Source organism: Arthrobacter sp. 135MFCol5.1 (assembly GCF_000374865.1).
Classification (GTDB): Bacteria; Actinomycetota; Actinomycetes; order Actinomycetales; family Micrococcaceae; genus Arthrobacter.
This window is the reverse complement of sequence record NZ_KB895457.1, coordinates 1-223,539: the sequence shown is the minus strand read 5'-3', so window position 1 is coordinate 223,539 and position 223,539 is coordinate 1. Positions and strand designations below refer to the sequence as shown.

The 223,539-nt window shown below is 66.3% G+C and carries 200 protein-coding genes, 2 tRNA genes, 1 rRNA gene, 1 pseudogene and 3 riboswitches; of the genes and pseudogenes, 74 read left to right on the top strand and 130 right to left on the bottom strand.

Annotated elements, in window-relative coordinates:
- Window positions 1-580: 580 nt before the first annotated feature.
- Window positions 581-1,669, bottom strand: a complete 1,089-nt coding sequence (locus C563_RS21160) for a TerC family protein (RefSeq protein WP_018762299.1) — start codon at window positions 1,667-1,669, stop codon at window positions 581-583.
- Between the two features lie 348 nt (window positions 1,670-2,017).
- Here C563_RS21160 and C563_RS0111970 point away from each other — a divergent pair, with 348 nt between their 5' ends.
- Complete coding sequence (locus C563_RS0111970) at window positions 2,018-2,890, top strand: universal stress protein (RefSeq protein WP_231369882.1); 873 nt, start codon at window positions 2,018-2,020, stop codon at window positions 2,888-2,890.
- A gap of 159 nt (window positions 2,891-3,049) precedes the next feature.
- On the opposite strand, the gene C563_RS0111965 is transcribed toward C563_RS0111970, so the two are convergent.
- On the bottom strand, window positions 3,050-3,784 hold the full coding sequence (locus tag C563_RS0111965) for an excalibur calcium-binding domain-containing protein (RefSeq protein ID WP_018762297.1): 735 nt from the start codon (window positions 3,782-3,784) through the stop codon (window positions 3,050-3,052).
- Between the two features lie 66 nt (window positions 3,785-3,850).
- Complete coding sequence (locus C563_RS0111960; RefSeq protein WP_018762296.1) at window positions 3,851-5,113, bottom strand: GmrSD restriction endonuclease domain-containing protein; 1,263 nt, start codon at window positions 5,111-5,113, stop codon at window positions 3,851-3,853.
- Between the two features lie 376 nt (window positions 5,114-5,489).
- Between C563_RS0111960 and C563_RS0111955 the strand changes: the two genes are divergently transcribed.
- Window positions 5,490-5,885, top strand: coding sequence for a VOC family protein (locus C563_RS0111955; protein ID WP_018762295.1), 396 nt, complete (start codon window positions 5,490-5,492; stop codon window positions 5,883-5,885).
- Here the strand turns inward: C563_RS0111955 and C563_RS0111950 are convergent.
- The 5 genes from C563_RS0111950 to C563_RS0111930 are packed head-to-tail and all read right to left on the bottom strand — an operon-like array spanning window position 5,882 to window position 10,345.
- Complete coding sequence (locus C563_RS0111950; protein WP_018762294.1) at window positions 5,882-6,385, bottom strand: GNAT family N-acetyltransferase; 504 nt, start codon at window positions 6,383-6,385, stop codon at window positions 5,882-5,884. The two genes, C563_RS0111955 and C563_RS0111950, sit on opposite strands and share 4 nt — an antisense overlap.
- 29 nt (window positions 6,386-6,414) lie before the next feature.
- On the bottom strand, window positions 6,415-7,440 hold the full coding sequence (locus C563_RS0111945) for a LacI family DNA-binding transcriptional regulator (RefSeq protein ID WP_026264725.1): 1,026 nt from the start codon (window positions 7,438-7,440) through the stop codon (window positions 6,415-6,417).
- A gap of 36 nt (window positions 7,441-7,476) precedes the next feature.
- On the bottom strand, window positions 7,477-8,208 hold the full coding sequence (locus tag C563_RS0111940) for a cupin domain-containing protein (protein WP_018762292.1): 732 nt from the start codon (window positions 8,206-8,208) through the stop codon (window positions 7,477-7,479).
- 2 nt (window positions 8,209-8,210) lie between these two features.
- Complete coding sequence (locus C563_RS0111935) at window positions 8,211-9,176, bottom strand: PmoA family protein (protein WP_018762291.1); 966 nt, start codon at window positions 9,174-9,176, stop codon at window positions 8,211-8,213.
- Between the two features lie 35 nt (window positions 9,177-9,211).
- A complete protein-coding gene (locus C563_RS0111930) occupies window positions 9,212-10,345 on the bottom strand; it encodes a Gfo/Idh/MocA family protein (protein WP_018762290.1) in 1,134 nt (377 codons plus the stop codon).
- 311 nt (window positions 10,346-10,656) lie between these two features.
- On the opposite strand from C563_RS0111930, the gene C563_RS0111925 reads away from it, so the two are divergent.
- On the top strand, window positions 10,657-13,035 hold the full coding sequence (locus C563_RS0111925) for a glycoside hydrolase family 3 N-terminal domain-containing protein (protein ID WP_018762289.1): 2,379 nt from the start codon (window positions 10,657-10,659) through the stop codon (window positions 13,033-13,035).
- A gap of 18 nt (window positions 13,036-13,053) precedes the next feature.
- Here the strand turns inward: C563_RS0111925 and C563_RS21155 are convergent.
- Window positions 13,054-13,749: pseudogene (locus C563_RS21155) on the bottom strand (helix-turn-helix transcriptional regulator).
- Window positions 13,750-13,822: 73 nt separating this feature from the next.
- Here C563_RS21155 and C563_RS0111915 point away from each other — a divergent pair.
- Entirely contained in the window at window positions 13,823-14,560 is a 738-nt protein-coding gene (locus C563_RS0111915; protein ID WP_018762286.1) for an alpha/beta fold hydrolase, read from the top strand.
- A 5-nt stretch (window positions 14,561-14,565) separates the two neighbouring features.
- On the opposite strand, the gene C563_RS0111910 is transcribed toward C563_RS0111915, so the two are convergent.
- The 7 genes from C563_RS0111910 to C563_RS0111880 all read right to left on the bottom strand — a co-directional run bounded on the left by C563_RS0111910 (window position 14,566) and on the right by C563_RS0111880 (window position 22,494).
- Window positions 14,566-15,243, bottom strand: coding sequence for a DUF624 domain-containing protein (locus tag C563_RS0111910; RefSeq protein ID WP_043424104.1), 678 nt, complete (start codon window positions 15,241-15,243; stop codon window positions 14,566-14,568).
- A gap of 48 nt (window positions 15,244-15,291) precedes the next feature.
- Window positions 15,292-16,926 carry an extracellular solute-binding protein gene (locus C563_RS0111905; protein ID WP_018762284.1) on the bottom strand — a complete coding sequence of 545 codons (1,635 nt, stop codon included), beginning with the start codon at window positions 16,924-16,926 and terminating at the stop codon, window positions 15,292-15,294.
- Between the two features lie 6 nt (window positions 16,927-16,932).
- Window positions 16,933-17,802, bottom strand: a complete 870-nt coding sequence (locus C563_RS0111900; RefSeq protein ID WP_026264722.1) for a carbohydrate ABC transporter permease — start codon at window positions 17,800-17,802, stop codon at window positions 16,933-16,935.
- A gap of 83 nt (window positions 17,803-17,885) precedes the next feature.
- The gene (locus C563_RS0111895; protein ID WP_018762282.1) at window positions 17,886-18,866 is read right to left on the bottom strand and encodes an ABC transporter permease; all 981 of its coding nucleotides are present in this window, start codon (window positions 18,864-18,866) and stop codon (window positions 17,886-17,888) included.
- Window positions 18,867-18,874: 8 nt separating this feature from the next.
- A complete protein-coding gene (locus C563_RS21150) occupies window positions 18,875-20,953 on the bottom strand; it encodes a beta-galactosidase (RefSeq protein WP_018762281.1) in 2,079 nt (692 codons plus the stop codon).
- Window positions 20,954-21,342: 389 nt separating this feature from the next.
- Window positions 21,343-21,924, bottom strand: a complete 582-nt coding sequence (locus C563_RS0111885) for an SOUL family heme-binding protein (RefSeq protein ID WP_018762280.1) — start codon at window positions 21,922-21,924, stop codon at window positions 21,343-21,345.
- A gap of 54 nt (window positions 21,925-21,978) precedes the next feature.
- Window positions 21,979-22,494, bottom strand: a complete 516-nt coding sequence (locus C563_RS0111880) for a DUF3592 domain-containing protein (RefSeq protein ID WP_155845149.1) — start codon at window positions 22,492-22,494, stop codon at window positions 21,979-21,981.
- Window positions 22,495-22,619: 125 nt separating this feature from the next.
- Between C563_RS0111880 and C563_RS0111875 the strand changes: the two genes are divergently transcribed.
- Together C563_RS0111875 and C563_RS0111870 are read left to right on the top strand one after the other, a co-directional pair.
- Window positions 22,620-23,081: a MarR family winged helix-turn-helix transcriptional regulator gene (locus tag C563_RS0111875; RefSeq protein ID WP_018762278.1), complete on the top strand. Its 462-nt coding sequence runs from the start codon at window positions 22,620-22,622 to the stop codon at window positions 23,079-23,081.
- Entirely contained in the window at window positions 23,078-24,331 is a 1,254-nt protein-coding gene (locus C563_RS0111870) for an MFS transporter (protein ID WP_018762277.1), read from the top strand. Before C563_RS0111875 ends, C563_RS0111870 begins: the two co-directional genes overlap by 4 nt.
- Window positions 24,332-24,388: 57 nt before the next feature.
- Here the strand turns inward: C563_RS0111870 and C563_RS0111865 are convergent, their stop codons facing one another.
- From C563_RS0111865 to C563_RS0111825, 9 genes are all read right to left on the bottom strand, one after another.
- Window positions 24,389-24,739: a cupin domain-containing protein gene (locus C563_RS0111865; RefSeq protein ID WP_018762276.1), complete on the bottom strand. Its 351-nt coding sequence runs from the start codon at window positions 24,737-24,739 to the stop codon at window positions 24,389-24,391.
- Between the two features lie 136 nt (window positions 24,740-24,875).
- Window positions 24,876-25,262, bottom strand: coding sequence for a VOC family protein (locus C563_RS0111860; RefSeq protein WP_018762275.1), 387 nt, complete (start codon window positions 25,260-25,262; stop codon window positions 24,876-24,878).
- Window positions 25,263-25,507: 245 nt separating this feature from the next.
- Window positions 25,508-25,831 carry a hypothetical protein gene (locus tag C563_RS0111855; protein WP_018762274.1) on the bottom strand — a complete coding sequence of 108 codons (324 nt, stop codon included), beginning with the start codon at window positions 25,829-25,831 and terminating at the stop codon, window positions 25,508-25,510.
- A gap of 63 nt (window positions 25,832-25,894) precedes the next feature.
- Entirely contained in the window at window positions 25,895-26,488 is a 594-nt protein-coding gene (locus tag C563_RS21875) for a hypothetical protein (protein ID WP_133247109.1), read from the bottom strand.
- A 62-nt stretch (window positions 26,489-26,550) separates the two neighbouring features.
- Window positions 26,551-26,895, bottom strand: a complete 345-nt coding sequence (locus C563_RS0111845) for an iron chaperone (RefSeq protein WP_018762272.1) — start codon at window positions 26,893-26,895, stop codon at window positions 26,551-26,553.
- A gap of 7 nt (window positions 26,896-26,902) precedes the next feature.
- Window positions 26,903-27,370: an SRPBCC family protein gene (locus C563_RS0111840; protein WP_018762271.1), complete on the bottom strand. Its 468-nt coding sequence runs from the start codon at window positions 27,368-27,370 to the stop codon at window positions 26,903-26,905.
- Window positions 27,371-27,401: 31 nt separating this feature from the next.
- Complete coding sequence (locus tag C563_RS0111835; protein ID WP_018762270.1) at window positions 27,402-28,319, bottom strand: 2-hydroxyacid dehydrogenase; 918 nt, start codon at window positions 28,317-28,319, stop codon at window positions 27,402-27,404.
- Entirely contained in the window at window positions 28,316-29,098 is a 783-nt protein-coding gene (locus C563_RS0111830; RefSeq protein ID WP_018762269.1) for a DeoR/GlpR family DNA-binding transcription regulator, read from the bottom strand. Before C563_RS0111830 ends, C563_RS0111835 begins: the two co-directional genes overlap by 4 nt.
- A gap of 70 nt (window positions 29,099-29,168) precedes the next feature.
- Window positions 29,169-30,311 carry a Gfo/Idh/MocA family protein gene (locus C563_RS0111825; RefSeq protein ID WP_018762268.1) on the bottom strand — a complete coding sequence of 381 codons (1,143 nt, stop codon included), beginning with the start codon at window positions 30,309-30,311 and terminating at the stop codon, window positions 29,169-29,171.
- A 136-nt stretch (window positions 30,312-30,447) separates the two neighbouring features.
- Between C563_RS0111825 and C563_RS0111820 the strand changes: the two genes are divergently transcribed.
- The 9 genes from C563_RS0111820 to C563_RS0111780 all read left to right on the top strand — a co-directional run bounded on the left by C563_RS0111820 (window position 30,448) and on the right by C563_RS0111780 (window position 40,309).
- Window positions 30,448-31,353, top strand: coding sequence for a carbohydrate kinase family protein (locus tag C563_RS0111820; RefSeq protein WP_026264718.1), 906 nt, complete (start codon window positions 30,448-30,450; stop codon window positions 31,351-31,353).
- Between the two features lie 31 nt (window positions 31,354-31,384).
- Window positions 31,385-32,269: an aldolase gene (locus tag C563_RS0111815; RefSeq protein WP_018762266.1), complete on the top strand. Its 885-nt coding sequence runs from the start codon at window positions 31,385-31,387 to the stop codon at window positions 32,267-32,269.
- Window positions 32,270-32,363: 94 nt separating this feature from the next.
- Window positions 32,364-33,653 (top strand): ABC transporter substrate-binding protein, encoded by a 1,290-nt coding sequence (locus tag C563_RS0111810; RefSeq protein WP_018762265.1) that lies wholly within the window; start codon window positions 32,364-32,366, stop codon window positions 33,651-33,653.
- Window positions 33,650-34,606 (top strand): carbohydrate ABC transporter permease, encoded by a 957-nt coding sequence (locus tag C563_RS0111805; RefSeq protein WP_018762264.1) that lies wholly within the window; start codon window positions 33,650-33,652, stop codon window positions 34,604-34,606. Before C563_RS0111810 ends, C563_RS0111805 begins: the two co-directional genes overlap by 4 nt.
- 4 nt (window positions 34,607-34,610) lie before the next feature.
- The gene (locus tag C563_RS0111800; RefSeq protein WP_018762263.1) at window positions 34,611-35,426 is read left to right on the top strand and encodes a carbohydrate ABC transporter permease; all 816 of its coding nucleotides are present in this window, start codon (window positions 34,611-34,613) and stop codon (window positions 35,424-35,426) included.
- 59 nt (window positions 35,427-35,485) lie between these two features.
- Entirely contained in the window at window positions 35,486-36,925 is a 1,440-nt protein-coding gene (locus C563_RS0111795) for an NAD-dependent succinate-semialdehyde dehydrogenase (RefSeq protein ID WP_018762262.1), read from the top strand.
- Window positions 36,926-37,669: a sulfite exporter TauE/SafE family protein gene (locus C563_RS0111790; RefSeq protein ID WP_018762261.1), complete on the top strand. Its 744-nt coding sequence runs from the start codon at window positions 36,926-36,928 to the stop codon at window positions 37,667-37,669.
- A gap of 50 nt (window positions 37,670-37,719) precedes the next feature.
- Window positions 37,720-38,967, top strand: coding sequence for an AGE family epimerase/isomerase (locus C563_RS0111785; protein WP_018762260.1), 1,248 nt, complete (start codon window positions 37,720-37,722; stop codon window positions 38,965-38,967).
- A 100-nt stretch (window positions 38,968-39,067) separates the two neighbouring features.
- A complete protein-coding gene (locus tag C563_RS0111780) occupies window positions 39,068-40,309 on the top strand; it encodes an MFS transporter (RefSeq protein WP_018762259.1) in 1,242 nt (413 codons plus the stop codon).
- A 72-nt stretch (window positions 40,310-40,381) separates the two neighbouring features.
- Here the strand turns inward: C563_RS0111780 and C563_RS0111775 are convergent, their stop codons facing one another.
- Together C563_RS0111775 and C563_RS0111770 are read right to left on the bottom strand one after the other, a co-directional pair.
- Window positions 40,382-40,717, bottom strand: coding sequence for a cupin domain-containing protein (locus tag C563_RS0111775; protein ID WP_018762258.1), 336 nt, complete (start codon window positions 40,715-40,717; stop codon window positions 40,382-40,384).
- Window positions 40,718-40,727: 10 nt separating this feature from the next.
- Window positions 40,728-41,771 (bottom strand): helix-turn-helix transcriptional regulator, encoded by a 1,044-nt coding sequence (locus C563_RS0111770; RefSeq protein WP_018762257.1) that lies wholly within the window; start codon window positions 41,769-41,771, stop codon window positions 40,728-40,730.
- A gap of 87 nt (window positions 41,772-41,858) precedes the next feature.
- Here C563_RS0111770 and C563_RS0111765 point away from each other — a divergent pair, with 87 nt between their 5' ends.
- From C563_RS0111765 to C563_RS0111755, 3 genes are all read left to right on the top strand, one after another.
- Window positions 41,859-42,266: a DUF1304 family protein gene (locus C563_RS0111765; protein WP_026264716.1), complete on the top strand. Its 408-nt coding sequence runs from the start codon at window positions 41,859-41,861 to the stop codon at window positions 42,264-42,266.
- A gap of 125 nt (window positions 42,267-42,391) precedes the next feature.
- Entirely contained in the window at window positions 42,392-43,147 is a 756-nt protein-coding gene (locus C563_RS0111760; RefSeq protein ID WP_018762255.1) for an ArsR/SmtB family transcription factor, read from the top strand.
- A gap of 73 nt (window positions 43,148-43,220) precedes the next feature.
- Entirely contained in the window at window positions 43,221-44,525 is a 1,305-nt protein-coding gene (locus C563_RS0111755; RefSeq protein WP_018762254.1) for a hemolysin family protein, read from the top strand.
- Between the two features lie 5 nt (window positions 44,526-44,530).
- On the opposite strand, the gene C563_RS0111750 is transcribed toward C563_RS0111755, so the two are convergent.
- The 4 genes from C563_RS0111750 to fdhA all read right to left on the bottom strand — a co-directional run bounded on the left by C563_RS0111750 (window position 44,531) and on the right by fdhA (window position 48,741).
- Complete coding sequence (locus tag C563_RS0111750) at window positions 44,531-45,892, bottom strand: MFS transporter (protein ID WP_026264715.1); 1,362 nt, start codon at window positions 45,890-45,892, stop codon at window positions 44,531-44,533.
- Between the two features lie 68 nt (window positions 45,893-45,960).
- The gene (locus C563_RS0111745) at window positions 45,961-46,896 is read right to left on the bottom strand and encodes a serine hydrolase (RefSeq protein WP_018762252.1); all 936 of its coding nucleotides are present in this window, start codon (window positions 46,894-46,896) and stop codon (window positions 45,961-45,963) included.
- Window positions 46,897-47,064: 168 nt separating this feature from the next.
- Window positions 47,065-47,418 carry a GNAT family N-acetyltransferase gene (locus C563_RS0111740; RefSeq protein ID WP_018762251.1) on the bottom strand — a complete coding sequence of 118 codons (354 nt, stop codon included), beginning with the start codon at window positions 47,416-47,418 and terminating at the stop codon, window positions 47,065-47,067.
- Window positions 47,419-47,529: 111 nt separating this feature from the next.
- Entirely contained in the window at window positions 47,530-48,741 is a 1,212-nt protein-coding gene (fdhA, locus tag C563_RS0111735; protein WP_018762250.1) for a formaldehyde dehydrogenase, glutathione-independent, read from the bottom strand.
- Between the two features lie 322 nt (window positions 48,742-49,063).
- Between fdhA and C563_RS0111730 the strand changes: the two genes are divergently transcribed.
- Together C563_RS0111730 and C563_RS0111725 are read left to right on the top strand one after the other, a co-directional pair.
- Window positions 49,064-50,038: an aldo/keto reductase gene (locus C563_RS0111730; protein ID WP_026264713.1), complete on the top strand. Its 975-nt coding sequence runs from the start codon at window positions 49,064-49,066 to the stop codon at window positions 50,036-50,038.
- A gap of 28 nt (window positions 50,039-50,066) precedes the next feature.
- Window positions 50,067-50,396, top strand: a complete 330-nt coding sequence (locus C563_RS0111725; RefSeq protein ID WP_018762248.1) for a DUF6457 domain-containing protein — start codon at window positions 50,067-50,069, stop codon at window positions 50,394-50,396.
- Window positions 50,397-50,535: 139 nt separating this feature from the next.
- Here the strand turns inward: C563_RS0111725 and C563_RS0111720 are convergent, their stop codons facing one another.
- A complete protein-coding gene (locus tag C563_RS0111720) occupies window positions 50,536-52,863 on the bottom strand; it encodes an FdhF/YdeP family oxidoreductase (protein ID WP_018762247.1) in 2,328 nt (775 codons plus the stop codon).
- Window positions 52,864-53,033: 170 nt separating this feature from the next.
- On the opposite strand from C563_RS0111720, the gene C563_RS0111715 reads away from it, so the two are divergent.
- Window positions 53,034-54,716 (top strand): RecQ family ATP-dependent DNA helicase, encoded by a 1,683-nt coding sequence (locus tag C563_RS0111715; RefSeq protein ID WP_018762246.1) that lies wholly within the window; start codon window positions 53,034-53,036, stop codon window positions 54,714-54,716.
- 36 nt (window positions 54,717-54,752) lie between these two features.
- Window positions 54,753-55,955: a TerC family protein gene (locus C563_RS0111710; protein WP_018762245.1), complete on the top strand. Its 1,203-nt coding sequence runs from the start codon at window positions 54,753-54,755 to the stop codon at window positions 55,953-55,955.
- Between the two features lie 25 nt (window positions 55,956-55,980).
- Here C563_RS0111710 and eda read toward each other — a convergent pair whose 3' ends face one another.
- Window positions 55,981-56,607 (bottom strand): bifunctional 4-hydroxy-2-oxoglutarate aldolase/2-dehydro-3-deoxy-phosphogluconate aldolase, encoded by a 627-nt coding sequence (eda, locus tag C563_RS0111705; protein WP_018762244.1) that lies wholly within the window; start codon window positions 56,605-56,607, stop codon window positions 55,981-55,983.
- Complete coding sequence (locus C563_RS0111700) at window positions 56,600-57,619, bottom strand: PfkB family carbohydrate kinase (RefSeq protein WP_018762243.1); 1,020 nt, start codon at window positions 57,617-57,619, stop codon at window positions 56,600-56,602. The genes eda and C563_RS0111700 overlap by 8 nt, the downstream gene beginning before the upstream one ends.
- Window positions 57,620-57,857: 238 nt before the next feature.
- Here C563_RS0111700 and C563_RS0111695 point away from each other — a divergent pair, with 238 nt between their 5' ends.
- Window positions 57,858-61,532 carry a TM0106 family RecB-like putative nuclease gene (locus tag C563_RS0111695; RefSeq protein ID WP_018762242.1) on the top strand — a complete coding sequence of 1,225 codons (3,675 nt, stop codon included), beginning with the start codon at window positions 57,858-57,860 and terminating at the stop codon, window positions 61,530-61,532.
- A 39-nt stretch (window positions 61,533-61,571) separates the two neighbouring features.
- Here the strand turns inward: C563_RS0111695 and C563_RS0111690 are convergent, their stop codons facing one another.
- The 3 genes from C563_RS0111690 to C563_RS0111680 form a co-directional block, all read right to left on the bottom strand.
- Window positions 61,572-61,886 (bottom strand): acylphosphatase, encoded by a 315-nt coding sequence (locus C563_RS0111690; protein ID WP_018762241.1) that lies wholly within the window; start codon window positions 61,884-61,886, stop codon window positions 61,572-61,574.
- A 95-nt stretch (window positions 61,887-61,981) separates the two neighbouring features.
- Window positions 61,982-62,914, bottom strand: coding sequence for a pullulanase X25 domain-containing protein (locus tag C563_RS0111685; RefSeq protein ID WP_018762240.1), 933 nt, complete (start codon window positions 62,912-62,914; stop codon window positions 61,982-61,984).
- Between the two features lie 262 nt (window positions 62,915-63,176).
- Complete coding sequence (locus tag C563_RS0111680) at window positions 63,177-64,238, bottom strand: adenosine deaminase (protein WP_018762239.1); 1,062 nt, start codon at window positions 64,236-64,238, stop codon at window positions 63,177-63,179.
- Between the two features lie 48 nt (window positions 64,239-64,286).
- On the opposite strand from C563_RS0111680, the gene C563_RS0111675 reads away from it, so the two are divergent.
- Together C563_RS0111675 and C563_RS0111670 are read left to right on the top strand one after the other, a co-directional pair.
- On the top strand, window positions 64,287-66,905 hold the full coding sequence (locus C563_RS0111675) for an excinuclease ABC subunit UvrA (protein ID WP_018762238.1): 2,619 nt from the start codon (window positions 64,287-64,289) through the stop codon (window positions 66,903-66,905).
- Window positions 66,906-67,073: 168 nt separating this feature from the next.
- Window positions 67,074-67,697 (top strand): LysM peptidoglycan-binding domain-containing protein, encoded by a 624-nt coding sequence (locus C563_RS0111670; RefSeq protein ID WP_018762237.1) that lies wholly within the window; start codon window positions 67,074-67,076, stop codon window positions 67,695-67,697.
- Window positions 67,698-67,861: 164 nt separating this feature from the next.
- Here C563_RS0111670 and C563_RS0111665 read toward each other — a convergent pair whose 3' ends face one another.
- On the bottom strand, window positions 67,862-68,449 hold the full coding sequence (locus C563_RS0111665) for a hypothetical protein (protein ID WP_018762236.1): 588 nt from the start codon (window positions 68,447-68,449) through the stop codon (window positions 67,862-67,864).
- A 181-nt stretch (window positions 68,450-68,630) separates the two neighbouring features.
- Here C563_RS0111665 and C563_RS0111660 point away from each other — a divergent pair, with 181 nt between their 5' ends.
- The 5 genes from C563_RS0111660 (at window position 68,631) to C563_RS0111640 (ending at window position 72,607) form a co-directional block, all read left to right on the top strand.
- Window positions 68,631-69,545: an MSMEG_6728 family protein gene (locus tag C563_RS0111660; RefSeq protein ID WP_018762235.1), complete on the top strand. Its 915-nt coding sequence runs from the start codon at window positions 68,631-68,633 to the stop codon at window positions 69,543-69,545.
- A gap of 2 nt (window positions 69,546-69,547) precedes the next feature.
- On the top strand, window positions 69,548-70,405 hold the full coding sequence (locus C563_RS0111655) for an SDR family oxidoreductase (protein WP_026264712.1): 858 nt from the start codon (window positions 69,548-69,550) through the stop codon (window positions 70,403-70,405).
- A 66-nt stretch (window positions 70,406-70,471) separates the two neighbouring features.
- Window positions 70,472-70,867 carry a DUF1622 domain-containing protein gene (locus C563_RS0111650; protein WP_018762233.1) on the top strand — a complete coding sequence of 132 codons (396 nt, stop codon included), beginning with the start codon at window positions 70,472-70,474 and terminating at the stop codon, window positions 70,865-70,867.
- 116 nt (window positions 70,868-70,983) lie between these two features.
- Complete coding sequence (locus C563_RS0111645) at window positions 70,984-71,763, top strand: isocitrate lyase/PEP mutase family protein (protein ID WP_018762232.1); 780 nt, start codon at window positions 70,984-70,986, stop codon at window positions 71,761-71,763.
- Window positions 71,764-71,863: 100 nt separating this feature from the next.
- Window positions 71,864-72,607: a DUF2071 domain-containing protein gene (locus C563_RS0111640; protein WP_018762231.1), complete on the top strand. Its 744-nt coding sequence runs from the start codon at window positions 71,864-71,866 to the stop codon at window positions 72,605-72,607.
- 28 nt (window positions 72,608-72,635) lie between these two features.
- Here C563_RS0111640 and C563_RS0111635 read toward each other — a convergent pair whose 3' ends face one another.
- Window positions 72,636-75,086 (bottom strand): Tex family protein, encoded by a 2,451-nt coding sequence (locus C563_RS0111635; protein WP_018762230.1) that lies wholly within the window; start codon window positions 75,084-75,086, stop codon window positions 72,636-72,638.
- A 128-nt stretch (window positions 75,087-75,214) separates the two neighbouring features.
- Between C563_RS0111635 and C563_RS0111630 the strand changes: the two genes are divergently transcribed.
- The gene (locus tag C563_RS0111630; protein ID WP_018762229.1) at window positions 75,215-75,532 is read left to right on the top strand and encodes a hypothetical protein; all 318 of its coding nucleotides are present in this window, start codon (window positions 75,215-75,217) and stop codon (window positions 75,530-75,532) included.
- A 231-nt stretch (window positions 75,533-75,763) separates the two neighbouring features.
- On the opposite strand, the gene C563_RS0111625 is transcribed toward C563_RS0111630, so the two are convergent.
- From C563_RS0111625 to C563_RS0111610, 4 genes are all read right to left on the bottom strand, one after another.
- The gene (locus tag C563_RS0111625) at window positions 75,764-76,834 is read right to left on the bottom strand and encodes an alkene reductase (protein ID WP_018762228.1); all 1,071 of its coding nucleotides are present in this window, start codon (window positions 76,832-76,834) and stop codon (window positions 75,764-75,766) included.
- A 122-nt stretch (window positions 76,835-76,956) separates the two neighbouring features.
- A complete protein-coding gene (locus tag C563_RS22775) occupies window positions 76,957-77,424 on the bottom strand; it encodes a PKD domain-containing protein (protein WP_018762227.1) in 468 nt (155 codons plus the stop codon).
- A gap of 470 nt (window positions 77,425-77,894) precedes the next feature.
- The gene (locus C563_RS22575; RefSeq protein ID WP_196803330.1) at window positions 77,895-78,572 is read right to left on the bottom strand and encodes a DUF6318 family protein; all 678 of its coding nucleotides are present in this window, start codon (window positions 78,570-78,572) and stop codon (window positions 77,895-77,897) included.
- A gap of 198 nt (window positions 78,573-78,770) precedes the next feature.
- On the bottom strand, window positions 78,771-80,498 hold the full coding sequence (locus C563_RS0111610; RefSeq protein ID WP_018762225.1) for a purine-cytosine permease family protein: 1,728 nt from the start codon (window positions 80,496-80,498) through the stop codon (window positions 78,771-78,773).
- Window positions 80,499-80,715: 217 nt separating this feature from the next.
- Between C563_RS0111610 and bioB the strand changes: the two genes are divergently transcribed.
- The 4 genes from bioB to C563_RS0111590 are packed head-to-tail and all read left to right on the top strand — an operon-like array spanning window position 80,716 to window position 82,991.
- Window positions 80,716-81,735, top strand: coding sequence for a biotin synthase BioB (gene bioB / locus C563_RS0111605; RefSeq protein ID WP_018762224.1), 1,020 nt, complete (start codon window positions 80,716-80,718; stop codon window positions 81,733-81,735).
- On the top strand, window positions 81,732-82,028 hold the full coding sequence (bsaP, locus tag C563_RS21140) for a biotin synthase auxiliary protein BsaP (protein ID WP_018762223.1): 297 nt from the start codon (window positions 81,732-81,734) through the stop codon (window positions 82,026-82,028). The genes bioB and bsaP overlap by 4 nt, the downstream gene beginning before the upstream one ends.
- A 51-nt stretch (window positions 82,029-82,079) precedes the next feature.
- Window positions 82,080-82,514 (top strand): pyridoxamine 5'-phosphate oxidase family protein, encoded by a 435-nt coding sequence (locus C563_RS0111595; protein WP_026264709.1) that lies wholly within the window; start codon window positions 82,080-82,082, stop codon window positions 82,512-82,514.
- An 18-nt stretch (window positions 82,515-82,532) separates the two neighbouring features.
- The gene (locus C563_RS0111590; protein ID WP_018762221.1) at window positions 82,533-82,991 is read left to right on the top strand and encodes a very short patch repair endonuclease; all 459 of its coding nucleotides are present in this window, start codon (window positions 82,533-82,535) and stop codon (window positions 82,989-82,991) included.
- Between the two features lie 126 nt (window positions 82,992-83,117).
- Here C563_RS0111590 and C563_RS0111585 read toward each other — a convergent pair whose 3' ends face one another.
- Window positions 83,118-84,335, bottom strand: a complete 1,218-nt coding sequence (locus C563_RS0111585; protein WP_018762220.1) for a glycosyl hydrolase — start codon at window positions 84,333-84,335, stop codon at window positions 83,118-83,120.
- Window positions 84,336-84,582: 247 nt separating this feature from the next.
- On the opposite strand from C563_RS0111585, the gene C563_RS0111580 reads away from it, so the two are divergent.
- Window positions 84,583-84,993 carry an Hpt domain-containing protein gene (locus C563_RS0111580; protein WP_018762219.1) on the top strand — a complete coding sequence of 137 codons (411 nt, stop codon included), beginning with the start codon at window positions 84,583-84,585 and terminating at the stop codon, window positions 84,991-84,993.
- Here the strand turns inward: C563_RS0111580 and C563_RS0111575 are convergent.
- Entirely contained in the window at window positions 84,966-85,730 is a 765-nt protein-coding gene (locus C563_RS0111575) for a response regulator transcription factor (protein WP_026264707.1), read from the bottom strand. The two genes, C563_RS0111580 and C563_RS0111575, sit on opposite strands and share 28 nt — an antisense overlap.
- Before the next feature lie 94 nt (window positions 85,731-85,824).
- Here C563_RS0111575 and C563_RS0111570 point away from each other — a divergent pair, with 94 nt between their 5' ends.
- Window positions 85,825-87,480 carry a sensor histidine kinase gene (locus tag C563_RS0111570; protein ID WP_026264705.1) on the top strand — a complete coding sequence of 552 codons (1,656 nt, stop codon included), beginning with the start codon at window positions 85,825-85,827 and terminating at the stop codon, window positions 87,478-87,480.
- 11 nt (window positions 87,481-87,491) lie between these two features.
- Here C563_RS0111570 and C563_RS0111565 read toward each other — a convergent pair whose 3' ends face one another.
- The 11 genes from C563_RS0111565 to C563_RS0111515 form a co-directional block, all read right to left on the bottom strand.
- Window positions 87,492-88,739 (bottom strand): restriction endonuclease, encoded by a 1,248-nt coding sequence (locus C563_RS0111565; protein WP_018762216.1) that lies wholly within the window; start codon window positions 88,737-88,739, stop codon window positions 87,492-87,494.
- Complete coding sequence (locus tag C563_RS0111560) at window positions 88,726-90,957, bottom strand: McrB family protein (RefSeq protein WP_018762215.1); 2,232 nt, start codon at window positions 90,955-90,957, stop codon at window positions 88,726-88,728. The genes C563_RS0111565 and C563_RS0111560 overlap by 14 nt, the downstream gene beginning before the upstream one ends.
- 83 nt (window positions 90,958-91,040) lie before the next feature.
- The gene (locus tag C563_RS0111555; RefSeq protein WP_018762214.1) at window positions 91,041-91,298 is read right to left on the bottom strand and encodes a PLDc N-terminal domain-containing protein; all 258 of its coding nucleotides are present in this window, start codon (window positions 91,296-91,298) and stop codon (window positions 91,041-91,043) included.
- Window positions 91,299-91,364: 66 nt separating this feature from the next.
- Window positions 91,365-91,781 (bottom strand): acyl-CoA thioesterase, encoded by a 417-nt coding sequence (locus tag C563_RS0111550; protein ID WP_018762213.1) that lies wholly within the window; start codon window positions 91,779-91,781, stop codon window positions 91,365-91,367.
- 38 nt (window positions 91,782-91,819) lie between these two features.
- Window positions 91,820-93,901, bottom strand: a complete 2,082-nt coding sequence (locus C563_RS0111545; RefSeq protein ID WP_018762212.1) for an ABC transporter ATP-binding protein — start codon at window positions 93,899-93,901, stop codon at window positions 91,820-91,822.
- Window positions 93,898-95,631, bottom strand: coding sequence for an ABC transporter ATP-binding protein (locus tag C563_RS0111540; RefSeq protein ID WP_018762211.1), 1,734 nt, complete (start codon window positions 95,629-95,631; stop codon window positions 93,898-93,900). The genes C563_RS0111545 and C563_RS0111540 overlap by 4 nt, the downstream gene beginning before the upstream one ends.
- Window positions 95,632-95,820: 189 nt before the next feature.
- Window positions 95,821-98,028 carry an MDR family MFS transporter gene (locus tag C563_RS21135; RefSeq protein WP_018762210.1) on the bottom strand — a complete coding sequence of 736 codons (2,208 nt, stop codon included), beginning with the start codon at window positions 98,026-98,028 and terminating at the stop codon, window positions 95,821-95,823.
- Complete coding sequence (locus C563_RS0111530) at window positions 98,028-98,510, bottom strand: MarR family winged helix-turn-helix transcriptional regulator (protein WP_018762209.1); 483 nt, start codon at window positions 98,508-98,510, stop codon at window positions 98,028-98,030. The genes C563_RS21135 and C563_RS0111530 overlap by 1 nt, the downstream gene beginning before the upstream one ends.
- A gap of 156 nt (window positions 98,511-98,666) precedes the next feature.
- Window positions 98,667-100,370: a thiamine pyrophosphate-binding protein gene (locus tag C563_RS0111525; protein WP_018762208.1), complete on the bottom strand. Its 1,704-nt coding sequence runs from the start codon at window positions 100,368-100,370 to the stop codon at window positions 98,667-98,669.
- Window positions 100,371-100,374: 4 nt separating this feature from the next.
- Window positions 100,375-101,439 (bottom strand): agmatinase, encoded by a 1,065-nt coding sequence (gene speB / locus C563_RS0111520; RefSeq protein ID WP_018762207.1) that lies wholly within the window; start codon window positions 101,437-101,439, stop codon window positions 100,375-100,377.
- Between the two features lie 113 nt (window positions 101,440-101,552).
- A complete protein-coding gene (locus C563_RS0111515; protein WP_018762206.1) occupies window positions 101,553-102,128 on the bottom strand; it encodes a helix-turn-helix domain-containing protein in 576 nt (191 codons plus the stop codon).
- 275 nt (window positions 102,129-102,403) lie between these two features.
- Between C563_RS0111515 and C563_RS0111510 the strand changes: the two genes are divergently transcribed.
- Entirely contained in the window at window positions 102,404-103,924 is a 1,521-nt protein-coding gene (locus C563_RS0111510) for a sodium:solute symporter (protein WP_018762205.1), read from the top strand.
- Between the two features lie 77 nt (window positions 103,925-104,001).
- Here the strand turns inward: C563_RS0111510 and C563_RS0111505 are convergent, their stop codons facing one another.
- The gene (locus C563_RS0111505) at window positions 104,002-104,229 is read right to left on the bottom strand and encodes a hypothetical protein (RefSeq protein ID WP_018762204.1); all 228 of its coding nucleotides are present in this window, start codon (window positions 104,227-104,229) and stop codon (window positions 104,002-104,004) included.
- A gap of 265 nt (window positions 104,230-104,494) precedes the next feature.
- Between C563_RS0111505 and C563_RS0111500 the strand changes: the two genes are divergently transcribed.
- Window positions 104,495-105,637 carry a VIT1/CCC1 transporter family protein gene (locus C563_RS0111500; RefSeq protein ID WP_018762203.1) on the top strand — a complete coding sequence of 381 codons (1,143 nt, stop codon included), beginning with the start codon at window positions 104,495-104,497 and terminating at the stop codon, window positions 105,635-105,637.
- Between the two features lie 41 nt (window positions 105,638-105,678).
- Here C563_RS0111500 and C563_RS0111495 read toward each other — a convergent pair whose 3' ends face one another.
- Entirely contained in the window at window positions 105,679-106,815 is a 1,137-nt protein-coding gene (locus tag C563_RS0111495; RefSeq protein WP_018762202.1) for an LOG family protein, read from the bottom strand.
- A gap of 257 nt (window positions 106,816-107,072) precedes the next feature.
- On the opposite strand from C563_RS0111495, the gene C563_RS0111490 reads away from it, so the two are divergent.
- The gene (locus C563_RS0111490) at window positions 107,073-107,813 is read left to right on the top strand and encodes a GntR family transcriptional regulator (RefSeq protein ID WP_018762201.1); all 741 of its coding nucleotides are present in this window, start codon (window positions 107,073-107,075) and stop codon (window positions 107,811-107,813) included.
- A 17-nt stretch (window positions 107,814-107,830) separates the two neighbouring features.
- Window positions 107,831-108,724, top strand: a complete 894-nt coding sequence (gene iolB / locus C563_RS0111485; RefSeq protein WP_018762200.1) for a 5-deoxy-glucuronate isomerase — start codon at window positions 107,831-107,833, stop codon at window positions 108,722-108,724.
- 36 nt (window positions 108,725-108,760) lie between these two features.
- Here the strand turns inward: iolB and C563_RS0111480 are convergent, their stop codons facing one another.
- Complete coding sequence (locus C563_RS0111480; protein WP_018762199.1) at window positions 108,761-109,963, bottom strand: MFS transporter; 1,203 nt, start codon at window positions 109,961-109,963, stop codon at window positions 108,761-108,763.
- Window positions 109,964-110,135: 172 nt separating this feature from the next.
- Between C563_RS0111480 and C563_RS0111475 the strand changes: the two genes are divergently transcribed.
- Complete coding sequence (locus C563_RS0111475) at window positions 110,136-110,585, top strand: MarR family winged helix-turn-helix transcriptional regulator (RefSeq protein ID WP_018762198.1); 450 nt, start codon at window positions 110,136-110,138, stop codon at window positions 110,583-110,585.
- A 63-nt stretch (window positions 110,586-110,648) separates the two neighbouring features.
- Here the strand turns inward: C563_RS0111475 and C563_RS0111470 are convergent, their stop codons facing one another.
- The 8 genes from C563_RS0111470 to C563_RS0111435 all read right to left on the bottom strand — a co-directional run bounded on the left by C563_RS0111470 (window position 110,649) and on the right by C563_RS0111435 (window position 120,303).
- Window positions 110,649-112,106: a sugar porter family MFS transporter gene (locus tag C563_RS0111470; protein ID WP_018762197.1), complete on the bottom strand. Its 1,458-nt coding sequence runs from the start codon at window positions 112,104-112,106 to the stop codon at window positions 110,649-110,651.
- A gap of 76 nt (window positions 112,107-112,182) precedes the next feature.
- Complete coding sequence (locus tag C563_RS0111465) at window positions 112,183-113,196, bottom strand: Gfo/Idh/MocA family protein (RefSeq protein WP_018762196.1); 1,014 nt, start codon at window positions 113,194-113,196, stop codon at window positions 112,183-112,185.
- Between the two features lie 57 nt (window positions 113,197-113,253).
- Entirely contained in the window at window positions 113,254-114,165 is a 912-nt protein-coding gene (locus C563_RS0111460) for a sugar phosphate isomerase/epimerase family protein (protein WP_018762195.1), read from the bottom strand.
- Between the two features lie 71 nt (window positions 114,166-114,236).
- Window positions 114,237-115,751 (bottom strand): CoA-acylating methylmalonate-semialdehyde dehydrogenase, encoded by a 1,515-nt coding sequence (locus C563_RS0111455; RefSeq protein ID WP_018762194.1) that lies wholly within the window; start codon window positions 115,749-115,751, stop codon window positions 114,237-114,239.
- A gap of 30 nt (window positions 115,752-115,781) precedes the next feature.
- Complete coding sequence (iolD, locus tag C563_RS0111450) at window positions 115,782-117,731, bottom strand: 3D-(3,5/4)-trihydroxycyclohexane-1,2-dione acylhydrolase (decyclizing) (RefSeq protein ID WP_018762193.1); 1,950 nt, start codon at window positions 117,729-117,731, stop codon at window positions 115,782-115,784.
- 29 nt (window positions 117,732-117,760) lie between these two features.
- Window positions 117,761-118,681 carry a Cgl0159 family (beta/alpha)8-fold protein gene (locus tag C563_RS0111445; protein WP_196803332.1) on the bottom strand — a complete coding sequence of 307 codons (921 nt, stop codon included), beginning with the start codon at window positions 118,679-118,681 and terminating at the stop codon, window positions 117,761-117,763.
- A gap of 11 nt (window positions 118,682-118,692) precedes the next feature.
- Window positions 118,693-119,712 (bottom strand): 5-dehydro-2-deoxygluconokinase, encoded by a 1,020-nt coding sequence (gene iolC, locus C563_RS0111440; protein ID WP_018762191.1) that lies wholly within the window; start codon window positions 119,710-119,712, stop codon window positions 118,693-118,695.
- A gap of 186 nt (window positions 119,713-119,898) precedes the next feature.
- On the bottom strand, window positions 119,899-120,303 hold the full coding sequence (locus tag C563_RS0111435; protein ID WP_018762190.1) for a tautomerase family protein: 405 nt from the start codon (window positions 120,301-120,303) through the stop codon (window positions 119,899-119,901).
- A gap of 142 nt (window positions 120,304-120,445) precedes the next feature.
- Between C563_RS0111435 and C563_RS0111430 the strand changes: the two genes are divergently transcribed.
- Window positions 120,446-120,826: a winged helix-turn-helix domain-containing protein gene (locus tag C563_RS0111430; RefSeq protein ID WP_018762189.1), complete on the top strand. Its 381-nt coding sequence runs from the start codon at window positions 120,446-120,448 to the stop codon at window positions 120,824-120,826.
- Window positions 120,823-121,311 (top strand): SRPBCC family protein, encoded by a 489-nt coding sequence (locus tag C563_RS0111425; RefSeq protein ID WP_018762188.1) that lies wholly within the window; start codon window positions 120,823-120,825, stop codon window positions 121,309-121,311. Before C563_RS0111430 ends, C563_RS0111425 begins: the two co-directional genes overlap by 4 nt.
- Here C563_RS0111425 and C563_RS0111420 read toward each other — a convergent pair.
- From C563_RS0111420 to C563_RS0111340, 17 genes are all read right to left on the bottom strand, one after another.
- Entirely contained in the window at window positions 121,263-122,078 is an 816-nt protein-coding gene (locus C563_RS0111420; protein WP_018762187.1) for a triose-phosphate isomerase family protein, read from the bottom strand. The genes C563_RS0111425 and C563_RS0111420 overlap by 49 nt on opposite strands.
- Before the next feature lie 33 nt (window positions 122,079-122,111).
- Window positions 122,112-123,458 (bottom strand): MFS transporter, encoded by a 1,347-nt coding sequence (locus C563_RS0111415; protein WP_018762186.1) that lies wholly within the window; start codon window positions 123,456-123,458, stop codon window positions 122,112-122,114.
- Window positions 123,459-123,539: 81 nt separating this feature from the next.
- The gene (locus C563_RS0111410) at window positions 123,540-124,307 is read right to left on the bottom strand and encodes an SDR family NAD(P)-dependent oxidoreductase (RefSeq protein WP_018762185.1); all 768 of its coding nucleotides are present in this window, start codon (window positions 124,305-124,307) and stop codon (window positions 123,540-123,542) included.
- Between the two features lie 28 nt (window positions 124,308-124,335).
- Window positions 124,336-125,289 (bottom strand): 3-hydroxyacyl-CoA dehydrogenase family protein, encoded by a 954-nt coding sequence (locus tag C563_RS0111405; protein WP_018762184.1) that lies wholly within the window; start codon window positions 125,287-125,289, stop codon window positions 124,336-124,338.
- Window positions 125,286-125,780: a ribose-5-phosphate isomerase gene (locus C563_RS0111400; protein ID WP_018762183.1), complete on the bottom strand. Its 495-nt coding sequence runs from the start codon at window positions 125,778-125,780 to the stop codon at window positions 125,286-125,288. The genes C563_RS0111405 and C563_RS0111400 overlap by 4 nt, the downstream gene beginning before the upstream one ends.
- A 12-nt stretch (window positions 125,781-125,792) precedes the next feature.
- On the bottom strand, window positions 125,793-127,514 hold the full coding sequence (locus tag C563_RS0111395) for a dihydroxyacetone kinase family protein (protein ID WP_018762182.1): 1,722 nt from the start codon (window positions 127,512-127,514) through the stop codon (window positions 125,793-125,795).
- Window positions 127,515-127,556: 42 nt separating this feature from the next.
- Entirely contained in the window at window positions 127,557-128,555 is a 999-nt protein-coding gene (locus tag C563_RS0111390; RefSeq protein WP_018762181.1) for a sugar phosphate isomerase/epimerase family protein, read from the bottom strand.
- A 141-nt stretch (window positions 128,556-128,696) separates the two neighbouring features.
- A complete protein-coding gene (locus C563_RS0111385; RefSeq protein ID WP_018762180.1) occupies window positions 128,697-129,386 on the bottom strand; it encodes a GntR family transcriptional regulator in 690 nt (229 codons plus the stop codon).
- Window positions 129,387-129,504: 118 nt separating this feature from the next.
- Window positions 129,505-130,281, bottom strand: coding sequence for an SDR family NAD(P)-dependent oxidoreductase (locus C563_RS0111380; protein ID WP_018762179.1), 777 nt, complete (start codon window positions 130,279-130,281; stop codon window positions 129,505-129,507).
- Between the two features lie 9 nt (window positions 130,282-130,290).
- Window positions 130,291-131,640, bottom strand: coding sequence for an MFS transporter (locus C563_RS0111375; RefSeq protein WP_018762178.1), 1,350 nt, complete (start codon window positions 131,638-131,640; stop codon window positions 130,291-130,293).
- A gap of 223 nt (window positions 131,641-131,863) precedes the next feature.
- Window positions 131,864-132,595: a FadR/GntR family transcriptional regulator gene (locus C563_RS0111370; protein ID WP_018762177.1), complete on the bottom strand. Its 732-nt coding sequence runs from the start codon at window positions 132,593-132,595 to the stop codon at window positions 131,864-131,866.
- Window positions 132,596-132,766: 171 nt separating this feature from the next.
- A complete protein-coding gene (gene sucD / locus C563_RS0111365) occupies window positions 132,767-133,669 on the bottom strand; it encodes a succinate--CoA ligase subunit alpha (protein ID WP_018762176.1) in 903 nt (300 codons plus the stop codon).
- Between the two features lie 10 nt (window positions 133,670-133,679).
- Entirely contained in the window at window positions 133,680-134,849 is a 1,170-nt protein-coding gene (gene sucC / locus C563_RS0111360; RefSeq protein ID WP_018762175.1) for an ADP-forming succinate--CoA ligase subunit beta, read from the bottom strand.
- A 224-nt stretch (window positions 134,850-135,073) separates the two neighbouring features.
- Window positions 135,074-135,781, bottom strand: coding sequence for a hypothetical protein (locus tag C563_RS0111355; RefSeq protein WP_231369879.1), 708 nt, complete (start codon window positions 135,779-135,781; stop codon window positions 135,074-135,076).
- 30 nt (window positions 135,782-135,811) lie between these two features.
- Window positions 135,812-136,360 (bottom strand): NAD(P)H-dependent oxidoreductase, encoded by a 549-nt coding sequence (locus C563_RS0111350; protein WP_018762173.1) that lies wholly within the window; start codon window positions 136,358-136,360, stop codon window positions 135,812-135,814.
- Between the two features lie 51 nt (window positions 136,361-136,411).
- Window positions 136,412-137,413 (bottom strand): alcohol dehydrogenase catalytic domain-containing protein, encoded by a 1,002-nt coding sequence (locus tag C563_RS0111345; RefSeq protein WP_018762172.1) that lies wholly within the window; start codon window positions 137,411-137,413, stop codon window positions 136,412-136,414.
- Between the two features lie 13 nt (window positions 137,414-137,426).
- Window positions 137,427-138,104, bottom strand: coding sequence for an NADPH-dependent F420 reductase (locus C563_RS0111340; protein WP_018762171.1), 678 nt, complete (start codon window positions 138,102-138,104; stop codon window positions 137,427-137,429).
- Window positions 138,105-138,225: 121 nt separating this feature from the next.
- On the opposite strand from C563_RS0111340, the gene C563_RS0111335 reads away from it, so the two are divergent.
- Window positions 138,226-138,807: a TetR/AcrR family transcriptional regulator gene (locus C563_RS0111335; RefSeq protein ID WP_043424075.1), complete on the top strand. Its 582-nt coding sequence runs from the start codon at window positions 138,226-138,228 to the stop codon at window positions 138,805-138,807.
- A gap of 57 nt (window positions 138,808-138,864) precedes the next feature.
- On the opposite strand, the gene pcrA is transcribed toward C563_RS0111335, so the two are convergent.
- Window positions 138,865-141,357 carry a DNA helicase PcrA gene (gene pcrA, locus C563_RS0111330; protein ID WP_043424073.1) on the bottom strand — a complete coding sequence of 831 codons (2,493 nt, stop codon included), beginning with the start codon at window positions 141,355-141,357 and terminating at the stop codon, window positions 138,865-138,867.
- A gap of 77 nt (window positions 141,358-141,434) precedes the next feature.
- A complete protein-coding gene (locus C563_RS0111325) occupies window positions 141,435-142,265 on the bottom strand; it encodes an inositol monophosphatase family protein (protein ID WP_026264699.1) in 831 nt (276 codons plus the stop codon).
- A 32-nt stretch (window positions 142,266-142,297) separates the two neighbouring features.
- Here C563_RS0111325 and C563_RS0111320 point away from each other — a divergent pair, with 32 nt between their 5' ends.
- Entirely contained in the window at window positions 142,298-142,924 is a 627-nt protein-coding gene (locus tag C563_RS0111320) for a hypothetical protein (protein WP_018762167.1), read from the top strand.
- Here the strand turns inward: C563_RS0111320 and C563_RS0111315 are convergent.
- Window positions 142,921-143,688, bottom strand: a complete 768-nt coding sequence (locus C563_RS0111315; protein WP_018762166.1) for a DUF998 domain-containing protein — start codon at window positions 143,686-143,688, stop codon at window positions 142,921-142,923. The genes C563_RS0111320 and C563_RS0111315 overlap by 4 nt on opposite strands.
- A gap of 82 nt (window positions 143,689-143,770) precedes the next feature.
- Here C563_RS0111315 and C563_RS0111310 point away from each other — a divergent pair.
- From C563_RS0111310 to C563_RS0111300, 3 genes are all read left to right on the top strand, one after another.
- A tRNA-Arg gene (locus tag C563_RS0111310) sits at window positions 143,771-143,843 on the top strand.
- Window position 143,844: 1 nt separating this feature from the next.
- The gene (locus C563_RS0111305; protein ID WP_018762165.1) at window positions 143,845-144,330 is read left to right on the top strand and encodes a DUF6314 family protein; all 486 of its coding nucleotides are present in this window, start codon (window positions 143,845-143,847) and stop codon (window positions 144,328-144,330) included.
- The gene (locus tag C563_RS0111300) at window positions 144,327-144,749 is read left to right on the top strand and encodes an NUDIX hydrolase (protein ID WP_018762164.1); all 423 of its coding nucleotides are present in this window, start codon (window positions 144,327-144,329) and stop codon (window positions 144,747-144,749) included. Before C563_RS0111305 ends, C563_RS0111300 begins: the two co-directional genes overlap by 4 nt.
- On the opposite strand, the gene C563_RS0111295 is transcribed toward C563_RS0111300, so the two are convergent.
- Both C563_RS0111295 and C563_RS0111290 read right to left on the bottom strand, forming a co-directional pair.
- On the bottom strand, window positions 144,746-146,659 hold the full coding sequence (locus C563_RS0111295) for an ABC transporter ATP-binding protein (protein ID WP_018762163.1): 1,914 nt from the start codon (window positions 146,657-146,659) through the stop codon (window positions 144,746-144,748). The genes C563_RS0111300 and C563_RS0111295 overlap by 4 nt on opposite strands.
- 2 nt (window positions 146,660-146,661) lie before the next feature.
- Window positions 146,662-148,323, bottom strand: coding sequence for an ABC-F family ATP-binding cassette domain-containing protein (locus C563_RS0111290; RefSeq protein ID WP_018762162.1), 1,662 nt, complete (start codon window positions 148,321-148,323; stop codon window positions 146,662-146,664).
- A 253-nt stretch (window positions 148,324-148,576) separates the two neighbouring features.
- Here C563_RS0111290 and C563_RS0111285 point away from each other — a divergent pair, with 253 nt between their 5' ends.
- Complete coding sequence (locus tag C563_RS0111285) at window positions 148,577-149,308, top strand: hypothetical protein (protein WP_018762161.1); 732 nt, start codon at window positions 148,577-148,579, stop codon at window positions 149,306-149,308.
- A complete protein-coding gene (locus tag C563_RS0111280) occupies window positions 149,305-150,039 on the top strand; it encodes a hypothetical protein (protein ID WP_018762160.1) in 735 nt (244 codons plus the stop codon). The genes C563_RS0111285 and C563_RS0111280 overlap by 4 nt, the downstream gene beginning before the upstream one ends.
- Window positions 150,040-150,249: 210 nt before the next feature.
- Here C563_RS0111280 and C563_RS0111275 read toward each other — a convergent pair whose 3' ends face one another.
- From C563_RS0111275 to C563_RS0111235, 9 genes are all read right to left on the bottom strand, one after another.
- Window positions 150,250-153,282: an alpha-mannosidase gene (locus tag C563_RS0111275; RefSeq protein ID WP_018762159.1), complete on the bottom strand. Its 3,033-nt coding sequence runs from the start codon at window positions 153,280-153,282 to the stop codon at window positions 150,250-150,252.
- Window positions 153,283-153,380: 98 nt separating this feature from the next.
- Window positions 153,381-154,265, bottom strand: coding sequence for a formate dehydrogenase accessory sulfurtransferase FdhD (gene fdhD, locus C563_RS0111270; RefSeq protein ID WP_026264696.1), 885 nt, complete (start codon window positions 154,263-154,265; stop codon window positions 153,381-153,383).
- A gap of 50 nt (window positions 154,266-154,315) precedes the next feature.
- Window positions 154,316-155,767 (bottom strand): molybdopterin molybdotransferase MoeA, encoded by a 1,452-nt coding sequence (locus C563_RS0111265; RefSeq protein ID WP_018762157.1) that lies wholly within the window; start codon window positions 155,765-155,767, stop codon window positions 154,316-154,318.
- Complete coding sequence (locus tag C563_RS0111260; protein ID WP_231369878.1) at window positions 155,764-156,768, bottom strand: NTP transferase domain-containing protein; 1,005 nt, start codon at window positions 156,766-156,768, stop codon at window positions 155,764-155,766. The genes C563_RS0111265 and C563_RS0111260 overlap by 4 nt, the downstream gene beginning before the upstream one ends.
- 42 nt (window positions 156,769-156,810) lie before the next feature.
- Entirely contained in the window at window positions 156,811-157,311 is a 501-nt protein-coding gene (locus C563_RS0111255; protein WP_018762155.1) for an HNH endonuclease, read from the bottom strand.
- 268 nt (window positions 157,312-157,579) lie between these two features.
- Entirely contained in the window at window positions 157,580-158,347 is a 768-nt protein-coding gene (locus C563_RS0111250; protein ID WP_018762154.1) for an NlpC/P60 family protein, read from the bottom strand.
- Between the two features lie 162 nt (window positions 158,348-158,509).
- Window positions 158,510-159,187, bottom strand: a complete 678-nt coding sequence (locus C563_RS0111245) for a C40 family peptidase (RefSeq protein ID WP_018762153.1) — start codon at window positions 159,185-159,187, stop codon at window positions 158,510-158,512.
- Between the two features lie 70 nt (window positions 159,188-159,257).
- A riboswitch (cyclic di-AMP (ydaO/yuaA leader) is annotated at window positions 159,258-159,439 on the bottom strand.
- Between the two features lie 128 nt (window positions 159,440-159,567).
- Window positions 159,568-160,389 carry a M23 family metallopeptidase gene (locus tag C563_RS0111240; protein WP_081624151.1) on the bottom strand — a complete coding sequence of 274 codons (822 nt, stop codon included), beginning with the start codon at window positions 160,387-160,389 and terminating at the stop codon, window positions 159,568-159,570.
- 12 nt (window positions 160,390-160,401) lie between these two features.
- Window positions 160,402-160,632, bottom strand: a riboswitch (cyclic di-AMP (ydaO/yuaA leader).
- A 118-nt stretch (window positions 160,633-160,750) separates the two neighbouring features.
- Window positions 160,751-161,452: a metal-dependent transcriptional regulator gene (locus C563_RS0111235; RefSeq protein WP_018762151.1), complete on the bottom strand. Its 702-nt coding sequence runs from the start codon at window positions 161,450-161,452 to the stop codon at window positions 160,751-160,753.
- A gap of 272 nt (window positions 161,453-161,724) precedes the next feature.
- Here C563_RS0111235 and serC point away from each other — a divergent pair, with 272 nt between their 5' ends.
- Entirely contained in the window at window positions 161,725-162,855 is a 1,131-nt protein-coding gene (serC, locus tag C563_RS0111230) for a phosphoserine transaminase (protein ID WP_018762150.1), read from the top strand.
- Between the two features lie 75 nt (window positions 162,856-162,930).
- On the opposite strand, the gene C563_RS21130 is transcribed toward serC, so the two are convergent.
- Complete coding sequence (locus C563_RS21130; protein WP_018762149.1) at window positions 162,931-163,434, bottom strand: DUF3027 domain-containing protein; 504 nt, start codon at window positions 163,432-163,434, stop codon at window positions 162,931-162,933.
- A 6-nt stretch (window positions 163,435-163,440) separates the two neighbouring features.
- Complete coding sequence (locus C563_RS0111220) at window positions 163,441-163,824, bottom strand: cold-shock protein (protein WP_018762148.1); 384 nt, start codon at window positions 163,822-163,824, stop codon at window positions 163,441-163,443.
- A gap of 222 nt (window positions 163,825-164,046) precedes the next feature.
- Here C563_RS0111220 and C563_RS0111215 point away from each other — a divergent pair, with 222 nt between their 5' ends.
- Genes C563_RS0111215 through C563_RS0111205 form a run of 3 tightly spaced genes read left to right on the top strand, consistent with a single transcriptional unit; the run spans window position 164,047 to window position 168,428 of the window.
- Window positions 164,047-164,280 (top strand): hypothetical protein, encoded by a 234-nt coding sequence (locus C563_RS0111215; protein ID WP_026264694.1) that lies wholly within the window; start codon window positions 164,047-164,049, stop codon window positions 164,278-164,280.
- Between the two features lie 10 nt (window positions 164,281-164,290).
- Window positions 164,291-166,768 carry a helicase-associated domain-containing protein gene (locus C563_RS0111210; protein ID WP_018762146.1) on the top strand — a complete coding sequence of 826 codons (2,478 nt, stop codon included), beginning with the start codon at window positions 164,291-164,293 and terminating at the stop codon, window positions 166,766-166,768.
- Window positions 166,769-166,781: 13 nt separating this feature from the next.
- Window positions 166,782-168,428: a DNA repair helicase XPB gene (locus C563_RS0111205; protein WP_018762145.1), complete on the top strand. Its 1,647-nt coding sequence runs from the start codon at window positions 166,782-166,784 to the stop codon at window positions 168,426-168,428.
- 21 nt (window positions 168,429-168,449) lie between these two features.
- Here C563_RS0111205 and C563_RS0111200 read toward each other — a convergent pair whose 3' ends face one another.
- Window positions 168,450-169,319 (bottom strand): FHA domain-containing protein, encoded by an 870-nt coding sequence (locus tag C563_RS0111200; RefSeq protein WP_018762144.1) that lies wholly within the window; start codon window positions 169,317-169,319, stop codon window positions 168,450-168,452.
- 5 nt (window positions 169,320-169,324) lie between these two features.
- On the bottom strand, window positions 169,325-169,582 hold the full coding sequence (locus C563_RS0111195) for a hypothetical protein (RefSeq protein ID WP_026264693.1): 258 nt from the start codon (window positions 169,580-169,582) through the stop codon (window positions 169,325-169,327).
- Between the two features lie 165 nt (window positions 169,583-169,747).
- On the opposite strand from C563_RS0111195, the gene C563_RS0111190 reads away from it, so the two are divergent.
- The 4 genes from C563_RS0111190 to C563_RS0111175 all read left to right on the top strand — a co-directional run bounded on the left by C563_RS0111190 (window position 169,748) and on the right by C563_RS0111175 (window position 172,939).
- On the top strand, window positions 169,748-170,248 hold the full coding sequence (locus C563_RS0111190) for a DUF427 domain-containing protein (protein ID WP_018762142.1): 501 nt from the start codon (window positions 169,748-169,750) through the stop codon (window positions 170,246-170,248).
- A gap of 73 nt (window positions 170,249-170,321) precedes the next feature.
- Complete coding sequence (locus C563_RS0111185; RefSeq protein WP_018762141.1) at window positions 170,322-171,032, top strand: response regulator transcription factor; 711 nt, start codon at window positions 170,322-170,324, stop codon at window positions 171,030-171,032.
- A gap of 2 nt (window positions 171,033-171,034) precedes the next feature.
- A complete protein-coding gene (locus C563_RS0111180; RefSeq protein ID WP_026264691.1) occupies window positions 171,035-172,549 on the top strand; it encodes a sensor histidine kinase in 1,515 nt (504 codons plus the stop codon).
- 102 nt (window positions 172,550-172,651) lie between these two features.
- The gene (locus C563_RS0111175) at window positions 172,652-172,939 is read left to right on the top strand and encodes a WXG100 family type VII secretion target (RefSeq protein WP_018762139.1); all 288 of its coding nucleotides are present in this window, start codon (window positions 172,652-172,654) and stop codon (window positions 172,937-172,939) included.
- A gap of 4 nt (window positions 172,940-172,943) precedes the next feature.
- Here the strand turns inward: C563_RS0111175 and C563_RS0111170 are convergent, their stop codons facing one another.
- Window positions 172,944-174,059: a ribonuclease HI family protein gene (locus C563_RS0111170; RefSeq protein ID WP_018762138.1), complete on the bottom strand. Its 1,116-nt coding sequence runs from the start codon at window positions 174,057-174,059 to the stop codon at window positions 172,944-172,946.
- Between the two features lie 273 nt (window positions 174,060-174,332).
- On the opposite strand from C563_RS0111170, the gene C563_RS0111165 reads away from it, so the two are divergent.
- The gene (locus tag C563_RS0111165; RefSeq protein ID WP_018762137.1) at window positions 174,333-175,643 is read left to right on the top strand and encodes an ABC transporter substrate-binding protein; all 1,311 of its coding nucleotides are present in this window, start codon (window positions 174,333-174,335) and stop codon (window positions 175,641-175,643) included.
- 80 nt (window positions 175,644-175,723) lie between these two features.
- On the opposite strand, the gene groL is transcribed toward C563_RS0111165, so the two are convergent.
- The 5 genes from groL to C563_RS0111140 form a co-directional block, all read right to left on the bottom strand.
- The gene (groL, locus tag C563_RS0111160; protein WP_018762136.1) at window positions 175,724-177,358 is read right to left on the bottom strand and encodes a chaperonin GroEL; all 1,635 of its coding nucleotides are present in this window, start codon (window positions 177,356-177,358) and stop codon (window positions 175,724-175,726) included.
- A gap of 289 nt (window positions 177,359-177,647) precedes the next feature.
- The gene (locus C563_RS0111155; RefSeq protein WP_018762135.1) at window positions 177,648-178,910 is read right to left on the bottom strand and encodes an ABC transporter substrate-binding protein; all 1,263 of its coding nucleotides are present in this window, start codon (window positions 178,908-178,910) and stop codon (window positions 177,648-177,650) included.
- The gene (locus tag C563_RS0111150; RefSeq protein ID WP_026264688.1) at window positions 178,907-179,113 is read right to left on the bottom strand and encodes a cold-shock protein; all 207 of its coding nucleotides are present in this window, start codon (window positions 179,111-179,113) and stop codon (window positions 178,907-178,909) included. The genes C563_RS0111155 and C563_RS0111150 overlap by 4 nt, the downstream gene beginning before the upstream one ends.
- Window positions 179,114-179,275: 162 nt before the next feature.
- The gene (locus C563_RS0111145) at window positions 179,276-179,908 is read right to left on the bottom strand and encodes a LytR C-terminal domain-containing protein (RefSeq protein ID WP_018762133.1); all 633 of its coding nucleotides are present in this window, start codon (window positions 179,906-179,908) and stop codon (window positions 179,276-179,278) included.
- Between the two features lie 51 nt (window positions 179,909-179,959).
- Window positions 179,960-180,289 (bottom strand): DUF3263 domain-containing protein, encoded by a 330-nt coding sequence (locus tag C563_RS0111140; RefSeq protein ID WP_018762132.1) that lies wholly within the window; start codon window positions 180,287-180,289, stop codon window positions 179,960-179,962.
- Window positions 180,290-180,418: 129 nt separating this feature from the next.
- Between C563_RS0111140 and C563_RS0111135 the strand changes: the two genes are divergently transcribed.
- Both C563_RS0111135 and C563_RS0111130 read left to right on the top strand, forming a co-directional pair.
- Window positions 180,419-181,195 (top strand): uracil-DNA glycosylase, encoded by a 777-nt coding sequence (locus C563_RS0111135; RefSeq protein ID WP_018762131.1) that lies wholly within the window; start codon window positions 180,419-180,421, stop codon window positions 181,193-181,195.
- 9 nt (window positions 181,196-181,204) lie between these two features.
- Window positions 181,205-182,044 carry a siderophore-interacting protein gene (locus C563_RS0111130; RefSeq protein ID WP_018762130.1) on the top strand — a complete coding sequence of 280 codons (840 nt, stop codon included), beginning with the start codon at window positions 181,205-181,207 and terminating at the stop codon, window positions 182,042-182,044.
- On the opposite strand, the gene C563_RS0111125 is transcribed toward C563_RS0111130, so the two are convergent.
- From C563_RS0111125 to C563_RS0111110, 3 genes are all read right to left on the bottom strand, one after another.
- Window positions 182,041-183,528, bottom strand: coding sequence for a threonine/serine ThrE exporter family protein (locus C563_RS0111125; protein ID WP_018762129.1), 1,488 nt, complete (start codon window positions 183,526-183,528; stop codon window positions 182,041-182,043). The two genes, C563_RS0111130 and C563_RS0111125, sit on opposite strands and share 4 nt — an antisense overlap.
- A 34-nt stretch (window positions 183,529-183,562) precedes the next feature.
- Window positions 183,563-184,879 (bottom strand): peptidoglycan bridge formation glycyltransferase FemA/FemB family protein, encoded by a 1,317-nt coding sequence (locus C563_RS0111120; protein ID WP_018762128.1) that lies wholly within the window; start codon window positions 184,877-184,879, stop codon window positions 183,563-183,565.
- A gap of 128 nt (window positions 184,880-185,007) precedes the next feature.
- Complete coding sequence (locus C563_RS0111110; RefSeq protein ID WP_018762127.1) at window positions 185,008-186,141, bottom strand: lipid II:glycine glycyltransferase FemX; 1,134 nt, start codon at window positions 186,139-186,141, stop codon at window positions 185,008-185,010.
- A 121-nt stretch (window positions 186,142-186,262) separates the two neighbouring features.
- Between C563_RS0111110 and C563_RS0111105 the strand changes: the two genes are divergently transcribed.
- A complete protein-coding gene (locus C563_RS0111105) occupies window positions 186,263-186,805 on the top strand; it encodes a TspO/MBR family protein (protein WP_018762126.1) in 543 nt (180 codons plus the stop codon).
- Window positions 186,806-186,842: 37 nt separating this feature from the next.
- On the opposite strand, the gene C563_RS0111100 is transcribed toward C563_RS0111105, so the two are convergent.
- From C563_RS0111100 to C563_RS0111085, 4 genes are all read right to left on the bottom strand, one after another.
- Window positions 186,843-188,282: an L-serine ammonia-lyase gene (locus C563_RS0111100; RefSeq protein ID WP_026264686.1), complete on the bottom strand. Its 1,440-nt coding sequence runs from the start codon at window positions 188,280-188,282 to the stop codon at window positions 186,843-186,845.
- 71 nt (window positions 188,283-188,353) lie between these two features.
- Window positions 188,354-189,502, bottom strand: coding sequence for a glycine cleavage system aminomethyltransferase GcvT (gcvT, locus tag C563_RS0111095; RefSeq protein WP_018762124.1), 1,149 nt, complete (start codon window positions 189,500-189,502; stop codon window positions 188,354-188,356).
- 71 nt (window positions 189,503-189,573) lie between these two features.
- Window positions 189,574-192,453 carry an aminomethyl-transferring glycine dehydrogenase gene (gcvP, locus tag C563_RS0111090; protein ID WP_018762123.1) on the bottom strand — a complete coding sequence of 960 codons (2,880 nt, stop codon included), beginning with the start codon at window positions 192,451-192,453 and terminating at the stop codon, window positions 189,574-189,576.
- 189 nt (window positions 192,454-192,642) lie between these two features.
- A riboswitch (glycine riboswitch) is annotated at window positions 192,643-192,739 on the bottom strand.
- Window positions 192,740-192,848: 109 nt separating this feature from the next.
- Entirely contained in the window at window positions 192,849-193,385 is a 537-nt protein-coding gene (locus C563_RS0111085) for a TetR/AcrR family transcriptional regulator (protein ID WP_026264685.1), read from the bottom strand.
- Between the two features lie 83 nt (window positions 193,386-193,468).
- On the opposite strand from C563_RS0111085, the gene C563_RS0111080 reads away from it, so the two are divergent.
- A complete protein-coding gene (locus tag C563_RS0111080; protein ID WP_026264684.1) occupies window positions 193,469-195,028 on the top strand; it encodes an MFS transporter in 1,560 nt (519 codons plus the stop codon).
- Between the two features lie 75 nt (window positions 195,029-195,103).
- On the opposite strand, the gene C563_RS0111075 is transcribed toward C563_RS0111080, so the two are convergent.
- Window positions 195,104-195,583 carry a Dps family protein gene (locus C563_RS0111075; RefSeq protein ID WP_018762120.1) on the bottom strand — a complete coding sequence of 160 codons (480 nt, stop codon included), beginning with the start codon at window positions 195,581-195,583 and terminating at the stop codon, window positions 195,104-195,106.
- 221 nt (window positions 195,584-195,804) lie between these two features.
- On the opposite strand from C563_RS0111075, the gene C563_RS0111070 reads away from it, so the two are divergent.
- On the top strand, window positions 195,805-197,361 hold the full coding sequence (locus C563_RS0111070) for an APC family permease (RefSeq protein WP_018762119.1): 1,557 nt from the start codon (window positions 195,805-195,807) through the stop codon (window positions 197,359-197,361).
- Window positions 197,362-197,515: 154 nt separating this feature from the next.
- Here the strand turns inward: C563_RS0111070 and C563_RS0111065 are convergent, their stop codons facing one another.
- The 6 genes from C563_RS0111065 to araB all read right to left on the bottom strand — a co-directional run bounded on the left by C563_RS0111065 (window position 197,516) and on the right by araB (window position 203,243).
- The gene (locus C563_RS0111065) at window positions 197,516-197,818 is read right to left on the bottom strand and encodes a DUF4193 domain-containing protein (RefSeq protein ID WP_018762118.1); all 303 of its coding nucleotides are present in this window, start codon (window positions 197,816-197,818) and stop codon (window positions 197,516-197,518) included.
- 104 nt (window positions 197,819-197,922) lie between these two features.
- Window positions 197,923-198,114 carry a hypothetical protein gene (locus C563_RS0111060; protein WP_018762117.1) on the bottom strand — a complete coding sequence of 64 codons (192 nt, stop codon included), beginning with the start codon at window positions 198,112-198,114 and terminating at the stop codon, window positions 197,923-197,925.
- Window positions 198,115-198,195: 81 nt separating this feature from the next.
- Entirely contained in the window at window positions 198,196-199,218 is a 1,023-nt protein-coding gene (locus C563_RS0111055; protein ID WP_231369877.1) for a LacI family DNA-binding transcriptional regulator, read from the bottom strand.
- Between the two features lie 4 nt (window positions 199,219-199,222).
- Window positions 199,223-200,743 carry an L-arabinose isomerase gene (gene araA, locus C563_RS0111050; RefSeq protein ID WP_018762115.1) on the bottom strand — a complete coding sequence of 507 codons (1,521 nt, stop codon included), beginning with the start codon at window positions 200,741-200,743 and terminating at the stop codon, window positions 199,223-199,225.
- 26 nt (window positions 200,744-200,769) lie between these two features.
- The gene (locus C563_RS0111045; protein ID WP_018762114.1) at window positions 200,770-201,498 is read right to left on the bottom strand and encodes an L-ribulose-5-phosphate 4-epimerase; all 729 of its coding nucleotides are present in this window, start codon (window positions 201,496-201,498) and stop codon (window positions 200,770-200,772) included.
- Window positions 201,495-203,243, bottom strand: a complete 1,749-nt coding sequence (gene araB, locus C563_RS0111040; protein ID WP_018762113.1) for a ribulokinase — start codon at window positions 203,241-203,243, stop codon at window positions 201,495-201,497. Before araB ends, C563_RS0111045 begins: the two co-directional genes overlap by 4 nt.
- 269 nt (window positions 203,244-203,512) lie before the next feature.
- Between araB and chvE the strand changes: the two genes are divergently transcribed.
- The 3 genes from chvE (at window position 203,513) to mmsB (ending at window position 207,554) form a co-directional block, all read left to right on the top strand.
- Window positions 203,513-204,640, top strand: coding sequence for a multiple monosaccharide ABC transporter substrate-binding protein (chvE, locus tag C563_RS0111035; protein WP_018762112.1), 1,128 nt, complete (start codon window positions 203,513-203,515; stop codon window positions 204,638-204,640).
- A gap of 99 nt (window positions 204,641-204,739) precedes the next feature.
- Window positions 204,740-206,269, top strand: coding sequence for a multiple monosaccharide ABC transporter ATP-binding protein (gene mmsA / locus C563_RS0111030; RefSeq protein WP_018762111.1), 1,530 nt, complete (start codon window positions 204,740-204,742; stop codon window positions 206,267-206,269).
- 4 nt (window positions 206,270-206,273) lie between these two features.
- On the top strand, window positions 206,274-207,554 hold the full coding sequence (gene mmsB / locus C563_RS0111025) for a multiple monosaccharide ABC transporter permease (protein WP_018762110.1): 1,281 nt from the start codon (window positions 206,274-206,276) through the stop codon (window positions 207,552-207,554).
- A gap of 114 nt (window positions 207,555-207,668) precedes the next feature.
- On the opposite strand, the gene C563_RS0111020 is transcribed toward mmsB, so the two are convergent.
- The 5 genes from C563_RS0111020 to C563_RS0111000 all read right to left on the bottom strand — a co-directional run bounded on the left by C563_RS0111020 (window position 207,669) and on the right by C563_RS0111000 (window position 212,876).
- The gene (locus C563_RS0111020) at window positions 207,669-208,922 is read right to left on the bottom strand and encodes an MFS transporter (protein WP_018762109.1); all 1,254 of its coding nucleotides are present in this window, start codon (window positions 208,920-208,922) and stop codon (window positions 207,669-207,671) included.
- 42 nt (window positions 208,923-208,964) lie between these two features.
- On the bottom strand, window positions 208,965-211,136 hold the full coding sequence (locus tag C563_RS0111015) for an elongation factor G-like protein EF-G2 (protein ID WP_018762108.1): 2,172 nt from the start codon (window positions 211,134-211,136) through the stop codon (window positions 208,965-208,967).
- Window positions 211,137-211,220: 84 nt separating this feature from the next.
- A complete protein-coding gene (locus C563_RS0111010) occupies window positions 211,221-211,646 on the bottom strand; it encodes a ChaB family protein (protein WP_018762107.1) in 426 nt (141 codons plus the stop codon).
- A gap of 118 nt (window positions 211,647-211,764) precedes the next feature.
- Window positions 211,765-211,838 (bottom strand) — tRNA-Thr (locus C563_RS0111005).
- A gap of 150 nt (window positions 211,839-211,988) precedes the next feature.
- Complete coding sequence (locus C563_RS0111000) at window positions 211,989-212,876, bottom strand: DsbA family protein (RefSeq protein WP_018762106.1); 888 nt, start codon at window positions 212,874-212,876, stop codon at window positions 211,989-211,991.
- Between the two features lie 178 nt (window positions 212,877-213,054).
- Here C563_RS0111000 and C563_RS0110995 point away from each other — a divergent pair, with 178 nt between their 5' ends.
- The 4 genes from C563_RS0110995 (at window position 213,055) to C563_RS0110980 (ending at window position 218,290) form a co-directional block, all read left to right on the top strand.
- Window positions 213,055-214,557 (top strand): alpha,alpha-trehalose-phosphate synthase (UDP-forming), encoded by a 1,503-nt coding sequence (locus tag C563_RS0110995; RefSeq protein WP_018762105.1) that lies wholly within the window; start codon window positions 213,055-213,057, stop codon window positions 214,555-214,557.
- On the top strand, window positions 214,547-215,383 hold the full coding sequence (gene otsB, locus C563_RS0110990; protein WP_018762104.1) for a trehalose-phosphatase: 837 nt from the start codon (window positions 214,547-214,549) through the stop codon (window positions 215,381-215,383). The genes C563_RS0110995 and otsB overlap by 11 nt, the downstream gene beginning before the upstream one ends.
- Before the next feature lie 219 nt (window positions 215,384-215,602).
- Window positions 215,603-216,685: an ABC transporter ATP-binding protein gene (locus tag C563_RS0110985; RefSeq protein ID WP_018762103.1), complete on the top strand. Its 1,083-nt coding sequence runs from the start codon at window positions 215,603-215,605 to the stop codon at window positions 216,683-216,685.
- Between the two features lie 186 nt (window positions 216,686-216,871).
- Window positions 216,872-218,290 (top strand): DUF4032 domain-containing protein, encoded by a 1,419-nt coding sequence (locus C563_RS0110980; protein WP_018762102.1) that lies wholly within the window; start codon window positions 216,872-216,874, stop codon window positions 218,288-218,290.
- A gap of 2 nt (window positions 218,291-218,292) precedes the next feature.
- Here the strand turns inward: C563_RS0110980 and C563_RS0110975 are convergent, their stop codons facing one another.
- On the bottom strand, window positions 218,293-219,690 hold the full coding sequence (locus C563_RS0110975) for an FAD-binding oxidoreductase (RefSeq protein WP_442852939.1): 1,398 nt from the start codon (window positions 219,688-219,690) through the stop codon (window positions 218,293-218,295).
- Window positions 219,691-219,841: 151 nt separating this feature from the next.
- On the opposite strand from C563_RS0110975, the gene C563_RS0110970 reads away from it, so the two are divergent.
- Together C563_RS0110970 and C563_RS0110965 are read left to right on the top strand one after the other, a co-directional pair.
- Window positions 219,842-221,584, top strand: a complete 1,743-nt coding sequence (locus C563_RS0110970) for a glycoside hydrolase family 13 protein (RefSeq protein ID WP_018762100.1) — start codon at window positions 219,842-219,844, stop codon at window positions 221,582-221,584.
- Window positions 221,585-221,586: 2 nt separating this feature from the next.
- Complete coding sequence (locus C563_RS0110965) at window positions 221,587-222,627, top strand: LacI family DNA-binding transcriptional regulator (RefSeq protein WP_018762099.1); 1,041 nt, start codon at window positions 221,587-221,589, stop codon at window positions 222,625-222,627.
- Here the strand turns inward: C563_RS0110965 and C563_RS0110960 are convergent.
- Both C563_RS0110960 and rrf read right to left on the bottom strand, forming a co-directional pair.
- Entirely contained in the window at window positions 222,624-223,127 is a 504-nt protein-coding gene (locus C563_RS0110960; protein WP_018762098.1) for a hypothetical protein, read from the bottom strand. The two genes, C563_RS0110965 and C563_RS0110960, sit on opposite strands and share 4 nt — an antisense overlap.
- Window positions 223,128-223,355: 228 nt before the next feature.
- Window positions 223,356-223,472 (bottom strand): 5S ribosomal RNA (gene rrf / locus C563_RS0110955).
- Between the last annotated feature and the right edge of the window lie 67 nt (window positions 223,473-223,539).

Sequence of the window (223,539 nt, the reverse complement as noted above, 5' to 3'; positions counted from 1 at the left end):
CGTTCATCCTGAGCCAGGATCAAACTCTCCGTTGAAGTAAAACAGACACAACCAAGCAGGTGGAAATAACACCACACCCGGCTGCACAAAATTTGAAACCAGCTGTAAAAACCAGACCACACCACGGGGTGGCGGATCCAGTCAATTCAACCAATCCATAAAACAATTGGTATCAACAAACTTGGCACACTATTGAGTTCTCAAACAACAGACACACCCGGCACCACCACAACCAAAAACCAGTCGCAGATCGCTCCGGAGCAACTTTCCAAACTTACCCGATCCCCCACCCCAACACAAATCCATCACTCAGGACCCACACCAGGAAGAAGACCACCCCAACCCACCAGGCTCGCCACAAAGCAAACCATTTTCCAGGCCGTTCAGAAGGGGGTTTTCGCCGCTATCTTTCCGCATCAGCGGCGGCGACTCAGAAAACAATACACGCCCACCAACCCCACCGCAAATCCGGCTTGTCCGGCGGCCGATGGCCCCAAAACCCTTGCAGCTGCGCGGATCTCGGGGGCCACCGGCACTTGAGGTCCGTCTTAGCGGCCGGATCTCCGTCTTATGCGTTGGGTCACAGTGATGACTTGGGTACGCCAGCCGCGTGGCGTGGGTCTTCGTCGGGCTGCCCATCCTCCTCCCGGTCATCCGCGGATGCCGCGGCCGGTCCGCCGTCCACAGAATGGCGGCCGCTCCCGCCGTTGTCGCCACGGGTCTTCAGGAGGCTGGCCACCGTGGCAACGGCGATGGTGGCAGCGATGAACAGCAGCGAGAACCAGATGGGGATCTCGGGGACCCACGGGAGCGGCTGGCCGCCGTTGATGAAGGCCAATTCGTTCACGTGCAGTGCGTGGAAGACAAGCTTCACGCCGATGAAGGCGAGGATGACGGCGAGGCCCTGGGCCAGGTAGACGAGGCGTTCCAGCAGTCCCCCGATCAGGAAGAACAGCTGGCGCAGGCCCATGAGGGCGAAGGCGTTGGCGGTGAAAACGATGTACGCCTCGTTGGTAAGCCCATAGATGGCCGGAATGGAGTCAACGGCAAAGATCAGGTCCACAAAGCCAATCGCAATGATGGTCAGCATCATGGGGGTATAGAAGCGTTTGCCGCCTTGCTTCACTGTGAGCTTGTCGCCGTGGTATTCGTCGGCAATCGGCAGGACGCGGCGCACCAGTTGCATGAACTTGCCGTCAGCAGGGTTGGAATCGTGGCTGCCGAAAGCCTGCTTGTAGGCGAGGAAGAGCAGCAACGCACCGAAGATGTAGAAAATCCAGGAGAAGTTCTCGATCAGGCCGGCGCCGATGGCGATGAAACCGCCCCGAAGAATCAGCGCGATGACGATGCCGATCATCAGCACTTTCTGCTGGTACTTCTTCGGGACAGCGAACCCGCTCATCACGATCAGGAAGACGAACAAGTTATCGATCGAGAGTGCCTTCTCGGTGAGGTACCCGGCGAAATACTCGCCGCCGTAGGACCAGCCGGACACCAGGCCGATGCCAACTCCGAACAGGAGGGCCAGCCCAATGTAGAAGGCCGACCAACGCGCTGATTCACCGATGGAAGGCTCATGGGGTTTGCGCACGTGCGCGAAAAACTCGTAAACGAAGAAGAGGACCGTCACAGCAAGGGTGATGATCCAGATCAGTGGTGTTACCTGCATTTGGGTACTCCAAGGGTTCGGCGTTGACTATTACGCCAAGGTCTCCTCCGCCCGGACTGATCCGGAGCTGACGGCCCGGGATGCTTCGCTGCATCCGTATTGACGGGCCAACCACAGACGGGAGTACTCCCCTTGATTCGTCAATTCTAACGTACGCCGGCGGTACGCATCAAAAGCTTTTCCCCGCACCTCGCCGCCGGCAGTTGGGGGTCGGGTGCAGGGCTGTCAGCGCAAACAATGCTGTCCGTCGAGGGACATTGGCCCCTGGCCCGCCACAGGCTCGGCAATAGAAAATAGACCCGGGCATTCCACGACGCCGTGGTTGCCGGGACCGGAGGATGGGGCATTGTGGAATCCAAAACCATTGTCGTGGGCTATGACGGTTCGGAGCCGGCTGCACTGGCTGTCCGGTGGGCTGCGAGGGAGGCGTCCCGGCGCAAGGTTCCCCTCCATCTGGTGCATTGCACCTTGTGGCCACTGCTGACGAAGAACCTGGGGCCAGTCCCCGGCATCAAGGACAGCGGGCTCCAGCACGCGGCGGAAAAAACACTGCAGGAGGGCGCCGCCCACGCGCGCCAGTCCGCCCCGGATGTGGAAGTCCGGACCAGTCTGTTGTCCGGGAGCCCCAACGTCAATCTGCCCAGGCTCTCCGCTGGCCAGGACATGCTGGTCCTCGGGAGTCGCGGACTCGGCGGATTCATGGGCCTGCTCATCGGCTCCGTCAGCCTTGAGATGGCAGCCACCGCATCGTGTCCCGTGGCTGTGATCAAGCCCGGCGAAGACCCTGACGGCCCCGTGGTGGTCGCCGTTGAGGACCCGGAGTCCTCCGCGGCACTTGAGGATGCTTGCACCGCGGCCGCCTCGTCGGGAGCCCGGCTGGTCATCATCCACGTCCGGACGGTTCCGGCCGGCTACCGGCTTGTCCGGGACCCTGTTGACCCCGGTGCCGCGGCCGAGGCTCTGCTGGACTCGGCTGTTGCCAAGGCGCAGGAGTTGGCGCCCGGGCTTATGGTCGAACAGCAGCTCCTGACCGACACCTCTGTACCCCGCGCCATCCTGCACGCAGCCCAGGGCGCACGCCTCACCGTCGTCGGGACGAAAGGCCAAGGACTGATCAAGGGAAGCATCGGTTCGACGGCCCATGCCGTCCTCCACCATGCCAAGGGTCCAGTGCTCGTTTCCCGGCGCCCGCCCGCCGCCAAGGCAGCGTACGGGTCCTAATCCGGATGGACGTGGGTGCCCGGTCGCGCAACCTAAACGCAGGGACTCAAAGGCATCCGAGGCTTGGGGTATCCGGCGTGGCCGGTGTTCCGACTCTGACCGAATACAGGAATGCCGTGGAAACCTTCGCGAGAAGGAAGGCTTCCACGGCTCGCGGTTCTAACGCTCGCAGGCAACTCCGTCACCGTCGCGGTCCAGAGCCGACCGGTAACCTGGCTGCCCCCTGTACAGCGGGGCCGCCCCGGCCGCGTTAGCGGCTGTGCAGTTTGCGAAGTATGCCGCCGGCGCCGGCGCAGCAGGAACGGCCGCGGGAGCAGGCGCCTGCGCCGCCTGCTGAGCCGCGGCGGCGGCAGCTTGGTCTGCTGCCGCTTTGGCAGCAGCAGCTTGATCAGCCGCAGCCTTGTCCGATGCCGCTTTGTCCGCCGCGACTTTGTCGGCAGCGGCCTTCGCGGCGGCGGCCTTCGCGGCCGCGTCTGCAGCTGCCTTGTCAGCTGCAGCCTTCTCGGCCGCAGCCTTTTCAGCGGCGATCTTTTCCAGGGACTTAACGCCAAGGTGCACCGTGGAGCCCTTTGCTGCCTGGGCTCCGTTGGAAGGGTCCTGGGTCAGCACCTGCCAGTTCTTCTTCACGATGATCGATTTGCCGTCAACAGAGTCAACCGCGTCAACCTTGAAGCCAAGCTTCTCCAGTTGGTCCGTCGCCGTGTCCAGGGTCAGCCCTACAACTCCCGGGACGGTGACGGAGGCTTCCACCGTGGCAGTCGCCGATGCCGCGGAGGCCGGCTCCACCGCAGCCTGCTTGCCGCCGCCGCAGCCGGTCAACATAAGTCCGGTCAACACAGCCAAGGCCAGCGTCTTCTTCAACCTGCCGGCGGCAGGCCCGATGTTTTCTTTCATGATTCCCCCTAGGAATGCGTGATGGTGATGGTGGAAAGAGAGCCCGGCGAATCCCGGGCAAGAGCCCTACTCGCAGGCGACGCCGTCGGAGTCGCGGTCCAGCGCCGGCCGGTATCCGGCCTGGCCCGCGTAGATCGGCGCCGCTCCTGCGGCCCTCGCCGCAGTGCAGTTGGCGTAGTACACAGCCGCCGCGGGGGCGGGCGCAGCAGGAGCAGGAGCAGGAGCAAGACCGGGGGCAGCCGGAGCCGGCGCCGGCGCAACCGGAGCCGGCACGGGAGCTGCAGGAGCAGGCGCAACGGCGGAAGGTGCCGGCTCGGCAGCGACGGGCGGCGGCGCCTGCTGGTTGGTCGGTGCCAGCTGCCCGGTGCAGTCGCCCAGGATTCGTGCCATCGCGTCGTGCTCCGCCTGGGTCACCCACAACCCGTACGTGGCCTTCACGGAAATTTGCCGGGCAACGTACTCGCACCGGTACCCCTTGTTGGGCGGCAGCCAGGTGGCGGCGTCACCGTCGCCCTTTTGCTGGTTGGCAGGCCCGTCAGTCGCCTGCAGGTTCAGCGGGTCATTCGCGAATGCCGTCCGCTGCCCGGCGGTCAACTGCTGGGCCCCCTTCTGCCAGGCGTCGCTCAACGCCACCACGTGGTCGATCTGCACAGCGGTGCTCGTCGCGGAACCGCGTACGAAACCGATGGTGGTGCCGGTGTACGGATCGGCGAGGGTGCCGGACTGCACCTTGCAGGGCACATTGTTCGTGAACGTGATGCCGGTGAGGTCCCGCTGGAGGATGTCATTGCGCGTATCGCAACCGTTCCGGTCCACGTCCGCCCATGCCTGCCCGAATTGCGCCCGGTCATAGCCCGTCTTCGGCGCGCGGCCCTTGATGGCAAGCGTTGCAAGCAGGTCGATCGCCTTGGTTTCGTAGGCGGGCTGCGGGTTGGGCGCTGCCGCGGAGACGCCCGCCGCTACGGCGTTGGGGGTGTCCGGGTCCAGCGGCTCGCCGGTGTCCCCAGTCGTGGGCGTAGGAGTGGGCATGGACGACGGCGCCGCCACGGCCGGCGCAGTGACGCTCGCTGTCGCTGCCCTCGCCGTAGCCCTGCTTTCCGCGGAGGCGGCCTCAAGGTCCGCGCCTGCGACACGGGGCAGCGCTACGGCACCACCGATGAGAAGGGCGAAGGACGCGGCTATGGCGACGGCGCCGGCCTTGCGTTTCGCCGGCAGCCAGGCCCATGAGCGCCTTCCAGTGAGCACGACGTAAAGACCAGTCAGCGCACCGGAGATGCCGAGGAAAATCAGGGTGCCTCCAACACCGCCGCTGAGTGCGCCCAACAGCATGAAGATGGCGGTAATTACTCCGATGGCAAACGTCGAAGTGCGTGGATTCCGCGGCGGCTTCGGCGCCGGCGCGGATTGAGCAGCCCCCAAGAGGGTCTCGTAGTCGGACATTCTTCCCCAATGATGAGGACGCCGAGCAAGTCGGCACCCCTTTTCTGCCGGGCCTTCTGCTAAGCCCTGCAAAGCTCGATGCCGCTGAGCCTACGGCCCCATGACGTGCGGATTTGCCGCCGCCGGGAATACTCGGCCAACATTCAGCCAGTCTTGAGGGAACCTTGAGGAAGCGGCCTTCCCACGCGTCACAATGCCGGAGGGCGAATGGACCTGCGCCGGACGACCGTTCCCCGCTGGCACGGGCAAAGGTAGAGTTGCCCGCATGCAGATGCGCCTCGAAGTGGTCCAGGTCCCGGTTTCCGACGTCGAGAAATCAAAAGCCTTTTACACCGAACAGCTGGGCTTTGTGCTGGACCATGACGTGGAGCACATCCCCGGCATGCGCGTTGTCCAGCTGACGCCGCCAGGTTCTGCCGCCTCGGTAGTGATCGGAACCGGCATGACCGCCATGGCTCCGGGCAGCCTGGAAGGTCTTCAACTGGTGGTTCCGGACCTCCCGGCCGTCCGCGATGAACTAGTGCAGCGCGGGGCCGAGATCAGCGAAATCCAGGACCTGGGCGGCGTCCTGTTCGCCTACTTCAGCGACCCAGACGGCAACCGCTGGGTCATGCAGGGACAAACCCCGCCCGCCGTCCGCGACGCCCACAATGCCGGCTAGCCCGCGGGCCGGTCCCGGACCATCCGCAGTTCCGGCACGCTTTCCCACTCCGGCGGCAGGTTGCCGCGGCCGCCGTCGAACCTAAAGCCTTGGCGGCGGTAGAAGGACTGCGCCTTGACGTTCTCCTCAAGAACCCACAAATAGGCGGGCGAACCGCCCAGGGCGGCCTCCAGCAGGGCCTTCCCCAGCCCGCTCCCCTGTGCGCGCTTCAGTACGAAAATCGAGTACAGCTCCAGCGCGAACGGGCTGTCTTCCTGGCGCGGCGGTCCGGCGTCGGCAAGGCCTACAATCTCGCCGTTGGCGTCCTCGGCGACGATCCGCGGGTGGGGAGCCTCAAGATACGGCCGACGCCGGGCCACGCGTTCCGGGATTGAGCGCCGCCGCTCAGCAAAGAATCCGGGCGAAAGCAGGTGTCCGTAGCTTTCTTCGTGCGCGGCTGTATGCATCAACACGATGGCCTCGGCATCCTCCGGAGTGGCCCGTCGAAGTACATAATCCATCGCTCCAGCCTAATAAGGGCGGCACCGGATTAATGTGCTGGCGGGGCCGCCGTGGATCCGCGGACCACCAGTTCGGTGCCCAGCTCGATCCGTTGCGGCAGTTCCTCGTCGCCGTCCAGGTGCCGCAGCAGGGCACGCATGGCGGTTTCCGCCATCTGCACCACCGGCTGCCGGATGGTGGTGAGGCCCGGCTCAACCCATTCGGCGGCGGGGATGTCGTCGAATCCAATGATGGACAGGTCTTCCGGGATGCGCAGCCCGGCAGAGCGCGCCGCACGGTAGGCGCCCAGTGCCTGGTCGTCGTTGCCGGTGAAGATCGCCGTCGGCCTGTCCGGCAGTTCCAGGAGCTTGCGCGTGGCCGCCTCGCCGGCCTCGATGGAAAAGTTGCCCGGCACCATCAGGGCCGGGTCCAGCGCAATGCCGGCCCGGCGCAGCGCGGAGATGTAGCCGTCCTCGCGGGCGCTGCTGCATTGCAGGTCCTCGCGTCCGCCAATCATGGCGATCCGTTTATGCCCCAGCTTGAGCAGGTGTTCCGTGGCCGAGTAGCCGCCCTCCCAGTTGGCCGCGCCCACCGTCATCAGGTCCGGTCCGGGCTGGCCCACGGGGTCGATCAGGACCACCGGGATCCCCAGCGATTTCACCCGCTGGATCTGTTTGGCGTCCAGCTGGTACACGGCCATCAGCAGGCCGTCGGATTTACGCTCCGCGAGGTTTGCCAGCCAGGGCCGGATTCGGGACCCGTCCAGGCTCAGGCTGCTCACCACGGTTCCGTATCCGGCGTCCTGCGCCACCCGCTCCACGCCCTCGATGATCTCCAAGGCCCATTCCGAGCCCAGGCCGGGAAACACGAGGTCCACCAGGCCGGCCTTCTGCCGGCGCTTGGCCGGGCGGCGCGCGTAATCGCGGCGGGCGATGATTTCCTCCACCCGCGCCCGGGTCTCCGCGGCGACGTGCGCATGCCCGTTCAGCACCTTGGACACGGTGGGAACGGATACGCCGGCCTCGCGGGCAATCTCGCTGATTGTCGCGCGCCCGGTGTCCTGTTTGCTCACCACGGAAACCACCCTTTCACCCGGGTCACGCGCCCGGGGCTAGTTATCGGAAAGTTCCCACGCCTGAATCCGGCCGCACATGCCGTAAATCCTGCGGTTTTCCCGTTTTCCCATCGTAGTTCGCGCGTTCGCCAGATAGATACTTTCCGCCGTGTCCAGAGAAACCAGTTGCCGCCGGGTGACCTCGGCCTGCCGGGCTGCGCCGGCTGCCAGAAGCCCGGCCCAGGCTCCGGCCCTGGCGGACGCCAGCCGGGCGGCCGCGGCGTGGAATCCCGCCAACGCCGCCGGCCCGGATTCGAGGACAGCGTCCTTGAGCGCCAAGTAGCCTTCCAGCGCCAGGTCACGACGACGGCGCGCGGCTTCCTCGGCTGCGGCCAGTCCCGTGTCGGCATCAGTCTGCTCCAGGACCGCGGCGCGGCGGTACGCTGCCGGGTCGGTGAGGTGTTCCGGCGGGAAGGTCATCACGGCGTCCCCGTGTTCGGGCAGCCCTGCGTTTTGCATGACCACCAGGATCTTCAGGTCCCCCGAATCGTTGATGGCGCGGTGGACTGTACCGGGGGTGAACCAGAGAACCACGCCGGGCTCCAGCGCAGTGGTGGTGAACCCTCGTGAATCAAGGGTCTCCAGCCGGCCCGCTCCCGCCAGTGCCACATACGCCTCGGTGGAGGCGGTGTGCACGTGCGGCGATCCGCCGGCGGCGCCATCCGCCCCCGGCCAGTCGTAAATGCTGATCTCGGACAGGCCGGTAGCACCCGGGAACGTTGAGCCCATACTCAGGCCCAATTGCCAAGGGCGGTTTGCGCGGCCGCCGCCAGCGCCGCGGCCCGGCCCTGGTCCACGCCGCCGTCGGCGATCACCACCGCATAGCGGTACGTCAGCGGCTCACCTGCCCGGAGCGGGACCTCGGCGCTGAAGAAGGGTGCTGAACCCAGGCAGGCGAACATGGAGGACCGCGCGAACCACTGGTTCGGTGCGCCGGGGTTCGAACCGTCTTCCACGAAGGCAACGGTGGAGGACCGGCAACTGACGTCGTGCTTGCCGGTAAAGGCGATCCACGGCGATCGGGTGCCCATGAATTCGTCGGTACCGGCGCCTTCCTGGTTGCGGAATTCGCCGCCGGTAAAGGACCGTGGGCCGCGCCAGAAGAGACCGCCGTAGCCTGCGTTGTGGCGGCCTTCCGTGGTGGGGCTGCCGATCCGGATCTCTGCCCCGGAGATGTTGTCCATCCGGGTTTCGAAGAGGATGGCGTAGGCACCTCCGGTTTCGTCGCCGGCACCGCCGTCCGCCAGCAACTGGACGTTGAACCGGCGGTCCTCCGCAATGACCGGGCCACCGTCCTGCGAGGTCCAGGTGAGGGATTCCGATGCGGTGATCCCTGCGCCGGAGTGCTCGATCCCGGTGAAGGCGGTGTGGGCCATGGCGCCGTTGTTGTCCAGGTTGGCGTACTCGGTGGCGCGTGTGTAGGTGGCGCCGCCCCAGAAGTTGTGGCTGCCCACGTTCGGGAGCGCCCAGGAGAGCCCCTTGTGCCAGACGTGGTCCCAGGGCCGGGAAATGGTCACGTCGTCTCCGCCCAGGGTGGTCAGCGGATGGAAGAACGGGCGGGGGCTCTCGTATTGGGGGTCGGTGGGCCGGTAGGTATAGGTGGCGATGGGCTTGCCGTCGGCGGTAAACGTGAGGGCTGCTCCGTCGTCGGTGACATCCAGCCGGACTGTGTGGACGGCTGCAGGGGCGGTGGTCATGGCGGGAGGCTCCTTGGGGTGTGGGGTGTGGGGTGTCAGGCGCGGGCGGCGTCGAAAGCTGTTTCGTTGAGGGCCGTGGCATCCAGGGCGGCGGTGCCCAGCCCGTCTCCGTCCATCCCGCCGTAGAAGGGGTGGCCGGGGACGATCTCGCCGCGGCGGACGGCCCTGCCGGTAAAGGCGGAGGCGTAGATCGCGGCAGCGAGCTCAAGGGTCTGCCGGGCGGAGTCTGCGCCGGCGGGCAGCGGAAGCCCGGCGTCGAGCGCTTGGTACATGGCCAGGAACTGGGCGGAGTGTCCGCTGCCGCGTTCCAGCGGCCGGCTGCGCCACTCGGTGCGGACCCGGTCTTCGTGGCCTGGTGCGCCGGTAACGGTCCAGTTGTCCGTGGCGTAGCCGTAAAGGTGGCTCAGTTCCACGGTGGCGAACTCGCAGTCGATCCGGATGTCCGAGGTCTCCCGGGGCGAGAGCAACGAGTTGACGATGGTGGCCACGGCGCCGTTGCGGAACCGGACCAGCGCGGCGGACAGGTCTTCGGTGGACGTGGCACGTGCCTGCCGGCCTGCTATCGCGGTGACTTCCTCCCACGGTCCCAGCAGGTGCAGGAGGAGATCGAATTGGTGGATGCCGTGGCCCATGGTGGGGCCGCCACCCTCGGCGTTCCACGTGCCGCGCCAGGGCAGGTCCCAGTAGCTGTCCGGCCGGTACCAGAGGGTATCGCAGCGGGCCACCAGCGGGCGGCCGAACCCGGCGCCCCCGATCAGTTCCCGGGCGGCCGCGGCGGCATCCCCAAACCGGTGCTGGAACACGCAGGAGAACTGGGCGCCGCCTTTGGCCTGGGCTTTCTCCAGCCGGTCGAAGTCCGCCAGGCTCAGTGCCGGGGGCTTCTCCGAGAGCACATGCACCCCGGCTTCAAGGCATTCGATGGCTTGGTCGATGTGCAGCATGGGCGGGGTGCACAGGTGCACGATGTCCGGCTGGGCCCCCGCGAGCAGTTCGGCCACCGTGAGGTATGTGCCGGGAATGCCGTGCTTCTCCGCAAAGGAGTCCAGCCGGCCCTGGTCCACGTCGCAGGCTGCGACGAGCTCGGCGCGCCCGCCTGTCCGTGCCAGGTTGTCCGCGTGGACCGCGGCGATCCCGCCGGTGCCCACAATGGCCACTTTGTAGGTGCGCATGTTCTCTCCGTCGTTGCAGTGAAGTCGTTGCAGTGAAGTCGTTGCCCAGAAGCGTGCCCCGAAGCGGTTGCCGTGATGATGCCGGACCACCCGGCATTGCACCGGCCGGGTGACCCTGCATCGCCGATGCTCCTCAAGAAACTTTCTATGCTCTCTTCGAAGTTTCGGATGCTCGCTGCAGCTACGTGTCCAAGGCTTTGTTTTCAACCGTAGGAAGATTTTGATTCCAGAGTCAAGGGGTTTCGATCTAGAAACTAAACATAAGTTTCTGATACTTTCTTAGAAACATCGTCCGATCCTAGGAGACGTCCGTGACCAGCGGTGCCGCCGAAAAGCAAGCCCTCCCCTCACCCGCGGCGGGCGTCGAGCCGCCTTCCGCCGCCGGACACCTGTCCCTCGAGGAGCTGGTGCGGCAGATGACCCTTGAGGAAAAACTGGCCCAGCTGGTGGGCGTGTGGGTAAATGCTTCCACTGAAGGCGACTCTGTTGCCCCGTTGCAGAACGAAATGGCAGGCGACGCCCGTTCCTGGGACGACGTGATTTCTGCGGGCCTCGGCCAGATCACCCGGATGTACGGCACGGTTCCGCTGGAACCACTTGAGGGGGCGCGCCGGCTGGCCGCTGCGCAGGAGCAGATCATGGCCGCCTCACGGTTCCGGATCCCCGCGCAGGTGCACGAGGAATGCCTGGCCGGGCTGGCCGCCTGGAAAGCGACCGCCTTCCCTGTACCGCTGGCCTGGGGCGCCACCTTCAACCCGGCGCTGGTGCGCCGGATGGCCGGCTTGATCGGCGGCCAGATGCGGCAACTGGGCGTCCACCAGGGCCTCGCGCCGGTACTGGATGTGGTGCGGGACCTCCGCTGGGGCAGGGTGGAAGAAACCATTGGCGAGGACCCCTACCTCGTGGGCACCGTGGCAAGCTCCTACGTCAAAGGGCTGGAAGCCGAAGGGATCATTGCCACCCTCAAGCACTTCGTGGGCTACTCCGCCTCACGCGCCGGACGGAACCACGCGCCCGTCTCCATGGGCCCCCGGGAACTCGCGGACGTCATGCTGCCGCCGTTCGAACTGGCCATCAAGGACGGCGGCGCCCGTTCCGTGATGCACGCCTACACGGACACCGACGGTATTCCCGCCGCGGCAAACCGTGCCCTGCTGACCTCCCTGCTCCGGGACGAGTGGGGCTTCGCCGGGACCGTGGTGGCGGACTACTTCGGCATCGCCTTCCTCAACGCCACGCATGGCATCGCCGCCGATTCCGGAGAGGCTGCAGCCCTGGCGTTGGCAGCGGGCGTGGACGTGGAACTGCCAACGGTGAACTGCTACGGCCTGCCCCTGCTTGAGCGCGTGCGCTCCGGGGAGGTCCCCGAATCCCTGGTGGACACCGCACTCCTGCGGGTGCTCCGGCAAAAGCAGGAAGCCGGGCTGCTCTCGCCGGACTTCGACCCAGCTCCCCCGGCCCTGGCTGCCGGCGCCATCGACCTTGACCCTGCGGCCCACCGGGCGCTGGCCCGGGAGATCGCCACGCAGTCCCTGGTGCTGCTGACCAACAGGGCGCACGACGACGGGCCAAGCCTGCCGCTGCCGGCGGCGGCTTTGGCGTCGGTGGGCGTCGTGGGGCCGCTGGCGCAGGACCCGTTCGCCATGCTGGGCTGCTATTCCTTTGACGCCCACGTCGGCGCATCGCATCCCGAGGTGCCCATGGGCATCCGGGTTCCGACTGTGGCCGGTGCAGCCGCCGAGCGGTTTGGCCGGATCCGGACCGCCGCCACCGGAACGTGCGAGGCCATCAGCGACACGCAGGTCCTGGAAGCCTGCCGGATTGCCTCAGCGGTAGACACCTGCGTGATCGTAGTGGGTGACAATGCGGGCCTCTTTGGCCGGGGCACCTCCGGCGAAGGCAACGACGCTGCCGACCTGCGGCTCCCCGGTGACCAGCACCGCATGCTGGACCAGGTCCTCACGGCTGCCGAGGCCGCCGGCACCCGCACCGTCGTGGTGGTCCTCAGCGGCCGGCCTTACGCGCTGGGCGACTTCGCGGCCAGGGCCGGAGCGATCGTGCAGGGGTTCTTCCCGGGCGAGGAGGGCGCCGAGGCGCTGTGGGACGTCCTGACCGGAGCCGTGACTCCGTCCGGCAAGCTGCCGGTTTCCGTGCCGCGGACCTCCGGCGGACAACCGGGCACCTACCTGCACAGCCGCCTGGCCGGGCCGTCCGGCGTCAGCGCACTGGACCCCTCACCGCTGTTCGGTTTCGGGCACGGCCTGTCCTACACGACCTTCGACTTTTCCTGCCACACGGCCAGCGGGCCCACGATGACGACGGCGGGCTCCGTCACCGTGGGATGCTCGGTGGCCAATACCGGCCCGGTTGACGGGGCGGAAGTGGTGCAGCTGTACCTCGAGGACCCGGTGGGCGAAGTGGTGCGGCCTGTCCGTGAACTGATTGGCTACGTCCGGGTTGACCTTGCGGCCGGCGCCGCGGCCCGGGTGGAGTTCACGGTGCACGCGGACCGGACCTCCTTTACCGGGGTGGAGCTGAAGCGGGTGGTGACCCCGGGCCTGGTGAAGCTCCATGTATCGACCTCCAGCAGCCGGGACCTCCACACCCACGAACTCATCCTGCACGGCGACCGCCGCGAGGTGGGCTTTGACCGGGAGATGCTGACACCGGTAACGGTAACCCCGCTTTAGCCGTGCCGACCGGACATGTCATCCCCGGCCATGCACCGGCCTGGCGTTAGCCGGGGGTTCCCCCACCTCATGGATGCCATGGCCGCTGCAGGCCGTCTTGGTGACGACGGCCCGCTCGATGCGCGAGACGGTGAACCACCGCATTGCGTCGCGCAGCCGGCACCACCCAACCAGGTACCACTGGCCGTTGGTGGCGGCGAACAGCACCGGCTCGACGTCGCGGGTGGTGGCGGTCCCGTCCCCCGCCGTGTAGCGGAGGCGGATCACGCGCTACTCGGCCATCGCCTCCTCCAGTGCGGATTTGATGGCGCGGGACGAGGCGGGAAGCGCGTTGACCCAGACGCGGTGGGCCAGCTCGTCCGCTTGTGCCCGGGTTTTGGGATCGAGGACATCCATGATCTTTCGGACACCTGCTGCTGCCAGATCGGCGTAGGGGGCATCAGGCGCGGCGGACACCGCTGCCATGAGCGCCACGGCCTGGGCCGGTGACAGGCTGACGGGTGGCAGGGACGCACCTCCAGCCAAACCGTAGCCACCGCCCGGACCCGGCCGGGACCATACTGGCGCCCCGCTGTTCTCCAACGCATCGAGGTCCCGCTTGATGGTGCGAACGGATACCTCAAACGCTGCAGCCAGCCGTTCGGCGGAAAGCCCCCGCCTGCCGCTGCGGCGCAACATCTCGGAGAGGGCATGGAGCCGTTCGACCCGCTTCACCGTTCAGCCCCTGGCAAATTCATGACATAAATAGTGACACACCCTTGTCCGGTACGCCTGCGAGGGTATTGGCATGACAACTACTTCAAGCCGTCCCATCGTTCTCATCGCCGGCCACTGGCTGGGCGCCTGGGCGTGGGACGAAGTGCTGGAACACCTGGCAACCGACCACTCCCGCGCAGTCGCGATGACGCTGCCCGGCCTCGACGTGGACGATCCCGGCCGTGCGGCAAAAACCCTCGACGACCAGGCCGCAGCGGTCCTGGACGTCATCAGCCGGCTCGGGGCCTCTGCGGACCAGCCCGCCATCCTCGTCGCCCACAGCGGGGCAAACGCCCCCGTCAGCCTCGTCCTTGACCGACACCCCGAACTTGTCCATCGAGTGGTGTGGGTCGACTCCGGCCCTGTGGCACCTGGAAGCGCCTTCGGCGCGGGCATCCCGGAAGAGTTGGCGGAGCTTCCGCTGCCGCCCTTCGATGTCCTCGGACAGCAGGCGAGCCTCGAGGGCCTGAGCCCGGACGTCCTCGAGCGTTTTCGGGCCCGGGCCGTCCCTGAACCCGGGCCTGTGCTTCGTCAGGCCGTCGAGCTCAGGAACGATGCCCGCCACAAGGTCCGGACCACCCTGGTGTGCTGTTCGATCCCGAGCGCGCAGGTGCTGGAGCTCGCCCGCGCCGGGCATGCCATGTTTGCAGAAGTCGCGCGCGTCGAACACCTCGACGTCATCGACCTCCCAACGGGGCACTGGCCCATGTGGAGCCGTCCCCGCGACCTCGCCAAAGCCATTGGGTCAGCCGCGTCCCGCACAAACTGACGAGGTCAGGCGAGAGTGAATTCCTCCTCAACCAGCGCCAGCAGCGGGCGGGAGTTCAGGCACACCAGGAACACCACGGTCCCGGCGAGCAGCGGCAGCAGGTAGGTGGTGGTCATCAGCAGGAGGGTGGCGGTGACGAACAGGATGCCGGCGTTGCCCAAGGAGACCCGCTTCCGGGCGCTGAAGCTGTACAGGGAGAGCCGGTACACGTCCCGGGTCCGGAACGAGAACCGGGACAACAGCAGCAGCGCGTTCAAGCCCGCTGTGGCCACGAGCAGCGCGAGGACCAGCAACGCCGGCCGGAGCGCCGGTGCTGCGGGTCCGAGCGACGGCAGTCCGGCGAGGTTCACCGCGATGACGGCCAGGACCAGCAGGTACGGCAGCCACACCTGCAGGGCCTGGCCGGCATTCATCCGGTAGCCGCGGATGAAGTCCTGGTACACCTGTCCCTCATGCCCCGTGAGCATCCGGTTGAACGCATAGATGCACGCCACCAGCGCCGGACCGGCCGGAATGAGCGCCGGCAGGACCAGCCAGGCCCCTGCGAACGGGGCCGCCACCAGTGCCGCCGGCAGCAGTACGTTGGCCAGCACCAGCAGGGCCGAGCCCGTCATCACGCCCGCCACGGTGCCGGCCGCCCTGAAGAGGGGGCCGGCACCGTACTCCGCTTTCTTCTGAACCACCAACTGCCTTTCGGTTGCCGCGGCAGGCAGGCTGCCGCCGTCGTCCGCCTACTTCTTGTCCGCGTAGGCCTTGTACGCCTTGTTGGCCAAATCTACATACTTGCCCATGCCCTTGCTGTCCAGCTCCTTGACGTAGGCGTCGAACTCGGAGAGGGGCCGCTGGCCGGTAATGAACTTCAGGGTGTTCTGCTTGACGTGGTCCTTGAGCGGCGTGAGCACCAGCGTGGCCTGTTCGCGGTCCGTGTCGCTGAACGGCACGGGCGGCGCCACTGGCTTGGGCGTCTTGCTCTTCATGGCCTTTTGGAACGCCAGCTCCTCGTCGTTGAAGGTGGACTGCAGCAAGTCCGTGGTGCCGCCATAGGAGAAATTGCCACCGGAGAAGCCGTAGTCCACGCGCAGGTCCTTGGTGCCTGCCGGGTTCAGGCCCTGGAAGTTGATGTCCTTGGCCAGGACGCGCTTGCTGCCTTCCTTGGTGTAGGTGGTGCCCTGGACGCCCCACTTGGAGAATTCCTGGCCGGCGTCGCTGTAGAACAGCCAGTCGATGTACTGCATCAGCGCCACGAAGCTGTCTTTGTCCTTCACCGATGAGTTCAGCATGATGCCGTTCTCCAGCCGCGAACCACCGATCAGGTCACCGGCCGGGCCGCCGGGGACGGTGATCTTGCGGACCGCGAAGTTGCCCTTGCCCAGTGACTGCTCCATGGACGTGCGGTAGGTGATGATGTTCTGCGAGTTGGCGCTGATCACGAACGACTTGCCGGACGTGAACTTCTGGATGGCGGAATCGTCGGTCTGGGTGAAGCTTTCCGGGTCCATCAGGCCCTCGGACACCAGCGAGTTGAAGTAGGTAACCAGGTCCTTGAACTGGCTGCTGGCCGAGCCGAAGGCGAATTGCTTCTTGCCGTCGTCGAACGTCAAGCCGTCCACCAGGCCCCAGCCTGCCACGGTTCCGAACGCGGTGCCGGCAATGTTCAGCACGCTGTTGCCATTGAACCGGTCGGAGAAGGGCACGACGTCGGGATGGGACTTCTTGAGCTTGCGGAGCACCTCGCGGAACTCGTCCCAGCTCTTGGGCTCGGCAATGCCTTCCTTCTCCAGCACGTCGGTGCGGAACGCCAGCGTGTAGTCCGGCCAGAGCTCCTCGTGCAGGCCAGGCAGGACGTAGTACTTCCCGTCCTCCTGGGTGAGTCCTGCGATTTCAGGTTCCAGCTTCCATTTCTTGATTTTGTCCTGGTAGTGGGGCATGAGGTCCACGTAGTCGCTGACCGGGAGGACCGCACCGGAGGACACATACGCGCTCTCCTGGCCGGGGTAGGTCTTGGCGATGATCTCGGGGGCACTCCCGGAGCTGATCAGGAGGCTGCGCTTCTGCTCGTAGTCGCTGCTGGGGACGATGGTGGGCTGCAGCGTGACGTTGTTGTCGCTGGCCATCTTGGTGAACAGCAGCCAGTCCTTCTTGTACGGGTAAGTGGGCTGGTCGCTGAAGAGGAACGTGAAGCTCAGCGGCGTCGTCGCCTTGAACGTGTCCCCCACCCCGAAGCTGTCCATCGCACCGTTGCGGGCCTTTGAGGTGTCCACCTTGCTGCCGGAATCTGAGTCGCACCCGGCCATCACCAGGCCGAAGGCTGCGAGCGCGGACAGGCCGAGGAAGTCTCGTCTGCGGATCATGGGTTTTCCTTTCATAACGGGTTATTCCTTGACGGAGCCGAGCATGACGCCCGAAAAGAAGTACTTCTGGACGAACGGGTAGACGCACAGGATGGGGATGATGGTGAGCACGATGGTCACCGACTGGATGTTGGCGGCGATCTGGCCCACGTTCTCTGCCGTGCCGCCGGCCGAACCCGCGGTGGTGACGCCGGCAATCATGTTGCGGAGGTAGATGGTCACCGGGAACAGATCCGGGTTGTCCAGGTAGAGGAACGCCTGGAACCAGGAGTTCCAGTTGGCCACGGCGTAGAACAGGACCATGGTGGCCACGATGGCCTTGCTCAGCGGCAGCACCACCTTGAACAGGACCCCGTACTGGGTGAGCCCGTCGATGGCGGCCGCCTCCTCCAGTTCCCGCGGCATGTTCTCGAAGAACGACTTCATGATCAGCAGGTTGAAGACGCTGATGGCGTTGGGCAGCACCACCGCCCACAGGGTGTCCCGCATGCCCAGCGAGGTGATGAGCACGTAGTTGGGGATCAGGCCGCCGTTGAAGAACATGGTGAACACGGCGATGCCGATGAACACGCTGCGTCCCTTGAGGTCCTTCTTAGCGATGGCGTACGCGAAACTGGTGGTCAGGACCATCGAGATTGCGGTGGCCACCACCGTGTACAGGACGGTGTTGCCGTAATTCCGCCAAAACACCGAATCCGCCAGGATCAGCTGGTAGGTCTGGGTGTTGAACCCCAGCGGGAAAAGGTTGACCTGCCCGGCGTTGATGAACCCTTCGCTGGAGAAGCTCTGCGCCAGGATGTTCAGGAACGGGTACATGGTCAGGAAGACCACCACCAGCAGGAACACCAGGTTGGCCACGCGGAACACCCGCATGCTGCGGGAGACCTTCATGTCCTTGACCAGCACACCGGTGTCCGCCGTGGGCTTTTGCACTGCGGTTTCCTTCACGGTTGTCTCTTTCACGGTGGCCCCTTTCACCACAGGCTCGTTCCGGCGAGCCGTTTGGAGATGGCGTTCGCGGAGAGGATCAGCGTGAGGCCGATGACGGATTCGAACATGCCGATCGCGGCCGCGTAGCTGAAGTTGGACGATTCCAGGCCCACCCGGTACAGGTAGGTGGAGATGACGTCCGAGGTCTGGTAGTTGAGCGGGTTGTAAATCAGCAGGATCTTCTCGAAGCCCACGGCCATGAACGTGCCGATGTTCAGGATCAGCAGCGTGATGATGGTGGGCCGGATGGCCGGGAGGGTCACATGCCAGGTCTGTTGCCACCGGTTGGCGCCGTCGATCCGGGCGGCCTCATACAGCGACTCGTCGACCCTGGTGAGGGCGGCCAGGTACAGGATGGCGCCCCAGCCCATGGTCTGCCACACCTCGGAGCTGATGTACATGGGCCGGAACCAGGCGGCGTCCTGGGTGAAGTTCACCGTGCTTCCGAAGACCGTGCTGGCGATCTGGTTCACCGTACCGGTCATGGAGAAGTTCTGCAGGATCATGCCGGCGATGATCACCACTGACATGAAGTGCGGCAGGTACGCCACCGTCTGGACGAATTTCTTGAACTTCTGCGAGCGCAGCTCGTTCAGCATCAGCGCGAAGATGATGGGCATTGGGAAGCAGAACAGGAGTGTCAGCACGCCCAGGATGATGGTGTTCTGGAAGGCCTGCCAGAAACTGGGATCGTTGATGAACAGGGTGACGTACTTCAGTCCCACCCATTTCTCGCCGAAGATGCTGCCGCCGGGCTGGAATTGCCGGAACGCGATGACGTTGCCGGCCATGGGCAGGTAGCGGAAGATGGCGAAGTAGGCCAGCGGCAGCAGCACCAGCGTGTAGAGCCGCCAGTCGCGCTTGATGGCGAGCTTCCAGCCGCCGGGCTTGTTCCGTGGTTTGTCCTTGCGGCCGGGCGGCTGTGTGGTGACCGCTCCGGGAGGTACTTCCAATTGCGTGGCCATGTTGCCTCCTACCGGCCGGCTTCTGCGTATGTGCGGGCGTGTTCGCCAGCTGCCTCTTCCAGGACCAGGACCCCGTTGGCGGCCAGTTCCACTGCACCCGTGATTCGGGTGCCGGTGAGCACGTCCGTGCCGCCCGCCCCAACATCCACCCGGGCCGGTGCGTCGTTGTGGTTGAGGACCAGCAGGTAGCTGCGTCCGTTGCCGGCACGACGGCGGACCTGCACTCCCAGCGGCGCGTCCAGTTCGGGGCGGATCCCCGCAGCGGTCCGTTCGGCGTCGAGCAGTTCCTCCAGGTAGGTGCCATCCACCCTCGCCGAGAGGTAGACGGCGGTGCCGCAGCCGAAACTGTTGCGGGTGACGGCCGGCGACCCGGCCAGCCTGCCCGAGGCGTAGCGGGCCAGCACCTCCGCCGAGGTGGCGTGCAGGTGTTCGGTCCAGTAATCCGCTGAGGCCGTGCCGCCGTCGGCCGTTGAAAGCTTGACGGCCTCGCCCTCCCCGGCCAGCGGGTGCATCTCCTCGCTCCACGCGCCCAGGACGTTGCGGAGGGCGCCAGGGTAGCCGCCGAGCCGGATCGTGTTGTCCTGGTCCACAATGCCGGAGAGGTAGCTGGCCACCAGCCGGCCGCCGCCGGCGACGTAGTCCTCGTAGCGCTGTGCGGCGTCGTCGGTAAGCAGGTAGGTGGCGGGAAGGACCACCAAGCTGTACTGGTGAAGGTCGCTGGTGGTGTCCACGAAGTCCACGGTGATGTTGGCGTCAAAGAAGGGCCGGTAAAGGCGGAGGACTTCCTGCGCGTAGCTCAGGTCCGAGCGGGGCGAGTTGCCCAGTTCCAGGGCCCACCAGCAGTCCCAGTCAAAGACCAGCGCCACCTTGGCGGTGGAGCGGGTGCCGGTGATTCCGGAGAGGTTCTTGAGCTCCCGGCCCAGTTCGCAGACCTCCCGGAACACCCGCGTGTTGGGGCCGGCATGGTTGACCATGCCGGAGTGGAAGCGTTCGGTGCCTCCCCTGGCCTGGCGCCACTGGAAGAAGAGGATGGAATCGGCTCCCTGGGCAATCGCCTGGTAGGAGCCTAAACGCATCTTGCCGGGCAGTTTGGAGACGTTGACGGACCATTGGCTGACGGCTGCGGTGGCTTGTTCCATGACCAGCCAGGGCTGGCCCTTCCGCAGTGAGCGCATGAGGTCGAAGTTGAGGGCGGCGGCAACGTGCGCGTCGGATTCGCGAGGGTCCGGATAGATGTCCAGTGCGGCGGCATCTTCCTCGGCGGCCCAGGCCCAGTAGTCGTTGTTCTTGTAGAAGCGCATGAAGTTGGTGACAACGGGCAGTTCCGGCGTGTGGCGGCGCAGGATGTCCCGTTCGGCCTTGTAGTGCGCCAGCATGCTGTCCGAGGTGAACCGGTGGTAATCGAGCCGGCGGGACGGGTTGGACCAGGTGCGGGGCTGGGCAGGTGCATTGACCTGGGCCCAGTCGGAGTAGACCTGGCCCCACACGTCGGTGCTCCAGGCCCGGTTCAGTTCCTCCAGGCTGCCGTACTTGTCCTGGAGCCATTCCCGGAAGGCGCGGTCGGCGTGCGGGCCGTAGGAGACGGGGCCGTACTCGTTGTTGACGTGCCACATGCACAGGGCGGGGTGGGCGGCGTACCGCTCCCCCATCTTTTCCGCCATCGCCAGGGACTTTGCCCGGTAGGCGGGGTGGGAGACGTCGAAGTGCTGGCGGGAGCCGAAGCCGAAGGTGCTGCCATCAGCCAGGACCGGAAGGATGTCCGGGTGCCGGGCGATCAGCCAGGCCGGCGGGACAGCGTCCGGAGTGGCCAGGTCCACGCCGATGCCGTTGGCGTGCAGCAGGTCCATGATCTCGTCCAGCCAGCTGAAGTCGTAGATGCCGTCCGCCGTTTCGAGCCTGCTCCAGGAGAAAACGGCCAGGGTAACCAGGTTGACCCCTGCTTCCTTCATGAGGCGGACGTCCTCGTCCCACACCTCGCGCGGCCACTGCTCGGGGTTGTAATCCCCTCCGTAGGCGATGCCGCCAAGCCGGTCATGCAGGCGCTTAAGCCGGTGTTCGGGTGTATGGGTGCGTTGCTCGCTGGTCATCATTGTCCTTTGGTTGGCATGTTGGCCGCGGGCTCCCCACCAGTGCGACCTGCATCACACAGAGAAACTATCGTAAACTTTCAGCAATAACAACAAGTACGTGAAAGTAGGAGCGCATTCCTTTCTCCGCATTGCCGCGGATGCGAACGCTAACATGGATGCATACAGGAGGCCCCCGTCCGGAAAACGTCGGTCCAGGCGCAGGCCAGGTTCCGTATTTTCCAGGGTTGGAAGAAACTATCGGAGCTGCTTGTACGACCGGCGTGGCAGGTTTCGCAGCGCCAATGCCAGTATCAACAGCCAGCCTGGGACCGCACGATCCAGGCCGGCCACCCCCGGTGGGCGCGGACGCCCTCCTCCGCCAGCGGCAGGCAGTGGTCCGGCGCCCGCTATCCTGGCTCTTTGATGTCCTGCAGCACTTCATTGCGTCGCAGGAACCAGGGCTTGAAGGGCGGGTCGAAGCGCGCGTATCGCGGAGCGCCGACCGGCGTCAGCCCGGCAACTTTCAGTGCCGCTTGGAGCCCCGCGGTATGCCGCTCGAAGGAAGAAGCGGAGCCGCCGCCCGTGAAGCTGAGGGCAGCGGAAAGGGAGGCCGGAACGGCGCGCACCGTCACCCTGGGGTCGGCGGGAGCCGGGGCCGTGTCGGCCGTGACGCCGGCCGGGAGCACGAATCCCACCACGAACTCCGCCGGCCCACGGGCTCCCGGCAACGGCCCCTGCTGCAGCACGGGAGCCGTCATGGCCAGCTTTTGCGGGGAACCAGGCTCCTGGATGACGGGCGCAGTCATGGCCAGCTTGCGGCGGGCGGAGTTGTTGCCGCTGATGTAATTGAACAGGTAACGGAACGCCGCGTTTCCGGCCCGGTCGAAGTCCGCCCTGACCTTGACCTCAGCCACGACGTAAGCCGGATACCAACGGAGCTCGAAATGTGGATACCGGCGGATCAGTTCATAGGGCTGCTGTTCAGTCATGGTGCGTCAGAGCCTACGCCCGTGGCGCCTGGGCGGCCAGACCTGCGCCCCGGCTCACCCCACGCGCCGTGTGGCGCGCCTCCGAAGGAAGCCGCGCAGGGCCCCCACTCCCATCAGGACGACGGCCAGGGTTCCAATTCCACCGAAGAGCGCTGTCAGGACCACGCCGGCACCACGGAACCACTCTCCGCCACTTTCATAGCCCGGAACGATCGCCCGGCCAGGATCATCTTCGGCATAGATCACAGGAACATCGGTTCCCACCACAGGGTGCTGGTCGTGGTCCACGGCCGCGAACGTCCGGTGGGCCGATCCGTCCGGCGTCGTGAAGTCAACCCGGATCCTGCGCTGGGATGCCTTGGTGACATCGTCAAAGTGGACGATCGTTCCGGTTGCCCGCGCTCCAGTGCGCGCGAGTTCTTCGTCCGCGTTGATCATGAAGCTGCCCGCACCGATCATGATGGGCCCCAGGCAAAGGACCAGGACGGTGACCGCCAGGTTCAGCCTTATCTTCCACGGCCGCGCGGGCTTGCGGTTCTTGTCGGTTCTGCGCCCAGTCACGGCTCCCATTCTGCCCGAGCCTGTCAGCAAAACCACACACTGGACCGTTGCCATGGGCAACCATGAGCGGCATAATAGTTAGCAGAACTAATTAGCAGTGCTAAATAACCGCAGCAGGAGGCGCACCCGCTTACATGTCACCCGCCCACACCAAGCCCCAGGCCACAGCAGACCCCACCGCCCCGGACACCCTCGCCATCGACCTGCGCACCGCCGTGATGCGCACGTCCCGCCGGCTCCGCGTCGAAGCAACCGGCGACATCATCACCCCTGGCCAGTACACCGTCCTGGCCCTGCTCAACGGCAGCGGTCCCAGCACGCTGCGCGCACTGGCAGAGAGCGAACACGTCCAGGCCCCGTCCATGACCAGGATCGTCAACGCCCTCGCCGACCAAGGATTCGTCACCAGGTCCGCCCATCCCGACGACGGCCGCCAGGTTCGCGTGGACATCACCGACGCCGGCAGGACGGTCCTCGAGGAAGCACGCCGGCAGCGGACCGCCTGGCTGGCCCGGCGCGTGGCAGGGCTCAGCGAGGACGACCGGCTCACACTGAGCCGCGCGGCCCGCATCATGCAGGAAATGAGCGCCAAATGAGTGCCATGTTCCGGGCCCTCGAAAACCCCAACTACCGCATCTGGGCCGGCGGCGCGATCGTGTCCAACATCGGCACCTGGATGCAGCGGGTGGCACAGGACTGGCTGGTCCTGACCGTCCTTACGGACCACTCCGGTGCCGCGGTGGGCCTCACCACCGGCCTGCAGTTCCTGCCCATGCTGCTGTTCGGCCCGTACGGCGGAGTGCTGGCGGACCGGTACCGCAAGCGCATCATCCTGATGTGGACGCAGCTGGCCATGGGCTTCACCGGCTTGGCCATCGGCCTGCTCGTGGTCACCGGCACCGCCCAGTTGTGGCACGCCTACGTGGCTGCGTTCTGCCTGGGAGTTGCCAGCGCCGTGGATGCCCCCGCCCGCCAGGCCTTCGTGTCCGAACTGGTTGGCCAGGACAACATCTCCAATGCAGTGGCCTTGAACTCGGCGTCCTTCAATACCGCCCGGCTTACCGGCCCCGCAATCGCCGGCGTCCTCATCGCGTGGGTGGGCACCGGCCCGGTGTTCCTGCTCAACGCTGCCAGCTTCGCCGCCGTCCTGGTCTCGCTGTTCCGGATCCGCATCACCCAGCCGGCCCCCGTGGCAGGCCAACGCAACAAGCACCAGGTGGTGGAGGGCGTCCGGTATGTGCGCCGCCGTCCGGATCTGATGTTGATCATGGTCCTGGTGGGTATCCTGGGCGCGTTCGGCATGAACTTCCCGGTCATCAACTCGCTGATGGCCACCACCGAGTTCAGCATGGGGCCCAGTGAATTCGGGCTCCTCGGCTCGATCATGGCGGTAGGTACGCTCGCCGGCGCCCTCCTGGCCGCGCGCCGGTCCGGCCCCCGGCTGCGCTTCCTCCTGGGCGGCGCGCTAGGGCTGGGCTTCTTCACGATCCTCGGCAGCCTGGCGCCATCGTTCTGGACCTACGCAGCCATCCTGGTTCCGGTGGGCCTGGCGTCCATCACTTTCCTGAACAGCTGCAACACCAGCATCCAGCTCTCCGTGGAAGCCCAGTTCCGTGGCCGCGTCCTGGCGCTGTACCTGGCAGTGCTGCAAGGCGGCACCGCGCTGGGTTCGCCCCTGGTGGGGTGGATAGGCAGCCAGTACGGTGCACGCTGGTCGGTCGCCTCCGGCGGCATCGTGGTGCTCCTGGCCGGAATCGCGGCGGTGGTGGCGGTGAGCAGGCGGAACCGGATTACTTTCCGCGGCGCGCTCCGGATGGCGCTGGGCAGGCGGGAACCGGCCGTCTGAGCGTCGGTTGGGCGGGTACGGCCGATCCCGGCACCTGCGGCAAAGCCCGGACAAGCTTTACGGCCTGGGCGCGCCGACGATATCCACCGAGATTTCGACCGCCGGCACCACTCCCCGGTTCTCCAGCCAGTGCAGGGTGTTCCGGTCCTCCGGCCAGCCCACGCCCGGCCCGTACTCCGTGGCAACCCCGTCCCGGTGGTCGGTGATGATCCCCGAGAGGACATAGACAGTGCCAGGCCGGCCCGCATGGTCATGGAGGGGGCCGAACACTCCACCGGGCTCGATGGTCACCATCCGCATCCGCAACTGGCGCCCTTCCATCCCGTCGATCTCGCCGGCAAGGTCGACCGCAGCCAGCAACTCCACCGAGACGCCAGTGGTCTTCGGTGCCACCTCCTCGACGCTCATCGCGCCCCTTCCCACAACCTCAATCTGCGGCGGCGCCGGCCCTGCCCCTGCCGGGGCACCCGGGTGCAGGTGCTTCCGGCGGCGGGTGCCGGCGTCGTCCTTAATGTGCCGGGCCTGCGACAGCGGGCCGCGGCGTTCAACGGGGCAGCGATGAAATGTTCAGGATGTTGCCCTCACTGTCCAGGAACCAGGCGGCGTCGCCCATTCCCTCCATCGAGGCGATGCCGTTCTCTGTCTTCAGTCCGGGCATGTCGTACTCCTCGAAAACGACGCCCCGGCCGCGCAGCTCCTCGACGTCGCGCCGTACGTCATCGGTTCCCCACCCTATCTGCGTGTTCTTGGCCGAGCCTGCGTTGTCCGTTTGGTAAATCAGGAACGCGGTACCCTTCCCGCACCGGTACACGAGCCCGCCGTCACTCATGGTCCGCTCGGGCTCCAAACCCAGCTTGTCCCGGTAGAACTCCCGTGCCCGGTCAATGTCCTTTGCCGGCAATACAGCCATGACTTCCAGATCTTTGAGCATGACAACAACTCTCCTTGCCACTTTTCCTGATGGCGATGCTCTCCCCCGAATCGGTCCGGCCGTCCCCCGCCGGGCCTCGTGGCCGTCCTTCCCGCCGAATGCCGGGGCGGCCACCTGGAGCTCCCTGATCCGCGGCGGCAGAAGCCATCGGTACGGGGTTCCCGAAGTCTACGAGGCCATTATGGAACTGTTCGTCCCCGCATGGAATAGGGGTTTTTATTGCGGGTGGGGCAGCGGCAGTGCAGCTATTTCCGGGCCGCCGAGATGGCCCTGCGGGCCGCCCTGCCTGCCACGGCCACCAGGGGAACCAGGCATGCCAGGACGGCGATGGTGTTGGGGCGGAACGCCGCCCTGCCATTGACCGTCCGGTACACCCCCAAGGGCAAGACGAACCCGCCGCCGCCTCCACCTGACGCACCTTTCTCCGATTCCATGCCGCCACCGAAGCCGAAGGAGACCAGCGCCACGGGCACGATCTCCTCCCCGCCGAGAGTGACCGTCGTGCCGTAGGCGCGGGCCACGCCCATGTTCTTGAAGGTGTCCACCAGGGATGCGAAGGTGTCAGGCATGGGTTCAGGATAGGCGCCGCCGTGGACGGGCCGGCAGGTCCTTTGGTCCTGCCACAGCGTTCCTCACCGCTTCGCAGGCGTTCCTGCCCGCCGAAGCTTGGAGAAGGCTCCGAGGCTGTAGGCAAGCAGGACCAGCGCCATGGCCACTCCGGCGGTCGCCGCCGCCGACGCCGCGCCCGGTTCCGTCCCGCTCAGCAGCCCAATACCGCCAATCGCTGCGAGCAGTCCGCCCAGAAGGTAGAACATGGGCTCCTTGAAGGCCCACGCGAACGGCACGAAATGGAGGCCGACCACCAGTGCGATCAGCGCCGGACGCAGCACCAGCGCACCTCGGGCGTCAAGCAATGAACTACCGGCCGCTATCAGCGCGAATTCAGCCACCACGCACAGGACATAGACCGCAATGTGTCTGCCGCGGGGTGGCACGAAGGGTCCCAGGAAACGTGGCCTGGCGAAGAGGAACCACAGGCTGGCGCCCACCGCCCCGAGGACCAGGACGCGCGCGGCGCCGGACAATAGGTCCGCAAACCCTGACGTGTAGGAGAACACGAAGAGGCATGCACCCCCAAGGCCAAGCAGGGCTCCCGTACGGCGGGGGTCAGCAAACCGCGGAGGTCCATCAGCCGGCAAAGAGGTTGTCCGCTTAAGTAAAGTCACTGGATAATTTTCGCAGAGACCCTCCCGTTGCGGAACCAACCGACGTCCTCAACTGCAGGGTTTCACTTCCGGATTTCCGCCAGCCGCAGCCTGACGATGTCCGCTACGACGTCGTCCGGCACCGGCCTGGCTGCGCTGAAGCGGATGGTTCCCTTGGACAGCGAGTAGCCCTCCAGGCGTCCGGCCACCGCCTCCACCACGGCCGAGGAGAATGGAAAGATCGAAAGGTGCTTGGCCGCGGCCACGGCAGCCACCAGCGGCTTGCCGTCGACCTTGAGGGCCGGCATCCCGTAGCTCATGCCCTCGGTGGCGTCCGGGGCCACGGACCGGGCAATCTCCACCACATGCCGGAGGCAGCCGCGGCCCGGTTCATCCGTCGCGGCCAGGGCATCATCCACGACGCCCATGGAGCGATCAGCTCTTCCGGGCGGCGACCGTGGCTGCGAGCGCCGCGAGGCCGCGCTCAAAGTCGCCGCCCACCAGCTTGTCCATGTTCATGAACAGGGCAAAGACCTTACCGAGCCCTTTGTTCTCCCCGGTCATCAGCCACGTCACCTCGGTGCCGCCAGGAGCCGGGCTGAACGTGAACGTCGTGGGGTTCAGGGCCTTGAACGGCTTGGTGAATTGCAGCCGGATCCCTATGCGGCTCGGAGGCACCGACTCCACGATCTCCATGGTTCCGCTGCCGGCCTTGCGGTTCCCGTTCCACTCATAGCCTGCGCCGGCCCCTGATTCGCTGCCGAAGTAGCGGCGGCTCATGCCCGGATCGACCGCCTCCCAGGGGGACCAGGCGGTCCATTCGTGGAAGTTGTTCACCAGCGGAAAGATCTCCTCGGCGGAGGCAGGGATGACCGCGCTGCGGCGGACTTCGAAAGTAGACATGGGCCAAGCATAGGGCCGCAGGCCGCCGGCGTTAAGGGAGGACCACGTTGACGGGTTCGCGGCCCTCGAGCAGCAGTCCGATCTGCTTCCTGACCAGGCGAACCATGCGGGGGAACATGGCCGAGCTGGCGCCGCCCACGTGCGGAGTGATGAGCACTCCGGGGGTGGTCCACAGCGGGTGGCCGGCGGGCAGCGGTTCCGGATCCGTGACGTCCAGGGCGGCGCGGAGCCTGCCGGTTGCAGTCTCGGCCAGCAGCGCGTCGGTGTTGGCCACAGGGCCGCGGGCCACGTTCACCAGCAGGGCGCCGTCCGGCATGGCGGCGAGGAACTTGGCGTCCACAAGGTGCTCTGTTTGCCCGTTGAGGGGAACACTGACCACTACGATCTCGTGCAGCGGCAGCTGTTCGTAGAGCGAGTCGATCCCGTGGATGGTTCCGCCACCGTCCTCGCGTGAACGGCTGGCCATCCGGGTGACCTCGGCTTCGAACGGGAGGAGCCGGGCCTCGATGGCCTTGCCGACTCCCCCGTAACCCACCAGCAGGACGCGCCGGTCCGCCAGGCTGGGGCGCTGGCTGTTGTCCCATGTGCCGTTGTCCTGGTTCCGGACAAAGTCCGGGATGCCTCGCTGGGACGCGATCATCATGCCCACGGCGAGCTCCGCCGTCGAGGTCTCATGGACTCCGGCCGCGTTGGCAAAGGTGACACCGCCGGGCAGGATGCCCGCTACGCCGTCGTACCCGATGGACTGGCTCTGCACCAGGCCTACGTCCACGCCTTCCAGCGCGGCGAGCGCGGACGGCTTGCCCATGTAGGGCGGCACCAGGAGGTCCAGCCGGCCCTCGGGGGCCGGGCCCGCGAGGTCCCAGAGCACAAACTCGACGCCGTCCACCGGGGCGAGTGCGTCCAGCAGGTCTTGGGCGGGCAGGCAGACGCGCAGCCGGGCGCTCATGCGGCGACCATCAGCTTGACGTTGGCGGCGCCCAGGGCATCCTCGATTTCCTCCGGCGGCGGGGCATCCGTCACCAGGATGTCCACCGCATCAAATGCTGCCAGCCGCGCCAGCGCGTACCTGAGCATCTTCTGGTGGGTTGCCACCACCACTACCTGTTCCGCCGAATTCATAAGGGCGATCTTAGTGGCGCGCTCCACGTCGCGTTCGATGTAGAAGGCCTCATCGTGGATGCCGGTCACCCCGATGAACGCCGTTTTGGCGCGCAAACCTGCAGCCGCGCTCACGGTCATGGGACCGTTGAACGCCTGGCTGTCCAGCAACAGTTCCCCGCCGAGGCAGATGGTGCGCGCCTCGGTCAGCTGCAGGCAGCGCTGGATGGCCGGGGCCGAGTGCGTGATGATGGTCCCCCTGAAGGACGTGGGCAGTTCCTGGGCGATCTGGTACGTGGTGGTACCGGCGTCAAGGATGATGGCGTCCCGTTCGCTGATCATCGACACACAGGCCCGTGCGACCCGGAGCTTGGCGTCTGCGTCCTCCCGGACCCGGGCGGCGAAGTCGGCGTTCTGGCCGTGCCCGTCCACGGCACTGACCCCGCCGTGGACCACCCGGGCCAGGCCCCGCTTGGCCAGCACCCGGGTGTCCCGCCGCACGGTCATGTCGGAGACTGCGAACGTCCCCGCGAGGTCGTTCGTGGAAATGAAGCCTTTCCGTCCCAACTCATCGAGGATGGTGCGCTGGCGCGGCGTCAGCGGCGCCTCTCCATGTGCTGTGCTCATAAGCTGCTTATCCCTCCCCAATGCGCCGGGCAGAGCCTGGCGGCGTGTTGGACTTCCAACACAAATCTTCTTATGAACGTACCCCGGAAGCCGCATTCGCGAGCTCCACGGGGCGTCCTTCCGTAATAGAACGTTCCGCTGCCAGGCCCATCCGCACGGACTGCAGGCCGTCGGCAACAGTCACCTCTACGGGGCCTTCGCCCAGGATTGCCTTCCGGTATCCAAGGTGCTCGTAGTACGTGGAGCCGTGGTGGGCGCCGGCGGCGAGGACCGCCTCATCCACCGGCACGTCATGCTTCAGGGGGCCCAGCGGGGACCGGGGGCTGAATTCCACGGTCGCCTCGGCTTCGTCGCCGGGGATCCAGTGGTTGGCCGCCACCGGGATGAGGGTTTCGATCTTGGCGGCGTCGCCCACGATGGAGATCCGCTCCTGGAACTTTGACCCTTCGGCGAACATGGACAGCTCCAGCATGGCCCGCCGGCCTCCCTTGAAATCGACGATGACGTAGGCGTTGTCCACCATGTCCGGGACCTTGCCGTCGTACACCTCGTCCATATGGTTGACGTCGTGGCCGCCGCTGGCGTAAATCCGGACGGGCTCGTCCTGGAGGATCAGGCGCATCAGGTCGAAGAAGTGGCAGCACTTCTCCACCAGGGTGCCGCCCGTCCGCTCGGCGAAGCGGTTCCAGGAATCCACCTTGTGCAGGAACGGGAAGCGGTGTTCCACGATGGAAAGCATGTAGATGTTCCCAAGCTTTCCGGTGTGTGCCGCCTGGATAACCTCCTGGACCGGCGGCATGTACCGGTACTCCATGGCAACCCACACCGGTGCCGGGTAGCCCGCGGCGAGGACTTCGAGCTCGTCCGCCTGTTCTGCGCTGGTGCATACGGGCTTTTCGACCAGGACCGGGAGGTTGGTGCCGCTGGCGAAGATGTCCTTCAGGATGCCCAAGTGGGTGTCGTTGGGGCTGGCAATCACCAGCGCGTCAACCATTCCCGAGGCCAGCAGTTCCTGGTGGGAGGTGAAGAGTTGCACGTCGTAGCCGATTTCCTTGGCAGTCTCGTCGAGGGATGACGGCGTGGGGTCTGACACTGCGGTGATCCGGCTCCCGGGGATCAAGGCGAGATTCCTGACATGTTCGCGGGCCATGTGGCCCGCCCCGATGAGTCCGTACCGGATGGTCCGGACAGATTCCGCAGTAGGCAATGACATGAGCTGCTCCGTTTCTCTACGTTGAGTGGGGGCTGCGGCGTTGCATCCCAAACACAACTATACAGAAAGTGTTGTTTTTCCAACATAGCGTGTGTATATTTCTTCAATACCAGCCGGAACTACAACGAGGTGGAACGTGCCCCAACCGTCAACTGGACCCCTGCTCTTCGTAGGCTGCGCCACTCTTGACTCCATTGCCTTGGTGCAGGATTACCCCGCTGCGGACAGCCGGACCGTGGCCACGGATTTCGCGACGGCGGGCGGCGGCCCTGCAGCCACGGCAGCCGTCGCAGCAGCACGGGCGGGGGCGGATACCGCCTTCGCCGGCGTCCTCGGCACCGACGAAGAAGGCGACCGCATCATTTCCGGGCTGCAAGCCGAAGGCGTGGACACCTCCGCCGTGATCCGCGATCGCGGCGTCAAGACCGGCGCCAGCGTGATCATCGTCAGCAAGGCAACCGAGAGCCGGGCCATCGTCACCAGGCCCGTGCCGCCGGTCAGGTTCCCTGCGGGCAGCCGCTTCTTCGACCTGCTGGCATCCGCCGCCTGGGTCCATGCCGACCACTTGGGATGGAATGCCGTCGCAGGTGCCCGCTCCGGATCGCTGAACATCAGCGTGGACGCCGGCAATCCCATCCCATCCTTCAGCCCCCGCGGCATCGCACTCTACGTACCTACCGTGGAAAGGCTCCAGGCAGAGTACGGCGCCGGGCACTCCCCCGGAGCCCTCCTGCGCAAAGCGCTCGACGACGGCGCCGCGGCCGTCGTGGCCACCGCCGGCTCAGACGGCGCCTGGGTCCTGGAACGCGGCGGCGGTCCCGTCCACGTACCGGCCACGCCGGCGGACATCGTTTCCACCCTCGGCGCCGGCGATGTCTACCACGGCGCGCTCCTCGCAGCCGTTGCCGCAGGCCTGCCGTTGGTGGACGCCGCCGCATTCGCCGGCCGCACCGCCGCAGCATCCTGTGTCGGGCTGGACGGCCGCTCTGCCATCCCCCGCCAGGCCATCACCACCGAATTCGCCTCCAACCACCATTCCTGACCCAACCCGCCCAGCTGAAAGTAGCCAGCCCATGAACCATGCAGACCTCTCCCCGCTCCAACGGCCCTCAGGCGCCTTTGCGATGCTCGCCGTTGACCAGCGCGAAGCCATGCGCAACATGTTCGCAGAGCACACCGACCAGCCCGTCACGGACCAGGACCTCCGGGACTTCAAGCTCGAGGCGGCCCGGATCCTGACCCCTTATGCCTCCGGCGTCCTCATCGACCGCCAGTTCGCCCTGGACCACGCAATCGAGGAAGGCGTGGTGGACCCCGGCTGCGGGCTGATCGCCTCCGCCGATCACTTTGAACCCGCCCACGGCGAACTGGTGGGCGAAGTGACCATCGACCGCCTGGTGGATCCGCACAAATACGCCGCCCTCGGCGTCAAGGCCCTGAAGCTGCTGGTGCTCTACCGCCCGGACGAACCCGCCGAGGGCCGCGTGGCCATGGTCCGCGAGTTCGTGGACAGCTGCCGGTCCGCGGGGCTGATAAGCATCATCGAACCCGTCTCCCGCAAGCCCCTGGCCGGCGGCGACTTTGACTGGAACGCGGGCATCCTGGCCGCCGCCAAGGAACTGGGCAGCCTGGGTGCCGACTTGTACAAGGCCGAGGTCCCGTTCCACGGCCAGGCTTCGGAAGCTGACGTCCGCGACGCCTGCGCCGAGCTCACCAAAGCCATCGACGGCCCGTGGGTGGTCCTCTCCTCCGGTGTTCCCGAAGACGTCTTCCCGGACGCCGTCCGGTGGGCCTGCCTCGAAGGTGCCAGCGGCTTCCTCTCCGGACGCGCAGTCTGGGCTTCCTGCATCGGCGCTCCCGACGTCGTCGAATCCCTCTCCACCGACGCCGTCCGCAGGCTGCAGCGCCTTTGCGCCGTGGTGGACGACGTCGTGTCCGCCCAGAGGACCAACGCCTAGGCAGTTCTCCCGCACCACAAGCACCGTCACGGGGCCCGGCCCCTCTCAGCAGCAAGCAAACAAGGCACAGCAAACACTCAACGAGGAGATTATTGTGAGTCAGATTTCACGCCGGCAGGCAGTCGCCCTTCTCGGGGCCCTGGGCTTCGGCGCCGCTGCGGCAGCGTGCGCCGGGCCCGGCGGTTCCACCAAGCCGGGAGGGGCAACCGGTCCGTCGGCACCCGCCACCGGAGCCGTCACCGGCAAGGTGTCCTTCGCCCACTGGCGCGGCGAGGACAAGGCCGTATTCGACGAACTCATCAAGCGCTTCGTGGCACAACACGACGGCGTGGAAATTGCCCAGGACATCTCGACCTCCAACGACTACAACGCCCAGGCACTGCAGAAGCTTCGCGGCGGCTCCATCGGCGACGCGTTCGCCACCTTCCGCGGCTCCCAGTTTAAGAACTTCACCGAGGCCGGGGTGTACACCGACCTCAAGGGCAGCAAAGCCGTAGGCAACTACCAAAAGGGACTCCTGTCCGCCGGGCAGAGCGGCGACAACCAGCTCGGCCTGCCCTACCAGGTGGTCTTCCCCATGCCCATGGCCAACCTGGACCTCTTCGACAAGGCCGGTGCAGAAACCTCGCCCAAGAACTGGGACGCCTTCCTGGGCATGTGCGAAAAACTCGCCGCCTCCGGGGTCATTCCCATTTCCTGGCCGGGCGGCGACGTCGGAAACGGCGGCCAGCTGTTCAACTGCATGATCGCCAACAACGCCCCCGTGGACGACATGTGCGCCCAGATCGAGCAGGGCAAGCTCAAGTGCACGGACGACTGGTTCCTCAAGATGCTGGGCCAGTACAAGGACCTGAAGCCCTTCGTGCAGCCCAACGCCACCGGCACCGCCGTTGAACCGGCCCAGAACCTGTTCTCCCAGGGCAAGGCCGCCATGCTCGCCACCGGCTCCTACCACCTCGCCGCGGTCCGCGGACTCGGTGCCAAGTTCCCGATCGACCTGGTGTTCCCCAACACCACCTCCGACGGCAACGGCAAATACGAGGGCGCCTACAACGCCACCTTCATCCTGGGCGTCAACTCCGCCAGCAAGAACCAGGCGGCCGCGGCGGCATGGATCGATTTCCTCTCCGAGCCCGAGAACGCCGGCTACTACGCCAACCAGACTGCCCAGCACGTCTCCGTGGACAAGGTGGAGTACACCAACCCGGACCTGAAGCGCCTCAGTCCCTGGCTGCAGAAGAAGACGGCACTCGCCGCCCGCTTCCAGTTCAATAACCTCGATGTCCGCAACGCGGTGGAGGCCAGCGCCACGGCCGTCATTTCCGGCACCAGCCCGGAGCAGGCAGCCGCTGCCGCCCAGAAGATTGTTGACGAACGGCTATGAGCATCCATCCGGGAACGGCTGCCCGGCGGAAGGCCCCGGACAGCCACACCCCCGACAACCCTGCCAAGGTGCGCCGCCGCTCTCCCACACGGGTGAATCCGGCCCTGTACCTTTTCCCGCTGCCCGCAGTCGCCGTCGTCGCCTTCTTCCTGGTGATGCCGACGCTGCAGGCGTTCCAGTACGCCATCACGGACTGGAACGGATTCTCCGCGGCGTTCAATTATGTGGGCGTGGACAACTTCGTCCGGGCGTTCACCAAGGACTCGCTGTTTACGAACGCGCTGACGAACAACCTGAAGTTCGTGCTGCTGGTGGTGATCGCCCAGACAGCGTTCTCGCTGGTCCTGGCCCTGCTGCTGACCAAGAACTCGCGGGGCAGCATCCTGCTGCGGGCACTGTTCTTCTTCCCCACCATCCTGTCCTCCGTCTCGGTGGCCTTCATCTGGAAGTTCATCTACGACCCCAACTTCGGCCTGGCCAACTCCGTCCTCCGAACCGTCGGGGTGGACGGTGGAGCCTACCTCGGCAACGACGCCCAGGCTTTGTACTGGGTGGCCGTCACCCAGGTCTGGTTCCATTCGGGCCAGATGATGGTGGTCTACATCGCCGGGCTGCAGGCCATCCCCAAGGAACTCTACGAAGCGGCGGAGATGGACGGCGCCAGCAAATGGCAGCAGTTCAAATCCATCACCTGGCCGTTCGTGGCCCCGGCCACCTCCATCGTGGTGGCTTACACCACCGTGCAGTCCTTCAAGGCCTTCGACCTGATTCTTGGCATCGCCGGCAACCCGCCCAAGGCAGCCCTGGATATCCTTTCCACCCGCATATACAGCACCTTTGCCAACTCGGAGTTCGGCTACGCCGCCGCCCAGTCGATTATCTTCATGGCGATGATCGCCCTGGTCACCTGGCTGCAGCGCCGGTTGCTCCGGCTCACCCCGAAGGGGGACTAGCAGCATGCTCGCAACACTAAGCCGCCGCGCCATCCTGGCCATCTACGCGGTCATCATCATCATTCCGCTGACAGTGGTGGCGTTCGGCAGTTTCAAGTCCACCCAGGAACTGTTCGCCGGCCCGTTCAGCCTTCCGCATTCACTCGCCCCGGATAACTTCGTCGAGGTGGTGGGCGGCCAGAACCTGGGTTCGTCCTTCATGAACAGCGTGATCGTTACCGGCGTTTCGGTGCCGTTGACCTTGTTCGTGGCCAGCCTGGCCGGCTACGCAGTGTCCCGGTTGAAGGGGTTCATGTCCTGGGCCATCTTCGGATTCCTGGTCCTGGGCATGGCCATCCCGGCACAGGCCAACATGGTGCCGCTCTACGTCCTCTTTGGCAGGCTGGGCTTGCTGGACAACCTGGCCGGCCTGATCCTGGCCAACGTCGTGTCCACGTTGCCCATTGCCGTCTTCATCCTGGGCGGGTTTATGCGGACCTTGCCCAAGGAACTCTATGAAGCTTCCTCAATCGACGGCAGCGGGCCGTGGAAGACCTACGCATCCATCGCCCTGCCGCTCTCCGCACCGTCGATCGCCGCGGCCGCCATCTTCCTGTTCGTCATCCACTGGAACGAGCTCCTCTACCCGCTGTTGTTCATCCAGTCCCCCGGCAACCGGACCCTGCCACTGGCATTGCTCAGCTTCCAAGGTGAGTTCCAGACCAATTACCCGCTGCTGTTCGCCGGCGTGATCCTGGCTTCCCTGCCGGTGGTGGTGGCCTACGTCTTCCTGCAGCGCTACTTCGTTGCCGGCATCACGGCAGGGGCAAGCAAGGGATGAGTACAACGACGACGCGCGGCTCCGGCGGTGCCCTCACGGCCCAACGAAAGGCTCCTTCCATGAACCTCACATCAGCCCGGCACCTTGTCAACGGCACCTGGCACACTGCCGGAACCGCAAGGGACGTGACTGATCCGGGCAACGGCAGCACCGTGGGCGAGGTCGCCTGGGGCTCGGCCGGGGACGCCACCAAGGCCGCCGACGCCGCCGCCGAGGCCTTCGGCAGCTGGTCCCGCACCACCGCCCGCCACCGGGCAGACCTGCTCCGCAACGCGGCGGGGCTGTTGGCGGAACGCCGCGACGAAATCGCGCACACGCTGGCACTCGAGGCAGGCAAGAGGCTTCCCGAAGCGCAGGGCGAGGTGGACTTCTCGGTGGAGTACTTCCGCTGGTTCGCCGAGGAGGTCCGCCGCGCCACCGGCACCATCAGCCCACCTGAACTCCGGGGGCGCCGCCACCTCAGCAACCGCAAGCCCGTCGGTGTGGCCCTCAGCCTCACCCCGTGGAACTTCCCCGTCTCCATCCAGGCCCGCAAGCTCGCCGCGATGCTCGCCGCCGGGTGCACCGTGGTGGGCAGGGTGTCCGAGAAGGCCCCGTTGGCTGCGACCGGCCTGTTCGAAGTCCTGAATGACGCCGGTTTTCCCGCCGGCGTGGTGAATCTGGTCCATGGCCCTTCCCGCGAAATCACCGCGGCGCTGATGGCCCACCCGGCGGTCCGTGCCGTAAGTTTCACCGGTTCCACGGGCGTGGGCCGGCAGGTCATGGCGTCGGCCTCCGAGCGCGTGGTCCGGCCCCTGCTGGAACTCGGCGGCAACGCACCGTTCATCGTCTTCGAGGACGCGGACCTTGACGCGGCCGTTGACGGCGCCGTCCTGGGCAGGCTCCGCAACACCGGCCAGTCCTGCGTGGCCGCCAACAGGTTCCTGGTCCAGGACAGCGTCGCCGACGAGTTCGCAAGGAAGCTGGGCGCCCGCTTTGACGCGATGACCATCGGTCATGGCGTTCCCGACGGCGGCGCGCAGGTCCCGGACCTGGGCCCGGTCATCGATGCCGACAGGGTGTCCGCCGTACAGGCGCTGGTGGACGACGCCCTGGGCCGGGGCGCCCGCCGCGTCACCCAGCGCACGGCGGTCCCTGGCGGGGGTGCGTTCATGGCGCCCACCCTGCTTGCCGATGTTCCGGACGACGCACTGTTGGTGACCGAAGAGGTGTTCGGCCCGGCCGCCGGCGTCGTCACCTTCTCCTCGGAGGAGGACGCCATCCGGAAGGCGAACGCCACCGAGATGGGCCTGGCCGCTTACGTGTGGAGCGGCAGCCCGAAGCGCGGCTGGGAGATCCCGGAGCAGCTTGAGGCCGGCATCGTCGGCGTGAACGACCCCCTGCCGTCCGTTGCCTTCGCCCCGATGGGCGGCGCCAAACAGTCAGGGCTGGGACGGGAAGGATCGAGCTTGGGCCTCGAAGAGTTCGAAGAGGTCCAGTACGTGGCCTGGAGACCGTAAATGCTGACCACCGGGCTGGTCCTCGGGGCCGTCGTCATGGGTGCCGGGATGCAGCGGATCACCGGGATGGGCTTCGCGCTGGTGGCGGCCCCGTTCCTGGTCCTGCTCCTGGGCCCGGTGGAAGGCGTGGTGCTGGTGAATGTGTGCGGTGCGGTGACGGCAGGAGCCATTATCTTCCGGGTGCTGCGCGACATCGACTGGAAGCGCTACGTGTTTCTTGCTGCCTCTGCCCTGCTCGGCATCATTCCGGCGGCCTTCCTGATCCGCCTGATTCCAGCGCCGGTGCTGGAGATCTCCATCGGGGTGCTCCTCGCGGCCGGGCTGACTGTTCTGCTGGCACTGAAGTCCGCCACGCTGCCGTCGCGCCGGCGCTACCTGCTGGCCGCCGGCGGCCTCAGCGGATTCATGAACACTGCCGCCGGGGTGGGCGGGCCCGCCGTCAGCATGTACTCGATCGCCACCAATTGGCAGCATAAGTCGTTCGCTGCCACCATGCAGCCGTACTTCTTCACGATCGGTACGTTCTCACTCATCTCCAAGGCCATCACTGCCCCCGCGACCTTCCCCGTGATGCCATTGGGCATGTGGGGTGCCGTTGCCGTCTCCTGCCTGGCCGGGCTGGTGCTCGGCGACGTCGCCTCGAAATTTGTTCCGGCCCGGGCAGCACAGAAACTCCTGGTGGTCCTGGCCTATCTGGGAGCGGCTGCCACGATTGTCCGCGGCGTTCTTGAAGCCGCCGGCTGACGCAATATTTTCTACCTACCACGCAACTGAGAGAACTGAGAGGACATGACATGACGTGGCTGAACAGCGCCGCCCACGCACGATGGCTTGAGGCGGAAACCGACCGGTTGGTCCGTTTCGCCGAGGCCTCCAAGGTCGCCACCGGATTCGGCTGGCTCGACAACTACGGCAAGGTATTCGCCGACAAGCCAACCCACCTGTGGATCACCGCGCGGATGACGCACAGTTTCGCCGTCGCCGCCCTGATGGGACGGCCGGGAGCGGCCACGCTCGTGGACCACGGAATTGCCGCCCTCAACGGCGTCCTCCACGACGACGAGTTTGGCGGTTGGTACGCGGAGGTGGACCAGGACGGTCCGGTGGACGACACCAAGTCCGGCTACCAGCACTCCTTCGTGCTCCTGGCCGCGGCAAGCGCCGTCGCGGCCGGTCGACCCGGAGCGCGGGAGCTGCTGGATGAAGCGCTGCAGGTCGCCGACACGAAGTTCTGGGACCACGAGGCCAACATGTGCTTCGACTCGTGGAACCGGGACTTCACGGAAACCGAGGCATACCGCGGCGGCAACGCCAGCATGCACTCGGTGGAGGCCTACCTCATCGTGGCTGATGTGACCGGGGAGAACAGGTGGCTCGAACGGGCCCTGCACATCGCCGAGGTGCTCATCCACCGGTTTGCGCGCAACAACAATTACCGGGTGTTCGAGCACTTCGACCCGGACTGGAACCCCATGCCCGAGTACAACACCGATGACCGCGCCAGCCAGTTCCGCGCCTACGGTGGAACCCCTGGCCACTGGGTGGAGTGGGCGCGGCTGCTCCTCCACCTCCGTGCCGGGCTTGAGGCCCGCGGCCTGGACGTCCCGGAGTGGCTCCTCGAGGATGCACGGGGCTTGTTCGATGCCGCCATCCGGGACGCCTGGCAACCGGACGGCCATCCGGGCTTTGTCTACACAGTCGACTGGGAAGGCAAGCCCGTTGTCACCACCCGCATCCGGTGGGTACCAGCGGAAGCGATCGGCGGTGCGGCCGCCCTGTACATTGCCACGGGCGAGCAACAGTACGCGGACTGGTATGAGCGGATCTGGGACCACGCCCGCGACTGGTTCATCGACTACGAGCACGGTTCCTGGAAGCAGGAACTCGACGAGAACGGCAATGTCACCTCGACGGTGTGGTCCGGCAAGGCGGATATCTACCACCTGTGGCACTGCCTCGTAGTCCCGCGCCTCCCGCTGGCGCCCGGACTGGCTCCAGCGGTCGCGGCCGGCTTGCTGGACGCACGCCTGAACACGCCGTAACCGGCGCGGAGCAGGGGGTTCGATCCTGTAAATTTAAGGGAGGAATTTGTCCGGCCAGCGAGCCGCTTTCCAACCCCACCCCTTGAATGGACGCACCCCCATGCCTTCCGCGATTTCCGCGCCGTCCCCTGCCCGTTTTCCCTATGCCGCCATGGCGGTGCTGGCCACCATAGCCTTCACTGCCATCACCACGGAGCTGCTGCCGTCAGGGCTCCTTCCGCAGATCAGCTCCGGCCTCGGCGTGTCCGAGCCCGTGGCCGGCTACCTCGCCGCCGCGTACGCCGCCGTCATTGTTGTCACCGTGGTTCCGGCGGCGCGGCTCCTGGGGAAAATTCCACGGCATGCGCTGCTCGTCGCGTTGGTCCTGACGTTCGCGCTGAGCAACGCCATGGTGGGGATGGCGCCGGACTTCACCTCGGCGATGATCGCCAGGTTGGTGGGTGGACTGGCGCACGGACTGCTCTGGACCACCATGGCGCCGTTCGTGGCCCGGGTGGTCCCGGCGGACAAGGTGGGCAAGGCCTTGGCCATCGTGTTCAGCGGCAACAGCCTGGGGTTGGCCATCGGGGCTCCGGTGGGCACCGCCCTAGGCGGGTTCCTGGGATGGCGGGCAGCGTTCCTGGTGCTGGCCGGCTTTGGGCTGGTCCTCACCGTCCTCGCGTTCTGGCTGCTCCCCCGGGTCCGCCGCATTACCGACGCGGCCCGGCCCTCGCTTCGGAAGGCTATTGGCCAGCCCGGAGTAAAGTCCGTGGCCGTCGCCTGGCCGCTGCTCGTGTTGGCCCACTTCGCTCTCTTTACCTACATCGCACCCTTCATCCGCGAGGCGCACCTGCCGGACTACGCCACCAGCCTCTCCCTGACCGTGCTGGGCGGCTCTGGCCTGCTGGGCATCTGGATTGCCGGGCTGACCGTGGATTCGCGCCCGCGCCGGTCCCTGATCGTGACGACGGCGGCCATCGCCGCGTCGATGTTTTTACTCCCCCTGGCGGTAGGAAACCTCCCCGTCACCCTGGTGCTGATGACGGTCTGGGGGGCCGGCCTCGGGGCAATCGGCATCTACAACCAGTCGGCGATCCTCCGGGCCGGCGGTGAATACAGCGAGGCCGCCAACGGGCTGACCGTGCTGACCATCCAGCTGGGCATCACCGTTGGTGCCCTGTACGGTTCGGCCGCCCTGGTGGTGGGCGGCGCGCTGCTGGTCCCCGCCGCGGCGGCGATCCCGGTGGTTGCCGCGTTGCTGATCACCTTTGCCGGGAAGAGGTACGCCTATCCGCCGGGCCCGCGGGAGCGGATCTGGCTGGAGCCACGGCCGGTGAAGGAAAGCGTCACCGACCGTTCCTGACAAACCTGCTTCGAGTGCTCCGTACCAGTCGTTTTCAGCGCCCGGAACGACAACGGCGGAGCAGTCGATGGGTCAGTCGCGGTGCTTGGCCACGGTGAACAGGAAGGTGGAGTCCTCTTCGGCCGTCAGGCTGTGCAGGCCGGGCGGGACGATCAGCAGGTCCCCCGCCTTGCCCTGCCAGGAGTCTCCACCCGCGGTCAGCCGGATGCAGCCGCGGATCACGAACACCGTGGCGTCGCCGGGGTTCTTGTGTTCGCTCAACCGGGTTCCGGCCGCCATCGCCATCACGGATTGCCGGAGGATTTTCTCGTGGCCGCCGTAAACGGTATCGGCGGCACGACCGTTGGGGGATGCGAGCGCTGCCTCGAGCTGCTGGCGCGCCAAGGCGTCGACCGATATCTTCTGCATGCGCCCAAGGCTACCCAGTTGCCGTCAGCCTGGCGACCAGTTCCCCGCGGCTGCCCACCCCCACTTTGTCGAAGATGGATTTGAGGTGGTCGTGGACGGTGTGCGGCGAGATAAACAGATGCCGGGAGATATCAGCGTCCGGGCTGCCTGCGATGAGTTCCAGGCAGACTTCCTGTTCCCTCGGGGTGAAGCCGTAGGCAGCCAGGAGGAGGGTCAGCAACTGGCCGGTGGTGGCCGGCTCCACCGTGACCACCATCTGTCCGGGATCGTCCCCGGTGAGGAGCCGGCTCGCCTGAAGGACCACCCAACCGGCGTCGAGGTCCCGCATCCGGGTCCGCGCCGTCCCGGTGCGTGACGCCTTTGCCTGTTCCACCACGGCGTACAGCACCATGCTGAACCGGCCCGGAGCCGCGTCTTCGAGTGCCTGGAGCCACGTGGTGGCGGCCGGAGTGGCGGCCCGCAACTCACCACGATCGCCGGCGAGGACGATGATCGGGCCCCCATGCTGGTCCCAGACCGCGTGGTGGGCGCGGGTGGCGATGCGGGTTGCGGCGGCGAGCGCGCCAGTAACCGCTGCCAGGAATTCCACCTCCCGGTCGCTGAAGTCGACCGCCCCATTACGGAACAGGCTGCCCACTCCCCAGCACGACTGGTCCACGCGGAACGCGCCGCGCAGTTCATGCACCAGTCCCAGCGGGCGCAAGAGGTCATTGATCCGGATGCTGCCGGCCACCGCGGGGCCAGGCGCATCCGAAATCCGAGCCACCGGGCGCGGACGTCCCATCAACTGGGCAAAGGTATTCGGCTCGTTCCCTTGATACTCGGATTGGGCGAACCGGACGGCGTACTCGTCGGTGACGGGCCAGGGCCGCCAGTTGGTGACCGAATTCATCACCATCGTGTCGGGGTCGACGCCGGCCCAGCAGGCTTGGTCGAACGGCACCGACTGCCGCACCAGTGCCAGGGCGGCGGCATAGAGGGCGGACAAGTCCAGTCCGTCTGTGGCCAGCGCGGCGATCTCCCGCCGGGCGCGCTCAGCGCGTTCCTCCCACATAGGTTCAGTATCCGGCTCCCCGGGTTCCCGTGGAATCCCCCAATCCGGGGATGGTGCTCTACAGTGCCGCGGCCCTACCCTTCCGGCATGAACATCATGTCCCAGGTCTTTGCGGTGATGGCCGTGGCCATCTACGTGGGCGTCTTCCCGGTGGAGAGTTTCCTGCTCTTGCGCAGCAGGTGGGCGCAGAAGTTCCTCAGCACGCCGCCGGAGAACGTGCCCGCGGTGATGATGTGGGCCATCCCCACCGGGTACAAGAACCTGGTGGTCGCGCTGGGCCTGGCGGCCGGGCTGGTGGCGGTCAACATCGGCGAAACCGTGGTGGGGTACACGTTGGTTGTGTATTGCTGCCTGAACATGGTCCTCACCGCCCCCACCATGCTGCTGGCCGACCTGCAGGGCCACTACCCGAAGCGGTGGGAGAGCGTCCCGGGGACCCTTGCCGCCACCCTTCCCGCCCTGCTCACCTTGCTCTTCCTCCCCCTGGGGCCCTAGGCCACCCGGCCGCCGGGGTTCCGCACGCGCGGCTGACGGCGAGGAACCCCCCACGCGGCTCCCGGCTCGAGCCAACTGCGTAAAACCCTTGATAGGTGACTATTTAGTCACCTATCATTGGCGGTATGGACGACGTGTTCAAAGCACTCTCCGACCCCACCCGCCGGGACCTGCTTGATGAGCTGTTCCGCGAGGACGGCCAGACCCTGAGTGCGCTTGAGGCGCGGTTCAGCATGACCCGCTTCGGCATCGCCAAGCATCTGCGCATCCTGGAGGATGCAGGCCTGGTGGCCACCCGCCGTCGGGGCCGGGAAAAGCTGCACTTCCTCAACCCGGTGCCCATCCGCCTGGTCCACGACCGCTGGGTCAGCAAATACGCAGAACCATGGGCCGCTGCCCTCAGCGACCTCAAATCCAGATTGGAAACTCCCATGGAAAAGATCTTCGAGATTTACATCAAGACCACGCCGGAACGGCTCTGGGAAGCCATCACCGACAGTGACATCCGCAGCAAGTACCAATTCGGAAACACCATGGAGTCCGACTGGACACCCGGTGGCAAGTTCGTGATGGGCAACCCCAAGGCCGGGGAGGCCCTGGGCGAGGGCGAGAACCTGGAGGTGGATCCGCCGCGCCGCCTGGTCCAGACCATGCGGGCGCTCTGGGGCGAGGACGTCAAGGCCGAGGGCACGTCTAAAATCACCTGGGAGATCGAACCGGTAGGCGACGACTCCTGCCACCTCACCGTTACGCACAGCGACCTGCGCGAAGGGGCCAACGAACAGCTCTACGGCGGCTGGCCGATGATCCTCTCCGGCCTGAAGACCTGGCTGGAAACCGGTGAGAAGCTCACCACCCCCGGTTCGCTGATGTACACCTAGCGACGACAACCGCCCGGCAGCCCGCACTGGAGCTCCGCGTCCACGCGGCCACCCGCGGGTCTAAGGTCATCTCATGGACAGCGGCACCCTGGTCAACATTGCTCTGGTTCTCAGTTTCGTTCTGCTGGGCGGTGTCTTTGCCGCAGCGGAAATGGCCCTGGTGTCCCTGCACGAGGGCCAGATCCGCCGCATCGAAAAGTCCGGCGAGTCCGGGGTCCGGACCGCCGCCCTGGCGCGGAATCCCAACCGGTTCCTCTCCACTGTCCAAATCGGGGTGACCCTGGCCGGGTTCTTCTCGGCAGCGTACGGCGCCTCGGCGATCGCGCCCGTCGTCGTGCCCCTCCTGGAAGCCCTTGGGCTCGGGGCCGCCGCCGGGCCGGCGTCGTTCGTTGGCATGACGCTGCTGGTGGCCTACCTGTCCTTGGTCCTGGGCGAGCTGGCACCCAAGAGGCTGGCCCTGCAAAACCCCGTCGCCCTGACCAGGATCCTGGCTCCGCCGCTGATCACCCTTTCCAGGGTTATGCGGCCGGTCATCTGGCTGCTGTCCGTCTCCACCGATGCGGTGGTACGGCTGTTCGGCGGCGACCCGCATGCCAAACGGGCAAGCATCACGTCGGAGGAGCTGTGGGACATGGTGGCGGAAAGCGAGGCCCTTGAGGAAAGCAACCGCCACATCCTGGCCGATGTGTTCGGCGCCGGCGACCGGACCCTGCAGGAGGTCATGCGTCCCCGCACGGAAGTGACCTTCATCAACGGGACCACAACGGTCGCTGCCGCCCGCGAAATGGTCAGGGACGGCCCCTACTCCCGGTTTCCGGTGATTGGCAGGACCCCCGACGACGTCCTGGGCTTCGTCCATATCCGCGACCTGATGCCCCGGGGCGAGGCACAGGACCAAGCGCCGGTGAAGGATATTGCCCGGACCATGCTGGCCATGCCGGGAACCAACAGGGTCCTTCCGTCGCTGTCCCGGATGCGCAAGACAAACCAGCACATTGTCTTGGTGGTGGACGAATACGGCGGCACCGACGGTGTGGTCACGCTCGAAGACCTCGTGGAAGAACTCGTGGGCGAGATCTATGACGAGTACGACACCGGCGCTGAACACGAGGACCGTGTCACCGTTGCCAACGGGTCCATCGAGGTGGACGGCGGCCTGATCCTGCAGGAGTTCACGTCAGCCTCCGGAATCGAATTGCCCGAGGGACGCTATGAGACGGTGGCAGGCTTCATGATGTCCCGCTTGGGGCGGCTGGCGCAGGCCGGTGACCGGGTGCAGGTCCCGGGGTACGTGCTGACGGTCCTCAGCATGGACAAGCTGCGGATTGCACGGGTCCGGGTCACCCCGGTGACGCCGCCGTCGGGTGCCGGCGGGTAAGGCGGCTACGCCTTCTGCTGCCGCCAGAAAACAGAGATCCCGAGCGTCACGGCGCAGAGCACCAGCATGGCCAGGACCATCCGCATCCAGCTGTCCTGGTGCACGCCACCGGACGCGAACACACCGATCATCACGGTAGCGGTGATCGCGCCAACGTAGCGGCACGTCTGGTAGATCCCTGCCGCGACGCCGCGGTCCTGCGGCCGGGTGGAGACGAACATGCCTTGGTTGGTGGCGATACTGACGGTTCCGTAGGGAATCCCCATCAGCGCGGTCAGGACCGCCACGAAGGGGATGGCCAGTGTGCCGGTCAGCAGCCACATCAGTGCCGCCACAAGCGTCAGGAGCACGACGCCGGCGAGCAGCACCCGGCGCACACCGAACCTTCCCATCGCGGAGACGGCCCACGGGGTGGCCACCACCGACATCCCGGCAAGGGGCAGCATCAACAGGCCCACGACGCCGGGATCATAGCCGCCCGCCTCCTGCAAGAGCTGGGGCAGGCCGAAAAAGACGAAGTAGTAGACGCTGCTGAACACCGCGAACGCCAGGTAAACGAGCATGAGGGGCCTGTTCCGGCCCAGCAGCCGCAGGTCCAGGAACGGCTTGGCGAACCGCAGCTCCCGCCAGGCGAAGAGGGCTGCCACAACCGTGCCGGCGGCCAGCATCCACCAGCGGTAGTCAGGCGCCACATTCAGCGCCGCCATCATGACCAGCAGCAGGGCACCGATAAAGCCTGCGATGCCCGGAACATCCGAGTCCCGCACCAGCTGGGCCACGCTGCCGCGCTCGCGGACCTGGTCCGCAGGTGCGGCCTGCCGCACGATCAGCAGCGCCGCCACCGCCAGCGGAACGTTAATCAGGAACAGCGACTGCCAGCCCACGAAGCCCACGAGCAAACCGCCGACGACGGGCCCCACGGCAGCTGCCGACGTGTTCGCCATTTGGAGCCGGCCCAGCGGCCGGGCCGAGTCCACCTTGGCCCGGTGCGCAATCGCCCCCACCATCACCACGGCGCTGGGGTACGCGGTGGCCGTGCCCAGTGCCATTACCGCCCGGGCCACGCAGAGCAAGGCAAAGTTCGGGGCCAGCGGTGCCAGGGCGCAGGTAACGGCCACCAGCCCCATGCCCAGCATGAACATCCGTCGTGGCCCAAACCGGTCCGCCAACCTGCCCATCACCGGCTGGCCGGCCGCAGAAGCAAGGTAGAAGGATGTGACCACCCAGGTGACGGCCGCAACGTCGAGCCCGAAATCGGCGCGCAGCACCACCAGGGCCACGGCGATCATGGAGGAGTTGAGCGGGTTCAGTGCCGTGCCCAGGCTGAGGCCTGCGACGGCCAAGGCAGTCCGTGGGTTGTTGCTCACGGTAACAGTCTGGCCCAAAGCGCTCACTGAGGGCGAGTCGGCGGACCACGGCGCGGGCGTGGCGTTGGCTACCTGCCCGCCACCCCAACCGGGAACAATGCATCCTCAACGGCCCGGGTCAGGTCCCGGATCACCTCGGCCTGCCCGTCATCGGCCACGCCGTCCCGGTTTTCCGTGTAGATCACCAGGGCGAAGGTCGAGCCGCGGTAGCTCAGCAGTGCGGCGTCATGCAGTTCGCCGGAGAGCTCACCGTATTTGTGGTGGACGTCGATGCCTGCCCTGGAGCCGGCGGGAATGAGGTCTTCGTTGTTTGTGTCCTGCATGTAGCTGAGCAGTTGGGCGGTGTTGTCGGCGTTGAGCAGCTCCCCCGCGTACAGCTTTTTCAGGATCAGGGCCATGTCCGCCGCGGTCAACAGGTTCTTTTCGGGGTCGTAGGTAACACCGATGGAGGCCGCGTAGGCAATCAACTGGGGGTACCCGACGGCGTCCATCAGCAGCTGCCAGGAGTCGTTGTTGCTGTCGTTGACCATGGCTTTGAGCTGGAAAGCGGCGTCGTAGTCGCCCATGGGCTCATCCAGGGCCGCCTCCCCCTTTTCCACCAAGTGATAGTAGGCAGCAGCTGTCAGGATCTTCGCCGTGCTGGCCGCGGTGAAGGCGTCCGCATCGCCGAACGTGCGTTCCGCGCCGCCGGACACGTCCGCGAGCGCCAGCCCGATCCGGTACTGGTCCGCCTCGCTGAGGATGGTGTCCACGCTGTCCTGCAGGGACTCCGGGGCTGCCGCAACGGGTGCCGGCGCCGCCACAGGCTGGGTGGGGGCAACGGAACCGGTCGGCGGCCCGGACCGGGCTACGGCAAGGGCGATGGTTCCCGCGATGACCAGTATGACGGCAAGGGCCAGGATGACCAGCGTACGGATGCCCCGGCCCCTCCCGGGGGCCGGCTGGGCGGGCGGTGGCGGCGGAGCGGCGCGGCCTGGTGTGGGCACCTGGGGGTGCTCGGACATACAAGGGCTCCTGTCCCGCCTCGGCAATGACAAACAACGTCAGCGCGGCGTTGAGCCGCGCTGACAGATGCGATTAAATCACCGGAGTTTGGGAGCTTCCTGAAGACTTGCGGTGTGTTCCACCGGACCGCCCGGGCGGCCCACAATCAACGTTTGCGGCGCCCGGGGCTACGCCCGGGCCCTGGCCGAAAGGGCGGTTTCGAGGAATTCCAGGTGCGCCGGAGCCACGGCCACCACACTGTCCGAGTACTCCGGGTGCTTGGCCACGAACTTCTTGATGAACGGGCAGACCGGGACAATGCCCGTCCCGGCCTCCACCGTCGCGTCCAAGGCAGCCGCGGCGAGCTTCCCGGCCAGGCCCTGCCCGCCGTATTCCTCGTTGATCACCGTGTGGTAGAAAATCCGCTGTGGTGACGCGCCGCCGTCGTAATCCTGGTAGGCGGCCTTGCCGATCACGTTCCCGCGGTCGAGGATCTCGAAACGGCTGCGCTCGGCGTTGTGGCGGACGGTGATATCACTCAAGGGAAACTCCTTCGTTGCGGTCGTGCTGCCCGTGCAAAGCCTAACCCGGCCCGGGCAGCACTTATTTCCGCCTGAGAGGAGTCCCTCGTGGCATCACCGTCCGCCCACGGCTCAGCTGAGGTAGCCGTTCGGATTCAGGACGTACTTGGTGGCCGCGCCGGCGTCGAACTCGGCATAGCCCTTGGGCGCGTCTTCCAACGGAATCGCCTTGGCGTTGACGTTCTTGGCAATGTGCACCCGGTCGTTCAGGATGGCCATCATCAACTGCCGGTTGTACTTCATGACCGGGCACTGGCCCGTGGTGAAGCTCAAGGACTTGGCCCAGCCGGTGCCCAGGCTCAGCGACAAGGCACCCTTCTTGGCGGCCTCGTCGATGCCGCCCGGGTCGCCGGTGACGTACAGGCCGGGGATGCCAAGTGCCCCGCCGGCCGCCGTGAGCTCCATCAGGGAGTTCAGGACCGTCGCCGGCGCCTCCTTGGCGTCGTGGCCGTGCCCCTTCGCCTCGAAGCCGACGGCGTCCACACCGCAGTCCACCTCGGGGATGCCGAGGATCTGCTCGATCTGGTCCTTCGGATCACCCTTGGACAGGTCCACCGTCTCGCAACCGAAGCTGCGCGCCTGGGACAGCCTGCCCTCGTTCATATCGCCCACAATGACGACGGCGGCACCCAGCAGGTGCGCGCTGGTGGCGGCGGCGAGGCCCACCGGGCCGGCACCCGCAACATACACCGTGGATCCAACACCCACCCCGGCCGTGACCGCGCCGTGGAACCCGGTGGGGAAGATATCCGAAAGCATGGCCAGGTCCAGGATCTTCTCCATGGCCTTGTCCTTGTCCGGGAACTTCAACAGGTTCCAGTCGGCGTACGGCACCAGCACGTAGTTCGCCTGGCCCCCTACCCAGCCGCCCATGTCCACGTAACCGTAGGCGCTGCCTGGACGGTCCGGGTTCACGTTCAGGCAGATGCCGGTCTTGCGCTCCTTGCAGTTCCGGCAGCGGCCGCAGGCGATGTTGAACGGCACCGAGCAGAGATCGCCCACCTTGATGAATTCGACGTCGCGGCCTACCTCCACCACTTCGCCGGTGATCTCGTGGCCCAGGACCAGGTTCGGCGGAGCCGTGGTGCGGCCGCGGACCATGTGCTGGTCCGAACCACAAATATTGGTGGCGACTGTCTTGAGGATGACCCCGTGGTGGACGGGGCGCCCCACGTTGGCGGGGTTGACCCCGGGCCCGTCCTTGAGTTCGAACGTAGGGTAGTCAATATCAATTACTTCGACCTTGCCGGCTTCCTTGTAGGCAACGGCTTTGTTCCCTGTCATCTATCGCTCCTGTAGTCAGGTCCGTCCGGTGGGACGGCAGTGATCTGGGTAGGTTGAAAAACCCCGGACATGGGACCCGCCCTGCTCCACTGGCGATTCCTGATGAATATCAGGGGCAGGTTCCCGGCGTGGGGTCCGCCCAGTCTAGGCAGGCCCCCGGGAGCGGTCTAGGGGTAGGTGCCCCCTGTTTGCCGGTGCAACTGTCTATCGACGCGTCCCCAAGGGGAAGCGCCTATAGTGGCGTACGCTGCACCCACCGGCTTCCGCGCAAACAGGCGGGCCGGCTGCCCCTAAGGCAAGTTCTACCGTTGAGGAGAACGGCATGAAAACACGCACTATTGGACAATTGACTGTTTCCGCCCTGGGCCTTGGCTGCATGGGCATGAGCGAGTTCTACGGCGACGGCGACGAGCAGGAATCGATTGCCACGATCCACGAGTTCCTGGACGCCAGCGGGTCGCTGCTGGACACGGCGGACATGTACGGGCCCTTCACCAACGAACAGTTGGTGGGCCGCGCAATAGCGGGCCGGCGCGATGACGTGGTGCTCGCCACCAAGTTCGGCAACGAACGCCGCGAGGATGGTTCCTGGGTGGGCATCAACGGCCGCCCCGAGTACGTCAAGTCGGCCTGCGACGCCAGCCTCCGGCGGCTGGGCGTGGACCACATCGACCTCTACTACCAGCACAGGGTGGACAAGACGGTTCCTATCGAGGACACGGTGGGCGCCATGGCGGAACTGGTCCAGGCCGGAAAGGTCCGGCACCTCGGTTTGTCCGAGGCATCGGCGGACACCATCCGCCGGGCGCACGCGGTGCACCCGATCACGGCGCTGCAGACCGAATATTCGCTGTGGGAGCGGGAGCCGGAAACCAAGGTGTTTCCCGTGCTCGACGAGCTGGAAATCGGGTTCGTGCCGTACAGTCCGCTGGGCCGCGGGTTCCTGACGGGTCAGATCCGCAGCGTGGACGACTTCGCCGACGACGACTTCCGCCGGCATTCGCCACGGTTCCAGGGCGAGAACTTCACCCGGAACCTTGAGCTCGTGGACCGGGTGAAGGAACTGGCCGACCACAAGCAGTGCACTCCCGGCCAGCTGGCACTCGCCTGGCTGCTGGCACAGGGTGAACATATTGTCCCGATCCCAGGCACCAAGAAGCGCGAGCGGCTGCGCGAGAACCTGGGCGCGGTGGAAGTGGAGCTCAGCGCCGATGAGCTGCGGCTGCTGGACGAATTGGCCCCCGCAGGGTCGACAGCGGGCGCCCGCTACCCGAACATGTCCACTATCGACACCTGAGACATCCGGTGTCAGCAAAGGAGAAACCATGACAGTCAACGACGACGAAGCCCAGGTGCTGGACCAGTGGACCCACCGGCTGGCGCAGGCACTGCAGATCCTGGACCTCGACGTGGACCAGGAGCTGTTGCTGGACCTCGCCCGCAAATCCGCCGACAACGTGATCCATGCGGCCGCGCCCATCACCACGTTCCTGGTGGGGTACGCAGCGGCGCTGGACGCGGGGACGGGCAGCGCCGGGAGCCGTGAGGCGGCGTCGGCTGCCGTGGCCAAGGCGGCCCGGGTCGCCCTGGGCCTGGTCGACGACGGCGCGCACGGCGGGCCCGCCGGCCGCGGCTGGGCGGACACGGGACAGTAGCCGGCAACGGCCCGCAGACTCCCCGCCATGTGGACACATCCCCTTCGCGTGACGCAGGGAAAAGTCCAAACGGCGGGGAGTCGCTCGTTCGCGTGCCGCCGGGGCACGGTCAGCTGCGTTTCGACAGGCCCACAACCTGTCAGCCTGCGGCGGCGGGCTCCTCTTCAAGGACTTTCACAGGCTCAAGGCGGACGATGACGGCTTTGGACGCCGGGGTCTGGCTTCCCTCCGCGACGCTCTCCAACGGGACCAGGACGTTGGCCTCGGGGTAATACGCTGCGGCGCAGCCCTTGGCAGACGGGTAGGACACCACCCGGTAGTTGCGCAGGACCCGTGCCACGTTGTCCTTGTAGACGCCGTGGATGTCCACGTGTTGCCCGTCGGTGAGGCCCAGTTCGGCAAGGTCCACGGGGTTGACGAACACTACCTCGCGGCCTTTCTTGATGCCCCGGTAGCGGTCGTTGTTGCCGTAGATGGTGGTGTTGAACTGGTCGTGCGAGCGCATGGTCTGCAGGATGAGGGTTCCGGCCGGCCGGTCAACGTGTTCGAGTTCGTTGACGGTAAGCATGGCCTTCCCGGTTGGGGTGTTGAAGGTACGGGAATCCCGCGGACCGTTGGGCAGCACGAACCCGCCCTTTTGCCTCACTTTGGTGTTGTAGTCCTCACAGCCAACCACCACGCGGGCGATGTGGTCCCGGATGAGGTCGTAGTTCTTTTCGAACCCGGCCCAGTCCGCGGACGTCCGGTCCCCCACCGTGGCGGCGGCAAGCCGGCACACGATGGCAACTTCGGAGAGCAGCCCGGGGGCCACCGGCTCCACGACGCCATGGCTGGCATGGACGGCGCAGACAGTGTCCTCCACCGAGACGAATTGTGGGCCGGAGTCCTGCCGGTCGATCTCGGTCCGGCCCAGGGTGGGCAGGATCAGGGCCTCGGCCCCGGTCACGGCGTGGGAGTGGTTGAGCTTGGTGGAGATTTGGACGGAAAGTTCAGTGTTCTCCATGGCCGCTTCGGCGGCTTCGGTGTCTGAAATGGCGCCCACGAAGTTGCCGCCAAGCCCTACGAAGACCTTGACGCCGCCGTCGCGCATTCCACGGACGGTCTGGACCGCGTCCAGGCCGTGGTCGCGCGGCGGCTCAAACTGGAACTCCCGGCCAAGGGCGTCCAGGAAGGCCGGCGGCATCTGTTCCCAGATTCCCATGGTCCGGTCGCCCTGGACGTTGCTGTGGCCGCGGATGGGCGAGGCGCCGGCACCGGGCTTGCCGATGTTGCCGCGCAGCAGGAGCAGGTTGATGATCTCCTTGATGGTGGCAACGCCCTTTTTCTGCTGGGTAATGCCCATGGCCCAGGTGATGATCACCTTGTCCGCCGCCAGGTAGCGGGCCGCCAGTTCGTCGATTTCCTCAGACCGCAGGCCGGTGGCTTCCAGCACCGCGGCCTCGTCCAGGTGGGCCAGGTGCGCCCGCAGTTCCTCGAGACCGTCGCAGTGTTCGGCAAGGAATGCGTGGTCCAGGACTTTACCGGGGTTGGCGGCCTCGGCGTCGAGCACGCGCTTGGACACCGCCTGGAGCAGCGCCATGTCACCGCCGATGCGCACCTGCAGGAACTGGTCGGCGATTTGGGTGCCGTGGCCGATGATGCCCTTAACCTTCTGCGGGTTTTTGTAGCGCAGAAGTCCGGCCTCGGGCAGCGGGTTGACAGCGACGATATGGCCGCCGGCTTCCTTGGCTTCTTCCAACGCCGTCAGCATCCGCGGGTGGTTGGTGCCCGGGTTCTGGCCCATGACGATGATCAAATCCGCCTTGCCGAAGTCATCGTAGGACACGGTGGCCTTGCCCACGCCGATGGTCTGCCCCATGCCCCACCCCGAGGATTCGTGGCACATGTTGGAGCAGTCGGGGAGGTTGTTGGTGCCGTAGGCGCGGATGAACAGCTGGTACAGGAAGGCTGCTTCGTTCGAGGTGCGGCCGCTGGTGTAGAACGTGGCCTGGTTGGGGTCCGGGAGGGACTTGAGCTTGTCAGCCATGATCTGGAAGGCGCGCTCCCACGTCACCGGGCGGTAGTGGTCCTCCCCCGCAGCCTTGTAGACGGGCTCGGTGAGCCGGCCCTGCATGCCCAACCAGTATTCGGACCGCTTCCGCAGTTCGCTGACCGGATGCCCTGCCCAGAATTCGCTGCCGACCACCACCGGGGTCGCCTCCCAGGTGACGGCTTTGGCACCGTTTTCGCAGAACTCGAACGTCTTGCGGTGGCCCGGATCAGGCCACGCGCAGCTCATGCAGTCGAAGCCGTCCTTCTGGTTGAGGGCCAACAGGGTTTTCCGCGACCGTTCCACACCCATGTGCTGGACCGCCGGCTGCATCGAGTGGTAGACGCCCGGAACTCCCGCGGCCCAGGTCTTGGGGTGGCCGGTCACCTCGAGATCGGACTCTTCCGGTTCTTCGACCTTCGGGTTCTCGCGCGCCACAACATGCTCCTTGTTCGCCGGCTCCCGGAAGGACCGGCTGGATTGGCGGATATGTCACTCCACAGTTGTTGAGCATTCCCGTGAAGTCAAGCACCAGGGCCCTGGCGTAGGCTGGTTCCCACGGCTGAAGCAGGCGGCCATTGTTTCCTTCCGTGCGGAGCCCTTTTTTCATGTCCGACGAACCTGCCCTTCGCGCCCTTGCGGCCTCGTCCTTCTCCCTGGACAACCTTCGGGAAGGCCAACTGGCCGGCATGGCCGCCCTCACCGGGGGCCGCGACGTCCTGGCCGTCATGCCCACGGGATACGGAAAGTCCGCCATCTACCAGGTTGCAGCCCTGCACCTTCACAACCTCACCGGGCGTCCCGCCGTCGTGGTTTCTCCGCTGATCGCCTTGCAGGAGGACCAGCGTGAATCGCTGGTTGCGGATCTGGGGCCAGATGCCGCCGTCGCCATCAATTCCGCACACAGCGACGCCGACGTCCACGCCGCCTGGCAGTCGGTGGAGGACGGCAGGGCCGTGTTCGTGTTCCTGGCCCCGGAGCAGCTGGCGCGGCCGTCAACGGTGGACCGGCTCAAGGCTTTGGATGTGTCCCTGTTCGTGGTGGACGAGGCCCACTGCGTCTCCTCCTGGGGCCATGACTTCCGCCCGGACTACCTGGGCCTGGGCACGGTCCGGGAGCAACTGGGCAACCCGCCCGTGGCCGCGCTGACCGCCACGGCTTCCCCTCCGGTGCGCGATGAGATCGTGGAGCGGCTGGCCATGAAGGACCCGCTGGTCCTGGTCCACGGCTTCGACCGGCCCAATATCAGCCTGGCTGTGGTCCGGCACCACAAGGACAAGGACAAACGCAAGGCGGTGATGGGGCAGGTGGCGGACCTGGCCCGGACGGGAAAGGGCCTCCTGTACGCCGCCACCCGGAAAGACACCGAAGAGTACGCGGCGCGGCTGGCGGCAAAGGGGCTGCGCGCCGAGGCTTACCACGCCGGCCGGCGCGCCGCGGACCGGGAACGCATCCACGAGCTGTTCCTGCATGACCAATTGGATGTGGTGGTGGCCACGACTGCTTTTGGCATGGGCATCGACACGCCGAATGTCCGCTTCGTGGTCCATGCCGACATTCCAGAATCGCTCGACGCCTACTACCAGGAGATAGGCCGCGCCGGCCGCGACGGAAACTCCGCGGCCGCCGTGCTGCATTACCGATCGGAGGACCTGGGGCTGCGGAAATTCTTCAGCAGCCGCTCGCCCGATCCCGGTTCGCTGCTGGCGGTCCTGAAGGTCCTCAAAGCCGCCAAGGCTCCCGCGCCGAAGTCATCCCTGGCGGAACTGACGGGCCTCCCGGCCCGTCGCATCACGGCGCTGGTCAACCTGCTGGAAGAGATCGGTGCCGCAAGCAGCGGGAAACGTGGAGTCCGCCTGACCTCCAAGGCCAAACCGGCAGCGCTGGTGCAGGACGCCGTGGAGCTCGCCGAAGCCCGGCAACGCGTGGACCAGTCCCGGCTGGGCATGATGCGCGCCTACGCCGAGGCGGACGGCTGCCGGCGGCGGTTCCTGCTGGGCTACTTCGGCGAGGACATGCCTGAACCGTGCGGAAACTGCGACGCGTGCACGGCGGAAGTCCACCGAGCAGCTGCGCCTCCGGCCGGCAAGGACACGGACGACGACGGCGGTCCGGCGTACAGCGCCGGTGCACCGTTCCCGCCACAGTCCGCAGTGGTGCACAAGGAGTGGGGGCCGGGCCTGGTGATGCGGGAGGAGGGGGACGTCATCACGGTGCTGTTCGAACAGGAGGGGTACAAGACGCTGTCGCGATCCGCCGTCGTGGAGCACCATCTCCTGAAGCCCGCTTAGGTAGGCTGGGGTAACCTCCGACGAAAGGCCCGCCGCGTGGAAACCCCTGCCTACGCCTGGATCCTGACCATTGTGGTTATCGCAGGGCTGCTGGCCTTCGATTTCTTCTTCCATGTCCGGAAGGCCCACACCCCGTCCCTGAAGGAATCGGCCGTCTGGTCCGCCATCTACGTGAGCATTGCGGTGCTGTTCGGGCTGGCTGTCCTCATCTTCGGCGGGCCGGACATGGGCACCGAATACTTCGCGGGCTATGTCACGGAAAAGGCCTTGTCCGTTGACAACCTCTTCGTATTCCTCATCATCATGGCCAGCTTCAAGGTGCCGCGCGCGGACCAGCAGAAGGTGCTCCTGTTCGGCATCATTTTCTCCCTGATCGCCCGCACCGCGTTCATCTTCCTGGGCGCCGCGCTGATCAACAGTTTCGCCTGGGTCTTCTACATTTTCGGGCTTATCCTGCTGGTCACCGCGGGCCACCTGCTTAAACCGGATGACCACGACGACGACTCCGACGGCGTTGTGGTGCGGCTCGCCAAGAAATTCCTGCCGGCCTCCGAACACTACGACGGTGACAAGCTGTTCACCGTGGAGAACGGCAAGCGGGTGCTGACCCCCATGCTGCTGGTGATGGTGGCGATCGGCGGCACGGACATCCTGTTCGCCCTGGATTCCATTCCGGCGATCTTCGGCCTGACCCAGAACGTGTTCATCGTCTTCACGGCCACGGCGTTCTCGCTGATGGGCCTGCGCCAGCTGTTCTTCCTCATCGACGGCCTGCTGGACCGGCTGATCTTCCTCTCGTACGGGCTGGCCGTCATCCTCGGTTTCATCGGCGTGAAGCTGGTCCTGCACGCCCTGCACGAGAACACCCTGCCGTTCATCAACGACGGCGAGCACGTCAACGTGGTGGAAGTCAGCACCGGGGTTTCCCTGGGCGTGATCCTCGGCGTGCTGCTGCTGACGATCCTGGCGTCGGTCTTCAGCCCCAAGGGCAAAGCCAAGAACGCTGTCTCCGGGGCCAGGCGGCACGCCGTCGAGTACCTTGACCTCAACTACGAGACCGACATGGCGGAACGGGACAAGATCTTCGCCAAGATGTGCCGCGAAGAAGACCAGATCCGCAAGCTTCCGGAAAGGTACAAGCGGCTTGTCCGGCACGAAACGGAGTTCCTGGAACTGCTGCGCAGCGCCCATGAGGAGCACGACAAGGCCCAGGTCAGGGCGGCCGCGGCCGAAAGCTGAACCAGGGCCGCCGCTGCGGGGCGGATTACCGGCCCAGCGCAGCCGCGCCGCCTGCCAGGCTGGTGATCCGGCCCCAGTCCTTGGCCGCGACGGCGTCTGCCGGGGTGAGCCAGCTGCCGCCGACGCAGGCCACGTTGGGCAGCTTGAGGTAGTCCGGCGCGGTGCCCGGGCTGATGCCGCCGGTGGGGCAGAACCGGACGTGCGGGATGGGCGCCCCGATGGCGGCCAGGTAGGACGGCCCGCCTGCAGGCCCGGCGGGGAAGAACTTCATCGCATCCAAACCGGCCTCCAGGACGGCCATTACCTCCCCGACAGTGGCGACGCCGGGCAGCACCGGGACGTCCAGGGACAGCATGTGGGTGAGCAGCGCGGGGGTGACACCCGGGCTTACCAGGAACGAGGCCCCCGCCTGGACTGCGGCGTCCGCCTGCCCAGGCGTGAGGATGGTGCCGGCGCCCACCAGGATGTCCGGCACCTCCTGGGCGATCAGCTTCAGCGAGGTCAGCGCCGAGTCCGTGCGCAGGGTCAGCTCAATGATCTTCACGCCGCCGTCCACCAGGGCACGGGCCAGGGGCACCGCATCCTGGGGGTCGTCGATGGTGACCACCGGGATGACAGGTGACACGCGGAGGACGCCTGATGCGTCAGCCATGGTGGATCTCATTTCCCAGGCCGTCCGGCCCGTTGGTGTCGATGGTGCGGCAGTCCTCAGGGAAGGTGGCTGCGGCGTGGGCAGAGGTCTGCTCGAACGTGGGGATGAGGCCTGTGCCGCCTTTGCCTCCGACCACCAGCGAGGAAGCCGCCGCACCATACCGGACCGCCGTCGGGAAGTCGTCGCCCAGCACCAGGCGTGCGGTGAGCGTGCCCACAAACGCGTCCCCGGCGCCGGTCTGGTCCACTACCGCGGGCGCCGGAATGGCCGGTACCCACGCGGACTGCACGCCGGTTTCGCCGGACCATTCGAGCTGGACGCCCGTGGCGCCACAGGTGACAGCTACGTTGGCGGCCCCCATCGAGCGCAGCTTCGCGGCCGATGCTTCGGGCGAGGAAACTCCCAGCAGGGCTGCCGTCTCGCCCGGGAAGGATGGCGTCACCAGGAAGGCCTGTGCGGCAAGTTCGGTCAGTGCCGCCGCCGCGTCCACAGCGGTGGTGAGCCGGGGCCGGTAGTTGGGGTCGTAGACAAAGCGTTTGGCTGCGGACGCGGCCTTGACGACGGCGGCGCGCGCCGTCGTCGAAATGGCGCAGGTGATGCCGCCCGCCACCACCGCGCCGGCCGCGCCGAAGACGTCCGGGTCGACATCGTCCGGCCCAAGGGTGGACCCGACGCTGCCGCTGCGGGCGTAGGTGAATTCGCGTTCGCCGTCGGGGTCGCTGTGCACCAGGTAGACGCCCTGCTGCCCGCGACGGAACGTCAACTGGTCGGTGACGATCCCCAGCTCGGCGATCCGGGCCGCGATGGCCTGACCCAGGTCGTCGTCCGTGAGCACGGACAGCAGGCCCACGCGGGCACCCGCTGCTGCGGCGGCTGCAGCGACATTGAGGGCGTCTCCGGAGATGCCCAGCCGTGCTGGTACGCCATGGCCGAAGGGCTGGTCGGTGGCGACTTCGATGAGGATCTCCCCCATCACCACCACGTCAAAGGTTTCAAAGGCTGCAGTGTTCACCAGTCGTACACCGATCCGTCCAGGCGCCGCTTGACAGGCGCGTTCTTGGGGTCGAAGGGAAACCGCGCGGAGGCGCCCCGTTGAACTCTACGCCCAGCCCGGCAGGCCGCGCCCGGTCCATAAACCTGTCCGTCAAGGTGCTGGAAAGCGCGCAGCCCTTTTTGTCGGCCCTCCTTGCTAGGTTTGATTCCAGGCCGGGGGAACCGACTCCGGGCCCGCAAACAGTTGGGGAGGCCCCGTGTTTCTGCTGGACGCTGCCGGTCATGATGCCGGATCCGACGCGCCGCCGGACCTGGTCTTCTCCGCCAGCGACCTTGTGGCGGCCTCCGAATGTGAGTACCGCACACTCCGGATCCTGGACGAAAAGCTGGGTCATGCTCCCAAGGCGGAGTTCCCCGTGGACGAGATGCAGAAGCGGGCCGGCGAACTGGGCGACCGGCATGAACAAACCGTGCTGGCCAGCCTGGTGGCCAAGTATGGCCCGTGGGATGCCAGCCGGGGTTCGGGTGTCTACTCCGTGGAACGCGGCCTGAACCTGCGCGGTGAGCTGCAGGCAAAACATGCTGAAACCGAACTTGCCCTTCGCTCCGGGGCCGACGTGGTGTTCCAGGCAACTTTCTTCGACGGCGAGTTCCTGGGCTACGCCGACTTCCTGGTCAACGAGGCCGCAGGCACCGGAAACCCGGGCCGGTACGAGGTCTGGGACACCAAGCTTGCCCGGCACGCCAAGGTGGGGGCCCTGCTGCAACTGGCTGCCTACGGCGACCAGCTTCTCGGGATGGGGCTGGATCCCTCCCCCGTCGTCACGCTGGTGCTGGGGACCCGTGTCGGCGACGACTGGCTCCGAAGCAGCCATTCCCTGCCGGACCTGCTTCCGGTCTTCCGCGAACGGCGCAGGCGTTTCCGGTACCTGACGGCCGGCCACCGCGCCAAAGATGCCCCTGTGCAGTGGCAACAGCCCGGCATCGTGCATTGCGGCCGCTGCGACTACTGCGCCGAGCAGGTGACCCGCCACCGGGACCTCCTGATGGTCGCCGGGATGTCCGTCGTCCAACGGCGGAAGCTTCATGCCGCCGGAGTCACCACCATTGACCAGCTCGCGGCCATGCCCGCCCCGGATGCACAGGGGTCACTGGCCCGCCTCCGCGCGCAAGCCCGGATGCAGCTGGGCTTGGACACAGCCGCAGGATCCCGCACGTTCATGAAGGACGGGGAGCCTCATACGGTCTCCTATACCGTCCTTGCGGACCACGCCGTCGGTTCGCTTCCCGCTCCGAGCGCCGGAGACATCTTCTTCGACTTCGAAGGCGATCCGCTCTGGCAGGATCCAGCCACCGGTGCCTGGGGAATCGAGTACCTTTTCGGGGTCATCGAGGCCCCCGGGACGGACCCCGCCAAGGAGCCCGCATTCCGTCCGTTCTGGGCGCATTCCCGCGCCGGTGAACGCCGCGCCTTCCTGGCTTTCCTTGACTACGTGGAGAAGCGGCGTGCGACGTACCCGGACATGCACGTCTATCACTACGCCGCCTACGAAAAGACAGCCCTGCGGAATCTTTCCCTGGTGCACCAGGCAGGCGAGGACACGGTGGACGACTGGCTTCGGCAAGGACTGCTGGTGGACCTCTACGCCACGGTCAAGCATTCCATCCGGATCTCCGAGGCCTCGTATTCCATCAAGAAGCTGGAACCGCTGTATATGGGAGACAACCTGCGGTCCGGGGACGTCAAGGATGCCGGCGCCTCCGTGGTGGCATATGCCGCTTACTGTGCCGCCCGTGATGCCGGCCGCCGGGACGAAGCCGATGCCGTCCTGGCGTCCATTTCGGACTACAACCGATACGACTGCCTTTCCACCCTGCGGCTCCGGGACTGGCTGCTGAAGATCGCCCCGACGGCGGTCCCAGACACCCGGTCCGCCCGGCTGCCGGTGAACACCGCGGAACCGGCACGGGCCGGTGGGCCGCCGGCCGCCACCACGCCTATCGGAAATCCCCCGCCCGACGACCTCCCGGACGCGCCGGACGAAACCCCCGAGGAACTGCAGCTGCGCGGGTACCTCTCGGCCCTTCCCGATGACCGGCCCTGGACCGATGATGAGCGGGCCGTCGCCATGGTGGCAGCGGCCACCGGCTATCACCGGCGTGAGCGGAAACAGTTTTGGTGGCAGCATTTCGACCGCGTCGAAGCGCCTGTGGAGAACTGGGCGGACCAGCGGAACGTGTTCACAGTGTCATCGGCGGAGGTCATTTCGGACTGGGCCCTCGCCAAACCACGGGAACGGATGCGGACCAGGGTCTTGCAGCTCCGCGGCACCATGACGGAAGGTTCGGATTTCCGGGTCGATTCCAACTGGTGCCGGCTCTATGAAGCCCCCGGGCCCGAGGGCATGGCTGCCCCGAATGCAACACCACAGGCCAAGGCCTATGCCTTCAAGACCCGCATCCACGACCTCGCGGCGGCGCCGGACAACCCGGAGCACACCATCATCACTATCTCGGAGCGGGAATCCGGAAAGGTGGCCGCGTACCCGCACCTTCCCATAGCGCTGACCGAGGACACCCCCATCCCAACAGACAACATTGAGGCCGCCATCGCGGAACTTGCCAGGACTGTCGGCTCCACCGTGCCCGGACTGCCCGCACAGCCGGGCCTGGACATCCTGCGCAAGGTGCCTCCGCGGTTCCGCAGCATGGGCGCCCCGGCCGGGGTCCGGCACCTGCCGGACGGCACCGTCGACTACGCCGGAGCCATTGCCGCATCCCTGCGGGACCTCGATACCTCATACCTGGCCGTTCAAGGACCCCCGGGAACGGGCAAGACCCACATCGGCGCGCATGTGATCGGCGAGCTGGTGCGGGCGGGCTGGAAGGTGGGGGTGGTTGCGCAGTCGCACAATGTGGTGGAAAACCTCCTCTGCCGTGCCGTCGAGGCGGGCCGCGTGGACCCTTCGCTTGTGGCCAAAAAGCTCGCCGCGCCCCACTCTGTCCCGTGGACGGCAACGGATGAGCGTGATGTGGGACGCATGCTGGCCGCACCCGGCGGCTGCCTGGTGGGCGGCACCGCATGGACCATGACCGGCAAGGAAGTCCCCGCCGGGTCCCTGGACCTGCTGGTGATCGACGAAGCCGGCCAGTTCTCGCTGGCCAACACCCTGGCGGTCTCCCGCGCGGCGAAACGCCTCCTCTTGTTGGGCGATCCGCAGCAGCTCCCCCAGGTCACGCAAGGGGCACATCCGGAACCTGTGGACGAATCAGCCCTGGGCTGGCTCGCCGCGGGGCATGCGACCCTCCCCGCAAGCCTGGGCTACTTCCTCGCCGATACCTGGCGGATGCACCCGGAGCTGTGCAGGGCAGTTTCGAACCTCAGCTACGACGGCAAGCTGCAGTCCGCACCGGCCGCGGGCCAGCGCGAACTCGATGGGCTGCCGCCCGGGGTGGAGACGGTGTTCGTCAACCACAGTGGCAATGCCACAGCGTCCAAGGAAGAGGCGGAGGAAGTGGCGCGGCAGGCGCGCCGCCACCTCGGCCTGAAGTGGACCTCCGGCCCGGACGCGGGGTCACGCCCGCTGGAGCAGCAGGACCTGATGGTGGTGGCCGCCTACAACGCCCAGGTGCATTTGGTCCGGAGAGCGTTGGCCGAAGCCGGGCTGCCGGAGGTGAAGGTGGGCACGGTGGACAAGTTCCAGGGCCAGGAAGCCCCGGTAGTGTTCGTCTCCATGGCGTGTTCGGCGGTAGCGGAGGCTCCGCGCGGCGCGGAATTCCTGCTCAACCGGAACCGCATCAATGTGGCAGTCTCGCGCGGGCAGTGGCGGGCCGTCATCATCCGCTCCCCCGAGCTCACCAGCTATATGCCGCACAAACCGGCGGCACTGGAGGAACTCGGCGCCTTCATCGGCCTCAGCCCGCGGGAGTAGTCGCGGCGGGCGCCGGGGGGCAAGCTTGGGACGGGGCGGTCAGTGCGCCCGGAAACCGCGGAAGTGTCCCCCGGCCCGGGACGTTGCCCCGTCCACCCGTTCCACCCGGCCCGGGGTGCTGCCGGAGTTGAGCCACTCCAGGAGCTGCCGGACCTTGGGCTCGGGTCCTTCGGCCACGACTGACACCGATCCGTCGTCGAGGTTGGCCACCTCACCGGACAATCCCAGTTCCTCCGCTTTGGCCATGGTCCAGTACCGGAAGCCCACACCTTGGACCATGCCGAGCACCCGGGCATCCAGCCGCACGGCATCCCCAGCCGAACCGTCCTTCGGTGTCCCTGCGTGCCTGCCCATGGTGTTCCTCCTGGGGACCGGCCAACTTCCTGACGGCCGCGGCACCTAACGCACTGAAGGCGCGGCTTCCTGCCAGGGCCGGGAGGAGATACCGGCTAGTTGATGGTGATGTCGCGGGTGGCGTGGTTGTAGCGGATGGTCACCGTGCCGCCGGCGTGGTGCAGTTCGTGGTTGGGGCCGTCAAACGCACCGAAAGCACCATAGTTTTCGTCCCACGAGCGGTTCAGGGCGATCTTGAAGGTGTAGTAACCGGCAGGAAGCTCGGCGCTCTTCTTCCAGAGCTGGTCCAGGAAGTCGAACTCCATCTGCGCTTCGTCGTACTGAGGCGCCCAGTTCTCCGGTGCGCCCAGGATGGTGTTGAAGTCGCCGGCCAGTGCCACGGCCTCCGGCTGCGGGTGGGTTTCGACATCCGGACCCTCGAACGGTTCGGTTGCGGGCACCGCGGTTTCGGCCTTGGCCTTCGCCGGCGCCTTCTTCCGGACAGCCTTCACCACAGGTTCCACGGCGTCTTCGATGGCCTTGGCGGCCTTGCCCACAGCGGCGGCCGCCTTCTTGGCCGGCGCTTTCCTGGCGGGAGCCTTCTTCGCCGCTTTGGCGTCATCCTTGGCGGGAACTTCCAGGACGGAAGCAGCTGCGGAGACCGTGCGGACAAAGCCTTCGGGAGCGGTGGGGACCGGCGTGTCGGCAGGGACGGGCGTGCCGGCGTCGAGCGCTGACCCGAAGGAAACCGCGTCAGGGAAGGCAACCGTGGCGCGCATCCCGTCCTCGGTGATGGTCCAGCCGGTACGGCCCTTGACCAGCCAGCCGGCCTTGACCAGTTTGGCGGTCGCCGAGGTAAGGGTCTTGTGGCCGCGGGGAATTCCGCCGCTGAGGAGTTCGGCTTCGTGCTCGTTGAAAGGGACGCGGGCCGTTGCTTCCGCCAGGACCTGGCCAGCATTCAGTGCATCGCCGGACCACACGCCTTCGGTCAGGACATCCAGGACGGTCTTGAGACGAAGATAGGTGTTTTCTGCGGTGGACTTGGCCATGATTCCCCTTATATAAAAGCGATCGGTCTTAGGCATCTTGCCAACTGCCTATTAAATCGCGCGACTTTAATTGGTTAACTCTGCGTGTCGTGACCGACTATGAAGCGGATAGTCCCGCAAGTGAGGCGGAGGTCTCGGGTAAGGGCCGGCTGCATAACCCTCAAGCGCTGACATGGGTGCTGCCTTGCACTCCCCAGACACGCCTGCGGCTCTCAGTTTACCGGCCCGGGAGCCGCACTGTTGCCCGCGGCACAGCGGGTGCTCAGGCGGTGGCTTCCCGGCTGTTCAATTCCTCCAGCAGCTCAGCTTTCCGCTCCTCCGAGGCGAAGGAAGAGTGGATGGAATTCGCCGCCAGGCGGGCCCTGTCAAAGTCGGACAGCTCAAACACCGCGGTCAGTTGGGCGAAGTTGTCATCCACGTAACCGCCGAAGTACGCAGGATCGTCCGAATTGACCGAGACGTTCAGGCCCGCGGCCAGCATGGCGGGCAAGGGATGGTCAGCGAGCGTGTCCACTGCCCTCAACCGCACGTTGGACAGCGGGCAGACGGTGAGGGGAACCCGGGCATCAACCAGGCGCTCCACCAGGTCGGCGTCATCCATGCAGCGGATACCGTGGTCGATGCGTTCCACGCCCAGGAGGTCCAGGGCCTCAATGATGTACGACGCCGGGCCTTCCTCCCCTGCGTGCGCCGTCAGCCGGAGGCCGGCCGCGCGGGCCTTTGCATAGAGCCGCTTGAACTTGGAAGGCGGGTTTCCGACCTCGGCCGAGTCCAGGCCGATGGCTCCGATGGGAGCGTCCATGGCCAGCAGCCGCTCCACGACTTCCAGGGCCGAGTCTTCCGGAAGGTCCCGGAGGAAAGCGGCAATGAGCATGGTGGAGATGCCGTAGTCCTCCCGGGACGTGGCCAGGACCGAGGCCACGCCGTTGACGCATGCTTCCAGCGGGACGCCGCGGGACAGGTGTGCCTGGGGGTCCATCATGATTTCGGCGTGCCGGACACCGGCGGCGGCCGCCCGCTCAAGGTAGGCACGGGTCATGTCCGCGAAGTCCTGCTCGGTACGCAGCACGGCCATGTTGGCGTAGTAGAGGTCCAGGAATGACTGCAGGTCCGTGAACTCGTACTTTTCGCGGAGTTCTTCCAACCCGGAGTAAGGCAGGACAATGCCGTTGCGCTCGGCCAGGGCAAAGATGAGCTCGGGCTGAAGCGTACCTTCGATATGCAGGTGCAGTTCGGCCACCGGGAGGGGCTTGGTGGGGACCGCGGGTTCCGCGGGGACCGCTTCGGATTCGGGCATGGTGCTGCCGCCGGCGTAGGTTTCCATCCGGACAGGATAATGCCCGGCGGCCGAATCACCACTAGAGTCAAACCAATGCAGAACGCCAAGCACACTGATGACCTGCAGGACCCGGCTCCCAGCCCCGCCGCGGACGGGTTTGTCCGGGTCCGGGGAGCGCGCGAGAACAACCTTCGGAACGTCGACGTGGATGTCCCCCGTGACGCGATCGTGGCGTTCACCGGCGTCTCGGGCTCGGGCAAGTCGTCCCTGGCGTTTGGCACCATCTACGCCGAGGCGCAGCGGCGCTACTTCGAATCCGTCGCCCCGTATGCCCGCCGCCTCATCCAGCAGGGCCACAACCCCAAGGTGGAGCTGATCAGCGGGTTGCCGCCCGCCGTCGCACTCCAGCAACGCCGCGGCGCCCCCAGCAGCAGGTCCACGGTGGGGACCGTCACTACGCTCTCCAACTCGGTGCGGATGCTCTTCTCGCGCGCCGGCACCTACCCGGAGGGCAGCCCACAGCTGGACTCGGATGCCTTCTCCCCCAATACGGCCGCGGGTGCCTGCAGGGAGTGCCACGGCCTGGGTGTGGCGCACACCGTCACCGAAGCCTCGCTGGTCCCGGACCCGTCGCTGAGCATCCGCGAGGGTGCCATCGCCGCGTGGCCCGGCGCCTGGCAGGGAAAGAACCTGCGGGATATCCTCACCCACCTGGGCTACGACGTCGACATTCCCTGGCGGAAGCTGCCCAAGAAGCACCGCGACTGGATCCTCTTTACGGAGGAGCAGCCGGTGGTGGAAGTCACTCCGCAGCGCGACCGCGTGGCCAAACCGTACAAGGGCCGGTTCTGGAGCGCCAGGAGCTACGTCCTCCACACCCTGGCCGATTCGCAGAGCGCGTCCATGCGCGAACGCGTGCTTGCATACATGGAATCCGGTCCGTGCCCCCTGTGCGGTGGCAGCGGCCTGCGGCCTGAGGCCTTGGCAGTGACGTTCGCGGGGCGGACGATCGCCGAGCTCAACGCGGTACCACTGACAGAGCTGGCGGGCATCATCCGCCCCACCACCGAGCTGGCCTCAGCCGAGACGGCGTCCAGGAAGCAGTCTTCCGGCGAAGCCAACGAGGTGGCCGTCGCCATCACCCGCGACCTGCTGCAGCGCGTCACCGTTTTGCTGGACCTGGGGCTGGGCTACCTGGCCTTGGGCCGCTCCACGCCCACGCTCTCCCCCGGCGAGATGCAGCGGCTGCGGATCGCCACCCAGCTGCGCTCCGGGCTGTTCGGCGTGGTCTATGTGCTCGATGAGCCCTCTGCAGGGCTCCATCCTGCCGATGCAGAGCCCCTTTTGGAGGTGCTGGAGCAACTGAAATCTTCCGGCAATTCGGTGTTCGTGGTGGAGCACAACATGGACGTTGTCCGCCACGCCGATTGGCTGGTGGACGTGGGTCCGCGCGCCGGCGAGGGCGGCGGCGAGGTGCTCTACAGCGGTCCGGTGGACGGGCTGGCCGGAGTGGAGGATTCGGTCACCAGGCCGTACCTGTTCCCGGATCTCTCCGGTCAGGAAGCAGACGACGACGCCCCGGGCCGTGACCGCGAACCGGCAGGCTGGCTGGAGCTGCGGGACATCAGCCGCCACAACCTGCAAGGCCTCGACGCTGAGTTCCCCCTGGGTGTCCTGACCGCTGTCACAGGCGTCTCCGGGTCCGGCAAATCCACGCTTGTCAGCCAGGTCCTGGCCGAGGTGGCAGGCGGCTGGCTGCGTCCCGACGGGCCGGGCGCCGTTTCCACGGGCGGCGCAGCCGACGGCGGAGTGGACGAAGGGGAGCTCAGCGCCCCGCTCAGCGTCGGCCCGGTGTCCGGACTGGAACACATCGACCGGCTGGTAAAAGTTGACCAGAAACCGATCGGACGGACCCCGCGTTCCAACCTGGCCACCTACACCGGACTCTTCGACGCGGTCCGGAAAGTCTTCGCCGCCACGGACGAAGCCAAGGCCCGCGGCTACGGCGCCGGGCGGTTCTCCTTCAACGTGGCCGGCGGACGCTGCGAGACCTGCCAGGGCGAGGGGTTCGTGGCGGTGGAACTGCTGTTCCTGCCCGGCAGCTACGGCCCATGCCCGGAGTGCGGCGGGTCCCGCTACAACCCCGAAACCCTTGAGGTGGAATATCACGGCCAGAACGTGGCCCAGGTCCTGGCCATGACCGTGGACGCCGCCTCCGAGTTCCTGGCGGACGTTCCTGCCGCGGCGAGGAGCCTTACCAGCCTGCGCGACGTCGGCTTGGGCTACCTGCGGCTGGGACAGCCCGCCACGGAGCTTTCCGGCGGCGAGGCGCAGCGGATCAAGCTCGCCACAGAACTGCAGCGGGCGCAGCGCGGACACACCCTCTACCTGCTCGATGAGCCCACCACCGGGCTGCACCCTGCGGACGTGCAGCTGCTGATGGCACAGCTCCACGGCCTGGTGGACGCCGGAAACTCCGTGGTGGTGGTTGAACACGATATGGCCGTTGTGGCCGGCGCTGACTGGGTCATTGATCTTGGGCCGTCCGGAGGGGACAAAGGCGGCAGCATCATGGCCGCGGGCACACCTGCGGCTGTCGCGCAGTCCGTGGAAAGCCGGACCGCTCCCTACCTGGCAACCGCACTCGGCCAGGAAACTGCCAGCCAACACCCGGCCCGGTCCCGATTTGATAACGCCAAGGCTATGTCTTAGCGTGAAATGCATGCCCGTTTGGCGGGCTTTTTGATTGCCCGGTGCTGCCTCCACCAGAACTGCCCAGCGGCAGCCACCGACGTTGACCTCTATTTGTCAGGGGTGGGCAGTAGCGCGACGATCTCCGGGGACGGAACCAGCGCTGGTGGCCCTCGGGAGCATCACATCATGAACAACACCAAATTCCGTACTGCCGCACGCCGTGGAATCACCCTTGCCGCCGTCTCAGCGGCAGGCCTGGCCCTCTCCGCCACCGCCGCAAACGCGGCAACCCCCACCTCCACCTGGGACTCGCTGGCCCAGTGCGAGAGCGGTGGCAACTGGTCCACCAACACCGGCAACGGCTTCTCCGGCGGTTTGCAGTTCACCTCGAGCACGTGGGCTGCCTACGGCGGCACCGGCTCGCCGGCGGACGCCAGCCGCGAACAGCAGATCGCGGTGGCCGAAAGGGTCCAGGCTTCCCAGGGCTGGGGCGCATGGCCCTCCTGCGCGTCGCAGCTCGGCCTGAGCGGCGGGGGCGGTGCACCGGTGCAGAGCGCGCCCGTCCAGAGCGCCCCGGTCAAGCAGGCCACGCAGGTGCAGAGCGCACCTGTGCAGCAGGCACCGCGGCACGCAACGTCCGTTCCGCTCAGCGGTGAAACCTACACCCTGCAGGCCGGCGACACCCTGAGCATCGTTGCCCAGAAGCTGGGGATCCAGGGCGGCTGGCAGCACCTTGCCGACGCCAACCTGGATACCATTTCCGATCCGAACCTGGTGTTCGAAGGACAGGTCATCCAGCTCCCCGCGTAACGGCAGCGGCCTTGGCCTCACCGCCTCCCAAGGCGCCACAGACAGGTCGGCGATAGACAAATTCCGTTGACCAAAGACGACGCCGGCACGCCCCCACAAGGGGTGTGCCGGCGTCGTTCTTTTTAAGCCGGTGTCCGCTGCCGCGGCGGGGACGCGCCGGTCAGTCAGGCGGCGGGCAGTTCGCGGACGATCCGCACCTTCCAGGCGGAGTCGTCGCTGGTATCCAACAGCGCTACCGTTCCGTGCGCCAGGTTCAATGCCACCCGCTTGACGGCCAGCAGTTCCAGGTAGAGGTGCTCGTTCATGCGGCTGGGGGTGTCGATCATGTACTTCACGGCGTCGCGAACCTTGCGGTAGTTGGCGCTGCGTTCGCGGTGCATGTGCAGTTCCAGCGCGGAGCGCTGCTTGAGCCGGGGCTCGTGCCGGTTCAGCAGTGTCACGGCGCTGTGTACCGCGACGACGAGGGTGAGCGAGACGGCGTAGATCCACCATCCGCTCGAGAGCAGGAACAGGGGCAGGTTTCCGATGGCGACCAGCGCGATCACCACGCGCAGGGCGGCTATCCGGCGGACGGTCCGGGCGACGGCGGCCATGCCGTCGCGGAAACGGTGTTGGTCCTTCCGGGCGGCTGCGGGATCGATGGTGAACTCGTCGAGGACCAGGATGCCCTGGGCTTCGGGGCCGAGCATCTGTCCGTAGCGGGGCAGCGCCGGGCGGGCGGCGGCTGTGGACTTTTCAGGTGTAGATGTCATGAGTGAGCTTCCAAAACGCTGGGGTGGTTGCCGAGATCTTAGTGGTTTAACCTGGGAGCCGTATGTATGCGTCCAATATCTGGACAAGCTTGGTGGCGGAGACCGCGCCACGGGCGGGCCAGGGGATGTGGCCGCCGGCACAGCAATTGGCACTTCCGCCGGCTGCCGTCAGACTGAATGGATGCAAACTTTCCTCCCGTACCCTGACTTCCGCCAAAGCGCCGCAGCCCTGGACACCGCGCGGCTGGGCAAGCAGCGGGTTGAAGCGCTGCAAACCCTCCGTGCCCTGGTGATCCCCGAATACGGCTGGCAGACCCACCCGGCGATCCGGATGTGGATGGGCCACGTTCCTGCCCTCACCATGTATGGGCTCGCGATGGTGGACGAGTGGATGGAACGGGGCCACCCGGATAACACACGGGCCAACATCGCCGAGTTCGCGCCGCAGGCAGCCCACCCGGACTACGCCGCCAAGATCATCATGCCGCCGTGGCTCGGGGAGCCCGACTTCCACCTGAGCCACCGGTCCAAGCTGGTGCACAAGGAACCCAAGTTCTACGCCTCCGTTTTCCCGGACGCCATTCCGGCAATGGACTACGTCTGGCCGGAGCCGCGGCACGAATTCCTGCCGCAGGAGCCGGACGGAGACCTGTTGTGGATCCTCCGCGACCCTCACGACGACGTCGACCCGCAGTCGCTCACCACGGTGGCACTTCCGCCGGTGAACCGGAACGCCTCCGCAGCGGCGTCAGCCGGGGACGATGGTTACGCCCCGGTCTATGTTGACGACGGTTCCCGACGTCCGTCCCGCGCCCCGAAGAAGGCGCCGCCCAGGCCCCAGGTGAAGAAGCCCACCCGCAAACGGCAGGCGCAGGAGGAGGCATTCCGCACCCTCCCAGGGAAGACGCCCGTCGCTGTCCCGCTGGAACACGGGGCAAAGTTCGCGCTCGGCCAGGTAGTGGGCCGTCCGATCAACCTCGATGACGGCCGCTTTGGCAGGACTTTCGAGGTTTTGGAGATCATGGACCGTTCGGCATTCGCCTACCCCGCCCTGCTGCAGGACCCCCGGGTGTTCTTTCCGGTCGAGGCCCCGTAGCCATGACTGTTTTGCTGGCAGGGTGCGGCGACCTGGGCACCGAGGCGGGCCTGCGGTTCGCCGCCCTTGGCCACAGGGTCATAGGGTGGCGGCGGTCCCCCGAAAAACTGCCGCCAGCCATCGAGGGAGCCGCGGCAGACTTGGGATCCGCAGACCTGCCGCCGATCCCGGCGGACACCACCGCCGTCGTCATCGCCGTTGCGGCTGATGCCCCCTCAGAGGAGGCATACCGTGCTGCGTATGTACGCGGCGTGGCACATGTGCTGGATGCGCTGGAGCGGGACGGCGTGACACCGGAACGCGTCGTCTTTGTGTCTTCCACGGCGGTGTACGGGGACGCAGCGGGCGGCTGGGTGGATGAGGCCACGGAGCCGAACCCGGGTGGTTTCTCCGGGAAGGTGCTGCTTGAGGCCGAGGAGCTCCTGCACGGCCGGCTTTCCGGCAGGAGCGCCACCACGGCCCTCAAGCTGGGTGGCATCTACGGACCCGGCCGGACCAGGCTGATCGACCAGGTGCGGAGCGGCTCCGCCGTCATTCCGGACGATGTGCGCTACACCAACAGGATCCACCGGGATGACGCCGCGGCGGCGATCGTGCACCTGGCCACCATGGCGGATGTCCCTGCTCCGGTTTACATCGGCGTGGACGACGAACCGGCCGATCTGGGTGCCGTACTGCGTTTCCTGGCGTCCGAACTCGGGCTGCCCGAACCCCAGGCGGGCGATGCTGGTCCCGCCCGCGGCGGCAACAAGCGCTGCCGGAACGACTTGCTCCGAAGCACCGGGTTCAACTTCACGTTTCCCACCTTCCGGGAAGGGTACAGGGACGTCATCGCAGGGAACGGCAGCCGCCATCCGTAGCCCGGCCCCGTGCCCCAGTCGGTTCCACGTCGGGCGGCACATGCCAGGCTCTAAGTAAGGCAGGGAATGGAATTCAGGCAGATCATTGAAGCCACCGGCCAGCTGGTCGATTTTGCAGGGGTTGCGGTCATGGTGATTGGGGCCTTGGTGTCCCTCCCGCTGGCGATCCGCGGTTACCAGCCGCGGCAGGTCCCGGCCGGGGCGAAGAGACTGAGCTTCTACCGCTCCTACCGCCAGTCGCTGGGCCGTTCGATCCTCCTGGGCCTTGAATTACTGGTCGCTGCGGACATCATCCGCACTGTCGCGGTCACTCCGACGTTCGAAAGCGTCGGGGTGTTGGCCGTCATTGTGCTGATCAGGACCTTCCTCAGCTTTTCCCTGGAGCTTGAGATCACGGGTCGCTGGCCTTGGCAAAAGGACCCGGCGGCAGCCCACCCCGGAGCCTCCGCCCCTGCCGGATAAGGGCGCCTGAGGCCGCGCCGTCGGGCCCATCCCTGGCAGGGGCTAATCCGCGCCTGGGAATACAGGTTTGCGCTACGCCCCGCCGTTACCCTTGCAACGTCCGTTAGGCTTCAGCCATGGCTGAAACTCTTCGCACCAAAGCGTCCGAACTGCTCCGACTCCATCAGGCCCCTGAGATCCTTCAAGTGGTCAACGTGTGGGATGCCATCACCGCCAAAGTCATCACGGACGTCCCGGGCACCACCGCCCTCGCCACGGCAAGCCACTCCATCGCGGCCTCGCTGGGCTACGAAGACGGCGAGAACATTCCCGTCGACGAGATGATCGCCGCCGTTGGCCGCATCGCCGCCGCCTCGCATCTTCCCGTCAGTGCCGATCTGGAGTCCGGCTACGGCAACCCCGGGGAGACCACCCGCAAGGCCATCGGCGTCGGCATCGTCGGGGCAAACATCGAGGACCAGATGAGGCCGCTGGCGGATGCGGTCAACCAAATGTCAGCAGTGGTGCACGCCGCGTCAACGGAAGGGATCGATTTCGTCCTTAACGCCAGGACCGACGCCTTCCTCAAGGGCAAGGACCGGGACCCCGGCGAGGTGCTCGCGGACGCCATCGCCCGCGGCAGGGCCTTCCTGGACGTGGGTGCCACTACAGTCTTCGTGCCCGGGCTGCTTGATGAGCCTACCGTCACCGCGTTGGTCGAGGGTATTGGCTGGAACAAGGTCTCCGTCATCAACGTCCCCGGGTCCCTTCCCCCGGCCCGGCTGCAGGAACTGGGCGTAGCCCGCATCTCCTACGGTCCGTGGACACAGCGCGTGGCACTGACTGCACTGGCCGACACCGCGGCCGCGTTGCTCGCCGGCGGACAGCTTCCCGAGAACACGCGTCCCTTGAACTAGGAGCGTCGGCGGCCGTGCCCAGCGAAGGAGTCGATTGACTGTGACCGGAAGTGCAAGTGCGGCAGGAGTGTGGCCGCGGCCTCCGGAACTTCCTGCGCCGGTGTTCTCCGACCAACGCTGGCTTGAGGCCGTTTTCCTTCACTGGCGTATCCCGGAGGCGGAGGCAGCGGCGTTCATGCCTGAGGGAATCCGGCCGGACGTGTTCGACGGCAGTTCCTGGGTGGGTTTGATCGGCTTTCGCATGGAGCAGGCGGGGCTTGGGCGCGGCCCAGGCGTTCCGTACTTGGGCAGCTTCAACGAGGTGAACGTCCGGCTGTACTCCCGTGAGCCGGACGGGACCCGCGGAGTGGTGTTCCTGAGCCTGGATGCGAACCGGCTGCCGGTGGTCCTGGCCACACGGGCGGCTGGCATCCCCTACGTCTGGTCGCGTATCCGGCAACGTCCGCCCTTTCCGGACGCCAGGAGCCGAACACAGCATCCCGGCGGAGACGCTGCCGGGTCCACTGATGAATTTCCAGTCGGCTACACCGTGCGCCGGTTTGGCAGCACGGGAGCACGGAGCGACTTCGTGGTCGTCCCCAAGCTCCGGGAGCCGGCCACTGATTCCCTGTCTGTCTTCCTGACCGCGAGGTTCGGGATGCACGGCCGCTTTTTGGGCCGGACCGCCTACGTGCCGAACACCCACCAGGCGTGGCCGCTCTTCCACGCGGAGGTGCGGCAGCTAACCGATGGACTGATTGGAGCTGCCGGGATCACTGTTGACGGGCCGCCGGATTCAGTGCTCTATTCGCCGGGAGTCCGGACCAGGTTCGGACGGCCGCGCATGATCGGTGGGCCCGGATAACAGCGTGTCCGGGCCCACCGCAAGGCTGCTAAGCCAGGCCGGCTTTCCGGAGCGCCTCGGCCATGGCCGTATTGCTGCCGGGCTGGGGTTTGGGAGCCGACCGGACAGAGCCGGGCGCTCCGGCCGCTTGCTTTGGCTGTTGGCGGTCGGGGCGGCCACCACGCTCGCCGCGGTCAGGTTTTCCGCCGCGCTCAGGCTTTCCGGTCCGCTCCGTCTTACCGGCGCCCGGGCCGCGCCGCCCCGAAGCTGCCCCGCCGCCGGCCGGTTCGTCGTCGAGCCTTAGGGTCAGCGAAATCCGCTTCCGTTCCGGATCAGCCTCCAAGACTTTGACGCGCACCACTTGCCCGGACTTGACCACCTCGCGGGGGTCGGAGACGAACCGGTTGGCCAAGGCCGAAACGTGAACCAGTCCGTCCTGGTGCACTCCCACGTCCACGAACGCCCCGAACGCCGCAACGTTGGTCACCGTCCCCTCCAGGACCATGCCGGGCTTGAGGTCCGAGATCTTCTCGATCCCCTCCGAGAAGGTGGCTGCGGCGAAGGCGGGGCGTGGGTCCCGGCCGGGTTTATCCAGCTCGGCCAGGATGTCCTTGACCGTGGGGAGCCCGAAGGTATCGTCGACGAAGTTCCGGGGGTCCAGGGATGTCGCGGGCGCCGACCCGGCGGCCACCAGAATCTTCCTCGCCACGGCATACGATTCCGGGTGCACGCTCGAGGCGTCAAGCGGTTCCGCTCCCCCGGTGATCCGGAGGAAGCCGGCGCATTGCTCGAACGCCTTGGCGCCCAGCCGTGGGACCTTCTTCAGGTCGGTCCGCTTGGAGAAGGGCCCGTGTTCGTTGCGGTACGCCACGATGTTTTCACTCAGCAACGGTCCGACGCCGGCCACCCGGCTCAACAGCGCGGGTGAAGCCGTGTTAACGTCCACGCCCACGGCGTTCACGCAGTCCTCCACCACGGCGTCAAGGCTACGGTCCAGCTTGGACGCTGTCACGTCATGCTGGTACTGGCCCACGCCGATGGACTTGGGATCGATCTTGACGAGTTCGGCGAGTGGATCCTGCAGGCGCCGGGCAATGGACACGGCGCCGCGGAGCGAAACGTCCATCCCCGGGAGTTCGGCGGCTGCGAGCGCCGACGCTGAGTAGACCGAGGCGCCGGCTTCCGACACGACGAGCTTTTGTGGCTTTCGGTCCACGTCCGGCAGCAGCTTGATCAGTTCCGCGGCGAGCTTGTCCGTCTCGCGCGACGCGGTCCCGTTGCCGATCGCCACGAGTTCGACCGAGTGCCGGCGGGCCAAGTGCACCAGGGTGGTTAGGGCTTCGTCCCATTTTCGCGCCGGCGCGTGCGGGTACACCGTGTCCGTGGCGACGACTTTGCCGGTACCGTCCACGACGGCGACTTTCACTCCGGTCCGCAGCCCGGGGTCCAGTCCCAGGGTGGCTCGGTTCCCTGCGGGGGCGGCCAGGAGGACGTCGCGCAGGTTGGCGGCGAACACCCGCACCGCTTCGTCCTCCGCTGCGGCGAACATCCGGCCCCGGAGGTCGGCGGTGAGCCGGGCAAGGACGCGGGAACGCCATGCCACCTGGGCGGTCTGCAGCAACCAGGCGTCGGCGGGACGGCCACGGTCAGCGACGCCGAGGAACCTGCCCACCGCGGACTCGTAGCGTGCCCGGGCGGCGGTCAGCGCGGCGTCGTCGGAGGGATCGGCTTCGGCGAGATCCAGGTCCAGGATGCCGTCTTTCTCGCCGCGAAGCAGCGCCAGCACCCGGTGGGACGGCATCCGGTCCGGGGCCTGCGCAAATTCGAAGTAGTCAGAGAACTTCTGGCCCTCGGATTCTTTGCCCTTCTTGACGCGGGACACCATCCGGCCCTGGCTCCACAGCCGGTCCCGCAGGGTGGCGGCAAGATCCGGATCCTGGGCCACCCGCTCCACCAGGATGGCCCTGGCGCCGGCGAGCGCGGCGGCGGCATCGCCAATGGAGTGCTCACTGTTGAGGTACTTTGCGGCCTCCCGTTCAGGGTGGAGGTCCGGGCGCTTCAGCAGCGCGTCCGCGAGCGGTTCCAGTCCGGCTTCCCGGGCAATCTGGGCCTTGGTGCGTCGCTTGGATTTGAACGGCAGGTAGATGTCCTCCAGCCTGGACTTGGTGTCCGCCGCCAGGATCGCCCTGCGGAGTTCCGGCGTCAGCTGGCCTTGCGCCTCAACCGCTTCAAGCACTGTTCGACGCCGGTCCTCGAGTTCGCGGAGGTAGCGGAGGCGTTCGTCGAGGTCGCGGAGTTGGGTGTCGTCGAGCGTCCCCGTGGCTTCCTTGCGGTACCTGGCGATGAAGGGGACTGTTGACCCGGCGTCGAGCAGTCCTACCGCCGCCTTCACCTGCCAGGCCTTGACCCCCAGTTCATCGGCGATCTGGCCGTAGATGGGGTCCTCGGCGGTCACGGCTGAGGAGGTGGAAGCGGGGGAAGGCACAGGCTGTTGGGTCACCAGAACATCTTGCCCTACCGGCCCGCATGGCTCCACCGCGGCCGGCACTGACCGGCAAGCGCCAGCAAAAGCGAGTATTCCACTCGGGCCCGCAAAGTGCTGTAGTGGTCTTGCAGTCACTGGCACCCATGCTCGAGGAAGAGGCCACCATGCGGGAACTGCTTGTCGTGTTTCAGGAGGGGTTTGAAGAAGCCAACATCACCGTGACGGTCAACGGCAAAGTTGTGCGCAGGGACATGGATGTTTCCACCAATCCGTTGCTGGGCATCGCCTCTGAAGTTTCGGTGGAGCTTCCGGCCAAGGGCGCCCAGGTGGGAGTTGAAGTCACCAACCGCGGGCTCAAGGCCATCACCAAGGTCAGCGGCAGGCCCAAAAGCGTGCTGGTCTCCATTGAGGACGGCAGGCTGCTGATGCGGGAGGGCACTGGCCGTGAGGCCGTGATGTGAGCCGGATGCCGACTCACAAAGTGGCTCTGGCAGGAGTCCATTCGTTGGAGTATCATCTGATCACCGCCGGCTTCCGAGGGAGTCCGGCGGGCCACATAAATTCTCAGCCGGAGGCCGTCGGATGGCCTCGCGGCACTGCTGCCCGGGACCAGCACCCCTGACAGCCAACGACGGCGGCACCCACGCTGGGTGCCGCCGTCGTCGTTTGATTCGGGTTGGCCGAAGAAATGCCTAGCCCTGGTACACCGGGTAATCCGTGTAGCCGGTGGCGCCTTCTGCGTAGAAGGTGGACGGGTCCGGCTCGTTCAGCGGAAGGCTTTCCCTCCAGCGGCGGGCCAGGTCCGGGTTGGCGATGGCCGGGCGTCCCACCACCACGGCGTCCGCGTGGCCGTCGGCCACCAGGGTCACGGCTTCTTCTTTCGTGGTGATCACGCCGAAGCCGGTGTTGACCAGGAAGGGGCCGCCGAAGCGTTCGCGGAGGTCCTGGACCAGTTCGCCGGTGGGCTCGTGGTGCAGGATGCTCAGGTACGCCAGGTTGAGCGGCGCGATGCTGTCCACCAGGACCTCATAGGTGTCACGGACATCCGCTGCATCCGTTTCGGAGATGCCCTGGACGTTGTGCTCGGGGGAAATGCGCAGGCCCACCCGGTTGGCGCCGAGGGCTGCCACCACGGCGTTGACGGTTTCGATGACGAAGCGGGCACGGTTCTCCGGTGATCCGCCATAGCTGTCAGTGCGGACGTTGGAGTTGGGGGCCAGGAATTCGTGCAGGAGGTAGCCGTTGGCCGAGTGCAGTTCCACGCCGTCGAAGCCTGCCTCGATGGCGTTCAGTGAGGCGTTGACGAATTCCTGGATGACCATGGGGAGTTCGTCGGTGGTCAGCGCGTGCGGCACAGGGTACGGCTTCTTGCCTTCGGGAGTGCGGACGACGCCGTCAATGGCCACCGCGCTGGGGGCGACGATTTCCAGGCCCCCGGTGATGTCCGAATGGGAAACCCGTCCGCCGTGCATGATCTGGGCGAACATGTGGCCGCCCTCGGCGTGGACGGCATCCGTTACCTTCTTCCAGCCGGCGACCTGTTCCTCGGTGACGATTCCGGGCTGGCCGGGGTATGCCTGGCCGGCGGGAGTAGGGTAGGTGCCCTCGCTGACGATGAGGCCCAGGGAAGCGCGCTGGCGGTAGTGTTCCGCCAGGAGCGGGCCCGGGACGCCCTTTTCACCTGCACGGAGGCGGGTCAGGGGCGCCATCACCAGGCGGTTGGGAAGTTCGAGCTCGCCGAGGGTGAGGGGGGAAAACAGCATGCGCAGTTCCTTTCGAAGGCTGGAGACGTACTGTCCATGCCAACTGTAGGGCGCGTGCAACTATTCCTTCTGGGACCGGGATCACATTCTTGGACTTTGGGCGTTCGGATCCGGGAGCGGGCTCAGCGCGGTGTCACGGCACCTGGGCAACCTTGGCCTTGGGGGTTGGCGTTGCAGTCGTCCGCGTAGTTGCGGGTGAGCGAACGCCAGACGCTGACGCCTTGCGGCGGGGCGCTGAACTGGCCTTGGCCCGGGATGGGCAATGGTGGACCGGAATTCACCGAGTACGTGCCTTGAAAGGACGTCGTCAGCACCACCTGGAAATCCCCGGTTGCGGCGTAGGCGTGGCTGGTCCGCGTCTTTTCTCCCCACCGATCCTGCGGGAGGGGACCGCCCATAGACGGCTGGGGGCCGAACACAGTCCCGTCACCGTAGTTCCAGGTGTACTGGACGGGTGTTGCCACGACATGGACCTGCTGGCCGAACATGGTGATGTCGAACTGCTGCTCGACGGCCTCCGCGTAGAAATTGGTTTCGGCGCCACGCAGAGTATTGGGGCTGGGCTGGGCCACGACGCTGCCCGCATTCACAGGCAGGTTCTGGAATTGCCGTTGAATGTCCGCAGCGATCCGTGGCAGGAGATCCTCCGGTTTGGCATCAAAGAAACAGGTAGGCCCAGAATGGTAAGTCCACGTTGGATTCGTTATACCGGCCGGGGCCCGGTACCAAACGACGGGAATACCATCTTCGCCCTCAGGTCCGCCTTTACATGCGAGGTCCCGACCTAAACAAGGGGTAGCAAATTCGCCCCCATCGAGGTCGCACTGGTACTCATACTTGTACTGGTACGGGTCAGCCTCAGGAGCACCGTCCTCAGTCTGTTCGAAGACGCCGGTCGCCGGGTTTGGGCGCCAACCGCCACCCACGTTTGCACCATTGCCAGACCATCCCGAGCCGATGGACGGGGAATCGTCCGCTGCCGCCGTGGTCAGGGAAAGGTTCAATATCAAGCACACAAGAAGTCCCACGATCGAAGGCCTGCCACGCAGAAGTGACCACATTACTTCACCATGTGTTCGACCGTTTGAGCTTTCCATTCGTTTCCAACGAACTTAGCCACGAGGATGTCCGGCGTTGTTGGCAGTGCATCCAATCGCCCTTTCACGGCTCCATCAGACAGGTGATAAATGATCGCTTCCTGCTTCACCTGTGCAATGGCTTGATATGTGGACGGTTGGCTCTGTACAAAATTACTGTCGACAGCCTCAACGCTCACACGGCCGCCTTCCAGCCAACGACCACTGGAGTGCCAGTCCGTAACCTCTTTCCTGACTCTGAGGCAGCTTGAGCATGACGAATCTGAAACAGCCTCGAGAGGTCCCATTTCACCTGTTTCGTAGGCATACCCAAGCGTGGCGTACCAGTACTTAGCAAACGCCTCGAGCCCTTCCTTCGTCTCCGTCTTTGCCACATCAGGAAGCATGGGGACGGGGACGTTCTGGGCGGGGCCGGATGCGTCGGCCGGCTTGTAGACGGCGCTGGGCGTCGGGGTTGGGGTGGCCGCGGCGCTTGGCGTGGCGCTCTCCGATGCAGCCGGCGAGGTTGTGCCTGGATCTGCGGGTGATGAGCCCGCGCAACCGGCCAGCAGGAGCGAGCCCGCAATCACAAGGGCCCCCGCGGTGGACCGCTGCGGACGGGACCAAAAAATGCGCGACGTAAAAGGCTTCTGTAGTGTCATGGGCCGCTATTCCCCCAGTAGTTTCAAGACGGCTTGCTCCGAACAGTGACTTAAGGGTAGCCCAGGTCACAATGTGGCGCTAAGACTTATCCACAGGCCAACGTCCTCGGTTCTACCACCAGCCCGCAGCACGGAAAAGTCATAAAGGAAGCCGGCGCCATACGGCACCGGCTTCCTTCCTAAGAAAAGAATGAACTGCTATTTCGCGGCCGGCAGCACCAGTTCGCCTGTCTTGTCGGTGGACAAGGCGAGCGACGAAACGTACTGCGGTCCGCCGTCGGGGGCGTCTTGCGCTGAGCGCACCATGTCCGGCCGTTCGAATTCCATCCCGGTCACGTGGCAGAGGAGCTTGGCGTCGCTGGGGTTGCCGTCGGCGTCGAACATGGGGAGCTCAATGCCGTCATCCGTGCGCCGCAGGTAGTACCTCCCCCGGGTGAGCACCGCGAGGACCGGAGGAAGGACCAGCGCCAGGCCCACGGCGAAGATCGGCGAGTACGGCTGGATGGCGGCCCCGAACGCCCCGAAGAAGACAGCGATCGAAACACCGGCTGACACCAGCATGGACACGAATCCCACCGGGTTCACGGCGTACAGCATGCCGCGGCGGAACTCCGGCACCTTGGGCGAGATCTTGAGCAGGTACTTGTTGATAGCGATATCGGACGCCACCGTGACCACCCAGGCCATGGCGCAGTTGGCGTAGAACCCGAGGATGGTGTTGAGGAAATCGAACATGTTCGCTTCCATCAGGACAAGGGCGATCAGCAGGTTCACCACCACGAACACCATCCGGCCCGGGTAGGTCTTGGTGATCCGGGTGAAAGAGTTGGTCCACGCCAGCGAGCCTGAGTAGGCGTTGGTCACGTTGATCTTGATCTGGGAGATGACCACCAGCACCACCGCAAGGGTCATGGCCAGCCAGGCCGGCATCATTTCCTGGTAGACGCCCAGGAACTGGTGAACCGGCTCGTTGGCCGTTGCCGAAGCGGCAGGGTCCAGCGTGGCGATCAGGTAGATGGCAATGAACAGCCCAACGATTTGCTTGATGGCACCGAAGATCACCCAGCCCGGACCGGCCAGGATGACAGCTCGCCACCAGGCTCCCCTGTTGGCGTCCGTACGCGGCGGCATGAACCGGAGGTAGTCGATCTGTTCAGCGATCTGCGCCATCAGCGACAGGCACACCCCGGCGGCAAGCATGACGGACGCCAGGTTGGGGCCGCCGTCCCCGGACGCGCCGGTGTACGCAAAGAAGCTGTCGATGCTCTCGGGGTGGGAGAAGAGCAAGTACCCCACCGGCACCACCATCAGGAGCAGCCAGAGCGGAGTGGTCCACACCTGCAGCTTGGCAAGGGTGTTCATCCCGTAAATGACCAGCGGAATGATGATGATGGTGGACGCGGCGTAGCCCATCCACTGCGGAATTCCGAGCCCCAACTCCAGGCCTTGGGCCATGATGGAGCCTTCCAGCGCGAAGAAAATGAAGGTGAACGTCGCGAAGATGACGTTGGTGACCACGGACCCGTAGTAGCCGAACCCGGAGCCACGGGTGATCAGGTCCAGGTCGATGTTGTAGCGGGCAGCGTAGTAGGCCAGCGGGAACCCTGTGGCGAAGATGACGACGGCGGCCACCACAATCCCCAGGATCGCGTTGACCGTTCCGTAGGAAATGCCGATGTTGGCGCCGATCGAGAAGTCTGCAAGATACGCGATGCCGCCCAGCGCGCTGGTGGCCACCACCCCGGCGCTCCACTTGCGGTAGGAACGCGGCGCGAACCGGAGCGTGTAGTCTTCCAGGCTTTCCTTGGTGGCGTTGAGGGCGGCGGTGTTGCCCGCCGTCGTGGTCGCCGGAGGATGTCCGACGACGGCGGCCCCGGCGGGTGCCGCGGGTTCCAGCAACTGCTGGGTATCCAGGTCCTGGCTCATATGCCTGTCTCTTTCGATGGGAGGGGAACGTCTCGAAGCGACGCTATCCAGCCGAAACGACAGGGCGGTCACGGAACTGTTTCGGCGGCGTTAAGTATTGACTGCAGGTGTCAACAAAGTCCGTGATCCCGCCTTGTATGCGGTCCACAAAAACAGCAGGCGCGCACCGAACTAGCGTCGGAAAGGAAAGGACATGAAGGCGAGCCAAAGGACAGCAATGACGAATTCCCCTCCCTTGCAGGACCACTCCATCCTGGAAACGGCCAGGCGGCAGGTCCTTGAACAGGGCGCCGGCCTGGCCCGGGAACAGCTGCTGGAAGTCCTCCGCCTTCCTGACGAGGCACTCCCGGCGCTCCTGGAACTGGCCCACCACGTCCGGTTAAGGCATTGCGGCGAAGACGTGGAAGTGGAAGGCATCATCTCCATCAAGACCGGAGGCTGCCCCGAGGACTGCCATTTCTGCAGCCAATCCGGGCTGTTCGATTCCCCGGTCCGCGGCGTATGGCTGGACATACCGGAACTGGTTAAGGCCGCCAAGGAAACCGCAGCCACCGGCGCTACGGAATTCTGCATCGTGGCTGCTGTCCGCGGCCCCGACATCAAACTCATGAACCAGGTCAAGTTCGCCATCGACCGCATTAGGCAGGAAGTGGACATCAATATCGCCTGCTCCCTGGGCATGCTGACCCGCCGGCAGGTGGAGCAGCTGGCCGGCTGGGGCGTCCACCGCTACAACCACAACCTGGAAACCGCCCGCAGCTTTTTCCCGCAGGTGGTCACCACCCACACCTACGAGGAACGGCTGGAAACCTGCGCCATGGTCAAGGATGCCGGCATGGAGCTGTGCTGCGGGGCACTGATCGGGATGGGTGAAACCCTGGAGCAAAGGGCCGAACTCGCCGCGCAACTGGCGGCCCTTGGACCACACGAGGTTCCGCTCAACTTCCTCAACCCCAGGCCGGGCACGCCGCTCCAGGACCAGCCGCTCATGGACGGCAAAGACGCCCTGCGGGCAATCGCGGCTTTCCGGCTGGCCATGCCCGGTACCGTGCTGCGCTACGCCGGCGGCCGCGAACTGACCCTCGGCGACCTCGGTACCCGGCAAGGCCTCCTTGGCGGCATTAACGCCGTGATTGTCGGCAACTACCTGACCACCCTGGGCCGCCCGGCCACCGCCGACCTGAACCTCCTGGTGGACCTGAACATGCCCATCAAGGAATTGCAGAAAACCCTGTGAGCACCCCGGACCTGATCCCTTCAGCTGGGACGCCCTACTGCGAACTCTGCGGACTTCCACTGCAGCCCCGTTCCCTGCACGGGAACGCGCCCACGGAGGAGAACGCGCCGCCCAAGCAGGAGGAGGACGACGGCGGCGACGCACCGCCGTCGTACCACCACACCAGGTGCGCGGACCTTCTCCAGCTGGAACCGCCGCGCTTCTGCGCGTCGTGCGGCCGCCGGCTCCGGGTCCAGGTTTCCCCGCTGGGCTGGTGGGCCAGTTGCTCCCGGCACGGATTGCATGCTTCGTAAAGGGGACTCCGGACTCTGGTGCGTTTCCAGCCGGACGAGAACAATGGCGGCATGATGTTTGAACATGCGGACGGCAATCCCGTCCTGGAACTCGACGATGAGCAGTCCTGGCGGCTTCTGGCGGCCACGCAACATGGCCGGCTGGTGGTTTCCGTTGCGGGCGAACCCGATATTTTTCCGGTGAATTACGTGACGTCGAACCGGAAGGTCTATCTCCGGACGGCACCAGGGAACAAACTGGCGCAGCTGACCATCAACGCCCGGGTCCTTTTTGAGACCGATGGCATCCTGTCCGCTGAGGCGTGGTCCGTTGTGCTGCGGGGCACGGCGCGCGTGCTGAGCAACTCGGACGAGCTGGCCGCCATTGAAGAGCTCGGCCTGAAAACCTGGGTTCCCACGCTCAAAGACTTCTACGTGGAGATCACCCCCTCCTCCGTGAGCGGCAGGCACTTCGTTTTTGGCGAACAGCCGGAGCGCGAGATCTAGCACTCCTAGACTGGAAAGATGCCAGGCACCTCCAGCGCGGCCGAACCCACCGCGGACAAGCTCTCCCCGGAGAGGCGAAGCTGGAACATGTCCAGGATCCGCGGCAAGGACACCAAACCGGAGTTGCTGGTGCGCCGGCTCCTGCACGCCAAGGGCTACAGGTACCGCCTGCACGGCACCTCCGCCGGCACCAAGCTCCCGGGCAATCCGGACCTGGTTTTCGCCGGGCGCCACAAAGTGATCTTTGTCCATGGCTGCTTCTGGCATTTCCATACCTGCCGGGTGGGTCAACACGCACCCAAGGCCAATGCGGACTTCTGGAAGGCAAAACGCACCCGCACCCGTGAACGCGACGCCGATCAACTGCGCCAACTGGAAAGCGCCGGCTGGAAGGTGCTGACCGTCTGGGAGTGCGAAATGAAGGACCGTTCAGCCCTCGAAACCCACCTGCTCGAGTTCCTCGATGGCCGCCCCTGACACCGCAATCTTGAGGCAATCTTTGGTTGTTTCCGCCGCCGTCCTTGATCCGGGCAGGACAAGATCATTGGGTTGCCGGGATACGGCAGCCCGCCACCCGTCGTTCCGGAGCAGCGCCCCTATCCCCTAGCTCCTCCGGGCCAACAAGGCTGACTTGAACGCGGTGGCCGACGACGCGCTGCTGTTGATGCGCCAGTCGGTTTCCTTTTGCATGTGGAACCAGACGAAGCCCATGACGTCTGGCTGCGCGGCCAGGTAGGACACCAGGTCCGTGTTCCACGTCGGCTTGGAACCGCCCAGCTCGCTGGAGGCGGTCTCGGCAATCAGGACCGGTTTCCCCGGGGCAAGGGAACGGAGCTGGGTGATGCCCGGGGCAAAGAGGTCCACGGGTGAAACCCAGCTGCTCCAGGTTTGCGACGTGCCCCAGTTGTAGCCGTCCAGGGCCACGACGTCGACGTATCCCCCGCCCGGATACAAACCTGCCAGGTCCGTGGACCCCCAGTAGGGCACGTTGGGCGACCACACCCACTGGACGTTGGCGGCACCCGTGGCGGCGACGACGTCGTGCACATGCCGCCAGGCGGCCACGTAGTCGCCTGGCTGGTTGCCGTTGACGCCCTCCGCCCACGGGTACCAGTTGCCGTTCATTTCATGGGCGAAACGCAACATCACCGGCTTGCCCCAGGCAGCGATTGACTGGCCCCACTGGGTGATGGTCGCGTCGAAATCGCCGGCGGCCACCCGGTCCAAAGCGTAGGCAGGCTGGTTCACCCCACCACCCCACGCCCACGGTTCCCAGGTGACCAACGGGGTGGCACCCCGGGAGCGGGCGGCGTCCATCTCAGCCACCGGAGGCGCTTGGAGGAAATCCTTGTAGATCATCAGGATGGACGGACTTTCCCCGGCAAGGGTGGCTACCTCGTCCAACTCACTGCCGGCCAACGGCCCCCCGGCGTTGGCCACCCCGAAGCGAAGGGCCGCGCTGCTGACGGTGGGAGGGGCCGGCGCCGGTTGCACTACGAACGTGGCGGATGCCTTGATGGACGAGGTCTTGGCGGCAATGGTGATGCTTCCGGTGGACGCGGCAGGAATGGTGATGCCGGTACTGAACGCCCCGGTGGAGCTGGTCTGGAACGCGAAAGTCGCCGAACCCACAATCACCGTCCCGGTAGTGGAGGCCTTGAACCCGGTTCCGGCGACGGTCACGGCGGAGCCGGCCGGACCGGACGCCGGGTTGAGGGTGATTTGAGGCGAGGTGGCCGCGCTGGCTGGTTGGACCGCGGCCACCACCAATCCGGAGGCCACCAACAAAGCCAGGACAAAAATCTTCAGCGAACGAAACACGGCAATCTATCCCCAGATTTGAAGGCGGCCAGGCCGCTTGTGTGGTAGCGCGAAAAGCACTGGCTTGATGATAGGGCCAAAAACCGCAATCTCATCAAGAAACCCGCAATTAATTTCCCAACCCCGGATGCCGCCCGGGAACAGTCCTAACCTGAACAAACACCGGTTCCCACGCCTAACCGCGTGGTTCCAGAGTCCGCAATTTCACGTGGTTCCAGAGTCCGCAGTGTCAGCCGAAAGGAGTGTCATGAGCACCTCAGATGATGCACCCAGACCGCTGGTGGACCCATCGGTCCTGGACCGTTTGCGGGAAGAGCTTGAGGAGGAAGAGGGCTACGGCCGGGTCTTCGTGGCCAACTTCATCGACTACCTCCCGGAGCGGCTGGAAAAGCTGAGGCTGGCCCTCACCACGGGTGACCTGGAAGGTTCAATGGACGCGGTCCTCAGCCTGAAGACGGCAAGCCAAATGGTCGGTGCTGAACGGCTGGCGGGCATGGCCCAGGACCTGGAAGCCGAAATCAGGGCCGAGGCCCGCCACGCTGACATGTCGGTGGCGTTGCCGAGGCTGGCGGCGACGTTCCTGCGGCCCATCACCCAGTGCAGCCGGCAGACCATCCACCGGTTACAGGCTCAGTGTTGTCCCGGCGCCAACCGGTAACCGACCCCGCGGACTGTCTGCAGCCACCGCGGCTGCTGCGGCGAGTCGCCCAGCTTCTTGCGAAGGTTTCCCATGTGGACTTCGACGGAACGTTCGTCAGCCTCGCTGATGTAGCTGCCGACGTCGTAATCCTCGTCCCGGAGCCGGCGCACCAGGTCCGACTTGGTCCGGACCGTGCGGCCCGCCTCAAGGAGCGCGTACAGCAGCTCGAATTCGGTGCGGGTCAGGTTCATTTCCGTGCCGTCGACGGTTACGGTGCGGGACGCGTAGCTCAACTCAAGGCCGTTGTGGCTGAAGTTTCCACGCTCCGGGTGGGCGGCGCCGTCCGACGACGGGTCCACCGCGACGTCGCCGGAGTCCGGAACGGACCGTGGGCGCCGCATCATGGCCGCGACCCGGGCACGGAGCTCCCGGGGCCGGAACGGTTTGGTGAGGTAGTCGTCCGCACCCGATTCGAGCCCGATCAACGTATCCAGCTCTTCGGTACGCGCCGTCAACATCACAATATAGGCGTCCGAAAACTCCCGGATCTGCCGGGAAACTTCAAAGCCGTCAATGTCCGGCAGTCCCAAATCCAGCGTAATAACGTCAGGATTCAGGCTCTTGGCCATCAAAACGCCCTCAGCGCCGCCACTGGCGACGGTAACGTCAAATCCAGCCTGGGTCAGCACAGTGCGAACCAGTTCCCGAATGTCGTGGTCATCTTCGATGACCAGACCCACACGTGCCTCACTCATAGAGCCCCCTCAGTGCCAACTTCAGAAGTATAGCTGGCTGCGGATATCCTGCTGGTATGGTCTCGAACACCCCGACTTCCGCGTCTACCGAACGATGAGCGCCCCGACGGCCTGGTCATCCGGTCGGCTGCGGTTTTTCAAGCGGCCCTTCCATGAATACCGGCTGACGGACCGGGTGGCATTGAGCCAGATGCCGTTGTTCGTCACCACTCTCCTCACGGCATTCCTGGTGTGGGCGTTCTTCCCGGACACCATGGACAATCCCCTGTTCGTCACGTTCCTCATCTCCCAGCTGGTGCTCATGGCGCTCTGCTACGCCATCCCGTGGGACCGGCTGCCGTACACCAGTTTCCTGGCCATCCCGGTGCTGGACTTCATCTCCATCGGTGCAGGCCGCGAAGGCGGGCAGGAAAGCCTTACCGGAATCAGCCTGCTGGCCGTGTTCCCCGTCATCTGGCTCTGCGCCTCCGGGTACTACCCCAAGGCGGCACTGTGGTTCTCCTTCCTGGGTCCACTGGCCATCATCTGGGTGCCGCTGCTCCTGAAAGGCAACTACACCCCGCAGGACTTCGCCCGGTCCCTCCTGCTGCCCGTCATGATGCTGGGGATTGGAGTGTCCGTCAGCGTCCTGACGCTGAGCATGATGCGCCAGCAGAACCAACTGGAGGACAAGGACGAGCAACTGCGGGCCAGCCTGCGCACCAGCAAGCGGCAGGAGTCGCTGCTGAACACCGTCCTGGATACCGTGCACCTTGGTGTCCTGGCGGTGGACGCCGACGGCCACGACGTGCTGATGAACCGGAAGCAGCGGGCCAACCACGAGCTGGCACGGCCAAAGGATATTGCGGACCCCAACGAGTCCCAGCTCCTGGTCTTCGGCCCGGACCGGAAGACCCTGGTCCCCGTGGCGGAACGTCCGGTCCGCCGCGCCGTCCTGGGGGAAACCTTCACCGACTACCTGGTGTGGCTGGGTGAAGGAAGCAAACAACGGGCCCTGGTGACCACAGCCCGGCCCATGAAGGATTCCGACGGCCGCTTCGCCGGTTCCGTGATCGTCTTCAGCGACGTCACGGACCTGGTGAACGCCCTCGCCGCCAAGGACGACTTCGTCTCCAGCGTCTCGCACGAGTTCCGCACCCCGCTGACGTCCATCCTGGGCTACGTCGAGATCCTGCTCGCGGACGAACCGGACCAGTCGCAGCGGGAGATGCTGGAGATCATCCACCGCAATTCCGAGCGGCTCCTGACCCTGGTCTCGGACCTGCTGTCCAGCCGGAACGGCCAGTTGATCGTCACACCCCACACCGTTGACGTGGCCGAACTGGTGCAAAGCAGTGTGTCCTCGGCGATGCCGCGGGCTGCCGCGGCCGGGGTGGAGCTGCGTGCCGAAACTCCGCCGCAGCTCGAGGCCCACGTGGACAGCGCCCGGATCTCGCAGGTGCTGGACAACCTGGTGTCCAACGCCATCAAGTATTCCCCCGACGGCGGCCAGGTGGTGGTCTCGCTGGCGCAGGAGGACGGACACCTGGCCTGCAGGGTATCGGACACGGGCATGGGCATGAGCCCGGAAGACGCGTCGGAGGTTTTCGCCAAGTTCTTCCGCACCAGCAACGTCCGGCGCACCGCGATCCCCGGGGTGGGGCTGGGCCTGCCCATCAGCAAGGCGATCGTCGAGGCCCACGGCGGGACCATCGACGTCGACAGCACGCTCGGCAAGGGGACGACGTTTACGTTCCGGGTGCCGGTCTGACTTCGACCGGCTCAACCACCGGTGGTTGAGCTTGCCGAAACGCGGGCGACTTCGCCCCAAGACTGCCGGGCAAGGTCCCGAATGGAGTCCAGGATGTCCGACGGCGGCAGGCTGAGGTCCAGCGGGAACTCCACAATGTCGATGTCCGTGTTCAGGATCCGGCGGAGTTTCATTTCGCCCTTCCCGGCGTAGACGAGCCAGGCGGTAGGCACCGCAAGGGCGGTGCAGTGCGCCAGCACCTGGTAGTGGTCAGCTGTCAGGGAAGCACCGGCGTCGGAGGCTGCCCGGTATTTGGCGTTGTAGGCCACCACGGGGCGCCCACCCAGCAGGTGCACGGCGTCCGGACGGACGGACAAACGGTCGGAATCGCGCACGGCCTCGCTGAGCAGGGCGTTGTAGCGAAGCCGCAGCTCCCCCGGGTAGGCGGCCATCGCGCTGCGCAACGCGGTGCCCACAAAATCCTCGAACACCTGCGCCATGTCCACCACGAATGAGGCCGTCTGCTGCTTGCCCTCGCCTGATTCCGCGGAGGCGTTGCGCAGGATCAGCTCGGCCAGGCGCAGGACGGCGTGGTAGCGCAGGTTCATCCTGGTTGGCTTCCACGGCGGAACCGGCGCCCCGGACGGAAGGCGGGTGACGGCGTCGAGCTTTCCCTTCAGCTGCCGCAGCCGGCCCAGCACCTCCGGCCGCACGCCGGGCACCTGCCCCATTCGTTCCAGGGCCGCCCGCAGGATCCGGTTTTCCGCGATGTCCTCGGTGAACTCGTCGTAGGAGACCTCCAAGGGAACCAGCATTCCCGGCCGGCGTGAGATCTGGTCCGAAATCCGGATCCGCCCCTTGACGGTCCGCAAGGATTCGTCCACCGTGAGGTAGCCCTGCAGGACGCCGCGGCCCAAGGCGCGTTCGGCCAATTGCGCCAGGGATTCCGCCAGCGCACTCCACAGGTCGCGTTCTTCGTCGGCGGCCACGGCGTCCGGGCGAAAGCCCTGTTCCCCCGCGTAGCTGAGCAGGAACAGGAGCCTGCCCAGACCCAGCCGGTCCTTGGGCCGGACGTCGAGCTGCACCGTTGGGGTCCGCACGGAGCCCACCTTGCCCACCGGCTCGATCCGGTACAACCCCATGCCCATGGGCGAGGCCCTGGCCAGGCCGCTGGCGTTCAGGAAGGACGCGCTTGGCGCGTCCAGCCGCTCCACCATGCCGCCGGACAGCTCGTCCAGGACCAGGTGCCGGACGGACGCCCGGGGGTCAGCGCGCTGCAAGGCGTCCCAGCAGCTGGTCCAGCCCGAAACGTTCCTCCAGCTGGGCCCTGGTCAGCTGGCCATGGTAGTGCTCCTCCAGCAGCGGCATGAGCTCGTATTTCCAGATCCGGCGCAGCCCGGCCGGGGTCTGGGCTGCCGGTTTCATGAAGTAGGACGGCCCGATCATCAGGTCCCGGTCCCATTCGTCGATGGCACCGTTGAGCGCATCCAGCAACAGAGCCGGGGTGGTGTCCAGCTGCCGGGCCGCCAGGAACCGGAGCAAGGACCCCTTCACCGGCTCCGTCTGCGGGTGCAGCTCAATGAAGGAGAAACGGCGTCGGATGGCGGCGTCCATCATGGCGATGGACCGGTCCGCGGTGTTCATGGTGCCGATGATGTAGAGGTTGTCCGGCAGCGTGAAGGGTTCGTTGGGGCTGTACTGCAGGTAGATCCGGTCATCGCGGTATTCCAGCAGGAAGTACAGCTCGCCGAACACCTTGGCCAGGTTGGCGCGGTTCATCTCGTCAATGATGAGGAAGTACGGCTTCTTCTCGTTCCCGGGTTTCGCGGCTTCTTCCGCCAGCCGGCGCAGGGGGCCGGCCACCAGCTTGAAGGAGACCTGTCCGTCGTCGGTCTTGTCCGGCCGGTATCCCTCAAAGAAATCCTCGTAGGCGTAGGACGGGTGGAACTGGACCAGTTTGACCCGTTCGTCCGTGGTGTCATCCGCCAGCTCCGCCGCGAGGTGCTTCGCCAGGTAGGTCTTGCCGGTGCCGGGCGGACCGTAGAGGACCACCTGGCGGTTTTCCTCAAGCAGCTCGGCGATCTCCTGGAGCGGTTCCAGCTCCATGTGCAGGGACGCGGCGAACTCGGGCGTCAGTGCGCGGAAGCCTTCCTGGACGGGGGGTACGACGGCGGCGCCTTCGGTTTCGGCGTCTGGCTCGGTCTCCGCTTCTGCGGGCAGGAGCGCCTGCAGCGCCTGCACCACCCTGGTGGCGTCCACGACGATGCCGGGCGTGCTGAGCTGGCGCTGGACGTGGCGGGGCAGGCTGGTGGTGGCGTGGCCGTCGTCGAACCAGCGCACCTTGCGCCGCAGCCGGCGGTTGTCGTCGTTGTACTCCGGCTCCCCCAGCACGCCACCCAGCCGCACCGTACCGGCGTGCTGGTAGAGCACCAGGTCCCCGGGCTTCATGACGGTAAGGAACGCCAGGGCAGCGGTTTTGGTGTCCTCACGCTCCACGTAGCCAAGGTGCTTGTAGTCCTCGTCCACGGCGTGTTGGACCACGCCTGCACTGACCCCCGGCTCCAGGGGGCGGAGATGTTCGACGTCCAGGGTCACTTTCTCCTCCGCGTGCCAGGCTGTGAGGAGCTCGGGGTGGTCGCCGTGGGTCCGGAGCAGCCAGGCCCGCCGTCCGGGGTCCCCGACTTTGCGCCACTGGCTGACAAGTTGCCGGGAGTACCAGTCGATGCGCTGGCCCGCCTGCTCGTCCAGGTGCAGGCGGATGCGGTGGATGTCCGCGGTGATGTCCTCTTCGCTGTCGCCGTTGGCCCCGCCCACGAGCGAGGCGAACGCGTCACGGATTTCCTGCCGCTCCACATCCGCCACCACGGGCTCGAAGTAGCTGGGCCACGCCAGGAATTCGATGCTGCGGCGGATGGCAGGCTGGTCATCCGGCGTGGAGGCCGCAAGGCGGTGGAACTGCAGGGGATCCTTGATGGCGGCCTGCACCACGGCGGCCGGCCGCTGTGCGACGTTCCGGACGAACCGGCAAAGCCACTTGAGGTGGTCCCAGATGGTCCAGTTGAATTCAGCCGTCCGGTCGCGGATCACGCCGTGGTCCGTCATGCCCGCGTAAAGCTCTTCGGGAAGCTCAAGCGGCGGCTCCAGCCAGCCGGCGGCCTCGGCGACGCGGGCGCGCTTGACCTTGAGGGATTTCACTTCGTGGGCCAGCGGCAGGGACTGCAGGAAGAGCAGCTCCACCGCCAGTTGCTTGGCTCCACGGGTGGCGCCGCCCAGGTTCTCGCGGAGGTTGGTCATCATCGGCGCCTTGGCGTCCGGAATACCCCGCTCCAGGCGGTCCAGAAGCTCTGAAGCCGCCGCGACCGACCACGTCCGGGTTCGCCCGTCCAGCGGCGACGCCTTCCCCTGCAGGCCCGGGCCCAGGACAAACCACGCTGCGTCTTCGATCTCCCTGGAGATGCCGAGGGCGCGGGTCATGGCAGCAATGGCGGTGGGGGTCATGCCCTCAAATTTACAGGGTCAAGCTGGGCGGCGGCTCCACGCCGGTTGGCTGCCGTCTCCGCCTGCCGTCCCCGCCTGCCGGTTTAGGCGCCGCCGGCAGACCGCTTCCGGCCAAAGACGAAGTACCCCATGGGTCCGATGAAGTTGACGAACGAGGCCGCCCGCCAGGCAGCCTTCGGCCCGTTGATGAGCTCCGCAGGCCGGCGGGAGATGTCCCGCTGGGCGGCAATAAGCAGGGACACCTGCACAATCGCCGTCAGGATGGTGCCCGCCTTGCCGGAAGGGGACATCTCCTTCCATGTCTTCTTCTTCCGCGCGGCACGGTTCTTAGTCCTGGCCATCAGGGTTTCCTTTCGCTGTCCGTCGTAGGTCCAGTCCAGTAGGTCCGGCCGGACTTGTACAGGGGCTTAGTGCCTGTACGGGGCCATCCGGTCCTTTTGTTCCTGGGTGAGCCTCAGTACCCTGCCGGTGGCTTCATCCACGAACGCCAGGTGGCTGCTGGCCTTCACGCAGTCCTCCCTGCTGACGGGGTCCTGGAGGACGTAGTGGATGTCGAAACTGGCCCCCTTGACGGCGCCGATCCATACCTGGACCACGGCCGGGACGTTGCGGTACTCGAGTGTCCGTACGTACCGGATCTTATGGTCAACCACCAGGGCCAAGGTTCCGGGCGGAAGGTCATTGAAGAGGGACACGTGCGGCTCGATGCCCGGCAGGCCGGCGCCCCGGGGCGGTCCGAAGGCTGCGATCCTCGCCTCCTCCAGCATGCGTACGATCTGGACGTTGTTGATGTGGCCATAGGCGTCCATGTCGCCCCACCGCATGGGCACCAGGACTTCGATCCGGCCGCCCCCGTGCGCGCTCAGCTGTGCACCGCCGTCGAATCATCCACCGGCATCTCGCCCGCATCCGCACCGGCAAACTGGGACATGTACAGGCGGTGGTAGGCGCCCCCGGCCGCGAGCAGCACCTGGTGGTTGCCTTGTTCGACGATTCGTCCGTTCTCCATGACCAGGATGGTGTCCGCGTCACGGATGGTGGAGAGGCGGTGCGCGATCACGAAACTGGTTCGATCGCTGCGCAGTGCCGCCATGGCCTTCTGCACCATCAGTTCCGTGCGGGTGTCCACGGAGCTGGTGGCTTCATCCAGGATCAGCAGCGAGGGGTTGGCCACGAAGGCGCGGGCGATGGTGATCAGCTGCTTCTCGCCGGCGCTGACGTTGTTTCCTTCTTCATCAATCACGGTGTCGTAGCCCTCGGGGAGCGCGCGGACGAAGCGGTCCACGAAGGTCGCCTTCGCCGCTGCCATGACCTGTTCCTCGGAGGCTTCGAGGTTGCCGTACCGGATGTTGTCGTAAATGGACCCGCCGAACAACCAGGCGTCCTGGAGCACCATGCCCACCTTGGAGCGCAGCTCCGCCCGGCTGAGGTGGGTCACGTCCACGCCGTCGAGCATGATGGAGCCGGAGTTGAGCTCGTAGAACCGCATGACCAGGTTCACCAAGGTGGTCTTGCCTGCCCCGGTGGGCCCGACGATCGCGACGGTGTTTCCAGGCTCGGCCGTAAAGGACAGGTCCTCGATGAGCGGCTTGTCAGGGGTGTAGCTGAAGGTGACGTTCTTGAAGTCCACATGGCCGTCGGTCTTGGCGGGCAGGTGCTCGGTAGCGGTTTCCGCTTCCTCTTCGTCGGCGTCCAGGAATTCAAAGACGCGCTCGGAGGACGCCACGCCCGACTGCAGCATGTTGGCCATGCCGGCCATCTGCCCCAGCGGCTGGGTGAACTCGCGGGAGTACTGGATGAACGCCGTCGCATCGCCCAGGGACATGGCGCCGGAGGCCACCCGCAGGCCGCCCACCACGGCGATGCCCACGTAGCTGAGGTAGGACACGAACTGCATGACGGGGAAGATGATCCCGGAAACGAACTGCGCTCCGAAACTTGCCTTGTAGAGTGCTTCGTTGCGTTCCTCGAACCGCTCCAGCATGTCCGCATCCCGGCCAAACACGCGGACGAGGTCGTGCCCGGAGAACGACTCCTCGATTTGGCCGTTAAGGGTTCCGGTGTTCTTCCACTGGGCCGCAAAGAGCTTCTGGCTTCGAACCCCGATCATGCCCGCGGCCACGCCGGAGAGCGGGAGGGCGATCAGGGCGATCAGGGCGAGCTGCCAGGACACGATGAACATCATGATCACGATGCCCACCACGGTCAGCACGGAGTTGACCAACTGGGCAAAGGCCTGTTGGAGTGCCTGCTGGATGTTGTCGACGTCGTTGGTCACCCGGGACAGCACGTCGCCGCGCTGCCGGGTGTCGAAGTAGTTCAGCGGAAGGCGGTTGAGCTTGCTCTCGGTGTCGTCGCGCAGCCGCCGGATGACCTTCATGACAATGCGGTTAAGCACGTACCCCTGCAGCCACATAAAGATGTTTGCAACGAAGTACATCAGCAGGACCACGGCGATCAGCGTGGTGAGCTTGTCGAAGTTGATGCCGGTCCCGGGTACCAGTTCCATCCGCGACACCATGTCCGCGAAGTTGTCTTGGCCCTGCTGGCGAAGGCCGGCGACGAACTGCTCCTTGCTCGCCCCGGCGGGCAGCTGCTTGCCGACGACCCCGGCGAAGATGACGTCCATGGCCTGGCCGAGGATCTTGGGGGCAATGACATTGAGGACCACGGAAACCACCACCAGGCCCACCACGGCGTAGATGCCAACGGCTTCGGGCCTCAGCAGGCCCATGAGGCGTTTGGCCGATGGCCAGAAGTGTTCGGCCTTCTTGGCGGGCATGGCACCGAACATGCCGCCGTCCGCTTCGGTGGGCGTGAACTCCTCCTCGACGAAGTCCTCGTCGCCGGGCTGCCCGGGCGGGACCTCTCCGGCGCCTGCCGCCGGCTGGGCGGGCAGCGGGGTTTCTTCCATGGGGCTGGAGTCCTTCTTGCGGGCGCTCATGCCATTTCCTCCACGCTCAGCTGGGATTCGACGATTTCCTGGTATGTAGGCGACGTTTCCAGCAGTTCCTCATGGGTGCCGCGGTCCACGATCCTGCCGTTGTCCAGCACCAGGATCTGGTCGGCGTCGGTAATGGTGGAGATCCGCTGGGCCACGATGATGACGGTGGCGTCCGAGGTTGTGCCTTTGAGGGCGGCCCGGAGCCGGGCGTCCGTGGCCACGTCCAGGGCCGAGAAGGAGTCGTCGAAGAGGTAGACCCGGGGCTTCGTCACCAGCGCACGGGCAATGCAGAGGCGCTGCCGCTGGCCGCCGGATACGTTGGTTCCACCTTGTGCGATCCGTGATTCCAACCCGTTCTTCTTCTCCCGGACGAAGGACTCGCCCTGGGCTACCCGGAGCGCCTCCCACAGTTCCTGGTCCGTGGCTTCGGTCTTGCCGAAGCGGAGGTTGTGCTCGATGGTCCCTGAAAACAGGTAGGGACGCTGCGGCACCAGGGCCACCCGTTTGGTGATCTCGGCACGGTCCATGCGGTCCACCGGAACGCCGTCCAGCAGTACCTGGCCCTCCACGGGGTCGTACAGCCTGGGGAGGAGGGACAGGAGTGACGTCTTGCCCGCACCCGTGGACCCGATGATGGCAATGGTCTGTCCGGGCCGGGCCGTGAAGCTGATGTTGCTGAGCACCGGAGACTCAGCTCCCGGGTAGGCGAAGGTGACGTTGCGGTACTCCACCACGCCGGCCAGCGAGGCCGGGGCCTGCGGGTCCTGGGGATCGTGGATGGAGGGTTCCACGCCGAGCACCTCGCCGATGCGGTCGGCGCAAACGGAGGCGCGCGGGATCATCATTGCCATGAAGGTGCCCATCATGACGGCCATCAGGATCTGGAGCAGGTACTGCAGGAACGCCGTCAGCGATCCCACCTGCATGGCCCCGGCGTCCACCCGCTGGCCGCCGAACCAGAGCACCGCGGCGGTGGACAGGTGCAGGATCATGCTGATGGCCGGGAACATCAGGACAAACAGTGCCCCAATCCGGAGCGAGACGTCCGTAAGTTCCCTGTTGGCACCGCCGAAACGTTCGGTTTCGAACGGTTCACGCACGAAGGCCCGGACCACCCGGATGCCAATGATCTGCTCCCGCAGCACGGCGTTGATCCGGTCGATCTTCCGCTGCATGGTGCGGAACAACGGCATGAGCCGGACCACCAGGTACCCCACCACGACTGCCAGCAGCGGAACCGATACCCAGACGAGCCACGACAGGTTGAGGTCCTCGCGCAGCGCCATGATGATGCCGCCGACGCACATGATGGGGGTGGCAACCATGAAGTTCAACCCCATCAGCAGGAGCATCTGCACCTGCTGGACATCGTTGGTGCCTCGGGTGATCAAGGTGGGGGCTCCGAACCCGTTGACGTCCTTGGCAGAGAAGCTCGTGACCTTACGGAACACCGCGCGCCGCAGGTCCCGGCCCACCGCCATGGCCGTGCGGGAGCCGAAATACACGCCGGCAATGGCCGCACCCACCTGGGCGAAGGCCACCAGGAGCATCATGGCACCGGTACGCCAAATGAAATCGGTGTCCCCGCGCGCCACCCCTTCATCGATGATCTGCGCGTTCAGGCTGGGAAGGTAGAGCGCGGCGATGGTGGATGCAAGCTGGAAAACGACGACAGCAAGGATGTACGGCGCGTACGGTTTGGAGTAGCGCCGAATGAGGGTCAGGAGCATGGTTTCACTCTAGCGATCCCCACAGACATTGACGCCGGGCATCAATGCTTTTTCTGCCCCAAAGTGGTCCATGACCAGATGGAAATGCGCAGCCCGCGCCCGGAGGGTGCTCCGGGCGCGGGCTGCGGCATTGGGTCCGCGGCACTAGGTCGGCGGGAAGGGGGCCGTGGCTGGTCCGCCGGCGGCGGGCTAGCTTCCCTGCACGGACTCCGGCCGGTCGGCGCCAGACTGCGAGGGGGCGGCGGCACTGTGCTTGCCGTGGCCTGCCAGGTACAGCGCGGCCGCAGCCTGCAGCTTGCGCTCCTTCAGGAGCTTGCGCTGGACCCTGCTGAGCTCAGCGGCCGTGGTCGCCTGCTTGGCTGCAACCTCCCGCTGCGAACGCAGCTGCTCCTGGACATCCAGGACCAGGCCGCCCAGTTCCACCTGCTGGCGGGCCAGGAGCTGTTGGGTGTCCTGCAGTTTCCGGAGCGTGTCAGCGGCGCTGGCCACGGCGTCCGCGGCCTTGTCGACGCTGTCGGCGGACCGCAGGTCCAGCCCGTCGGAGCGGAAACTCCTGGCGAAGACTTCCTCGAAGTCCTCCGTGGCAACCCTTCCGGACGCTGCCGCCGCGGCGGCAGCACCGCCGTCGTACGTCTTGGCAGGGGCAACTGCGGCACCGGCATGCGTCGAAGTCCGTGCCGCGGTTCCCAGTCCGCCGGGGACGGGCCCGTTCCCGGCGGCAGCAACCACCGGCAGCTGGCCGGTCATGGCGGTCATTCCCGCTTCACCGGCGGCATTGGCCTGCAAGGTCGCCTCCGGGGTCATGTCCACGGTCCTTCGCAGCGGCTTTTCCTTGATGAAGATGACGGCGATGAGGGCCACCACGCTGACAATGGCAGTGATCATGAAGATGCCTGCCGTGGCGTCGCCGTAGGCCGCGCGCATAATGTCCGCAATCGGCGCGGGCAAGTCCTTGAGGTCCAGCGTGGCACCGCTGCTGCCGCCGGCTTGGATGCCGATTTTTGCGAGCCCGTCGGTGGCCAAATCCTTGACGTGGTTGGCCATGACGGCGCCCAGGACGGACACGCCGATGGCGCCGCCCACCGAGCGGAAGAACGCGACGGAGGCACTGGCGGAACCGATGTCCTTGGCCTGCACGGTGTTCTGCACGGCGAGGACGAGGTTCTGCATCAGCATGCCCAGTCCGAGGCCGAAGATGCCGGTGTAGAGGCCGGTCAGCCAAAGTTCGGTGGTGTGGTCCATGGTCCCGGCCAGGGCCAGGCCGCCGATCAACATGATGGTGCCGCCGATCAGGAAGCGCTTCCACTTGCCGTAGCGGCTGATCAGCTGGCCGGACACGACGGAACCGACCAGGTTGCCGGCGATCATGGGCAGGGTCAGCAGGCCGGCCTCGGTGGGCGTGGCGCCGCGGGCCACCTGGTAGTACTGGCCCAGGAAGGTGGAGGAACCGAACATGGCCACGCCAACGGCCACGGACGCAACGATGGCCAGGGCGGTGGTGCGCTCGGAGATGATCTTGAGCGGGATGATCGGCTGGGACACCTTGGATTCCACCAGCACCAGCAGTGCCAACAGGAGGACGCCGCCGCCCACCATTACCGCGGTCTGCCAGGACCACCAGTCGTAATAGTCGGGGTTGCCGGCGAAGGAAACCCAGACCAAGAGCAGGCTGACGCCGGACGTGAGCAGGATGGCGCCGAGCCAGTCGATCTTGGCGGGGCGCTTAATGTGCGGAACCTTGAGCGTGATCTGGAGCAGGATCAGGGCAACGACGGCGAGCGGCACGCAGACAAAGAAGGTCCAGCGCCAGCCCAGCGGGCTGTCCACGATGAAGCCGCCGAGCAGCGGGCCACCGGCCGTGCCGACAGCCATGACGGCGCCCATGTAGCCGGAGTACTTGCCGCGCTCGCGCGGCGGGATGATGGAGCCGATGATGGCCTGCGCCAGGGCGGTCAGCCCGCCCATGGCGATGCCTTGGATCACGCGGGCGGTGAGCAGGAACGGAATGTTTTCGGAGAAACCTGCCATGACCGAGCCGGCAACGAAGATCACGATGCTCAGCTGGACCAGGACCTTTTTGTCGAAGAGGTCGGCGAGCTTGCCCCAGATGGGGGTGGTGGCAGCGTTGGCCAGCAGGGCGGCCGTGATGACCCAAGCGAAGTCGGTCTGGGTGCCCTTGAGCTCGGACATGATGGTGGGCAGCGCGTTCGCCACGATGGTGCTGCTGAGGATGGCGGTGAAGAAGGCGGCAAGGAGGCCGGTCAGGGCTTCCATGATCTGCCGGTGGTTCATGGGTGCGCCGGGTTCGTGGCGCTTGGATTGCCGCGATTCCTGTTTAGCGGAGCGCTGGCGCTGGCGCTCCTGCTCCTGGTCCGCGGCGGCGGTGACGTTGGCCATTAGTTGACTCCTGCGTGTTCGTTGGTGGTTCCGGCCGCCCTTGCCCGGATGGAATTCTTCAGGGATGCGGTGAGCTTGTTCAGCATCGCGGCGGTTGCAACGGCGTCGTCCTCGTTCCAGTCGGCGAGGTAGCCCTGCAGGGTTTCTGCCCGGTGGCGCACCAGCTCTGCGAGCTTTTCCTTTCCCTTGGGTGAGAGGGCCAGCAGCTGGGCCCTCCCGTCGTCGGGGTCCGGAGTGCGAAGCACCAGGCCGGCGTCCGCCAGTTCCGCGACGTGCCGGCTGAGGACAGGAGCGCTGACCCCCAGCCGTTCGGCGAGGTGCGCGGCACGGGTTTCCCCTTCGCCAATGAACTTGAGCACGCCTTGGAGTGCGATGCCCGTATCTTGACCTTTGACGTTGACCATGGTGACGCAGCGCAGCGCGCGCTGGAGGTCATAGATATGGCTGACGAGGTCGGCTGCGGTGGCCGGTGCGACAGACATGATCCTCCCTAAAGAATTAGTTGCTGCAAGCAACTGTACCAGCAAAAGGTTGCTTAGGGAAACGAAGTTATTGTCGTGGATGTCGCTTAAATGCCGACGCTCCCCCACGCAGCCGTTGCCGGCGCGTAAGGGAGCGTATGCGCGGAAGCCTTGGGTTCAGCGGTCCAGATGGGTGGGCGCGAACATCTTCAGGAGCGTTTCAACCACGACGACGTTGGGGCCGTCTGCGGCGAACGCTGCCTTGAGTGCGTTCCCCACATCCTCCGGGGCCACCCGGGTTGCCGGCACGCCGAAGGACTCCGCCAGCTTCACGAAGTCGGGGCGGGCCAGTTCGGTGGCCGTGGCCTTGCCGAAGGCACCCACCATGTACTCGCGCAGGATGCCATAGCCGCCGTCGTCCACGATCAGCCAGGTGACCGGCACGTTGTGCTGCTTGGCAGTGGCCAGCTCGGCAATGGAATACATCGCCGAACCGTCCCCGGACACTGCCAGCACCCGGGCGGCGTTGGCGCCCTTGCCGGTGGTTTCCAGTCCCACCGCACCGCCGATCGCCGCCGGGAAGCCGAAACCGAGCCCGCCGGCGCCCTGGGCCGAGTGGAACTGGCCCTGGCGGGCGTCCCAACAGGACCAGCCCCAATAGGCGCTGATGGTCATGTCCCAGAACGTCTGCATGTCCGCCGGCACTGCCTCACGGATGTCCGCCATGAACTTCAGTTCCTTGCCGAGGTCCTGGGACTCGAGCCGGGCCTTGACCTTGGCGAGCGTGTCCCTGACCAAGTCCTCGGGCGAGGTGCCGTGCCAGTCCGCCTGTTCCCCGTGCGGCTCCGTCAGGGCGCCGTCGAGCGCCGCCAGCGCCTGGCCGGCGTCGGCACGGATGCCCAGGCCCGGCCGGTTCGACTCCAGGACCCGGGGTTCGGCGTCGATCTGGATGATCCGGCCGCGCGGCTCGAACGTGAAGTAGTTGGACGTGACCTCGCCGAGTGAGGAGCCGATGACCACCAGCACGTCGGCGTCCTCGAGCAGCTCCGTCATGAGCTGGTCCTCGATCCAGGACTGGAGTGAGAGTTCATGGTTCCAGGGGAACGCGCCGTTGCCGCCGGGCGTGCAGATCACCGGGGCGCGGAGCTTCTCGGCTAGGGACAGCAGGGACTTTTCCGCGCGGCCGCGCCGGGTGCCGCCGCCGGCAATGATCGCCGGGCGCTTCGCCTCCGAAAGCCAGGACACGGCCTCGCGGACCAGTTCAACGCGCGGCGGGTTGTCCGCGGCCTCGGCGAGCGCATCCTCCACCGGCGGCACCATGATGGGATCCAGCAGGACGTTCTGCGGGATTTCGAGCCACACCGGGCCCTGCGGCGAGGAGATCGCCTCGGTCCAGGCGTCCTGGATGGCCGAGGGGATGCCGGACGCGTGCTGGATCAGCCGCTGGCTCTTGGTGACGTTGGCGGCCGAGGCCTTCTGGTCATCGAGCTGGTGCAGCATGCCCTTCCGGCGGGCACCGAGGCCTTCGAGCGGAATTTGGCTTGCCACCACCACCATCGGCACGCCGGTGGCATAGGCCTCCTGCAGCCCGGCCAGGGACGTCAGCGCGCCGGGGCCGGTGGAGAGGAAGAGAACGCCGACCTCTCCCGTGGCTCGGGAGTAGCCGTCGGCGGCGAAGGCAGAGTTGTTCTCCACCCGCGAGGAGACGAACTGCAGGTTGCCGCGGCCCATCGCATCAAAGAGTCCCAAGGCGTGCTGGCCCGGAATGCCGAACACCGTCTTGGCGCCCAGGGCTTCAAGCGTTTCGACGACGAGATCCCCGCCATTGCGCGCGCCTCCCCCGGGGGCGCCGGCAGGAGTGGGGTGTACAGGTTCGGTCATGGATCTACTCCTTGGCGGCCGCAGCGAAACCGGCGGGCCGGTGGGCCTCCCGGCCCAGCGCCTGGGCCTCGTAGCCGTTTGCCGCACCGAAGCGGTCCCCGGGAACGGCGTTGTCCGCCATCAGGGTCACCAGCTCGTACGCGACGTGGCTGGCCGCGACGCCGGTGATCTCGGCGTGGTCGTAGGCCGGGGATACTTCGACGACGTCGGCGCCCACCAGGTTCATGCCGCGGAAGCCGCGGATGATCTCCAGGAGTTCGCGGCTGGTGATGCCGCCGGCTTCCGGCGTGCCGGTTCCAGGCGCGTGCGCGGGGTCCAGGACGTCAATGTCCACGGAGATGTAGAGCGGGCGGCTGCCGATCCGGTCGCGGACCTTGGCCACCGTCTCCAGGACGCCCTGGTAGTAGACGTCGGCGGAGGTGACGATGCCGAACCCGAAGCGGTGGTCGTCGTCGAGGTCCTTCTTGCCGTAAAGCGGGCCGCGGGTGCCGATGTGGCTGATCGCCTCGGTATCCAGGATGCCCTCCTCAACGGCGCGGCGGAACGGGGTGCCGTGGGTGTATTCCGCGCCGAAGTAGGTGTCCCAGGTATCCAGGTGGGCGTCGAAGTGCAGCATGGCGATGGGGCCGCCGGCACGCTCGGCAGCCGCCCGAAGCAATGGCAGCGCGATGGTGTGGTCCCCGCCCAGGGTCAGCAGCCTGCTGCCGGCCGCGGTCAGGTCCAATGCGTTCTGCTGGATGGTTTCGATGGCCTCGTTGATGTTGAACGGGTTGACCGCCATATCCCCGGCGTCGGCCACCTGGATGTTCTCGAACGGGCTGACGTCCCAGGCCGGGTTGTAGGGGCGCAGCAGCCTGCTGGCCTCGCGGACGTGGTTGGCACCGAAGCGGGCGCCGGGCCGGTAGGACACTCCGGAATCGAAGGGGACACCCACCACCGTGACGTCAGCCTTGGCCACCTGGTCCAGGCGGGGCAGCCGGGCATAGGTGGCGGCACCTGCGTAGCGCGGAATCCGGGATGAATCGATGGGGCCAAGGTTGCCGTTGGCTTCGATGCGCAGTTCTTCCAATGGAGGCCTCTCCTTCGAGGAGTTGAGGGGATTGTGTGACTGCCATCATACACTCCTGTTTCCCTTGGAGCATCAGGTGTTTACCAAACCGGTCCCGGGACCCTGAGGAGAAGTCAGCGGCTGGCGGCGGGCACCAGGACCCAGAGCACCTCGACCGGCTTATCCGAGGGATTGATCCACGTGTGCGGCTCCCGCCCCGGGAACGTCACCGTATCGCCGGTACTGAGGTCGTATTCCTCGTTGGTGAGGATCAGCTTGATGGACCCCTTGATCACATGCAGCACGTCCACATCGCAGTCCACGGCGTAGAGTTCGGACTCGCCGCGGCCGTGCGGCTCAATGACGGCCTGGATGATCTGGACCCGGCGTTCCGAACGGGCGGTCAGCAGCCGCTCTACGATGCCCTGGCCGCCGAGCGAGATGCGCGGGCCGTCATTGCGCTTGGTGAGGTGGGTTTCCGGCGCAGCGAAGAGGTCGCCAATCGAAATCGAAAGCACCTGGCAAAGTGTCACCAGTGAAGCCACGGACGGTGAGGTCAGGTCGCGCTCCACCCGGCTGAGGAACCCCTTGGTCAGCCCGGTGGCGTCCGCAACTTGCTCGATGGTGAGCCGCTGGGACTGCCGGGCGGCCCGGATCCTGGAACCGATGGCGACCGGGACGTTGCTGGGCTCAACTGGCAGTGCCTTCATCTACGAACCTTTCATGGCCGGCAGCCCGGCTCCACTCTCGAGCCATCCTAATCCGCGGCGCTTTTGTGACGCGCGCATGCCACACCCGGGCCGCGCGGCGCGATTGTTCTTGACTGTTGCGGCCGTCACATCCTAGGCTTTGAAAACTCCTGTTGCCTATAAGGCAATACTGGAATCCCCAATACTGGAATCCCCTCCGTTCGTCCGCGGCGGTTCCGCGGGCCCTCGCCCCCGGTCCCATACCCGGCGCCCAACAGCTCCAAGGAGCCCTTCACATGGATGCAAGTGCCATCAACATCGCCATCGTGGTGGTGTATCTGCTCGCAATGCTGGCCTTCGGCTGGTGGGGCAAGTCCCGCACCAAGAACAACAGTGACTTCCTGGTTGCCGGCCGCCGGCTGGGCCCCTTCCTGTACACCGGCACCATGGCCGCGGTGGTCCTGGGCGGCGCGTCAACCGTGGGCGGCGTGGGACTTGGCTACAAGTTCGGCATCTCCGGGATGTGGCTCGTGGTGGCCATTGGCGCCGGGGTCCTGCTGCTGAGCCTGCTCTTCGCCGGCACCATCCAAAAGCTGAAAATCTACACCGTGTCCCAGATGCTCACCCTCCGGTACGGTAGCCGGGCAACGGAGGCCTCGGGCATCGTCATGCTCGCCTACACCCTGATGCTCTGCGCCACCTCCACCGGTGCGTACGCCACCATCTTCGTGGTCCTGTTCGGGCTTGACCGGGCCCTCGCCATCGCGATCGGCGGAGCCATTGTGCTGGTGTACTCCACCATTGGCGGCATGTGGTCCATCACCCTGGCGGACCAGGTCCAGTTCGTGATCAAGACCGTGGGCATCTTCTTCCTGATGCTCCCCTTCACCCTTAACGCCGCCGGCGGCCTTGACGGCATCCGCAGCCGCGTTGATGCCAGCTTCTTCCAGATTGACGGGATCGGCGTCCAGACGATCATCACCTACTTCGTCGTCTACACGCTGGGCCTGCTGATCGGCCAGGACATCTGGCAGCGGGTCTTCACCGCCAAGACGCCCAAGGTGGCCCGCTGGGGCGGAGCCACGGCCGGCGTCTACTGCATCCTGTACGGTGTGGCCGGTGCGCTGATCGGCATGGCCGCCAACGTGGCGTTGTCCAACGTCAAGATCGCGGCCAAGGACGACGTCTACGCCGAAGTGGCGCAAAACCTCCTGCCCGTCGGCATCGGCGGCCTGGTCCTGGCCGCCGCCGTAGCTGCCATGATGTCCACCGCGTCCGGCGCACTGATCGCCGCCGCCACCGTGGCAAGGGCGGATGTCCTGCCGTTCGTCGCCGGCTGGTTCGGCAAGGAGGTTTCCACCGGCGATTCCGAGAACCCGGAGCACGACGTCAAGGCCAACCGGGTGTGGGTCCTCGCGCTGGGCATTGTGGCCATTGTCATCGCCATCATCACCAAGGACGTAGTTGCGGCCCTGACCATTGCCTACGACATCCTGGTGGGCGGCCTCCTGGTGGCCATCCTGGGCGGCCTCGTCTGGAAGCGCGGCACCGGACTGGCAGCAGCGGCATCCATGGCAGTCGGCTCCGTGGTGACCTTGGGCACCATGATCATCCTGGAGGTCAATGCCAAGGCGCCACTGGACGGCATCTACGCGAACGAGCCCATCTACTACGGCCTGATCGCCTCGGCCATTGTCTACGTCGCCGCCTCGCTGCTCACCCGCCCCACCGACCCCCTGGTCATGCAGGCCTGGCAGCGCCGCGTGGCCGGGCAGGAGCCGGAGGAAGCTTCCGAGGAAATCCTCGCCGGCCACTGACCGGACACAGGCTTCAACGCACGACGACGGCGCCTCCTTTCGCTTCCAGGCGGAAGGAGGCGCCATCGTCGTTGGTCCTACTCCCCTTCGCCGCGGAGCTCGTCATCATCCAGCGGGACCTCGCGGTCCTCGGCGTCGATGACGACCGGAGGGGCCTTGACCACGGGCTCTTCCTGGTCCAGGAATTCATCCTCCGCGTCCCAGCCGGCATCGTCCACCGGGGCATCCTCGGCGTAATCGTAGGCGGGGTCCGCTTCTACGGCGTCCAGGTGCGGCATGTCGGGGTGCTGTCCGGTGGTGCCCATGATCCAACCTCCGTGTTTCGCCTGGCGTGCTCTTTCGGGACGGGCGAAGGCCGCGCCACCCCTTCATCACAGCACCGGCGGGGCTGGGGGTCAAGGGCCGCGGCGGCACCATCAAAGGCCGCGGAATCCAGGAAATACGGGGTGTTTTTTACGGTAAACCGAAACTCCCCAGCGAGGTTTGCCAGCCAAAAAACCGCGGAAAATCGCAGTACGCTGGCAGGGCAAAGGCGCCGCAACCATGCCCTTTCCAAACCCAGGAGTACCAGTGTCGCAGCACGCCCAGTCCGAATCCCATGCCGTCCCGGAGGGCGCCACGACCCCCCGGAGCCAGCCCTCGCCGTCGAACATCAAACGGTGGCGCCAGTACCTCGCCGACGAGCGCGCCGAAGCCGCCGTCTACCGCGACCTGGCGCAGAACCGCGAAGGGGAAGAGCGGTCCATCCTGCTGGCCCTGGCTGAAGCCGAAGGCCGGCACGAGGCGCACTGGCTGGCCCTGCTGGGCGAGCACGCGGGCAAGCCGAAACGGGCATCCGCCCGAAGCCGGTTCCTGGGGTTCCTGGCCCGGCACTTCGGCTCCGTCTTCGTGCTGGCCCTGGCCCAGCGGGCGGAGGGCCGCTCCCCCTACGCCAAGGACCCCAATGCCACCGAGGCCATGGCGGCCGACGAACAGATCCACGAGGAGGTGGTCCGGGGACTGGCAACCCGCGGCCGCAACCGGTTGGCCGGCACGTTCCGCGCCGCCGTCTTCGGTGCCAACGACGGCCTGGTCAGCAACCTCTCCCTGGTGATGGGCATGGCGGCGTCCGGAGTGGCCAGCAGCGTGGTGCTGCTCAGCGGCATCGCCGGGCTCCTGGCCGGCGCCATGTCCATGGGGGCCGGCGAGTTCATTTCCGTTCGTTCCCAGCGGGAACTGCTGGCAGCCACGCGCCCCACCCAGGTCACCCTGGCGGCTGCGCCCAAGCTTGACCTCGAACACAACGAACTCCTGCTGGTGTACCTGGCCCGTGGGATGTCCCGGGAGGCAGCCGAACACCGGGTGGCCGAGCGCACGGGCCTGCTGTCCTGCGACTGCGACCCGAGCCTGTCGCTACAGCCGGAGCTGCCGGAGGAAGAGGATCAGCATGAGGCAGTAGGCACCGCATGGGGTGCCGCGCTCTCCAGCTTCTGCTTCTTCGCATCCGGCGCCATCATTCCCATCCTGCCGTTCCTGTTCGGCCTCACCGGCGTTGCCGCCCTCGTGGTGGCGGGGTCCCTGGTGGGCATCTCCCTCCTGGCCACCGGCGCCGCTGTTGGCCTGCTGTCCGGCACGTCCCCGCTGACCCGCGGCCTGCGCCAGCTGGCCATCGGCCTGGGCGCCGCCGTCATCACCTACCTGCTGGGCCTGCTGTTCGGCACGGCGGTGGGCTAGCCGCCATCTGCCCACACTCCGTGGAGGTCTTCGGGCGCCGTTCAGCGGCGCCGGAGGACCTCCACTGCTTCGTCCACTGTGTCCACCAGGAAGATGTAGTCGGCCATGGTGCGCCCGGCGGCCAGGCTGGCCAGCATGGGCCATGCCGGGTATTCCTGTTCCCAGTGCCGGCGCCCCACCAGCACCATGGGAGCCACCTTTTCCGTGGCACCGTAGTAGTTTTCGCAGGCGTCCTGGAAGATCTCCTGGACCGTGCCCGCGGCTCCGGGGAGGAACACGATGCCGCCGTGGCACAGTTGCAGGAGGATGGCTTCGCGGATGGCGTTGGCGAAGTATTTTGCGATGTGCGTGGCGAAGTAGTTGGGCGGCTCATGCCCGTAGAACCAAGTGGGGATCCCCAGGGACGGAGTCCCGCCCGGGTGGCGGTCGACGACGGCGGCGGCCGCGCGTGCCCAGGCCGAGACCGAGGGCCGGAACCCGGGGACGGCGGCTAGCGCCGTGAGCTCCCGCTGCAGGTCGTCGTCGGACGCCCCGCTCAGGTACGCACCCAGGTTCGCCGCCTCCATGGCGCCGGGTCCGCCGCCGGTGGCCACCACATGTCCGTCGCGGGCAAGCAGCCTGCCCAGCCGCGCCGCCTGGGCGAACCCCGAACTGCCGCGGGGGGCCGCATGGCCGCCCATCACGCCGACGATGGACCGGCGGTTCCAGGGCGCGGAGCGGGTGAGTTCGTCGAGCGCATCGCCGATGGCGTGGTCGTGCAAGGCAGAGGCCAGGGTCGCGTCCACGCGATGGCGCTGGCCGGACTGGATGCTCCAGTGGTAGATGCGGGCATCGGGAAGTTCCTCGTAGGGAGAGGAAGCCAGCCCGTCGTAGAGCTCGGCCGGGGAATACAGGGTGGCGCGGTAGGGGTCGAACGGGACGCCTTCGAGCCGGGGAAAGATCAGCGCGCCACGGCTGCGGAGGTTGGCCTCCATGCCGTCGTCGAAGAGGCAGCCAAGGAACATGGCCCCCTCAACATCCACCCTCTTTAGGTCCGCGGCCCGCCCCCGGAGGTCCAGCGACTGGGCGTGCCAGCCATGCAGGTTGACGGCGCCGCCGGCAACCAACCGGTCGAAGCTGGCCAGGTCCTGGACTTCGAGGTTGCGGGGACGGGGGCCAAGGCTGCCGGCGAAGTTCACGGTTGCTGCCCTCCGGTCCTGGTCATGGAGCCAGCCTAGGGCACCGCAGGTGCACGGCGGGGCTCTGCCGCATGGCGCGATGGGCGCCGGGCCTGTCCCGTCCGGCCACCAGCCGCGACTTCCCTTGACGCCCGGAACCCGCCTGCTACGATCGAGCAGGATAGTATGTCCTATCAAGAGAACATATAGGCGCTCGGTACGTCGGCACGCCGCCCGGACCGACTGCCGCGCAGACACCAAAGGCGAGGGACCGCACCGTGGCGAACAACCTGGGACTAAACATCGACCGTTCCTCCCCCGTACCCCTGTACCACCAAGTGGTCCAAGGGATCGAAGCCGCAATCTACAGCGGGGTGCTCGAACCCGGCAGCCGGCTGGACAACGAAATCGACCTGGCCGCCCAGCTCAACCTCTCCCGGCCAACCATGCGCAAGGCGATGGACGAACTGGTGCGTTCAGGCCTCCTGGTGCGCAAGCGCGGTGTGGGAACCCAGGTGGTGTCCAGTCAGGTGCGCCGCCCGCTGGAGCTCTCGAGCCTCTACGACGACCTCACCAACAACGGCAAAAAGCCCACTACCGAGGTCCTGAGTTTTTCCCATGTGGAGGCGGACGACGCCACCCTCACCACGCTCCAGCTTCCGGCCGGCTCCAAGGTCTACCATTTCACCCGGCTTCGGAAGGTGGCCGGCAAGCCGCTGGCCCTGATGGAGAACTGGGTGCGCGACGATATCGCCGACATGGACGAGGCCATGCTGGGGGCCGAGGGCCTGTACTCGATCCTGCGCCGTGGCGGCGTGAACTTCCGGCTGGCCAACCAGCGCATCGGCGCCGTGAATGCCAACGACTACCAGGCATCCATGCTGGACACAGCCGCCGGTTCCGCCCTGGTCACCATGGAACGCACGGCCGTGGATGACACCGGCCGCCGCGTCGAGACCGGGCACCACGTCTACCGGGCCGATTCATACAGCTTTGAAATGACCCTCGTACAGCGCTAGCGCAAAGGAACACCGCCATGACCAACTGGGTCTATCCCCTGGGCACAGCCGCGGACGGAAAATGGGACGTTTCGATCGGCACGTCCGACTCCTCCCTCTCCGTGGAGGGCTGGGCACACACGGGACTCAAGGTGGCCACCTTGCCGGCGGGCGCCGCCGTCGACCTTCCCGCCGCAGGCGAGGAACGGATCGTGGTGCCCCTCAGCGGATCGTTCACCGTGACAGTGGACGGCACGGAATACCCGCTGGCCGGCCGCCCGGCCGTTTTCGCCGGCCCCACCGACGTACTCTATTCCGGCACCGGACGCACCGTCCGCATCACGTCAGCCGACGGCGGGCGGGTGGCCGTTGCCACCGCCCCGGCCCGGGCCTCGTACCCCACCCGGGTGGTGCCCGCCGCCGACATCCCGGTGGAACTGCGTGGTGCGGGCAACTGCTCCCGCCAGGTCCACAACTTCGGCACACCGGCAGCACTCGAGGCGGACCGCTTCATCGTTTGCGAAGTCCTCACCCCGGCCGGCAACTGGTCCTCCTACCCTCCGCACAAACATGACGAGGAGACGGACGGCGAGACCTCCCTGGAGGAGATCTACTACTTCGAAACCCAGGTAGCGGCCGGCGGCGCGGCACCTGCCGATGCGGATGCCATTGGATACCAGCGCGTCTACGCTTCGGACGAGCGGCCCATCGATGTCTCGGCAGAAGTCCGCACGGGCGACGTTGTGCTGGTGCCCTACGGCTGGCACGGCCCCGCCATGGCTGCCCCGGGATACGACCTCTACTACCTGAACGTCATGGCGGGCCCGGGGCCGGTGCGCGAATGGCTGATCAGCGACGACCCGCACCATGGCTGGGTACGGCAGGCCTGGGAGGGCCAGGACATCGATCCCCGGCTGCCCTTCGGGGCCTAACCAAAGACCGGGCGCTTCTTTTCCCGGCCCGGCGGCCTAGCGGACCGCCAACGGTTCCGCCGCCTGCACCTCGCCGGCCGGCCGCTGTTCGCCGCGCTTGGCGGCCGCCGCTGCGAACGCCATGACCACCACTCCCGCAAGGGTGATGACAGCCCCGGCCCAGATGGGCGACGTATAGCCGAATCCCGCAGTAATGGTGACCCCACCCAGCCAGGCGCCCAGGGCATTGCCCACGTTGAACGCACCGATATTCGCCCCGGAGGCAAGCGTGGGAGCGCCGGGGGCATACTTCATGACCCGCATCTGCAACCCGGGAACTGTGGCGAAGCCGAAGCCGCCCATCAGGACCAGTGAGATGACGGTGAGCACCGGATTGGCGGCGGTGACGGCAAAGGCCACCAGGACCACGGAGAGGATGGCGAGCACCGCCAACAGCGTCCGGTCGACGTTGCGGTCTGCCGCTTTTCCGCCCAGCGTGTTGCCGGCGAAGAGTCCCACGCCGAAGACAATCAGCAGCCATGGCACGGTGGAGGCGGCGAAGCCGGACACCTCGGTCAGCGTGTAGGCGATGTAGGTGAACGCGCCGAACATTCCGCCGAAGCCGAGGATGGTCACCACGATGGACAGCCAAACCTGCCCGGAGCGGAAGGCCCGCAGCTCGGAGCGGAGGCTGCCCGCCTTGTCGGCTTCACCGGCCTGCCGGGGCACCAGGGCAAGGATTCCGGCGAGGGCGGCCACCCCGATAACCGTGATGGCCCAGAACGTAGCCCGCCATCCGGCGGCCTGGCCCAACAGCGTGCCGAACGGAACGCCCAGGACATTGGCGGCGGTGAGTCCGGTGAACATCAGCGCAATGGCACCGGCCTTCTTGCTGGGCGGAACCATGCCCGCGGCCACCACGGCGCCAATTCCGAAAAAGGCACCGTGCGACAGGGCGGCGATGATCCGGCCCAGCATCATGGGCCAATATCCGCCAGCGGTGGCGGAGAGCAGGTTTCCTGCGATGAACAGGACCAGCAGGGCAGCCAGCACCGGCTTGCGTTCAAACCTCGTCACGGCTGCGGTGAGGCCCAGCGCGCCCACCACGACGGCGAGCGCGTAGCCGGAGATGAACCATCCGGCGGAGGCCTCGCTGACGCCGAAATCCGCGGCCACCTGCGGAAGCAGTCCGGCGATGACAAATTCGGTGAGTCCAATTCCGAAGCCGCCGAGGGCGAGGGCTATCAGGCCAACAGGCATGGAAATGCTCCTTTGAGTTGCAGGGGTTGGTTGTCCCGTGGAAGGGAAGGCGCCTAAGATAGTTGCAGGCGCGGTATTTATTGTTGCACATGCAAATATACCGCGCAAGCAACTATCTGCGTTCAATGATCGATGGCCGCCCGTTTGGCGCCATTGTGGTGAAGGAGCAACCATGGGCATCAAGGACGACGCCGTTGAGGTACGCGCCCAGGGGTGGCGCACCTTGGCGGCCCTGCATGGCTTGATTGAAGGTGAGCTGGAACGTTCCCTGCAGGCCGAGTCGGGGCTTTCTGTGGTGGAGTACACCGTGCTGGATGCCCTCAGCCGGCAGGACGGGTGGCATATGCGGATGCAGCAACTTGCCCGCGCCACGGCACTCAGCCCCAGCGCCACCACCCGGCTGGTGAACCGGCTGGAGGACCGCGGCCTCCTGACCCGGATCCTGTGCGACGACGACCGCCGCGGCATCTACACCGAGCTGACCGGCAGCGGCATCAACCTGCTTTCTGAGGCCCGGCCGGTCCACGATGCCACCCTGGAGCGTGCGCTGGACCAGGCCCAGGCGGTCCCGGAGCTGGCGCCGTTGGTGGACGCCCTGCCCCGGTTGCACGCGCCGGCATAGAGCAGCCCCCGGAAGGATCAGCACGCGGGACGCTGCTTCCTGCGTGGTAACGGACGGGGAGGGTCAGGGAACCTTGGCCGCGGCGTCCGTGGGGTGGCCGGCGGAGACGTTCTTGAAGTAGTGCTCCAGATCCTCCAGGCTCTTGTCCTTGGTCTCCGGCACGTACTTGGCGGCGAAGCCGATGGCACCGATGCCAAAGCCGGCAAACACGAAGAAGGTGTTGGAGATCCCGATGACGGCCAGCAGCTGCGGGAATCCGAAACCGACCAGGAAGTTGACGGTCCACAGCAGGAACGCCGAAGCACCCATCCCCAGCCCCCGGATCTTCAACGGAAAGATTTCCGAGAGCATCAGCCACGTCACCGGTGAAATCGCGCCTTGCTGGAAGGCCAGGAACGTCACGGTCAGGGCTAGGATGGCGATGCCCCTGTCCGGGCCTTCGGGGAGGATCAGCGAGAAGAGGCCGATCAGCAGCAGCGTCGTCGTGGTGCCAATTTGTCCCGTGATCAGCATCCTGCGCCGGCCCACCTTGCCCAGCAGCCAGATGCCCACGAACGTGGCAAGCACCGAGATGGCGCCGTTGGCGATATTGGCCGTCAAGGCGGCCTCGCGGCCAAAGCCTGACGTGGAGAGGATCTGGGTTCCGTAGTACATGATCGAGTTCACGCCCGTAATCTGCTGGATCACGGCAAGGCCCAGTCCCACGAAGAAGATGCGCCGGAGCCATGGGATGCCGAGGTCCTTCCACGAGCCCATCGTGGACTTGCCGTCTTCCAGGGCCATGGCTTTGACTTCTTCGAACTCCCTGGCTGCTTCCTCCTGCGATCGGATCCGCTGCAGCACCCTGAGCGTCTCGCCGAAGCTGCCAGTGGACGCCAGCCACCGGGGGCTCTCCGGCATGAAGTTCATCCCGATCCACAAGGCGATGGCCGGCAGCGTGGCGATCACCAGCATCCAGCGCCAAATGCCGTGCGACCCGCCGAAGGTGTTGCCCAGGCAGGCGTTGAAGGTGAACGCCAGCAGCTGCCCGGTGACGATCATAAGTTCGTTTCGCGTGACAATGCGGCCGCGCCGGTTTCCCGGCGCCACCTCGGCCAGATACACAGGGACCGTAACGGACGCCCCGCCCACGGCGAGCCCCAGGACGAACCGGGCGGCGACCATCACCCCGGTGTTCGGCGAGAAGGTACAGGCAAGGGTGCCCGCCAGGAAGATCACGGCCAGCCCCATGAGCATCAGCCGCCGGCCGTGGCGATCCGCCAGGCGGCCGCCGAACAATGCACCGAAGGCCGCACCGAACAGCAGGGACGACGTGACCAGGCCCTCGGTCAGTGGTGTCAGGCCCAGGTCCTCCTGCATGTACGGCAGTGCCCCGTTGATTACACCGGTGTCATAGCCGAAGAGCAGGCCGCCCAAGGTGGCGATGAGGGTGGCAGTCCGCAGTGCCCGCCTGTGGTTGCCCGGCGGGATGGTGGCGTGCTGCAGCCCGTGCGACGCATGCTGGTCAGGAGTGGATTTCACATAAACACTCCATTGTGGACCAGCAGGGATGCGGACACAAAAGAGGGACGGATGGCCGGCCCGTCCCCCTCCTGTCCTACTTGTACAAGTCCGGCTTTGCGGCCAACTTCACGGCCACCTTTTCACCGTTCTTCTGCGCCTCGACGCCCGCTTCGCAGCACGCGGCGGTGGCGTACCCGTCCCAGGCGGAGGGGCCGCCGATCCCGCCCTTAAGTGCCGCGTCCACCCACGACTGGATTTCGACGTCGTACGCGGCTCCGAAACGCTCCTCGAACCCTGGCGTGACGTTGCCGCCCCAACGGCCGGCGCTGCGCGTGTAAGGGCCGGTGTCCCCGCCGATGCTGACGATGCCGTCCTCGAAGGTGGCCTGGGTAGCCACTTCGTAGCCGAACTTGGCATTGACGTAGATTTCGACGTCGGCCAGGACCCCTGACTCGGTTTCAATGAGGACGTGCTGGGGATCGTGCTGGCCGTTGGGCGCGGTCCTGGTTGCCTTGCCCAGGCGGACCTGGACGCTGGTGATTTCCTCACCGGTGAAGTAGCGGATAGCGTCGAATTCGTGGACGACGGAGTCGTTGATGAGCATCTCGTTGGTGAAGCCTTCGGGGGTGGTGGGGTTGCGGTGCTGATGGTGCAGCATCAGCAGCTCTCCCAATTCCTGGTTCCGGATGATCGAGCCAAGGGCTGCGTATTCGGCGTCGAAGCGGCGCATGAAGCCCACCTGGATGCGCTGGTGGCCCAAGGCAACCTCGGCTTCGACGATTTTCCAGGATGATTCGGCGTCCGGGGTGAGCGGCTTTTCGCAGAGGATCGGGATGTCCTTGGCGAGCCCTTTGAGCAGGATGTCCTGGTGGAGGAACCCCGGGGTGGCGATCAGCACCGCGTTGACGCCACCGTGAGTGAGGGCTTCCTCGGCGTCGGTGAGGGCAACTGCACCGGGGATGCCTTCGATGGCGGCCTGCGCGCGGGCAAGGTCGACGTCGACGACGGCGGCAATTTCTGCTCCGTGGATGCGCTTGCTGAGGCGCTGGATGTGGTCTGCGCCCATGCGGCCTGCCCCGATAACGGCGACGCGGAGGGATTCAGTCATTGTTCAGTCCTTCTGGTTCTGGAGGGAAGGGAGGTGCAGTCCGCCTGTGCTGGTCCGTCAGCTGACGGTCGTGCGGGAGCCGCAGGACAGCAGGTAGTTTCGGGTGCGCTTGGCGATCGGCATCGGAACGTCGAAGGCCACGGGGTACATGTCCTGCTCCACGATGCCGAAGATGGGCCGGTTCAAGGCTTCCACTGCGTCGATGACCGCACGCAGGTCGGGCAGCCCGTTCGGCGGTTCGGTCATGACTCCTGCGAGGTTCGCCGCGGCCCAGGTCATGTTCTCGTCGTTGACCTTCTTCAGGATCTCCGGGTTGACCTGCTTCAAGTGCAGGTAGCCGATCCGGTCCGGGTAGTTCTTGATCAGTTCCAGGCTTGAGGCGCCGCAGTATTCGGCATGGCCGGTGTCCAGGCACAAGTTCAGGTATTTCGGGTCCGTGGCGTTCAGAAGGGTTTCAATGTCCTCCTGGGCTCCCACGTGCGAGTCTGCGTGGGAGTGGAACTGCTGCTGCAGGCCAAAGTCCTCCAGGAGGGTCTTGCCCAGGCGGTCGTGGCCGGCGAACAGGTCGCGCCAACCCTTCTCGCTCAGTGTCCCGCTCTCCACGGCTTCGCCGGTGACGTCGTCGCGCCACATGGCCGGGATGACCACCATATGCTCTCCGCCCATGGCGGCGGTCAGTTCAGCGACTTTCCGGGCAGGTTCCCAGGCGGTTTCCCACTGGTCCAGGCCGCGGTGGAACGCGGTGAATACGGTGCCGGCGGTGACCTTGAGGTCACGCTGCTTCAGTTCTTCGGCAAGCCGGATGGGATCGTTGGGCAAGTAGCCATAGGGGCCCAGCTCGATCCATTTGTAGCCTGATTCGGCCACCTCGTCGAGGAAGCGTTCCCACGGGGTCTGCTGGGGATCGTCCGCGAACCAGACGCCCCAGGAGTCCGGTGCCGTGCCGATGATCAGCTTGTTCTCAGTCATGTGCCTGTTCCTTTGGAGGGTTTCGGCAGGTTCAACCACCGGTGGTTGAACGTGCCGAAACCGGATGGGGACTAGTTGGAGGGGAAGTTGTAGGAGGCGCCGGAGGCGTGGTGGGTTTCGGGCCAGCGGGAGGTGACCACTTTGCCGCGGGTGTAGAAGGAGACGCCTTCGGGACCGTACATGTGCTTGTCGCCGAAGAGGGAGGCTTTCCAGCCGCCGAAGGAGTGGTAGGCCACCGGTACCGGAAGGGGCACGTTAATGCCGATCATGCCGACGGTTACCGAGCGCTGGAACGTGCGGGCGGCCGCGCCGGAGGAGGTGAAGATGGCGGTGCCGTTGCCGTAGGGATTGGCGTTGATCAGCTTGATGCCGTCCTCGAGGGTATCGACGCGGACCACCACCAGGACGGGACCGAAGATTTCCTCCGTGTAGGCGGTCATTTCGGTCTTGACATGGTCGAGGACGGTGGGGCCTACCCAGAAGCCGTTTTCGTGGCCGGGGACCACCAGGTCGCGGCCGTCCACCACCATGGCGGCGCCGGCGGTTTCGGCGTCGGTGACGATCCGGACAATGCGTTCCTTGGAGGCCGGGGTGATGACAGGGCCCATTTCGGCGCCGGGCGCGGTGCCGTTGTTGACCCTCACGGCTTCGGCGCGTTCCTGGACCTTTGCCACCAATGCATCGGCGGCGTCTCCGACGGCGACCGCGACGGAGATGGCCATGCAGCGTTCGCCGGCGGAGCCGAACGCGGCGGCCGCGAGGTGGTCCGCCGCATTGTCCAGGTCGGCGTCGGGCAGGACGATGGCGTGGTTCTTCGCCCCGCCCAGCGCCTGGACGCGCTTGCCGTGCCGGGTGGCGGTCTCGTGGACGTACTGGGCGATCGGGGTGGAGCCGACAAAGGAGATGCCGTCCACGTCCGGGTGGGTGAGGAGCCCGTCCACGGTTTCCTTGTCGCCGTGCAGGACCTGGAACACGCCGTCCGGCAGCCCGGCTTCCTTCCAAAGCTTGGCCAGCAGCAGGGAGGCGGAAGGGTCGCGTTCGGAGGGCTTCAGGATGAAGGCGTTGCCCGTGGCAATCGCCATCGGGGCCATCCACAGCGGCACCATGACGGGGAAGTTGAACGGGGTGATGCCCGCAACCACGCCGAGCGGTTCACGGAAGGAGAAGACGTCGATGCCGGTGGAGACCTGGTCCGAGTAGTCGCCCTTGAGCAGGGTGGGGATCCCGCAGGCGTACTCCACCACTTCCAGGCCACGGCCGATCTCGCCCTTGGCGTCGGAAAGGACCTTGCCGTGCTCGGCGGTGACCAGGGCCGCGAGTTCATCCACATGGGCGGCGACGAGCTCGCGGAACGTGAACAGCACTGCGGTACGCCTGGCCAGGGAGGTCTCGCCCCAGGAATCGGCGGCCTTGCGGGCAGCGGCGACGGCGGTGTCCAAGTCGGCCCGGTTGGCCAGGCGCAGCTCGCCGGTGACCTGGCCGGTGGCCGGGTTGTAGACGTTCGTGGTGCGGTCGCCCTCGCCCGGGGTTTCGGCGCCGTTGATGAAGTGGTTGATCACGGTAGCTTCAGTGGTGGTGGCAGTCATGGAACTCTTCCTTGAGTAGGGGAAAGTGGGTCAGCCGAGCAGTTTGCGCTGGCGTGACTTGTGGTCGGCGTAGGCCCCGTAGGCCTGCGTGGTGGAGTCCAGTTCGGAAACCTGCGCGACCGGAACGTCCCACCAGGACTCGGAGGATGGTGCGTCCAGGAGAGGATCGGACTCGACATGGATCAGGATGGGCCCGCTGCCCTCGGGGGCGGCTTTGGCATCGCGGATGGCCTGCTCCAGTTCGGCGATCACCTTCTCCCCGGGTTCGATCCTGATGACCTTCACGCCCAGGGATTCGGCGTTCAGTGCAAGGTCCACCGGCAGGGTCTCGCCGGTGTCGAAGCTGTGCTGCTCCTCGTCCAGGGCCCGGTAGCGGGTGCCGAAGCGCTGCGAGCCCAGGGATTCGGACAGGGAGCCGATGGAGGCGTATCCATGGTTCTGGATCAGGACCACGATCAGTTTGATGCGTTCGGCGACCGCGGTGACCAGTTCGGTGTGCATCATCAGGTAGGAGCCATCGCCCACCATGACGACGACGTCCCGTACGTCCGCGCGGTCCCCGCCTGCCGCCGTCGCACGCGCCGCTTCGGCGAGCACTGCCCGCTTGACCCCGAGGCCGCCGGGAATTTCGTAGCCCATGCAGGAGTAGGCGTATTCGACGTGGTAGCCGAACGGGTCGCGGACGCGCCACATCTTGTGCAGATCGCCGGGCAGCGACCCTGCAGCGCAGATCACCACATCCGCCGCCTCCATGGCCCGGTTGGTGGCGCCGATGATTTCGTTCTGCGCCGGCAGCGGGGTGTACCGGGTGTCGAACGCCTGATCCACGGTGGCGTCCCAACGCTTCTTCTCCGCCGCGACCTTTTCCGCCAGGTCTGCGCCGGTACGGTAGCCGCCCAGGGCCGCGTTCAGCTTCACCAGCGCCTTGCGGGCGTCCGCCACGATCGGAAGGCTGGTGCCGTGCTTGTAGGCATCGAGCGGGGCGACGTTGATGTTGATGAACGTCACGTCGGGGTTCTGGAACGCTGTGCGTGACGCGGTGGTGAAGTCCTCGTAGCGCGTGCCGATGCCAATGATCAGGTCTGCCTCTGCGGCAATGGCGTTCGCCGCGGTGGTGCCGGTGGAGCCGATCGCTCCGAGGGAGTGCTTGTGGTCCCACGGCAGGACGCCGACGCCGGCCTGCGTGTTGCCCACCGGGATGCCCGTCAGCTCGGCGAACTTTGCCAATTCGTCGTTGGCGTAGGCGTAGAGGACGCCGCCGCCGGCGATGACCAGCGGGCGCTTGGCGGCGCGGATCGCCGCCGCGGCGCGGGCGATGTCGTCGTCCTCGGCCTCGGGGCGGCGGATCCGCCATTCCCGCTCGGCCAGGAATTCCTCCGGGACGTCGAGCGCCTCGGCCTGGACATCCTGCGGCAGCGAAATAGTCACCGCCCCGGTTTCGGCCGGGTCGGTCAGGACCCGCAGCCCGTGGTGGAACGCGGAGAACAGCTGCTCCGGCCGGGAGACCCGGTCGAAGAACTTGGACAGCGGCCGGAACGCGTCGTTGACCGTGAGGTCGTAGGCGTACGGCTGTTCGAGCTGCTGCAGCACCGGATCCGCGACCCTGGTGGCGAACGTGTCAGACGGCAGCAGCAGGACCGGCAAACGGTTGGTGGTGGCCAAGGCGGCGCCGGTCAGCAGGTTCGAGGACCCCGGGCCGATCGAGGTGCTGATGGCGAACGTCTGGCGGCGGCGGGTGTGCCGGGCGTAGCCGACAGCCTGGTGGACCTGGGCCTGCTCGTTCCGGCCCTGGTAGTAGGGCATCAGGGACGGGTCCTGCTGCTGGTATTGCTTCAGCGCCTGGCCAACGCCGGCAACGTTGCCGTGGCCGAAGATACCGAAGGTGCCCGGAATGAGCCGCTCCCGGTAGTCCACGCCGCCAACGTTGTCAACGGTGTACTGCTTGGACAGGTATTCGACGACGGCCTGGGCCACCGTCATCCTGCGTGTTCCTGTGGTGCCCATGGGGACTACTCCGATGCTTCCGTGGTGTGGCGCAGCAGCGAGGCGGCGGTGGCGACGGCGCCGGCGACATCCCCGTCTGCGGGATAGAGAAGGGTGCGGCCCACCGTGAGGCCTTGGACGCCGGGAAGCGCCAGCGCTGCTTCCCAGGTGGCGAAGACCTCATCCTGGGTGCCGTCCGGGTCACCGCCCAGGAGTACCGTGGGCATGGTGGTGGCCGCCATGACGCGTTCCATCTCCGCCACCACCGGCAGCTTCATCCAGGTGTAGGCGCTGGTGGAACCCAGGCCTTCGGCGATCGCAATGGACTTGATCACCGCATTGGTGGACAGGTCGTTGCGGACGCGGCCGTTTTCGCGGACCGAGAGGAAGGGCTCCACCATGGCGATCAGTTTCCGTTCGGCCAGCGAATCGATCGCGTGGGCGGTCGCCTCCAGGGTGGCGACCGTATCCGGGTCGCCCAGGCAGATCCGGGTCAGCATCTTCCCGCCGTCGGCACCAAGGGCCGCCAGCGCCGCGGCCGTGTGGCCTGTGAACCGGTCATCGATCTCGTTGACCAGCCCGGCCAGGCCGCCACGGTTCATCGAACCGAACACGAGCTTCCCGTCCAGGGCACCCAGCAGCAGGAGGTCGTCCATGATGTCCGGGGAGGCCAGGACACCGTCAACTGCAGGGTTGGCCAACGCGATCTGGAGCCGGTCCAGGAGTTGGCGGCGGTCTGCCATGGCCACCGGATCCGCACCGACGGCAAGGGCGCCGCGGGCCGGGTGGTCGGCCGCGACGATGAAGTTCTGTCGTCCGGACTTCAGGCCCGGGTGGCGGCGGCGGGACTTCGCGGCGCGGGCCACAGCCTCCGGGTCCTCAAGGCGGATGGTGCTCAGGTGCTCATAGCGGCGCGGATCATCATCCAGGGTGCGGTTGGAAGCCATCGGGGTGAGGGTCACAGTGCTGCTCCTTCGGTGGCAAGCTGCGCGGCGGCACCGTCGCCGGGGACCGGCCGGCCGCGTTCGGCCAGCAGCGAGGTGACCTCCTCCGGCGTCGGCATGGCATCTGCGCAGGAGAGCCGGGAGGCGACGATCGCACCTGCGGCGTTGGCGTAGTCCAGGACCTGGGCCAACGGCCAGCCGGAGAGGAGCCCATGGCAGAACGCGCCGCCAAACGAGTCGCCGGCACCCAGGCCGTTCAGCGTCTCCACCGGAACGGGAGCGGACACCACCCGCTCGGTGCGGGTCTTCGCCATCACGCCTTCGGCGCCGAGCTTGACGACGGCGATCTCCACGCCCGCAGCCAGCAGGCGGTCCGCCTGCTCATCAGGAGTCCCCTCCCCCACGGCGACGGCGCACTCCTTGTCGTTGCCGATGGCGACCGTGACATACGGCAGGACTTTGGCGACCTCGGCCCGTGCCTCTTCCTCGGATGGCCAGAACATGGGCCGGTAATCCAGGTCAAGGATGGTGAACTGACCTTCAGCCAAGCGGGTGCGCGGGCGCGCTTCGTGGGCTGCGATGTGCGCTGACCGGGAGGGCTCCTGGCACAGGCCCGTCACGGTGGACCAGAAGATCCCTGCCTGGCGGATGGCGTCCAGGTCCAGCTCTTCAGCCTTGATCTGCAGGTCCGGCGCGGTGGGGAACCGGCCGTAGAAATACAGCGGGAACTCATCGGTTGCCGGCTTGATCGCGCAGAAGGTTACCGCCGTGGGCAAGTCCTTCACCGGGGTCACGAAGGTGTCATCGACGTTGAACTTGCGCAGCTCGCGGTGCAGGTAAACACCGAACGGGTCATCCCCGGTACGGGTAATGACGGCAGTGCGGCGGCCATGGCGGGCGGCGGCAACAGCAACGTTGGACGGTGAACCACCCAAGTACTTGCCGAAGGAGTTAACGTCCTCCAAGCCAACCCCGATGTCGTTCGGGTAGATATCAACGCTGATGCGCCCGATCGTAAGAAGCTCGTGGGTCACGGTGATCGCGGACCTTTCTGGTGTGGAACCCGGGCCCTTTGAGGGGCAGGAGTTCCGGGACTGGCAGGCCGTGGCGTGGGCCACAGGCACTACTTTGCCGTAGATCGAATGTCCTGTCAAAAGTTTGTTCTGACATACTTACAACCAACAGCAGACCCGGCCCCCACGACCGGTAGGGGCCGGCAGTCAGTGTTTGGGGACCGCCAGCTCGCCGGTAACGTACTGCGCGCGGCCGAAACCGAACGACCAGTCACCGGCGCTATTTTCCACATAGCCGATGAAGACATCCTCGCCGGCGACCCCCAGTCCGGCGAGCTTTTCCGCCACGGCCGCGAAAAGCCCCTGCTTGGCCTCCTGCGACCGGCCCGCCTGGGTGAAGATCTGGATCATCACCACGCCCCCGGTGCGCTCGAATCCGAGGCCCGCATCCTGGGCAATGATCCGGCCCTGGGGGTGTTCCGTCAGGATATGGAAGTAGTCCCGCTCCGGAATGCCATACTCGGCCAGGATTGCTTCATGGATCCCTCGGCTCAGCGCCTGCAATTCTTCGGCGGTGCGGCCTTCGTTGACGTCAATGCGGACCAGCGGCATGCTAATTCTCCTTCGCTTGCTTTGTCCTGACATACTAACAAGTGATGCAATCAGGGAACAAACCCTTGCGCGGAACCCGCGATGGCGCCTACCATTAATCAACCGCAAGGTTGATAAATAAAAAAGTTGATTAAAGGAAATGATGTTGATCTCCGATGACGCGGCCCTGGACGTGGCCTTCATGGCCCTGGCAGATCCCGTGCGGAGGCGCCTCATCGCCCGGCTCAGCAGGGGCCCGGCAACAGTGAACGAATTGGCGGAACCGTTCGAGATCTCCAAGCAGGCGATCTCGAAACACATCCAGGTACTTGAGCAGGCGGAACTGGTGACCCGGACCAGGGACGCGCAGCGCCGGCCCGTGCACCTGAACCCGGCCCGGCTTGAGGCGCTGACCGCATGGATTGACCAATACCGGTTGATCCGCGAAGGCCAGTTCCGCAGCCTCGACGCCGTTCTTCGATCAAGCACTGCCCACAGCGGCGGCCACCACAGTGGCGACCAATCCACCCAGGAGTCAAAATGAGCAATTCCCTGAAACTCAGCGTTCCCGAAGGCGTCCCCTTCATCGATTACGAGCGCGAGTTCGATTTCCCGGTCGCGGACGTGTTCCGCGCCCACAAAGAACCGGACCTCATTGTCCAGTGGCTGGGCCCGCGGGGCATGAAGATGGACATTGACCACTACGACTTCCGCACCGGAGGCAGCTACAGCTACCTGCACACCGGACGCGACGGTGTCGCCTACGAGTTCAAGGGCATTTTCCACACGGTCCGCGAGAACGAATTCGCCATCCAGACCTTCGAGTTCGGCGGATATCCGGATGTGGTCAGCCTGGAGTTCATGACGTTCGAGGACCTCGGCAACGGAAGGACCCGACTGCGGGGACATTCCGTCTACCCCAGCCAGGAAGCGCGCGACGGCATGGCCCAGTCCGGCATGGAGGGCGGCCTGTCCGAAGGCTACGAGCGGCTGGAAGAATTGCTGGCCGGGGCAACGGCTCCCGCCTGACGCAAAAGCACCGCCTCATCCAGGACGCGGCCCAGGTTCGCGGGATCATGCGCGAACCGGCCCAGGAAGAGTCCGTCCGCGGCTCCCAGCTGCGGCAACAGTCCAGGGCCGGCACTGCCGCCGTACATCACGGGGCAGCCAGGGCCCAGGGCCTCCCGGATGAGCCCGAGGACGGCGTTGACGTGGTGCGGGGCGGCGGGCTCGTCGGCGCCGATGGCCCAAACAGGTTCGTAGGCCAGGACCAGGCGGGGCAGCAGGTCCGTGTCGCCGCCCGTCGCGGCCCGGACCTGCCGCACGCAGAAGTCCGCGGCAGCACCGGCGTCGAGCCTGTCCGGTTCCCCGATGCACAGCAGCGGGGTGAGGGAATGGCCGACGACGGCACGCACCTTGCGGGCCACGACGGCGTCGTCCTCGGCGAACAGCCGGCGGCGCTCGGCATGTCCGATTTCCACCAGCCGGACGCCAAGTTCGGCCAGCATGCCGGGGCTCACTTCCCCGGTGAGCGGCCCGTCCCCCCATGCGCAGTTTTGGGCCCCGAGCAACACCGGCGAGCCGGCCAGGATCCGCGCGGCCTGTTCCAGTACCGGAAAGGAAGGGATGACGAAGACCCGCACCGGGGAGTCCTGGGCGGCGAGCCCGGGCCTGTCATCCACGATGGAACGCACCTCCGACAGCCAGCGCAGGCTTTCCTGGTAGCCCAGGTACATCTTGGTGCTGACACCGATGTAGAGGGGGCCGTTGCCTGTGCTGCTGCCGGAGGTGCTCATGGTTTCCTTGCGTGTTGGTGGCTGCCGACGTGCTCAGTCGAGCAGGTCATCGGCCTTGTTCTTGAACCGCCTCGTGGCGAACATCATTGCGGCCGCCACAAACGGCAGGACGCCGAGGGCATAGACGCCCATGGAGCCGGTGGGTGACTGCGTTGCCTCGTTGACTGCGGTCCGCAGGATGGGTGCTACGAAGCCGCCCAGGTTGCCGAGGGAGTTGATCAACCCGATGCCTGCCGCGGCAGCAGACCCGGCGAGGAACGCGGTGGGGTACGACCAGACCACCGGACCGACGGCAAGGAAGCTGCAGACTGCCAGGGTAATGAAGACCATGCCCAGCACCGGCTGGTGGTTGGTCCCCGCCCAGGCTGAGCCGAAGATGCACAGTCCGGTGGAGATGAACAGGATGGTGCCGAACTTCCGCCGCTTCGCCACCGTGTCCGCGGCCTTGCCGATGAAGTAGCAGGAGAAGATGCCGAAGAACCATGGCACGGCGATCAGCAGGCCGACGGCGAGTCCCACCTTCTGCCCGGTGAGGGAGGACACCTGCTGCGGCAGGAAGAAGGTCACACCATAGACCGCGACCTGCAGGCAGAAATAGATCACGGTGAAGTACCAGACGCGGCCGTTGCGCAGGGCGGCGAGGATGCCGCGGGGGCCATGCTCGTCCTTGATGGTGTCCTCCAGGGCCATGACTTCCTTCAGCGCATACTTTTCTTCGCTGCTGAGGAACTTGGCTTTCTCCGGACCATTGATCAGGAAAAAGAACGCCGCGATGCCGGCCAGGACGGCCAGCATGCCTTCGACGAAGAACATGACCTGCCAGCCGCGCAGTCCGGGGACCTGGTCGCCGATGTTGATGAGCCAGCCTGAGAGCGGGTTGCCGATCATCTGGGAGAAGGGCTGGGCCAGGTAGAAGATGGCGAACATCTGCACGCGGACCTTGTTCGGGAACCATTCGGCCAGGTACATGATCACGCCGGGAAACAGGCCCGCCTCGGTGACGCCGAGGAGGAAGCGCAGGATCACGAACGAGGTTTCGCCCTGGACGAAGGCGAAGCATGCCGAGACGATGCCCCAGGTGATGGCGATGCGTGCCAGCCAGACCTTGGCACCGACCTTCTTGAGCAGCAGGTTGCTGGGAATCTCGAAGATCGCGTAGCCGATGAAGAAGATGCCGGCGCCCAGGGCAAAGGCTGCGGCGGACACCCCCTTGTCCGCGCCCAGCGCGGCCTCGGCGAAACCGACGTTGGTTCTGTCCAGGAATGAGACGACGTAGAGGATGACCAGCATCGGCATGAGCCGGCGCGCCGCCTTCAAGATTGCCGATTTCAGGACCGGCCGGGCCAGGAGTTCCTTTGATGTTGCGGTGGTTTCAGACACAGCACTCTCCTTCGAGTGGGTGGCGGTGATGGGCCTGCGGGCCGGCGGCCCGCAGGGCTTGGTGGTGGCGGCACGGTGCCGTCAGTGCATGTACAGGCCGCCGTCCACGTTCAGCGTCTGGCCGGAGATGTACCCGGCGTCCTCACCGATCAGGAAGGAGATGGCTGCCGCAACATCCCGTGTGGTGCCTACCCGGTTCACCACGAGGTCCCTGACCAGTTCATCCTTGCGTTCCTCGCTGAGGGTGCCGCCCATGATGTCGGTGTCGATCGGACCGGGCGAAATCGCGTTGACCGTGATGTCGTACTCACCCAGTTCGCGGGCGGTGGCGCGGGTAAGACCGATCACGCCGGCCTTCGCTACGGAGTACGGGGTCTTGCTGAACGTGCCGCCGCCGCGCTGGGCGGAGACCGAGGAGATGTTCACGATCCGGCCCAGCCGGTTCTTCACCATCGATTCGGCGGCCCGGCGGGTCGCGTAGTGCACGCCGTTCATGTTGATGTTGAGCACCCGATCCCATTCGCCGGCGTCGAGCTCGAGGTAGGGGACCGGGGAGCTGACGCCCGCGATGTTCGCCAGCGCAACCAGCTGCGGAAGCTCGGCCTCGATCTCGTCGATGGCGGCGCGGACCGAGGCTTCGTCGCCGATGTTGGCGCCGGCGCCGTGGGCCTTGACACCGTGCTTTTCGGCCAGTTCCTTGGCCAGGCTCTTGCTGGCGGCGTCGTCAAGGTCGATCACGCCGATGTTCCAGCCGCGTTCGGCGAGGTAGACGGCCGTGGCGCGGCCGATGCCGCGTTCAGAGACTGCGCCGGTAACAATCACGGTGCGGTCTGCGGGGAAAACTGTCATGGAATGTTCCTTCTGGTTCAGGGAGGGGCTAGGACAGCGGGGCCGGGCCCAGGTCCTCGATGAGCTTCTGCATGGCGACGTAGGCCTTGTTCCGGTAGGCAACCAAAGCTGCGGTGCGCTCAGCCGGGACGTCGAGGAAGCCGGAGCCGGTCTTGGTGCCCAGCTGGCCGGCGTCGACCTTTTCCTGCAGGATCTGCGGGGTGGCGAACCGCTCCGGGAAGCCGGTCTGCAGCGACTTGTAGCAGAACGCGTAGACGTCCAGGCCGGCCATGTCTGCGATGGCGAAGGGACCGAAGAACGGCAGCCGGAAGCCGAAGGTGGTACGGACCAGCGTGTCCACGTCCTCGGCCGTGGCGATGCCTTCCTCCACCACCTGGGCGGCTTCGTGGAAGAGGGCGTACTGGAGCCGGTTCAGCACGAAGCCGGTGACATCCTTGACGGTAGCCGTTTCCTTGCCGGTCTCCCCCACGATGGTGCGGGCGGCCTGCACGGTCGCCTCGGAGGTCCCCTCGTGCGGAATGACTTCCACGCCGGGGATGAACGGTGCCGGGTTTGAGAAGTGGACGCCCAGGAAGCGCTCCGGGTTCTCCACCACTACGGCCAGCTTGGCAATGGAAATAGTGGAGGTGTTGGAGCCAATGATGGCGTCCGGGCGCGCGGCGGCGCTGATCCGGCCCAGGGTGGCGTGCTTGATCTCGAGGACTTCCGGCACGGCCTCCTCGATGTATTCGGCGTCCGCCACCGCCTCCTCGATGTCCTTGGCTGCCCAGAGGTTTTCCTTCAGCAGGTCCGTGGCGTTGGCCGGGAAAAGACCGGCAGCCACGAATTCGTCGGATTCCTTCAGCAGGCGCTCGTAGTTGCCCTGGGCGATCTCGGCGGAGACGTCGGCGAGCGCCACGCGGGCCCCCGCAAGGGCCAGGACCTGGGCGATTCCGCCGCCCATGTAGCCGGAACCGACGACTGCGATATTACGGATGCTCATGTGGTTTCAAGTCCTTCCGACGCGCCCTCATAGGAGCAGATGGCGTCTACTTTGGCCGCGGATGCGGAGTTTTCATCGAAGCGGTAGTTGAGCCACTCGCCCACCAGCTTCTTGGCCAGTTCCAGGCCGATGACGCGCTGGCCCAGGGTCAGCACCTGCGCGTTGTTGGAGAGCACAGACCGCTCCACGGAGTAGCTGTCGTGGGCCGTCACGGCCCGGATGCCCGGTACCTTGTTGGCTGAGATGGCGACGCCCAGGCCGGTTCCGCAGATCAGGAGGGCACGGTCCGCTTCGCCGGCCGCCACCTTGCGGGCGGCGGCGACGGCCAGGTGGGGGTAGGCGGTGGTGTCGTCGGCGCCGACTCCCACATCCTCCACGGAAGCAACCCGGGGGTCCGCCTCCAGCAGTTCCCGCAGGGCGTTCTTGTATTCCACGCCTGCTTCGTCATTGCCGACGACGATGCGCCAGCCGGTTGGGGATTGCTCAGTCATAACGGTTCTCCTTCAGTGGCTTTCGATGGTGGCGGCGTAATCGGCCACCCTGCGGGCGATGAGGCCAAAGGACACAGCACCGGGGTCCGGGTGGCCCAGGCTCTTTTCGGCCAGCGGACGGGCCCTGCCCTTCTTCGGGCTGAGGCCGGCTGTCTCATCAGCGGCTTTTGCTGCCGCCTCCGCTGCCGCACTGAGGCTTGCAGCCAGGCTGCCGCCGTCGTCTATTGCCTTGGCGAAGGTTTCGGCGAACGGAAGCAGCGCATCCACCATGGTCTTGTCCCCGGCTTCCGCCTTGCCCAGGGTGACAATGGCGTCGCGGAGGGCGTTGACGGCCGCGGTCGCGTCGGCGGCCGTGTAGGCGTCCTTGCTGCCCAGCGTCCTGCCGACGGCGGTGACGGCCGCGCCCCAGAGGGCCCCGGAGGTACCGCCGGCCCGCTCGGCCCACTGCTCCCCTGCCGCCGCAAGGACTTCCTCCAGGCCGGCGCCGCCGGCGTGGGATTGCTCCGCGGCGGCTACGGCAGCGTCCACGCCGCGCCGCATGCCGATGCCGTGGTCGCCGTCCCCGGCGATGGCGTCCAGCTTTCCCAGGGCGTCTTCGTGTTCGACGACGACGGCGCGGGCCTCCTTCAGCGCGTCAACCGCGGTGGCTGCCAGGGCGGTTGAGGCCGGGGTGGCGGCCAGCGAAGTGATGGCTGCCGCCTCGGCCAGGGATTCGACGGCCCGGGCCCGGCGGCGTGCCAGGTTGCCCTTCCGGAAGGCCGGCGTGTCAGCGGGGGCGGCCCAGAACTTCTCCAGCTCGGCGTCCAGCCAGAACAGCGTGAGGGACAGGCCGGACATGTCCAGGCTGGTGACCAGCTCACCGCACTCGGGCTCGACGATCTCCAGTCCGGCCTCGGTGAGCAGGGCTTCGATCCTGCCGAACAGCAGGAAGAGTTCGTCGTACTTGACGGTCCCCAGGCCGTTGAGGATGGGTACTACCCGCTGGCTTGCGGTTTCAGGCTTGTCCTTCAGCAGGCCGTCCACCAGCAGCTTGGCCAGTTCACTGGCGGTGGGAAGCGGCTGCTCGGAGATGCCCGGTTCGCCGTGGATACCCAGCCCCACCGACATCATGCCTTCGGGCACGGTGAAGAGGGGCTCTGCTGCTCCGGGAAGGGTGCACCCCGCGAACGCCACGCCCAAGGAGCGGGTGTGGTGGTTCGCCTTGGTGGCAAGCCGCTCCACCTCGTCCAGGTCCAGTCCGGCCTCTGCCGCCGCGCCGGCAACTTTGAAGACCGTGAGGTCGCCGGCGATACCGCGGCGCTTTCCGATTTCTTCGACCGGTGCGCTGGCGATGTCGTCGGTGACCAGCACGGTCCGGGTCTGGATGCCTTCGGCGTTCAGCTTGTCCTGGGCCTGGCCGAAGTGGAGGACGTCGCCGGCATAGTTTCCGTAGCTGAGGAGGACGCCGCCGCCGGTCTGGGCTGCCTTGGCAACGCGGTAGACCTGCCCCGCGGAGGGGGAGGCAAACATGTTGCCGCAGGCGCTTCCGGCGGCGAGCCCGGCCCCCACCAGGCCGGCGAAGGCGGGGTAGTGGCCGGAGCCGCCACCGATGACCACTGCCACCTGGCCCTTGGGGGTTTCGGTGGAGCGGACAACACCGCCGTCGACACGCGCCACATACTGGCGGTTGGCGGCCACGAAGCCGTCAAGGGCGTCGTCTGCGAACTGCGCTGGATCGTCAAATATCTTTGTCATGATTCCTCGTTGAACCCGTTGGATCGGTTGGGAGCCGGCCGGCTAGCGCGCAGGGACTGCCGCGGGGGTTTGCCGGCCCTGCGCCACCAGGCTGGTGCCCAGGGCGTAGCCGTCGCGCTTGGGCAGGACCTGGCGCCGGAGGTACTCCTGGTTGGCGGCGGTGACGCTCAGGCCGTCGCCGCCGTAGTGCTCCGTGCAGATGATGCCCTGGAAGCCGACGGAGATGGCGAACTGGAACGCCTCGCGGTAGCTGATGAGGCCTGATTCCATGGGAGCCGGCATGGCGACGTACTGATTGCGGGCCTGGTTTTCATCGCGGATGTAGTTCTTGACGTGCCAGTAATTGGCGTACGGAAGGGTCTTGTGCACCAGTTCCCGCCAGTCTTCGATAGGGCGGTGCAAGCGGATCAGGTTACCCAGGTCCGGGTTCAGCCCTACGTTGGGCAGGTCGATGTCCTGGACCAGCTGCACGGAGGAATCGCCGGTGCCCAGGTACGTGTCCTCGTACATCTCCAGCGACACCAGGAGGCCAAGTTCGGCGGCGTGCTTGCCCACTTCGCGGATCCGGGTGACGGCGTTGTTCCAGCTTTCCTTGTCCCCCACCGGGTCTTTGTGGCCCTCGACGGTCCAGAACCACAGCTGCTTCTGCTGCTCGGGGGTGATGGCCTGGTGCAGCCCGATCGAGACAACCTCGCAGCCAAGCTGTGCCGCGGCTTCGAGGGTGCGGTGGGTGTAGGCCAGGTTGTCTTCCCAGTTGCCTTCCTCGATCACGCTGCGGCGGATGGCGGAGATGGAGGGAAGGCCCAGGCCGGCGGCCGTGGCGGCGGCTTTCAGTTCGTCCAGCCGGCCGCTGGAAAGATCCCCGGGACGGACCCAGCTGTCGGTGAGGTCTGCATTGGTGAAACCGGCGTCGGCCACTTCTTCGAAGACCTGCTGCCAGTCGCTGGCAGGGGCGTCCTGGACGGCGGTTCCGTCCGGCCTGGTTCCGGGGAACTGCAGCAGGGCAGCGGCGATGGGCCAGTTTTCAGCGGTGTACGGCATTGTCACTCCAGATCATGAATCGCATTTCCTATAGGATCTATGCTGTTCGCTGGCGTTGTCAAGGGGTCTTGTGGAGGCCAATGGGCCATGAGGTGGCGACCGGGGGCCGCGGGGCCGCCAGGACAGCGCCGGGCGGTACTGCTAGTTTCGCACTTCGCTGTCGTGCTGCGAGCGCTGCTTGACGCCTTCGATGTGGTCGATCATCTTCTGCCGGGCGAGCTCGGCGTCGCCGGCCTCAAAGGCTTTCAGGATCTCCGTGTGCTCGGCGATGGCGTAGTCGGCGTCCGTGACACCGAGGCCGCCGAAGAAACGGAACCGCTGCACCTGGCCGCCGAGGGCGTTGTACGCGGACAGCAGGAACTGGTTGTTCGCCGATTCGGCGATCATGCGGTGGAAGCGTTCGTCCGCTTCCCAATAAGCGCGGAACTCGGCGAACGACGGGCCGCGGGGCGCCGCTTTGAGGTCCTCGATGGCCTGCTGGAGCCGCCCGGTGAGTTGCTGGTCCGCGTGCTTGCAGGCCATGAAGGCATTGGCAGGTTCGATCACCAGCCGCGCGTCCATCAGGTCTGCAAGCTCTTCCGGGGAGAACAGGGGCGCCACCCGGTATCCGCGCAGGGCCATCCGCCGGACCATACCGGTGGCTTCCAGCCGCGCGAGCGCCTCACGGACCGGGGTCGGGGAAACGTCCAGTTCCCGGGCCATGCCATCAATGCTGACGGGGGTACCGGCTTCCAGCCGGCCGTCCATCAAGGCACCCAGGAGCGCCTCGTAAACGTGGTCGGCGAGGACCTGCCTGCTGACGCCGCCCGAGGCCTGGTTTTTGGTTGCCATGTAGAAATCCTATAGCCGGTGAACTGGCGGGAACGCTGCGGAGCCGGGTGTCCCCGGGCACACCCACGCCTGTGCCGTGCGGCCGCCACGCCGCACGGCACCAGTCCCGGCTGCGCGGTCAGGAGACCTGCAGGCCGCCGTTGATGTCGTAGGTGGCCGCAGTGATGTAACCGGCGTCCTCGCCCAGGAGGAAGGCGATCAGGGCACCCACTTCTTCCCTGGTTCCCACCCGGCCCATCATGATGCCCTCCGACATTTGGGCTTTCCGCTCGTCGCTCAGCGTGCCGCCCATGATGTCCGTGTCGATCGGGCCCGGCGCGATCGCGTTCACCGTGATGTTGTGCTCGCCCACTTCCCGGGCCAGGGCACGGGTGAAGCCCAGGATTCCTGCTTTGGAGGCACTGTATGCCACTTTGGAGTAGGTGCCGCCGCCGCGCTGGGCGGAGATGGAGGAGATGCTGACGATCCTGCCCAGTCCGCGTTCGATCATGCCTTTGAGGATGCGCTGGGACACGATGAACGTGCCGCGCATGTTGATGGCGAAGACCTTGTCCCATTCCGCCACGGTGGTCTCCATGAAGGGGGTGGGCGAACTGATTCCGGCCAGGTTGACCAGTCCCACGATGGGCGGAAGCGTCTGCTCGATCTCCGTGATGGCCCGGTCCACGGATGCTTCGTCCGACACGTCGGCTCCCACGCCGATCGCTTTGACCGCCCGGCTGGAACCGATTTCGGCGGCTGCCGCCTGGGCGTCCTCGGCATTAATATCCAGGATCGCGATGGACCAGCCCTCGCTGGCCAGCCGGTCAGCCGTGGCTCGGCCGATGCCGCGCGCCGACGCCGCACCGGTCAGGACGGCGGTGCGTTCCGCGGGGAAGATGTGCTGTGTGGTCATGGGGGTCTCCTAGTGGGTTTCGGGGGCAGGGACGGTGGCTCCGGCGGCGGAGGCACCTTCGGGCCGCTTGCGTGCGTAGAGGTAGGTGGCGGCGGCGGTCACGGCCAGGCAGGCGGCCAGGAACACCAGGCCGGTCTGACTGTTCCCCGTGGCGTCCTTGAGGATGCCCACGATGTAGGGGGCCACGAAGCCGCCCAGGTTGCCAAGGGAGTTGACCATGGCAAGGCCCGCTGCGGCCGCAGCGCCGGTGAGGGCGGCCGACGGCATGGCCAGGAAGGGTGCGATCGCCGAGTAGATCCCCATGGCCGCGAGCGTCAGGAAAACCATGGCCAGCACGGCATTGACCGGGAGCAGGTACCCGGCGCCCAGGAGGCCGACGGCGGCGAGCACCATGCTCATGCTGGCGTGCCACACACGGTTGCCGGTGCGGTCCGAGCGCTTGCTCCAGAAGTAGACGAACACGGCTGCGATGGCGTAGGGGATGAAGACGATGAATCCCACCTGGGTGGAGTCGAACGTACCAAGCGCCTTGACGATGGTGGGCAGCCAGAGCCCCAGGCCATAGATGCCGCAGACCAGGCCAAAGTACAGCGCCGAGTAGGCGATGGTGCGCGGGTCCTTCAGGCCGGCCAGGAAGTTGTGGTTGCCGGACTTCTGCTTGTCCGCCAGTTCCGCGGCCATGGTCGTAGAGAGCCATTCGCGCTCCTCCGGCTTGAGCCACTTGGCGTGTTCCGGGCGGTCCGTCATGACGAAGGGCGTGATGATGCCCAGGATGATGGCGGGGATGCCTTCAAGGATGTAGAGCCACTGCCAGCCGTGCAGGCCCGCGACGCCTTCCAGGTTCAGGAGCATGCCGGAGACGGGAGCACCGAGGGCGTTGGAGATGGGCTGGGCCAGGATGAAGATGCCAAGCACAGTCACGCGCTGCGCCGCGGGGAACCACAGGGTCAGGTAGAAGAGGATGGCCGGGAAGAAGCCGGCTTCGGCCGCTCCAAGCAGGAAGCGGATCACGTAGAAGGTGGCTTCGCCGTTGACCAGGAACATGGCCGTGGCGAAGATGCCCCAGCTGATCAGGATGCGGGCAATCCACTTGCGGGCACCGTAGCGGTACATGCCGCCGTTGCTGGGGATTTCCAGCAGGGCGTAGCCCAGGAAGAAGATGCCGGCACCCAGGCCATAGGCAGCCTCGGTGAGGCCGATGTCGCCCTGCATGCCAAGCTTGGCGAAGCCGACGTTGTTCCGGTCGAGGTAGGCGATGAAGTACAGAAGGACGATCAGGGGCATCAGCCGCCGACGGACCTTGCGGAGGGTGGTCTCGCCCAGTTCGCTGAGTGCGGGGGCGGCGGTACGGGAGCTCATCGCTGGCCTCCCGCGGTGGCGTGGGGACCTTTATGAGGGGAATGCGCGCACATAACGACTCCTTTGGCTGGCGGCATTTCGGGGGATTTTGATATCAGATGTCTGATGTCTGATGTCTGACTGCGATTCTAGCCACAGGGAGATGTGGGCGTCAACACATGCGGGAGGCTGCCCGCGGGCGGCAGGGAGAACGGCGTGCAACCCGGGTTTCACCCGGCAGTGCCTAGCGGGCAGTCGCGCCGTTTCGGCTCGAGACGGCGAGGTAGTTCTCGTAGTCCTCGAAGGTCTGGGTGATGTGGGCGTCCATTGTGGAGCGCGCCGTGGCAGGATCGCCCTCGGCGATGGCGGCAAGGACCATTTTGTGGTGGTGGATGGCGTGGCGCTGCACGTCGGGGAAGGCTGAGGTCTCGCGGCGCATGGCATACAACAGGGTGGAAAGCTGGCCCAGCAGGGCGGGGACAAACGGGTTGCCGGACGCGCGCAGCACGGTGTCATGGAACGCGATGTCGGCGACGGTCAGGGCATCGACGTCTCCGGCATTGTGCGCCGCTTCCATCTGCTCCACGCTCTCCCGCAAGGCTGCAAGGTCAGCCGGGCGATGGCGGGAGGCGGCGAGTTCCGCCGCACCGGTCTCCACCATCCGGCGGACCTCGAGCAGGCGAAGGGCCACCTGGTCGGAGGCTACTCCCCTGGAGGCCGCCTGCATGATGGCGTCCATGCCGGTCCAGCGTTCGGGCGGGTTGACGAATGTGCCGAGGCCGCGTTTGACGTACACCACGTTCTGGGCCTTCAGCACTTTCATGGCCTCCCGGGCCGTCAGCCTGCTGACCCCGGATTCCTTGGCGATGTCCGCCTCCGGCGGCAGGGCGTCGTCGGCCTTGATCTCCCCGCTGAGAATGTGCTCAAGGACCTTGTCCACGACGACGTCAACCAGCGTGCGCCGCGCCTCTGCCATCCTGCTCCCCTGCCTGGGCACCGTGGCCCCTCTTGCCATTCAACCCTACTCGACGCAGGGAGTGCGGCGACGTCGGTTACGAGACCCGCTTAAACGCCGAACGCGGGGCCATGCCCGCCCGCCCCATCTGATGGGGCGGGCGGGCATGGCCCCGCGCTGAGTGCAAGTCCCCTAGAGGGCTGCGAAAACCTCGCGCAGCAGCTTGGCGGTCTCGGACGGCGTCTTGCCGACCTTGACGCCGGCGGCCTCGAGGGCTTCCTTCTTGGCCTGGGCGGTACCGGCGGAACCGGAGACGATGGCGCCTGCGTGGCCCATGGTCTTGCCTTCGGGAGCCGTGAATCCGGCCACGTAGCCAACAACCGGCTTGGTGACGTTGGCCTTGATGAAGTCGGCAGCACGCTCTTCGGCGTCGCCGCCGATTTCACCGATCATCACGATGGCCTTGGTCTCGGGGTCAGCCTCGAACGCGGCCAGGGCGTCAATGTGGGTGGTGCCGATGATGGGGTCGCCGCCGATGCCGATGGCGGTGGAGAAGCCCAGGTCGCGCAATTCGTACATCATCTGGTAGGTCAGGGTGCCGGACTTGGAGACCAGGCCGATCGGGCCCTTGCCGGTGATGTTGGCGGGGGTGATGCCCACCAATGCTTCGCCGGGGGTGATGATGCCGGGGCAGTTCGGGCCGATGATGCGGGTGACCTGGTTGCCGTCGGCGTCCACCTTGGACTGGGCCAGCGCCCAGAATTCGGCGGAGTCCTGGACGGGAACGCCTTCGGTGATGACCACGACCAGGCCGATGCCTGCCTCGATGGCTTCGACGACCGCGTTCTTGGTGAAGGCCGGCGGCACGAAGACGATGGAGACGTCGGCGCCGGTTTCAGCCATGGCTTCCTTGACGGTGCCGTAGACGTTGATTTCCTTGTCGCCGTGCAGGACCGTGGTGCCGGCCTTGCGGGCGTTGACGCCGCCAACAATGTTGGTGCCGGCCTTGAGCATCAGGGCGGTGTGCTTGGTGCCTTCGCCGCCGGTGATGCCCTGGACGATGACCTTGGAATCCTTGTTGAGGTAGATAGACATGGTGCGTCCCTTACTTAGCTGCGTTGGCGAGCTCGGCGGCCTTGTCGGCGCCCTCGTCCATGGTGGCGGCCAGGGTTACCAGCGGGTGGTTGGCCTCGGTGAGGATGCGGCGGCCTTCCTCGACGTTGTTGCCGTCAAGGCGGACTACCAGCGGCTTGTTCGCGGAGTGGCCCAGCTCGGCCAGCGCGCCAACGATGCCCTTGGCGACGGCGTCGCAGGCGGTGATGCCGCCGAAGACGTTGACGAACACGGACTTGACCTGCTCGTCGCCCAGGATGACGTCCAGGCCGGCGGCCATGACCTCGGCGGAGGCTCCGCCGCCGATGTCCAGGAAGTTGGCGGGCTTGACGTTGCCGTGGTTTTCGCCGGCATAGGCCACGACGTCGAGGGTGGACATGACCAGGCCTGCACCGTTGCCGATGATGCCTACTTCGCCGTCGAGCTTGACGTAGTTGAGGTCCTGCGCCTTTGCCTTGGCCTCAAGGGGGTCTGCAGCATCCTTGTCCTCGAGCTGCGCGTGCTTGGCGTGCCGGAAGCCGGCGTTCTCGTCGAGGGAGACCTTGCCGTCCAGGGCGACGATGTCGCCGGCGCCGGTCTTGACGAGGGGGTTGACCTCCACCAGGGTGGCGTCTTCCTTCTTGAAGACATCCCAGAGCTTGAGGATCACGGCGGCGACCTTGCCGCGCAGTTCCTCGGCGAAGCCTGCGGCTGCGACGATCTCGTCGGCCTTGGCCTGGTCGATGCCCACGGCGGGGTCGATGGCGATCTTGGCCAGCGCTTCGGGGCGTTCGACGGCGAGCTGCTCGATTTCCATGCCGCCCTCAACCGAGCACATGGCCAGGTAGTTGCGGTTGGCCCGGTCCAGCAGGACGGAGAAGTAGTATTCCTCGGCGATGTCTGCACCCTGGGCGATCATCACCTTGTTAACGGTGTGGCCCTTGATGTCCATGCCCAGGATGTTGGTGGCGTGCTCAAGCGCTTCGTCGGCAGACTTTGCGACCTTGACGCCGCCGGCCTTGCCGCGACCGCCAACCTTGACCTGTGCCTTGACAACAGTCACGCCGCCGATCTTCTCGGCAGCTGCCTTTGCTTCTTCTGGGGTGTACGCCACGATGCCGGCAAGCACGGGTACACCGTGCGCCTCGAACATATCGCGCGCCTGGTATTCAAACAGGTCCACGGTTTAGTGTCCTTCTACGTCGAAGTAGTTTCTGTACAGTCGGACACCATCGGAAGGACGATGACCGGGCTGCGGATTGCACGCACCGGCGGCCTGTCTGGAAACGAGCCACGCGGCGTAATGCTCCATGGGGAACTCTAGTCCTTTGGAGCGGCCGGGCCGTCCCAGACTACCTCTTATGTGAGTAAGCACACTATTCTATGGGGCGTAGAAAAACCGCGGATTTACGGGGTTTTTGAGGCCCCTGCCTGCGGCGGGGCGGTGCTTTTGTCCGGTCCGGGAATCAGCTCGTAACGTTCAGTTGAAACGAAGAATCCGACGCCGGCGGAGACGTTTCCGCACGCCACACCGCCGTTGTAGGCCGAACACCGAAGTCCGTTGCGCTCCAGGTTCTGCCCGTCGGCAAGAACGGGCAGCTGCGTCAGCGGTCCTGCCTTGTTTCCCTTGGGTCCGTAGGTTGCCTCCATGGTCGTCACGCCGGAACGGCACTCGCCGTAGCGTGCACTGTCCGGCGCCAGCAGGGCTGTGCCGCCGAGGTAGCCCAGGTGGGTTCCTGCGCAATCGTCCTTGATATCGGCGGCTTTTGGCGCCGGATAGGCGGCCAATTCACAGTGGGCCACGGGGACGATGGGCAGCTTGTTGTTGGCCGCGTTGCTGTAGCTGTTCTGCTCGTACGGCAGGTTCAGGTGCTCTCCACGGGCGGAGGTCAGCGAGCAGGCGATGGTCCGGTCGGCGGTAATGAAGGAGAGGACATCGCCGCCGCTGGAGAACTGCTTCGCGTCGGCCAGCGGCGCGTTCGCCAGCTGCTCCATCGGCGGCCGCGGAGGCGGCGGGACATAGGAAGGGTCGCTGGTTGTCACCGAGCATCCGGTGCCGGCCATCAGGAATAGGGCAGCGAGCATCCCCCACGCAGTCCGTCGCATGGCCTCCATTATGCCCCGCCGCCGGCAGACGGGGCGCGCTCAGCTGCCTGCTGTTGCAGGCACCGCGGAGAGCAGGTCCCGGTATCGCCGGGAATGCGCCGCCAGTTGTTCCGGCGTCGCCCCATGCGCCCCGTGCAGGACCACGGGCTCGGCCATGTCCAGCCCGCAGAGGTGTGCGGTGGCCTCCAGGGGCCGCAGCAGCTCGGCCATGGTGAAACGGTTGTGGCCTGCTGGCGAGTACGAGGATTCCGGTCCCCCGGTTGAGGTGACAAGCTGCAGGCGCTTCCCGTGCAGCGCGTCCCCACCGGCGCCGTAGGCAAAACCGCGGGTGAGCACCTGGTCCATCCATTCCTTCAGCAGTCCGGGAACGGAATACCAGTGCCAGGGAAACTGCAGCACGATGGTGTCGTTTTCCCGAAGGTACCGCTGTTCCAGCTCGGCGTCCACGCGACGGTCAGGGTAGAGGGACGCCAGGTCCCGGACTGTGACACCATCAAGGTCCCCGATGGAGGCGGCGAGATGGGCGGTGACCCGGGATCCTGCCAAATCGGGGTGGGCAACGATGACAAGGGTGCGTTGGTTGGTCATGGAGAGTCCGTATGTCCTTCCGGTGCAGCTTCGGGTTCCGGCGCCAGGGGCCTAGTCATTGGTCAGGACGACGCGGAAGCGCGCCCGGCCGGACATCATCCGGTTGAAGCCCTCGGCTGCCTGCACGAGCGGGTAGGTTTCGATCATGGGGCGCACCCCGGTCATCGCCGCGAAGCGAAGCGCGTCCTCGGAGTCTTTCGCCGTCCCGGAGGCATGCCCGGCGATCGAGCGGCTTCCGCCCACGAGGAGGCCGGCGTCAACCGGGACTGGTTCGTGCGGGACGCCAAGGACCACGAGCCGGCCACGGGCCGCGAGCCCCGGAACGGCGGCAGACATCGCATGGGCGTCGGTGACGGTGGCGAGGACGACGGCGGCACCGCCGAGGCCCCTCAGTTCCGCGGCGACGTCGGAACTGAGGCTGTCAATGTAGTGGTGGGCGCCGAGGTCACGGGCAAAGGGTTCCTTTTCGGCGCCGCGCGCAATGGCGACGGTTTCGAATCCCATCTTGGCCGCGAACTGGACACCGAGGTGTCCCAGGCCACCCAATCCAAGGACGGCAACGAGGTCTCCCGGTCGGGCACCGCTGTGGCGCAATCCGTTGAAGGTGGTGACGCCTGCGCACATCAACGGAGCAGCTTCAGCAAGCGTGAGTGCGTCGGGGACGGCAGCGAGGGCATCAGCCGGGGCGAGGACGTACTCCGCATAGCCACCATCGGCAGTCAGCCCGGTGATTTTTCCGGCCTCGCAGGAGATGAAATCCCCGCGCCGGCATGGGTCGCACTGGAAGCACGCCCCGCCGAACCATCCGACGCCCACGCGCTGGCCGGGCGCCCACCGGGTCACACCGTCGCCCACCAGCTCGACGGTTCCGGCGACCTCGTGGCCGGGGATGCGCGGGTAGGAAGACGCCATACCTGCTCCGGGCATGGCATCACTGTGGCAGATGCCGCTGGCTGCGACCTTGATGAGTACATGTCCGTGGGGAACTTCCGGGCGATCGGTTTCAGCGAGCTGCAGGCTCGCGCCCGGAGCGGTGATGTGGACGGCTTTCATGGTGGTTGTCCTGTCAGCGGACGATCTTGAAGTTGAAGGCAGGCGTTCCGAGTGCGCCCCACAGGCGGAGCCAGACGGGCAGCAGCATTTCGGTTCCGCGCGCCGTGGTGATGTCGCCGAGGTCGATGACGTCCTGGTGGCCGAAGTCCTTCAGGAGTCCGGTGACCACGGCCTTGGCTTCGGCGTCGTTGCCGGAGACGAAGACTGATCCGGGGTCGGACAGCTGTCCGGGATAGGCCATCAAGTCCGCGTTCATGGTGTTGAGGGCCTTGACGACGCGGGCCGCGGGGAAGGCCCGCTGGATTTGCTCGGCCAGGGAATCGGTGTCCTTGACGAAGAGGGTGGGAGGCATGCCGTTGCTGAAGTCGAGCGGGTTGGCGATGTCCAGGACCACCGCGCCGTCGAGGTTTTCCGGGCCAACCTGCTCCAGCACCTCGAGCGATGCACCGCCGTTGGTTGCGTTGACGACCAGCCCTGCGCCTTCCGCCGCATCCGAGAACCGTGCCACCTTGATGGCCGGGTTCTCAGCGGCCCAGGTCCCAAAGGCCGGGTTGCCCATGGCGTCAGCTGCGGTCCGGGACATGGCGGCCGCGGGGTCGCGGGTGCCGATGGTGACGGAATGGCCGAGCTCCGCGAGGCGTGCGGCAATGGTCCGGCCAACCATTCCGGTTCCAAGTACTGCTGTCTTCATGGTGTTCTCCTGGTGATGGCGGGGCCGCCATTCAATGTGACGGATCGTTCCCAAGTTTGTGACGGATCGTTCCGTCTGTCAAACTGGGTCAGTCGGTATCGGAGCACACTGGAGGAGAATTGTGGCGCGCAGGACGGCTGAGGAAAACCGGCGCAATGTACTTGGGGTGGCCACGCGGCTGTTCTACGCCCACGGCATACGGGCCGTGGGCATGGACACCGTGGTCAAGGAGTGCGGGGTGGGCAACGCGACCGTCTACCGCCAGTTCCCCACCAAGGACGCCCTGGCCACGGCTTATGTCCAGGGCCGGGCAGACGCCTGGTTCGAGCGCATGCGTGAGGCCGCCGGCGGGCAAGGATCTCCGCAGGACAAACTCATTGCCGTGTTCGACATACTGGCCTCCGACTGCGCCGGAAGCAGCTACCGGGGGTGTCCCATGCTGAACACCAACACGGAGTTCCCCGACGGCGTGCACCCGGCCCACCTCGCCGCGGTCGCCCACAAGCAGCAGGTCCGCGACTGGTTCCACACCCTGGCGGCCGAGGCAGGGGCCGAGGAACCTGACCGGCTCGCCGAAGAACTCCTCATTGTCCTCAACGGCGCCTACGCCACGGCCGCGGTCCTGGACGGCGCGGTGTATGGGTCGCGTGCGGTGGAGATGGCCCGCCGCCTGGTGGCCGCGTCCTGCCCGGCCCGCAGTTAACGCCGCAACGGTGGATGCTCTTGGCGGGAGCCCGGGCGTCCGCCCGCTCGTCCGCCCCTAGGCGTCGAGCTTGGTCAACGGCGCGTAGCGCAGCAGCAGGCGCTTCTCGCCGACGTCGAACTTGACCTTGGCGACCGTCTTGTCCCCCGCCCCTTCGAGCGCCAGCACCGTACCGTTTCCGAAGCTGGTGTGGTTGACCTTGTCCCCCACGCTGACGGCAATGATTTCCTTCTGCGGTTGCACCCGGGTCTTGGCAAGGAACGCCGGAACGTCGGCATTGAACCCCGCGGAAGAGTCCGCCGCCGCTCCGCGGGAGGTGCCGGCGCCCCAGAAGGACCCGCTGTAACGGCCGGACCCGATGGAACCGCCGCCGGCCCACGACTGCCGGCTGGTGCCCTCACGTTTCCACTCAAGGAGCTCTGCGGGAATCTCCTCGAGGAACTGGCTGGCAGGGTTGTACTGGCTCTGGCCCCACATGCTGCGGACCTCTGAGCGGGTCACGTACAGCCGCTTGCGGGCACGGGTGAGTCCCACGTAGGCAAGCCGGCGTTCCTCTGCCAGTTCCTTGGGATCGGTGGCGGATCGCTGGTGCGGGAACAATCCATGTTCCATGCCGGTGAGGAACACCACCGGGAATTCCAGGCCCTTGGCCGTGTGCAGGGTCATCAGCGTGACCACGCCGAGACGCTTTGCCTCGGCCACGGCGGCATCGATGTCCGCGCCGGGGGCGTCCGGGATTTGATCGGCGTCGGCCACCAGCGAGACTTGCTCCAGGAACGCGGCCAGGCTGCCATCCGGGTTTTCCTGTTCATACTCGCGGACCACGGCAACCAGTTCCGCCAGGTTTTCCACGCGGGATTCGTCCTGGGGATCGGTGCTGGAGCGCAGCGCGGCCAGGTATCCGGTCTGTTCCAGGACAGCTTCGAGTGCGGCGGCGGCGCCGGACCCCACCGCCACTTCGGCGAGGTCGTCCAGCATCTTCACGAAGCTCTGGACGGCATTGACGGACCGGGTGGCCATCCCGGGTGCCTGGTCGGCGCGCCGGGCGGCTGCCATGAAGGAGGTCCGCTCACGCTCGGCCAGCGCTGCCACCGCACCTTCGGCGCGGTCGCCGATGCCGCGTTTTGGCTCGTTCAGCACCCGGCGGAGATTGACGTCGTCGTCCGGGTTCACCAGTACCCGAAGGTACGCCAGGGCGTCCTTGATTTCCTTGCGTTCGTAGAAGCGCGTGCCGCCCACCACTTTGTAGGGCAAGCCCACGCGCACCAGCACATCCTCAATGGAGCGGGACTGGGCATTGGTCCGGTAGAAGATGGCAACATCACCGGGCCGCAGGTTGTCTTCGTCCTGGAGCCGGTCGATCTCCTTGGCGATGAACTGCGCTTCGTCGTGCTCGTTCTCGCCCACGTATCCGATGATTTTGTGGCCTTCGCCCTCGGCCGTCCAGAGCCGCTTTTCGGGCCGGTTGGGGTTGCGCGAGATGACCGAGTTGGCGGCGCTCAGGATGTTCTGGGTGGAGCGGTAGTTTTGCTCCAGCTTGATGGTCCGGGCTTCGGGGTAGTCCTTTTCGAATTCCACGATGTTGCGGATGTCAGCGCCGCGGAAGGCGTAGATGGACTGGTCGGAATCGCCCACCACGGTCAGTTCCGAGGCGCCCGGCCCTTCGCCCACAATTTCGCGCACCAGCGCGTACTGGGCGTGGTTGGTGTCCTGGTATTCGTCCACCAGGACGTGGCGGAACCGGCGGCGGTAGGACTCTGCCAAGGCCGGGAAGGCACGGAACATGTAGACGGTTTCGGCGATGAGGTCGTCAAAGTCCATCGCGTTGGCCTGCCGGAGGCGCTGGGTATAACCCTTGTAGACGTCCGCAACGGCGTGCTCGAACGGATCGTTGTAGTTGGCCTCGGAGGCAAAGGAGTCGGCGTCGATGAGCTCGTTCTTCAGCGCGGAGATCTTGTGCTGTATGGCTTTGGGCGCAAACTTCTTGGGGTCCAGGTCAAGGGACTTGGAGACCTGGGTAACCAGCCGCAGGGAGTCGGCGGAGTCGTAAATGGAGAAGTTCGATTTCAGCCCGACGTTGGCCGCCTCCTGCCGCAGGATGCGCACGCAGGACGAGTGGAACGTGGAGATCCACATGATCTTGGCGCGTCCGCCCACCAGCGCTTCGATGCGCTCCCGCATTTCGGCGGCCGCTTTGTTGGTGAAGGTAATGGCCAGGATTTCGCCGTGGTGGGCTCGACCGGTGGCGATCAGGTAGGCGATCCGGTTACTGAGCACGCGGGTCTTGCCTGATCCTGCACCGGCGACGATCAGCAGCGCCGGGCCTGCGTGCTTGACCGCCTCTTCCTGCTGCGGGTTCAACCCCTCCAGCAAGGCTGCGGCATCCGGGCGGTGGCCCCGGGAATGCCCTTCCGGTGCCTGTCCTGCGCGCACGCCTCCCCCGCCCCCGGGGACCGCAACGGCGCCTTCGGAGGGCGACTTGGTGCGGGCGGTGGTGGCAGGAGCGGCCTTGAACGGCCCGTCAGAGTATGGGTCAAACAACATATCCATGGTGCCTACAAGTCTAGGCGGTGGGACTGACACCGCCTTCCAGGCTGTGGATTACTGGCTGTGTGCCCGCGGTGGTGCTACGCCACCGAGCCTGACAGGAGGGCCGCACGCAGCTCCCGGACCGCCGCCGTTCCTCCTGCGATGAACCACTCCAGCCCGTTGACGTGGACGGTGTCCACGGCCCCGCCGGCTGCAAGAACGATCGCCTTGCCCGGCAGCCAGTCCCACTCCGGGCAGCTGTGCTGGAACCAGCACCCCAATTGGCCGTCCGCCACCCGGCCAAGGTCGCAGGAACCCGAGCCCAGCATGCGGAGGGACGCTGCGGACGTTGCCGCGGCGTGCCACGGCATGGCGCACAGGGGATCCATCAGCCACGTGGGGTGGATGTAGGTGGCGGCGCCGAGTTCGGCCACGGGAGTGGTGTTCCGCTTGCCGCTGTCGTCGGCGAAGACGGTGAGCGCTTCGCCGTTACGGGTGGCAGGCCGGTCCCGGCCGCCGACCCAGAGTTTGTCCTCCTCCGGCTGGAAGACGGCGCCGAGCAACACGTCGGCGGAATCCTTGAGCGCTATGGCTGAACACCAGTAAGTGGAGCCATGCAGGAAGTTGTAGGTGCCGTCCACGGGGTCGATCACCCAGGTCCGCCCGCTGGTCCCTTGGACGGACGCGCCCTCCTCGCCCAGGATGCCGTCGTCCGGCCGGCAGCGCCGCAATTGCTCCAGCACGTAGGCCTCCGCGGCGTGGTCGGCCGCAGTCACCACGTCCGAGACGGAGGTCTTCTGTTCCGATTCCAGGCCGGCCATGCGCATGAGGAGCGCCAGCTGTCCGGCTTCACGGACCAGCGCCGCCGCCAGCTCGTAGTCGTCCAATGCGGGGTCAAGAACAGCTGCGCTGTGTCGGCCAGTGGTCATGGGTTCAGTTTATGGGGCGGGATAATGGTGCCATGGCCAAAACCCCTGCCCAGCGGATCAAGAAGCACGGCGCCAACGCGGTTGTGCCGCAGCATCACCTGCCACCGGTGGTCAACCCCTCCACCGCGCGCACGCCGGAGAAGGCGCAAGGCAACAGCAACCTCATTGTCATAGCCGGCGTAGTGGCCAGCCTGTTCCTGTTCTGGTACCTGCACCTGCTGACCCTGACCCAGATGACGCAGCTCTCCCAGGAGATGGCCATGCCGGATTCTCTGGTGGGCGGCTTCGATGCCGGCTACATCAGCCGTCTGCAGGAGGTCATGGACAGCGACGCCCTGGGCCAGCTGAGCTACGTCCACAAAACCGCAGGGACGCTCTTCCCGCTGATTTTTGGCTTTACCTGGCTTCTCCTCATCGGCACCAACGTGGCGCGGAAGGCGCTCCGCTGGGCATTGTGGGCTTTGCCCATGCTGTTCGTGGTGGTCCGGTTGGGCGGCAACGTGGCCATTGACGCCATGATGGCTTCCAGCGGACCCGACGCCGGCCAGGTTGCCCTGGCGTCCGGCCTCACCGTTGCCGGCTGGTTCCTTCTGGTGCTGAGCCTCCTGGCCGGGGCCGCGGCGGTGTTCCTCAACAGGCGGGAACGGAAAGAGCGTTAGGCAGCTGCTGCCCTGGCGCGCGCTGCCCGCCGTTCCTTCCGGTGCCACCGCACCCGCTGCGCAATGACCAACCCGGCGGCGGCCATGCCCACCGTCACCGGATAGCCCATCAGCCGTTCCAGCGTGCCGGGCTCGGGCACGTCCATGCGGGTCAGGCCGCCGGTCGCCACGGCCGCCAGCGACACGCCTCCGCAGACCATCAGGAACCACGCCATGCCGGTCTGCCGCCGCCACAGGAAGCCCAGGACCAGCAGGGCACACCCGCCGGCCAGGAAGTAGGTTATGGCCCCCACGTAATGCAAGGGTGAGCCGGCGTCTTCCGGGACCAGGCCCACCACCACGGTCCCTGCCCCCGCGGCCCCGGTCAGCACCCGCACCCACACGGCGGCCAGCAGCGGCTTCCGGTGTCCATGGTCAACCCGGGCACCATGCCGTGCCGCGACGCACAGCAACCCCGAGCTCAGCAGCACCGCACCCAGCAGCAGTCCAAGGCCCTGGAGGACGAACGAGCCGTTCATCAGCCAGTTCAGCGGCGAGCACACCTGCCGCCCGGCATGGACGCCGCAGTGCAGCGCACCAAGGTCGCTGATGTAGCCGGTCCGGAGGTCATACGGACGCGGGCCGGCCCAGGCGATGGCCACCACCGCCTCGGCGAGGAAGTACTGCAGCACGCTCAGCACGGACCAGGCACCGATGTAGTGCCGGGTGGACGCGGTGTCCGGCAGGTAGGCGGCAGCGGGAGCGGCAGTCGGGGCTGGACTCATGCTTTGAGCGTAGTACGGCCCGGCACCTTGTATGCTTGTAACCGTGTTCGGACCAGCCGGCCTCGCCGCTTGCCGAATGCCCGCCCTCGTAGCTCAGTGGATAGAGCACGGCTCTCCTAAAGCCGGTGTCGTTGGTTCGATTCCAATCGAGGGCACTTGAACCTCAGTTCCCGGCAGTCCCGCCTTCGCGCCTACCTCCTGGGCGCCCCGGCGGACAATCCCGCCGCCCCGGAGCGGCCGGGCCGCTGGCGGGTGGAGCGTGACCTGCTGGACAGGTCGGACGGCACCCGCGGAACCTTTACCGGCGTCGTGCTCTACACCCCAACGGACGACGACGGCCTGGCCCTTCGAGAGGAAGGCACCATGCGCTGGCCTGCTTTCACCGGCCCCGCCTCACGGGAGTACGTGCTGAAGGCGTCCCCGAGGAAGGACGCCCTGGACGTGTTCTTTCCGGGTGGCCGCCCGTTCCACCGGATGAGCTTTACCCCTGACGCCAGCCAGGACGCGCACTGGTGCGACCCCGATACCTACCGCGTGACCTACACCTGCCTTGGCCCTGGTTCCTTCACCTACAGCTGGGACGTGACGGGCCCCCGCAAGGACCTGCTGCTGGTCTCACGCCTTGTCCGGGAGGAGCCGTGAAGGATCGCATTGTGGTGTCCGCCGTCTGTGTGTTCGATGACGCCGGGCGGCTCCTGACCGTCCGGAAACGCGGCACGGCCATGTTCATGCACCCCGGCGGCAAACCGGAGCCGGGTGAAACCGCCGTTCAAGCCGCAGCCCGCGAGCTGGCCGAGGAGGTGGGGATCGTGGTCCCGCCGCAGGAGCTGGAACTAATGGGGGTCTGGGTGGCCGATGCCGCCAACGAGGCCGCCACCGACATCGAGGCAACCGTTTTCCTCGCCCCGGGTACCTGGCAGGCCAACCCGGCCGCGGAGATCGCCGAGATCCGTTGGCTGGACTGCTCCGGGAGGGACGGCGCATCCCTCCCGGCGGACCTCGCACCGCTGCTCACGGACCACATCCTGCCCGTGCTGGCCGCGCGGCCGCTCCGCCGCTAGAACTCAGGGACGGCTTCCTCCGCGACGGCGGTGGCTTCGGCGAACTGGGTCCGGTAGAGCTCCGAGTAGCGGCCGCCCGCGGCCAGGAGCTCGGTATGGGTTCCGCGTTCGACAATCCGGCCGTCTTCCACCACCAGGATGGCGTCGGCGGCACGCACGGTGGAGAGCCGGTGGGCGATCACGACGGCGGTCCGACCCTCGAGCGCGGCGCCCAGGGCCGCCTGGACAGCGGCTTCGTTCGTCGAGTCCAGTGCTGCGGTGGCCTCGTCCAGGATGACCACCCGCGGCTGGGCGATCAGCAGGCGCGCGATGGTCAACCGCTGGCGTTCACCACCTGAGAGCCGGTAGCCCCGCTCCCCCACCACGGTGTCCAGTCCGTCCGGCAGGGACCGGATCATGCCTTCGAGCCGCGCCTGCCGGAGCACGTCCCACATGTCCTTCTCGGTGGCGTCCGGCCGGGCCAGGCGCAGGTTGGAGGCGATGGACTCGTGGAACAGGTGCCCGTCCTGGGTCACCATGCCCAAGGTGTCGCGCAGGGAATCGAAGGTGGTGTCCCGCACGTCCAGGCCGGACCCCGGCCTGGTACCGCCCAGCCGCACCGCGCCCGAATCGACGTCGTACAGCCGTGACAGCAGCTGGGCGATCGTGGACTTGCCCGCCCCGGAGGAGCCCACCAGTGCCACCGTCTGGCCAGGCTCCACCCGGAAGCTGATGCCGTGCAGCACTTCCTCGCCGCCGCGGGTGTCCAGCGTTGAGACTTCTTCGAGCGATGCAAGGGAGACCTTGTCCGCCGACGGGTATGCGAAGCGGACGTTGTCGAATTCGACCGACACAGGACCGGCAGGCACGGGCACGGCGTCCGGTTTCTGCTGGATGAGCGGCTTCAGGTCAAGGATTTCAAACACGCGTTCAAAGCTCACCAGCGCACTCATGACCTCCACGCGGGCGTTGGACAGCGCGGTAAGCGGGGCGTAGAGCCTGGTCAGGAGCAGCGCCAGGACCACCACGTCACCGGGCGCCAGTTGTCCGCCAAGGGCAAGCCAGCCGCCCAGGCCGTACACCAGGGCCAGCGCCAGTGCGGACACCAGGGTCAGGGCCGTGACGAACGTGAACTGCAGCATGGCCATCCGGACGCCGATGTCGCGTACGCGGCCGGCCCGGGCGGCAAACTCCCGGGACTCTTCGTCCGGGCGGCCGAACAGCTTGACCAAGGTGGCACCCGGTGCGGAGAACCGCTCCGTCATCTGAGTGCCCATGGCGGCGTTGTGAGCTGCGGCTTCGCGGCGCAGGTCTGCCAGTTTGGAGCCCATGCGCCGGGCCGGGATCAGGAAGATCGGCAGCAGCACCATGGCGAGGACGGTCACCAGCCAGGACCGGTTGAGCATTACGGCCAGCGTCAGGATCAGCGCCACCGAGTTGCTCACGACGCCGGAGAGGGTTCCGGCGAAAGCGGACTGTGCCCCGATGACGTCATTGTTGAGGCGGCTGACCAGGGCTCCCGTCCGGGTGCGGGTGAAGAAGGCAATGGGCATCCGCTGCACGTGGTCGAAGACCCGGGTGCGCAGGTCAACGATGACGCCTTCGCCGATGGTCGAGGACAGCCAGCGGGTCAACAGGCCCACTCCGGCCTCCGCGACGGCGACGATGGCAATCAGGACCGCCAGCCAGATCACCGTGCCGGCGGCGGCCTTGGCGATGATGGCGTCAACCACCTGGCCGGCGAGTACCGGGGTTGCGACGGCAAGGATCGCCGCGACGATGGAGGACAGCACAAAGGCGATGAGCTTGCCCTTGTGCGGGGCGGCGAAGGCCAGCACCCGTTTCAGGGTTTCCTTGGAGAACGGCTGCGAGCCGCTCTTGGCGGTGCTGATGTTATAGAGCGAGCTCCAGGCCACGCGGTCCATGCTCATGGTTATTTCTCCTGGCTTGCAGTGTGGTGGAGCTCCTGGACCTTGCCGTCTTCCAGGTGCCACCGTGAGTCGAGCCGAACATTTTCGAGCAGCCTGCGGTCGTGGGTGACCAGCAACAGGGCGCCGTCGTAGCTTTCCAGGGCCTCTTCCAGTTGCTCAATGGCGGGCAGGTCCAGGTGGTTGGTGGGTTCGTCCAGGACCAGCAGGTTCACCCCGCGGGCCTGGAGCAGCGCCAAAGCTGCCCGGGTCCGTTCTCCGGGCGACAGGGAATCCACGCTCCGGGACGTGTGGTCCGCCTTGAGGCCGAACTTGGCCAGGAGGGTGCGGACGTCGGCGCTGTTCCAATCGGCCAGGACGGCCTCCACGGCGTCGCCCAGGGGCCGGGCACCGTCAAGCAGCCCGCGGGCCTGGTCAATTTCGCCGACGGCGACGGAGGCACCCATGGAGGCTTCGCCGTCGTCCGGTTCCTGGGTGCCCAGCAGCAGCCGCAACAAGGTCGACTTCCCGGCGCCGTTGGGCCCGGTAATCCCGATGCGTTCCCCGCCGTTGAGCTGGAGGTTCACCGGGCCCAGCGTGAAGTCCCCCTGGCGGGCCACCACCCCGCGCAACGTGGCGACGACGGCGCTGGAGCGGGGTGCCTGGCCGATGCTGAACTGGAGCTGCCACTCCTTGCGGGGCTCCTCCACCACGTCCAGCCGGGCAATGCGGGACTCCATTTGCCGGACCTTTTGGGCCTGCTTCTCCGAGGACTCCGTGCTGGCGGCGCGGCGGATCTTGTCGTTGTCCGGGCTCTTCTTCATGGCGTTCCGGACGCCTTGGGAGCTCCACTCGCGCTGGGTCCGTGCACGGGACACCAGGTCTGCCTTGGTGGCGGCAAAGTCCTCGTACTTCTCGCGGGCGTGCCGGCGGGCCACCGCGCGTTCCTCGAGGAAGGCGTCGTAGCCGCCGTCGTAAACGGCCACGCTGTTCTGGGCAAGGTCCAGCTCGACCACGCGCGTCACACAGCGGGCCAGGAACTCACGGTCGTGGCTGACCAGCACCACGCCGCCGCGAAGCCCCTGGACGAAGTTTTCCAGGGTGGCCAAACCGGCGAGGTCCAGATCGTTCGTGGGCTCATCGAGCAGCACCACGTCGAACCGGCTCAGCAGCAGCGCGGCAAGGGCGACCCGGGCGGCCTGGCCGCCCGACAGTCCGGTCATCAGCGCATCCGGGCCGGCGTCCAGCCCGAGGTCGGCGAGCGCAGCCGGAATGCGGTCATCGAGGTCCGCAGCGCCGGAGGCCATCCAGCGGTCGAACGCCCGTGAGTAGGCATCGTCGGCCCCGGGTTCGCCGGAACCCAGGCCCTCCGCGGTGGTTTCCATCTGCAGGGTCGCTTCCGCGCAGCCGGTCCGGCGGGCAATGTAGCCGGCCACGGTCTCACCGGAGAGGCGTTCGTGCTCCTGCGGCAGCCAGCCAACGAAGGCGTCGGCCGGGGCCAGGCTGATCGAACCGTCCTGCGGCTGGTCCACGCCGGCGAGGAGGCGCAACAGGGTGGACTTCCCGGCGCCGTTTGCTCCCACCACCCCGACGACGTCGCCCGGGGCGACCGTCAGCGAAAGCCCGGAGAAGAGCACACGGTGGCCGTGGCCGCCGGAAACATCCTTGGCAACGAGGGTTGCAGTCATTGATTCGTCCTTTCGCCACTGCCCGGGCAGCCAATATGCGGCCGGCGCAGCAGCGGTTACGGGGCCGCGGCGCCGCTGGGGCTGCAGGACATAGAAGAACCCGCTGGTCCGGACTTGGGGGGTGTACGGACCAACGGGCTCGACCATCAACTATAGACGAATGTGGGGCGCGGGCAAAATCCGCGGCACGGGTCCGGGCCGGCCGGCACGGTAAAGTTATCCACACCACCATACGTTCTGCAGAGGGCTTTCCATGACCATTCCCGCCAAGGCGTTTCAACGCTGGCTGCAAAGCATCGCCCCCGATGCCAGCACTGCGGACGTCTGCCGGGTTTCCGGGATCAAGCGCACCACCCTCGCCCAGCAGCTGGTCCGGGGAAAGGTGGCCGTCCACACCGTGGTCAGCATCAGCCGCGCCTATCACGCGAATCCGGTCGCTTCGCTGGCCGTCTTCGACGATTACCGCGTCCTGGCCGGCCCACCCCACCCGCCGACGAAGTGTGAGCTGGTAAGCCAGATTTCCACGCCCGATCTCCTGCGGGCCCTCCTGTCCCGGTCCGCCATGGACCCTGCCCCGGGAGCTGCCGCACCCGCCCTGGGCCCGGCCCCGCACGCCACTTCGGTGAAGAACTGGGTTGATGCGATCGACGACGGCGAGGTCCGGCAGCGAGTGTCGGCCAGCACCGGGGTGGCTCCGCAAAACTATTCAGCCCAGCTGACGGCCAACCGGCTCTCCCCCGAACTCGCCATGGCCACCGCCGTGGCGGCGGGGGTGGGCCCCGTGGGCGGCCTGGTGGCGACGGGACTTGTCACCGAGGAGGAAGCCGGCTGGCCCGCGGGGGCCCGGCAGGCCGCACTGGACAGCCTCTCCGACGGTGAACTCACCGTGCTCGCGGGAGACCGGCTGCAGGCCCTGGGCAAAGTGCTGCGCCGGCATGAACATGACCAGGCGCAAACGGAAAAAATATGGGAGAACCTGGGATGATCGAGACTCTCCAGTGGAGCACGCTGGCCATTTGCGGTCTCGTCGCCGCAGCACGCATTCCCAGTGCCCTCCGCGGCGAAAACCGTTCCCTGTTCGGCATCTTCGCTCTGATGACGCTTGCCATCCTCTTGAGCATCCAAGGCCCCTACCTCGTCATCGACCAGGCGATGGGCGGAATCAACCTGGCCAACCTGCTGCTGCGCTTCGTCGTCTTCGGCGCCATCTTCTTCCTGGGCATCCGGGTCTCCAGGGGCTTCGGGGCGGACGGCGCCTACCGGCTGATCACGGGAAAGACCGGGCTCATGGTCCTGCTCACCATCTCCGCCGTAATGGTTGCCCTGTTCCTGCTGATGGACACGTCGGGCTCCTCCGCCGGCTTGATGGCCATTTCCGCCAAGGGCGGACGCAACTCCGCCCTCGTCGAGTATTACGGCGCCGCCGGCCGGGCGTACCCCGCGTTCGTTGCACTCGCCCTGGTTCCGCCGATGGTGCGCGCAGTGCGGGAACGCCTGCCCCTCCTGGTGCGGATTGCCGCCGGATTGCTGGCACTGGGCGGGGCAGCCGTTGCGCTGACCCTGCTCTTTCCCTTGATCCCGCCGTCGATGAGCGCGGCGGAATTCATCATCAATTACTCGGCAGTCCTCTGCTACGTCGTCGGCCTGGCCCTGATCTGGACAGCCCGGATCGTCAACCGGCATTCGGGGTCCCGAAAGACATCTACCGAAATGTGACCTTTTCCGCTTTCACAAAATCATTAGCGTGTGACACAATCATGAATGTGTGAAGGCGGGCGGCCCAGGCGCTTTTGAACGGGGATAAATTCTGAATCGCCGGGCTGTCCAAGATGCCTTCGCACACATTGGGGGGATGAGTGGTGGCGGATCGTTGGGGACCGCCCCCACTCAGCCTGTTTAAGGGCTCTGTACCCGGCCGTGCAGGTGCTATTGCCGGGTGAAGCGCAGGGTGACCAGCTGGAACGGCCGCAGGCTGAGTACGGCCCCGCTGCCGTCCGGATCAACTCCCGGCGCGTCACCTGCCCGCTCCAGCAGGTCGGTGGCCACCACTCCACTAACCGGGAAATTGGCGGTGATACGCCCGGCTGAGCGCTGGCCCAGGGACTCATAGAGCCGCACCACCACATCGCCGGAGCCGTCCTGCGCACACTTGACCGCTTCGACCACCAACGCAGGATTGCTGACCGTGAACAAAGGCTCCACCGGCGCCGCACCGCGAACCAGCCGGGGCGCCAGGTTGGTCCGGTATCCCTCCTCGATGGCGTCCGCAATGCCGGCGCCCGGGCGGATGGACACGGTCAATTCGTGGCGGCCGCGGTCGGCGTCGGGGTCGGGGAACTTGGGTGCCCGCAACAGGGACAAACGCACCGTCGTGGTGGTTCCCCCGTCGGTGTCCCTGACGCTCCTGCCCACATCATGGCCGTACGTGGAAGAGTTCGAAACTGCCACCCCATAGCCGGGCTCGCCAACGTGGATCCACCGGTGGGCGCAGATTTCGAACTTGGCGGCCTCCCAGGAAGTGTTGGTGTGGGTGGGCCGGAAGACATGGCCGAACTGGGTTTCCGCTGCGGACCGATCGGCCCTCACATCCAGGGCGAAGCCCAGCTTGAGCAGCTTCTCCCGCTCCTGCCAGTCGACGGTGGTGGTGATTTCCAGTGAGGGGCTCCCGGGCGCAAGGGTGATGCGCTGCGTGAGCGGCGAGGCGCCTGCCAGCCGGTCCACGACGACGACGGCGGCCGCCCCGTCGGTGGACAGCCGGACCGATTCCGCGTGCCGCAAAGGTGTGACGTTCCGGCGGTAGAACTCGTCGATGTCCCAGGCATCCCATTCGTTGGGCGTGTCCCGGTGCAGCTCCAGCAGGTTGCCGCGCTGGCCGGGGGCGATGGCCTCCCGGCCGGTGGCATGGTCGCGGAGGGAGACCAGCAGCCCGTCGGCGTCCACCACTGCGCGGATGATGCCGTTGTCCAGGATGCAGCAGTCGCCGTCCCGGGTGGCCTGTACGGCGTCCGTCGCGGCCGCGGGCGTGGCCGCGGCGAGCGCCGGAACACCCTGCCGCGCGTGCGGAGCCGCGTTGAGCAGGAACTCCTGTTCGCCCGCACCCAGCATGGCTGATCCCGCCTGGCCAATGATTGCTTCGAGGGCGGTGTCGATGGCCCGGTAGTTCCGCTCGGCATCCTGGTGCACCCAGGCAATGGAGCTGCCCGGCAGGATGTCGTGGAACTGCTGCAGGAGCACCAAGTGCCAAAGCCGCCGGAGTTCAGCGGCGGGGTACTCGTAGTCGCCGCCGGTACGGACCGAAGCCGTGGCGCACCACAGCTCCGCCTCGCGCAGCAGGTGCTCACTGCGCCGGTTGCCTTTCTTGGTGCGCGCCTGGCTGGTGTAGGTGCCGCGGTGCAGTTCCAGGTACATCTCGCCCACCCAGACGGGCAGCCCCTGGTAGTCCTCCTCGGCCTGCCGGAAGAAGCTCTCCGCCGACCCGATCCGCACCTTGGGCGAACCTTCAAGGTCCCGGGTGCGGGCCGCGGCAGCCAGCATCTCCCGCGTGGGACCGCCGCCGCCGTCGCCGTAGCCAAACGGCACCAGGGACACGGTGCCGCGTCCGTGGTCCCGGTAGTTGCGTTCTGCGTGGGCCAGGTCGCGGCCGCTGAGGTCCGAGTTATAGGTGTCCACCGGCGGGAAGTGGGTGAACAGCCGGGTGCCGTCGATCCCCTCCCAGTTGAAGGTGTGGTGGGGCATCCTGTTGGTCTGGTTCCAGGAGATCTTCTGCGTGAGGAACCAGCGGCTGCCTGCCGCTTTGACGATCTGGGGAAGCGCCGCGCTGTACCCGAACGAGTCCGGCAGCCAGGCTTCCCTGCACTCGATGCCGAACTCGGAAAGGAAGAAGCCCTTGCCCTCCACGAACTGCCGGGCCATCGCTTCGCCGCCGGGCATATTGGTATCCGATTCCACCCACATGCCGCCGACCGGAACGAACTGGCCGGCGCGCACCTTCTCGCGGATCCGCCCGAACAATTCCGGGTAGTACTCCTTGATCCAGGCCAGTTGCTGCGCGGAGGAACAGGAGAAGACAAAGTCCGGGTTCTCGTCCATCAGGGCCACGACGTTGGAGAACGTCCTGGCGCACTTGCGGATGGTTTCGCGGACGGGCCAGAGCCACGCCGAGTCAATGTGCGCGTGCCCGGTGGCCACCAGCTGGTGGGCGGAGGCGTACGCTGGCCGGCGCATGACCTCGGCGAGGGCCTCACGCCCTGCCGCCGCAGTCCCGGCGACGTTGTCCGGGTCCATGACGTCCATCATGCGTTCCAGCGCCCTGAGGATCTCGTGGCGGCGCGGCAGTTCCAAGGGCAGCTGTTCCATCAGGCCGGACAGGGTCCAGATGTCCTGCTGGAGTTCCCACACGCACTGGTTCAGTTCGGCGATGGCGATGGTCCCGAGCCGGTACTGCGGCGCTCCGCCGGCTGTTGCCTTGTCGCCGAGCGGAGTGGCCGCGAAGGTCCAGCCCTGCGCCATGTCGGGGTTCGCAGCGGCCTCCACGTAGAAGTCCACGGCCATGCCGCTGCCCAGGAGCTTCAGCGGGATGTACTGGTTGCGGGGTGAGATTGCCTTGATGATGGACCCGTCTGAACGCCAGGCGATTCCCTCGCACTGGAATCCGGGCGCCTCCGTGGTGAACCCGAGGTCAACCACCACCTCCACGGTGGTGTCCGGGCCGCCGCCCCACGATTCCGGCACCCCGCCCTGAAGCCGCAGCCAGGTGGTCCCCCACGGCTTGCCCCAGGGCGCGCCGTGTTCCTGCGGCTGGAACTGCTGCCGCATCGCTTCCAGCGCGGGGACCGGCTCGCCGGGAACTTCCCAGCTGCTCAGGGCAAGCGGAACCGTCCTGCTGTAGACGGCCGGGGTGATGCGCTCGCGCACAAACCTTGCCAGGCGGACTTCCGTGATCCTGCGGTCGTCATGCAATATTGGTCCTCTTTAAGCTTGGAACTGGATCATTGTGTCCATTCGATGGACAAATCTACCCGTTGGCTTCGCGGCATCCAACCCCTCGAGCCGGACGTTCACCCCTGAGCCTGCGGGACGGCGGCTTCCGGTCGCAGGATCCGGGTTTCACCGGAGTAGACGTTGAAGCTCGAGCCCCGGCTGAAGCCCGCCACGGTCAGCCCGTTGGCCTCGGCCAGCTCCACGGCAAGGCTCGACGGTGCGCTGACGGCGGCCAGGACGGGTATCCCGGCGAGGGATGCCTTCTGCACCAGTTCGAAGGACGCCCGTCCGGACACCTGCAGGACTGTGCCGGTCAGCGGCAGGAGGCCTTCGCGCAACGCCCACCCCACCACCTTGTCCACGGCGTTGTGCCGCCCTACGTCCTCGCGCAGGCACAGGAGGCGCGGCTCGCCGTCGTCCCCAATCCTGAAGAGGCCCGCGGCATGCACTCCGCCGGTATCGTCAAAGAGGCGCTGGGATTTCCGCAGCAGCCCGGGCAGCGACGCCAGGACCTCCGCATCGACTCTCAGCGGATCCGACTGCGGGCTGAAGTGCGAGGACTTTTGGACCGCATCGATGGAGTCGGTTCCGCAGATGCCGCAGGAGCTTGAGGTGTAGACCTTACGCCCGGTATCCGGAACCTCGACGTCGGGCCGCAGCTGGGCCTCCACCACGTTGAACGTCTGGACGCCGTCCTCGTCCTCGCCTGCACAGAATCGCAGCGATACCAGTTGCTCCGGAGCCCAGATGACGCCCTCGGACACCAGGAATCCGGCCACGAGGTCAAAGTCGTCCCCGGGAGTCCGCATGGTCACCGAGTAGGAAAGCCTGCCGAGCCGGATTTCCAGCGGCTCCTCCACCGCGAGGACGTCTTCGCGGTGGCGGACCGGGTACTCCAGGGCGCCCGGCGATCCATCCAGTACGAATTTGTGCACCTTTCGGCGTTGGGTTACGCGTCCCATGTTCCAGCCTGCCTCGTCATGACTCCATCATGGCACTTTCGGCGCCCGGCTCAGTCCAGCAGCGCGCTCCAGTCGACGGGGCCGCTGGGTGCGGGCTTGCCCTTGGGCTGCCCGGTCCGTCCGGCGGTTCGGGGCTTGGCCTTGGCCGCCGCGTCCGCAGGCGGCGGGAGGGGCGGCCCCCAGGGCAGTGCGAAGGCCGGCACCGGCTCCCCCAGTTGCACGCCGTGCGGCGGTACCACCAGGACGCCGTCGGCGGCAGCCAGTCCCCGCATCATTCCCGGTCCTGTGTGCTGGGCCGGCGACGCCATGCCGTACAGCAGCCGGAACGGCATCAGCCGGGTGCGCCCCGGGTCCGGTTCGATCATGGTGCCGCACGGCACCTCCTGGACGGCGGGCATGGCGGCGTGGCCCAGCGCTGCGAGGAGTGGTGCGCCCACAGTGGACAATGCCATCATGGCCGCGAGCGGGTTGCCCGGGAGGCCCAGGACAAAGCGGCCGTCCGGAAGTTCGGCAAGGACGGCGGGGTGCCCCGGACGCATGGCCACGCCGTCGATGACCAGCCGGCCGCCAAGTTCAGCCACGGCCCGGCGGAAGTGGTCGGTCCCGGAGCGCCCGGTTCCTCCGGTGGTAATGACGACGTCGGCCGGCAGGTCCGGCGCGTCCGGCACCTCCGGCACAACGTCTTCGAGCGCCGCAAGCCATTCCTCGTAGGAGTCGCCGATTCGCTGCTGGCCGCCCGGTATGCCACCCAGCATCGCTACGACGTCCTGCAGCTGGGGCCCAAAGGTATCCCGCACCTTGCCCGGATCGGGGGTTCCTGAGTCCACCACCTCGGAGCCTGTCAGGACGAGGCGCACCACGGGCTTTCCCTGAACCTGGAGTTCATCGTGTCCGGCCAGTGCGGCCAGTGCCAGGTGTGCGGGGTTGAGGTCCACGCCGGCTTTGACCAGGACGTCCCCTTCCAGGGCCTCTTCGCCCGCTTTCCTGATGTGCTCACCGGCGCGAGGTTCCCCCGGGCGCGCCTTTCCTCCGGCCACCAGCAGCGGGAGTCCCTCGTCGTCCGTGGCCAGGACCGCATTCTCGGTCCTCAGGACCGCTTTGCCTCCGGCCGGGATCAGGCCTCCCGTAACGATGATGCTTGCTTGGTGCGGGGCAAGGCGGTTCCCGGGGTCCACCGGAATCCAGGGGCCGCTGCCGTTGACCGCCCAGCCGTCCATGGCTGAGGACGCATAGTGCGGCATGTCCTGGAGTGCCAGGATGTCCTGGTCGAGCCTGCGGCCGAGGGCCATGCGCAGCGGCACCGGCCCTGCCGGGATCGGGGTGGCCGCATCGAACGCAGCCTGCCGGGCTTCTTCCCAGGTGTGCACCAGGTGGTGCCCGCTGGTTTCAGCCTCCGGTTCCGTGGTTTCCGGTCCAGGTGTTTCGTGCCCGGCGGTCCCCTGTGGTGCTTCGGGCTCGTCGGCAGGTGGGACCTCCGGCCAGTCGCGGGGTTCTGCCGTCATTCGCCGGGGGTCCCGGCGGCAGCTTCATTCTCGTAGTCGGCAGCCAGGGACCGAGCCACGGCCATCGCCGCTTCCATGGACGCCGTGTCCATTTCCCTGCCCGGTGCGGCAGCCAGCCCCGCGGCGAATCCTGCGATGAACGTGGTGAGTGGAGCAGCCGGCCGGATCACGGCGTGGGCTGCGACGCCGGCAAGGGACAGCACTGCGTTCACGTCCACCTGGACGTCCTCCAGCTTGTATGCCTGGAGCAGGGCCCTGCACCATTCCTCCAGCGTCTCGTCCTGGCTTTTCACGACTTGCCTCCCACGTTGGCTCCGCACGTTTTGGTCAAAGTCTTCACGCTGGCTCCCGGCGGCGATCCCCAGCGTGGCAGCATCACCCCACGTATCCACGTCGGCAGTGGACCCGGCTGGGACTGTGACAAGCTGCACGTCCAGATTAGCAAGGAGGGACCTCACGGAGCCGTTGACCAGGGCGTCCCGGCGGGACAACTCACCGCACGATCTTTTTAACTCATCAGTGTTATATATGGCTGCCAGCGGCTGTTCCCTGCCGTCGGCCGAGCGGGCCACGGCGCCCCGGCCATCGCCCGCAGCTGCCACCGCGTCCCGGAGCATCGCCACCGCCCGGGCTGCCAGCGGCATGTCGCAGGCGAGAACCAGAGTGAAGGGCGCCCCTCCCCCAGAGGTGGCAAGGGCATCTAGGCCGGCTGAGATCCCGGCGGCAGGACCGGCAAACTTCGGCTCCTCCCGGCAGGACAGGACGCCTGGCGGCAGGGCCTGGGCGGGCCCGGCCTCATCGGCAGCCCCGCGGGACGGAGGGCCGCCGGCGGAAACGTCGCCCACAACAACCGTACGGCGGGCACCGGCAGCGGCGTCAAGGGTCCATGCCAGGAGGGTTCTTCCCCGGAGGACCAACGATTGCTTGGGTACTCCACCCAGCCGTGATGACCGGCCGCCCGCCAGGATCAGGGCGTCAAAGATCAACGGGTCCGTTTGCACCCACCCAGCCTAGCGAACAGCAACCGGCCTGGAAGCCGCTTGTCAGGCGGCGCGCTCGGGAAGCAGGAATGGATCCCAGGCGGGGGTTGGCTTCTCCAGTTCCTTGATCTGCCAGATGGTTCCGTGCGGCGGCTCCGGCACGAAGCGCAGGGTCCATCCCATCTCGCCGGGGGTATGGTCACCCTTGACGTTGTTGCACCGCAGGCAGGCAGCCACGAGATTCTCCCAGGAATCGGCTCCGCCCCGCGATTTTGGGTGGACATGGTCGATTGTGTGCGCTGCCTTTCCGCAATATGCACACTTGTGCCCGTCACGTCGAAGCACACCACGGCGGCTGACGGCCGTTGAGTGGTTGTACCGCGGGCGGATGTAGCGGTTGAGGAGGATCACGGACGGGCGGCCCAGGACGTCAGTGGGGCCCACCACGGGATCATCCCCCTCGGCCACCACGCTCGCCTTGCCTGTGAGCACAAGCACCAGCGCCCGGCGGAAGGTGATAACCGCCAGCGGTTCATATCCAGCATTCAGAACGAGAGTGCGCATGCACGTACCTCTTCACGGCCGCACCCGTCAGGGGCACGAGGGCCGGCTGCCCTCGGCATGTCCGGGCTATGGATCGACATCACAAGAGTAAACAGAGAATTGCAATATCAGGTAATCGGTATACGCGGAGGCCGGATCCCCACCCCGGTGGCGGGAGCCGGGATGCACGCAGAATGGCGGGAGTTAAACGGGAAAAGACCCCCGCCTCAATGGCAGGGGTCCTTCCGGGCACATCTTATGCGGCGCCGCGTGCGGCGGGCGGCAGTGGTTACCGAACGTGGATGAAGACCGGTCCGGAGCCAACGTTGGCGCTGAACACAACGGTGTCGTTGCCGTTGAAGCCGCCGTGGACGGCCATCCCGTTTCCGGCGTAGACGGCGATGTGGGCCATTCCTCCGCCACCGTCGGCGTAGTAGATGAGGTCGCCGGGCTGGGCCTGGGATGCGGACACCCTGTCACCCAATGACAGGTAACCGGCGGGCCAGTCGTGGAAGTGGATGCCGACGGCAGCCAGTGCGTTGGTCACCAGCATGGTGCAGTCCTGGTGTACGCCAAGCTGGGCGTAGGCAGCGGACAGGATGGCAGCACCCTTTCCGCTGGCGGAAACCTGGGCGGCGGGGGCAGCCGTGGCATCGGCAGTTGCAACCTTGGCAGTCACCTTGGGAGCGGCAACGGCCTGGGCAACGGGAGCGGGAGCGGCTTCCTGCACCGCAACCTCGGGCTCGGGAGCCGGTGCCGGAGTGGTGGTAACGGCCGGCTTTTCGAAGCTGATGGCAATGGTGGAAGCCGCTGAGATCGGAGCGTCGACGGCGGATTCAACTTCCATGGCGGATGCCGGAGCCGAGTCGCGCTTGACGTTGGTGTCGGCTGCGTTGGCTGCGATGCCGCTGGTCAGGACCAGGCCGGAAGCTGCAGCGATTACTGCAGCCTGGCGGCCCATGCCGCCGGCGTTGTCGCTGACAGCCTTGGCAATGATCGCGATCGAGTTGGTTTTGGTGACCTCGGCGCGGTGCCGTGCGGTAGCACGAGTCGTCATCAGTTCTCTCTTTCGTTTTCCTCTGGACCGCGGTGGCCTGTCCGAGGGGGTTGGATGCGCCGGCATCTTGGGGGTACGCCGGCGCGTCCCGAACGGGGATGTTGGTTTCTAGCGAAAAAGCTTTGGGCAAAGAAATAGCCCTTGGAGCGTGGAGCCCAAGAACTACTTGTTCAGGTGGTAGTACGTGGAAGTACCGGTGGCTGCGGGAGAGTGGAGCATGGTTCCCTGCGACGGGTTGAGCGCGCTGATCATCATGCCGTTGCCGACGTAGATGCCGACGTGTGCGCCGCCGTTCTGGACCACGAGGTCGCCCGGCTGGGGGGTGGAGGTGGGGGTCATGATGCTCCACGCGTTCGTGCGGGGAATGCTGATTCCAGCCTGCGCGTAGACCCACTGAACGAAGCCGGAGCAGTCCCAGCCGTTGGGGGTGGTGCCGCCCCAGACGTAGGGGTGGCCGATGCCGGTGTAGGCGATCGCGGCGATACCCGAGGTGGCTGCGGACGAAACGGCTTCTACTGCCTGTCCGGCCTTGGACGCCTCCTGGCCGGCAGTGGTGGCGGTGCGGTCCGCGGACGCGGTGGACTGGGTGCGCACGGTTTCCACCTTCGGGGCGGCGGTGGTCTTGACCGCCGGACGCTCGAAGGAAACGGTGGCCGTGGGGGCCGCGGTGACAGCAAGGGCGGTCTGCGCGGAACCGGACTCCGTGGAGGCCGAGATGCCGGCAGTGGTGTCCGTGGCGTTGGCCGGCAGGCCCATGCTCAGGATGAGGCCTGAAGCCGCTGCCACAACGGCAGCCTGGCGGCCCACGGTCCCGGCATTGGCGCTTACGGCCTTGGACATGGCGTCCAAGGGGTTGACGCGAACCGTTTGCGCACGGTGGCGCGCAGAATTATGGCGTGAAGACACGAAGGTAGCCTCTCCCAATGCCTGCGAGGTGAGCTGTCGGATTCGGATGGGAGTCACCCGGCCACTTCGCTTCCTGGGAAGCTCATGACTTAACCCCAAGGCCTTCCAGAACGCAGAAGGCCAAAATTGGTTCCCCCGCCCCTGCCAGACGATGAAATGCGAACGGACCTTGAGCGGTGGCAGAGTTAGGCAATCCACTCAAGAGCGTCAACTTCGGAAAAGTTGACGCGAGTTAGACGGTACAGCAGTTTTGCTTCAATGTCACATTCAGGTCACGGCGGGTCACGGCGATCTGGGAGTGCGCAATCAAACGGTTACAGCCAGCCCATCGGATCGACCACTTCGCCGTTGACCTGAACTTCGAAGTGCAGGTGGCAGCCGGTGGACGCCCCGGTGGTCCCGCTCAACGCCACGACTTCGCCGCGGGAGACCGTTTGGCCCACCTTGACGTTGAAGGACGAGAGGTGGTTGTACGTGGTCTCCAGGCCGTTGCCATGGTCGATCACCACCCGGTTTCCACCGCCGAACTGGTGCCAGCCGGCGAAGGTCACGGTTCCTGTTGCGGCTGCCAGGACGGACGTCCCGCACTGTGCCACGAAGTCCTGTCCGCGGTGGAAATCTCCGGTGCCGCCGGTGATTGGGCTGACCCGGTAGCCGAAGGGCGACGCGGTCACGAGGGATGCCAGCGGCGCGGCCAGGGTCCCGGCGGAAGCCGCACGCGTTACCGATCCGGCCGACTGGGCGCTCAGCAGTTGCTTCAGCTTCCCGTCGGGGTCCGCCTGCGTTACGACGGCTGAGCGGCTGAAGTCGATCTGGGCGCCTACCTCCGCGGAAATCTGGGGCTGGGGGCTGACTGCGGAGGCGGCCTGGGGCGCGATTCCGGCCGCATCCGTCGCCATAACGGGGCTGGTGGCGGGCATGGTCACCGTGAGCACCAGGCCGGTGGCGGCGAGGGCGATGCCGGCCTTTTGGCCGATGCCGCTGGCCGCGGCAAAGTCGGTGATTTGCCGGAACGGACCCCGACGGCGGCGCGCATCCCGTTGCGGGTCGCGGGGGCGCTCCGCGGCGGCTACTTCGACAACCCGGGGTGCCTCAGGGGGGCCCGCCGCGCGACGGCGGCCCCGGGAGGTCTGCATGGTCAAGAAGGGTTCCTCTCTGGAATAGCCTGCGGAGTTAGCTGTCGGATTCGGGTCAGAGAGATCAAAGACCCGGTCCGTCATGGGCAAACTTCTACACAGGGGTATTCCCGGAAGAATCCTTCACTGGAGAGGCTTGCTGCTGACGGACTTCACCCCAAGGCAGTCCCCCGCTGCCGGTTGTGGTTCCCCCGCCTCTGCCAGTAACTACTCGTACACCTGGCCCGCTGGCAGAGCTCGGCTCCGGATCAGGTAACGCTTAAGTATCAACGCTGGGTTCCACTATAGGGGCTTAAGACCCTAGGTAACAATTCCGTTATCTTTGCGTGGAATCCCCCGGGTGGGGTATGGAAACGCGGCGTCAGGCCTGGTTCACGGCGACGAAAACGTGTGCCGCCACCTCGGGAGGCAGCTCCAGCGCGCCCTCGATTCCCGCCACCCGTACAGAAATGTAGTCACCGACGCGTTCCAGGGAGACAGACGCGCCGGGGCGGATACCGCCCTCGTCGAGCTGGGTCAGCAGTTCCGGCTCCACCTGGATCGGTTCCGCCAGCCGGCTGATGGTCACTGCCGATTCAGGCCCGTAGGCCTTCATTGCCTCCACCAGGCTGATGGCGCCGTCGCCGAACCCGGGTCCGGGCTGTCCGCCCAGGGCGGCAAGACCGGGGATGGGATTTCCGTAGGGCGACTCCGTGGGGTGGTCCAGCATCTCGTAGATGCGCCGCTCCACCCGTTCGCTCATAACGTGTTCCCAGCGGCAGGCTTCGTCATGGACATAGGCCCAGTCCAATCCGATCACGTCGGCCAGCAGGCGCTCGGCCAGCCGGTGCTTCCGCATGACCTCAGTGGCACGCTTGCGGCCGGTGTCGGTCAGTTCCAGGTGCCTGTCACCGGAGACGACGACCAGGCCATCGCGCTCCATCCGGCCGATGGTCTGGGAAACGGTAGGCCCCGAGTGGCGCAGGCGTTCGGCGATACGGGCCCGGAGGGCAACGATGTTCTCTTCCTCAAGCTCCAGGATGGTCCTGAGGTACATCTCCGTAGTGTCGATCAGATCCGTCATCCAGCTCAGCTCCTCGAGCGCAGTACCTTGCGTTGTCCCACCGTATCGCCTCTTCCCGCGACGTAGTCCGGGGAAGAGTTTAGCCTATTTTGATTTAGTCCGAATAGGGCCTGCCGCCTGCGGCGTCTCATTGGCTGGACATTGGCGCCGCCCGCTCCCGCCACCCTGCGCGCTTCAGGCAGAATTGGGGAAGGTTTGCACTGCAGCCATGGCCGGCTCCCGGCCACCCACCACCCGGACCACAGCTTTCGTCCCCGCCGAATGGAGCACCTGTGAGCGACACCAGCATCACGATTCCCGCCAACCTCCTGCCCCAGGACGGGCGGTTCGGGGCCGGCCCCTCAAAGGTCCGGCCGGAACAGATCGATGCCCTGTCCGCTGCGTCGAAGACTATCCTCGGCACATCCCACCGGCAGGCTCCGGTCAAGAACCTGGTGGGCTCCGTACGCGAAGGACTCAGCCAGTTCTTCCGTGCTCCCGAGGGCTACGAGGTGGTCCTCGGCGTGGGCGGCTCGACCGCGTTCTGGGACATCGCGGGCTTCGGCCTCGTGTCCAAGAAGGCGCAGCACCTGTCCTTCGGGGAGTTTGGCTCCAAGTTTGCCTCCGCCACCAACAAGGCGCCGTTCCTGGAAGCGTCCTCGATCATTAAGTCCGAGCCGGGCACCCGTCCTGCAGCGCAGGCGGAGGCGGGCGTGGACGTCTACGCGTGGCCACAGAATGAGACCTCCACGGGCGTCGCCGCCCCGGTCAAGCGGGTGCCGGGCGCCGACAAGGACGCCCTGGTCCTGGTGGACGCAACCTCCGCTGCCGGCGGCCTGGACGTCGACATTGCCGAAAGCGACGTTTACTACTTCGCCCCGCAAAAGAATTTCGCTTCCGACGGTGGCCTTTGGCTCGGCCTCTTCTCCCCCGCCGCCCTGGAGCGCGCTGCCGCCATCAAGGCAAGCGGCCGCTGGATCCCGGACTTCCTGGACCTCCAGACCGCCATCGACAATTCACGGCTGAACCAGACGTACAACACCCCGTCCCTGTCCACCCTGGTAACCCTTGGCGCCCAGGTCCAGTGGCTGAACGCCAACGGCGGCCTGGACTTCGCCTCTGCCCGCACCGCCGATTCCGCCGGCCGCATCTACAGTTGGGCTGACGCCTCGGAGTTCGCCACCCCGTTTGTGGCCAACCCGGAGGAGCGCTCCAACGTCATCGCCACCATCGACTTTGACGAGTCGGTGGACGCGGCAACGGTGGCGAAGGTCCTGCGCGCCAACGGCATCGTGGACACCGAGCCCTACCGGAAGCTGGGCCGCAACCAGCTGCGCATCGCCACCTTCGTCGCCATCGAGCCCGACGACGTCTCGGCACTGCTGTCCAGCATCGACTATGTGGTGGGCGAGCTCCGCAAGTAGTCCAGGCACACGCGAAAGGCGCCGCCCGGGATAACCCCTGGACGGCGCCTTTCGCGTGTGGCGGAAAATTCTTGCTTAGTCTTTTGGCTCCGCGTCGTCGTCGGCATCCTCTTCATCCCCGGGCGCCTGCTCCGTTGCGGACGGCTCTTCCTGGCGGGCTTGTTCGGGTTCCTGCTGGTGCTCGTCCTCGGGGCGCACGCGTTCGGCCCACGGCACCCACTCCGGGGCGAGGATCGATTCTTCGGACGGCAGCAGGCCCAGCTCATCGACGGTAACCACCTTGGAGCGGGAGTTGCGGGTCAGCACCGCGTACCACTGCCAGCCGCCGTAGCCGGCCAGCCGGGACTCGAACAAGTGCGTGACCAGCCGGTCGCCCTCGCTTTTGGCACCAAGGTGCGGCCCGATGGTGGCAGCGGGCGTGATGCCCTCAACCGCGGCCCGTGCAACATCGACGGCTGCTGCCAGGAACGCGTCAGGCTTGCCCGTCCGCCATACCGGAACCCCGGCCTTGCGCTTTGGCGCAGCCTTGGCAGCTTGCTCCTGTGGAGCCACGCCCGGTTGTTCAGCTTGGGGGTTCATCGGCGCCTAGACGTCCAGCTCGTCGGCAACCTTGCGCAGGGCGGCCGCGATTGCCTTGCCCTTGTTGCCGTCCGGATACTTGCCCTTGGACAGCGTCCCGGACAGGTTGTCCAGGACGGTCACCAGGTCCTGGACCAGCGGCGCGAGGTCCTTGGCGCTGGGACGCTTTGCTTTGGCAATGGACGGGGTCTTGTCCAGCACCCGCAGGCCCAGTGCCTGGGCGCCCTTGCGGCCGTCCGCGACGCCAAACTCCACGCGGGTGCCGGCTTTGAGCTCCGTTACACCCTCGGGCAACGACGACTTGGGCAGGAAGACCTCCTGGCCGTCCTCGCCCGCGAGGAATCCAAAGCCCTTGTCCTTGTCATACCACTTGACCTTGCCGGTAGGCACGTAATCAACCTTCTTCGTTCTGCTGTCATGAGACACGGCCAGGTGCCACCGCGTCCGCATTGTTGTGCGGGTTCAAGGTATGGCCCTGCAAACCGTGTTGGTCTGTATGCTTCAAGGTTATCCTGCCGCATGCCCTAATCATGCTTCCGGCCGTACTGTTCCGCCCCGGGCGCAAGCCCGGGGCTTTAGCGGCACGCCGGACGCCGCTGTAGCGTTACCTCCATGACACCCTTGCGTTTCCGCCGGCCCCTGATGGTGCTTGCAGCTGTTATTGCCCTGCTTTCCCTGGTAGCGGTGGGAACGGTCATGGCGCTTGCCTTCGCGGGGTCCGTCGCTCCCACCTGGGTCACGTACTCAGCGCTGTACGGCCTCCCGGTGGCCTTCATCCTGATGCTCCTGCTGGTCCTCGATGGCGTGGCCGCCCGGCGGCGGGCGGGAAGGCGGGAGCCGCGGTAACGTTGGACTGATGTCCCTCATTCGTGCGCTCGGCAAGGACCTGGAGGCACGCAGCGACGATTCGTTGCGGGCACTGTTCGCCGCGCGGCCGGACCTGATCTCCCCTTCGGTGCCGGATTTCGCGGCACTCGCAGCGCGGGCGAGCTCCCGGGTCAGCGTCCAACGGGCCCTTGAACGGCTCAACCGGCCCCAGATGCAGGTGCTCGAAACCCTGCATCTGTGCACCAACACCGACACCGGCCACAGCGCGTCCGCGGAAAACCTGCAAAAACTGGTCCGGGGTTCGTCCCTGGCCACCATTCAACAGATCCTTGGCACCTTGCAGGAACTTGCCTTGGTGCACCCGGCCGCACCACCGCATGGCTCCCCGCCCGCAGCGTCCGGACATGTCTTCTACCTCCCGGCGGGCGCCCTCAAGGACGTGGTGGGAATCTACCCGGCCGGACTGGGCCGCAGCTACACGGAACTGGTGCGCCTGCAGCCGGCGTTCGCCCAACGGGCAGTACCGCTGGTTGCCGAACTGCACCGCAGCGGCTTCGCCGTCCACGAGGCCACGACCCCCATGGACGCGGCACTGGCCCTCCAGCACTGGACATCATCTCCGGAGGGGCTGCGGGACATCCTCGCCGGAGCCCCGGAACGGACGACGGCGCTGCTCGCCAGGTTCCGGAACTGGGCCATGGGTGCCGTCCCCCAGGCGCAACGGAAAGCCTCGGTCCTGACGGAACCGGCCGACGTCGGCCCGGTGGACTGGCTCCTTGCCCGCGGCCTGCTGGTCCCGCTCGACGCCGCGCACGTCGAATTGCCGCACAGCGTGGGGCTGGCGCTCCGCGGCGGTGCCATCATCGACGACTTCACCCTTGCGCCGCCTGTCCCCGAGCTCGGCCGGACCACCGCAGCGCTGCGAAGGAACGCGGCCCTGAGCGCGATTTCGGAGACCCTGAGGCTCGTCTCCGAACTGCTGCATGCCGTCCGGGACCAGCCGCTGGCCACCTTGCGCAGCGGCGGGGTGGGGGTACGCGAAATGCGCCGGCTCTCCGAACAGCTGCGGATCGACCAGGGCGCGGTGGGGCGGCTTCTTGAACTGTGTGGCCTGGCAGGCCTGATCCGCCTCGACGTCGACTCGTCGTGCTGGGTGCAGCCGCCCCAGCTTGAGTGGCTCCTCCTGCCGAGGCAGGAACAATGGCTGTGGCTGGTCAACGCCTGGCTGGCCAGCGAGCGCGTCCCCTCGATGGTGGGCCAACCGGTCAGTACCTCGCCCGGCACACCTGCTGCCCGGCCCGCGTCCGGCACCACCATCGCCGCGTTGTCCGCCGGAGCGCAGCGGCCCGATGCCCCGGTGGTCCGTAAACGCATCCTGGAAATCCTGCATGAACTCACGTGCGAGGCATCCGCCCCGGACGGCGCCGCCCCGGTACTCGATGCCGCCGCGGTCCTCCAGCGGGCGGAATGGTCACAGCCGCGGATGGCAAGGCGGTTCAGTTCCCTGATCCGCGGCGTCCTGGCAGAGGCCGAACTGCTGGGCCTCGTGGGATCCGGCGCGCTGAGCCAGCTCGGAAGCGCTTTCGCCGAAGACAATCCCGACGCCGCCCTTGCCATCCTTGGCGAGCACCTCCCGGCAGCGCTGAACCACGTGCTGCTGCAGGCGGACCTTACCGCCGTCGCGCCGGGCTACCTGGCCCCCGCACTCACGGAAAAACTGCTGGTCATGGCCGATGCCGAAGGGCAGGGCCCGGCTACCATCTACCGGTTCTCCGCCGAGTCCATCAAACGGGCGCTCGACGACGGCTACGACGCCCCCGCCCTGCTGAGCTTCCTGCGTGAGCACTCGGCCACGGCAGTGCCGCAACCGTTGGAGTACCTGGTGGAGGACACCGCCTCCCGGCACGGCAGGCTGCGTGTGGGCCAGGCAGCGAGCTTCATCCAGAGCGACGATGAGGCGATGCTCGCCGGACTGCTGGCCGGCCCGAAAGCGGCGCAGCTTGGACTGGTCCGGCTTGCCCCCACCGTCGTGTCGTCCTCCGCCCCGCAACGCGACGTTGCCGCCGCGCTCCGCAGCCTGGGCCTGTCCCCCTCGGTGGACGGCACCGAGCCAGCCGGCCACCTCCGCCGCGCTGCCTCCGCGCAGGAAAGCCTCCGCCCTGTCTATACCGCTCCGCGGCTGGCGCCTGCGGCGGAGGACGTAGATGCCCAGCTGCACCTGCTGCGGCAGTCGCGTGACGCCGTCGGACACTCCCCGGGACCTGCCGCGGGCAGCGAAGCCGCCACGCAGCTGGGGCTGGAGGCGCTGCAGCGGGCCATCCGGCTGAAGCAGCGGATCCACATGAACGTGGTGGACAGCCTGGGGAATGCCAGCATGGAAGTGGTTGTTCCGCTGTCTGTCAGCGGAGGACGGGTCCGTGTGTTCGATCCCGCCAAGGAAACTGAACGGGTCCTGTCCGTCCACCGCATCATCGATATCGAAGCCGCCGAGGAACTGCGGCAGTAAAGGACTTCCCCGCGTGACCGACGGACCCTTGATCGTCCAAAGCGACAAAACCATCCTCCTCGAAGTGGACCACGAGCTGGCCACCGAAGCGCGGCACGCCATCGCGCCCTTCGCCGAACTGGAACGGGCTCCGGAACACATGCACAGCTACCGGCTGACCCCGTTGGGACTGTGGAACGCACGCGCCGCCGGGCTGGATGCGGAAAAGGTACTGGATGCCCTGCTGAAATACTCGCGTTTTCCGGTTCCCCATTCACTGCTGGTCGACGTCGCGGAAACCATGTCCCGGTACGGCCGGCTGCGCCTGGAGAAAGACCCGCGCCACGGTCTGGTAATGCGGACCGACGACTACCCCGTGCTCGAGGAAGTCATCAGGGCCAAGAAGATCGCGCCGCTGCTGGGGCCTCGGATCGACGGCGAAACCGTGGTGGTGCACGCATCCCAGCGCGGCCAGCTCAAGCAGCTGCTGCTGAAGATCGGCTGGCCGGCCGAGGACCTGGCCGGCTACGTGGACGGAACCCCGCACCTGATTTCGCTCCACGAGGACGGCTGGAAGCTGCGCCCCTACCAACGACTGGCCAGCGAAAACTTTTGGGCGGGCGGCAGCGGGGTGGTGGTATTGCCCTGCGGTGCCGGGAAGACGCTCGTGGGGGCCGCGGCCATGGCCACAGGTTCCACCACCACGCTCATCCTGGTCACCAACACCGTTGCCGCGCGGCAATGGAAGGACGAGCTGATCAGGCGCACGTCGCTCACGGAAGAGGAAGTGGGCGAATACTCGGGCGCCATGAAAGAGGTCCGTCCGGTCACCATTGCCACCTACCAGGTGCTCACCACCAAGCGCGGAGGCATCTATCCGCACCTGGAACTGGTGGACGGCCACGACTGGGGGCTGATCATCTACGACGAGGTCCACCTCCTGCCGGCACCGATCTTCAGGATGACGGCCGACCTCCAGGCCCGCCGCCGCCTTGGGCTGACGGCCACCCTGGTCCGGGAGGACGGGCGCGAAGGCGAGGTCTTCAGCCTGATCGGACCCAAGCGCTACGACGCGCCCTGGAAGGACATCGAGGCGCAGGGCTACATCGCGCCGGCGGACTGCGTCGAGGTTCGCGTCGACCTGCCGCAGGACGAGCGTGTTGCCTACGCCATGGCCGATGACGCCGACAAGTACCGGCTGTGCGCCACCTCCGAATCCAAGACGCAGGTGGTGGAGCAATTAGTGGCACGCCACAGCGGCGAGCAGCTGCTCGTGATCGGGCAGTACATCGACCAGCTGGACGAACTCGGCGAGCGCCTGCAGGCACCGGTGATCAAGGGCGATACCTCGGTGAAGGTGCGCCAGAAGCTCTTTGACGCCTTCCGCGCCGGTGAGCTGCAGACCCTGGTGGTGTCCAAGGTGGCCAACTTCTCGATCGACCTGCCCGAAGCCTCGGTGGCCATCCAGGTATCGGGCTCATTTGGGTCCCGGCAAGAGGAGGCTCAGCGGCTCGGGCGCCTGCTGCGGCCCAAAAAGGACGGCCGGGCTGCCAGGTTCTACTCGCTGGTGGCCCGCGACACCCTGGACCAGGAGTTCGCCGCGAAGCGCCAGCGGTTCCTGGCCGAACAGGGGTATGCCTACCGGATCATGGACGCCAAGGACGTGGAGGCTGCCGGATAGGGTCCGGCAGCCTGCACACCGTCAGCTCACGCCGTAGGAGCTGTCGCGCTCCATGGTTCCCGTGCGCGGATCGAACTGCGGACGCTCGTAGGCCAGTTCGCCGCCGCTGCGGCCGCCGTAAGGGCGGCCGTGGTCTGCGAATTCTTCACGGAAGAACGCAAGGCACCATTGGCCCATCTGCATCCGGGCGCCGGTCCTGAGCAGGGAAGGACCGGAGGTGGCAACGCTTCCGCTGACGGGGCCATGCGGCACCAGGACATACTCATCCTGCTCGTCGTGCCTGATCTGTGCGTGCAGCCCCTCCAAGCCCTCAAGCCTGATATCGGACTCCGGGCTGCTGCCGATCGTGGTGACCTCGCCCGCCAACGCCACTTCACGCGGGATCTGGCCGGTCCAGGTGGTTGCGTCCTGGACAAAGATGAGCCGTGGCCGGCCGCTCCCCCGCGTGTAGTGGGTGGTGGTGATGCGGCGGGGAATACGCCGCCGCACCGTGGGGAGCAATGGCAACGGCGTCGCCGGCGGAAGAAGGGAAATGCCGTTTGGCCGGCGCCGTCCCTGCCGGAGGAGCGGCAGGAGGGTTCCGAGTTTCCCGAGCTTGATATGCGGGGACCTGGTGACGAGCCGCTGCGATGCAGGACTCTCCACGGCTCCCAGGCTGATGAGGTTGCCCTGCGGACCGGAGATGTGGACGCTGATGCCTTTCCTGGCCAGTACCTCGGCCAGGGGCTTCACTTCGTCCAGGGACGGGAGCCCGCCTCCCGACAACGGGGCCAGGTCCGCGAGGGATACCGTCAGCTCCGTGCCGGCGGCCTTGGCGCTTCCCCGGGTGACCGCCCCGGACTCGTCCGAGAAGGAGAAGTCAAGGTCCACATCCAACCGGCACTCAGCCATGTCTGTCAGCCGCGGTTCAGATCGGATCCGGCGGCATCCTTGTCGCTGGTGGTGACCCGCAGGCTGCCGTTGAGCTTCCAGGTGGCCCGCGGCGCGTCAGGACCAATGTCGCGGGGCACCTCGATGGTCATGTCCACGAACTGGTAGTTGATGGCAGCACCCTTGCCGGTGAGATACGACCACATTTCCTCCGCCAGGTCCGCCCAGTCGCGGATGCTGCGGTCCGTGGATGTGGTGTTTTCAGATGCGCTCAGATCAGTCATGATGGTCAATCCCTTCACATGGGTCAGGAGCGATGGAACCCTGGAATCAACACTGTATTCCCGAGCCCCTGACGGCGGAAGAGATCGGGCGCTGAACGTTCTCACCCTGATTTCGGTTCCCGCCGGAGTGTGCCGCACGCCACGGATCCGGGGGACACTGGATGTATGAGCATGCGCATCATTCCCGCCGTCCCCGGGCCAGGCCAGGAATCGGTCTGGGACTACCCCCGCCCGCCCCGGATCGAACGCAGTACCGAACACATCAGGATCTTCCTGGGCGGCGAACTGATCGCCGACACCACCGAGTCGCTGCGCGTCCTCGAGACCAGCCATCCGCCGGTCTACTACCTGCCGCGGTCGGCGTTCGTGCCTGGGTCGCTGGAACCGGCGGCAGGCAGCAGTTTTTGTGAGTTCAAGGGGTCCGCCGAGTACCTGACCGTGCGCGGCGGCGGGGAGGAAGCCGAGGGGGCCGCCTGGTCCTATCCGGAACCGTCGTCCGGATTCGAGGCCCTGGCAGGCCGGGTGGCCGTCTACGCGGGCAGGATGGATTACTGCGAGGTGGACGGTGAACGCGTGCTTCCGCAGCCAGGCCGCTTTTACGGCGGCTGGATCACCCAGCGGATCGTAGGCCCCTTCAAAGGGGAGCCGGGAACGATGGGCTGGTGAACACAAGCGCACCACCATCATGCTCACAACGAATATCCAGACAACTCCCAGAGACTGGGAGCATGATGGGAGCATGAACAAGAACGGTCCCGAAGCCAGGCTGCTCGTCGTCGATGACGAACCCAACATCCGTGAGCTTCTCTCCACGTCCCTCCGGTTCGCAGGCTTTGAAGTTGTCTCCGCAGCCAACGGGCGCGACGCGCTCGCCGCCGCGGACACCCAGGCGCCTGACCTGGCCGTATTGGACGTCATGCTCCCGGATATGGACGGGTTCACCGTTACCCGCCGCCTGCGCGCCGCCGGAAAGCACTTCCCTGTCCTTTTCCTGACAGCGAAGGACGACACGGAAGACAAGGTGACCGGCCTGACCGTTGGCGGCGACGACTACGTCACCAAGCCGTTCAGCCTCGATGAGGTGGTGGCCAGGATCCGCGCGGTGCTGCGCCGGACCCAGCCCCTGCTGGATGACGACGCGATCATCCGGGTTGACGACCTTGAGCTCGACGACGACGCCCACGAGGTCCGCCGCGGCGGCACGGTCATTGAACTTTCCCCCACCGAGTTCAAGCTGCTGCGCTACCTCATGCTCAACCCCAACCGGGTCCTGTCCAAGTCCCAGATCCTGGACCACGTCTGGGAGTACAACTTCAACGGCGATGCCTCCATCGTGGAGTCCTACATTTCCTACCTCCGGCGGAAGGTGGACATCGATCCCGAAGCCCCGGCCCTGATCCAGACCAAGCGCGGCGTGGGCTATGTGCTGCGGACGGCTGAAAAGCGCTGACCTTGTTGAAGCGGTGGAAGTCGGCCTCGCTCAGATCGCAGCTGGTGGCCATGATCATGGCCCTGCTCATCGTGGCCCTGACGGTCACCGGCGCCGTCACCCTCACGTTGCTGCACAGCTACCTCCAGGGCCAGGTGGACGACAAACTTAACGCCGCCGTCGACTCTGCCCGGCAACAGCGCTCGTTCACGCAGTTGCAGGCGCCCAGCCCCATTCCCACCGACTATTCGCTGATGCTCTTCGCCCCCGGCGAGCAGCCGTACACGTTCGGCGGCGACCCCGACGACCATCCGGACATCTCGTCCATCACTGTCGAGCAGGCCCAGGCCCGGCAACTTGCCCCGTTCCAGGTCCGCGGGACGGACGGGCAAAGCTGGCGCGTGGTGGCGGTGACCGTCCAAAACGGCCAAACAACTGCCGTGGTGGTCATCGGGCTGCCCCTGGCGAGCGTGGACGACGTCCTCAAGCACGCCACCCTGGTGGTCACCGGGGTGGGCCTGCTAACGCTGCTGCTGGCCTCCCTCATCGCGAGCTGGACAGTATCGCGCGCGTTCCGGCCGCTGGCACGGGTGGAGAAGACCGCCGCAGCCATCGCCGCCGGTGACCTCTCCCGCCGCGTTGAGGTGGAGAATCCTGCCACCGAGCTGGGCCGGCTGAGCAGCTCACTGAACGCCATGCTGGCCCACATTGAGACCGCATTTGCGGCCCGGACCGCGTCCGAGGCCAGGATGCGCCGCTTCGCCGCGGACGCCTCCCATGAACTCCGCACACCGCTGGTGACCATCCGCGGTTTCTCCGAGCTTTACCGCCATGGCGCCCTGTCCACGGACGAGGACGTGGCCACCGCGATGGGCCGGATCGAAAGCGAAGCCAAGCGCATGGGTTCCATGGTCGAGGACCTGCTCCTGCTGGCCCGCCTGGACGAGCAGCGGCCGTTGCAGCAAAAGCCCGTGGACCTGCAGCTGATCGCCCACGACGCCGTGGTGGACACCCAGGCCAGCGACCGCTCCAGGACCATCTCGCTGGCCGGCCTCAACGGCGGCCCGGCCACGCCTGCCCCGGTGCTTGGGGACGAGGCCAAGCTGCGCCAGGTGGTGGGCAACCTCGTGGGCAACGCGCTGCGCTACACCCCGGACGGCAGCCCCATCGAACTGGCCGTGGGAGTCCGCAGCACTAACGGTGAGGCCCGTTCCATCATCGAGGTACGGGACCACGGGCCCGGCATTTCGGAAGAGGACGCGGCCAAGGTTTTTGAACGGTTCTACCGTGCCGATACGTCCCGCACCCGGGAGACGGGCGGCAGCGGCCTGGGCCTGGCCATCGTGGCCGCCATCGTGGGTTCGCACGGCGGTTCAGTGCGGGTGGAGAAGACCGACGGCGGCGGGGCCACGCTGGTGGTCAGCCTGCCGCACCGTGACGAAGCACCCGCGGATGACGCAGCGGGTGCGGAGGAAGCGGCGGAGGGCGGCGCCGCCCAGCGTGGCGCGGGCAGCGGCAGCTCGGTTATCCACATATAGAGCTCAGGCCATGACTCCGCCCCGCGCGGCTTCCTAGGCTCGTCTCATCAGCCCGGAACCGCCGGGCCGGAGGCGCCTCCCGCCGTACCGAAAGGCATAGCCATGAGCATCATTTCCGTCGACACCGAGCTACTGCAGCTGAAGTCCGCGAACGTACAGTCAACCGTGGACAGGATCAGCGCTGACGTCCAGGCCATGAAGCGTGGCCTGGACGAGCTGCAAGGCTCGTGGCGCGGTGCGGCGGCCAGCAACTTCCAGGCGCTGGTCACCGAGTGGACCATCACCCAGGGCCGGGTGGAAGCGTCGCTGGCCTCCATCAACGCGGCCCTGGCCTCCGCCGCGGCCACGTATGCCCAGGCCGAGCAGGGCAACGCGCAGCGGTTCAGCTGACAGGTCAGGCTTCCGGGGTTCCTTGATGGAACCGCAGCCGCCACCGTTCGCCGTCGAGGACCCACAACGAGCTTCGCAGTGTGGTGCCGGCGCGGGCAAAGCTCCGATACGTCAGCAGGACAGCACCGGGGCCAATGCGCTCAGCGCCCAGAACCTCGATGTCGGTCCTTTCTCCGGGGTCCTCTTCGAGGGCCATCATCATGGCGTCCCGGGTCCACACCCTTCCCGAGCTGCCGATTTCCATGAAGTCCGGGTGGAGGAGGACTGCTGTCCGGCCAATGTCGCCGCGCACCAGCGGGCCCAGCAGTTCACGTTCGAGTTGCTCCACCAGGGCCTCGGGCGCGACCGCACCGGCCTGCTGCGCTGCCTCCGCATCCTCCTGGGCTTCCGTGTCCAATTCGCTGAACAGGTCAAGCTCGTCATAAGCCGATACCGGCTGGGGCATGGCCCGCTGTTTGCCGTTTCCCGCTGCAGGACCTTTTTGGCCGGCCGCTGCCGGGCGGCCGTCCGCACGGGTTGGGCCTGCCTCCGGGCGGCCGGCGGCGGCCGGGCGGGCGGGCGCAGGGGCGGGGATGTCGAGGGTGGCCGGCTGGAGGCCACTGCCGGCCTGAGGCTGCGCCTCAAAGCTGTGCCCGGAGGCGCCCGGATGGTGCGCCCCCGGAAATCCCGGACCTGACCGGGCGGCCACGCCCTGCTGGTAGGCGGTTGCCGCGGCCCGGGCGCGTTCATCGGCGGCCTCGTTCAGGCTGTGGCCGGCATGGCCCTTGACCCATTCGAAGGTATACGTCCGGCCTGCCAGTTCGCGGTCCAGTTCCTTCAGCAGTTCAACGTTCAGGACCGGCTTCCCGTCAGCTTTGCGCCATCCCTTGCGCTTCCACCCGGGCATCCATTTGGTAATGGAGTTGATGACGTACTGGCTGTCACAGAGGATGCGAAGGTCTTCCCCCGGAAGATGCGCGGTGGCCCGCAGCAGATCCAGGACAGCCATCAGCTCCCCTTGGTTATTGGTGCCGTGGGGCCAGCCGCCGGCCCGCCAACAGTTGTCATCCACGTACCAGGCCCAGCCGGCCGGCCCCGGGTTTCCCAAGGCCGAACCGTCAGCCGCTGCAGTAATCGTCACCGGTCCATCCTGCCAGAAGCCAACGACAATGGGCCGCCGCCTCAGCGGCTCAAAGCCCACCCGGCGGTACGCCGCACGAAGTGCTGGTCCCGCAAGCGCCGGAGCAGCCGGCCCGAAAACCATCCCAGAAAACGTTTACCGAAACTCTTGACGCAACCCTTCCGCTCACGAAACAATCGCAGAATCACAGTGAGAAAGCGCTTTCCCGCAGAGTCGGCCTCCCGCAACGACGTGGGATCGACCCAGCGGCGACAAAATCCGGAAGGAACATCAATGACGAGTCCAGTCTTCAGCCGGCGCAGTTTCCAGCTCGGCGCCGCCGCCTTGGCCTTTTCCCTGCTGGCGACAGGCTGCGGAGCTCCCGGCAGTTCCGGGGACAACGGGCAGGTGACCCTGCGGTTCGCATGGTGGGGCAACGAGTACCTGAACGCACAGACCCAGAAGGTCATCGCCGCGTTTGAAGCATCGCACCCGAATATCAAGATCAAGGCGGAGCCGGGCGAATGGGCCAGCTACTGGGACAAACTGGCCACGAAGACAGCTGCCAATGATGCACCGGACGTCATCCAGATGGACCAGAAGTACATTGCCGAATACGGCGGGCGCGGGGCGCTTATGGACCTGTCGAAGCAAAGCGGCATCGACACCTCGAAGCTGGACAAGGAGGCCTTGGCCTCCGGCCAGTACGGTGGCGCCCAGTATGGCCTCAGCACCGGCCAGAATGCCTACGTCATCATGGCCAACACCAAGGTGTTCGACGCTGCAGGCATTCCGCTGCCGGACGACGGGACGTGGACGTGGAAAGACTTCACGGACACCGCAGCCAAGATCAGCGCCGCTGGTGACGGGAAGAGCTACGGCGCCGCCTACGGCAGCAACGAAGCAGACCTGATCATCTGGCTGCGCCAGCACGGACAGGACCTGTACACGGGTGACGGCGGGCTCGGTTTCGAGACGGCCACCGCCGCGTCCTTCTGGGCACGGCTCAAGGACCAGCGGGACTCAAAGGCCAGTCCCCCTGCCACAGTCGCCACCGAGGACGCCGGCGCGGGGCTGGAGGAGAGCCTGTTCGGCACCAACCGGGTGGCCATGGCCTGGTGGTGGACCAACCAGCTGGGCTCCCTGGAGTCCACCACGGGCAGCAGCATCAAGATGCTGCGGGCCCCGAGCATCAGCGGCGCATCGGCCGGCAACGGAATGTACTACAAGCCCACCATGTTCTGGTCGGCTTCGTCCCGGTCCAAGCACCCGCAGCAGGCGGCTGAATTCATCGACTACCTCACGAACAGTCCGGAGGCCGGCGGCATCCTGATGACGGACCGCGGTGTGCCCACCAACAGCGCGATCGTCGCGGGCATTACTCCCTCGCTCAAGCCGGCCGACACCACGGTGGTGGGCTTCCTCAAGGACATAGCGCCGGACGTCAAGGGCGCCCCGCCGGTCCCGCCGGTGGGCGCGGGAAGCGTCCAGAACGTCATCAAGCGCTACACGGATGAAGTACTGTACGACCGCCTGACACCGCAGGCAGCCGCGGACGCCTTCAAGAAGGAAGTCGAAGGGATGCTGGCTTCCGCCAGGAAGTAGCCTTCGGAACACAAAAATGCGGCCCCCTCCCAAGGAGGGGGCCGCATTTCGTGTCAGCGGGACAGGTCCCGGCAGTGGGCTTAGAAGCCGCCCATGCCGCCCATGCCGCCCATGTCGTCCCCACCGGCCGGGGCAGAAGCCTTCTCGGGCTTGTCTGCCACTACGGCTTCGGTGGTGAGGAACAGGCCGGCGATGGACGCCGCGTTCTGCAGGGCAGAGCGGGTGACCTTGACCGGATCATTCACGCCGGCTGCCAGCAGGTCGACGTACTCGCCGGTGGCTGCGTTCAGGCCGTGGCCTGCGGGCAGGCCGCGGACCTTGTCGACAACCACGCCGGGCTCGAGGCCGGCGTTGAAGGCAATCTGCTTCAGCGGGGCGTCAATGGCAACGCGGACGATGTTGGCGCCCGTTGCTTCGTCGCCGGAGAGCTGCAGGTTGGCAAATGCCTTGGCACCGGCCTGGATGAGGGCAACACCGCCACCGGCGACGATGCCTTCTTCAACCGCAGCCTTGGCGTTGCGGACGGCGTCCTCGATGCGGTGCTTGCGTTCCTTGAGCTCAACCTCGGTGGCGGCACCGGCCTTGATGACTGCAACGCCGCCGGCCAGCTTGGCCAGGCGTTCCTGCAGCTTCTCGCGGTCGTAGTCGGAGTCCGAGTTCTCGATCTCGGCGCGGATCTGGGATACGCGGCCGGCGATCTGGTCGGCGTCGCCTGCACCCTCGACGATGGTGGTCTCGTCCTTGGTGACAACAACCTTGCGGGCCTGGCCCAGCAGTTCGAGCCCTGCGGTCTCGAGCTTAAGGCCCACTTCCTCGGAGATGACCTGGCCGCCGGTGAGGACGGCGATGTCTGCCAGCTGTGCCTTGCGGCGGTCGCCGAAGCCCGGGGCCTTGACGGCAACGGACTTGAAGGTGCCACGGATCTTGTTGACGATCAGGGTGGCCAGGGCCTCGCCCTCGATGTCTTCGGCGATGATCAGCAGCGGCTTGTTGGACTGCATGACCTTTTCGAGGACAGCAACCAGTTCCTTGACGTTGGAGATCTTGGAGTTGACGATCAGGATGTACGGATCCTCGAGGACCGTTTCCTGGCGCTCGGCGTCTGTGACGAAGTAGGCGGAGATGTAGCCCTTGTCGAAGCGCATGCCTTCGGTGAGTTCAAGCTCCAGGCCGAAGGTGTTGGACTCCTCGACCGTGATGACGCCTTCCTTGCCGACCTTGTCCAGGGCTTCGGCGATGAGGGCACCAATTTCGTCGTCACCGGCGGAGATGGAGGCGGTGGCCGCGATCTCTTCCTTGGTTTCGATTTCCTTGGCGGAGGCCAGGAGTTCGCGGGTGACGGCTTCAACGGCCTTCTCGATGCCGCGCTTGAGGGACAGCGGGTCGGCACCGGCGGCAACGTTGCGCAGGCCTTCCTTGACCAGCGCCTGGGCCAGTACCGTCGCAGTCGTGGTACCGTCGCCGGCGACGTCGTCCGTCTTCTTGGCAACTTCCTTGACCAGCTCTGCGCCGATCTTCTCGTACGGGTCGTCCAGCTCGATCTCCTTGGCGATGGAAACACCATCGTTGGTGATCGTGGGGGCGCCCCACTTCTTTTCGAGGACGACGTTGCGTCCACGCGGGCCGAGGGTGACCTTAACGGCGTCGGCGAGGGTGTTCAGGCCACGCTCAAGGCCGCGGCGTGCCTCTTCATCAAATGCAATGATCTTGGCCATAACGGCAGTAGTCCTTTCGGGACAGTCGTTAAGAATGAACCTTCGCTGCAGTGCCCGCGACGGACGATCCTTCGACAGCGGCCTCTGTATGCCTCCGCCTGGGGATCTCACTGAAGTGAGGTGTTTCTTTCGCTCTCCGACCGGTGCCTTGCGCGGCCGGCCGGAACCGGGCGTTGCTTAGCAGTCGGTACGTCAGAGTGCTAACTCCATAATTAGCACTCCCCCGGTGAGAGTGCAAGCGAAAAGACACCGGACGGGCTGCTGGCGGCGGTCGCTTCGCCGAGGGCGATCAGCCCTGATGTCCGGCTGTCTCCCGGCCGCTCGGAGTGGGCAGGTTGTCCGGCCCGTATGTAAAGACGGAGAAGGACGCCACGGTGATATCCCCGTTCGCGTCGAAGGCAATGGGGCCCGACTCGCCGTCGTAATTGATGTCGGGGCCGGCAGCCAGGCCGCCCAGGCACGCCTTGTAGGTCACGCACGGCGCAGCAGCCGTTCCGGCGCCTGGTGCCGCTGTTCCGCCCGATACCGGGATCAGGTTGGCGGCGATCGAACGGCCGGCGTCGTCCTGCGCGCGGGCCGCCGCCAGCGCGGCCAGGGTCACGGCGTCGTAGGTTTCGGCAGCGTAGGAGACGTCCTGCAGCGACGGGTCCACCGCCAGGAGTTTTTGCTGGAAGGCGGCGGAAGGCAGCTGTCCCGGTACCACCGCGCGGGCGCCATCCAAGACCTTGGAACCGAGGCCGGAGCCGTAGCGGGCGAAAGCGCCGTCGCTCATGATGATGCGTGAACCGCCAACGCCGGTACCGTTCAGCGCGGCCAGTGCGCCTTGGGCGCCCTCACGGGCTATCAGGACGACGGCGTCCGGCTTGGCTTTGGCGATGGAGCTTGCCGCCGCGGCGTCCCCGGTCGTGAAGCCGGCACCGGGAAGGACGGTAAGCCCGGACTGCTTTGCCGCTTCCGTGACGGCGGCCTGCAGGTCCTTGCCGTAGGTGCCTTCCTGGTACAGCACGCTGACGGTGGCAGCCCCGGCGTCCTTGGCGAGTTTGGCCAACACAGGCCCTTGCGCGACGTCGGCCGCCGCGGTGCGGAAGTAGTAGCCGCCGCTGGCCATTCCGGTCAGGCCGGCAGCGGTGTTGGCCGGGGAGATGAGCGGTATGCGCGCGCGGGACAGGACGCCTACGGCTGCCTCTGCATGGCTGGAGTCGGTGGGTCCGATGACCACGTCCGCCTTGGCGGCGAGCAGGGCTTTTGCCTGCCCGGCGGTGTCCTGTTCCGGGTGTGCGGGCAGCAGTTCGACGGGGCGGCCCTTGTGTCCCCCGGCTGCGTTGATGTCCTGGACGGCCAGCTTGGCGGCGGCGAGCTGTGGCTGGTTCAGGAAAGCGTTGCCGCCGGTGTTGTCCAGGACCAGGCCCACCCGGAGGACGCCGTCGCCGGATGCCTCGGCGGATTCCACCCGGGCGTTTCCGCCTGTCCCGGAGCAGGCTGTGGCGCCGAGAACGGCTGCCAGGGAAACGGCCAGGGCAGCGCGGACGGCGGGACGGTGCTTCGGCTTCACTCGGCGGGCCGGACGTTTTCCGCCTGCGGGCCCTTGTCGCCCTCGCCGACCTCCAGCTGCACCCGTTGTCCTTCCTCAAGGGCCCGGTAGCCTTCGCCCCCGATCGCAGACCAATGGACAAAGATGTCATCACTGGAGCCGTCAACGGTGATGAAGCCGTAGCCTTTTTCAGCGTTGAACCATTTGACGGTTCCCAGTGCCATGGTGACCAACTCTTTTCCGTTGCGGCCGGGTGGGCCGGTGCTGTTGCGTGCAGCCCCGCGGGCCGTGGCCTGGAATCACTCTAGCCAAAGGCCGCCACGGGCCGCAGGCTGCGGCAGGCCCCGGGCCGGGAACGTTATGCAGGCGTAACTGAGGCCGGCCGGTTACCGGTACCCGGGGCCCAGGACCACCACGAGCGGCACCTGGAACTCGGTGCTGCTGACGACCGTGGGGATGTTCAACAGTGCGGCGAGCTCCTGGGCACTGGCCAGTTGCTGCGGACCGGCGTAGTAGATCACGGAGGATTTCTGCGGTGCGCCGGACCAGTTGCCTACCTGTCCGAGCTTCCAGCCGTCAGCCTGGACTGTTCCGCCAATGCGGCTGGCCAGCCCGGCGGTACCGGCCGCGTTGTAGACGGCCACTGCCTGCGTCCGGTCGACGACGGCCTGCTGGGTGGCCGACTGCGTCGGCTCCGGGCTGCCGCTTGGGGACGGCCCGGCGGTGGCCGAAGGTTCTGAAGCGGCCGGGGGCGTGGTTGCCTGCGTGGTGGAAGGGGTGGATCCGGTACCCGCCAACGCGGTGGATTCCACGCTGGCAGAGGCCTCGGTTGCCGTGGCGTTGAACCCCAGCTTGGGGAGGATCAGGAAAGACACCAGCCCGATCGCCAGCGCCGCGACGCCCACTGCGAGGATGGGCCACAGCCGCACCCGGGACGGGGCCGAGGCCGTCCGGTGGACACCTTGTCGCGACGCGGCCTCGGGGACCTTGTCGAATTCATCGCGGGCGTATTTGGTCATGGTGGAAGGACATCCTTGTTGATTGCTGCCAGGGTCCCGGCCTGGGGCGTGCTAAGCGTCGGATCCCAGGCGGCGGGCGGTGCGTGCACGGTGGCGCGACGTACGTAGTCTACGCAATCTCTTGACCAGCATGGGATCGTGGGCCAGGGCATCCTCGCGGTCGATCAGGGCATTGAGGAGCTGGTAGTAATGGGTTGCGGAGAGGTCGAACAGCTCCCGGATGGCCTGTTCCTTGGCCCCCGCGTACTTCCACCACTGCCGCTCCAGCGCCAGCATCTGCTGTTCGCGCTCGGTGAGGGAGGAGTCACGGAGCAGAAAATCCGCCAGCAGGGAATTCCGTGGATCCTGCTCCGGCAGGTGTTCCCGGGCCGGTTCCGCCACGGCACACTCCTTCGCTGGTTACGGTAAATGTCTTACCCCCATGCTAGCGGGCGAATCACAGGAGTGTCATTCGGCCCGGCCGTCGACGCACTTTCCCGACCGGCGGGCTCCTGCTGCAAGAATGGACCGATGTTTGAATCGGATGCGTTGTTCGACCTGCAGCAGGACCCGGCGGACGCCACCCGCTTCAGCGACCTGGCCAAGCTGCCCCTGGCGGAGCTCATGGCGCCTGACTGGGCGGCGGCGCTGCAGGGCGTCGAAGCGAAGCTGCGGTCGGTGCTGGACTTCCTTGCCGGCGAAGAGGCGGCCGGGCACCCGATCCTCCCGCCGCCGTCGAACGTCCTGCGTGCGTTCCGCCAGCCGCTCGCCGGCGTGAAAGTCCTCATTGTGGGGCAGGACCCCTACCCCACGCCGGGGCACGCCGTCGGCCTTTCCTTCTCCGTGGACGCGCGCACGCGCCCGCTCCCCCGCAGCCTGGCGAACATCTACCGTGAACTCGAATCCGACCTGGGCATCTCCCCTCGCGTCCACGGCGACCTGTCCGCCTGGGCGGATCAGGGAGTCCTGCTCCTGAACCGGGTGCTCACCGTCCGGGCGGGGTCCGCGGGCTCCCACCGGGGCAAGGGCTGGGAGGACATTACGACGGCGGCAGTCACGGCAGTGGCCGGACGTCGGGCCGCGGACGGGTCCAGGACGCCCCTGGTAGCCGTCTTGTGGGGCAAGGAGGCGGAGGGGGTAAGGCCCCTCCTGGCCGGTGCGCCCGTCGTCGCCAGCGCGCACCCCAGTCCGTTATCCGCCTCGCGCGGCTTCTTTGGTTCCCGGCCATTCAGCCGTGTGAACGAGCTGCTGCGGGGACAGGGTGCGCCGGACGTAACCTGGGAGCTCCCGCCGGTGCCCCTGGCTTAGGCTTGCCTGATGAGCACTGTCCCCGCCGCCACCAGCGCTACGAAAAACAACCGCCCCCAGGTCAACCTGACGGTACTGCGCAAAGAGCAGTTGTCCCCGCACATGGTCCGGGTCATCGCAGGTGGGGACGGATTCAGGGACTTCGTCAACAACGCATTCGTGGACCGTTATGTAAAGATCGTGTTCCCACAGCCCGGCGTGGACTATCCCTCCCCCCTGGATCTGTGGACGGTCCGGGAAACCATGCCGCGCGAGCAGTGGCCGTATACCCGCACCTACACGCTCCGCTGGGTGGATCCCGGGGCCAAGGAGCTCGCCATCGACTTCGTGGTCCATGGCGACGAAGGCCTGGCCGGTCCGTGGGCGGCCAACGCCCGGCCCGGCGAGACGCTCACCTTTACCGGCCCGGGCGGTGCGTACAACCCCAATCCCGAGGCTGACTGGTATCTGTTCGCCGGTGATGAGGCCGCCCTGCCGGCCATTGCCGCGTCCATCGAGGCACTTCCTCCCACCGCAGTGGGGCTGGCCTTCCTGGAAGTCGGGGCCGAGGCCGACATCCAGCCCCTGAACGCTCCGGCCGGACTCGAGGTCCGGTGGCTGGTCCGCGGCGAAGTCCCGGCGGGCTCGAGCACGTTGCTGGTGGATGCCGTGGCGGGCGCGGAGTGGCCTGCCGGCACCGTGGATGTCTTTGCCCACGGCGAGCGGGGCTACATGAAGTCCCTGCGCGAGGTCTTCTTCAAGCAGCGCGGCCTGGAGCGGCGCCAGGTGTCATTGTCCGGGTACTGGGCGCAGGGCCGCGTGGAAGACGTGTTCCAGGCAGAGAAGAAGTTGCCGGTAGGGCAAATCTAGCGCCGCCGGGCGCGGCGGCGCTCGTTGCTCGCCAGGCTGCGGGTCAGGGGCCTGGCCAGCACATCGCCCAGGACGATCCCGCCGGCTGTTCCCAGCACGATGGCGCCGGCGCTGAGCATGCCGCCCGCGCCGTTCAGGATTTCCGATTCCTCGACCGTGAGCACATACATGGACCGGAAGATGGTGAGCCCTGGCAGCAGGATCAGCGCCGCGGGCACAGCCACCACCAGCTGCGGCGCGCCCATCCGCAGTGCCACCACACGTGCCAGGAGGCCGATGACAACGGCCGCCAGCGCCGGGGCGAAGCGGTCCCCGATCCCCAGCAGGCCGCCGCCGAGCAGCACCAGGTAGCCTGCCACGCCTACTCCCGCCGTTGGCAGCAGGAGCTGCCAGGTGGTCTGCTCGGTGATGCCGATGGCCATCACCGCAGCGGCCACGAACAGGATAAGGACCCACAGATCGTAGGCGGGCGGGAAGGTCTGCGTGACGTCGATCCGCTGCAACCCTGTCAGCTCCCCCACCACGAAGGCCACGGCAATGCCGGCCACGATCGCACCGAAGGTCAGCAGGGTTGACAGGAACCGGCCCGCGGCGGTGACCGGGAAGCCGTTGATGGCGTCCTGTACGGACGAGACCAGCCGTCCGGTGGGCAGCAGCAGCAGGATGCCGCCCACCACCACGATCGACGGTGACGCGGTGAGACCGAACTGCCAGAGCAGCAAGGCAAGGATGGTGACGACGAACGAGCAGCTGGCCGTGGTGAAGAAGTCCGGGACCCGCCAGCGGCCCAGTTGCCGGGCCAGCAGGCTGATCCCGATGTTGGCTACGAACGCGATGGCCGAGGACACCACGCCGCCGCCCAGCACACCGACGAACACGGCGGCGAAAACACCGAATGCGGCGGTGACCATCCAGCGCGGATACGGTTTGGGGCTGGTGATGGCCTCGTTGAGCCTGCGGATGGCTTCCTCGCGGCCCACGCCGCCAGCCACGATATCCGTGACCAGCTGGTGGACCTTGGCAAGGCCGGCGTAGTTGTTGGTCCAGGACCGCACCACGCGCAGCAGGGCGATGGGCGTCTGGTCCTTGGGGGCGTAATTGATGCCCACGGACTGGTTGGTGATGTCCACCTCGATATTCTTCAGGCCCAGGGCGGCCGTGACGGCGATGATGCTGGTCTCCACCTCCAGGGCGCCCGCCCCGTAGCGGAACATGGTCTCTGCCAGGTGGAGCGCGAAGTCCAGGGTCTTGCGGGCCGATGTGTCCACACCGCCCACCTGGATGGTGGGGTTGGCGTAGGGGCTGCCCGCCAGGCGGTCCACGATGCTCAAGGGGGCGGTGGGCGGGTTCTCGCCCTGCACCAGGCGCCGCAGCATCCTCCGGGCGGCTGCGTCCTGCCGCATCTGGGCAGGGGTCAGCGGCTCAGTCTTGGGCAGGCCGTCAGTCTTCGGCCTGGACCCTGGCCGTTCGTGCCGGTCGGTCATGCCCGGTTCCTCCCTCTGCGCGGTGTGTGGACGGTCAGGCTGCGCGCTTCAGCGGCAGCTTGCCAAGCAGGGTACGGGCAGCGGCGGCGGCTGATCTGGCCAGCCGGTTGGCATGGAAGGCCGCGGGCCGTACGGGCATGGTGAAGTCGCCCACCAGCTGGACCACTTCGCCGCCGAATCCCTTCTTGAATTCGTAGCCGCCGTGCCCCTCCTCGTCCTGTCCGGAGATGCCGAACGTGCCGTAGAAGTTGTACCGCGGGTATTCCTTCTCCAGGGCGTGCAGCATCATGCCCCAGTACAGTGAGGTGGCGCCGTTGAAGTAGATGTAGTCCTGGACGGTGCCGCCGATCACGCACACCACCTCATCGCCGTAGCAGACGAAGTGGATGGCTGCCACGGTGGCGGTCCCGACCGAATCCGGGAACCTCTCGATGTCCTTGAGGCTCCGCTCGTAGCTGTCCACCAGGTCCTGGACCACTTTGAGCCGGTTGGCTTTCTTCTTGCTGCCCGTTTCTTCCACTTCACGCCGGAGCTCCGCGGCGGTGGCAGACTCAGCTGCCAGGCGCTCGGTGATGGATTTCCGGTACGCGGGGATGTCGATCTTGGCCATCATGAGCTTGGTGAATTCCGCCGAGGTGGTCCTGAGCAGGTGCTCGTAGTAGGCGCGCTCGCGGTAGGTGAATCCCTTTTCGTCCCCGGCCCGGCTCAACGCCCCGTAGAAGTCGTCCAGGGTTTCCAGCGTGGCCTGTTCCAGGAAGACGCCGTTCTTTTCGGCCTTGCGGATGGCCTTCCGGGTCCGGTAACTGGTGCCCATGATGAGTTCTTCGGCGTCCTGGATTCCCACGAGGCTCTTGATGAACATCCAGTTCACGTTAACGAAGTTCATGTCCAGGCCCTGGTGCCGGAACCCGAGCCGCTCCAGGTCCGCCACGAGCGGACGGTTGTCCTCGACGTCCGGGTGCTCGGCGCCGTCGGCGTCCCGTGCGATGTACCTGATGTTCGGGGAGATCCGCAGTTCAGCGGCTTTGCGGCCGGCGGCGTGCTTGCGGAGGAGTTCGACGACGCCACTCACCAGGTTGCGGTCCTCGTAGTCCATGAGGGGGCCCTTGGCGCATTCGCAGATGGTGTAGCCAAGCCTGGTGGTCGAGTAGTTGAGCTTGCCGGCGGCGACGAGTTCGCCGCCGCGCCGGACGCCGAAGAGTTCCACCTGCTGGCCCCGGGCGCGCTGGAAACGGGCAAAGTCGATGGACTGCAGGAAGCTGTTTTGCGGGTGCTTTACGGCGAAGGCCTCAAACTCGGCGTCGCTGAGCGTGGCATATTCAAGTCCGGTAGCGGCGGAAACAGGATTCAAGGGGTGACCTTCTTCGGGACTCTTCGCGGCCTGGTGGGCACGCGCTGGGCGGACGGTGTTCGGGGCGGGCTGCACGGGACGTACGGTCCGGCCGTGGGCTGCGGTGGGTGCATCCCACGGGATGCCGGTCAGTAGAACTGCTGGCCGGTCCGGGCGGTTTCAATCCGGCGGAGCACCTTTTCGCCGCCACTGGTCCAGAGCTTGTGGCGCAGCGGGGAAAGGACGTAGTCGTAGCAGCCCACAAAGTCGGTGACGGTCTTGGTGAAGCTGGTCTTGAACATTCCCATCCCGTACAGGTTGTGGGTTTTGTCCTTGATCCGGGCCGCAGGCGGGGTGCCGCAAAAGTCGTATTCGGTGCAGCCGAGTTCCTGCATGCGGCGGATGGCTTCCCACTGCACCAAATGCGAGTCGCCGTACTGCTTGCGGTTTTGGGTGGACCCGCCGTCCTTGTAGGTTGCCTTGGCACCGTAGTTGATCACGAAGGCTCCGACGCTGGGCCTTCCATCCTCATAGACGAAGAAGAAGTTGCCTTGGCCACGGCTGCAGAATTCGTCCCAGAACTTGGCGTAGTAGTCGTAGCTGCGCAGGGGCATGGAGCCCTTGGCGTTGACGGTGTCTGCCATCAGGTCGTAGAGGGCGCGGTAGGTTTCCGGGCCTTGTTCCTGCCGTACCACCTGGCAGCCTTCGCGTTCGGCGCGCCGGATGGCGTTCCGGGCGCGCGAGGAGATCGCTTTGAACACGTCCTCGCTGCTGCCGGAAATGTCCAGCAGCGCGGTGGAGTCGTTGGACTGGATATTGGGGGCTTTGACAAGGCCCGTGGCCTGGATGTCCCGCTGCGCCTCGGCGGTGTCGATGATGTCCGGTTCCACCTTGATGGTAAAGACGTTCAGTTTCCGGCTGCGGGCAAAGGCCGCGCAGGCTTCGAGGGCGGCTTTCAGGTCCGCGGCGGCGGCAACGTCAGGGCCTTTGATGAGATACCAGAGCCGACCCAGGACCGGAAATGACTTTTCCAGGACCAGGTTGTAACTGGAGTTTCCCGGGGCTTCCAGGACAAGGAAGCGGACTTTCCAGCCGGACCCGTTCTTGACCGATGCGTAGGCGGCGGACTGCAGCATGTTGCCGCCGTTGGGGTTGGCCGTGACGTGCTTGTCCCAGTTCTCAATTTCCTCGGCTGTGGCAAAACGTGCGGTGAATTCTCGCAAGGGGGCCGTGTCCAATCGGGTTTGTGCGCGGTTTCGGTGGGTCTGGATGCGTGCGGACATGCAGCATCAAGTCTAAAGCCTCAGCCGCTGGAGCCTTTCTCCCGGCGATGCCTGGCATGGCGCCGGCCGTCCACGGGGCGGCGCCTTGACGGGGCCGCCCCGGGTCCGCAAGGGTTGGAGGATGAGGCCGGACCGGGACCAGAGCAGCACTTCCGCGGAGCGCGGACGGCCCTATGGCGCCGGGATCCAAATCGCCGGGCTCGCCGCCTTCCTGGTGGCGTCCTTGCTGGTGGCGGCGCTGGGCGGATTGGCGTCGGCCAGCAACGTCAACGGCTGGTATGCAACGGCGGACAAGGCGCCATGGTCTCCGCCCAACGGCGTGTTTGGCCCGGTGTGGGGAATCCTCTACACGGCGATGGCTGTTGCCGGCTGGCTGGTGTGGCGCAAACGGACGGAGCGGACCCGGAGCGCCCTCACCGCCTACGGGATCCAGTTGCTCCTTAACCTTGCCTGGACCCCTGCGTTCTTTGCCCTCTTCCCCGTTTTTGGAACCGTTGCACTGTGGTTTGGGCTTGGCATCATCCTGGCGCTCATTGCCGCCGTCGGAGTCACCGTTCTCTATTTTGGTCCCATCAGCCGGACCGCCGGGTTACTCCTGCTGCCGTACATTTCCTGGCTGGTGTTTGCCGCCTCCTTGAACTGGTGGGCCGCCGCCTACAACTAGGGAGTGGGCGCCGGGTTCCGGGAAGAGGCGCCTGTGGTCAGCATTCGACGACGTTGACGGCGAGGCCGCCCATGGCGGTTTCCTTGTATTTGTGGGACATGTCCTTGCCGGTTTCGCGCATGGTGATGATGACTTCGTCCAGGGAGACCCGGTGGGTCCCGTCGCCCCAGAGCGCCATTTTCGCGGCGTTGATCGCTTTCGCGGCAGCGATCGCGTTCCGTTCGATGCAGGGCACCTGCACCAGCCCGCCGATCGGGTCGCAGGTCAGGCCCAGGTTATGTTCCATTGCGATCTCAGCGGCGTTCTCCACCTGCGCCGGGGTGCCGCCCATGACCTCGGCCAGGCCAGCGGCGGCCATCGAGGACGCGGACCCCACCTCGCCCTGGCAGCCGACCTCGGCCCCGGAAATCGAGGCTTGTTCCTTGTAGAGCACTCCCACGGCGGCGGCGGCGAGCAGGAATTTGACCACGACGTCGTCGCGGTCAGCGCCGGTGGCTTTGTCCATGCCGGGAGCGAAGTGCAGGGCGTAGAACAACACCGCAGGGATGATCCCGGCTGCCCCGTTCGTCGGGGCGGTGACCACCCGGCCGCCGGACGCGTTTTCCTCGTTCACGGCCAACGCCACCAAGTTAACCCACTCCTGCCAATACCGGGGATCGAACGGGCCCGCGTCCCACGCGGCGTCCTGGTCCGTGTCCTGCCCGTCGGCGCATTCCTTCTTCAACCGCTCAAACCAGTCAGGGGCGCGGCGGCGGACCTTCAAGCCGCCCGGCAACACCCCCTCACGCTTCAACGAGGCCGCCACGCAGGCTTCCATCACGGACCAGATGTGCAGCAACCCGGCCCGGATCTCATCCTCCCCGCGGGAGGCTTTTTCGTTCACCAGCATCACATCAGCGATTCCCAGCCCGGTCGCTGCGCAGTGCTCCAGCAGTTCCGCGGCGGTCCGGAACGGCAGCGGAAGCTCCTTCTTGGACTCCTCCAGTTCCTGCCGGGCCGCGTCTTCCTCACCCTCCCGGACGATGAACCCGCCACCGACCGAGAAGAACGTCGCGGTATGCACCACGGCACCGGCAGCGTCCGTGACGGTGAACGTCATCCCGTTCGTGTGCCGCGGCAGGACGGTTAACGGCCGCAACACCATGTCCTTCACCCCATAGGGCAGCGGGACGGCGCCGGCGAGGTTCAAGGTCCCGGTCCCGGCAATGCCGGCCAGCCGCTCCTCCACCTCCGCCGGGAGGATCAACTCCGGATGAAACCCCTCCAAGCCCAGCAGGATCGCGGTCATCGTCCCGTGCCCATGACCGGTGGCCGCCAACGAGCCATACAAATCCACCCGCAACGACGCCACGTGAGCCAGCACACCCGAGGCCTTGAGTTCCTCCGCAAAAACGGCAGCAGCCCGCATCGGCCCCACAGTATGAGACGACGAAGGCCCGATCCCGATCGAAAACAGATCAAAAACGCCAACAGCCATGCGATTGGTTCCTAACTAAAACGGGTGGTGGGGGCGGGGTTTCGACAAGCGAAACCACCGGCTGTCCGGCGCTATTTTTGGCGCTTGTAGAACGGGAGGCCGACGACTTCGAAGGGTTCGGCCTTACCTCGAAGGTCGACTTCGAGGGAAGTTCCCGGCGCCGAATGCTCCACGTCGACGTAGGCCATGGCGATGGGGTAGCCCAGAGTGGGCGAAGGCTGGCCTGAGGTGACTTCACCGACGGTGGCGCCGTCTTTCAGGACCGGGTAGTGCGCGCGGCCGGCCCGGCGTCCCTGGCCCTTGAGCCCAACGAGGCGGCGGCCGGAGGTGCTGCCTGCACCGGCTTCCTTCTTGGCTGCCAGCGCGGCCTTCCCGACAAAGTCGCCTTCCTTGGACAGCGCGACGACGGCGCCCAGGCCGGCGGCGAACGGGTCGCCGTCCAGCGAGAGTTCGTTGCCGTAGAGCGGCATTCCCGCTTCGAGGCGGAGGGAGTCGCGGGAAGCGAGCCCTGCGGGGGTGAGCTGGCCCTCGTCGGCAATGGCGATCAGCGCCTGCCAGAGGCCCGGGGCGTCCCCGTTGTCCACGAAGATCTCGAAGCCGTCCTCGCCGGTGTACCCGGTCCGGGCCAGCAGCAGGTGCAGGCCCGCACCGCCCACCAGGAAGGGGACCTCGACGGCGGCGTAGTACTTCAGCCCTGTCACCAGGGAATGCCGGGCTGCCGGAACCAGCCGCAGCAGGATCGATTCTGCTGCCGGGCCTTGGACGGCGATCAGTGACGTGCGGGCTGAGGCGTCCTCCACCTTCACGTCGAACCGGGCGGCACGTTCCTGCAATGCTGCCGCGACGGTGTCTGCGTTTCCTGCGTTGGGGACCACCAGGAAGACGTCGGTGCCGTCCGGCGCTGCCGGCCGGCGGTAGGTAATGAGGTCGTCGATGATGCCGCCGTCTTCGTTGCAGATCAGCGAGTACTTTGCCTTGCCCACGGCCATGGCGGAGATCTTGCCCACCAGGGCGTAGTCCAGGAACGCGGCGGCCTCGGGGCCGGTGACCCAGACTTCTCCCATGTGGGAGAGGTCGAACAGCCCGGCGGCCTTGCGGACGGCGTGGTGTTCGGCCAGTTCGGAGCTGTACTTCAGCGGCATCTGCCAGCCGCCAAAGTCCGTAAAGGAGGCGCCGAGCTTTTTGTGCTCGTCGTAGAGCGCGGTGTACTTCTCAGTCATTGAAAGTCCTTTGGGAGCGATGGTTGAGCTGGTCGAAACCGGGTGCCGGCCGGCTCAACCACCGGAGCGGTCTAGTTCTCGAACTCGGCTGTGCTGTCCTCGAACGCTTCGAGGGGCGGGCAGGAGCAGATGAGGTTGCGGTCGCCGGCGGCGCCGTCGATCCGGCCGACGGGCGGGAAGTACTTGTCCTGCTTGTGGCGGGCCGGGAACGCTGCCTGCTCCCGCGGGTAGGCGCGGTCCCAGTCAGAGCTGACGACGGCGGCGGCCGTGTGGGGTGCGTGGCGCAGGGGTGAGTCGGTGACGGCGAAGTCGCCGTTGGCCACCTGGTCAATTTCCTTGCGGATGGTGATCATGGCCTCGATGAAGCGGTCGATCTCGGCGAGGTCCTCGGACTCGGTGGGTTCCACCATGAGGGTGCCCGCGACGGGGAAGGACAGGGTGGGGGCGTGGAACCCGAAGTCGATCAGCCGTTTGGCCACGTCCTCGGCCGTGACCCCGGTCCGTGCGGTAAGTTCGCGCAGGTCCAGGATGCACTCGTGCGCCACCAGCCCGCCCTCACCGGTGTACAGGACCGGGAAGTACTCGTTCAGGCGGGACGCGACATAGTTCGCGGCCAGCAGCGCGGACTTGGTGGCCTCGGTCAGGCCCTGCCCGCCCATCAGCTTCACGTACGCCCACGAAATCGGCAGCACCCCGGCCGAACCGAACCTGGACGCGGAGATCGCGACTCCGTGGCCGTGTTCGTGGGCGGCCTTGTTCGCGTCGCCGGGCATGAACGGTGCCAGGTGGGCTTTCGCGGCAACGGGCCCGACGCCGGGTCCCCCGCCGCCGTGCGGGATGCAGAAGGTCTTATGCAGGTTCAGGTGCGAGACGTCCCCGCCGAACCGGCCCGGCTGGGCCAGGCCCACCAGGGCGTTCAGGTTGGCCCCGTCGATGTAGACCTGGCCGCCGGCGTCGTGGACAGCGTCGCAGACTTCGCGGACATCCCCGTCGTAGACGCCGTGGGTGGAGGGGTAGGTGATCATGATGGCCGACAGGACATCCTTGTTCGCCTCGATCTTGGCCGTCAGGTCCTCGTGGTCGATCGTGCCGTCCGGGGCGGTGGCCACGACGACGACCTTCATGCCGGCGAGGACGGCGGAGGCGGCGTTGGTGCCGTGCGCCGAGGCTGGGATCAGGCAGACGGTGCGCTGCTGCTCGCCGCGGGAGTGGTGGTAGCCGCGGATCGCGAGCAGGCCGGCGAGTTCGCCCTGGGAGCCGGCGTTGGGCTGGATGGAGACCTGGTCATACCCGGTGATCTCGGCCAGGTCCGCCTCCAGGCCGGTGATGAGTTCGCGCCAGCCCTCGGTCTGGGAGTCCGGGGCGAACGGGTGGATCGAGGCGAACTCCGGCCACGAAATGGCCTCCATCTCAGCCGTCGCGTTCAACTTCATCGTGCACGAACCCAACGGAATCATCGTCCGGTCCAGCGCCAGGTCACGGTCCGAGAGCTTCCGAATGTAACGCAGCAGCTGGGTTTCAGACCGGTGCGTATTGAACACCGGATGCTGCAGGTAGTCGGAGGAACGCTCGACGGCGTCGTGCAGTTCGAAGCCCTGGGCCTCGCTGTGTCCCTCGGCAACCGGGGCGCCGAAGACGTCGGCGACCTGCGCGACGATGGCCGGCGTCGTGGTTTCGTCGAGGGAGATGCCTACGGTGTCGGCGTCGATGGGCCGCAGGTTGATGCCGCGAGCCTCGGCGTCGGAAATCACTGCTGACGCACGGCCGGCAACACGGACCGTCAGGGTGTCGAAGAAGGAAGTGTGCAGGACATCCAGGCCGGCGGCCTTGAGCGCCGCGGCGAGGGTACGGGCGTGGCCATGCGCCGTTTCCGCGATCGCCTTCAGCCCGTCCGGGCCGTGGTACACCGCGTACATGGACGCAACGATGGCCAGCAGCGCCTGGGCCGTGCAGATATTGGACGTGGCCTTCTCGCGTCGGATGTGCTGCTCGCGGGTTTGCAAAGCCAGGCGGTAAGCGGGAACGCCGGCATCGTCCTTGGACACCCCAACCAGGCGGCCGGGCAGGGAACGTTCCAGGCCCTTGCGGACCGCCATGTAGGCGGCGTGCGGCCCCCCAAAGAACAACGGCACACCAAAACGCTGGGCCGAGCCAACGGCAATGTCCGCGCCCTGCTCGCCCGGAGGGGTGATCAGTGTCAGGGCCAGCAGGTCCGCAGCCACGGTGACCAGCGCGCCCCGGTCCTTGGCAGCGGCGATCACATCAGACTGGTCCCACACCCGGCCGGAGGCCCCGGGCTGCTGCAGCACGACGCCGTTGATGGCACCCTCCGGCAGGCCCTTGGACAGGTCCGCGACCTCCACCTCGAAGCCGAGCGCCTCCGCCCGGCCCCTGACAATAGCGATGGTCTGCGGAAGAACGTCGATGTCCAGGACCGTCTTGCCCTCCTTCGCTGCCGCGGACTTGTTGGCGCGGCGCATCAGGAGCACGGCCTCGGCCACGGCGGTGGCTTCATCCAGCAGCGAGGCGTTGGCGATGGGCAGTCCCACCAGGTCCTGCACCATGGTCTGGAAGTTCAGCAGTGCCTCGAGCCGGCCCTGCGAGATTTCCGGCTGGTACGGGGTGTAGGCGGTGTACCAGGCCGGGGATTCCAGGATGTTGCGGCGGATCACCGGCGGCGTCACGGTGTCGTAGTAGCCCTGGCCGATCATCTGGACTGCCGTCTTGTTCTTCGCGGCAAGCTTGCGCAGCTCGGCCAGGACCTCCACCTCGCTGAGGGCGTCCTGGAGGCGAAGGGCAGATTCCTGACGGATGACCTTGGGGACGGCGGTGTCAACCAGTGAGTCGACAGTGTCGTAGCCAACGGCTTTGAGCATGGTATCGACGTCGGCCTGGCGGCGCGCACCGATATGGCGGTCGACGAAAGTGGTGGAGGCTGGGCTAACCGGCACGAAGGAACTCCATTTACTCAGGCGGCGCAGGGTACGCCACAGCGATTCGGGTTCCTCCCCGCTCTGTATTGGACCTGAGAGTTTCCGCGGTGCCTGCCTGGCAGGACCCGCTTGCACCGTCGGTGAGCACACCGGCTCCGAATCCCCGATTGGGGGTCATGGGAACCGCCTGCTGCTTTCCAGAGGCGCCTCGCCGCGGCGGTACGGGGGCCTGCGAGATTCCTGGGGAGGATTTGCTCCTACGGCGCCTGCCTGTACACCGGCAGAACTCTCCCGCCGCAGATCAAAGGCTATTCACTTGTAAACCAGCCATGTGCTGGATCATGCGGGCCGGTGACAGCCCTCACAACATTCCATTGTCCTATGCCGCAACCCTTCCCGGCAAATGGCGGAGGCTACCTGCGAAGCCGCTCAAGGGCCGCCAGGAGTTCCTCCACGTCAGCCGCCGCTCCCCCTTGCGGCGCCGGGCCCACGGACAACATGGCGTTGAAATACAGCCCGTCCCCCATATACAAGACCGCTTTGGCCAGCCCCGGCCCCACGTCGGCCGCGATCTCGTCCAGCCACCGCTGCTGGATGGCCGCGAAACGGCGCCGCGTTTCCTGGTGCGCCACTTCCGCCAGCCTGGTGGCGGCAACGATGGCCCGGTCCAGCGGAGTGTCCGCCCAGACGGAGGAGCGGATGAAGTAGGCCGCCGCCCCCTCGGCGGCCGCGGCCATGGCGTCGGCGTCCTCTTTGGCCAGCCCGTCCAGGCGGTCCAGCAGCACTTCGATGAGCGCTTCCTTGTTGGGGAAGTGGTACAGCAGTCCCCCCTTGGACACGCCTGCCTTTTTGGCCACCGCGTCGAGCGTGGCCGCCCGCTCCCCCACGTCGATCAAGAGGGTTTCGAAGGCGTCAAGGACCGCATCACGGGCTAAAGGCTTTCGGGGCATGCTTCCCATCATGCCTTCCGCCGGCGTCGAAAAGGGAAACGGCAAGGTTTTAAACTGTACCGTCTGGACGGTATAGTTATTTTATGACGACTTCCCCTTCGACCTCGGCGCCTGCACGCAGCGGCGGAGCGGCCGGGCGGTCCCCGCGGCGCGACTGGCTCGCACTGGGGCTGCTGATGTTCCCGGTACTGCTCGTCGCCGTGGACAATACCGCCCTGACATTCGCCCTGCCCGCCATCACCCGCGCCCTGGAACCCTCCGGCGTGCACGTGTTGTGGATTATTGACGCTTATCCACTGGTATTGGCCGGTCTCCTGGTATCGATGGGAAGCCTTGGCGACAGGATTGGGCGGCGCCGGCTGCTCATTATCGGCAGCACGGGCTTTGCCGGATTGTCCGCCGCAACGGCTTTTGCGCCCTCCGCGGAGTGGCTGATCGCCGGACGGGCCGCACTGGGGTTCTTCGGGGCGATGCTGATGCCCTCCACCTTGTCGCTGATCCGCAACATCTTCCCGGAGCCCAACCGCCGGCGGATGGCCGTCGCCATCTGGGCTGCCGGATTCTCCGGCGGCGCAGCCTTGGGGCCGATCTTCGGCGGCTGGCTGGTGGAGCATTTCTGGTGGGGCGCCGTGTTCCTGGTGGCGGTGCCCCTGATGGTTCCCCTGCTGGCACTGGGCCGAACTTTGATCCCGGAATCCAAGGACCCGTCGCCGGGAAGAGTGGACGTCCCGAGCATCCTGTTGTCCATGCTGGTGATGGTCCCCATGGTCTACGGCATCAAGGATGTTGCCACCGAAGGTCCGGGCCTGGCGGGCCTTGGCAGCATGGCGTTCGGCCTGGCGATGGGCGTGGTGTTCGTGCGGCGCCAGCACCGCCTGGAACACCCCCTGCTGGATATGTCGCTGTTCCGGAACCGGGTGTTCAGCATGGCCATCAGCGCCAACATCCTGGCCCTGTTTTCCTTCAACGGCTTCATCCTGTTCCTTGCCCAGCACCTCCAGCTCCTTGAGGGCCTGAGCCCGTCAGCGGCGGGTGTGGCGATGATTCCGGCGCTGGCAGCCACGGTGGCGGCCGGCTTGGTGGTGGTGCCGCTGGTTCGCAAGGTCCGCCCTGGGTACGTGGTGGCGGCGGGGCTGGCGTTCAGCGCCACGGGATACACCCTGGTGGCGTTTGGAAACCACGACGGCGGACCCGCGCTGCTGCTGGCAGCGCTCCTGGTCCTGGCGCTGGGCGTGGGGACGGCGGAGACCATTTCGAATGACCTCATCCTCGGCTCCGCGCCGCCGGAAAAGTCAGGGGCCGCCGCGGCGATCTCCGAAACCGGCTACGAGGTGGGCTCACTGCTGGGGACGGCCGTCCTTGGCTCCATCCTGACGGCCTCCTACCAGCACAACCTGCGCCTCCCGGCCGGATTGGATGGCATGCTCCCGGGCGCCTCGCTGCACAACGCGGGGGAAACGCTGGCCGGCGCCATGGAAGCGGCCGCCGTCCTGCCCGGTCCGCTGGCGGACGCGGTCCGGGACGCTGCGGCGGCGGCGTTCGATTCCGGCGTGCACATCACGGCGGCAATTGGGCTGGTACTGATGGCGACGGCGGCAGTCCTCGCCGCCGTCGTGCTGCGGAAGGTACCCAAGGCCACCTGACCGCACGGGGACCGCAAAGGGCGCCCGGTGCCGGATGAGTTCCGGTACCGGGCGCCCTCGTGCGGGACGCTCGGCCTACTTGGAGTCGGCAGTGGTCACCTTGGCGGTTGGCTTCATGTTTTCAGCCTGCACCATCCAGGCAAACTGCTCGAGCCGGGCGATGAACTCGTGCAAAAGGTCCGCGGAGGTGGGATCTTCCTCATCCACCTCGTCGTGGACCTTGCGCATGGTGCCCACAGCGGCTTCCATGGCGGCAACGATCCGCTCAATGGCGTCCGCAGTGCTGATCAGCCCGTCAGGGAACTGGGCCAGGCTGGTGGTTTCGGCAACGGTGGAGCTGCGGCCGTCCGGGAGGGCGTGCAGGGCGCGCATCCGCTCGGCAGTATCGTCGGCGAACTGGCGGGCAGCGTCAACAATCTCATCGAGCTGGAGGTGCAGGTCGCGGAAGTTGGTGCCCACGATGTTCCAGTGCGCCTGCTTGCCCTGGATGTGGAGTTCGATCAGGTCGGCCAGGACTGCCTGCAGGTTGTTGGTCAGTGTCGGTGAAGCTTTCATGCATCCTCCTCAAGTGGTCCAATATGGCTGACGCTACCAGCCGTGGGCTGCCCCGCGGCCGGCAATCCGGAAATTTCTCAGTGAGCTTACTAATTGAGGAAATCAGTCATATACGAATGTGGTTCATATTGCGTCTTGCATCACAGGGCCGGCACCCTCATACTAAATGAACGCCATTCATATAGTGACCTCCGTCTCACAGCCTTTCAGAAAGTGGTGCCATGACAGAGACAATCCGCACCAGTACCTCCAAATCCGGCCCCCACGCCCACGCACCGTCCACGGGCGGCGTCAGCGCCAAGGGACTCAAGGGCGGGCAGCTCGGCCTGCTGGCCGTCGTCGTCCTGGGCATTTCAACCATTGCCCCCGCCTACACGCTTACCAGCGCGCTTGGACCCACCGTCAACGAAGCCGGGCTCCAACTGCCAGTCATCTTCCTGATCGGTTTCATCCCCATGATCCTGGTCTCGCTCGCCTACCGGGAACTCAACGCCGATTCCCCGGACAGCGGCACCACCTTTACCTGGGTCACCAAAGCGTTCGGCCCCTGGATCGGCTGGATGGGTGGCTGGGGCCTGCTGGCCGCCAACATCATCGTGCTGTCCAACCTGGCCGGCGTCGCCGTCGACTTCTTCTATCTCTTCCTGTCCCAGGTCACAGGCTCCGCCGAGCTGGCAGACCTGGCGGACAACAAGGCGCTCAACGTCGTCACGTGCTTCGTATTCGTGGCACTGGCCGTCTGGGTCAGCTACCGCGGCATGCACACCACCAAAATGGTGCAGTACAGCCTGGTGGGATTCCAGCTGCTGGTGCTGGGCCTCTTCGTCGCCATGGCATTCGCCAACTGGTCCACCTCGGAGACCGCCATCCCGTTCAGCTGGGACTGGTTCGACGTCACCAAAATCGAGACCTTCGGCCAGGTTGCCGCCGGCATCTCCCTGTCGATCTTCGTGTACTGGGGCTGGGACGTCTGCCTGACGGTCAATGAGGAAACCGCCAACGGCAAAAAGACCGCCGGCGTGGCAGGCACCCTCACCGCGGTCATCGTCCTGGCCATCTACCTCCTGGTCAGCATCGCCACCATGATGTTCGCCGGCGTGGGAGATACCGGCAACGGCTTGAACAACGCCGAGAACCACGAGAACATCTTCACGGCGCTGGCCTCTCCCATCATGGGCCCGTTCGCCATCCTGATGTCCCTGGCGGTGCTCTCCAGCTCGGCCGCTTCCCTGCAGTCCACGTTCATGTCACCGTCCCGCAGCCTGCTGGCGATGGCCCACTACGGCGCCCTGCCGGAACCCTTCAGCCGGATCAGCCGGAAGTTCGCAACGCCGGGCTTCGCCACCATTGCGGCCGGCGTCGTCTCCGCCGGGTTCTACGCGGTGATGCATGTGGTCAGCGACAACGTCCTGAACGACACCATCCTGGCGCTGGGCCTGATGATCTGCTTCTACTACGGCCTCACCGCACTGGCCTGCACCTGGTATTTCCGGCACAGCCTGTTCAACAGCGTGCGCCACTTCGTGTTCAGGCTGGTCTGCCCGGTGGTGGGCGGCGTGGGGTTGTTCGTGGTCTTCGTCCAGACCGCCGTGGACAGCCTGGCGCCCGAGTTCGGCAGCGGTTCCGAGGTCTTCGGCGTGGGCCTGGTGTTCATCCTGGGCGTAGGCATCCTGGCCCTGGGCGCCGTCGTCATGCTGGTCATGTCCCGCACGCACCCGGGCTTCTTCCGCGGCGAAACGCTCAAGAAGGATACGCCCGCCCTGGTAGTCCCGGAATAGGGCGAAGCGTTCACGAAAAGGTGCCGTGCCCCCAACCGGGCACGGCACCTTTTCCGTTGTCACGGAGGGGTATTTTGGTAACGACGGCGGCCGGAGACACAGCAGCGCCGGCCGCCCCGGAGGGGCAACCGGCGCCGGGAAGAACGGGTGGGGCTCAGCCTTCGCAGTCGCGGCAGTACTTCAGGCCGTCCTTTTCGCGGGCCACCTGTGACCGGTGGCGGACCAGGAAGCAGGACGAGCAGGTGAACTCGTCGGACTGCTCGGGAACCACAATGACGGTGAGTTCCTCGTTGGACAGATCGGCGCCGGGGAGGTCGATGCCTTCAGCGGTGTCATTCTCGTCGACATCGATGACTGCGGTCTGCGCGTTGCCGCTCCGGGACGCCTGGAGGGCCTCCAGGGAGTCAGCGGGAGACTCCTCTTCCTGCTTGCGTGGAGCATCGTAATCGGTAGCCATTAGCATGTTCACTTTCGTTGCTGCACAGCGCCATTCAGGCACCTCAGTGAAGCAGTTTAGGGCATCATCCGGGCCCCGGCGCAATAGTGTGGCCAAGCAGACATTCAGTTGCGGCCGGACACCCTTCCCAGGTGTTCGGAGCGGGCATGGTCGGCGCCGACGGAGACTCCACTCAAGGCGGGAAGCCACCCCCACCGGGTGGCATCGGCCATGGCGCCGGCGGCCTCGGACTCTGATTCGCAGGTAAAGGTAGCAATGGCCCAGTCGCGGAGCCGGGTGAGCAAGGTAGCCGTCATGCCTGAAACCTACGCAGCAATTGTTGTGGCCACGTTTCGCGGCGGTCTCCCCCGGATTAATTCCGGCGCCTTCCTGCTGCTTCAGCAGGGCGGGGCCGTGCTGCTGCGCAGGATGAGCTCAGGTTCCACCACCAGCGTCCTGGGCCCTTCCGCACCGCCGAGTACCCCGAGCATCATGTCCATGCAGCGCTGGCCCAGTTCTTCGAAGTCCTGCCGGACAACGGTCAGCGGAGGGCTGAAGTATGCCGATTCGGGCTGGTCGTCGAAGCCCACCAAGGAAACGTCCGTCGGCACCTCCAAGCCTGCTTCGTTCAGGGCGCGCAGGATCCCCAATGCCATCTGGTCGTTGCCCACGAAGAGGGCCGTGGCGCGCCGGTCAGCAGCCAGCCGACGGCCAATGGCGTAGCCGCTGCCCGCACTCCAGTCTCCCTCGACCAGGAGATCCGCCTCGAGCCCGGCGGCTTCCAGGGCGGAACGCCAGCCGTCGGACCGCGCCACGGCGTCAATCCAGTCCTGTGGCCCGGCGACATGCCCGATCCGGCGGTGGCCCTGCGCTATGAGGTGCCGGACGGCCAGTTCGGCTCCCTTGCGCTGGTCCACCCGGACACCGCCAACGGCGTCATTCCCGTCGGACCCCACGGCCACTACCGGCACTCCGATAGCGAGTTCCGCCAAGGCCGCCAACGTGGCCAGGTGCGGAACAATCACGACTATCCCGTCCACCGCTTGGTCCAGGAAGTGCCTCACCGCGTCCAGGATCGTGTCCCTGGTGACTTCCCGCAGCGCAGCGACGCTGACAAAATATCCCGCGTCCCGCGCGGCCCGTTCAACTCCCAGCAAGGTGTTGGCCGGGCCGTACTGCGACAACTCGCTGCCCAGGACGCCGATGGTCTGCGAGCGCCGGGTGACCAGGCTGCGTGCTGCTGTATTGCGGCGGTAGCCGAGTTCGGCAATCGCCGCTTCCACCTTGTGCCGGGTCTCCTTGCTGACGTTGGTGTGCTTGTTGACCACCCGCGAGACGGTTTGGTGCGAGACCCCTGCCAGCCCCGCCACGTCCTCAAGCCTTGGCAGCCGCCGCCGGGGCCGGTAGCCGGGCTGCGCCACGGAATCAGATCCCGCCGGCGAGTTTGTAGTAGGCGGCGTTCCAGTTCAGGTCCTTCTTGAACTGGCGGATGGTGGTGCCCTCGTCGATGGTCAGGAGTTCGGTCTTGGCGATCTCGGCGAAGTCCTCGAACACCTCCATGCCCACCTGGGTGGAGAGCACGGTGTGGTGGGCGGCGCCGGCCGTGAGCCAGGCGGCGGCGGACGTGGCGAAGTCCGGCTTCGGCTGCCAGAGCGCGCGGGCCACGGGGAGGTTGGGCAGCGGCTGGTCCAGGGGAACCACGTCGACGGCGTTGGCCACCAGGCGGAAGCGGTCGCGCATGTCGGACAGGGCGACGACGACGCCCGGGGAGGCATCGGCGTCGAACACCAGCCGGACCGGGTCCTCTTTGCCGCCGATGCCCAGCGGGTGGATTTCCAGGCGCGGCTTCGACGCCGTGAGCGAGGGGCAGACCTCCAGCATGTGGGCGCCCAGGATCTTCTCCGCGCCCGGTTCCAGGTGGTACGTGTAGTCCTCCATCAGGGAGGCGCCGCCGGGCAGGCCGGCACCCATCACCTTCGCGGCGCGCACCAGGATGGCGGTCTTCCAGTCCCCTTCGGCGCCAAAGCCGTACCCGGCGGCCATGAGCCGCTGGACCGCGAGGCCGGGCAGTTGGCGGAGGGACCCCAGGTCTTCGAAGGAGGTGGTAAACGCGGCGGAGCCATTGGCTTCGAGGAAGCTGCGCAGGCCCAGTTCGATCCGGGCGCCGTACCGCAGCGATTCATGCCTGGCCGCGCCTGCGCGGAGCTCCGGCACCACGTCGTACAGGTCCTCGTACTCGGCCACCAGGGCGTCGACGTCGGCCTCCGCCGCGCCGTGCACGGCGTCCGCGAGCTCGTTGACGGACCACGTGTTCACCGCGACGCCGAAGCGCAGCTCGGCCTCGGTCTTGTCACCTTCGGTGACGGCGACGTTGCGCATGTTGTCGCCGAAGCGGGTGAGCTTCAGGGTGCGGACGGCGGCCCAGCCGGCGGCCGCGCGCTGCCAGGAACCCACTTGGCGGGCGACCTCGGGGTTGGAGACGTGCCCGACGACGGTCTTCCGGGCGATGCCGAGGCGGGACTGGATGTACCCGAACTCCCGGTCCCCGTGCGCGGCTTGGTTCAGGTTCATGAAGTCGAAGTCGATGTCCGCCCAGGGCAGGTCGCGGTTGGCCTGGGTGTGCAGGTGCAGCAGTGGCTTGCGCAGCAGGTCCAGGCCGGAGATCCACATCTTGGCAGGGCTGAAGGTGTGCATCCAAGCCGTCACGCCGATGACTGAGTCATCGGCGTTCGCTTCCAGCGCGGTCCGGCGGATGGCATCCGAATCGGTCAGGACCGGCTTCCAGACGATCCGCACCGGGACCGCGGAACTGGCGTTCAGCTGGTTCGCGATCTCCTGGGACTGGGCGGCCACCTGTTTGAGGACTTCCTCCCCGTACAGGTGCTGGCTGCCGGTGAGGAACCAGACCTCGTAGCCGTCCAGGCTGGTGTTTGCTGCGGTGTTCATGCGTACTCCTGTTAAAGGTTTGGGGATTACTGCCCGTAGACGTTCTGGTAGCGGGCGTAGAGCGAGTCGATATGGCCTGCGTCGATCGGGAGGGGTTCACCGAGCTGCCGCGAGATATGGACAGTGCGGGCCACTTCCTCGCACATCACGGCGGCCTTCACGGCGGAACGGGCGTCCTTGCCGATGGTGAAGGGGCCGTGGTTCTGCATCAGGACCGCCGGTGAGTTCGAGTTTTTCAGCGTCTCCACAATGCCGTGGCCGATCGAATCGTCGCCGATCAGCGCGAACGGGCCCACCGGGATGGAACCGCCGAACTCATCCCCCATCATGGTGAGCACACAGGGGATGGCCTCACCCCGCGCAGCCCACGCGGTGGCATACGTCGAGTGCGTGTGCACCACCCCGCCCACCTCGGGCATGTGCCGGTACACATAGGCGTGCGCGGCAGTATCCGAGGACGGCGACAGGGCCGGGTTGCCCCAATCGACCGTGCCGCCGCCACCCACATTGGTGCCCCTCACCGGCGTGCCGTGCAGGTCGGTCACGACCATTTGCTCCGGGGTCAGGTCCTGGTAGCTGACGCCGGACGGCTTGATGACCATCAGGTCGGTGCCGGGCACCCGGGCCGAGACGTTGCCCGCAGTCCACACCACCAGTTCATAGCGGGTTAGCTCTGCGTGCAGGGCGCATACGTCTTCCCGGATCCGGGCGATGGTTTCCAGGATTGCGGCTTCGGTTCCCTGCCGGACGCTCATGCGGACACCTCCACGACAGAGTGGACGGCGGACCCGGTACCGGGCAGCACCGTACTGGCGGCCCGTCGCTGGATGGCCTTAAGCCGGTGCATCACGTCGTTGCTGCCCCGGCCAAAGTAGTCATGGAGGGTTTTGTACTCCTGGAAGAGTTCCTCGTATGCGGCCACGTTTTCCGGGATTGGAGTGTAGACCTCCCCGGGTTCGGCGCCCATGGCCGCTGCAGCCTGGCGGATATCCGCATAGTGGCCGGCCGCGACGGCGGCGTGAATCGCCGACCCCAGGGCCGGGCCCTGTTCCGAGCCGATAGTGGAAAGCTGCAGGCCGGTGGCATCTGCGTAGATCTGCATCAGGAGCCTGTTCTTGAGCAGGCCGCCGGCCACGATGAATTCCTTGACCGGAACCCCGGCGTCGCGGAAGGCGTCCACGATGGTGCGGGTTCCAAAGGCTGTGGCTTCCAGAAGCGCCCGGTAGGTGTCCTCGGGCCTGGTGGCGAGCGTCTGGCCCACCACGATGCCGGAGAGCTCGTGGTCCACCAGGACCGACCGGTTGCCGGAATGCCAGTCCAGGCCTATCAGCCCGTGCTCCCCGATGGCCTGCCGCGAGGCCAGTTCGGTGAGGTATTCGTGGATCCCCAGACCGGCAGCTTCGGCCGCCTGGTGGTATTCGGGCGGGACTCCGTATTTCGTGAACCAGCCGAAGATGTCTCCCACGCCCGACTGGCCCGCCTCGTAGCCCCACAGGCCGGGAACGATGCCGCCGTCAACGGCCCCGCACATTCCCGGCACTTCACGCAGTTCCGTGCCGTTCATGACGTGGCAGGTGGAGGTGCCCATGATGGCCACCAGCTGGCCCGGTTCCACCGCCTTCGCTGCCGGGGCCGTCACATGGGCGTCAACGTTTCCCACCGCCACGGCGATGCCCTCCGGCAACCCGGTCCAGGCTGCAGCCTCCGCCGTCAGGGTCCCTGCGGCGTCCCCCAGCCGGCCGATGGTGTGCTCGAGTTTGGAGCTGACGAAGTCCTTGAACTCCGGGTTCAGGGCGGCCAGGAAATCCTCCGAGGGGTAGCGCCCGTCCTGGTAGATGCCCTTGTAGCCGGCCGTGCAGGCATTGCGGACATACCTGCCGCACAGCTGCCAGACGATCCAGTCCGCCGCCTCCACCCAGCGGTCCATTGCGGCGTAGGCTTCGGGGTCCTCTTCCAGCAGCTGCAGCCCCTTGGCGAATTCCCACTCCGAGGAAATCAGCCCCCCATACCTGGGAAGCCAGTCCTCGCCGCGTTCGGCGGCGAGCCGGTTGATCCGGTCGGCCTGCCCCTGCGCCGCGTGGTGGCGCCACAACTTCACGTACGCGTGCGGCCGGTTGGCATAGCCCGGCAGTTCGTTCAGCGGGGTGCCGTCGGCCATGACAGGCACCATGGTGCAGGCGGTGAAGTCCGTGGCAATCCCGACGACGGCCGCCGGGTCGATCCCGGCGTCGGCCACCGCTGCCGGGACGGCAGTGCGAAGCACCTCCCGGTAGTCGTTGGGCACCTGAAGCGCCCACTCCCCGGGAAGCCGCGCGCCGTCGTCGCCCGCTGTGTCACGTGGCAGGACGTCGGTGACCACCGCGTGCGGATACGCATGGACCGCACTCCCAAGTTCCTTGCCGTCGCGGACACGCACCACCACGGCACGGCCGGAAAGGGTTCCGTAATCCACGCCGACGACGCAGAGGTCAGGGTTGGAACTGAAGGATGTATCTGGCATTCGGTTGCCTCCGCCCGGGAGGCAGGGGCCTCATTGCCGGGGTTGTCTAGGGGTCACGGTCGAGCTAAGCGCTGCAGCAAGTGTGAACGCTAACAAAGCAGAAGTCAATGAAATTCAAGCAGGTTCATGCACTTGATAGCCGCCTCTTGTTAGCGTTCACAAATCAGTCTATATTGAACCGACACATCAACAATGTGGCCAGGACCAGGGAGCATCGCTGCTGCCTCGTCCAATAACACTTCGCGGCAGTGCTGCCGCGGAAGGAGAAAATGGTGAGAATCAAAAAAATCGTGGGCGCGGTGGCCCTTGTCCTCGCGCTGACGGTGGGCGCCACCGGTTGCGGCTCACGTGGCACGGCAACCGAATCCAGCGGCGCGGCGAAGCCCGCCGACTCGCTGGTTGGGATCTCGATGCCCACGCAGACATCCGAGCGTTGGATTGCCGATGGCGCCAACGTCGAGAAGTCGCTCAAGGACCTTGGCTACAAGACAGACCTCCAGTTCGCCAATGACGACATCCCCACCCAGGTCTCGCAGATCGAAAACATGCTGACCAAAGGCGCCAAGTCGCTGATCATCGCCGCCATTGACGGCACCACCCTGACCGATGTCCTGGCCAAGGCCAAGGAGCAGAACGTCAAAGTGATCGCGTACGACCGCCTCATCAACGGCACCCCGAACGTGGACTACTACACCACATTCGACAACTACACGGTGGGCGTCCAGCAGGCCACCTCGCTGCTGACCGGCCTGGGGCTCCTTGACGCCAGTGGCAAGAAAGTGGACGGCAAGGGTCCGTTCAACGTCGAACTCTTCGCCGGAAGCCCTGACGACAACAACGCCAACTTCTTCTGGACCGGCGCCATGGACACCCTCAAGCCGTACATGGATGCCGGCACCCTGAAGGTCCCCAGCGGCCAGACCAAGTTTGAACAGGCCGCGATCCTCCGCTGGCAAGCACCCGTGGCGCAGAAGCGCATGGAGGATATCCTCACGTCCGCCTACAGCTCAGGTACCAAGCTGAACGGCGTCCTGTCCCCCTATGACGGACTGTCCATCGGCATCATCTCGGCCCTCACCAGCACCGGCGGCTACGCCAAGGGAAGCCTGCCGGTCGTCACGGGCCAGGATGCCGAGAAGGGCTCCGTGAAGTCCATCGTTGCCGGCGAGCAGTACTCCACCATCTTCAAGGACACCCGGCAGCTCGGCGCCCAGGCGGTCAAGATGGTGGACGCCGTCCTCAAGGGCCAGGAACCGGAAACCAATGACACCACGACCTACAACAACAAGGTCAAGGTTGTCCCCGCTTACCTGCTGAAGTCCGTGATCATCACCAAGGACAACTACAAGAAGGAACTGATCGACTCGGGTTACTACACCGACGCCGACGTCAAGTAGACAGCCGGGGGCTGCGGCCGGCCGTCCGGCCGCAGCCCCTCCCGCAACCTCCTGCAGCAGCAGGAAGGCCAAGATTCGACCAGTCAGTGGGAATTGACGATGAACACACCCATTCTTCAGATGCGAGGAATCACAAAGACGTTCCCGGGCGTGAAGGCGCTGCAGGATGTCACCCTTGATGTGAACCGTGGAGAAGTCCATGCCATCTGCGGTGAGAACGGCGCCGGCAAATCAACGCTCATGAAGGTGTTGTCCGGCGTATACGCGCACAACACGTTCGACGGGGAAATCCTGTTCGAAAACGAACCCTGCAATTTCGCCAGCATCTCGGACAGCGAGAAGCGGGGCATCGTGATCATCCACCAGGAACTCGCGCTGAGCCCGTACCTTTCCATCGCCGAGAACATCTACCTCGGCAACGAACAGGCCACCAAGGGATGGGTGGACTGGCGGAAGACCAACCTGGAGGCAGCAAAACTGCTGGCCCGCGTGGGACTCGATGAAAACCCCGTCACCCCGGTACAGCACATCAGCGTGGGCAAGCAGCAACTCGTGGAAATCGCCAAAGCGCTGTCCAAGGAAGTGAAGCTGCTCATCCTGGACGAGCCCACGGCAGCCCTCAACGATGAGGACTCCGGCCACCTGCTGGACCTGATCCTCCACTTGAAGGGCCAAGGCGTCACCAGCATCATCATCAGCCATAAGCTCAACGAGATCCGCAAGGTGGCAGACGCTGTCACCATCATCCGCGATGGCAAGACCATTGAGACCCTTCGGCTCGATGAAGGCCAGATCACCCAAGAGCGGATCATCCGCGGCATGGTGGGCCGTGACCTTGAGAGCCTCTACCCGGAACGCGAGCCGAACATCGGCGCGGAAGTCCTCCGGATCGAAGACTGGTCCGTCCGCCACCCGCAGGACCACGCCCGCATGGTAGTCAGCAACGCCAACCTGCACGTCAGGAAGGGCGAAGTCGTGGGCCTTGCCGGGCTCATGGGCGCCGGCCGGACGGAACTGGCCATGAGCGTGTTTGGCCGCACTTACGGCACGGCCACCTCAGGCAAGGTTTACAAGTACGGCGAGGAGATCAATACGTCCACCGTCTCGGACGCGATCAGGCACGGCATTGCCTACGCCACGGAGGACCGCAAGCACTACGGCCTGAACCTGATCGAGGACATCAAGCGCAATATCTCGCTGGCATCGCTGCGCAAGCTCGCGAAGCGCGGATTCGTCGACAAAAACCAGGAGACCGTGGTAGCTAACGGCTACCGCACCAGCATGAACATCAAGGCACCCTCCGTCGCCGCCATCACCGGGAAGCTCTCCGGCGGCAACCAGCAGAAGGTGGTCCTGAGCAAGTGGATGTTCTCCGACCCGGACGTCCTCATCCTTGATGAACCCACCCGAGGCATCGACGTCGGCGCCAAGTATGAGATCTACACGATCATTGCCAGGCTCGCGGCCGAAGGAAAGGCCGTCATCGTCATTTCCTCGGAACTTCCCGAGCTTCTGGGTATCTGCGACCGCATCTACACCCTCGCCGCCGGCCATGTCACCGGTGAAGTGCCCATCGCCGAGGCCACCCAGGAATCACTGATGCATTACATGACCAAAGAGAAGGAATAGCGAAATGTCAGCCCTAAGAGAGTCGCTCGGATTCCTCACAAGCCGCCTCCGCCAAGTTGGCATCTTCGTCGCCCTGATCCTGATCGTCCTCCTGTTCCAAGGACTCACCGGCGGGATCCTGCTCGAGCCGCAGAATGTCACCAACCTGGTGGTCCAAAACAGTTACATCCTCATCCTGGCCATCGGCATGGTGATGGTGATCATCGCAGGCCACATCGACCTGTCCGTCGGCTCCGTGGCGGGATTCATCGGTGCCGTCGCCGGCGTCATGATCGTGCACTGGGGCTGGCCATGGTGGGCCGCAATCCCTGCGTGCCTGCTGGTCGGCGCGCTCGTCGGGGCCTGGCAAGGGTACTGGATCGCATACGTGGGAATCCCGGCCTTCATCGTCACGCTCGCAGGCATGCTGATCTTCCGCGGCCTGACGCTCATCACCCTGAAGAACCAGCAGATCACGCCGTTCCCTGCGGAGCTGCGGGCCCTGGGCGGAGGCTTCCTCCCGGACATCTCCGGCGGCACGTCAGTACTGGAATGGCTCACGGTCATCCTTGGCGTGGGCGCCACCGTGGCACTCCTGATCCAGGCCCTAAAGGAACGCCGCATCCGCAAGAAGTTCGATCTCGAAAGCGAGCCTCTGGTCTGGTTCGTCATCAAAACCGCTTTCACCGCGTTGCTGATGCTCATCATCACCTTCCTGCTGGCGTCCTACCGGGGCACGCCGATCGTCCTGGTGGTCCTGGCTGTCCTGGTGATCGCGTACACGGCACTGATGAACAACAGCGTGTTTGGCCGGCACACCTATGCAATCGGCGGCAACCTGCATGCAGCTGAGCTGTCCGGAATCAAGACCAAGGCCGTGACGTTCCGACTCTTCGTGAACATGGGCGTCCTCGCAGCTTTGGCGGGCCTGGTCTTCACGGCCCGGCTCAACTCGGCCCAACCGGCAGGCGGAACCGGATTCGAACTCGATTCGATCGCTGCGGCGTTCATTGGCGGTGCGGCCGTCACCGGCGGCATCGGCACCGTTGCCGGGGCTATGATCGGCGGACTCATCATGGGTGTGCTCAACAACGGCATGTCCATCCTGGGCCTGGGCACGGACTACCAGCAGCTGATCAAGGGCCTGGTGCTCCTGATCGCCGTCGGTTTCGACATTTTCAACAAGAACCGCAGCGGCGGCGGCAGCGACATTGGAAGACGGTTCAGGCTGAAGACCACTCCTCCGCCCACCGCGGAGAAATTGACGCCGGTGGCCAGCGAACAGGTGGAGGCCGGCGTCAAGTAATACCGGCTTCTGCCACCGGCAGGAAGCTCTTTGAAGGCCCCTGGCCACGGACGCATACCGTCCGTGGCCAGGGGCCTTCGCTGCATGTCGTCCGGTGTGTGCTTCCCAACCTGGTCAGGGCGCGGCCGGCAGGCCCGCTCCGGCATCGGCCGGCGAGCGCCGGCGCCGGCTCAGCAGGATGAATGGTGCCGCCAGCAACTGCACGACCCCGCTCATGGCCAAGGAGGCAGGGTAGCCGTAAAGGTCCGCCGCCCTGCCAAGAAGCGGTTGCACCACCACCCCGCCGCTTGAGCCCATGAGCGAAGCGAAGCTGAGGACGGTGGCCCGCTGCTGGGAGGCGATCATGTCATTGAGGTAGGCCTGGCGGACCGGGGTGCCGGCGGAAGCCACCACTGCCCAGAGGGCCAAAAGCACCAGCGCCAGCCAAAAGACGTTGGTTGCCAGCAGCACCACCAAAACCACCGAGCTGATGATGTTGGAGCCGATCAGCACGGTGGTGCGCCGGTGCACCAACTTCCGGACCTGCGGCGCCAGCCAGCCGCCCACGATGTCGGCCCCGGCCACAATGGCTGCGGCCAGGCCCGCAATGGCGTAGGCCCTCGGATCGCCGAACAGTTGCAGCAGGTAGGGCTGGAGGGCATAGAAGACGTAAAAGCCCACGCCTTCGGTAAAGGGCGCGGCCAGCATCATGTACCTCACGGGCGGATTCCTCAGCCCGCCGTCGAGCGAAGCCCGGAGGACTGCCCGGGTGGCTTGCAACGGGTGGGCCGAGCGCTCGGGCGTGAAGCCGACGTCGTGCATGAGAAGGAACGCAACGGCAAACATAGCCACCAGGACCGCGACGCGCAGCAGGAACGGCACCCCCAGGTTGGTGGCCTGCGCGATCACCCCGCCTGCCACCGAACCGCCCAGCATGGCGATGCCGGAAACCATCTGGCCGCGGCCCAGGACCGCTTCGAGGGTGCCCTCGTAGCCGGTGAAGTGCAGGGCATCCACCAGCCAGGCCTCCACCGCGCCGGAGAAGAAGGTAAAACCGAGCCCCAGCAGCGCCGAAACGGCCGCCCACCACCAGAACGGCGCGTGCAACTGCCAGAGCAGGTAGTAAAGGAAGGTGGACCCGGCCAGGGTGACAGTGCCCAGCAGGAACGACACCCGCCGCCCCCAGCTGTCCGCGACCACCCCGGTGGGTACTTCGAAGAGCACCATGCCTGCCGTGAAGAAGGCGTTCGCGGCGAAGGCCTCAAAGTTGTTCAAGCCCGCATCGAGCAGGAACAGTGTGTTGATGCCCCAGATAAAGGACGCCGCGAGGGTGTTGCCCAGCGTCAACGTCAGGTAGATGTTTTGGATTTTTCGTGTAGCGGCGTTCACGGGCGGCCGGCGTTCCTTGGCGAAGTTCCTGCCCGGGCGGGATCAGGAGGGGCTGAAATTCGATGGCACCGGTTCATGGCGCAGGTAGTGCCGGCGGAACCTGCCGGTGCCGGCGGTCAAGGCGCGCAGTTCCACCGCGTACCTCAGGAGTTCCTGGTCCGGAACTTCGGCACTGATCTCGGTGAGGCCCTGGCCGGAGGAATTGGTGCCGGTCAGGCGCCCGCGCCGGCCGGACAAGTCGCTCATGACCGTCCCCACGTGCTCGTCCGACACAGTGATGGCCACCGCGGACACGGGTTCGAGGAGTTGGATCTTTCCCGCGGCCGCAGCTTCGCGGAGCGCCAGGGCCCCCGCCGACTGGAATGCGGCGTCGGATGAATCCACGCTGTGGGCCTTGCCGCCCACGACGGTCACGCGCAGGTCCACCACAGGGAAGCCTGCGGAGACGCCCCGCTCCATCTGTGCCCGGACGCCCTTCTCGATCGACGGGATGAACGTTCCCGGAATGACGCCACCCACGGTTTTATCCACGAATTCGAACCCCGCACCGCGTTCCAGGGGTTCCACTTCGATGTCGCATACGGCGTACTGGCCGTGACCGCCGGATTGTTTGACATGGCGGCCATGGCCTGTGGCGGGCGCGGCGAAGGTTTCCCGCAGCGGCGTCACCACGTCAACGGTGTGGAGTTTCACGCCTTGTTCGCGCAACCTGTCGAGCACTACCTCCGCATGCGCCTCACCCATGCACCACAGCACCAGCTGGTGCGTTTCGGCATTCCGGTCCACCCGCAGGGTGGGATCGCCCGCCGCAATCCTGCCCAGGCTGCGGGCCAGCGCATCCTCGTCACTGCGGGAGTCCGCTTCCACGGCGACCGGCAGCAGCGGCTCCGGCATTTCCCAGGTGGCGAGCAGCAGTGGCATGTCCCGTGCAGAAATGGTGTCTCCTGTTTCGGCGCTCCCCAGCTTGGCCAGGGCGCAGAGGTCCCCCGCCACGCAGTAAGGCACGGGACGCAGGCTGGCCCCCAGTGGCGAGTAGATATGGGTCACGCGTTCGTCGGTGTCGTGGTCCTGGTGGCCCCGGTCGGCCAGGCCGTGGCCGCCCACGTGCACGGGCGAATCCTCACGCAGGGTTCCGGAGAAGACCCGCACCAGGCAGATGCGGCCCAGGAAGGGATCATTGGATGTCCGCACCACCTCCGCGGCAAGCGGACCGGACGGATCGCAGGACAGGGTTCCGGCAGGCTCTCCCGCGAGGTCGGTCAGGTCCGGCAGGCTCCGCTCCCCCGGCGGCGGGAAAGCACTGACCAACAGTGCCAGGAGCTCGGCGGTACCGAGGCCGGTGACGGCGGATGTGGGCAGCACCGGGAAGAACGAGCCGCGGGCGACGGCGGTTTCCAGGTCGCTTGCGAGCGCTGCCGGGTCGACGTCCTCACCGTCCAGGTAGCGGTCCATGAGCGTCTCGTCTTCGCTTTCGGCGATGATTCCCTCGATCAGGGTTCCGCGGGCCGGCCCTGCTGCCTCGAGCTCGGCAGGGTCAGCAGGGCGGGTGGCTGGCGATGGGTCACCCGACGAGTAATCGGTGACCTCGCGGGACAGCAGGCCCAGCAAAGAGGCGTCCGCCCCCTCCCCCTGCACTGGCACGCACAGTGGCAAAACGGCGTCGCCGAAGGCTTGTTGGCAGGCTGCCAGGGTCCGCCCGTAGTCTGCGCGCGGATGGTCCATCCGGGTGATCACGACGGCGCGCGGGAGCCTCACGTGTTCGCACTCGCCCCACAGCGCGGTGGTGGTGGCGTCGATACCATCCACCGCGGAGACCACGAACAGGGCAGCATCGGAGGCGCGCAGCCCGGCCCGCAGCTCCCCGATGAAGTCCGGGTAGCCCGGGGTATCCATCAGGTTCACTTTGACGTCCTCCACCATCAGCGGCACCAAGGACAGCGTGACCGAGCGCTGCTGGTGCACAGCCGCCGGGTCGGAGTCGCTGACGGTTGTTCCGTCCACGATGGAGCCCTTGCGGGTGATCATGCCGTTTGCGGCGAGCAAGGCCTCGATCAGCATCGTCTTTCCGGCGCCGGAGTGCCCCACCAGGGCCACGTTGCGGATCCGGCCGGGGTCCGAGGCGGCAATGCCGGCGTTTTGATCTGCCCGGCGTGCATCGGGGCCGCTTTTGCCGCCGGCCGCCCGCACTGACTCCTTGGTGCTCTTCACCGACATGGGAACCTCCTGGCATCATTGCCGGCCGGACTGGACGTATCCTCTGATTCGACACCTTGGGCGGCGGGACGGCAAGAGCAGAGACTATTTGCTGCGGGCTTTGCGGGTTGCCTTGGTGTTCGCCTTTTGGAGTGCCTTCACCAGTTGGGCCTTGTCCATCGTCGAGCGGCCCTTGACGTTCAGTTCCCTTGCCAGTTTGTAGAGGTGTTCCTTGGACGCGTTGGCATCAACGCCTCCGGCTGTGGGTTCGGTTGAGCGCAGGCCCTCCTCGGCGTGCTTGTCCGACGGACCGCGTTTTTCCTTGGGCTCCCAGTGGTCGCCCACCTTTTCGTAACTGTGTTTCACTGCCGCGTACGCCGTGCGGGCCGCCCGTTCCTCGTCATGGTCGTAGGACTCGAGGGCCGAATCGTAGGTCTTGGCGAACGTGTCCTGGGCTTTTCGCCCGGACCGCTGCAGGGTCGAAGGGAGTTCTTCCTTGCGGGCGTGGTCATTCTTTCCGGTCTTGGGCATGGCACCCATCTTCCTTTAGTCAGCAGGCTGATTATTGGGATGGGTCCAGCATAATCCCCGGGAAAGACAAGGCCCCGGCCGAAGTTCCTGGAACCTCGAACCGGGGCCGTCGCACCGGAGCCCCCTGTCGGATTCGAACCGACGACCCCCGCTTTACAAGAGCGGTGCTCTGGCCAACTGAGCTAAGGAGGCGTGGCCCCTGGGGGCCTGCGCCGTCAAGGCGCTAGATAAGGTTAGCCCAACTCCCGCCGGGGGTAAAAACGCCGCCACACCGGCAGCGGACAGGGAAAGGGCCCGCCCCGGATGCGTTCCGAAGCGGGCCCTTGCGAGGATTCCCGGCGTTTAGCCCTTGGCGGCGATGGCTGCCTGCAGGAAGTCCGGGAACGGCGTCTGGGCGCTGTCTCCCTTGCCCCACTGCTTGCCGTCAACGAAGACGGTCGGCGTCCCCGTGACACCGATGGCCGAGGCCTCCTTCGTCGCGTACTTCACGTACGGGCGGTAGGTCTTGTCATCTACGCAGGAACCGATGTCCACGCCCATGTCTGAGGCCATCTTCTTGAGGTCGTTGTCCGAGAGGCCGGCACTGCCTTCAGCCGGTTGCTGGGCGTACAAGGCACTGAAGTAGTCGGCGTACTTCTGCGGAGCCGTGTTGGCAACGCAGGCCGCCGCATTCGCCGCACGTGATGAGTAGTTGGTGGTGGACCGGCTGTCCAGGAAGCCGAGCGGCCGGTACTCCACGGTGATCTTGCCGTCGTTGCGCAAGGACGTGAGCTGGTCGTTGTACTGCGTTTCGAAGTTCTTGCAGATGGGGCAGATGAAGTCGACGTAGAGGACCACCTTGACCGGCTTGCCGGCCTCCGCTTCCGCGCCGGGTGCAACTACTTCCGCCGCCGGAGTCTTCGGTGCATCCCCCACGGAATTGGCGTCCACCGTTGCCGGGTCGCTCTTGGCCACATCCGAGTTGGCAAGCAGGGTCACGCCGCCATGGATGTTGGCGTTGGCCGGTGTGGGCCCCTGATCCGCAATCGGGGCATTCTGCTTCAAACTGCTGGTGACCACCAGGGCCACCACTACCAGGATGGCCACCACAGCCGCGACAATGCCCCAGCCGATCAGCAGCTTGTTGCGCTTGTCCTTTTTTGCCTGTGCTTCACGGATCAGGCGCGCCTTTTCCCGCGCCTCCGCGGTTCGCTCAGCCTTGGACTTACGTACTTCGTTTGCGGGGCTCATGAATTCCTTGGGTCGGTCGACGAAGGGGGACCACTAGGTGGCACCCCCACATTTTAGGGGAGAAATCTGGGAGCTTGCGGTTTCAACCATTCCTCCGGGTTGACCAACGGACGAATAGCCCCGATGATTCCGTCCGGCTAGTGTGGCTTAGAGGCACAAGCAACCCCAGGGGGCCGCAATGCAAACACCCGTCCAGGAAAAACCCGCCGGCACGGCACAGGCCGCAGGTACGGATTCCAGCCATGCCGCGCACACGAAGTACGACTTCATGGTGGTCTCGAACCGGCTGCCGGTTGACCGAGTGGCGCCCGCCGACGGGGGTGACGACGGATCCGGCTGGCGGCGGTCCCCCGGCGGACTGGTGACTGCCCTCGCACCGATGATGACCAAGACGGACGGCGCATGGGTTGGCTGGCACGGAGCACCTGACGAAACCGTCAAGCCGTTCAGCCATGGCGGTATGGACCTCGTCCCGGTACAGCTCAGCACGGACGACGTGGAGCTGTATTACGAAGGCTTCTCCAACGCCACCCTCTGGCCGCTCTACCACGACGTCATCGCTCCGCCGGAATTCCACCGGGCCTGGTGGGATGCCTACCGCAAGGTCAACCGCCGGTTCGCCGACGCCGTGGTGCGGTACGCGGACCACGGCGCCACCGTCTGGGTCCAGGACTACCAGTTGCAGCTGGTTCCGCGGATGCTCCGCGAAGCGCGGCCCGATCTCCGGATCGGGTTCTTCAACCACATCCCGTTCCCGCCGCCGGAAATCTTTGCCCAGCTCCCGTGGCGGCAGGCCATCATCGACGGCCTGCTCGGTGCCGACCTGGTGGGCTTCCAGCGCGTCAGCGACGCCGGAAACTTCATGCGGTCCGCCCGCCGGTTCCTCGGTGCCAGCGTCAAGCAGCAGCAGGTGCACGTCAAGGGCCAGGACGGCCTGATCACGCACATTGCGCGGGCGCAGGCCTTCCCGATCTCCATCGACGTCAAGCAGATCACCGAGCTCGCCGCCAGGCCAGAAATCATCGAACGGGCCCGGCAGATCCGGCAGGACCTGGGCAACCCGAAAACGATCCTGCTGGGTGTGGACCGGCTGGACTACACCAAGGGCATCCGCCACCGGCTTAAGGCCTTCGAAGAGCTCCTGGCAGACGGCCGGCTCACCGTTGGCGAGGCCACACTGATCCAGGTGGCATCGCCCAGCCGGGAGCGGGTGGAACAGTACCGGCTGCTCCGCGAGGAGGTGGAAGGGACCGTGGGCCACATCAACGGCACCTACGACACCCTTGAGAACACCGCGGTCCGCTACCTGCACCACAGCTACCCGGTGGAGGAAATGGTGGCCCTCTACCTGGCCGCGGACGTCATGCTCGTCACCGCCCTCCGGGACGGGATGAACCTGGTGGCCAAGGAGTACGTCACCGCCCGGAACAATAACGACGGCGCCCTGGTCCTGAGCGAATTCGCGGGTGCAGCGGACCAGCTCAAGCAGGCGCTCCTGGTCAACCCGCACGATATCGCAGGGCTCAAGAACACGATCATGAACGCGGTGGAACTGACGCCCCGGGAAGCCTCGCGCCGCATGCGGTCCATGCGCCGCCAGATCCTGGACCACGACGTCGACCACTGGTCCGCGGACTTCCTGCGCGCGCTGAACGAAAAGGTGGTTCGCGATGACTCCTGAAGGCCGCCCCACCAAGCGGCAGCTGGCATTGACCCCGGAGTTGAGGGAAGCGTTGCGCCGGATCGCCGGAACCGCACACCTGCTGGTGGCCATGGATTTCGACGGCACCATGGCTCCCATCGTGGACAGCGCTCAGGACGCGCGGCCGCTGCCACGCTCGGCAGCAGCCTTCGCCGGCCTTGCGGTGCTTCCACGGACGACGACGGCACTCATCTCGGGCCGTGCCCTCGCCAGCCTGCGGCAGGTTGCGTCGCCGCCGGTGGACACCCTTCTCATCGGAAGCCACGGGGCCGAAGCGTGGCTGGGACCCGGTTCCACTGAGCTGGCGCTGGAGGAGGACCAGAAAGCGCTTCTCGCCGACGTCCGGTCGGTGCTGGCCGAGATCGTGGCAGAGGCTCCCGGAACGTCCCTGGAGGACAAGCCCGCCGGCGTCGTCCTGCACACCCGCCAGGCTGACGACGACGTCGCCGAGGACGCCGTTGCGGCCGCCCGGGCGTCGCTGCAGGACCGCAAGGGGGTGTTCCTGAAGGAGGGCAAGCGTGTCCTGGAAACCTCGGTGGTGAACGCATCCAAGGGCGAAGGCGTCGCCTTCCTTCGGCAGGCCACCGGGGCCACAGCCGTCCTGTTCGCCGGCGACGACGTGACGGACGAGGACGCTTTCGGCCGGTTGGAGCCGGGCGACGTGGGGGTCAAGGTGGGCCTTGATTTCACCCAGGCCCAGTACCGGGTGGAAGCACCTGTGCACATCGCCGAACTGCTGGAGGTGCTGCTGCAGGAGCGGAGCATCGCCGTGGCTGAAGAAGACCCCGAAGCCGCCTCCGGCTAGGGCAGTGACCAACGCCGCATGTGACGTTCGTAACATTTACGCAAAAGACGGCCCGCTCTGGCATACTCTTTGATGTGATGTGGCGCACAAACACCGTGCGGCGTCATTGGGTGCTCCGGGCAATGACCCGGAGCACTTTGCTGGAACACAACTGAATAAACATGAACCATTCACAACGGATCGTCCGGCACGTACCTGCCGGTGAAGGGATTGATAACTGTGGCTACAGTTACTTTTGATAACGCTACGCGTCTGTACCCGGGCACAGATAAGCCCGCCGTCGACAAGCTCAACATCGACATCGCCGATGGCGAATTCCTGGTCCTCGTTGGACCCTCCGGTTGCGGTAAGTCCACCTCGCTGCGCATGCTCGCAGGCCTTGAGGACGTCAACGCAGGCCGCATTCTCATTGGCGACCGCGACGTCACCGATGTGCCGCCGAAGGACCGCGACATCGCCATGGTCTTCCAGAACTACGCCCTGTACCCGCACATGACTGTTGCGGACAACATGGGCTTCGCCCTCAAGATCGCCGGCGTCTCCAAGGAAGAGCGCGCTGAGCGAGTCCGTGAAGCCGCCAAGCTCCTCGACCTTGAGCAGTACCTGGACCGCAAGCCGAAGGCCCTCTCCGGTGGCCAGCGCCAGCGCGTTGCCATGGGCCGCGCAATCGTCCGTAACCCGCAGGTCTTCCTCATGGATGAGCCGCTGTCCAACCTGGATGCGAAGCTCCGCGTCCAGACCCGTACCCAGATCGCATCGCTGACCCGCCGCCTGGGCGTCACCACCGTCTACGTGACCCACGACCAGGTCGAGGCCATGACCATGGGCGACCGCGTGGCAGTGCTGAAGGACGGCCTGCTGCAGCAGGTTGACACCCCGCGCAACCTCTACGACCGTCCCAAGAACGTCTTCGTTGCCGGCTTCATCGGCTCCCCCGCCATGAACCTGCTGGAACTCCCGGTCGTCGACGGCGGCGTGCAGTTCGGCGGCACCGTGTACCCCGTGCCGCGCGACGTCCTCGAAGAGGCGCACGGCTCCACGGTCACCTTGGGCTCCCGCCCCGAAGACCTTGAAACCGCTCCGCAGGGTGAGGGCCTGAAGGTTGAGGTCGACGTCGTCGAAGAACTCGGCGCCGACGCCTACGTCTACGGACACACCACGCTCGACGGCAAGGACCACGACATCGTGGCACGCGTCGACGGCCGCCGTCCTCCGATGAAGGGCGAGGTCATCTACGTCCGTCCGCAGTCCGGCCACGTGCACCTGTTCGACACCAAGACCGGCCTGCGCCTGGGCGACTAGTCCCCACCCACCGGCCTTAGCTTCGCTTCGGCCAGGGAACCCTGCCGGCGTGGGCCCATCCACCGGCACTCAGCGGCCTTAGCCACGGAACCGACGGCGGCCCGCACCCTTTCATCAAGGTGCGGGCCGCCGTCGGCCTTTAACGAAGATTTATCGTCCTTGCCCTGCGTACGGAAGAATTGACCCATGACCGAGGAAAACAGCGCCCAGTGGCACGACGAACCCACCGACTACGCGCAGATCGGTAAACTGCCGCGGTTCGTGGCGGCCAGCGCCGGCGACAACAAGGCGGCCTCGGTAGCGTCGTCGCTGAACATCACGGCCGCAGCGGCCGACCCGGAACTGCTGGACCTGCCGTGGCACATTGCCCTTGAGGAGTGGCCCGCACAGTACCTGGCCGCACTCCCCCGCGGTATCTCCAGGCATATCGTGCGCTTCGCCCACCTGGGCGGCTCGGTCATCGCCATTAAGGAAACATCCGAGCATGTGGCCCGCCACGAGTACCACATGCTCCGCAAGCTGGCCCGGCTGGATGTCCCCTGCGTGGAGCCCGTGGCCGTGATCACCGGACGCACCACCCCGGACGGGCGCCCGCTCAATCCGGTGCTGGTGACCCGCCACTTGAAGTTCTCCATGCCCTACCGGGCACTGTTTTCCCAGATGCTGCGCAAGGACACACTGACCCGCCTCATCGACGCCCAGGCCCTCCTGCTGGTCCGGCTGCACCTCATCGGCTTCTATTGGGGCGATGTCTCCCTTTCCAATACCCTGTTCCGCCGTGACGCCGGCGCTTTCGCCGCCTACCTGGTGGACGCTGAAACGGGCGAGCTCTACCCGGACCTGTCCACGGGCCAGCGCGAATACGACCTTGAGATAGCCCGGGTGAACATCGCTGGTGAGCTCATGGACCTGCTCGATGGCGGGTTGATCGAGGAGAAAGTGGACCCGGTCGCCACCAGTGAGCTGATCATGGACAGCTACCGGCGGCTGTGGGCGGAACTGACGGAGAAGGAATCCTTCGAACTCGGCGAACGCTGGCGGGTGGGAGCCCGGATCCGGCGCCTGAACGAACTCGGCTTCGACGTCGAGGAATACGCCATCAAGACCACGCAGAACGGCTCGACCATCCAACTGCAGCCCAAAGTGGTTGATGCCGGGCATCACCAGCGCCGGCTGTTGCGGCTCACCGGCCTGGACGCGCAGGAAAACCAGGCCCGCCGGCTCCTCAACGACATGGACTCCTTCCGGGCGGACAACAATCCGGAGATGGACGAGGAATACAGCGCCCACCTGTGGGTGAGCCAGATCTTCGAGCCCATTGTCCGCTCCATCCCGCGCGATCTTTCCGGCAAGCTGGAGCACGCCGAGGTGGTCCACGAAGTACTGGAACACCGCTGGTACATGTCGGAAAAGCAGGAACGCCACATCCCGCTGGCCGAGGCCGTACAGTCCTACATCGACTCGATCCTCCGGCACCGGCGGGACGAGGCCGCCATCATGCTGAACCCCGACACCGAGATGTTGAAAATCCTTGAGGTGGAAAGCGAGGAATCCCGGTACGGTGCCGATGAGTCCGACGAGGAATACCCGGACTCGGACGACTGACCCTAGATCGCCTTCCCCGGATTGAGGATTCCCGCAGGATCGAACAAGTCCTTGATCCGGCGCTGCAGTTCCCGGACCGGCTCGGGCTGCTCCTGGCCCAGCCAGCGCAGCTTGTACTGGCCTATGCCATGCTCCCCCGTGATGGTGCCGCCCATGGCCAACGCCGCCGTGATCGACTCATCCAAGGCAGCCTGGAGGCGTTTCATCGCATCGGCGTCAACAGTGTCCCCCTGCCGGTCGATCCAGAAGGTGGGGTGCAGGTTGCCGTCACCGGCATGCGCCACCACTTTGAGGTGCACCCGCTGGGTGGCTGCGAGGGCCTCGAGCGCCGCCACGTAGTCCACCAGCCGGGACCGCGGCACGGCAACGTCTTCACCCACCCGGAATTCATCGTCCACCTCGGTGCCCCGGCTGTGACGCCGGAGCTCCACCAGCCGTTCCGCTTCGGCGCTGGCCTCGGTGGTGACCGTGGCACCGCCTGCCTTAAGGACCTGGCGCACAACGTCTGCTTCGGCGGCAGCTCCAAACCCGTCTGTCTGAACCAGGAGCAGGGACTTTCCGCGTGCCGTGAGGTCCGATCCGTGGATGTCATCGAGCTGGGCCAGGGTGCCGCCGTCGAGCAATTCCATGATGGCGGGCTGGACGCGCGCCTTGCCCACGGCCAGGACCCCTGCGGCGGCAAGCCGGAAGTCCGGGTAGAACGCAGCAACGGTGTGGACTTCCCGGGGCAGGTACTTCAATCGCACCGTGACACCGACGACGATGCCAAGTGTTCCTTCGGACCCCACGAAGAGGCCTGTGAGGTCGTAGCCCGCCACGCCCTTGAAGGTCTGGTGGCCGGTGTGGATCAGGGAGCCGTCAGCCAGCACGACGTCCAAGGCCAGGACCGAGTCCCTGGTGACCCCGTACTTGGCGCAGCGAAGGCCGCCGGCATTGGTGGCTACGTTGCCGCCGATGGTGGAGCTGCGGAAACTTGCGGGGTCCGGGGCGTACATGAGGCCGTGCACCGCGGCGGCCTCGTTGAGGACGGCATTGACCACGCCCGGCTCCACCACGGCAGTTTCGTCGTCCGGGTTCAGGGCAAGGATCCGGTTCATCCGCTCCAGCGAGAGGACGACGCAGTTCCTGGTGGCGTGCGCCCCGCCGGACACTCCTGTACCGGCACCGCGCGGTACGATCGCCACTCCCCCGGCCGCGCACGCCCGCACTACCGCCTGGACATCGGCCACTGACTCGGGGAACACGACGGCCAGGGGTAGCTGGAAGTCCAAGACCGGTGCCTGGTCAATGGCGTAGCGGTGGAGCGCAGCCTCGCCGCGATCCAGCTGCCCGGGCGCCAAGACGGCTTCCAGATCCTCAACAATGCTTCCCACAAAGCCTCCACCCGTCGTCGGACACATCCACCAAGTCTAGGCGCCGTCCGCCGGACCGGTCCGGTATTCCGGGCTTTGAAATCGCTTCCAGATTATGGCGCGTTACGCCCTCTTAAGCCCCCAACCAGCTCGCCTGGACGTTATGGAAGCGTTTTCATTTTAATCGGTTCCAGCCGTTATGCTGACTGTCATGTCTGTCGAAACTGTGACCCAGGACACTGCAAGCGTTGCCGGTCCATTGACGCTTATCCACGCCGCCGACGCCATTCCCGGCTGGTGGCGGTCCGCCGTGATCTACCAGGTCTATCCCCGTTCGTTCCGTGACTTGAACGGCGACGGCGTGGGCGACCTGGCCGGGATCACCGAGGAACTGCCGCATCTGGCAAGCCTGGGCGTGGACGCCGTCTGGCTCTCGCCCTTCTACCGGTCACCGCAGCGCGATGCAGGCTACGACGTCAGCGACTACTGCGACGTGGACCCGATCTTCGGCACCCTGGGCGACTTCGACGTCATGATGGCAGAATCGCACCGGCTCGGGCTGCGGGTCATCGTTGACCTGGTACCCAACCACTGCTCGGACCAGCACCCGGCTTTCCAGGCAGCCCTTGCAGCGCCAGCCGGAAGCCCCGAGCGGGACATGTTCATCTTCCGGGACGGGACCGGCCCGGAAGGCCAGGAACCTCCGAACAACTGGCAGTCCCACTTCGGCGGTCCGGCCTGGACGCGCGTGGTGGAACCTGACGGCGAGCCCGGCCAGTGGTACCTGCACCTCTTCGACTCCTCCCAGCCGGACTTCAACTGGGACAACCCGGCGGTCCATGCAGAATTCGAACGGGTGCTCCGGTTCTGGCTGGACCGTGGCGTCTCCGGCTTCCGGGTGGACGTGGCCCACGCGCTGGTCAAAGCACCGGGCCTGCCGGCATGGGGCGGACGTGCCGACGGCGGCAGCAGCGACGGCTACCCGGGCCATGAGGCACCAATGTTCGGTCAACCCGCCGTCCACGACATCTACCGGAGATGGCGGCAGATCCTGGACCAATACGGCCCGGACCGGATTCTGTGCGCCGAGGCGAGTGTTGACCTCCACCGGCTGGCCCACTGGGTCCGGCCGGACGAAATGCACCAGGCGTTCAACTTTCCCTACCTCCACGCCGGACTGGATGTCTACCGGCTGCGGTCGGTCATCACGGACTCACTGACCGTCCTGGACGGCGTCGGCGCCCCGAGCACGTGGGTCCTCTCAAACCACGACGTAGTCCGGCATGCCAGCCGGTTTGGCTACAACGGCCACGGCCCGCGCGACGGCGACGGCATCGGTACCGGCGATCCCCAGCCGGACGAGGACCTCGGACGGCGTCGAGCAGCGGCCGCTTCACTCTTCATGCTGGGGCTTCCCGGGGCCGCCTACCTCTACCAGGGAGAAGAGTTGGGGCTGCCTGACGGCATCGACATCCCCGGCCATCTGCGGCAGGATCCGACCTTCGCCCGGACCAACGGCCAGCGCCTTGGCCGCGACGGCTGCCGCGTTCCGCTGCCCTGGCGGGCCGACGACCGGCACCTGGGATTCGGCTCCGGGAGCGATCCCTGGCTGCCGATTCCGTCGTCCTTCGCGGAACTTGCCCGTGACGTGCAGGCGGAGTCACCGTCGTCGCACCTGGCCCTGTACCGTGAAGCCCTGGCGCGGCGCCGGGAGCTCGATCTGGGCCGGGGATCCCTGTCATGGGCGGAAGACTGGTGCACCGGATCCTCCCTCGGCTATGTGAACGGCACTACGCTGGTGCTTATGAACCTGAACCATGAGCCGCTGGAGATGCCGTCCGGCCACGTCCTCCTTCGCAGCCTGCCGGGGTCCACGGGCCATGCCCTCGCATCCGGCGAGACTGCCTGGTTGCAGCTTGGACCTGCCACCACGGCAGACTGACGTTGGCAGGCATCAAAGAAGTTGCCAGCCGTGCCGGCCTGTCCGTGGCCACCGTTTCGCGGGCGCTGAGTGGCAAGTCCAATGTCTCCTCAAGGAGCCGCCGGCTGGCGCAGGAGGCGGCCAAGGAGCTGGGGTTCGTTCCGTCGTACCACGCATCAAGCCTGGCGTCGGGCCGCAACCGCAATATTGGCCTGGTGGTGCCCAACGTACAGCGCTGGTATTTCTCTTCCGTGCTGGAAGGGGTTTCGGAGACCCTGCTGGACGCCGGGTACGACCTCACCCTGTACAACGTGGGGGAGCAACCTGAGCGACGCAGCAGCATCCTGAACGACTTCCTGCTCCGCAAGCGCCTGGACGCCGTCATCGCAGTGGCGTTGGTCCTTCGCGAGGACGAAATAGGCCAGCTGCTGGCGGTGCATCGTCCCATTGTGGGCATCGGCGGCGTCTTGAGGGGCGCCTCCACCATCCGCATCGATGACGAAGGCCTTGCCAGGGACGCGGCCGGCCACCTGATCCGGCTTGGCCATACCCGGATTGCGCACGTCACCGGGGACGCGGGGCTGAACCGGGACTTCAAGCTTCCCAAACTCCGGCAGAAAGGCTTTGCCGCAGCCATGGCCGGGGCAGGCCTGCCTGTCCGGGACGAGTGGGTGGTCAATGCGGACTTCACCATCCAGGGCGCGTACGCCGTGGGACGCCGGCTGCTGGGGACAGCGGCGGAACGACCCACCGCTGTGTTCGCCGCGTCTGACGAGATGGCCATCGGGATTATGCTTGCGGCGCGCGACTTCGGCCTGCAGATCCCGCAAGATCTCTCGGTCGTGGGTATGGACGGTCACGATCTCAGCGAGACGTTTGGACTCACCACCATCAAGCAGGATCCGCGCGGGCAAGGCAACCTGGCGGCCACGACCGCCCTGGCGTTGCTGAACGCAGGCAAGGATTCCGACGGCGGCAAGCCGGCTGCACAGGTCCAGGACCAGGAGTACCCGACCGAGTTCCTGATCCGAACCAGCACGGCGGTACCGCCGGCCCTGAACTAGTTTGCTGGGTCTGCGGCGCCCATGAAGCGGGCGTACTTGTCGAGGATTACGGGCCAGGCCTGCAGGTAATGTCCCCTGACGGCGGCAGGGTCCTCGGCGCCCTCCCAGCCGTCATGGACGACCCGGACCTCCGTGTCCCCGTCAACCGCGCGGAAGGCCACCAGAAGCTCGGTGGACCACATTGCAGTGGTGCCGGGGTGCCAGGTGGCGTGGAAGGAGAGCGGCGGCTGCCAGTCATCAAGGGTCCCCCAGATGCTGGTCCGTCCGTCGTCTGACGTCTCGAGAATCAGGTTCTCTTCGAATTCGACATAGGACCCTGCCCCGTAGACTCCGTACGGCTCCAGCGGCCACCAGAGGTGGGTGTGGTCTGTGAAACCGGCGAATGCCCGGGCGATGGGTCCGGGCACCACCACCGCGTTGACCACCGGGTCCAGGGAATCGGCACCGGGCTTTCCATCCGCCTCGAAGGGGTCCTGGGCATGGCTGAAGATGCTGCTCATGGGCAACAACTCTACCCGCGGGCACCCGATCGTTATCGTCGGTATTAGCGCGGGTTGCATCTTTGGATGGCAGGGGTGAGCGGACGCAAGTCGACTGCGTGCAAGATGTGGGCGGGGGTTGCGGGGTTACGTGTCGGGTGTGAGCGGGCGTGGTCGTGTGGTGGGTGGTGGTGTTTTTAAATGTGGGAGGCCCCAACCGTGTGGTTGGGGCCTCGACCAGTGGTGTGTGTCCGGCGGTGTCCTACTCTCCCACACCCTCCCGGGTGCAGTACCATCGGCGCTGTGGGTCTTAGCTTCCGGGTTCGGAATGGGACCGGGCGTTTCCCCCACGCTATGACCGCCGTAACCTTGTTACCCGTCCCAACCCTGGGGTTGGTGGGAAGACTGTGGTTACAACATGTGTGGTGTTGTT

Excerpts from the sequence above, each read along its gene's own strand:
- C563_RS21160 (WP_018762299.1), bottom strand. The coding sequence starts at position 1,669 with ATGCAGGTAACACCACTGATCTGGATCATCACCCTTGCTGTGACGGTC.
- C563_RS0111965 (WP_018762297.1), bottom strand. The coding sequence starts at position 3,784 with ATGAAAGAAAACATCGGGCCTGCCGCCGGCAGGTTGAAGAAGACGCTG.
- C563_RS0111960 (WP_018762296.1), bottom strand. The coding sequence starts at position 5,113 with ATGCTGTTGGGCGCACTCAGCGGCGGTGTTGGAGGCACCCTGATTTTC.
- C563_RS0111955 (WP_018762295.1), top strand. The coding sequence starts at position 5,490 with ATGCAGATGCGCCTCGAAGTGGTCCAGGTCCCGGTTTCCGACGTCGAG.
- C563_RS0111950 (WP_018762294.1), bottom strand. The coding sequence starts at position 6,385 with ATGGATTATGTACTTCGACGGGCCACTCCGGAGGATGCCGAGGCCATC.
- C563_RS0111940 (WP_018762292.1), bottom strand. The coding sequence starts at position 8,208 with ATGGGCTCAACGTTCCCGGGTGCTACCGGCCTGTCCGAGATCAGCATT.
- C563_RS0111935 (WP_018762291.1), bottom strand. The coding sequence starts at position 9,176 with ATGACCACCGCCCCTGCAGCCGTCCACACAGTCCGGCTGGATGTCACC.
- C563_RS0111930 (WP_018762290.1), bottom strand. The coding sequence starts at position 10,345 with ATGCGCACCTACAAAGTGGCCATTGTGGGCACCGGCGGGATCGCCGCG.
- C563_RS0111915 (WP_018762286.1), top strand. The coding sequence starts at position 13,823 with ATGACAACTACTTCAAGCCGTCCCATCGTTCTCATCGCCGGCCACTGG.
- C563_RS0111905 (WP_018762284.1), bottom strand. The coding sequence starts at position 16,926 with ATGAAAGGAAAACCCATGATCCGCAGACGAGACTTCCTCGGCCTGTCC.
- C563_RS0111900 (WP_026264722.1), bottom strand. The coding sequence starts at position 17,802 with ATGAAGGTCTCCCGCAGCATGCGGGTGTTCCGCGTGGCCAACCTGGTG.
- C563_RS0111895 (WP_018762282.1), bottom strand. The coding sequence starts at position 18,866 with ATGGCCACGCAATTGGAAGTACCTCCCGGAGCGGTCACCACACAGCCG.
- C563_RS21150 (WP_018762281.1), bottom strand. The coding sequence starts at position 20,953 with ATGACCAGCGAGCAACGCACCCATACACCCGAACACCGGCTTAAGCGC.
- C563_RS0111885 (WP_018762280.1), bottom strand. The coding sequence starts at position 21,924 with ATGACTGAACAGCAGCCCTATGAACTGATCCGCCGGTATCCACATTTC.
- C563_RS0111880 (WP_155845149.1), bottom strand. The coding sequence starts at position 22,494 with ATGGGAGCCGTGACTGGGCGCAGAACCGACAAGAACCGCAAGCCCGCG.
- C563_RS0111875 (WP_018762278.1), top strand. The coding sequence starts at position 22,620 with ATGTCACCCGCCCACACCAAGCCCCAGGCCACAGCAGACCCCACCGCC.
- C563_RS0111870 (WP_018762277.1), top strand. The coding sequence starts at position 23,078 with ATGAGTGCCATGTTCCGGGCCCTCGAAAACCCCAACTACCGCATCTGG.
- C563_RS0111865 (WP_018762276.1), bottom strand. The coding sequence starts at position 24,739 with ATGAGCGTCGAGGAGGTGGCACCGAAGACCACTGGCGTCTCGGTGGAG.
- C563_RS0111860 (WP_018762275.1), bottom strand. The coding sequence starts at position 25,262 with ATGCTCAAAGATCTGGAAGTCATGGCTGTATTGCCGGCAAAGGACATT.
- C563_RS0111855 (WP_018762274.1), bottom strand. The coding sequence starts at position 25,831 with ATGCCTGACACCTTCGCATCCCTGGTGGACACCTTCAAGAACATGGGC.
- C563_RS0111845 (WP_018762272.1), bottom strand. The coding sequence starts at position 26,895 with ATGGGCGTCGTGGATGATGCCCTGGCCGCGACGGATGAACCGGGCCGC.
- C563_RS0111840 (WP_018762271.1), bottom strand. The coding sequence starts at position 27,370 with ATGTCTACTTTCGAAGTCCGCCGCAGCGCGGTCATCCCTGCCTCCGCC.
- C563_RS0111835 (WP_018762270.1), bottom strand. The coding sequence starts at position 28,319 with ATGAGCGCCCGGCTGCGCGTCTGCCTGCCCGCCCAAGACCTGCTGGAC.
- C563_RS0111830 (WP_018762269.1), bottom strand. The coding sequence starts at position 29,098 with ATGAGCACAGCACATGGAGAGGCGCCGCTGACGCCGCGCCAGCGCACC.
- C563_RS0111825 (WP_018762268.1), bottom strand. The coding sequence starts at position 30,311 with ATGTCATTGCCTACTGCGGAATCTGTCCGGACCATCCGGTACGGACTC.
- C563_RS0111815 (WP_018762266.1), top strand. The coding sequence starts at position 31,385 with ATGAACCATGCAGACCTCTCCCCGCTCCAACGGCCCTCAGGCGCCTTT.
- C563_RS0111805 (WP_018762264.1), top strand. The coding sequence starts at position 33,650 with ATGAGCATCCATCCGGGAACGGCTGCCCGGCGGAAGGCCCCGGACAGC.
- C563_RS0111800 (WP_018762263.1), top strand. The coding sequence starts at position 34,611 with ATGCTCGCAACACTAAGCCGCCGCGCCATCCTGGCCATCTACGCGGTC.
- C563_RS0111795 (WP_018762262.1), top strand. The coding sequence starts at position 35,486 with ATGAACCTCACATCAGCCCGGCACCTTGTCAACGGCACCTGGCACACT.
- C563_RS0111790 (WP_018762261.1), top strand. The coding sequence starts at position 36,926 with ATGCTGACCACCGGGCTGGTCCTCGGGGCCGTCGTCATGGGTGCCGGG.
- C563_RS0111785 (WP_018762260.1), top strand. The coding sequence starts at position 37,720 with ATGACGTGGCTGAACAGCGCCGCCCACGCACGATGGCTTGAGGCGGAA.
- C563_RS0111780 (WP_018762259.1), top strand. The coding sequence starts at position 39,068 with ATGCCTTCCGCGATTTCCGCGCCGTCCCCTGCCCGTTTTCCCTATGCC.
- C563_RS0111775 (WP_018762258.1), bottom strand. The coding sequence starts at position 40,717 with ATGCAGAAGATATCGGTCGACGCCTTGGCGCGCCAGCAGCTCGAGGCA.
- C563_RS0111770 (WP_018762257.1), bottom strand. The coding sequence starts at position 41,771 with ATGTGGGAGGAACGCGCTGAGCGCGCCCGGCGGGAGATCGCCGCGCTG.
- C563_RS0111765 (WP_026264716.1), top strand. The coding sequence starts at position 41,859 with ATGAACATCATGTCCCAGGTCTTTGCGGTGATGGCCGTGGCCATCTAC.
- C563_RS0111760 (WP_018762255.1), top strand. The coding sequence starts at position 42,392 with ATGGACGACGTGTTCAAAGCACTCTCCGACCCCACCCGCCGGGACCTG.
- C563_RS0111755 (WP_018762254.1), top strand. The coding sequence starts at position 43,221 with ATGGACAGCGGCACCCTGGTCAACATTGCTCTGGTTCTCAGTTTCGTT.
- C563_RS0111745 (WP_018762252.1), bottom strand. The coding sequence starts at position 46,896 with ATGTCCGAGCACCCCCAGGTGCCCACACCAGGCCGCGCCGCTCCGCCG.
- fdhA (WP_018762250.1), bottom strand. The coding sequence starts at position 48,741 with ATGACAGGGAACAAAGCCGTTGCCTACAAGGAAGCCGGCAAGGTCGAA.
- C563_RS0111730 (WP_026264713.1), top strand. The coding sequence starts at position 49,064 with ATGAAAACACGCACTATTGGACAATTGACTGTTTCCGCCCTGGGCCTT.
- C563_RS0111725 (WP_018762248.1), top strand. The coding sequence starts at position 50,067 with ATGACAGTCAACGACGACGAAGCCCAGGTGCTGGACCAGTGGACCCAC.
- C563_RS0111715 (WP_018762246.1), top strand. The coding sequence starts at position 53,034 with ATGTCCGACGAACCTGCCCTTCGCGCCCTTGCGGCCTCGTCCTTCTCC.
- eda (WP_018762244.1), bottom strand. The coding sequence starts at position 56,607 with ATGGCTGACGCATCAGGCGTCCTCCGCGTGTCACCTGTCATCCCGGTG.
- C563_RS0111690 (WP_018762241.1), bottom strand. The coding sequence starts at position 61,886 with ATGGGCAGGCACGCAGGGACACCGAAGGACGGTTCGGCTGGGGATGCC.
- C563_RS0111685 (WP_018762240.1), bottom strand. The coding sequence starts at position 62,914 with ATGGCCAAGTCCACCGCAGAAAACACCTATCTTCGTCTCAAGACCGTC.
- C563_RS0111680 (WP_018762239.1), bottom strand. The coding sequence starts at position 64,238 with ATGGAAACCTACGCCGGCGGCAGCACCATGCCCGAATCCGAAGCGGTC.
- C563_RS0111675 (WP_018762238.1), top strand. The coding sequence starts at position 64,287 with ATGCAGAACGCCAAGCACACTGATGACCTGCAGGACCCGGCTCCCAGC.
- C563_RS0111670 (WP_018762237.1), top strand. The coding sequence starts at position 67,074 with ATGAACAACACCAAATTCCGTACTGCCGCACGCCGTGGAATCACCCTT.
- C563_RS0111665 (WP_018762236.1), bottom strand. The coding sequence starts at position 68,449 with ATGACATCTACACCTGAAAAGTCCACAGCCGCCGCCCGCCCGGCGCTG.
- C563_RS0111660 (WP_018762235.1), top strand. The coding sequence starts at position 68,631 with ATGCAAACTTTCCTCCCGTACCCTGACTTCCGCCAAAGCGCCGCAGCC.
- C563_RS0111655 (WP_026264712.1), top strand. The coding sequence starts at position 69,548 with ATGACTGTTTTGCTGGCAGGGTGCGGCGACCTGGGCACCGAGGCGGGC.
- C563_RS0111650 (WP_018762233.1), top strand. The coding sequence starts at position 70,472 with ATGGAATTCAGGCAGATCATTGAAGCCACCGGCCAGCTGGTCGATTTT.
- C563_RS0111645 (WP_018762232.1), top strand. The coding sequence starts at position 70,984 with ATGGCTGAAACTCTTCGCACCAAAGCGTCCGAACTGCTCCGACTCCAT.
- C563_RS0111630 (WP_018762229.1), top strand. The coding sequence starts at position 75,215 with ATGCTCGAGGAAGAGGCCACCATGCGGGAACTGCTTGTCGTGTTTCAG.
- C563_RS0111625 (WP_018762228.1), bottom strand. The coding sequence starts at position 76,834 with ATGCTGTTTTCCCCCCTCACCCTCGGCGAGCTCGAACTTCCCAACCGC.
- C563_RS22575 (WP_196803330.1), bottom strand. The coding sequence starts at position 78,572 with ATGACACTACAGAAGCCTTTTACGTCGCGCATTTTTTGGTCCCGTCCG.
- C563_RS0111610 (WP_018762225.1), bottom strand. The coding sequence starts at position 80,498 with ATGAGCCAGGACCTGGATACCCAGCAGTTGCTGGAACCCGCGGCACCC.
- bioB (WP_018762224.1), top strand. The coding sequence starts at position 80,716 with ATGACGAATTCCCCTCCCTTGCAGGACCACTCCATCCTGGAAACGGCC.
- C563_RS0111595 (WP_026264709.1), top strand. The coding sequence starts at position 82,080 with ATGATGTTTGAACATGCGGACGGCAATCCCGTCCTGGAACTCGACGAT.
- C563_RS0111590 (WP_018762221.1), top strand. The coding sequence starts at position 82,533 with ATGCCAGGCACCTCCAGCGCGGCCGAACCCACCGCGGACAAGCTCTCC.
- C563_RS0111580 (WP_018762219.1), top strand. The coding sequence starts at position 84,583 with ATGAGCACCTCAGATGATGCACCCAGACCGCTGGTGGACCCATCGGTC.
- C563_RS0111575 (WP_026264707.1), bottom strand. The coding sequence starts at position 85,730 with ATGAGTGAGGCACGTGTGGGTCTGGTCATCGAAGATGACCACGACATT.
- C563_RS0111570 (WP_026264705.1), top strand. The coding sequence starts at position 85,825 with ATGAGCGCCCCGACGGCCTGGTCATCCGGTCGGCTGCGGTTTTTCAAG.
- C563_RS0111560 (WP_018762215.1), bottom strand. The coding sequence starts at position 90,957 with ATGACCCCCACCGCCATTGCTGCCATGACCCGCGCCCTCGGCATCTCC.
- C563_RS0111555 (WP_018762214.1), bottom strand. The coding sequence starts at position 91,298 with ATGGCCAGGACTAAGAACCGTGCCGCGCGGAAGAAGAAGACATGGAAG.
- C563_RS0111550 (WP_018762213.1), bottom strand. The coding sequence starts at position 91,781 with ATGCGGTGGGGCGACATGGACGCCTATGGCCACATCAACAACGTCCAG.
- C563_RS0111545 (WP_018762212.1), bottom strand. The coding sequence starts at position 93,901 with ATGAGCGCCCGCAAGAAGGACTCCAGCCCCATGGAAGAAACCCCGCTG.
- C563_RS0111540 (WP_018762211.1), bottom strand. The coding sequence starts at position 95,631 with ATGCTCCTGACCCTCATTCGGCGCTACTCCAAACCGTACGCGCCGTAC.
- C563_RS21135 (WP_018762210.1), bottom strand. The coding sequence starts at position 98,028 with ATGGCCAACGTCACCGCCGCCGCGGACCAGGAGCAGGAGCGCCAGCGC.
- C563_RS0111530 (WP_018762209.1), bottom strand. The coding sequence starts at position 98,510 with ATGTCTGTCGCACCGGCCACCGCAGCCGACCTCGTCAGCCATATCTAT.
- C563_RS0111525 (WP_018762208.1), bottom strand. The coding sequence starts at position 100,370 with ATGACCGAACCTGTACACCCCACTCCTGCCGGCGCCCCCGGGGGAGGC.
- C563_RS0111515 (WP_018762206.1), bottom strand. The coding sequence starts at position 102,128 with ATGAAGGCACTGCCAGTTGAGCCCAGCAACGTCCCGGTCGCCATCGGT.
- C563_RS0111510 (WP_018762205.1), top strand. The coding sequence starts at position 102,404 with ATGGATGCAAGTGCCATCAACATCGCCATCGTGGTGGTGTATCTGCTC.
- C563_RS0111505 (WP_018762204.1), bottom strand. The coding sequence starts at position 104,229 with ATGGGCACCACCGGACAGCACCCCGACATGCCGCACCTGGACGCCGTA.
- iolB (WP_018762200.1), top strand. The coding sequence starts at position 107,831 with ATGACCAACTGGGTCTATCCCCTGGGCACAGCCGCGGACGGAAAATGG.
- C563_RS0111480 (WP_018762199.1), bottom strand. The coding sequence starts at position 109,963 with ATGCCTGTTGGCCTGATAGCCCTCGCCCTCGGCGGCTTCGGAATTGGA.
- C563_RS0111475 (WP_018762198.1), top strand. The coding sequence starts at position 110,136 with ATGGGCATCAAGGACGACGCCGTTGAGGTACGCGCCCAGGGGTGGCGC.
- C563_RS0111465 (WP_018762196.1), bottom strand. The coding sequence starts at position 113,196 with ATGACTGAATCCCTCCGCGTCGCCGTTATCGGGGCAGGCCGCATGGGC.
- C563_RS0111460 (WP_018762195.1), bottom strand. The coding sequence starts at position 114,165 with ATGACTGAGAACAAGCTGATCATCGGCACGGCACCGGACTCCTGGGGC.
- C563_RS0111455 (WP_018762194.1), bottom strand. The coding sequence starts at position 115,751 with ATGACTGCCACCACCACTGAAGCTACCGTGATCAACCACTTCATCAAC.
- iolD (WP_018762193.1), bottom strand. The coding sequence starts at position 117,731 with ATGACGGTGGCCCAGGCCGTCGTCGAATACCTGTCCAAGCAGTACACC.
- C563_RS0111445 (WP_196803332.1), bottom strand. The coding sequence starts at position 118,681 with ATGGCTTCCAACCGCACCCTGGATGATGATCCGCGCCGCTATGAGCAC.
- C563_RS0111435 (WP_018762190.1), bottom strand. The coding sequence starts at position 120,303 with ATGCCGCTGGTCCGCATTGACGTCAACGAAGGCCGCACCGCCGAAGAA.
- C563_RS0111430 (WP_018762189.1), top strand. The coding sequence starts at position 120,446 with ATGTTGATCTCCGATGACGCGGCCCTGGACGTGGCCTTCATGGCCCTG.
- C563_RS0111425 (WP_018762188.1), top strand. The coding sequence starts at position 120,823 with ATGAGCAATTCCCTGAAACTCAGCGTTCCCGAAGGCGTCCCCTTCATC.
- C563_RS0111420 (WP_018762187.1), bottom strand. The coding sequence starts at position 122,078 with ATGAGCACCTCCGGCAGCAGCACAGGCAACGGCCCCCTCTACATCGGT.
- C563_RS0111410 (WP_018762185.1), bottom strand. The coding sequence starts at position 124,307 with ATGACAGTTTTCCCCGCAGACCGCACCGTGATTGTTACCGGCGCAGTC.
- C563_RS0111405 (WP_018762184.1), bottom strand. The coding sequence starts at position 125,289 with ATGAGCATCCGTAATATCGCAGTCGTCGGTTCCGGCTACATGGGCGGC.
- C563_RS0111400 (WP_018762183.1), bottom strand. The coding sequence starts at position 125,780 with ATGACTGAGCAATCCCCAACCGGCTGGCGCATCGTCGTCGGCAATGAC.
- C563_RS0111395 (WP_018762182.1), bottom strand. The coding sequence starts at position 127,514 with ATGACAAAGATATTTGACGATCCAGCGCAGTTCGCAGACGACGCCCTT.
- C563_RS0111390 (WP_018762181.1), bottom strand. The coding sequence starts at position 128,555 with ATGCCGTACACCGCTGAAAACTGGCCCATCGCCGCTGCCCTGCTGCAG.
- C563_RS0111385 (WP_018762180.1), bottom strand. The coding sequence starts at position 129,386 with ATGGCAACCAAAAACCAGGCCTCGGGCGGCGTCAGCAGGCAGGTCCTC.
- C563_RS0111380 (WP_018762179.1), bottom strand. The coding sequence starts at position 130,281 with ATGACCACACAGCACATCTTCCCCGCGGAACGCACCGCCGTCCTGACC.
- C563_RS0111375 (WP_018762178.1), bottom strand. The coding sequence starts at position 131,640 with ATGAGCTCCCGTACCGCCGCCCCCGCACTCAGCGAACTGGGCGAGACC.
- C563_RS0111370 (WP_018762177.1), bottom strand. The coding sequence starts at position 132,595 with ATGGCAGAGGCGCGGCGCACGCTGGTTGACGTCGTCGTGGACAAGGTC.
- sucD (WP_018762176.1), bottom strand. The coding sequence starts at position 133,669 with ATGTCTATCTACCTCAACAAGGATTCCAAGGTCATCGTCCAGGGCATC.
- C563_RS0111355 (WP_231369879.1), bottom strand. The coding sequence starts at position 135,781 with ATGGAGGCCATGCGACGGACTGCGTGGGGGATGCTCGCTGCCCTATTC.
- C563_RS0111350 (WP_018762173.1), bottom strand. The coding sequence starts at position 136,360 with ATGACCAACCAACGCACCCTTGTCATCGTTGCCCACCCCGATTTGGCA.
- C563_RS0111345 (WP_018762172.1), bottom strand. The coding sequence starts at position 137,413 with ATGAAAGCCGTCCACATCACCGCTCCGGGCGCGAGCCTGCAGCTCGCT.
- C563_RS0111340 (WP_018762171.1), bottom strand. The coding sequence starts at position 138,104 with ATGAAGACAGCAGTACTTGGAACCGGAATGGTTGGCCGGACCATTGCC.
- pcrA (WP_043424073.1), bottom strand. The coding sequence starts at position 141,357 with ATGGATATGTTGTTTGACCCATACTCTGACGGGCCGTTCAAGGCCGCT.
- C563_RS0111325 (WP_026264699.1), bottom strand. The coding sequence starts at position 142,265 with ATGACCACTGGCCGACACAGCGCAGCTGTTCTTGACCCCGCATTGGAC.
- C563_RS0111320 (WP_018762167.1), top strand. The coding sequence starts at position 142,298 with ATGGCCAAAACCCCTGCCCAGCGGATCAAGAAGCACGGCGCCAACGCG.
- C563_RS0111315 (WP_018762166.1), bottom strand. The coding sequence starts at position 143,688 with ATGAGTCCAGCCCCGACTGCCGCTCCCGCTGCCGCCTACCTGCCGGAC.
- C563_RS0111295 (WP_018762163.1), bottom strand. The coding sequence starts at position 146,659 with ATGAGCATGGACCGCGTGGCCTGGAGCTCGCTCTATAACATCAGCACC.
- C563_RS0111290 (WP_018762162.1), bottom strand. The coding sequence starts at position 148,323 with ATGACTGCAACCCTCGTTGCCAAGGATGTTTCCGGCGGCCACGGCCAC.
- C563_RS0111285 (WP_018762161.1), top strand. The coding sequence starts at position 148,577 with ATGACCATTCCCGCCAAGGCGTTTCAACGCTGGCTGCAAAGCATCGCC.
- C563_RS0111280 (WP_018762160.1), top strand. The coding sequence starts at position 149,305 with ATGATCGAGACTCTCCAGTGGAGCACGCTGGCCATTTGCGGTCTCGTC.
- fdhD (WP_026264696.1), bottom strand. The coding sequence starts at position 154,265 with ATGGGACGCGTAACCCAACGCCGAAAGGTGCACAAATTCGTACTGGAT.
- C563_RS0111265 (WP_018762157.1), bottom strand. The coding sequence starts at position 155,767 with ATGACGGCAGAACCCCGCGACTGGCCGGAGGTCCCACCTGCCGACGAG.
- C563_RS0111255 (WP_018762155.1), bottom strand. The coding sequence starts at position 157,311 with ATGCGCACTCTCGTTCTGAATGCTGGATATGAACCGCTGGCGGTTATC.
- C563_RS0111250 (WP_018762154.1), bottom strand. The coding sequence starts at position 158,347 with ATGACGACTCGTGCTACCGCACGGCACCGCGCCGAGGTCACCAAAACC.
- C563_RS0111245 (WP_018762153.1), bottom strand. The coding sequence starts at position 159,187 with ATGTCCAAGGCCGTAAGCGCCAATGCCGGGACCGTGGGCCGCCAGGCT.
- C563_RS0111240 (WP_081624151.1), bottom strand. The coding sequence starts at position 160,389 with ATGCAGACCTCCCGGGGCCGCCGTCGCGCGGCGGGCCCCCCTGAGGCA.
- C563_RS0111235 (WP_018762151.1), bottom strand. The coding sequence starts at position 161,452 with ATGACGGATCTGATCGACACTACGGAGATGTACCTCAGGACCATCCTG.
- C563_RS21130 (WP_018762149.1), bottom strand. The coding sequence starts at position 163,434 with ATGAACCCCCAAGCTGAACAACCGGGCGTGGCTCCACAGGAGCAAGCT.
- C563_RS0111215 (WP_026264694.1), top strand. The coding sequence starts at position 164,047 with ATGACACCCTTGCGTTTCCGCCGGCCCCTGATGGTGCTTGCAGCTGTT.
- C563_RS0111210 (WP_018762146.1), top strand. The coding sequence starts at position 164,291 with ATGTCCCTCATTCGTGCGCTCGGCAAGGACCTGGAGGCACGCAGCGAC.
- C563_RS0111200 (WP_018762144.1), bottom strand. The coding sequence starts at position 169,319 with ATGGCTGAGTGCCGGTTGGATGTGGACCTTGACTTCTCCTTCTCGGAC.
- C563_RS0111195 (WP_026264693.1), bottom strand. The coding sequence starts at position 169,582 with ATGACTGATCTGAGCGCATCTGAAAACACCACATCCACGGACCGCAGC.
- C563_RS0111190 (WP_018762142.1), top strand. The coding sequence starts at position 169,748 with ATGAGCATGCGCATCATTCCCGCCGTCCCCGGGCCAGGCCAGGAATCG.
- C563_RS0111185 (WP_018762141.1), top strand. The coding sequence starts at position 170,322 with ATGAACAAGAACGGTCCCGAAGCCAGGCTGCTCGTCGTCGATGACGAA.
- C563_RS0111175 (WP_018762139.1), top strand. The coding sequence starts at position 172,652 with ATGAGCATCATTTCCGTCGACACCGAGCTACTGCAGCTGAAGTCCGCG.
- C563_RS0111165 (WP_018762137.1), top strand. The coding sequence starts at position 174,333 with ATGACGAGTCCAGTCTTCAGCCGGCGCAGTTTCCAGCTCGGCGCCGCC.
- groL (WP_018762136.1), bottom strand. The coding sequence starts at position 177,358 with ATGGCCAAGATCATTGCATTTGATGAAGAGGCACGCCGCGGCCTTGAG.
- C563_RS0111150 (WP_026264688.1), bottom strand. The coding sequence starts at position 179,113 with ATGGCACTGGGAACCGTCAAATGGTTCAACGCTGAAAAAGGCTACGGC.
- C563_RS0111145 (WP_018762133.1), bottom strand. The coding sequence starts at position 179,908 with ATGACCAAATACGCCCGCGATGAATTCGACAAGGTCCCCGAGGCCGCG.
- C563_RS0111135 (WP_018762131.1), top strand. The coding sequence starts at position 180,419 with ATGTTTGAATCGGATGCGTTGTTCGACCTGCAGCAGGACCCGGCGGAC.
- C563_RS0111130 (WP_018762130.1), top strand. The coding sequence starts at position 181,205 with ATGAGCACTGTCCCCGCCGCCACCAGCGCTACGAAAAACAACCGCCCC.
- C563_RS0111125 (WP_018762129.1), bottom strand. The coding sequence starts at position 183,528 with ATGACCGACCGGCACGAACGGCCAGGGTCCAGGCCGAAGACTGACGGC.
- C563_RS0111110 (WP_018762127.1), bottom strand. The coding sequence starts at position 186,141 with ATGTCCGCACGCATCCAGACCCACCGAAACCGCGCACAAACCCGATTG.
- C563_RS0111105 (WP_018762126.1), top strand. The coding sequence starts at position 186,263 with ATGAGGCCGGACCGGGACCAGAGCAGCACTTCCGCGGAGCGCGGACGG.
- C563_RS0111100 (WP_026264686.1), bottom strand. The coding sequence starts at position 188,282 with ATGGCTGTTGGCGTTTTTGATCTGTTTTCGATCGGGATCGGGCCTTCG.
- gcvT (WP_018762124.1), bottom strand. The coding sequence starts at position 189,502 with ATGACTGAGAAGTACACCGCGCTCTACGACGAGCACAAAAAGCTCGGC.
- C563_RS0111085 (WP_026264685.1), bottom strand. The coding sequence starts at position 193,385 with ATGCCCCGAAAGCCTTTAGCCCGTGATGCGGTCCTTGACGCCTTCGAA.
- C563_RS0111080 (WP_026264684.1), top strand. The coding sequence starts at position 193,469 with ATGACGACTTCCCCTTCGACCTCGGCGCCTGCACGCAGCGGCGGAGCG.
- C563_RS0111075 (WP_018762120.1), bottom strand. The coding sequence starts at position 195,583 with ATGAAAGCTTCACCGACACTGACCAACAACCTGCAGGCAGTCCTGGCC.
- C563_RS0111070 (WP_018762119.1), top strand. The coding sequence starts at position 195,805 with ATGACAGAGACAATCCGCACCAGTACCTCCAAATCCGGCCCCCACGCC.
- C563_RS0111065 (WP_018762118.1), bottom strand. The coding sequence starts at position 197,818 with ATGGCTACCGATTACGATGCTCCACGCAAGCAGGAAGAGGAGTCTCCC.
- C563_RS0111060 (WP_018762117.1), bottom strand. The coding sequence starts at position 198,114 with ATGACGGCTACCTTGCTCACCCGGCTCCGCGACTGGGCCATTGCTACC.
- araA (WP_018762115.1), bottom strand. The coding sequence starts at position 200,743 with ATGAACACCGCAGCAAACACCAGCCTGGACGGCTACGAGGTCTGGTTC.
- C563_RS0111045 (WP_018762114.1), bottom strand. The coding sequence starts at position 201,498 with ATGAGCGTCCGGCAGGGAACCGAAGCCGCAATCCTGGAAACCATCGCC.
- araB (WP_018762113.1), bottom strand. The coding sequence starts at position 203,243 with ATGCCAGATACATCCTTCAGTTCCAACCCTGACCTCTGCGTCGTCGGC.
- chvE (WP_018762112.1), top strand. The coding sequence starts at position 203,513 with ATGGTGAGAATCAAAAAAATCGTGGGCGCGGTGGCCCTTGTCCTCGCG.
- mmsA (WP_018762111.1), top strand. The coding sequence starts at position 204,740 with ATGAACACACCCATTCTTCAGATGCGAGGAATCACAAAGACGTTCCCG.
- mmsB (WP_018762110.1), top strand. The coding sequence starts at position 206,274 with ATGTCAGCCCTAAGAGAGTCGCTCGGATTCCTCACAAGCCGCCTCCGC.
- C563_RS0111015 (WP_018762108.1), bottom strand. The coding sequence starts at position 211,136 with ATGTCGGTGAAGAGCACCAAGGAGTCAGTGCGGGCGGCCGGCGGCAAA.
- C563_RS0111010 (WP_018762107.1), bottom strand. The coding sequence starts at position 211,646 with ATGCCCAAGACCGGAAAGAATGACCACGCCCGCAAGGAAGAACTCCCT.
- C563_RS0111000 (WP_018762106.1), bottom strand. The coding sequence starts at position 212,876 with ATGAGCCCCGCAAACGAAGTACGTAAGTCCAAGGCTGAGCGAACCGCG.
- C563_RS0110995 (WP_018762105.1), top strand. The coding sequence starts at position 213,055 with ATGCAAACACCCGTCCAGGAAAAACCCGCCGGCACGGCACAGGCCGCA.
- otsB (WP_018762104.1), top strand. The coding sequence starts at position 214,547 with ATGACTCCTGAAGGCCGCCCCACCAAGCGGCAGCTGGCATTGACCCCG.
- C563_RS0110980 (WP_018762102.1), top strand. The coding sequence starts at position 216,872 with ATGACCGAGGAAAACAGCGCCCAGTGGCACGACGAACCCACCGACTAC.
- C563_RS0110975 (WP_442852939.1), bottom strand. The coding sequence starts at position 219,690 with ATGTGTCCGACGACGGGTGGAGGCTTTGTGGGAAGCATTGTTGAGGAT.
- C563_RS0110970 (WP_018762100.1), top strand. The coding sequence starts at position 219,842 with ATGCTGACTGTCATGTCTGTCGAAACTGTGACCCAGGACACTGCAAGC.
- C563_RS0110960 (WP_018762098.1), bottom strand. The coding sequence starts at position 223,127 with ATGAGCAGCATCTTCAGCCATGCCCAGGACCCCTTCGAGGCGGATGGA.